The sequence below is a fragment of the Paenibacillus lentus genome (assembly GCF_003931855.1).
Taxonomy (GTDB): domain Bacteria; phylum Bacillota; class Bacilli; order Paenibacillales; family Paenibacillaceae; genus Fontibacillus; species Fontibacillus lentus.
Window position 1 is genome coordinate 57,672 of the sequence record NZ_CP034248.1, and the last position, 230,686, is coordinate 288,357.

210 protein-coding genes, 2 tRNA genes, 7 pseudogenes and 3 riboswitches (2 of these 222 only partly in view) are annotated in these 230,686 nt (G+C 47.1%); of the genes and pseudogenes, 56 read left to right on the plus strand and 163 right to left on the minus strand.

What is annotated here, in order from left to right:
• From EIM92_RS00325 to EIM92_RS00350, 5 genes and pseudogenes are all read right to left on the minus strand, one after another.
• Positions 1-287, minus strand: partial view of an HD-GYP domain-containing protein gene (locus EIM92_RS00325; protein WP_125080970.1) — the start only. The gene continues 745 nt to the left of window position 1, outside the view; only the first 287 of its 1,032 coding nucleotides appear in the window; it begins with the start codon at positions 285-287; the stop codon falls past the left edge of the window.
• Positions 288-309: 22 nt separating this feature from the next.
• A pseudogene (queG, locus tag EIM92_RS00335) lies at positions 310-2,074 on the minus strand (tRNA epoxyqueuosine(34) reductase QueG).
• Between the two features lie 54 nt (positions 2,075-2,128).
• Positions 2,129-2,569: a ribonuclease HI gene (rnhA, locus tag EIM92_RS00340; RefSeq protein ID WP_125080972.1), complete on the minus strand. Its 441-nt coding sequence runs from the start codon at positions 2,567-2,569 to the stop codon at positions 2,129-2,131.
• 28 nt (positions 2,570-2,597) lie between these two features.
• Positions 2,598-3,185 carry a signal peptidase I gene (gene lepB, locus EIM92_RS00345; protein ID WP_125080973.1) on the minus strand — a complete coding sequence of 196 codons (588 nt, stop codon included), beginning with the start codon at positions 3,183-3,185 and terminating at the stop codon, positions 2,598-2,600.
• A gap of 258 nt (positions 3,186-3,443) precedes the next feature.
• Positions 3,444-3,875, minus strand: a complete 432-nt coding sequence (locus EIM92_RS00350; protein ID WP_125080974.1) for a GNAT family N-acetyltransferase — start codon at positions 3,873-3,875, stop codon at positions 3,444-3,446.
• A gap of 483 nt (positions 3,876-4,358) precedes the next feature.
• Between EIM92_RS00350 and EIM92_RS00355 the strand changes: the two genes are divergently transcribed.
• Positions 4,359-4,574, plus strand: coding sequence for a hypothetical protein (locus EIM92_RS00355; RefSeq protein ID WP_125080975.1), 216 nt, complete (start codon positions 4,359-4,361; stop codon positions 4,572-4,574).
• 113 nt (positions 4,575-4,687) lie between these two features.
• Here the strand turns inward: EIM92_RS00355 and mutY are convergent, their stop codons facing one another.
• The gene (mutY, locus tag EIM92_RS00360) at positions 4,688-5,878 is read right to left on the minus strand and encodes an A/G-specific adenine glycosylase (RefSeq protein ID WP_125080976.1); all 1,191 of its coding nucleotides are present in this window, start codon (positions 5,876-5,878) and stop codon (positions 4,688-4,690) included.
• Between the two features lie 19 nt (positions 5,879-5,897).
• Positions 5,898-6,302, minus strand: coding sequence for a holo-ACP synthase (gene acpS, locus EIM92_RS00365; protein ID WP_125080977.1), 405 nt, complete (start codon positions 6,300-6,302; stop codon positions 5,898-5,900).
• 248 nt (positions 6,303-6,550) lie between these two features.
• Here acpS and EIM92_RS00370 point away from each other — a divergent pair, with 248 nt between their 5' ends.
• Positions 6,551-7,378, plus strand: coding sequence for an alpha/beta fold hydrolase (locus EIM92_RS00370; RefSeq protein WP_125080978.1), 828 nt, complete (start codon positions 6,551-6,553; stop codon positions 7,376-7,378).
• Between the two features lie 45 nt (positions 7,379-7,423).
• On the opposite strand, the gene EIM92_RS00375 is transcribed toward EIM92_RS00370, so the two are convergent.
• From EIM92_RS00375 to EIM92_RS00405, 7 genes are all read right to left on the minus strand, one after another.
• On the minus strand, positions 7,424-8,611 hold the full coding sequence (locus EIM92_RS00375; RefSeq protein ID WP_125080979.1) for an ABC transporter permease: 1,188 nt from the start codon (positions 8,609-8,611) through the stop codon (positions 7,424-7,426).
• Positions 8,608-9,297: an ABC transporter ATP-binding protein gene (locus EIM92_RS00380; RefSeq protein WP_125080980.1), complete on the minus strand. Its 690-nt coding sequence runs from the start codon at positions 9,295-9,297 to the stop codon at positions 8,608-8,610. Before EIM92_RS00380 ends, EIM92_RS00375 begins: the two co-directional genes overlap by 4 nt.
• The gene (locus tag EIM92_RS00385) at positions 9,294-10,364 is read right to left on the minus strand and encodes an efflux RND transporter periplasmic adaptor subunit (protein WP_246021153.1); all 1,071 of its coding nucleotides are present in this window, start codon (positions 10,362-10,364) and stop codon (positions 9,294-9,296) included. Before EIM92_RS00385 ends, EIM92_RS00380 begins: the two co-directional genes overlap by 4 nt.
• Before the next feature lie 14 nt (positions 10,365-10,378).
• Positions 10,379-11,026, minus strand: a complete 648-nt coding sequence (locus EIM92_RS00390; RefSeq protein ID WP_125080982.1) for a YIP1 family protein — start codon at positions 11,024-11,026, stop codon at positions 10,379-10,381.
• 196 nt (positions 11,027-11,222) lie between these two features.
• The gene (gene nadE, locus EIM92_RS00395) at positions 11,223-12,032 is read right to left on the minus strand and encodes an NAD(+) synthase (RefSeq protein ID WP_125084946.1); all 810 of its coding nucleotides are present in this window, start codon (positions 12,030-12,032) and stop codon (positions 11,223-11,225) included.
• 123 nt (positions 12,033-12,155) lie between these two features.
• Complete coding sequence (locus EIM92_RS00400) at positions 12,156-12,590, minus strand: BrxA/BrxB family bacilliredoxin (RefSeq protein ID WP_125080983.1); 435 nt, start codon at positions 12,588-12,590, stop codon at positions 12,156-12,158.
• 126 nt (positions 12,591-12,716) lie between these two features.
• Positions 12,717-14,432: an ATP-binding protein gene (locus tag EIM92_RS00405; RefSeq protein ID WP_125080984.1), complete on the minus strand. Its 1,716-nt coding sequence runs from the start codon at positions 14,430-14,432 to the stop codon at positions 12,717-12,719.
• 148 nt (positions 14,433-14,580) lie between these two features.
• Between EIM92_RS00405 and EIM92_RS00410 the strand changes: the two genes are divergently transcribed.
• Positions 14,581-15,843 (plus strand): BaiN/RdsA family NAD(P)/FAD-dependent oxidoreductase, encoded by a 1,263-nt coding sequence (locus EIM92_RS00410; RefSeq protein WP_125080985.1) that lies wholly within the window; start codon positions 14,581-14,583, stop codon positions 15,841-15,843.
• A gap of 20 nt (positions 15,844-15,863) precedes the next feature.
• Here the strand turns inward: EIM92_RS00410 and EIM92_RS00415 are convergent, their stop codons facing one another.
• On the minus strand, positions 15,864-17,105 hold the full coding sequence (locus tag EIM92_RS00415) for an ABC transporter permease (protein ID WP_125080986.1): 1,242 nt from the start codon (positions 17,103-17,105) through the stop codon (positions 15,864-15,866).
• 22 nt (positions 17,106-17,127) lie between these two features.
• Positions 17,128-17,832 (minus strand): ABC transporter ATP-binding protein, encoded by a 705-nt coding sequence (locus EIM92_RS00420; protein ID WP_125080987.1) that lies wholly within the window; start codon positions 17,830-17,832, stop codon positions 17,128-17,130.
• Between the two features lie 303 nt (positions 17,833-18,135).
• Here EIM92_RS00420 and EIM92_RS00425 point away from each other — a divergent pair, with 303 nt between their 5' ends.
• Positions 18,136-18,603 carry a MarR family winged helix-turn-helix transcriptional regulator gene (locus EIM92_RS00425; RefSeq protein ID WP_125084947.1) on the plus strand — a complete coding sequence of 156 codons (468 nt, stop codon included), beginning with the start codon at positions 18,136-18,138 and terminating at the stop codon, positions 18,601-18,603.
• A gap of 110 nt (positions 18,604-18,713) precedes the next feature.
• On the opposite strand, the gene EIM92_RS00430 is transcribed toward EIM92_RS00425, so the two are convergent.
• The 6 genes from EIM92_RS00430 to EIM92_RS00455 form a co-directional block, all read right to left on the minus strand.
• Entirely contained in the window at positions 18,714-19,058 is a 345-nt protein-coding gene (locus EIM92_RS00430) for a hypothetical protein (protein ID WP_125080988.1), read from the minus strand.
• 59 nt (positions 19,059-19,117) lie between these two features.
• A complete protein-coding gene (locus EIM92_RS00435; protein WP_246021475.1) occupies positions 19,118-20,566 on the minus strand; it encodes an MDR family MFS transporter in 1,449 nt (482 codons plus the stop codon).
• 139 nt (positions 20,567-20,705) lie between these two features.
• The gene (locus tag EIM92_RS00440; protein ID WP_246021476.1) at positions 20,706-22,316 is read right to left on the minus strand and encodes an ABC transporter ATP-binding protein; all 1,611 of its coding nucleotides are present in this window, start codon (positions 22,314-22,316) and stop codon (positions 20,706-20,708) included.
• 11 nt (positions 22,317-22,327) lie between these two features.
• Complete coding sequence (locus tag EIM92_RS00445; RefSeq protein ID WP_125084948.1) at positions 22,328-22,873, minus strand: ECF transporter S component; 546 nt, start codon at positions 22,871-22,873, stop codon at positions 22,328-22,330.
• 139 nt (positions 22,874-23,012) lie between these two features.
• Entirely contained in the window at positions 23,013-23,771 is a 759-nt protein-coding gene (locus tag EIM92_RS00450) for an energy-coupling factor transporter transmembrane component T family protein (protein WP_125080991.1), read from the minus strand.
• Positions 23,765-24,346 carry a GNAT family N-acetyltransferase gene (locus EIM92_RS00455; protein ID WP_125080992.1) on the minus strand — a complete coding sequence of 194 codons (582 nt, stop codon included), beginning with the start codon at positions 24,344-24,346 and terminating at the stop codon, positions 23,765-23,767. The genes EIM92_RS00450 and EIM92_RS00455 overlap by 7 nt, the downstream gene beginning before the upstream one ends.
• Positions 24,347-24,517: 171 nt before the next feature.
• Between EIM92_RS00455 and EIM92_RS00460 the strand changes: the two genes are divergently transcribed.
• Complete coding sequence (locus EIM92_RS00460; RefSeq protein ID WP_125080993.1) at positions 24,518-25,465, plus strand: alpha/beta hydrolase; 948 nt, start codon at positions 24,518-24,520, stop codon at positions 25,463-25,465.
• On the opposite strand, the gene EIM92_RS24565 is transcribed toward EIM92_RS00460, so the two are convergent.
• Complete coding sequence (locus EIM92_RS24565) at positions 25,366-25,710, minus strand: Spo0E family sporulation regulatory protein-aspartic acid phosphatase (RefSeq protein WP_342772887.1); 345 nt, start codon at positions 25,708-25,710, stop codon at positions 25,366-25,368. The two genes, EIM92_RS00460 and EIM92_RS24565, sit on opposite strands and share 100 nt — an antisense overlap.
• A gap of 94 nt (positions 25,711-25,804) precedes the next feature.
• On the minus strand, positions 25,805-27,331 hold the full coding sequence (locus EIM92_RS00470; protein ID WP_125080994.1) for an endonuclease MutS2: 1,527 nt from the start codon (positions 27,329-27,331) through the stop codon (positions 25,805-25,807).
• Between the two features lie 525 nt (positions 27,332-27,856).
• Between EIM92_RS00470 and EIM92_RS00475 the strand changes: the two genes are divergently transcribed.
• Positions 27,857-29,722 (plus strand): LTA synthase family protein, encoded by a 1,866-nt coding sequence (locus EIM92_RS00475; protein WP_246021155.1) that lies wholly within the window; start codon positions 27,857-27,859, stop codon positions 29,720-29,722.
• Positions 29,723-29,964: 242 nt separating this feature from the next.
• On the opposite strand, the pseudogene EIM92_RS00480 reads toward EIM92_RS00475, so the two are convergent.
• The 11 genes and pseudogenes from EIM92_RS00480 to EIM92_RS00525 all read right to left on the minus strand — a co-directional run.
• Positions 29,965-30,245: pseudogene (locus EIM92_RS00480) on the minus strand (PoNe immunity protein domain-containing protein); the annotation flags it as partial.
• A 376-nt stretch (positions 30,246-30,621) separates the two neighbouring features.
• Entirely contained in the window at positions 30,622-30,852 is a 231-nt protein-coding gene (locus EIM92_RS23990) for a pentapeptide repeat-containing protein (RefSeq protein ID WP_246021157.1), read from the minus strand.
• Positions 30,830-31,099 (minus strand): pentapeptide repeat-containing protein, encoded by a 270-nt coding sequence (locus tag EIM92_RS23995; RefSeq protein WP_342772888.1) that lies wholly within the window; start codon positions 31,097-31,099, stop codon positions 30,830-30,832. The genes EIM92_RS23990 and EIM92_RS23995 overlap by 23 nt, the downstream gene beginning before the upstream one ends.
• 171 nt (positions 31,100-31,270) lie before the next feature.
• Positions 31,271-31,747: a YxiF family protein gene (locus tag EIM92_RS00490; RefSeq protein ID WP_125080995.1), complete on the minus strand. Its 477-nt coding sequence runs from the start codon at positions 31,745-31,747 to the stop codon at positions 31,271-31,273.
• A 5-nt stretch (positions 31,748-31,752) separates the two neighbouring features.
• Positions 31,753-33,063, minus strand: a complete 1,311-nt coding sequence (locus EIM92_RS24000) for an HNH/endonuclease VII fold putative polymorphic toxin (RefSeq protein WP_246021158.1) — start codon at positions 33,061-33,063, stop codon at positions 31,753-31,755.
• A gap of 183 nt (positions 33,064-33,246) precedes the next feature.
• Positions 33,247-33,534 carry a CbrC family protein gene (locus EIM92_RS24660; RefSeq protein WP_125084952.1) on the minus strand — a complete coding sequence of 96 codons (288 nt, stop codon included), beginning with the start codon at positions 33,532-33,534 and terminating at the stop codon, positions 33,247-33,249.
• 197 nt (positions 33,535-33,731) lie between these two features.
• Complete coding sequence (locus EIM92_RS24665; RefSeq protein WP_211344408.1) at positions 33,732-33,860, minus strand: DUF2625 family protein; 129 nt, start codon at positions 33,858-33,860, stop codon at positions 33,732-33,734.
• 32 nt (positions 33,861-33,892) lie between these two features.
• Positions 33,893-34,060, minus strand: a complete 168-nt coding sequence (locus EIM92_RS24670; protein ID WP_125084953.1) for a PoNe immunity protein domain-containing protein — start codon at positions 34,058-34,060, stop codon at positions 33,893-33,895.
• 172 nt (positions 34,061-34,232) lie between these two features.
• Positions 34,233-34,787, minus strand: a complete 555-nt coding sequence (locus EIM92_RS00515) for a suppressor of fused domain protein (protein WP_125080996.1) — start codon at positions 34,785-34,787, stop codon at positions 34,233-34,235.
• Between the two features lie 23 nt (positions 34,788-34,810).
• Positions 34,811-35,488, minus strand: a complete 678-nt coding sequence (locus tag EIM92_RS24450) for an HNH/ENDO VII family nuclease (RefSeq protein ID WP_125084954.1) — start codon at positions 35,486-35,488, stop codon at positions 34,811-34,813.
• Positions 35,489-35,827: 339 nt separating this feature from the next.
• Positions 35,828-36,217: pseudogene (locus tag EIM92_RS00525) on the minus strand (DUF1910 domain-containing protein); the annotation flags it as partial.
• 593 nt (positions 36,218-36,810) lie between these two features.
• On the opposite strand from EIM92_RS00525, the gene EIM92_RS00530 reads away from it, so the two are divergent.
• Together EIM92_RS00530 and EIM92_RS00535 are read left to right on the plus strand one after the other, a co-directional pair.
• Complete coding sequence (locus EIM92_RS00530) at positions 36,811-37,137, plus strand: transposase (protein WP_125080997.1); 327 nt, start codon at positions 36,811-36,813, stop codon at positions 37,135-37,137.
• A gap of 20 nt (positions 37,138-37,157) precedes the next feature.
• Positions 37,158-38,069, plus strand: coding sequence for an IS3 family transposase (locus tag EIM92_RS00535; RefSeq protein ID WP_125080998.1), 912 nt, complete (start codon positions 37,158-37,160; stop codon positions 38,067-38,069).
• 123 nt (positions 38,070-38,192) lie between these two features.
• Here the strand turns inward: EIM92_RS00535 and EIM92_RS00540 are convergent, their stop codons facing one another.
• From EIM92_RS00540 to EIM92_RS00575, 8 genes are all read right to left on the minus strand, one after another.
• Positions 38,193-38,720 (minus strand): SMI1/KNR4 family protein, encoded by a 528-nt coding sequence (locus EIM92_RS00540; protein ID WP_125080999.1) that lies wholly within the window; start codon positions 38,718-38,720, stop codon positions 38,193-38,195.
• Positions 38,721-38,738: 18 nt separating this feature from the next.
• Positions 38,739-41,426 (minus strand): contractile injection system protein, VgrG/Pvc8 family, encoded by a 2,688-nt coding sequence (locus tag EIM92_RS00545; protein WP_125081000.1) that lies wholly within the window; start codon positions 41,424-41,426, stop codon positions 38,739-38,741.
• A gap of 86 nt (positions 41,427-41,512) precedes the next feature.
• Positions 41,513-41,953, minus strand: coding sequence for a DUF4280 domain-containing protein (locus tag EIM92_RS00550; RefSeq protein WP_125081001.1), 441 nt, complete (start codon positions 41,951-41,953; stop codon positions 41,513-41,515).
• Between the two features lie 40 nt (positions 41,954-41,993).
• Positions 41,994-42,557 carry a serine protease gene (locus EIM92_RS00555; protein WP_125081002.1) on the minus strand — a complete coding sequence of 188 codons (564 nt, stop codon included), beginning with the start codon at positions 42,555-42,557 and terminating at the stop codon, positions 41,994-41,996.
• Entirely contained in the window at positions 42,547-43,770 is a 1,224-nt protein-coding gene (locus EIM92_RS00560) for a pentapeptide repeat-containing protein (RefSeq protein WP_125081003.1), read from the minus strand. The genes EIM92_RS00555 and EIM92_RS00560 overlap by 11 nt, the downstream gene beginning before the upstream one ends.
• 44 nt (positions 43,771-43,814) lie before the next feature.
• Positions 43,815-45,242 (minus strand): contractile injection system protein, VgrG/Pvc8 family, encoded by a 1,428-nt coding sequence (locus EIM92_RS00565; protein WP_125081004.1) that lies wholly within the window; start codon positions 45,240-45,242, stop codon positions 43,815-43,817.
• On the minus strand, positions 45,239-45,913 hold the full coding sequence (locus EIM92_RS00570) for a hypothetical protein (protein ID WP_125081005.1): 675 nt from the start codon (positions 45,911-45,913) through the stop codon (positions 45,239-45,241). Before EIM92_RS00570 ends, EIM92_RS00565 begins: the two co-directional genes overlap by 4 nt.
• A 268-nt stretch (positions 45,914-46,181) precedes the next feature.
• Entirely contained in the window at positions 46,182-47,591 is a 1,410-nt protein-coding gene (locus EIM92_RS00575; protein ID WP_125081006.1) for an MATE family efflux transporter, read from the minus strand.
• Positions 47,592-47,889: 298 nt separating this feature from the next.
• Between EIM92_RS00575 and EIM92_RS00580 the strand changes: the two genes are divergently transcribed.
• The 4 genes from EIM92_RS00580 (at position 47,890) to EIM92_RS00595 (ending at position 51,157) form a co-directional block, all read left to right on the plus strand.
• The gene (locus EIM92_RS00580) at positions 47,890-48,783 is read left to right on the plus strand and encodes a helix-turn-helix transcriptional regulator (RefSeq protein WP_125081007.1); all 894 of its coding nucleotides are present in this window, start codon (positions 47,890-47,892) and stop codon (positions 48,781-48,783) included.
• A 121-nt stretch (positions 48,784-48,904) separates the two neighbouring features.
• Entirely contained in the window at positions 48,905-49,765 is an 861-nt protein-coding gene (locus EIM92_RS00585; protein WP_125081008.1) for a DegV family protein, read from the plus strand.
• Positions 49,766-50,012: 247 nt separating this feature from the next.
• On the plus strand, positions 50,013-50,420 hold the full coding sequence (locus EIM92_RS00590) for a hypothetical protein (RefSeq protein ID WP_125081009.1): 408 nt from the start codon (positions 50,013-50,015) through the stop codon (positions 50,418-50,420).
• A 29-nt stretch (positions 50,421-50,449) separates the two neighbouring features.
• Positions 50,450-51,157: an AIM24 family protein gene (locus EIM92_RS00595; protein ID WP_125081010.1), complete on the plus strand. Its 708-nt coding sequence runs from the start codon at positions 50,450-50,452 to the stop codon at positions 51,155-51,157.
• A 159-nt stretch (positions 51,158-51,316) separates the two neighbouring features.
• Here the strand turns inward: EIM92_RS00595 and EIM92_RS00600 are convergent, their stop codons facing one another.
• The 7 genes from EIM92_RS00600 to EIM92_RS00630 form a co-directional block, all read right to left on the minus strand.
• Positions 51,317-51,703, minus strand: coding sequence for a rhodanese-like domain-containing protein (locus EIM92_RS00600; protein WP_125081011.1), 387 nt, complete (start codon positions 51,701-51,703; stop codon positions 51,317-51,319).
• A 26-nt stretch (positions 51,704-51,729) separates the two neighbouring features.
• Positions 51,730-52,095 (minus strand): rhodanese-like domain-containing protein, encoded by a 366-nt coding sequence (locus tag EIM92_RS00605; RefSeq protein ID WP_125081012.1) that lies wholly within the window; start codon positions 52,093-52,095, stop codon positions 51,730-51,732.
• 17 nt (positions 52,096-52,112) lie between these two features.
• Positions 52,113-52,424, minus strand: a complete 312-nt coding sequence (locus tag EIM92_RS00610) for a rhodanese-like domain-containing protein (RefSeq protein ID WP_125081013.1) — start codon at positions 52,422-52,424, stop codon at positions 52,113-52,115.
• A 46-nt stretch (positions 52,425-52,470) separates the two neighbouring features.
• Positions 52,471-52,737, minus strand: a complete 267-nt coding sequence (locus EIM92_RS00615; RefSeq protein WP_125081014.1) for a metal-sensitive transcriptional regulator — start codon at positions 52,735-52,737, stop codon at positions 52,471-52,473.
• A gap of 138 nt (positions 52,738-52,875) precedes the next feature.
• Positions 52,876-53,670, minus strand: a complete 795-nt coding sequence (locus EIM92_RS00620) for a sulfite exporter TauE/SafE family protein (RefSeq protein WP_125081015.1) — start codon at positions 53,668-53,670, stop codon at positions 52,876-52,878.
• A 325-nt stretch (positions 53,671-53,995) separates the two neighbouring features.
• Positions 53,996-54,223, minus strand: a complete 228-nt coding sequence (locus EIM92_RS00625) for a sulfurtransferase TusA family protein (RefSeq protein ID WP_125081016.1) — start codon at positions 54,221-54,223, stop codon at positions 53,996-53,998.
• A gap of 26 nt (positions 54,224-54,249) precedes the next feature.
• Positions 54,250-55,401 (minus strand): MBL fold metallo-hydrolase, encoded by a 1,152-nt coding sequence (locus EIM92_RS00630; protein WP_125081017.1) that lies wholly within the window; start codon positions 55,399-55,401, stop codon positions 54,250-54,252.
• Between the two features lie 177 nt (positions 55,402-55,578).
• On the opposite strand from EIM92_RS00630, the gene EIM92_RS00635 reads away from it, so the two are divergent.
• Complete coding sequence (locus EIM92_RS00635) at positions 55,579-56,931, plus strand: transposase (protein ID WP_125081018.1); 1,353 nt, start codon at positions 55,579-55,581, stop codon at positions 56,929-56,931.
• 85 nt (positions 56,932-57,016) lie between these two features.
• Here the strand turns inward: EIM92_RS00635 and EIM92_RS00640 are convergent, their stop codons facing one another.
• The 21 genes and pseudogenes from EIM92_RS00640 to EIM92_RS00740 all read right to left on the minus strand — a co-directional run bounded on the left by EIM92_RS00640 (position 57,017) and on the right by EIM92_RS00740 (position 74,623).
• Positions 57,017-57,412 (minus strand): DsrE/DsrF/DrsH-like family protein, encoded by a 396-nt coding sequence (locus EIM92_RS00640; RefSeq protein ID WP_125081019.1) that lies wholly within the window; start codon positions 57,410-57,412, stop codon positions 57,017-57,019.
• Positions 57,413-57,470: 58 nt separating this feature from the next.
• Positions 57,471-58,061, minus strand: coding sequence for a sulfurtransferase TusA family protein (locus tag EIM92_RS00645; RefSeq protein WP_125081020.1), 591 nt, complete (start codon positions 58,059-58,061; stop codon positions 57,471-57,473).
• Positions 58,062-58,305: 244 nt separating this feature from the next.
• A complete protein-coding gene (gene thiO / locus EIM92_RS00650; protein WP_125084956.1) occupies positions 58,306-59,454 on the minus strand; it encodes a glycine oxidase ThiO in 1,149 nt (382 codons plus the stop codon).
• A 31-nt stretch (positions 59,455-59,485) separates the two neighbouring features.
• Entirely contained in the window at positions 59,486-60,265 is a 780-nt protein-coding gene (locus tag EIM92_RS00655; protein WP_125081021.1) for a thiazole synthase, read from the minus strand.
• A gap of 4 nt (positions 60,266-60,269) precedes the next feature.
• Positions 60,270-60,485 carry a sulfur carrier protein ThiS gene (gene thiS, locus EIM92_RS00660; RefSeq protein WP_125081022.1) on the minus strand — a complete coding sequence of 72 codons (216 nt, stop codon included), beginning with the start codon at positions 60,483-60,485 and terminating at the stop codon, positions 60,270-60,272.
• Positions 60,475-61,110 carry a thiamine phosphate synthase gene (gene thiE / locus EIM92_RS00665; RefSeq protein ID WP_125081023.1) on the minus strand — a complete coding sequence of 212 codons (636 nt, stop codon included), beginning with the start codon at positions 61,108-61,110 and terminating at the stop codon, positions 60,475-60,477. Before thiE ends, thiS begins: the two co-directional genes overlap by 11 nt.
• Positions 61,111-61,182: 72 nt before the next feature.
• Positions 61,183-61,292: riboswitch (TPP riboswitch) on the minus strand.
• 118 nt (positions 61,293-61,410) lie between these two features.
• A pseudogene (locus EIM92_RS00670) lies at positions 61,411-61,771 on the minus strand (pectate lyase); the annotation flags it as partial.
• 58 nt (positions 61,772-61,829) lie between these two features.
• On the minus strand, positions 61,830-63,038 hold the full coding sequence (locus EIM92_RS00675) for a TraB/GumN family protein (protein WP_125081024.1): 1,209 nt from the start codon (positions 63,036-63,038) through the stop codon (positions 61,830-61,832).
• 58 nt (positions 63,039-63,096) lie between these two features.
• Complete coding sequence (locus tag EIM92_RS00680) at positions 63,097-64,389, minus strand: ABC transporter permease (protein ID WP_125081025.1); 1,293 nt, start codon at positions 64,387-64,389, stop codon at positions 63,097-63,099.
• On the minus strand, positions 64,382-65,287 hold the full coding sequence (locus EIM92_RS00685) for an ABC transporter ATP-binding protein (RefSeq protein ID WP_125081026.1): 906 nt from the start codon (positions 65,285-65,287) through the stop codon (positions 64,382-64,384). The genes EIM92_RS00680 and EIM92_RS00685 overlap by 8 nt, the downstream gene beginning before the upstream one ends.
• 23 nt (positions 65,288-65,310) lie before the next feature.
• Positions 65,311-66,231 carry an ATP-binding cassette domain-containing protein gene (locus EIM92_RS00690; RefSeq protein ID WP_125081027.1) on the minus strand — a complete coding sequence of 307 codons (921 nt, stop codon included), beginning with the start codon at positions 66,229-66,231 and terminating at the stop codon, positions 65,311-65,313.
• Positions 66,228-66,641 (minus strand): GntR family transcriptional regulator, encoded by a 414-nt coding sequence (locus tag EIM92_RS00695; protein ID WP_125081028.1) that lies wholly within the window; start codon positions 66,639-66,641, stop codon positions 66,228-66,230. The genes EIM92_RS00690 and EIM92_RS00695 overlap by 4 nt, the downstream gene beginning before the upstream one ends.
• Positions 66,642-66,686: 45 nt before the next feature.
• Positions 66,687-67,412 (minus strand): hypothetical protein, encoded by a 726-nt coding sequence (locus EIM92_RS00700; protein WP_125081029.1) that lies wholly within the window; start codon positions 67,410-67,412, stop codon positions 66,687-66,689.
• Between the two features lie 197 nt (positions 67,413-67,609).
• Positions 67,610-68,074: a DUF420 domain-containing protein gene (locus EIM92_RS00705; RefSeq protein ID WP_125081030.1), complete on the minus strand. Its 465-nt coding sequence runs from the start codon at positions 68,072-68,074 to the stop codon at positions 67,610-67,612.
• Positions 68,075-68,131: 57 nt separating this feature from the next.
• On the minus strand, positions 68,132-69,058 hold the full coding sequence (ctaG, locus tag EIM92_RS00710) for a cytochrome c oxidase assembly factor CtaG (protein WP_125081031.1): 927 nt from the start codon (positions 69,056-69,058) through the stop codon (positions 68,132-68,134).
• Between the two features lie 101 nt (positions 69,059-69,159).
• Positions 69,160-69,480 (minus strand): cytochrome C oxidase subunit IV family protein, encoded by a 321-nt coding sequence (locus EIM92_RS00715; RefSeq protein WP_125081032.1) that lies wholly within the window; start codon positions 69,478-69,480, stop codon positions 69,160-69,162.
• A 3-nt stretch (positions 69,481-69,483) separates the two neighbouring features.
• The gene (locus EIM92_RS00720) at positions 69,484-70,113 is read right to left on the minus strand and encodes a cytochrome c oxidase subunit 3 (protein ID WP_125081033.1); all 630 of its coding nucleotides are present in this window, start codon (positions 70,111-70,113) and stop codon (positions 69,484-69,486) included.
• Positions 70,110-71,960, minus strand: coding sequence for a cytochrome c oxidase subunit I (ctaD, locus tag EIM92_RS00725; protein ID WP_211344448.1), 1,851 nt, complete (start codon positions 71,958-71,960; stop codon positions 70,110-70,112). Before ctaD ends, EIM92_RS00720 begins: the two co-directional genes overlap by 4 nt.
• Positions 71,961-72,053: 93 nt before the next feature.
• On the minus strand, positions 72,054-73,112 hold the full coding sequence (gene coxB / locus EIM92_RS00730) for a cytochrome c oxidase subunit II (RefSeq protein ID WP_125081035.1): 1,059 nt from the start codon (positions 73,110-73,112) through the stop codon (positions 72,054-72,056).
• Positions 73,113-73,500: 388 nt separating this feature from the next.
• The gene (map, locus tag EIM92_RS00735; protein ID WP_125081036.1) at positions 73,501-74,253 is read right to left on the minus strand and encodes a type I methionyl aminopeptidase; all 753 of its coding nucleotides are present in this window, start codon (positions 74,251-74,253) and stop codon (positions 73,501-73,503) included.
• A gap of 172 nt (positions 74,254-74,425) precedes the next feature.
• Entirely contained in the window at positions 74,426-74,623 is a 198-nt protein-coding gene (locus EIM92_RS00740; protein WP_019635239.1) for a hypothetical protein, read from the minus strand.
• Positions 74,624-75,006: 383 nt separating this feature from the next.
• Between EIM92_RS00740 and EIM92_RS00745 the strand changes: the two genes are divergently transcribed.
• A complete protein-coding gene (locus tag EIM92_RS00745) occupies positions 75,007-76,032 on the plus strand; it encodes a serine hydrolase domain-containing protein (protein ID WP_125081037.1) in 1,026 nt (341 codons plus the stop codon).
• A gap of 64 nt (positions 76,033-76,096) precedes the next feature.
• Positions 76,097-77,251, plus strand: coding sequence for an MGDG synthase family glycosyltransferase (locus EIM92_RS00750; protein WP_125081038.1), 1,155 nt, complete (start codon positions 76,097-76,099; stop codon positions 77,249-77,251).
• Positions 77,252-77,268: 17 nt separating this feature from the next.
• Here EIM92_RS00750 and EIM92_RS00755 read toward each other — a convergent pair whose 3' ends face one another.
• Together EIM92_RS00755 and EIM92_RS00760 are read right to left on the minus strand one after the other, a co-directional pair.
• Positions 77,269-77,934 carry a DUF1129 family protein gene (locus EIM92_RS00755; protein ID WP_164514988.1) on the minus strand — a complete coding sequence of 222 codons (666 nt, stop codon included), beginning with the start codon at positions 77,932-77,934 and terminating at the stop codon, positions 77,269-77,271.
• Positions 77,903-78,271 (minus strand): PadR family transcriptional regulator, encoded by a 369-nt coding sequence (locus tag EIM92_RS00760; RefSeq protein ID WP_125081040.1) that lies wholly within the window; start codon positions 78,269-78,271, stop codon positions 77,903-77,905. Before EIM92_RS00760 ends, EIM92_RS00755 begins: the two co-directional genes overlap by 32 nt.
• A gap of 306 nt (positions 78,272-78,577) precedes the next feature.
• Between EIM92_RS00760 and EIM92_RS00765 the strand changes: the two genes are divergently transcribed.
• Complete coding sequence (locus EIM92_RS00765) at positions 78,578-78,916, plus strand: DUF4870 domain-containing protein (protein ID WP_125081041.1); 339 nt, start codon at positions 78,578-78,580, stop codon at positions 78,914-78,916.
• 193 nt (positions 78,917-79,109) lie between these two features.
• Here the strand turns inward: EIM92_RS00765 and EIM92_RS00770 are convergent, their stop codons facing one another.
• The 4 genes from EIM92_RS00770 to EIM92_RS00785 form a co-directional block, all read right to left on the minus strand.
• On the minus strand, positions 79,110-80,438 hold the full coding sequence (locus EIM92_RS00770; protein ID WP_125081042.1) for a nucleobase:cation symporter-2 family protein: 1,329 nt from the start codon (positions 80,436-80,438) through the stop codon (positions 79,110-79,112).
• A 79-nt stretch (positions 80,439-80,517) separates the two neighbouring features.
• Entirely contained in the window at positions 80,518-81,108 is a 591-nt protein-coding gene (locus tag EIM92_RS00775) for a xanthine phosphoribosyltransferase (RefSeq protein ID WP_125081043.1), read from the minus strand.
• A 175-nt stretch (positions 81,109-81,283) separates the two neighbouring features.
• Positions 81,284-81,384: riboswitch (purine riboswitch) on the minus strand.
• 123 nt (positions 81,385-81,507) lie between these two features.
• Positions 81,508-81,813 (minus strand): hypothetical protein, encoded by a 306-nt coding sequence (locus EIM92_RS00780; RefSeq protein WP_125084957.1) that lies wholly within the window; start codon positions 81,811-81,813, stop codon positions 81,508-81,510.
• A 213-nt stretch (positions 81,814-82,026) separates the two neighbouring features.
• Complete coding sequence (locus EIM92_RS00785) at positions 82,027-82,758, minus strand: zinc ribbon domain-containing protein (RefSeq protein ID WP_125081044.1); 732 nt, start codon at positions 82,756-82,758, stop codon at positions 82,027-82,029.
• A gap of 490 nt (positions 82,759-83,248) precedes the next feature.
• Here EIM92_RS00785 and EIM92_RS00790 point away from each other — a divergent pair, with 490 nt between their 5' ends.
• The 3 genes from EIM92_RS00790 to EIM92_RS00800 all read left to right on the plus strand — a co-directional run bounded on the left by EIM92_RS00790 (position 83,249) and on the right by EIM92_RS00800 (position 84,955).
• Positions 83,249-83,932 carry a GTP pyrophosphokinase gene (locus tag EIM92_RS00790; protein ID WP_425464184.1) on the plus strand — a complete coding sequence of 228 codons (684 nt, stop codon included), beginning with the start codon at positions 83,249-83,251 and terminating at the stop codon, positions 83,930-83,932.
• A 200-nt stretch (positions 83,933-84,132) separates the two neighbouring features.
• Positions 84,133-84,336, plus strand: a complete 204-nt coding sequence (locus tag EIM92_RS00795; protein ID WP_125081046.1) for a hypothetical protein — start codon at positions 84,133-84,135, stop codon at positions 84,334-84,336.
• Between the two features lie 256 nt (positions 84,337-84,592).
• Positions 84,593-84,955, plus strand: coding sequence for a hypothetical protein (locus EIM92_RS00800; protein WP_164514989.1), 363 nt, complete (start codon positions 84,593-84,595; stop codon positions 84,953-84,955).
• 25 nt (positions 84,956-84,980) lie between these two features.
• On the opposite strand, the gene EIM92_RS00805 is transcribed toward EIM92_RS00800, so the two are convergent.
• Positions 84,981-88,079, minus strand: a complete 3,099-nt coding sequence (locus EIM92_RS00805) for a DEAD/DEAH box helicase (protein WP_125081048.1) — start codon at positions 88,077-88,079, stop codon at positions 84,981-84,983.
• Positions 88,080-88,353: 274 nt separating this feature from the next.
• Between EIM92_RS00805 and EIM92_RS00810 the strand changes: the two genes are divergently transcribed.
• Positions 88,354-89,109 carry a TspO/MBR family protein gene (locus tag EIM92_RS00810; protein ID WP_125081049.1) on the plus strand — a complete coding sequence of 252 codons (756 nt, stop codon included), beginning with the start codon at positions 88,354-88,356 and terminating at the stop codon, positions 89,107-89,109.
• A 90-nt stretch (positions 89,110-89,199) separates the two neighbouring features.
• Here EIM92_RS00810 and EIM92_RS00815 read toward each other — a convergent pair whose 3' ends face one another.
• The 3 genes from EIM92_RS00815 to EIM92_RS00825 all read right to left on the minus strand — a co-directional run bounded on the left by EIM92_RS00815 (position 89,200) and on the right by EIM92_RS00825 (position 92,694).
• Positions 89,200-89,577 (minus strand): RidA family protein, encoded by a 378-nt coding sequence (locus tag EIM92_RS00815; RefSeq protein ID WP_125081050.1) that lies wholly within the window; start codon positions 89,575-89,577, stop codon positions 89,200-89,202.
• Between the two features lie 38 nt (positions 89,578-89,615).
• Positions 89,616-91,088: an ATP-binding protein gene (locus tag EIM92_RS00820; RefSeq protein WP_125084958.1), complete on the minus strand. Its 1,473-nt coding sequence runs from the start codon at positions 91,086-91,088 to the stop codon at positions 89,616-89,618.
• A gap of 94 nt (positions 91,089-91,182) precedes the next feature.
• On the minus strand, positions 91,183-92,694 hold the full coding sequence (locus EIM92_RS00825) for an HD domain-containing phosphohydrolase (RefSeq protein WP_342772918.1): 1,512 nt from the start codon (positions 92,692-92,694) through the stop codon (positions 91,183-91,185).
• Positions 92,695-93,128: 434 nt separating this feature from the next.
• On the opposite strand from EIM92_RS00825, the gene EIM92_RS00830 reads away from it, so the two are divergent.
• From EIM92_RS00830 to EIM92_RS00860, 7 genes are all read left to right on the plus strand, one after another.
• The gene (locus tag EIM92_RS00830; protein WP_125081052.1) at positions 93,129-94,037 is read left to right on the plus strand and encodes an FMN-binding protein; all 909 of its coding nucleotides are present in this window, start codon (positions 93,129-93,131) and stop codon (positions 94,035-94,037) included.
• Between the two features lie 74 nt (positions 94,038-94,111).
• The gene (locus tag EIM92_RS00835; protein WP_246021159.1) at positions 94,112-95,995 is read left to right on the plus strand and encodes an NAD(P)/FAD-dependent oxidoreductase; all 1,884 of its coding nucleotides are present in this window, start codon (positions 94,112-94,114) and stop codon (positions 95,993-95,995) included.
• 168 nt (positions 95,996-96,163) lie between these two features.
• Positions 96,164-96,616 (plus strand): hypothetical protein, encoded by a 453-nt coding sequence (locus EIM92_RS00840; protein WP_125081053.1) that lies wholly within the window; start codon positions 96,164-96,166, stop codon positions 96,614-96,616.
• Between the two features lie 103 nt (positions 96,617-96,719).
• Positions 96,720-97,700, plus strand: coding sequence for a polyprenyl synthetase family protein (locus EIM92_RS00845; protein WP_125081054.1), 981 nt, complete (start codon positions 96,720-96,722; stop codon positions 97,698-97,700).
• Between the two features lie 255 nt (positions 97,701-97,955).
• Positions 97,956-98,912: a carbohydrate ABC transporter permease gene (locus EIM92_RS00850; protein ID WP_211344409.1), complete on the plus strand. Its 957-nt coding sequence runs from the start codon at positions 97,956-97,958 to the stop codon at positions 98,910-98,912.
• Positions 98,909-99,736, plus strand: coding sequence for a carbohydrate ABC transporter permease (locus EIM92_RS00855; protein WP_125081055.1), 828 nt, complete (start codon positions 98,909-98,911; stop codon positions 99,734-99,736). The genes EIM92_RS00850 and EIM92_RS00855 overlap by 4 nt, the downstream gene beginning before the upstream one ends.
• Positions 99,737-99,866: 130 nt before the next feature.
• Entirely contained in the window at positions 99,867-101,276 is a 1,410-nt protein-coding gene (locus tag EIM92_RS00860; protein WP_211344410.1) for an ABC transporter substrate-binding protein, read from the plus strand.
• 77 nt (positions 101,277-101,353) lie between these two features.
• Here the strand turns inward: EIM92_RS00860 and EIM92_RS00865 are convergent, their stop codons facing one another.
• The 8 genes from EIM92_RS00865 to EIM92_RS00900 form a co-directional block, all read right to left on the minus strand.
• Positions 101,354-102,226: a UbiA-like polyprenyltransferase gene (locus tag EIM92_RS00865; protein WP_125081056.1), complete on the minus strand. Its 873-nt coding sequence runs from the start codon at positions 102,224-102,226 to the stop codon at positions 101,354-101,356.
• Positions 102,227-102,470: 244 nt separating this feature from the next.
• Positions 102,471-103,757, minus strand: a complete 1,287-nt coding sequence (locus tag EIM92_RS00870; RefSeq protein ID WP_125084962.1) for an aspartate aminotransferase family protein — start codon at positions 103,755-103,757, stop codon at positions 102,471-102,473.
• Between the two features lie 820 nt (positions 103,758-104,577).
• A complete protein-coding gene (locus EIM92_RS00875; RefSeq protein ID WP_125081057.1) occupies positions 104,578-106,641 on the minus strand; it encodes a peptidase U32 family protein in 2,064 nt (687 codons plus the stop codon).
• Positions 106,642-106,944: 303 nt separating this feature from the next.
• Positions 106,945-107,748, minus strand: coding sequence for an energy-coupling factor transporter transmembrane component T family protein (locus EIM92_RS00880; RefSeq protein WP_125081058.1), 804 nt, complete (start codon positions 107,746-107,748; stop codon positions 106,945-106,947).
• On the minus strand, positions 107,730-108,638 hold the full coding sequence (locus EIM92_RS00885) for an energy-coupling factor transporter ATPase (RefSeq protein WP_125081059.1): 909 nt from the start codon (positions 108,636-108,638) through the stop codon (positions 107,730-107,732). Before EIM92_RS00885 ends, EIM92_RS00880 begins: the two co-directional genes overlap by 19 nt.
• A 4-nt stretch (positions 108,639-108,642) precedes the next feature.
• Positions 108,643-109,464, minus strand: a complete 822-nt coding sequence (locus tag EIM92_RS00890) for an ATP-binding cassette domain-containing protein (protein ID WP_125081060.1) — start codon at positions 109,462-109,464, stop codon at positions 108,643-108,645.
• Between the two features lie 12 nt (positions 109,465-109,476).
• Entirely contained in the window at positions 109,477-110,055 is a 579-nt protein-coding gene (locus EIM92_RS00895) for a Gx transporter family protein (RefSeq protein ID WP_211344411.1), read from the minus strand.
• On the minus strand, positions 110,039-110,434 hold the full coding sequence (locus tag EIM92_RS00900) for a NusG domain II-containing protein (protein WP_125081061.1): 396 nt from the start codon (positions 110,432-110,434) through the stop codon (positions 110,039-110,041). The genes EIM92_RS00895 and EIM92_RS00900 overlap by 17 nt, the downstream gene beginning before the upstream one ends.
• A 251-nt stretch (positions 110,435-110,685) precedes the next feature.
• Here EIM92_RS00900 and EIM92_RS00905 point away from each other — a divergent pair, with 251 nt between their 5' ends.
• Positions 110,686-111,780: an FAD:protein FMN transferase gene (locus EIM92_RS00905; RefSeq protein WP_125081062.1), complete on the plus strand. Its 1,095-nt coding sequence runs from the start codon at positions 110,686-110,688 to the stop codon at positions 111,778-111,780.
• 665 nt (positions 111,781-112,445) lie between these two features.
• Here the strand turns inward: EIM92_RS00905 and EIM92_RS00915 are convergent.
• The 12 genes from EIM92_RS00915 to EIM92_RS00965 form a co-directional block, all read right to left on the minus strand.
• Complete coding sequence (locus EIM92_RS00915; protein WP_125081064.1) at positions 112,446-113,804, minus strand: IS4 family transposase; 1,359 nt, start codon at positions 113,802-113,804, stop codon at positions 112,446-112,448.
• 343 nt (positions 113,805-114,147) lie between these two features.
• Positions 114,148-114,873: an IS21-like element helper ATPase IstB gene (gene istB, locus EIM92_RS00920; RefSeq protein WP_125081065.1), complete on the minus strand. Its 726-nt coding sequence runs from the start codon at positions 114,871-114,873 to the stop codon at positions 114,148-114,150.
• 1 nt (position 114,874) lies between these two features.
• Positions 114,875-116,362, minus strand: coding sequence for an IS21 family transposase (gene istA / locus EIM92_RS00925; protein ID WP_164514990.1), 1,488 nt, complete (start codon positions 116,360-116,362; stop codon positions 114,875-114,877).
• Positions 116,363-116,805: 443 nt separating this feature from the next.
• The gene (locus EIM92_RS00930; RefSeq protein WP_164514991.1) at positions 116,806-117,135 is read right to left on the minus strand and encodes a hypothetical protein; all 330 of its coding nucleotides are present in this window, start codon (positions 117,133-117,135) and stop codon (positions 116,806-116,808) included.
• Between the two features lie 57 nt (positions 117,136-117,192).
• Complete coding sequence (locus EIM92_RS00935; RefSeq protein WP_125081068.1) at positions 117,193-117,594, minus strand: DUF4279 domain-containing protein; 402 nt, start codon at positions 117,592-117,594, stop codon at positions 117,193-117,195.
• A gap of 14 nt (positions 117,595-117,608) precedes the next feature.
• Positions 117,609-118,091: a hypothetical protein gene (locus EIM92_RS00940; protein WP_125081069.1), complete on the minus strand. Its 483-nt coding sequence runs from the start codon at positions 118,089-118,091 to the stop codon at positions 117,609-117,611.
• A gap of 1 nt (position 118,092) precedes the next feature.
• Complete coding sequence (locus EIM92_RS00945; protein WP_125081070.1) at positions 118,093-118,764, minus strand: hypothetical protein; 672 nt, start codon at positions 118,762-118,764, stop codon at positions 118,093-118,095.
• 32 nt (positions 118,765-118,796) lie between these two features.
• Entirely contained in the window at positions 118,797-119,033 is a 237-nt protein-coding gene (locus EIM92_RS00950) for a hypothetical protein (protein ID WP_125081071.1), read from the minus strand.
• Between the two features lie 574 nt (positions 119,034-119,607).
• A complete protein-coding gene (locus tag EIM92_RS24675; protein WP_425464185.1) occupies positions 119,608-119,820 on the minus strand; it encodes a DUF6061 family protein in 213 nt (70 codons plus the stop codon).
• The gene (locus EIM92_RS00955) at positions 119,795-120,103 is read right to left on the minus strand and encodes a DUF6809 family protein (RefSeq protein ID WP_125081072.1); all 309 of its coding nucleotides are present in this window, start codon (positions 120,101-120,103) and stop codon (positions 119,795-119,797) included. Before EIM92_RS00955 ends, EIM92_RS24675 begins: the two co-directional genes overlap by 26 nt.
• Before the next feature lie 139 nt (positions 120,104-120,242).
• Positions 120,243-120,422: a ribbon-helix-helix protein, CopG family gene (locus EIM92_RS00960; protein ID WP_125081073.1), complete on the minus strand. Its 180-nt coding sequence runs from the start codon at positions 120,420-120,422 to the stop codon at positions 120,243-120,245.
• A gap of 395 nt (positions 120,423-120,817) precedes the next feature.
• Positions 120,818-122,614: an ATP-dependent nuclease gene (locus EIM92_RS00965; protein WP_125081074.1), complete on the minus strand. Its 1,797-nt coding sequence runs from the start codon at positions 122,612-122,614 to the stop codon at positions 120,818-120,820.
• A gap of 507 nt (positions 122,615-123,121) precedes the next feature.
• Between EIM92_RS00965 and EIM92_RS00970 the strand changes: the two genes are divergently transcribed.
• Together EIM92_RS00970 and EIM92_RS00975 are read left to right on the plus strand one after the other, a co-directional pair.
• On the plus strand, positions 123,122-123,925 hold the full coding sequence (locus EIM92_RS00970) for a Shedu anti-phage system protein SduA domain-containing protein (protein ID WP_125081075.1): 804 nt from the start codon (positions 123,122-123,124) through the stop codon (positions 123,923-123,925).
• Between the two features lie 163 nt (positions 123,926-124,088).
• On the plus strand, positions 124,089-126,428 hold the full coding sequence (locus EIM92_RS00975; RefSeq protein WP_125081076.1) for an nSTAND3 domain-containing NTPase: 2,340 nt from the start codon (positions 124,089-124,091) through the stop codon (positions 126,426-126,428).
• Between the two features lie 285 nt (positions 126,429-126,713).
• Here the strand turns inward: EIM92_RS00975 and EIM92_RS00980 are convergent, their stop codons facing one another.
• The 5 genes from EIM92_RS00980 to EIM92_RS01000 all read right to left on the minus strand — a co-directional run bounded on the left by EIM92_RS00980 (position 126,714) and on the right by EIM92_RS01000 (position 137,979).
• A complete protein-coding gene (locus tag EIM92_RS00980) occupies positions 126,714-127,355 on the minus strand; it encodes a DUF3885 domain-containing protein (protein WP_125081077.1) in 642 nt (213 codons plus the stop codon).
• 533 nt (positions 127,356-127,888) lie between these two features.
• Positions 127,889-132,757 (minus strand): RHS repeat-associated core domain-containing protein, encoded by a 4,869-nt coding sequence (locus EIM92_RS00985; RefSeq protein ID WP_125081078.1) that lies wholly within the window; start codon positions 132,755-132,757, stop codon positions 127,889-127,891.
• A 38-nt stretch (positions 132,758-132,795) separates the two neighbouring features.
• Positions 132,796-136,020, minus strand: coding sequence for an RHS repeat domain-containing protein (locus EIM92_RS00990; RefSeq protein ID WP_125081079.1), 3,225 nt, complete (start codon positions 136,018-136,020; stop codon positions 132,796-132,798).
• A gap of 308 nt (positions 136,021-136,328) precedes the next feature.
• Positions 136,329-137,507, minus strand: coding sequence for an MFS transporter (locus EIM92_RS00995; RefSeq protein WP_125081080.1), 1,179 nt, complete (start codon positions 137,505-137,507; stop codon positions 136,329-136,331).
• 55 nt (positions 137,508-137,562) lie between these two features.
• Positions 137,563-137,979: a MarR family winged helix-turn-helix transcriptional regulator gene (locus EIM92_RS01000; RefSeq protein ID WP_125081081.1), complete on the minus strand. Its 417-nt coding sequence runs from the start codon at positions 137,977-137,979 to the stop codon at positions 137,563-137,565.
• A gap of 145 nt (positions 137,980-138,124) precedes the next feature.
• Between EIM92_RS01000 and EIM92_RS01005 the strand changes: the two genes are divergently transcribed.
• From EIM92_RS01005 to EIM92_RS01020, 4 genes are all read left to right on the plus strand, one after another.
• The gene (locus EIM92_RS01005; RefSeq protein ID WP_114499079.1) at positions 138,125-138,283 is read left to right on the plus strand and encodes an asparagine synthase; all 159 of its coding nucleotides are present in this window, start codon (positions 138,125-138,127) and stop codon (positions 138,281-138,283) included.
• A gap of 182 nt (positions 138,284-138,465) precedes the next feature.
• Positions 138,466-138,675, plus strand: coding sequence for a DUF2642 domain-containing protein (locus EIM92_RS01010; protein WP_246021160.1), 210 nt, complete (start codon positions 138,466-138,468; stop codon positions 138,673-138,675).
• A 261-nt stretch (positions 138,676-138,936) separates the two neighbouring features.
• Positions 138,937-139,266 carry an ArsR/SmtB family transcription factor gene (locus EIM92_RS01015; RefSeq protein ID WP_125081083.1) on the plus strand — a complete coding sequence of 110 codons (330 nt, stop codon included), beginning with the start codon at positions 138,937-138,939 and terminating at the stop codon, positions 139,264-139,266.
• Positions 139,267-139,362: 96 nt separating this feature from the next.
• Positions 139,363-141,099 (plus strand): SulP family inorganic anion transporter, encoded by a 1,737-nt coding sequence (locus EIM92_RS01020; protein ID WP_125081084.1) that lies wholly within the window; start codon positions 139,363-139,365, stop codon positions 141,097-141,099.
• A 103-nt stretch (positions 141,100-141,202) separates the two neighbouring features.
• Here the strand turns inward: EIM92_RS01020 and EIM92_RS01025 are convergent, their stop codons facing one another.
• From EIM92_RS01025 to EIM92_RS01070, 9 genes are all read right to left on the minus strand, one after another.
• A complete protein-coding gene (locus EIM92_RS01025) occupies positions 141,203-141,961 on the minus strand; it encodes an SDR family oxidoreductase (RefSeq protein ID WP_125081085.1) in 759 nt (252 codons plus the stop codon).
• Positions 141,962-142,257: 296 nt separating this feature from the next.
• On the minus strand, positions 142,258-143,955 hold the full coding sequence (locus EIM92_RS01030; protein ID WP_125081086.1) for a cellulase family glycosylhydrolase: 1,698 nt from the start codon (positions 143,953-143,955) through the stop codon (positions 142,258-142,260).
• 244 nt (positions 143,956-144,199) lie between these two features.
• Positions 144,200-145,672, minus strand: coding sequence for a chitinase (locus EIM92_RS01035; RefSeq protein WP_125081087.1), 1,473 nt, complete (start codon positions 145,670-145,672; stop codon positions 144,200-144,202).
• A 461-nt stretch (positions 145,673-146,133) separates the two neighbouring features.
• The gene (locus EIM92_RS01040) at positions 146,134-148,545 is read right to left on the minus strand and encodes a heavy metal translocating P-type ATPase (RefSeq protein ID WP_125081088.1); all 2,412 of its coding nucleotides are present in this window, start codon (positions 148,543-148,545) and stop codon (positions 146,134-146,136) included.
• A gap of 71 nt (positions 148,546-148,616) precedes the next feature.
• A complete protein-coding gene (gene copZ, locus EIM92_RS01045; protein ID WP_125081089.1) occupies positions 148,617-148,823 on the minus strand; it encodes a copper chaperone CopZ in 207 nt (68 codons plus the stop codon).
• A gap of 68 nt (positions 148,824-148,891) precedes the next feature.
• Complete coding sequence (locus EIM92_RS01050) at positions 148,892-149,227, minus strand: metal-sensitive transcriptional regulator (protein ID WP_125081090.1); 336 nt, start codon at positions 149,225-149,227, stop codon at positions 148,892-148,894.
• Positions 149,228-149,320: 93 nt separating this feature from the next.
• Positions 149,321-150,076 (minus strand): metal-dependent hydrolase, encoded by a 756-nt coding sequence (locus EIM92_RS01055; RefSeq protein WP_125081091.1) that lies wholly within the window; start codon positions 150,074-150,076, stop codon positions 149,321-149,323.
• A gap of 644 nt (positions 150,077-150,720) precedes the next feature.
• A complete protein-coding gene (locus EIM92_RS01065; protein ID WP_125081092.1) occupies positions 150,721-151,062 on the minus strand; it encodes a polysaccharide pyruvyl transferase family protein in 342 nt (113 codons plus the stop codon).
• A 713-nt stretch (positions 151,063-151,775) separates the two neighbouring features.
• Complete coding sequence (locus EIM92_RS01070) at positions 151,776-152,150, minus strand: MerR family transcriptional regulator (RefSeq protein ID WP_246021337.1); 375 nt, start codon at positions 152,148-152,150, stop codon at positions 151,776-151,778.
• A gap of 112 nt (positions 152,151-152,262) precedes the next feature.
• On the opposite strand from EIM92_RS01070, the gene EIM92_RS01075 reads away from it, so the two are divergent.
• Entirely contained in the window at positions 152,263-152,913 is a 651-nt protein-coding gene (locus EIM92_RS01075) for a nitroreductase family protein (RefSeq protein WP_125081093.1), read from the plus strand.
• A 345-nt stretch (positions 152,914-153,258) separates the two neighbouring features.
• Here EIM92_RS01075 and EIM92_RS23580 read toward each other — a convergent pair.
• The 3 genes from EIM92_RS23580 to EIM92_RS01085 form a co-directional block, all read right to left on the minus strand.
• Positions 153,259-153,359: transfer RNA gene (locus EIM92_RS23580), tRNA-Thr, on the minus strand.
• A 668-nt stretch (positions 153,360-154,027) separates the two neighbouring features.
• Entirely contained in the window at positions 154,028-154,870 is an 843-nt protein-coding gene (locus tag EIM92_RS01080) for an HNH endonuclease (protein ID WP_125081094.1), read from the minus strand.
• Positions 154,871-154,874: 4 nt separating this feature from the next.
• Positions 154,875-156,461, minus strand: a complete 1,587-nt coding sequence (locus EIM92_RS01085) for an AAA family ATPase (RefSeq protein WP_125081095.1) — start codon at positions 156,459-156,461, stop codon at positions 154,875-154,877.
• Positions 156,462-156,491: 30 nt separating this feature from the next.
• Here EIM92_RS01085 and EIM92_RS24010 point away from each other — a divergent pair, with 30 nt between their 5' ends.
• On the plus strand, positions 156,492-156,893 hold the full coding sequence (locus EIM92_RS24010) for a hypothetical protein (protein WP_246021161.1): 402 nt from the start codon (positions 156,492-156,494) through the stop codon (positions 156,891-156,893).
• A gap of 236 nt (positions 156,894-157,129) precedes the next feature.
• Here the strand turns inward: EIM92_RS24010 and EIM92_RS01095 are convergent, their stop codons facing one another.
• Together EIM92_RS01095 and EIM92_RS01100 are read right to left on the minus strand one after the other, a co-directional pair.
• Positions 157,130-158,209, minus strand: coding sequence for an XRE family transcriptional regulator (locus tag EIM92_RS01095; protein WP_125081096.1), 1,080 nt, complete (start codon positions 158,207-158,209; stop codon positions 157,130-157,132).
• Positions 158,193-158,816 carry a hypothetical protein gene (locus EIM92_RS01100; RefSeq protein ID WP_125081097.1) on the minus strand — a complete coding sequence of 208 codons (624 nt, stop codon included), beginning with the start codon at positions 158,814-158,816 and terminating at the stop codon, positions 158,193-158,195. The genes EIM92_RS01095 and EIM92_RS01100 overlap by 17 nt, the downstream gene beginning before the upstream one ends.
• Positions 158,817-159,166: 350 nt before the next feature.
• Here EIM92_RS01100 and EIM92_RS01105 point away from each other — a divergent pair, with 350 nt between their 5' ends.
• A complete protein-coding gene (locus EIM92_RS01105; protein WP_125081098.1) occupies positions 159,167-159,439 on the plus strand; it encodes a hypothetical protein in 273 nt (90 codons plus the stop codon).
• Complete coding sequence (locus EIM92_RS24680; RefSeq protein ID WP_425464186.1) at positions 159,436-159,639, plus strand: hypothetical protein; 204 nt, start codon at positions 159,436-159,438, stop codon at positions 159,637-159,639. Before EIM92_RS01105 ends, EIM92_RS24680 begins: the two co-directional genes overlap by 4 nt.
• A gap of 5 nt (positions 159,640-159,644) precedes the next feature.
• Here EIM92_RS24680 and EIM92_RS24015 read toward each other — a convergent pair.
• Positions 159,645-159,814 (minus strand): annotated as a pseudogene (locus EIM92_RS24015) (IS1595 family transposase); the annotation flags it as partial.
• Positions 159,815-160,015: 201 nt separating this feature from the next.
• Here EIM92_RS24015 and EIM92_RS01115 point away from each other — a divergent pair.
• Positions 160,016-160,879 (plus strand): ATP-dependent DNA ligase, encoded by an 864-nt coding sequence (locus EIM92_RS01115; protein ID WP_125081099.1) that lies wholly within the window; start codon positions 160,016-160,018, stop codon positions 160,877-160,879.
• A gap of 120 nt (positions 160,880-160,999) precedes the next feature.
• Here EIM92_RS01115 and EIM92_RS01120 read toward each other — a convergent pair whose 3' ends face one another.
• The 10 genes from EIM92_RS01120 to EIM92_RS01175 form a co-directional block, all read right to left on the minus strand.
• A complete protein-coding gene (locus tag EIM92_RS01120) occupies positions 161,000-161,251 on the minus strand; it encodes a hypothetical protein (protein WP_125081100.1) in 252 nt (83 codons plus the stop codon).
• A gap of 114 nt (positions 161,252-161,365) precedes the next feature.
• Entirely contained in the window at positions 161,366-161,755 is a 390-nt protein-coding gene (locus tag EIM92_RS01125; protein ID WP_125081101.1) for a hypothetical protein, read from the minus strand.
• An 873-nt stretch (positions 161,756-162,628) separates the two neighbouring features.
• Positions 162,629-163,129: a prepilin peptidase gene (locus EIM92_RS01135; protein ID WP_125081102.1), complete on the minus strand. Its 501-nt coding sequence runs from the start codon at positions 163,127-163,129 to the stop codon at positions 162,629-162,631.
• Between the two features lie 62 nt (positions 163,130-163,191).
• Positions 163,192-163,599, minus strand: a complete 408-nt coding sequence (locus tag EIM92_RS01140; protein ID WP_125081103.1) for a hypothetical protein — start codon at positions 163,597-163,599, stop codon at positions 163,192-163,194.
• Between the two features lie 699 nt (positions 163,600-164,298).
• Positions 164,299-164,371: transfer RNA gene (locus EIM92_RS01150), tRNA-Thr, on the minus strand.
• 75 nt (positions 164,372-164,446) lie between these two features.
• Complete coding sequence (locus tag EIM92_RS01155; protein ID WP_125081104.1) at positions 164,447-164,749, minus strand: MTH1187 family thiamine-binding protein; 303 nt, start codon at positions 164,747-164,749, stop codon at positions 164,447-164,449.
• 220 nt (positions 164,750-164,969) lie between these two features.
• Entirely contained in the window at positions 164,970-165,770 is an 801-nt protein-coding gene (locus EIM92_RS01160) for a PHP domain-containing protein (protein WP_125081105.1), read from the minus strand.
• A gap of 44 nt (positions 165,771-165,814) precedes the next feature.
• Positions 165,815-166,639, minus strand: coding sequence for an energy-coupling factor transporter transmembrane component T family protein (locus tag EIM92_RS01165; RefSeq protein ID WP_125081106.1), 825 nt, complete (start codon positions 166,637-166,639; stop codon positions 165,815-165,817).
• Positions 166,623-168,539: an ABC transporter ATP-binding protein gene (locus EIM92_RS01170; protein ID WP_425464187.1), complete on the minus strand. Its 1,917-nt coding sequence runs from the start codon at positions 168,537-168,539 to the stop codon at positions 166,623-166,625. The genes EIM92_RS01165 and EIM92_RS01170 overlap by 17 nt, the downstream gene beginning before the upstream one ends.
• Before the next feature lie 80 nt (positions 168,540-168,619).
• Complete coding sequence (locus tag EIM92_RS01175) at positions 168,620-169,492, minus strand: DUF8171 family membrane protein (protein WP_211344412.1); 873 nt, start codon at positions 169,490-169,492, stop codon at positions 168,620-168,622.
• Between the two features lie 215 nt (positions 169,493-169,707).
• On the opposite strand from EIM92_RS01175, the gene EIM92_RS01180 reads away from it, so the two are divergent.
• From EIM92_RS01180 to EIM92_RS01200, 5 genes are all read left to right on the plus strand, one after another.
• Positions 169,708-170,538: a MurR/RpiR family transcriptional regulator gene (locus EIM92_RS01180; RefSeq protein ID WP_125081108.1), complete on the plus strand. Its 831-nt coding sequence runs from the start codon at positions 169,708-169,710 to the stop codon at positions 170,536-170,538.
• Between the two features lie 150 nt (positions 170,539-170,688).
• Positions 170,689-170,924, plus strand: a riboswitch (cobalamin riboswitch).
• A 175-nt stretch (positions 170,925-171,099) separates the two neighbouring features.
• On the plus strand, positions 171,100-173,076 hold the full coding sequence (locus EIM92_RS01185; RefSeq protein ID WP_125081109.1) for an anaerobic ribonucleoside triphosphate reductase: 1,977 nt from the start codon (positions 171,100-171,102) through the stop codon (positions 173,074-173,076).
• On the plus strand, positions 173,073-173,591 hold the full coding sequence (nrdG, locus tag EIM92_RS01190; RefSeq protein WP_125081110.1) for an anaerobic ribonucleoside-triphosphate reductase activating protein: 519 nt from the start codon (positions 173,073-173,075) through the stop codon (positions 173,589-173,591). Before EIM92_RS01185 ends, nrdG begins: the two co-directional genes overlap by 4 nt.
• A gap of 256 nt (positions 173,592-173,847) precedes the next feature.
• Positions 173,848-176,181, plus strand: a complete 2,334-nt coding sequence (locus EIM92_RS01195) for a ribonucleoside-diphosphate reductase subunit alpha (RefSeq protein ID WP_125081111.1) — start codon at positions 173,848-173,850, stop codon at positions 176,179-176,181.
• A 687-nt stretch (positions 176,182-176,868) separates the two neighbouring features.
• Positions 176,869-177,900 (plus strand): ribonucleotide-diphosphate reductase subunit beta, encoded by a 1,032-nt coding sequence (locus EIM92_RS01200; protein ID WP_125081112.1) that lies wholly within the window; start codon positions 176,869-176,871, stop codon positions 177,898-177,900.
• 153 nt (positions 177,901-178,053) lie between these two features.
• On the opposite strand, the gene EIM92_RS01205 is transcribed toward EIM92_RS01200, so the two are convergent.
• A complete protein-coding gene (locus tag EIM92_RS01205) occupies positions 178,054-178,440 on the minus strand; it encodes a YmaF family protein (protein WP_125081113.1) in 387 nt (128 codons plus the stop codon).
• Positions 178,441-178,756: 316 nt separating this feature from the next.
• On the opposite strand from EIM92_RS01205, the pseudogene EIM92_RS01210 reads away from it, so the two are divergent.
• Positions 178,757-180,112: pseudogene (locus EIM92_RS01210) on the plus strand (IS1182 family transposase); the annotation flags it as partial.
• A 392-nt stretch (positions 180,113-180,504) separates the two neighbouring features.
• On the opposite strand, the gene EIM92_RS01215 reads toward EIM92_RS01210, so the two are convergent.
• Both EIM92_RS01215 and EIM92_RS01220 read right to left on the minus strand, forming a co-directional pair.
• On the minus strand, positions 180,505-181,680 hold the full coding sequence (locus EIM92_RS01215; protein WP_125081114.1) for a DUF4272 domain-containing protein: 1,176 nt from the start codon (positions 181,678-181,680) through the stop codon (positions 180,505-180,507).
• Positions 181,681-181,742: 62 nt separating this feature from the next.
• The gene (locus EIM92_RS01220) at positions 181,743-182,504 is read right to left on the minus strand and encodes a class I SAM-dependent methyltransferase (RefSeq protein WP_125081115.1); all 762 of its coding nucleotides are present in this window, start codon (positions 182,502-182,504) and stop codon (positions 181,743-181,745) included.
• A 295-nt stretch (positions 182,505-182,799) separates the two neighbouring features.
• Between EIM92_RS01220 and EIM92_RS01225 the strand changes: the two genes are divergently transcribed.
• On the plus strand, positions 182,800-183,306 hold the full coding sequence (locus EIM92_RS01225) for a hypothetical protein (RefSeq protein WP_125081116.1): 507 nt from the start codon (positions 182,800-182,802) through the stop codon (positions 183,304-183,306).
• A 229-nt stretch (positions 183,307-183,535) separates the two neighbouring features.
• On the opposite strand, the gene EIM92_RS01230 is transcribed toward EIM92_RS01225, so the two are convergent.
• From EIM92_RS01230 to EIM92_RS24020, 4 genes are all read right to left on the minus strand, one after another.
• Positions 183,536-184,291 carry an AAA family ATPase gene (locus EIM92_RS01230; protein WP_125081117.1) on the minus strand — a complete coding sequence of 252 codons (756 nt, stop codon included), beginning with the start codon at positions 184,289-184,291 and terminating at the stop codon, positions 183,536-183,538.
• Between the two features lie 3 nt (positions 184,292-184,294).
• Complete coding sequence (locus EIM92_RS01235) at positions 184,295-186,133, minus strand: ABC transporter ATP-binding protein (RefSeq protein WP_125081118.1); 1,839 nt, start codon at positions 186,131-186,133, stop codon at positions 184,295-184,297.
• Positions 186,114-187,940 carry an ABC transporter ATP-binding protein gene (locus EIM92_RS01240; RefSeq protein ID WP_125081119.1) on the minus strand — a complete coding sequence of 609 codons (1,827 nt, stop codon included), beginning with the start codon at positions 187,938-187,940 and terminating at the stop codon, positions 186,114-186,116. Before EIM92_RS01240 ends, EIM92_RS01235 begins: the two co-directional genes overlap by 20 nt.
• 157 nt (positions 187,941-188,097) lie before the next feature.
• Complete coding sequence (locus EIM92_RS24020; RefSeq protein ID WP_125081120.1) at positions 188,098-188,334, minus strand: hypothetical protein; 237 nt, start codon at positions 188,332-188,334, stop codon at positions 188,098-188,100.
• Positions 188,335-188,825: 491 nt separating this feature from the next.
• Here EIM92_RS24020 and EIM92_RS01250 point away from each other — a divergent pair, with 491 nt between their 5' ends.
• Positions 188,826-190,190, plus strand: coding sequence for an ammonium transporter (locus EIM92_RS01250; protein ID WP_125081121.1), 1,365 nt, complete (start codon positions 188,826-188,828; stop codon positions 190,188-190,190).
• Positions 190,191-190,244: 54 nt separating this feature from the next.
• Here the strand turns inward: EIM92_RS01250 and EIM92_RS01255 are convergent, their stop codons facing one another.
• Positions 190,245-190,769, minus strand: a complete 525-nt coding sequence (locus EIM92_RS01255) for a hypothetical protein (protein WP_164514992.1) — start codon at positions 190,767-190,769, stop codon at positions 190,245-190,247.
• 533 nt (positions 190,770-191,302) lie between these two features.
• A complete protein-coding gene (locus EIM92_RS01260) occupies positions 191,303-191,686 on the minus strand; it encodes a hypothetical protein (RefSeq protein ID WP_125081123.1) in 384 nt (127 codons plus the stop codon).
• Between the two features lie 251 nt (positions 191,687-191,937).
• Between EIM92_RS01260 and EIM92_RS01265 the strand changes: the two genes are divergently transcribed.
• Both EIM92_RS01265 and EIM92_RS01270 read left to right on the plus strand, forming a co-directional pair.
• Positions 191,938-192,693 carry a hypothetical protein gene (locus EIM92_RS01265; RefSeq protein WP_164514993.1) on the plus strand — a complete coding sequence of 252 codons (756 nt, stop codon included), beginning with the start codon at positions 191,938-191,940 and terminating at the stop codon, positions 192,691-192,693.
• 91 nt (positions 192,694-192,784) lie between these two features.
• Positions 192,785-193,249: a hypothetical protein gene (locus EIM92_RS01270; RefSeq protein WP_125081125.1), complete on the plus strand. Its 465-nt coding sequence runs from the start codon at positions 192,785-192,787 to the stop codon at positions 193,247-193,249.
• A gap of 239 nt (positions 193,250-193,488) precedes the next feature.
• On the opposite strand, the gene EIM92_RS01275 is transcribed toward EIM92_RS01270, so the two are convergent.
• The 8 genes from EIM92_RS01275 to EIM92_RS01310 all read right to left on the minus strand — a co-directional run bounded on the left by EIM92_RS01275 (position 193,489) and on the right by EIM92_RS01310 (position 208,629).
• Positions 193,489-194,085, minus strand: a complete 597-nt coding sequence (locus EIM92_RS01275) for a P-loop nucleotide/nucleoside kinase family protein (RefSeq protein WP_125081126.1) — start codon at positions 194,083-194,085, stop codon at positions 193,489-193,491.
• Between the two features lie 172 nt (positions 194,086-194,257).
• The gene (locus EIM92_RS01280; RefSeq protein WP_246021339.1) at positions 194,258-197,521 is read right to left on the minus strand and encodes a GAP1-N2 domain-containing protein; all 3,264 of its coding nucleotides are present in this window, start codon (positions 197,519-197,521) and stop codon (positions 194,258-194,260) included.
• 2 nt (positions 197,522-197,523) lie between these two features.
• Complete coding sequence (locus EIM92_RS01285) at positions 197,524-198,786, minus strand: TRAFAC clade GTPase domain-containing protein (protein WP_125081128.1); 1,263 nt, start codon at positions 198,784-198,786, stop codon at positions 197,524-197,526.
• A gap of 28 nt (positions 198,787-198,814) precedes the next feature.
• Positions 198,815-199,465 carry a beta-mannanase gene (locus EIM92_RS01290; protein WP_125081129.1) on the minus strand — a complete coding sequence of 217 codons (651 nt, stop codon included), beginning with the start codon at positions 199,463-199,465 and terminating at the stop codon, positions 198,815-198,817.
• Positions 199,466-199,484: 19 nt separating this feature from the next.
• The gene (locus EIM92_RS01295; RefSeq protein WP_125081130.1) at positions 199,485-200,771 is read right to left on the minus strand and encodes a vWA domain-containing protein; all 1,287 of its coding nucleotides are present in this window, start codon (positions 200,769-200,771) and stop codon (positions 199,485-199,487) included.
• 94 nt (positions 200,772-200,865) lie between these two features.
• Positions 200,866-203,409 carry a transcription initiation factor TFIID gene (locus tag EIM92_RS01300; RefSeq protein ID WP_125081131.1) on the minus strand — a complete coding sequence of 848 codons (2,544 nt, stop codon included), beginning with the start codon at positions 203,407-203,409 and terminating at the stop codon, positions 200,866-200,868.
• Positions 203,409-206,798, minus strand: a complete 3,390-nt coding sequence (locus EIM92_RS01305) for a tubulin-like doman-containing protein (RefSeq protein ID WP_125081132.1) — start codon at positions 206,796-206,798, stop codon at positions 203,409-203,411. The genes EIM92_RS01300 and EIM92_RS01305 overlap by 1 nt, the downstream gene beginning before the upstream one ends.
• 19 nt (positions 206,799-206,817) lie before the next feature.
• Positions 206,818-208,629 carry a vWA domain-containing protein gene (locus EIM92_RS01310; protein ID WP_125081133.1) on the minus strand — a complete coding sequence of 604 codons (1,812 nt, stop codon included), beginning with the start codon at positions 208,627-208,629 and terminating at the stop codon, positions 206,818-206,820.
• Positions 208,630-208,970: 341 nt separating this feature from the next.
• Between EIM92_RS01310 and EIM92_RS01315 the strand changes: the two genes are divergently transcribed.
• The 3 genes from EIM92_RS01315 (at position 208,971) to EIM92_RS23585 (ending at position 211,942) form a co-directional block, all read left to right on the plus strand.
• On the plus strand, positions 208,971-209,930 hold the full coding sequence (locus tag EIM92_RS01315; RefSeq protein ID WP_246021163.1) for a hypothetical protein: 960 nt from the start codon (positions 208,971-208,973) through the stop codon (positions 209,928-209,930).
• Positions 209,931-210,048: 118 nt separating this feature from the next.
• Complete coding sequence (locus tag EIM92_RS01320) at positions 210,049-211,737, plus strand: hypothetical protein (protein WP_125081134.1); 1,689 nt, start codon at positions 210,049-210,051, stop codon at positions 211,735-211,737.
• A 28-nt stretch (positions 211,738-211,765) separates the two neighbouring features.
• Positions 211,766-211,942 carry a hypothetical protein gene (locus tag EIM92_RS23585; protein ID WP_164514994.1) on the plus strand — a complete coding sequence of 59 codons (177 nt, stop codon included), beginning with the start codon at positions 211,766-211,768 and terminating at the stop codon, positions 211,940-211,942.
• Between the two features lie 669 nt (positions 211,943-212,611).
• On the opposite strand, the gene ssuE is transcribed toward EIM92_RS23585, so the two are convergent.
• On the minus strand, positions 212,612-213,166 hold the full coding sequence (ssuE, locus tag EIM92_RS01325) for an NADPH-dependent FMN reductase (RefSeq protein WP_125081135.1): 555 nt from the start codon (positions 213,164-213,166) through the stop codon (positions 212,612-212,614).
• 435 nt (positions 213,167-213,601) lie between these two features.
• On the opposite strand from ssuE, the gene EIM92_RS01330 reads away from it, so the two are divergent.
• Positions 213,602-214,525 (plus strand): SDR family oxidoreductase, encoded by a 924-nt coding sequence (locus EIM92_RS01330; protein ID WP_125084969.1) that lies wholly within the window; start codon positions 213,602-213,604, stop codon positions 214,523-214,525.
• A gap of 151 nt (positions 214,526-214,676) precedes the next feature.
• Here EIM92_RS01330 and EIM92_RS01335 read toward each other — a convergent pair whose 3' ends face one another.
• Positions 214,677-216,305, minus strand: coding sequence for an NAD(P)H-hydrate dehydratase (locus tag EIM92_RS01335; RefSeq protein WP_125081136.1), 1,629 nt, complete (start codon positions 216,303-216,305; stop codon positions 214,677-214,679).
• Positions 216,306-216,479: 174 nt separating this feature from the next.
• Positions 216,480-217,118, minus strand: coding sequence for an NAD(P)-dependent oxidoreductase (locus EIM92_RS01340; RefSeq protein WP_125081137.1), 639 nt, complete (start codon positions 217,116-217,118; stop codon positions 216,480-216,482).
• 890 nt (positions 217,119-218,008) lie between these two features.
• On the opposite strand from EIM92_RS01340, the pseudogene EIM92_RS01345 reads away from it, so the two are divergent.
• A pseudogene (locus EIM92_RS01345) lies at positions 218,009-219,364 on the plus strand (IS1182 family transposase); the annotation flags it as partial.
• Positions 219,365-219,706: 342 nt separating this feature from the next.
• Here EIM92_RS01345 and EIM92_RS01350 read toward each other — a convergent pair.
• The 4 genes from EIM92_RS01350 to EIM92_RS23590 all read right to left on the minus strand — a co-directional run bounded on the left by EIM92_RS01350 (position 219,707) and on the right by EIM92_RS23590 (position 221,757).
• Positions 219,707-220,093 carry a DUF1634 domain-containing protein gene (locus tag EIM92_RS01350; RefSeq protein WP_125081138.1) on the minus strand — a complete coding sequence of 129 codons (387 nt, stop codon included), beginning with the start codon at positions 220,091-220,093 and terminating at the stop codon, positions 219,707-219,709.
• 3 nt (positions 220,094-220,096) lie between these two features.
• Entirely contained in the window at positions 220,097-220,930 is an 834-nt protein-coding gene (locus EIM92_RS01355) for a sulfite exporter TauE/SafE family protein (RefSeq protein WP_211344413.1), read from the minus strand.
• 47 nt (positions 220,931-220,977) lie between these two features.
• A complete protein-coding gene (locus EIM92_RS01360) occupies positions 220,978-221,412 on the minus strand; it encodes a GNAT family N-acetyltransferase (RefSeq protein ID WP_125081140.1) in 435 nt (144 codons plus the stop codon).
• A gap of 204 nt (positions 221,413-221,616) precedes the next feature.
• Positions 221,617-221,757, minus strand: coding sequence for a hypothetical protein (locus EIM92_RS23590; protein WP_164514995.1), 141 nt, complete (start codon positions 221,755-221,757; stop codon positions 221,617-221,619).
• A 219-nt stretch (positions 221,758-221,976) separates the two neighbouring features.
• Here EIM92_RS23590 and EIM92_RS01365 point away from each other — a divergent pair, with 219 nt between their 5' ends.
• On the plus strand, positions 221,977-222,927 hold the full coding sequence (locus EIM92_RS01365) for a hypothetical protein (protein ID WP_125081141.1): 951 nt from the start codon (positions 221,977-221,979) through the stop codon (positions 222,925-222,927).
• A gap of 145 nt (positions 222,928-223,072) precedes the next feature.
• Here EIM92_RS01365 and EIM92_RS01370 read toward each other — a convergent pair whose 3' ends face one another.
• The 6 genes from EIM92_RS01370 to EIM92_RS01395 form a co-directional block, all read right to left on the minus strand.
• Positions 223,073-223,297 (minus strand): YezD family protein, encoded by a 225-nt coding sequence (locus EIM92_RS01370; protein WP_125081142.1) that lies wholly within the window; start codon positions 223,295-223,297, stop codon positions 223,073-223,075.
• A 60-nt stretch (positions 223,298-223,357) separates the two neighbouring features.
• Positions 223,358-224,218, minus strand: coding sequence for a sulfate ABC transporter permease subunit CysW (gene cysW / locus EIM92_RS01375; RefSeq protein WP_125081143.1), 861 nt, complete (start codon positions 224,216-224,218; stop codon positions 223,358-223,360).
• Positions 224,219-224,412: 194 nt separating this feature from the next.
• Positions 224,413-225,246, minus strand: a complete 834-nt coding sequence (cysT, locus tag EIM92_RS01380) for a sulfate ABC transporter permease subunit CysT (protein ID WP_125081144.1) — start codon at positions 225,244-225,246, stop codon at positions 224,413-224,415.
• A gap of 70 nt (positions 225,247-225,316) precedes the next feature.
• Entirely contained in the window at positions 225,317-226,372 is a 1,056-nt protein-coding gene (locus tag EIM92_RS01385; protein ID WP_125081145.1) for a sulfate ABC transporter substrate-binding protein, read from the minus strand.
• A gap of 379 nt (positions 226,373-226,751) precedes the next feature.
• The gene (locus EIM92_RS01390) at positions 226,752-227,831 is read right to left on the minus strand and encodes a lactonase family protein (RefSeq protein ID WP_125081146.1); all 1,080 of its coding nucleotides are present in this window, start codon (positions 227,829-227,831) and stop codon (positions 226,752-226,754) included.
• A gap of 15 nt (positions 227,832-227,846) precedes the next feature.
• Entirely contained in the window at positions 227,847-228,293 is a 447-nt protein-coding gene (locus EIM92_RS01395; RefSeq protein WP_125081147.1) for an RrF2 family transcriptional regulator, read from the minus strand.
• A gap of 182 nt (positions 228,294-228,475) precedes the next feature.
• On the opposite strand from EIM92_RS01395, the gene EIM92_RS01400 reads away from it, so the two are divergent.
• Entirely contained in the window at positions 228,476-228,967 is a 492-nt protein-coding gene (locus tag EIM92_RS01400; protein ID WP_125081148.1) for a CcdC family protein, read from the plus strand.
• A gap of 150 nt (positions 228,968-229,117) precedes the next feature.
• Here the strand turns inward: EIM92_RS01400 and EIM92_RS01405 are convergent, their stop codons facing one another.
• Both EIM92_RS01405 and EIM92_RS01410 read right to left on the minus strand, forming a co-directional pair.
• Positions 229,118-230,275, minus strand: a complete 1,158-nt coding sequence (locus tag EIM92_RS01405) for an ABC transporter permease (protein ID WP_125081149.1) — start codon at positions 230,273-230,275, stop codon at positions 229,118-229,120.
• Positions 230,268-230,686 carry the 3' end of an ABC transporter permease gene (locus EIM92_RS01410; RefSeq protein ID WP_164514996.1) on the minus strand. Its footprint extends 817 nt past the window's final position, so the window shows 419 of its 1,236 coding nt (coding positions 818-1,236); its start codon lies beyond the right edge, outside the window; it ends in the stop codon at positions 230,268-230,270. The genes EIM92_RS01405 and EIM92_RS01410 overlap by 8 nt, the downstream gene beginning before the upstream one ends.

Consider the following 230,686-nt stretch of genomic DNA (forward strand, 5'->3'; position numbering starts at 1 on the left):
ACTTTTTTCGTACTCCAATCCTTACCGGATCTTACCGCCTCCAACGTGTGGCTCATCTCTGTGAAAATGACTTCTTTCGTGGAATCGCTAAGCACATCTTCAATCTCTATACCCTCGAAATTGGGATCCTTGATATAGAGCATGGTTACGCCGATACGCTTCAACGTATTAATCATGTAGACCGTAAGCTGGATTCCAGCCGACAGTAGCACCGTTCCATTCGAAGAATACACTGTTTTGCCAAGGTACTGCCCCGGTTCGATATCCTCAACACTCATGTATCTCATGAATTAGTCCCCCTTGGCGATCCTATTCGCCTGATGTCGTTGATGTACAATTATGATGCTGCCGTTCTAAAGAGAGCAGACTTTCTTTAATGGATAATCCCCCTCCATATCCGACGAGCGCTCCGCCTGAGCCTATCACACGATGACAGGGAACAACGATAGGCAGCGGATTTTTATTGTTGGCGCCGCCAACAGCCCGAACCGCTTTTGGCTGGCCGATGGCTTCAGCGATGGACTTATATGAAACGACCGCACCATAGGGAATATGAAGCAAGGCTCCCCACACTTTACGCTGAAATTCCGTTCCTTGTAAATCCAAGGCAAGGTCGAAGCTTTGACGCCTCGCCGCGAAGTAATCGCCAAGCTGTTCGACAGCAGATGTCAGCAGCTTGTCAGCGCGCATATAGCGATATCCTGGATAGTACCGCTCCGCCCATTTTTCGAGAAAATCCGCCTTATCCGCAAATGAGCCGAATTCAATATGACATAGCCCCTGATCACTCGCACAAAGGGTTAGTTTGCCTATTGGCGAATCCATTTCCGTATAGTGCAAACCAAACGGTTCTCCGGTCGATTCCATATCAGTTCTCAGCCTCCACCTTGACTTCTTCCTCTGACAGTTTGTCTTGTGCAGCATGCAAGCGTTCAAGCACCTCTTCATCTTTCTCCGCAGTGATCGCTCCGATTATCGCTTGAAGCGCTTCCTCACCGCCAATCCGACTCAAAGCCCAAGCGGCTGTTCCCCTTAGGACCGGCCTTGGATCATTTCGCATAATATCGATTAATTTCGGCACGGCAGCCGGATCTTTGAAGTTCCCAAGCGCTATTACCGCATTCCGTTGAATCGGCTTTTTACCTCGCCAAGCTGCAGCGCTGGAGCCAAACCGTGCCTTAAACTCCCGATTACTCAGCTCCAGGATTGGCAAGAGCAACGGCTTGACCATCTCCGGATCCGGCTGCAGCTCCGGCCGATGATTCCATGACTTGCCCTTGTTCTTGGGACACACAATTTGGCAGGTATCGCAGCCATAGAGCCGATTACCTATCTTTCTCATGAGCTCATCCTCAAGGAAGCCCTTCGTTTGCGTCAGAAAAGATACGCAGCGCTGGGCATTTAATTCACCAGGGCCAACGAGTGCGCCCGTTGGGCAAGAATCGATACATTTAGTACACTCCCCGCAATCCTCCGTTACAGGAGTATCCGGCTCAAACGGAATATTCGTAATCAGCTCGCCAAGGTAAATCCATGATCCCCACTTTGGTGAAATCACCATACAGTTTTTCGCCTTATAACCGATTCCGGCCCGTTCTGCCACGGCACGATCCACCAAGGCTCCCGTGTCCACCATGCTTTCGATTCGGGCACCTTCTACCCGCTGCATGATAAACTCCTCTAATCGTGCCATCGCTTCACGCAGTACCGTGTGATAGTCTTGCCCCCACGCCGCTCGGGCAAATATTCCGCGACGCAAGCCAGGCTCTGACTTTGGCGGATTTTCCAGCTTTGACGGATAAGCTACCGCTATAGAAATCAAAGATGCTGGTCTTTCCAGCGACAGCTCAGGATATACCCGTTTATCAATGTCCGGCTCTTCAAATCCGGATTCATATCCCTTGGCACGTCGATCCAAAAGCACATTTTTTAATGACAGGAACGGGTCAGCCGAGGCGAATCCTATATCATCGATTCCCATGGAATAAGCGGCATCCTTGATTTCCTGCTTCAGCCTGGCCCAATCCATCCTATTACTTTGACCGCCTTCAGCCACTGGTCGCACTTTCGCCATTTCCGATCCCTCCTAGATGTAATATGACCTGCTATTCGGCGGCTTGTCCGCACATCATCGAGACATCTGTTTAATGGCTTCCCTCGCCAAAAAATCGCAGTGATTATTTAATTCATTATCACTGTGTCCCTTAACTTTTATATATTCTACTTGATGAATCTGCATTAGGCGCCATAATTCCTGCCACAGCTCCTGATTCTCAACCGGCTGATTTTTGCTGTTTTTCCAACCATTTTTCAACCAATTGCGAATCCAGCCCTGTTTGAAACAATTCACGACATAAGCGGAATCGCTATATACTTGAACGCGACATGGCTCTTTCAGCTGCTCCAAAGCCGAAATAACCGCCTGAATTTCCATACGATTATTCGTCGTCCTTGGCTCGCCGCCTGATAATTCCTTGCGGTGGCCATTATACAATAGTACAGCTCCCCATCCCCCAGGCCCGGGATTTCCGGAACAGGCTCCATCGGTATAGATCATAATCTCCTTCACGAGATTTCCTCCATGTTTCTTATTTTTTTTATAAGCCGCGAATTTTCGATATAGGCCAAAATACAAACTCTGCACGCCCAACAATATCCTTCTTCTTCACACTCCCAAAACTACGGCTATCCCTACTGCGGCCATAATGACGGTTGTCGCCCATAACGAAAAACTCATCATTCCCTAGACGAATCTCTGCAAAGTCCCCATCCTGGATTTGCACATCGGTATAGGGCTCGTTCAGGATTTGTCCATTCACATACAAGACACCATCCCGAACCTCTACCGTATCACCAGGCGTAGCAACGACCCGTTTCACGAGGTAATGCTTCTTATCAGGGCCTGCGCTAGGATCTTTAAGCACTACGATTTCCCCACTGCTGGGCGATGCGAAATAAAAAACGATTTTATTCACAAAAAGACGCTCCCGCTCTTCCAGCGTTGGCTGCATCGATTCACCCTTTACCATGGATAAGTTAAACACAAACATATTGAGAAGCAGCATGATAATAAATGCGATCCCGGCCGTCTTGCAGAAATCCCACAGCTCACGAACCCATTTATTATGGATAAAGTGCCGCTCCGCCTGCTCGGCAGTATGTTTCTCAGCTTCCAAGTTCTCCATTCTGTCTACCTCATTTCACCTGCGAACATTCTGGTCATTCCAATTCTGACGTTCTGATGGAACGATTGGCTCCAAGCCGCACCTCTTCTATAGCTTAACTCAGTAATAATACTTGCGGGTGCTTCGCATAACAATGCACATAATAATAGAAAAGCATATCTATCGTCCAATTGCAACGGACGGAAGATATGCTTCTTTCACCGAGATCATTATCCAATTTATCCGCTATGCGGCATTGGTTTTATTTATATAATAGACTTACAGCGAACGGGCTGTTGCGATACCCAAGCTCTGAACAGCCTCCAAAAACCTACTTGCTCCGTATCCCATCGCTTCGTAGAGCGGCATATGGGCCTTGTTATGCTCATCGCCAGCTACTACAATCCTGCGGATGTTGCGCTGCTGGAACCTTTGTTCCATCGCGTTAACCAGTTTTTTGCCATACCCTTGACGACGGTATTCAGGATGAACTGCAGTTCGATAAATACAGCCAAGATTCTGATCGATCGTTCCGATCAACACCCCAACGACTTCCTCATCAGCTTCTGCAATCATAATCAGCTCCGAATCCCAAGACAATTGTCTAGCGAAAGCCCGCTTAGTATCTTCGTAGCATTGTTCTGATAGAGCCACTTGCAAAAGCTCCATCACTTGATTGGCATCACTCAACTGGAAGGAACGAATACGCATGCTATGATCTCCCTTTTCCTTAGCTTGATAGATTCATGTAAAACACACGGTCCATTTTAACATCCAACGAATAATTAAATCTAGACAAAAATCGAGGAAAAACTCCCTACTTGTCCATTAAACCATAATAATCAAGGAAATACACCATTTTTCTTCTGAAAGCGCTTTATATTAAGCGTTTACATTATTTTTTGATAGAATTTATTCTATTAATGGAAATGTAAGTGCATAATTCGAAGTGTTCTACCAAGGTTTGGATTTGTTATCGCGAGGTTAATAGCGAATCTATTGTTTCCATTTGATTAAAAATTTAAAAAGCGAATTAACAACGGGGGATAAAACTTTACATGGTGAAAAAGGGCCTGTTACACATTATAGCATACCCTAAGGTCATCACAGAGCTTCCTGAGCCCTTTTTCCTTCGATTGAAAAAGCCGTCTTCGGGTAATCTTAACATAGATTACCTAGAAAGGAGGGGTTACCTTGACCGACGACACGTCTAAGCCATTCACAAATGACCCACAGGAGCTATTGTCGTCCAAGCACGAGGTGGAAAAGCAAAAGGCTCAGTTTAGCAGCTTCGTTCGCAGCGTCAGCGGAGATGCAACAGCGGAGAAGGGGCAAGTCGTTGAACCGCAGCACCGGGAGACCGATCAGCAGAACAACATGAAGGACGTAGAGAACCGGATGCTTGAATAGACAAGAAGCGACACATTCCCACGAAATCCAGCAGCCGAAATTGACCTAGCTCTGTACCATGAAAATTCAACATGAAAAAGCAGACCAAGAACAATTCTGGTCTGCTTTTATTGTTATTCCACTTTCTGTTCAGCAAAATATTGCGATAGTATTTTTAAGAAAACATTAGGGAAGGCCAAGTCATTCATATCCTCAGCCGTAATCCAGCGATATTCCTCCGCCGCCTGCTCGCCTTCATTATATGCTTCCCGTGCCTCGGCAACCGCCATCTCCGCAAAGCCCGCCAATGCGCTCAGAGCCGCTGCTTCCTGGAATCGAAAGACACGCAGATACCAATGTATATGGCTGAAAATATGCTCAGCGGCCATGAACGGTCCCGCCGCCTGCACATAGGTGCCTACCTCGGCCAACGCTCCCGCCAGACGGTTCATCGCCGAACCGTCCGCAACCCCGGCGCCTTCGCCAGGCTTGTCCGCCGCCGGAACATGGGGCAGCTCCCACATCCGTGCTAGCAGCCCCGTGTCCGGCCTCCGGCGCACGAGCACGCGCCCCGCCCGCTCTCCTTCGCCCTCTACAAGGGCGACGAGCCGATACTCGGGCCGCGGCGGCTTCGCCTTGCTCTTCACCGGCAGGCGAAGCTCGGCGCCCTCCAGGCGCGCCGAGCAATGCGCCATGACCGGGCAGGTCAGGCATTGGGGAGCTTTGGGGGTGCACACCAGTGCCCCCAGCTCCATTAGAGCCTGATTGAAGTCTGCTGCCCGGCCTGCCGGGATCAACGAACCCGCGAGCCTCTCCATCAGCGCGCGCGTTCCCGTCTTCATAATATCTTCCTCTATGAAGAAATAGCGAGACAGAACGCGCATCACATTGCCGTCTACAGCCGGCTCCGGCTGATTAAAGGCAATGCTGAGAATCGCTCCCGTCGTATAAGGTCCAACTCCCTTCAGCGCAGATACCGATGCCTTGTCATTCGGCACTTTCCCGCCATGCCGCTCCATCACTTGGCGCGCGGCGGCCTGCAAGTTCCGAGCACGGGAATAATAGCCAAGCCCCTCCCAGCATTTCAATACATCCTCTTCCGGCGCTTCCGCCAGACTTGAAATCGTTGGAAAGCGTTCAATAAACCGGTGAAAATACGGAATTACCGTATCCACGCGAGTCTGCTGCAGCATAATTTCCGATATCCAAATATAGTAAGGATCACGATGCCTGCGCCATGGCAAGTCTCGTTTTGACCGCTCGTACCAGGATAGCAGCTCTGTACTGAAATACTCCCTGCTTTCCTTACTCCATTTCTCTTCCATGACCCGATTGCTCTCCCCTTTACTCCACACTCTCTACCTTTTCCACGATGACGAACGCAGAAGCAAGCTGTCGCTCGTGCGTAATGCTGAGATGCACGGTGTAGCCTGTCGATCCAGCACCCAAATCCAGACGCTCCCATGCTTCCGGTTTCAGAATAACATGAGGCTTTCCCGATTGATCCGGCAAAATCGACATATCCTGGAAGCCAAGCTTCTTCCCGATGCCACAGCCAAACGCCTTGCTGACCGCCTCCTTTGCCGCAAAACGCCCGGCCAGAAATTCTGCAGGACGCGTCTTGCTGCCCGGCAGCTCGCGCTCAGCTGGTGTCAGCACACGCTTCATCAACCTGTCCCCGGAAGCTCCGTTTACCATTTTCCGCATCCGTTCTATTTCAACCACATCATGCCCAATACCATATATCAACAACATCACTTCCTTAAGGAGGGCTGTTAAAAAGAATAGTTCTACATTTCAATTAAATGATTTATTATACTACTTTCACATTGTAGCAGGGAAGTTCAAGTAACATAAGCTCACAACCTGTTTTTCTCAAATTTATAATTTACAATTTTAAGTCATTTGTACTCGCAATGAATTTGATTCAATATGGTATAATAGCACAAAATAATAATTAACCGTCTCAAACCTGTCACGAAAGGATGCGTTTGAATATGCCGATGGATTTTAATATTCCGCTGGAAGGCGGTCATATGCTGCGCTGCACCAAATTTCCTGCCCAAGACAAAGCGGCTGGTCTTATTGTTATCGCTCACGGGTATAAGGGATTTAAAGATTGGGGCATGTTTCCTTACATTGCTGAACAGCTTAGCAAGCAACACGAGGTGGTTACATTCAACTTTTCCCATAATGGCATTGGCGAGAACCCCCTCGAATTCACGGAACTCGAACGATTCGCGGTGAATACATATGCTCGGGAGCTTAATGATCTGGAGGCATTGATTTCTCATCTCCGGCAGGAGAAGGAGCTGCGCTCCCTCCCGCTGTTCCTGCTTGGGCATAGCCGCGGCGCCGGTGTCTGCCTCGTTTACGCCTTGGATCATCCGGATGATGTAACTGGCGTTCTCTCATGGAACGGAGTTACGAGCCTCGACCTATTCACCGATGCCCAGAAGCAGGAAATGCGTGAGAAGGGACGAAGCTATGTCATCAATGGGCGAACAGGACAACAAATGCCGCTGGACGTGGCTATCCTAGAGGACATGGAGCGCCACCAAGAGCGTTATAATATTTTGGACCGCATCTCCTCAGCGACCTTTAAGATCGCCCTGATTCAAGGCTCTAACGACGGGGCACATTTGCGAGAGGGTTCAAGTAAACTTGTATCCATCAGGCCGGATATTCCCTGGATTCATATTCCGGGCGGCAATCATACGTTCAATACCGTCCATCCCTTTCAAGGAACGACTGCGCCACTAGAAGAGGCGCTTAAAGCAAGCCTGCTGTTCATTAATCAGACCTTATCCTTAATCAAATACTAGACAAAAAACCGGGTTATCCTAGGAACGGATAGCCCGGTTTTATATTTATTCATAACGTAATGCTTCGATTGGATGCAGCTTAGATGCCTTGTTGGCTGGATACAATCCGAAGAAAATCCCTACAGCTGCCGAGAATCCAAATGCCAATAGAATAGCCCACATGGATACAACGAACGGCCAGCCGGAAATGGTCGAGAAGAGGTAGGCTGCCCCCAGTCCAAGCAGTGCCCCTGCCGTTCCTCCAATAAAGCACAGTACGACCGCTTCAATCATGAATTGCAGCATGATCGTGCCCGGCGTAGCCCCAATCGCTTTACGGATCCCGATTTCCCGGGTTCGCTCGGTGACGGATACCAACATAATGTTCATAACGCCAATCCCGCCAACAAGCAACGAAATGCCAGCAATGGAACCGATAATCGTCTGCAAAATAGAGAAGGTACTCGAAACCATTTCCTCAGCGTCCTTCCCCGTTTGGGACATATATGCGCTTTGATCCACGTTATTCAAATCAGCTAGCCATTTCTTCACCCGTTCCATGGTCTCTTCTATATTCTCTGGCGACGAGGCAACCGCCTCAAGCGCCCGGAAGCGCTCGTTGCTTCCTGGCATAGCAGTGATCGGAGCAAAGGCCGAATATTGCTGCCCTTCAAATCCGCTCAGAATTGATTCCTGAGGTTTAAACACGCCAACAATACGGAAGGTTCCGTCCGACAGCACCAGCTTGCGACCGATAGCGGATTGTTCGGAGCCATACACCTCCTCGGCAAATTTCTTCTCTACTACGATGACCCTTTGCCGGCCTCGTTCCTCCTGTGAGGTAAAGAAGCGTCCAGCAACCATGTCAATTTTCTGCATTCTATTCGTTTGCGATGTCGTTGCCGTAATCGTAAAGCGTAGTGTCTCTTTTTTGTGCTTCATCGTCATGGAATATGGCAAGGAGGAAGAGGCATATTTAACACCATCTAGCTTACGGATCTCCGTTAGGTCACGAAGACGAAAATCCGTATCATTGTCGCCGCTGCTCTCCATCTGGTTCTCAAAAATAACAAAATAGCCGTCTTCATAAACTGATACGATGGACAAAATTGAGCTTTGGCCAGCCTGACCGATCGATACGACAGTGACCACCGCCGCCACACCGAATACGATACCGATCATCGTGAGGAATGAACGGAGCTTGTTCAGCCGCAAGTTATCGAGCGCGATCAGTATACTCTCCCATATGCTCATGTCGTAACACTTCCTTTACGCGTATCTTTGAGCATTTGCCCATCGCCGAAAAGTAAAATTCGATCCGCATGCTCGGCAATATCAGGCTCGTGGGTAACGAGTACAATCGTCGTTCCTTCCTGATGAATCTCCTTAAATAAATGCATAATTTCATGGGATGATTTCGTATCTAGGTTTCCGGTCGGTTCGTCGGCAAGCAAGATCGGTGCATTCATCGTCAAAGCCCTTGCGATAGCTACCCGCTGCCGCTGTCCCCCCGAAAGCTCGTTAGGCCGATGCTTCACGCGTCCCTCCAGCCCAACCCTCTTAAGCAGCTCCAGCGCTCGTTCATTACGCTGCTCGCGGCCAATTCCTGCGTACATCATCGGAAGAGTCACATTTTGCAGCACGGTCTGCCTGCCGAGCAGGTTAAAGCTTTGAAAGACAAAACCGATTTTTTGATTGCGCACACGCGCCAGCTGCTCTTCATCCAAAGTATGAACTTCTTCGCCATCCAGCTCATACTCCCCGGAAGTAGGTATATCAAGACAGCCAATGATGTTCATCAACGTGGATTTTCCAGATCCTGAGGAGCCCATGATCGCCACAAACTCTCCCCGCTCTACCTTTAAATTCAGCGGCTGCAGGGCTTGTACTTCCAACTCGCCATTCTTATAAACTTTCGAAATATCTCTTAGGGTAATCATGGCAGCTTCACCTTGTCGCCGTCCTTGAGCTGATTTGCCCCTTCCAAGACAACACTTTCCCCCTTTGCGGCGCCGGACACGATCTCAATGTACTCTTCATTTTCTTTACCCGTCTGCACCTCAGTCTTAACGGCAACTCCGTCCTGGATTTTGAACACAAAGGATTGTTCCCCTTCATATTGAACCGCAGTCAAAGGAACAAGCAACCGCTCCTTATCCGGTACTTCAAGTTCAATGGTTACATTATATCCAGGGCGAAGCTCCGGGGAAATGCGACTTAATTCCACCGTCATTTCGACGGAAGCGTCTTTAGAGGTCTGATCCACCAGAATGGCGATCGGAGACATGTATGTGACCTCTCCCTCATAGCTCTCTGTAATGGAGTCGCCGGTGACGATCGCCTGCATGCCTTCGTATACTTTGCCTGCATCCAGTTCGTTAAGATTTGCTTTCACTTTGAAAGCCGACAGATCCACGATGGTGGCTATTTGGCTGCCCTCAGCAATCATTTGTCCGGGATCGACAAGCACCTGAGTCAACACGCCTTCTTCTTCTGCATACACCACATGATTATTCAGTTTCTTCTCCAATGAAGCAATCATCAGTTTACTGGTCTGAATCCGGAGATCGAAGGAGGTCAAATCAAGCTCCTCCACTTCTACAGAAGGATCTTCGAGCATCTTTTCTTTGAACATATCAAAATGCTGTTTCTTCGCATTCATCCGCTCTGTTTCAATTAGTTCGAGGTTCAAACGCTCCTTCTCAATTTGTTCCTTGACGTCATCGATCTGCAGCGTCATTAGAACCTGCCCTTTCTTAATCGTGTCCCCTTGCTTCACTTCAACCTTCTCAACAACCCCGCTGGTGGGTGAATAAATATCCGTGCTTTTCCCTGCTTCCAATTTACCGCTGGTATAAATTTGTTCCGTAATAAGCCCCTCAAAGACCTCCGTCATCTCCACGGCTACTGCCCGATTCATATTCGTCAAATTAGCCAATACTAAAACAATAATGGTCAAACCCAGGATGGCGCCCCAAAACCATTTCTTCTTAAACAATATAATCACCCTATCCTATGTACTCAGACTGCTGGAACTGACAGAACTGTAATAAAAGAATAAATTAGCCAAACCGCCACAATCCAAACCGCAACCTTCTTCAATGGACGTTTCATCATTATGCCCGCTCCAACTATATACAGATAAAGCCCCCAAATTGTAAACGGATTAATTAGCAAGAGCGCGCGGTACATCGTTCCCGTCTTCTCCGGCATTAACGCCGCGAGACTAATTGTAACATCAGTCAAAGACCTAGCGTCCATTGCAAGTAGCAGAACAGTCGTCAGTAATCCTCCGATGACGGCCGGCAAGCTCGCATAAGCGGCTACGTTGGCAAATTGGAGGTATTTACCTTCACCACGCATGATCAGATTCAGTAAAACTAGTAAAAGTGCAACAAAAAAGATCATGAGGATAGTACCGAGGATGAGGGTGCCATAACTCATGATAGGAGTAAAGCCAACAGCCTGTTCAACCTGCTCCGGACTCAAGCCCCCGGTCTTCAGCAAGGATTCTCTGCTGAGTTCCATCAAATAAGGCATCTGTAAAGTAGTAGTAACAAAACCAAGGATAAGCGCTAAAATCATGGGTAAAATCCAAGCTACCTTCTTGTCTCTTACTCTTTCGAAAGTCTCCCTTGGTGAAGTAAATATGGTCAGCAAATTTTTCAACTCTACTCCTCCCTTGTTCTGAACAAAATCCCGTTGCCAAAATATACCGTATAAAATTTAAGCACTCTAGCTATATATACGACTCAATCTAAAAGAAAGATTCAATAATTTTTTATATTAACCTCTTTAACACAAAACACGGCAGAAATCCTGTATTCCTAATAAAGAAGCAGGACTTCTGCCTTCTGCCCCACTGTTATTTGCGTGGAATTGGATTGCGTTTATGCTCTGTTTTCAAATAATGAGACTCCAGGCGCTTCTGGATGGCAGGGTCAACCGACTTACCCTCCAAATAATCGCTATTGTCTTCATAACTGACGCCCAGTTCTAATTCATCATTCTGTCCTGCCCACAGTCCCGCGGTCGGTGCTTTGTTAATGATGCTCTCCGGTACGCCAAGCGCAGCTGCTATGTGCTGGATTTGGCGTTTGTTGAGCGAACTTAGAGGCATGAGATCCGCAGCCCCATCTCCCCATTTGGTATAAAATCCGGCAATGGACTCTGATGCATGATCGGTTCCGACGACGAGCAGGTTGAGCTCAAAGGACAGGGCATACTGCATAACCATTCGGGCTCTAGCCTTCACGTTCCCTTTGCCAGGTATGCTCAGATGTCTGAATTGGCCTAAGCTCTTCATTGCATGCTCTACTTCTAGAGCTATTTCATCTACCGTATCCTCGATACTCGTCTCCAGCGTATGCGTCAGCCCAAAAACCTTTGCAGTCTCATAGCTATCTCCTATATCCTCCTGATCGCCATAGGGCTGGAACACGCCTAAGGTTATATATTCCTTGCCCGTTTCCTCGGTCAGTTCATCTGTTGCCCGTTTGCAGAGCCCGGCGGCTACAGCGCTGTCCAATCCGCCACTAATCGCAATCAATAACCCCGTGGCTCGTGAGCTCTTTACATTTTCCTTTAGAAAACGGACGCGCTGCTCAATTTCCTCATCGACATTAATGCTCGACTTGACGCCCAGCCGTTCAATGATCTCCTGCTGCAAGCTCATCATCGCATCCCCCTTTCTTTATGCTATTAATGATGACTACTTTCGGGTCATAATTCGAAAAAAGCCCCGCTAATCGGCAAATACCGGTATTAGCAGGGCGCTTCATCGCTCGTACAGCTCTCCTTAGCGGCAGAAACGGTCGAATGCGCTCGTTAAATCAGCCGCAATCTCCTCCGCGGAACGATCCTCAATTTGATGTCGCTCGATGAAATGAACCAGCTCGCCGTCCTTCAGCAAAGCGATCGAGGGGGACGAAGGCGGATACGGCGCAAAATATTCGCGAGCCTTAGCCGTCGCTTCTTTATCTTGTCCGGCGAACACCGTATAGAGGTGATCCGGCGTCAAATCATGCTGCAGCGCTTTGGCAACGCCTGGACGACATTGTCCCGCTGCGCAACCGCATACCGAGTTCACGACAACGAGCGCAGTTCCTTTCGCCGCTGGCAGCTTGCTCTCTACATCCTCTGGCGTTCTTAATTCCTGAATCCCTAGTGTTGTTAGTTCATCTCTCATAGGCTGAACCATATCGCGCATATATTGATCAAATGACATGGACACGTGCTTTCACTCCTTAACAACTGATTAACACAGATCTGTGACTTTTCTCTCATCTGTGTTCGACTATATTTATTATACATTCATAAGAAAGGAAAGCAAATTCAAAGTGCATGTAAATCCCCTAATTCATCCGCTGTTCCCATGCGGGGAGCTTGGGTCAACCGAGAAGACGCAAGTAAATGTCGTACCGACTCCTTCCTCAGACCTTACGGTAATATTACCGCCATGACGTTCCATAATACTAAGACATAACGGAAGACCTAGTCCGGTACCCTTTGCCTTTGTCGTGTAAAATGGAGCAAACAGCTTCTGCTGCTGCACTTCCGATAGGCCTGGCCCTGAATCAATCACGCACAGCTTGATTCCATCTTCGTCGTAGCTCGTCATTAACGTGAGCAGCCCCTTCTCTCCCATCGCCTCCATACCGTTTCTAGCTAAGTTCAGAATCAGCTGCTTAATTTCTTTTACGTTCAAATACAACAGGGGAACACGCTCATCCAGCTTGACCTCAATGCTCTGTCCTCGCAAATTGGCCTCTGCCCAAAGAAGCGGCTTCAGCTCTTCAATAATATGGTGCAAACTACATAGCTCCTTGGTCACGACCCGATTCTGCGCCAGGGCCAGGAAATCACTGATAATACTGTTTGCTCGATCAAGCTCCTCCATTACAATCCGGTAATAATGGTCCAGGTCATTTGCGCTCTTCTCCCGCATCAACTGCAGGAAGCCTCTTACCACCGCCATCGGATTGCGAATTTCGTGTGTTATTCCGGCCGCCATTTGCCCGACAAGGCTGAGCCGCTCCACATGGTTCAATTCCATCCGCAGTGTCTCAAGTTCAGTGATGTCTTGTACGATAATGACAGCTGCGATCACTTCATCGGTCAGCCCTTGAATGATAGGGGACATGCTTGTAAAATACACTTTATCCTCAATTTGCAGCAGCTCCGTCGTTTTTGTTCCCTCCTGCAACGCCTTCTCGACACGCAAAGCAATCAGTCCAATATCAAAACCGCCGCACTCACCACCCAGCTTCTGTCCGATCAAACTTCCCCTGGTCGCAGAGGGATGATCATTTCGGTATAATTGAAGGAATGTGTCGTTCACCGACAGAATACAACGCTGTTGATCGATTAAAATGATATTCAACGGTGCGGCATCCATAATTTGCTGTAACTTGTCGGCTTCGCTAAAATATTGATTCGTTAGCTGCATCACATGCTTATTCTGACGCTCTTTCTCCAACGAGCTCGCCATATAATAACTGTACAAGCTGCTTACGATAGCAGCGGAGGCTAAATGTACCGTGGAGACCACGATGAGAGCAGGGACATGAGCCTGCTGTAGATTGACTGTCAATAACGGGGAAGCCGTGACCATTATTTGCCCGATGGCCAACCAGAGAAAGAGGATTACAGTTCTGTCTTGTTGTTTCCTCTCTCTAAACCGTCCGGCAGACCACAGGATAAATGGAAACAATAACAATCCGGTTTCTAGCAGCCAGCCTGTAATGGTGTAGTTTACGGCATAAAGGGGAAACAAGGCCATCCGAAAGACGCCCATGACGATACTCAACCGTAATCTGCTGTATAGCATTAGTACAAATAAGGGCATAATCCCGAATTCTAGCGGAATAATATCCGAGTACGTTTGAGAGAATAAAGCACAAAGAAGCATACTAGCAGCACAAATAGCCGCCATTCCCAATGAATAGGGTGATTTTGGTTCAACATTAGCCGGCCTCCGTCCAAAACCGCTCCACTTTTCGTATAATATCGGAAACAGAAATGCTGGCAAACTAGCAACAAAAAGCTGAATTACAATCTCTTTTATTGCATCCAAGTTCTCCCTCCTCAGGCGGAAGAATACTGTACTCATTTCGATTAAATCACAGCCGACAAAGTTTTACAATATTTCATGTTTAAAGAAATTAGTTCCGGTATTTCTATCTGAATAATAGTATTATTAGTACAAATGAAAGGAACATCTTATGAAAAATTACGATGTGATCGTGATCGGTGGGGGCCCCTCGGGATTGATGGCCTCCATAGCTGCTGCGGAGCAAGGTGCAGCCGTTGCTCTTCTGGACAAGGGAGACAAGCTGGGGCGCAAGCTCGGAATTTCCGGCGGCGGGCGCTGTAACGTAACGAATGCGAAGGAAATTGACGAGCTGATCAAGTATATCCCCGGAGGAGGGCGATTTCTGCACAGCGCCTTTGCTCTTTTCAGCAATCGAGATATTATTGCTTTTTTCGAGGGGCTGGGCATCGCGCTTAAGGAAGAGGATAACGGGAGAATGTTCCCCGTGTCTGACAAAGCGAAAACCGTGGTCAACGCTTTAATCGGCAAGGCCAAGTCTCTTGGCGTTACACTTCTTGTGCATCATGCCGTTCAAGAAGTTATCTATAACCAGGATCAGGTTGCAGGCGTGAAGCTGTCCTCCGGTGAAATTTACAAAGCCCCTGCGGTCGTTGTCGCTACCGGGGGCAAGTCGGTTCCGCACACCGGTTCTACCGGAGATGGCTACCCCTGGGCCGAGGCGGCAGGTCATACGATTACAGAACTATATCCGACGGAGACGCCAATCATTTCCAAAGAGCCCTTTATTACAAGCCGAGAGCTCCAGGGTCTGTCACTTCGAAATGTGAAGCTCTCGCTTCTAGATCCGAAAGGAAAGACTGTCGTAGCTCACCAAGGGGATATGATCTTCACTCATTTTGGCTTATCTGGCCCGATTGCCCTTCGATGCAGCGGATTTATCCGCGGCGTTAAAAAGAAGCACAATATATCCCTGGTCACGATGTCCATTGATCTGTTTCCTGATAAGAAGGCGGGCGGCCTTGAGAATGATATGCGCCAGCTGGCTGCGGCCGAGCCGAAAAAGGCGCTTAAAAATGTATTCAAAGGGACTCTGCCGGAGCGCTTGCTCCCCTTGCTGTTCCAGCGGGCGAACCTTCCCGGAGAGACAACCTACGAGCACTTGCCGAAGGAGCCCTGGCTCGCCTGGGTTCAATTCCTCAAGAATTTCACGTTCCAGGTCAGCGGGACGCGTCCTTTCGAAGAAGCTTTTGTTACAGGAGGCGGGGTGCACCTGAAGGAGATTAATCCGAAGACGATGGAATCCAAGCTCATGCCCGGCTTATTCTTTTGCGGAGAAGTGCTGGATGTGCATGGATATACGGGAGGCTATAACATTACGGCGGCCTTCGCGACCGGCTACACTGCAGGCTACCACGCAGGACAAGGAAAGTGAGACTAGCTCACCTTCCGCATCTAGCGCAAAAGCATTTTCGCAATGTAAGGCACGTATAGCACAACGGCGGCAGGAACTCCCAATGCTACGCCCCCAATGGCCTCAAATAGAGAAACGCCTAGTCCGGCGCTGATGAATACAACTCCAGGCTGCAACAACAACCGATTGGAAGGTACGACCGAGTTGTGCTTCAATTCAGGACTTATCGGCAGTATGGCCAGGAGATCCCTTTCCAAGAAATGCTTGCGAAAACCATTTAACCAGTAATACAGCAAAACCATCAGTAGAGTGAATACTACAACATTCACCGGAAAGGGCGGAGCTGCCACTGCAGCTATTCCCACTGCTATGAATTGCAAATACATGACAAGATCGCGCCCTCGAAAGAATGATTTCATCATCGCTTCGGCAAGTCTACTCTCAGGCTGGCGGGATCGGAGAAGCTGATTCGAACGGCGGAAAAGCCACGGACGCGATCTCGCCTTCCGGGGGCTGCTAGTAGCTCCCGAGAGCACCAATCCCGTAAGCCGTGTCTTTTGATATTCCTCCATACGAATCTCTGCCTCGAATAACCCGACTGTATGCGTTCGTAAGCGAACCAGCCAGACCACAGTTGTCAGCAGGAGCAATACAATAGCCACGGTAAGGCTTCGATTTGGATGCAGTATGAAGGCCCAAACGATAAAAACTCCTCCTAGGACAAGCTGAACCAGCGACTGGTACAGCACTTTTCTCCACCGTGCTGTGTATATGCCTATCAAATTCTCACTCAGCATCGCCACCGCCTTGATTCCTGCCACTATCACATACAGAAGCCCTATTTCTACTCCTGTCATTGTATATACCCGGAGAAGTATCGGTAAAAGAATGAGGATTATCAGCCCCCATATGAGTGCCTGAGTCACCAGGCTAACCAAGATGCCGCGCAATACGATCCCCCTGTTCCACTGCTCGTTCCGGTGCATAAACAAAACATCCGCATTCTCCTGGTAGGTCGTTAAGCCGCCCCCAAGATGAATAAGGAAATATAACAATAGGGGGATGACTGCGTAGGGAAGCTCCATAAGCCAGCCAGGCAGTTCCTCCTCCCACAAGACATAATAGCTTCGTCCGAATATCAACATGGCTGGAATACCAATGTAGAGCAGCACTACAGAATCCACTACCGATCGAAAGATGCCATATTGCTTGCCTATGTGATCCTTCCACCTTCTCATGAAATGACGATGGATTACATTTTCAGGCTCTTTTGTTCTCGCCATGCCATTCTCTCCTCCCTTCGCTTTAATCAGCTAGCCTATCAAAGCAATCAAACAACGAAGCCTCCGGCATGGCTGCTGTGGAGCGTATTTCCTCTAACGTTCCCTGTGCAGCGATCCTTCCCTGCGAAATGAGAACAAAATCATCGCAAATCCGCTCCGCCGTATCGAGCACATGCGTTGACATGAGAATTCCCGCCCCACGCTGCCGTTCCTCCTCCAGCAGGCTGAGAAAATCCTTGATCGCACGAGGATCAAGGCCGATAAACGGCTCATCGACGATATAAATATCAGGACGGCTCAGGAAACCGATCATCAGCATCATTTTTTGCCGCATGCCTTTAGAGAATCCCCCCGGCAGGTGATGACGAGCCTCAGTCATTCTAAATCTGTCTAGCAAGCGCTCGCCTTCCAGCTCCAACTCATGCTGCCCCATACCGTACACTGCGGCTGCCAAATCCAGATGCTCCCACAAGGTCAAATTCTCATAAAATACCGGGTGTTCCGGGATATAAGCATATTGCTCGTAACCGGCTTTAAAACGGATGGATGCTTCCGCATACGGCATAATGCCTAGAATGGTCTTGAGCACCGTACTCTTTCCTGCCCCGTTCGCTCCGATTAACCCCGTAAGTTTACCGGGGCGGATCGCAAGGGATACGTCCTTAACCTTAGGATCTCCGAATTCATATCCCGAATCGCTGATGTCTACTTCAAGTAGGATATCCATATAATCCCCCATTTCTATTATGAATTAGTCTAGAGGTATATACGTAATAGCGGCTAGCCTGTTCCATGAAATAGCGCTCTATTCATGCTGCTCAATTGGAAACAGGACATTATGCGTCCCGACTTTTGGATAAAACATGAACTTTTCAGGTTTTATTCAAGTTTTAAATATGTAAACCGTAAATTGTGATAAATTATATTTTTAAAAAATCGGGTATCCCCTAACATAATAGATATGAAGCAATAGCGATCTAACTCTATTTTCTATGACTGCATGTAAAATATAGATTAAGGCGGGATGATGATGTTGAAGACCGAGGAACGCGGAACCGATTTATCACTGCACTTGTACCGAGTATTTTCTAAGTCGTTTAAAAGTGTCAATGAGCATGCCGTAACGGGAAGCAAAATTCAGGGCTTCAATCCGACAGCCTTTGCTGTTTTGGAGGTTCTCTATTACAAGGGGCCTCAGCCCATTCAGCAAATCGGGGCCAAACTGCTGCTGCAGAGCGGCAACGTCACATATGTGATCGACAAGCTGGAAGCCGCTGGCTATTTGCAGCGACAGCCCTGTCCACGAGATCGGCGAGTCATATTTGCCGAACTGACGCCAAAGGGTAAAGAGCTGATGGATAAGCTTTATCCGGAGTTTTCCGAACGAATTGACTATGCCCTTAGCGGACTAGACAATGAAGAGAAGCAATTAATGATTACATTGCTGAAGAAAATGGGGCGTGAAGCCGAGAAGCTGGCTCCGCTTGCACGCAAGTAGTTAGAACCTGTGCCAATTATGCAAAAGGCTGCATCCTTCCGTAAACGGAGGGAGCAGCCTTTTCTTGTATACCTTGCATACTTTGTATTTGTATACAATGATCTTGTACCCTAGGATGGATTGGTAATCCGATGAAGCGCCTGTGCGCATTCATGAATGTGCCGTACGTAGTCCTCCGTCAGGTTCTGAACCTGCTCGGATTGTTCATTTACCGTCACGCCTTCCCGCTCGACATCGACCAGCTCCACCTTGACTTCCCGCCGATCCAAATAAGAGCACTGAAAGTCAAAGGTGTAATCCTGACGCCCCTCTGCATTGATATGTATCCGTAAACCGTAGGGGTCTGCAAGATCAGCCTGGACTATAGTCTTATCGCCAGGATTGAGATATTCCGGTAGTTGCTCCTGCCAGGCGTTAACCAAAGTGCCTTGATCCACGTTCCAATCCTCATTCATTGTAACACCTCCCCTTTCCTTGTTAAGGTGCGGAGGCGTCGCCTCTTTTATGCATACAGCTACTTCTCTTTCTCGACCTCAGGTGCACGGTTCCGCAGGCCAAATACCGATACGACGCCAACAAGCGCCAATATGGCCATCACGACAAACAGGGTATGCAAACTGTTCTGCAGCACATGCTTCAGCTCACTCCAGAGCTCGGGAGACAGATTTTGCACTTTTTCCGGAGATAGCAAATTGTTAATGTCGTCCTGGGATACTTTGAGCCCGGAAGCCGTGCCAGCCGATGTCTGGGTTACGATCCGCAAATTGATCAACGTTCCGAATACGGCAACGCCGATCGTCTGCCCGATGGACTTAGTGAAGGTGTTCAGAGCATTCGAAGCCCCACGGAGGCTGTAGCCGACCGAAGATTGGGCGATAATCGTAAACACCGTGAAGGAGAAGCCAAAGCCGATACCGTACATCGCGTTAAAAACTAGCATCAGATAGAGCGGCGTCTCCTCCGTCATAAAAGCGATTCCTGCCGCTCCAAATGCAATGATGATCATTCCGATCAAGGACGTGTAGCGTGAACCTTTGCTAATGATCCAGCGCGCTCCATACACGGAGCCAAAGAGCCAGCCGATCGACATCGGAGCCAGAATAAGTCCGGACATCGTAGCATTCTGCCCCAAAACCCCTTGTATCCAAAGCGGTAAATAGGAGGTAAGTCCAATGAGCAGGGCGCTAGCCACCAGACTTGCTATGTTCGAGAAGGCGATGTCCCGCACTTTAAATAGCTTAAGAGGTACGAGCGGTTCCTCCGCCCGGTTCTCTACGATTAGGAACAGGCTGAGCGATATTGCAGCGATCGCCAAAATAGCGATTAACCAAGGGGACGTCCAGGCGAATTGCTGGCCGCCTGTCGCGAGTCCAAACAGGAGTGCCGTCACACCGATTGTAAAGGTTATCGCGCCGGCAATATCAATTTTCACCTTCTGCTTCTCATTTTTCTCATGTAAGTATTTCAAAATGAAAAAAAGCGACAGTAAACCGAACGGCACATTAAAGCCAAATACCCATCTCCAGTTTAAATAATCGACGACATAGCCGCCGAGCAGCGGCCCGACGAGAGATGAAATCCCCCATACAGAGCTGATTAAAGCTTGAACCCTAGCTCTTTCTTCAATCGAATAAATATCGCCGATAATTGTAAACGTGACCGGAATCAGCGCACCGGCTCCGATCCCCTGCAGTGCACGGAATACAATCAGTTGTTCCATGCTCTGCGAAAGTCCGGATAGTAATGATCCCGCCAAAAACAATAAAGACCCGATAATAAATACGGGCTTCCTACCATAAAGATCACTCATCTTCCCAAAAATCGGGGTCGAAACAGCCATCGTCAGCAGATAAGCTGTAAACACCCAGCTCAGCAAAGCTACTCCACCCAAATCTCCAACGATTCTCGGGCCTGCCGGACCAATGACCGTACCTTCAATTGCTGCAAGGAAAGTGGACAGCATTAAACCGGTCAAAATATAATTACGTTTCAATGATATATTCAAAGGGATGACTTCCTTTCCGAAGCTTAACAATTTTCCATACATGTCCTTAAGCTAGCTAATAGTATAAGGGAAGCCCCTCTAAAAAGGAAGAAGCAGACTACAACTGTAGTCTGCCCTGATCCATCATCCAAATTGTTAGTGGTTCGCCCGCAAAGCACTCGGGCTCATGGGTAATCATAATAACGGACGCCCCCTCTCTCACTGCTCGGCGGCATAATGCGGCGAGAGCCCTGGTCCCTCTGTAATCGGCCCCTGCGGTAGGCTCGTCCAAAATATACAGCTTCTTCGGCACCATCATGGCAGCTGCCGCGCTAAGCAGGCGTTTCTCCCCGCCGCTTAGCAGATAAGGAGAAACCTCTCCTCGTTCGGACAGTCCGATACTCTGCAGCAATTCCTCAGCACGCTCAATGATTTCTTGGGGCAGCGCATCTCCCGGCCTCAGGCGCATCTGGAATCGTGGACCGTAAATTAATTCCTCCCATACAGTGGCAGCCACGAATTGATGCTCCGGCTGCTGAAAGACATATCCAATATCCCCTGCAAGCTCATACAAGGTCAGCTTTGCGACATCCTGTCCTTGCCACCAAATCGTGCCGCGAGGCGGGGACAGCAAACCCATGAGCAAACGGGACAGCGTGGTCTTACCCGAGCCGTTCTCCCCGCAGAGCAAACGCCATTCCCCGACATTTAAAGTCAGATTCACATCCTGCAGCACTGTCGGTCCTGCTTTGCCATAAGCAAAGGACAGGCCTTGAATTTGAAGCAGCGGCTCTCGCCCCGATCCTCGCAGCCGTTTGCCGATTTTAGCCGGGCCCATGGATAACGAGCCCTCTTCAACATAAGCAGCACCCGGCAAGTGCTCTTCCGCTGTGTGACTCGCTTGACTTGCTTGACTCGCTTCTGAGATCTTCACGTGGCGCTGGGCTAGACTCTCTGTGCAGGGCGGCGGAAGACTTTGCCCCGGAAGCACGCCAAGCTCCACTAAATGCGCCCATTTCCGGCTAATCAGTTCATCCGTTGGCCCATCTATCATCACTTTGCCGCCCTCCATCACGATAAGCCGTGGCGCTGCTTGCGCTAGCTCATCGAGTCGGCCAGACACCGTGATAAGGGTCCGGCCTTCCCGATGCAGCTGGCGCAACAAAGCAAGAAATCGCCGCCGCGAGTTCACGTCCAGACTCGCCACAGGCTCGTCGAACACGAGCACCGGCGGAGCCAGCGCCAGCACTGCCGCGATGGCCGTTCGCTGCCGCTGTCCGCCTGACAGCGCATGGACGCTGTCATATCGCCGCTCCGTGAGATCCACCGCGGCAAGGGCGTCTGTAACCCGCTGCTCAATCGCGGGCACATCAAAGCGCAAGTTCTCGGGGCCGAAGGCTACCTCGTCCTCTACCCGCCCCTGTACTAGCTGCGCATCAGGGTCTTGAAACACAGCGCCGATACGCTGCACTACCTCAGCGATGCTTGCCTCGGCCGGGTCAAGCCCGTCCACAAGCAGCACCCCGTCGCGAACACCGCCCCCGGCTCTTGGCAAATAGCCGCTGAGAAGCTGCGCGATCGTCGATTTGCCGCTCCCGCTGTGACCAGTTATCGCAACCCACTCCCCGGGGCGAATTGCAAGCGACACATCCGTCACGACAGGCCCCTCATCCGCTTCATACCGAAAGGCTACATGCTGCAGCTCGATGATTGGCTTCTTCCTGGTCACCGTCAAATCCATCAGCCCTTTACGCTAACGGCAAAGCGGCGAAGCAGACCGCTTCGAGCCAAAGCATCGCCCAGCAATTTAGTCAGCACCCCGCACAATATGATACCGCTAATCGTCCGTACGACTAGAGCTATAAGCAGGATGTTCAAGCTCCAATTCATATAACCAAACATTTGAGCTGCCACAAAAAACCAAATGGGCACCATAGCCCCGCCAGCCAGCAAGAGCACCGACCAGCCCCAATTTCGATATTTAAAAATAAAAAATATAAGTTCCGCAATGACCATATAACAGGCCGCAGCAGCAAAGCACGAAAGAAGTCCATAAGCGGTTCCCATAAAAGACTGAACAACCGCTCCAATGCTATAAGTAATCACTGCCGTACCCGGTTTACGAATAATGTAATAAGCGAGGAGACCGTATACCATATATAATCCAGTTATCGTGGAGGTTGCGATAGGTCCTCCGATACTGTTCAACGCTTGGTTGACAGGCGATAAGTATACCGTCATCACTGCATTCGCCGCGGCCAGCATGGCCATAAGTACAATATCCATCGTAGTAAAAGCGGCGAAGGCTTTCCTTGCATCTCCATTCCCTTGCTTCACTTTAATCTTCCTTTCACCTTAATTGTTAACCTCATACATGAATTTAGGTTAACAATTAAGTTTCGTCAAGACTTTTTTTTCAGGGCAGCTATAAAAGCAGCAGTATCACAAGTGCGAAGATGCTAGTGAAACAGACGACATAACCGCTAATCCCTATCCTTACATCACGGAAATAGGTACGGTTCTCAAAGGCTCCAAATCCCTTGGCATCCATCGCTCCGGCAGTTTGCTGAACACGGCGGATCGCCCCCGCAAAAATAGAGAACAACTGACTGCGGCCCATCGTTAGGCGCTCTTTAATACCGCGTGGAGCCCGTCCTCCGCGTATTTTCCGTGCGGCATTGGTTATTTTGGCCTCTGCTTCTAATAAGGGCAGAAAGGTCAATGCCATAGATATCCCAAACAGGAAACGGTAGGGCAGTTTTAGCCGCTGAGCCATAATGACGATAAAGTCCTTGGCATCCGTAGATTCAATATAGATCAGCGATGAGAGGAACAATACCATCATTCGCAATGTAACGGCCGCCCCGTGAAGCAGCCCAACTTCGGTCAATGAAAATGGCCCCAAGGTTAAATAAATCTGTCCTGCAGCGGCTGAGATCGATGTCAGAATAAATAGCGGCAACCCAAAGCCCGCGATAAATAATACTCTTCTGCCTAGCCGCCCCATACTCATTCCCGCTCCAGCTATAGCAGCAACCAAGACGAACAACAGCATCACAGCTTGCGGAATCGGGTGCTCCATACGCATCGCCAAAATAGCCAAACAGAACAAAGCCACCAGTTTGCTTAACGGATCGAGTCGCTCTAGCGGAAATTTTTTTGCAATTCCCCCTTGTGTCACCATGCTTTTCCTCCCGAATAATATTCTTGCCTGAGCAGCGAAAACATCAGCAAATCCACAAAACCATCCTCCGTCTTCTGGTACTGCCGAAGCAAACCTTCTTCCGTAAAATCAAAAGCCCGAAGCAGCCTTTGGGAAGCAGCATTGTGCGGGTGCACAAGCGCCTCAATCCGGTTTAAGCCTATCGTCTGGTAGCCGTAGGACAGAACCATACGCATCGCCTCCGACATGTATCCGTGTCCCCAATATTCCTTGCCTAAATCATATCCGATTTCCCCGCGATAGGACCCCGACAGCTCCCAAACGTTAAAGCCGCAGCTGCCTATCAATTGTCCCTCTTCCTTCAATTCGATTCCCCAGCGTAAAGCATCCTCACTCTCCGACAGTGTGTTTAACAATTGAATCATTTCCAATGTATCCTCCACAGAGGCAAATGGAGGGATATTCATATATTTAACGACCTCAGGATCGCTCCAAAATTGAAACATCCGCTGGGCATCTGCTCGCTCCATTTTTCTTAAACGCAATCGTTCGCTTTCAATAACGGGTATATATCCCCCGCATCTATACAATTTCATCACTCCTTTTAAGACATACCTATATAGCTAATCACAAACAAGGAGGATGAGTCAAAGATAAATTAATTTGAACCAATTTTTTGAAACTTCTTCGATTTTCTTGCCTTGATTTCGGTGATACTATGATACAAAGAGATAAATATCGGAGGAAATATAGGAGGATACCTGCATATGGTTTACACCATTCTAATCATTATTATACTGGTGGTTGTGCTCGCTGCCAGTCTCTTAACACGCTTTGCGGTTCGACAAATCACTCAAATGAAATTGCAGACCTATGAGAATATATTCGCCTACCTGGAGAAAACAGGCATTTACTCGCGAGACCGTTTTGAAATGCTCGCTAAAAAGGAAGTGAAGGTCATTTCCAGGGATGGACTTGCTTTAAGCGGCTACGTATTGGAAAACTTCCCTGACTCCAAGCAGTGGGTCATTATCGTCCATGGCTACACCGTATCGTTGCACGTATCTGCTCAGTACGTAGATATGTTCCAAGAGGAAGGATTCAACGTTCTGCTCATCGACCAGCGCCGACACGGTAATAGCGAAGGAGAATATACAACCTACGGTTACCATGAGAAGCACGATGTGCAAACTTGGGTAACCTGGCTGCTGGACCATTACGGCCGCGATCTCATCATCGGCTTACATGGCCAATCCTTTGGCGGGGGAACAGTTCTGGAGTATCTCTCCATCGCCCATCCAAATGTCAAATTCGTAATCGCCGATTGTCCTTACTCCGATTTGACAGAACTTATGACTTACCAACTCCGCGTGCTAAATAAAATCCCCGCCTTTCCGTTCCTACCCCTGATTGACAGGCGACTGGAACGAAAAGCGGGGTTCAGGCTAAAGCAGGTAAGTCCGCTTAAAACGGTAGAACAAAGTACGATACCCGTTATGTTTGTGCACGGCACGCAAGACGATTATGTACCTACTCACATGAGTAAAGATCTGTATGAACATAAGCCAGAGCCTAAAAAATTGCTGCTCATAGAGGGGGCTCAACATGCCGACGCCTATAGCGTCGATCCGAAACGGTATTCGGAAGAAGTGCATTCCTTTATCCGAGAAGCGTTGGCTACTCCAGCCGTAAAATCTTGCCTGCCCAGCATTTGATTCTGAGCTTGTACAATATATTTATCGAGACGCTGACTTAACTCCAGCACCGTCTCACTACTAAAATTGCTGCTGTCCGCAGCATTCATTAACTCTAATCGTAGGTTTTCGATCGTGTCCATAAGTTCCCCGCTAACTTTGGGGCGATTGGTGTGCCGGCCCATGCTACACAGTGCCTCGTAAGCCATAAATTCACCTTCTCTCTTCTGGTCCACTCCATCATAACCCATGATGACAAAAAACATATTCTTAAAAATAGAAAAATATTAACATTATTTGTCGATCTTTAGGAGATAGGAGCGAGCCAGGGAACTTCTCCCTGACTCGCTTCTCCTCTATTTATCGATTCTCTATCATTTCCCTAGATCGCTCTATGATGTCCAGGGATATCCCGAGCTTGCTCGCGATTTCAATTGCATAGCTCTGGCCCGCCTGGCCGATCGTCAAACGATACAGCGGCATTAACGTCTCAGGGTCGAATTCCATACGGGCATTCTGAAAGCCCTCCGTTTGTGCGGCAAATGTTTTGAGCTCATTAAAATGGGTGGTAACTAGAACCGTCGCTCCCAGGCGGTTTAACTCTTCAAGGATCGCTATCGATAAGGCGATTCCTTCTCCGGGGTCGGTTCCTGCCGCCAATTCATCGATCAGAAGCAGCGTATTCGGACCCGCTTCGCGAATCATGGAGACCAAGCTCTTAATTTGTGCAGAGAAGGTGCTTAACGATTGCTCCAGATTTTGACCATCGCCAATCACAGCCATAATGCGGTTAAAGATGGCAAATCTGCTGCCAGGATTTACCGGAACAAGCAGACCCGATTGCACCATTAAGGCGAGCAATCCAAATGTTTTCAGGACAACAGTTTTCCCGCCTGTGTTGGGCCCTGTAATGATAAGCGTCTTGTAGGTGGAGCCAATGGCCAAATCCAGCGGCACCATCGTTTTAAGTAAATGCGGATGACGCGCTCCCAAAATTCTGCTCCCCCCGTCCTCACAAATTTGAACGGCCACGCCATCCATAGTCATTGCATACTTGGCTTTGGCGAAAATAAAATCATATGTGCCCGTGATCTCAATATTTTGCGACAGCTCATGCGCTTCTTTTTCCACCATTTCTGTCAAAACCCCGAGAATTTTAGCTTCCTCACGCGCTTCATCCCCGGCCAGCACCTCCAGCTCAGCTTGGAGCGATGCTACTTCATCCGGTTCTATAAATACCGTCTGACCGCTCGTAGATTGATCCAAGCTTTTTCCTTTGACCTGCCTGTAGTAATCCTTTTTCACTGGAATCACATATCTGCCGCCTCGCATACTGACCAAATTCTCTTGCAGGATGGCGGCGTGCCTGGACATGACCGCGTTCAGCTTCTTCTGGATTTTATCCTTTAACATCGCCATCTTACGGCGAATTTTCTCAAGTTCGCGGCTGGCACCATCCAGAATGACCCCATGGCGAATGCAGCGCTGTATCTCCTGCTGTAAATGCGGCAATTCATACAGCGAAGCCGCGTAAATCCCGATTCGGGGAGCAAGCTCGCCCTTGGATGCCATATACTTTTTAAGCTGCCCGCAGCTTTGCAGAAACGTCTGAATAGCCGTAAAATCTTTCTCTGTGAACAGATACCCCGTACCAATTAGAGCTACAACATTTTCAATGCCTTCCAGCGAAGGCAATGGAATACTCGTTCCTGCCATTAGCAGTGTCTTGGCATCCACCGTCTCCTCCATCGCCTGCTCAATCTGCGCTCTCCGTTCCATCGGGAACAGCTTCTTAATCCGTAACTTGCCTTCATAAGATACGGCGTAGCTTGCCAGCTCCTCTTTAATCTTGTCGTATTCCAACATGCCCAATGTAAATGATTCCATGATCGCTAGCCTCCATTTCTTCCTCTTAAATTTGTACAACAAAAAAAGGGCGTAAGAATGCACATAGCGCATCCCTAGCCCTTGTATCCTTAGCTGTCCGCATATTCAGAAAATAAAAAAACCGTGCTGAACAACAGCACGGAGTTAGATTCCGAATACAAACAGCAATAAAGGCGCCGTATGATGTCCCGCGTGTTCTTAACTAAATTCACAGACCGCAATTCAGGTACACGAAGCTAGGCGCACGTTGTAGAGATAACGGCACTTCTATCGTACGAATGACAGTCCATATGAAATTAATTAGTTAAGAACGACTACCAACATCAAATTCTCTCCTTTAACGAGGTTATGTATAATTTAACAGCATTTACGGCTTCTAGTCAATGATGAGCTTCCTTGAACGATATTTTCATCTGCCTGTAATATGAGGTATTATATAAAAGTATTTATCCACTAATGTAAACGGAGTGTAAGCAGCAAAGGCGCTTTCGCTCCCAGCTATATTTTTGAAAGGAAGGGAACATTGTGTCTTTACTACATCGGATCCGTCCATCCAATATGAAGCCATTCGTTTTTTTCTCGATCATTATGGTTTTGAAAATCTACATTACCTGGCTCGCTGTTTTCGATGGGGCACAGCCCTGGGGGCCGTTGCTGAAGGAAATCCCATTTATCTGGATCGCCTTCATCCTAATTGAATGGTTCTCCTCCAAACGCAAAATCGGGATTTACCTTGGAGTGAATTTCATTATTACCGCCGTTCTTTTTGCCGTCATTATGTATTATAAATATTACGGTGTGATCGTTAATCCTAATGCACTGCAGCAGGTTAACCAGGTAACCGCAGTCAAGAATAGCGTCTTCTCGCTGCTCTCGCCACACTACCTGCTGATCTTTCTAGACATTGTGGTACTGGGATTTTGGCTGATGCGAAAAAAACGATCCTGCGTTATCAAGAGCTTCTTCAATCTTAAACGGATTAGAGGAAGTGTTGCGGCCGTGATCTTCTCGGTCTCTCTTGCTCTATGCGTTTTCAACATTTGGCCGAACCGAGCCACTATGAACGAAATCAAACAAGCGGAGCAAATGGGGATTCTCAATTATGAGACATACACCATATTTAAAAGCAAAGAACCGGAGCTGACCGATAAGAGGGAGATATCGCAAGCCAAAATAAATGAACTCAAGGGGATTACTCCTGTCGCTGAGCCCGCTTATTTTGGAGCAGCACAAGACAAGAACGTCATCATCATTCAAATGGAATCCTTCCAAAATTTCTTGATCGATTTCAAGATTGACGGACAGGAAGTGACCCCGACGATGAATAAATTGGCACGGGACAATATTTACTTCAGACATTTCTATCAAATGGTCGGCCAAGGCAATACCTCGGATGCTGAATTCGTCGTCAATACGTCCTTTTACATTCCTTATAACGAGGCAGCGACGCAAAATTATGCTTCCAAACAGCTTCCGAGCTTGCCGAAGTTGCTCAAAGCCCAAGGCTATGATACGGCAACCTTCCATACGAATGTCGTTGACTTCTGGAATCGCCGTGCTCTGTATAATGCAATCGGATTTGACCGTTTTTACGATAAAACGTATTTCGGCAGCGAGGACACCGTCTTCTTCGGCCCTTCGGACGAGGTGCTGTACACGAAAACGATCGACGAAATTCAAAAAATGTATGATGCGGATCATCCGTTCTACGCCCATGTACTCTCTATGACCGCGCACCATCCTTATACCCTGCCGAATGAGAAACGCAGCTTCCCATTGCCTGAACGCTATCAGGACAATATGGTCGGCGACTATATCCAGGCGCAAAATTATGCAGATCAGGCGCTTGGCAAGTTCATCGAGGAGCTGAAGGAGAGAGGTATTTGGGACGACAGCATAGTATTGATTTATGGCGACCATCTCGGCCTGCCGATGTATTCTCTGGACAAACAGGGGCTAGAGCTGATGAAGGAGATCTATGGCAAGGAATATAGCTATATCGATATGATTAATATACCGCTGATTGTTTCGGCTCCAAATATGTCCGAGCCCGCAGTACTAGATACGGTTGGCGGTCAAGTAGACATTTTACCTACCTTGGCCAATCTATTAGGAATCTCATTAGATCAGCAGATCCACTTCGGCCAAGATTTATTCAATCAAACGTATAACCTGCTGCCACAGCGGTATTATTTGCCTTCAGGATCATTCCTGAATGATAAAGCTTTATTCCTGCCTGGCATCGAATATCAGGACGGAATCCATTTTCCATTTCATGAAGCTCAAGCGTCGCAACATCTTACTACAGAAAAAGAGTATGACCGCGCCCTGCAATTGCTGCATTTATCCGACAGCTACGTGCGTCAGCTCCCGGATGTCCCCATAGAATAATTTGTACCAATATTAAATTACCACTACATGAAAAACCGGTCGTTCAAGAAGTTTTTTCTCGGCGACCGGTTTTTTTTGGTTCTCAATTTAACTCGACCTCGTCAAAACAAGTTTCTATACTCACTCTACATCCAGGATCGTTACCTCGTACATCTTATTAATTTTTGTATCTATCGGTACCATCGCAAAGTATTGTTGATCATTATGTAGAACAAATTGAACTAACTTCGTTTTTAAACCCTTCCCACATTCTCCAAATCAGTAATTGCATTTTCAAAATCTGCTTTTATTGTTTCAATGTTGTTTCCTAAAGAGTATTTTGCCCTAATGTTCTCCATCTCATATAGAAAGTTACTTAAGTATCTTCCCTCAATAATACTATGATTATCATTAGGATTTCTTTGAATACCATTTTTAATTTCCTCTTTTAAACTGTTAATATCCTCCCTATTTTCTTCAATAAATTCGATATTTAATCCAATTCCTCTCTCAATTCATCTTCATTACATAAATGATCTCGCAGCATATTTCAATCCTCCTTACTCTTATTAAGGCCTCAGTTTCATTAGCCACTTACTACAATTACTAGTTCCTATTGTTCATTTACAAATCATCGATGTCTTAACTCGTATATATCCTCTATCGTTTCCTGTAATCGGAATACGATTTTATTATTTAAGGGTCGTTCCCCATAGATAATAGAATAAAAAAAGTCAAACACTCTCAAGCTATTTATCATTTTATCAATTGAAAAATTAGGCTTCACTCGATAAAAAATTCCATTTTCCCCATATACTTTATCGGACATTCTTTTCCATCTCATAAGTTAGGATTGCGGAAAACTCAAAATTAAAAGCGACCATCTATTTAATCTAGATGACCGCCCAATGAAACCTTAATCATATTTGTTTTAACATGATTTCCCTAACACCATTATCAAATTTGGCTCCTTCTATGTTAGCCCCCTTCCAGGTAACACCATCAAGATCTGCATTAGTGAAATCAGCTTCTTGAAAATTACCATTAGTTAAATGGGCTCCTGATAAGTTTACACCAGTAAAGTTCGCTCTTATAGCTTGAACATTAGATAAATCAGCGTCAATAAAGTCAGATTCCGAAAAAATCTCCACCTAAGAGATTTGCACCATTAAAGATCGTTTTATCAAAGAACGCTTCTACCGCACTTATATCTGTTAGATTCGCATTCCGGAATGTAGCCTCAATAAGAGTCGTTCCTGATAAATTACCATAAGAAAATTCGGCCTCATCAAAGCAAGTTTCTATACAGGTACTAACCCAGATCTCTGCATGTTTCAGCTGTGCTTTACGAAGATTCGCCTCACTGAAGACACAGTCCGCTATATCCGCTTCTTCCAAGTTACAGTTTTCAAGATTGGCTTTATCAAATTCACAATCACGAAATGAAACATTGCTGCTCTGAGATTAGCATAAATGAAAAAGGTCAATCGTATCTGCTAGCATATAGATTGACCCAAATCATTTCCTAAGATTCGTTTATTTCACCTTTATTCTAATTATAAAAAATTATTAAAACCCCCATTTAATAAGTTCATAATGGTATTCTGTTCTTTCAATACATATGCCGAAAAGTAAATTTTCATCAACTAATATGAAATCTCCATAACCTTTAGAAAACCTAGTTAAATCAAGTACATTCTCCAGATTCATAAATACCTCATTAACGTTAAGTTTTACGGCCTCAATTTCATATTCTCCAAAAAAGAAAACTCTACATTCTTTATTGAATAATGCGGTCGGCATATCCAAATTTCTTAACGCTTGTATAGACATATAGATAGTTTCTTCATTGTCCCGCCCCTGAAGAATGATTGGATTGTGATGTTTTGAAAGAGTCAGGAATACTTGTCTACAAAATGATTCGTTAGCCTCTACTTCCATAAATAGATCTTTCGGTAAACTCAAAAAGGACAATTGCTTAATTAAGTTGTTTCTTCGATTCTTCCTTTTTAAGCGCTCTATTTTTTTTATTCTATCGAAATTCAATTTAATCACCTTTTCTGAGGTTTTCCTTTCTTTTTATAGCCATCAAAATCCTCCGGAGAGTGACCCGGATATTGGTTATACCTCCCTTTTTCTAATGGGTTCCCTTTTAAGTCATCAGCACCATGAAAATGGGGACCTCTCCCAAACTTATCGTCCCTATGTTCAATAATATATTTTTTCTTCCCATCAACTTCAAACTCATATACCTTTCGATTTTCACTCGTTCCATCATGAACATAAACAGGTTTTTTATGCTGGATTGAATTAGGAATTCCAGCCCTTCTTTTTGCATCTCTAAATGCTCCATTGTGGGTTAATACCTTATTAACATCCTCTGGTTTCTTAGCATTCGTCCCAGTATCCTTACTACCCCCACGCTTCCCAGAGCCACCACTACCGCCACCGCTGGTAAAGCCAAAATGGCGGTTAAGGCCAGTAGTACCCTTGCCCTTGCTCCGCCCCTTGTTCGTGGCAATGGATACCCAGGTGATCGCGGCGCGCATCTTGTCTCCGCCGATCTGCTCGATGAAGTTGCCGATGAATTCGATCCGGCCTCCGGCTTCCATTGCAGCTTCTATCGCCAGGCTGCGGGTATATTGCATGGCGACCTGCTGGCCGACGTTAGCCGATGTGCTTACAGCGTGGGCGAGCCTTGGATGACCAACCGACAGGCGCTGCATGGCATTCTTGATCTTCCCGAGCTGTTCGCCCAGCCCCAGATTGTTGCCCAGCTTCCGGGCTTTCGTCCACACCTTGCCGAGGTCCTGCCTCATCGGACTTGGCATCATACTGGCGGTCTTCTTCACCGCCTGGAAGGCATCCACCGCCCGGTCTACGCCCTTCATCAGCTTCTGACCTGCCTTAAACGTTTCGACGCCGCGCTTCACGAACTTGGCCCCGGTCGCCGCCCATCCGGCAAACGGAATGGCCGCCGCCGCGGACAATGCCGCGTTCGCGTAATCACCACGAGCCAGGTAGATACCTGCGTTCACGAGGTCAGCGATCTCCCCAAACCCCGGGATCAGCCCCGCGACATCCAGGCCGACCTGAACCACATCCAGCGCTTTTTCCCAAAAGCTCTTCTTCTTCTCAGGCGGCTCTACTTCGGATACAAAAGGCGGCTCCGGTTCCGGCTCCAGATCTTCGACGTATACCGGACTTTTCTGCAATCCCTCCAGCACAATTTCCGTACCCTGGATGTCCGTATCTCCGTCCATGACGATACTGCTGTCGCCGCACACCAGATAGATTCCAGTCTCCGCTTCGATCTTTATTTCCTTCTCCGATGCAAGCTCCAAATCCTTCTTGCTTGCCATGATTATTCCAGAGTCGCTCTGAATTAATACACCCGCCTCATCCTCCAGAACTTGAAATAATATTGGTAAACTTACTAATAAATGGTCGTCTTTAAGTGCAAGCTTTGATAATTAATCTCATTTTATGAATATTAGAAAAAAAGGCCTTGATAGAGTAATGTCACTTTATCAAGGCCGACTATATTAATAGCTTTGAGGAATTGCATTTCTTTTTGAACAATCTAAACATTCAAATACATAGATTGCAGTATAATGTCCTATATCTTCCCAAAATGCATCTACATTTTCGATTTTCCCTTTCGACAACTGTTCTAAAATACTTAATAAATAATTCAAACCGTTCCCATCATCAGATTGCTTTTCAAGATATTCTCTTTTCCATTCTCCAAGATATTTTGCGTAATCATTACAACAAATTGGCCAATCATTGTATTGTATCCATGGGACAGATGGTGTTTTTTTCCAGTTCAGCTATTTTAGCTTCATTTCCTTTTCCATGTTTCTACTCCTCTTATCAAGGTCGAGATATTACTGGATACCTAATCTTTCTCTATTAACCAGGTTGACGTTCCATAATTCTTCGATCGGAACAACCGCCCTTGCGCGATCGGATATAGCGTCCCCATCTTCTACCCAATTGTTCTAGCGGAATGATTCATAGAATTTACTTACATCCCCCAAAAAAAAGCCCAATTCAAAAAATCTGAATATTGCATATCCAGACTTTCCCACTCTAAGGTGTCAGGTGCGAGATAAAAAATTTCGCCGAGTCTGCCCTCAAAAGCCCCTCCATTCATCGCATAAAAACCACCAACTACATCATCTGCGATTAGCAATGATGATTAATCAAGAAATCTTGAATATTTTCTGTCTCAACTATTTTGGCAAGTCCTCCTATACTTACGTTAACAGTTTCAATTAATATCCCTATGGAGATCATCCAAAGGAAATCGATATAGCCAACTTCTTTCTTCCCTACATTCTCCAAATCAGTAATTGCATTTTCAAAAAAGACTCACTCCTCCTTAGAACTTCAAGTTGGAATAAGCCTTTGAAAGTTAATAAGCGTATTTATCAATTTGTTTAGTGTTTGATTTGTTGGGTGTATTGTACGATCCTGTTACAACAATGTAAATACTGTAGCCCCTCGTTGTTAACATTCATGTAATCTATAGTCGAGCTAAGTTAGGTCTATTAGTACTATAAATATTATATTCTTCTTTATGCCAAAATTCTTTAATTCCTATTCTTTTTAACAAATCCACTTCTTCCTTGTATATAGGATACATTCCAACCAATTGGATTGTTTTATCAGGCAATTTAATTGATGTATCGTCTTTTTCAAGAATTGAAGTTGCAAAGGTAAAGAATCCAGTCATCTCTGATTCCTTTGCTATTGGAGTATCCAAGGTAAATATGTCGCCATAAGAAAATCCCTTTAAGCCTCTAAATTCAGCAGCAAAATAGGCAACGGCTAATCCCCAACTCTCGTCTTGCGTTTCAAGACTCAAAATTAGTTCTGGTTTAGCACTTTTCCATTCATCAAATTCACCTTCTGAAAGGCCATATGTTACTACTGTTAACATACCTTCTTCAGGCAAATCATAGTAAAAAAATACATGCACTGGGGAACTTCCATCCGATGGATCTATTTTTTTTATTACGTCTTCTTCACCAAATAGTTCTTCAAGCTTACCAATATAAAGCTCAGCACTTGTCTTCATATACTACCTTCCCTTCATGCATCTTATGGTCCTTTATAATCATCTGAGTGATCTTCATCCTTGTGGCTCCTATTGGAACTTGGCTTTTCTGGCCGAAAATGATCAGGATTATTGTGCTCATCTAAAAATTGTTTTCTTGAAATTCCACGTTCTTGGGCACTTTTTCTATGTTTTCTAAATTCGAAGCCCGGTTTATGTCCCATATCCCACGACTCTTTAGGATCAATTATATCACCAGTTAATGGATCTTTTACATTACCATCAGCATCTTTAGCATTTTCCCAAGTTTTTTCTTTGACTCCCTTTCTGAACTTGGAAGGCCGGCTATAAATATCCTTCGGTTCACGTGTACGTTTTGGTCCCTCACTTTTTAAAATTGTTGCTTGAGTCCCCCCAGCCTTACGCTGCCCACCAGAGCCACTTCCACCGCTACCACTGCTAAATCCAAGATTACGGTTGAGATTTGTGCCCTTGCTCCGCCCCTTGTTCGTGGCGATGGATACCCAGGTGATTGCGGCGCGCATCTTGTCTCCGCCGATCTGCTCGATGAAGTTGCCGATGAATTCGATCCGGCCTCCGGCTTCCATTGCAGCTTCTATCGCTAGGCTGCGGGTATATTGCATGGCGACCTGCTGGCCGACGTTAGCCGATGTGCTTACAGCGTGGGCGAGCCTTGGATGGCCGACCGACAGGCGCTGCATGGCATTCTTGATCTTCCCGAGCTGTTCAGCGGTTATTAACAAAATAACAAGCAGTTGCTGGATGCCGCTGCTTGTTATTTGATACTCTTAATTATAATGGTTTAAGATTTAATGGGTCTGTCAATAGTTTTGTGTAAACTCAATTAGAGTAACCCTTCCGAGGGGGGCGGACTGCCATTTTTAACGCAAATAGTTACTGACACAATCCGGGAAGAAGACTGAAAACTGAAGTAGCATTTGCCCCCAATTCTGGACACGACCCGTCCTTCGCTTTCACTTCATGCTTCTCGTAGCCTAAGTGCGTATCAAGTTCAGCTTCCAGCATCTTCTGTATGGTCTCTGCTTCTCGACTAGCCTGCCTAATCTTTCAATGTTTCTCTTATCTGTTTCTATTAATATTCCTAAGGAAATCATCCAAAGAAGATCAATATAACCAACTTCATCCCTTCCCACATTCTCCAAATCAGTAATTGCATTTTCAAAATCTGCTTTTATTGTTTCAATGTTGTTTCCTAAAGAGTATTTTGCCCTAATGTTCTCCATCTCATATAGAAAGTTACTTAAGTATCTTCCCTCAATAATACTATGATTATCATTAGGATTTCTTTGAATACCATTTTTAATTTCCTCTTTTAAACTGTTAATATCCTCCCTCTTTTCTTCAATAAATTCGATATTTAATCCAATTCCTTCTCTCAATTCATCTTCATTACATAAATGATCTCGCAGCATATTTCAATCCTCCTTACTCTTATTAAGGCCTCAGTTTCATTAGCCACTTACTACAATTACTAGTTCCTATTGTTCATATACAAATCATCGATGTCTTAACTCTATATATCCTCTATCGTTTCCTGAAATCGGAATACGATTTTATTATTTAAGGGTCGTTCCCCATAGATAATAGAATAAAAAAAGTCAAACACTCTCAAGCTATTTATCATTTTATCAATTGAAAAATTAGGCTTCAGTCAATAAAAAATTCCAATTTCCCCATATACTTTATCGGACATTCTTTTCCATCTCATAAGTTAGGATTGCGGAAAACTCAAAATTAAAAGCGACCATCTATTTAATCTAGATGACCGCCCAATGAAACCTTAATCATATTTGTTTTAATGGTGTTAGGGAAATCAATTAATAAAATGGGAGAATTAATAAAACAACAAAGCCTTGACCGAGTAACGTATGTACCATCAATCAAGGCATGTTAAAAAAGTTATTATTCACTTTAATAATTTAAATTTCTATTTAGCCCCCAAATGAACTTGGACAGTACACCCCTTATTCCGATAGAATGAAATCAGTCGGAGGGGAACGCAATGGAAAGAAAACGGTATGATCTGAACTTCAAGAAAAAGGTTGTATCCAAGGGGCATGAAATCGGCAATATGACGGCAGTAGCCAGGCAGCATGATCTTGATCCGAAGATGGTGCTGCGCTGGGCAAGAGAATTGAAACGCAAGGATCTTGACGAATTGGATGGCGATGCTTTGAAGCATGCTTCATTCGTTCCTACAGCCTCAGATTATGCAGCCTTGGAGAAGGAGCACGAGAAGCTCAAGAAGCTCTATGCAGAGCAGGCGCTAGAGAGGGAAATCCTCCGTGACCTGTTAAAAAAAACGAACCCACACTTGCGGATAAAATAGAAATTTCGCAGAAATACATCATGCAGGGCTATTCAATCAGCCTTGTGCTGCGCATTCTGGAAGTGGAGCGTTCCACATATTATGCACATGTGAATCGCCCGAATCAGCAAACTGAGCGAATCCTCAGGAACGGTCGCTCCGCGCCTGGTTACTCATATACGCAAGACAACAAGCGAATTAGCGATGAGCAAATCTGTGAGTGGATCATGGAGCTGTTGGCCGATGAGTACACGTCTGTCTACGGATACCGCAAGCTGACAAAGATGCTGAGGCGCCAGCACCACCTTGTGATTAACAAGAAGAAAGTCTATCGGCTGTGCAAGAAAATGAATGTGCTTCGCCCTCAGCGGAAGCTCAAGGCCAAGCATCCGAAACGACTCGCAAATAACAAAGTCATTACCGCTTCCAATCAACTGTGGGAAACGGATATTAAGTATGGTTGGCTCGAAGGTGAACAGCGCTTTTTCTTCCTGATGAGCATCATCGATGTGTTCGACCGAGCAATTGTTGCTTATCATCATGGCTTGTCCTGCGAGGCTAAGGATCTGGTTCAAATCACGCAGGAGGCACTAATGAAGCGCCAGCTCTTTGACAAGGCGAATCGACCAATTATTCGATCGGATAACGGTCCACAGTTCATTAGCCATCGGTTTGCGGAGGCTTGTGAACAGTTTGGAATTATCCACGAACGAATACCGCCTAAGACGCCGAATAAGAACGCCCACATCGAGTCTTTTCACTCGATCCTTGAATCGGAATGTTACCAGCGCCACGATTTTGAGAGCTACCAACAGGCATATAAGATCGTTAGCGGTTTTATCTACAATTACAATCGCAATCGCATCCATGGAAGCATATATGATATGTCGCCGTACGAATACATGGAAGCAGTCCGGCAAGGCAATGTAAGACCCAAGGAAATCAACGTGTAAGGCATGATCGTCATCAGATGAAAAACTATGAAACATCGAGCGATTCTATGCAATCATTCGAATAAGAGGTGCTGTGTCCAATATTAGGGGGTTAACCCGATTTGTTAAAACTCTAATTTTCATTTAACCATTTAAGTCCTTAAAGTACTTTAGTTCTTCTCTATTATAATCTATCATAGACAAGAAAAATTCTTTAAAATTATCAAATCTATCTATCTCCTCTCCTGCAAACCAAATTACTTGTCCAGGATTAGAAGAATTTAATTTGGTTATTACAAATAAGTCCTTATCAATTTTTGTCACTGCAATCGGCAAAAGTTCATCTCTCGGAACTCCACATTCAAATATTACCGAATCTTCTATTGCATTAAGTATATTTACTGCATAATCCATATCAGAAGAAGAAACAAGCTCATTTGTACCAAATAAATCGACAGATTGATAAAAAGATTTCCACCCATTTGCATATTTCAAGAATTCTTTATATTCCGAATCTAAATGATATCCAAGGTGTTGCTCGGTTTTTATTAGAAGTTCTTCAGAGGCAGCAACTTCTGGTAAATGGTATTCCCACAAGCCCTCTTCATCATACTTTTCCATATCTTGTTTAACTAAAATCATTATTGCTATTGTTTCAATCCAATTCATTATTCTACCTCCCTGTTAAATTTATTTCCGTCTCTTCTTATTCTCTTTCTTTTTTTGTTCCTTTGCGTTATCAACTTCTTCTAGAATAAATTCTGTTGGTTTATAACCTACAGGGTATCCATTAGCCTGTCCACCAATACTTGTATTGATCTTTGGATCTAAATCTAGCCACTCAAAAGGCTCTGGATTATTTGTCCAGGTTGTATCAGGCACGTGACCTGGGTGTCCTTGATATGGGTTACCATTTTTTTCTGCCCGTTGTTTTTCTTTTTTTGCAGCACGAGAAGCTTCCTGCCTTAGTTTCCCTTTAGTAGAAACTCTACCTGTTTCTGATATATACCCCTCTTTTAAAGCTCTATTACATCCTTCTACATACTTTTGTGCTTGCGCTTTTTGATCAGGTGTAGCATTTTTTGATACTTTAACTATAACTGGACCTGACGCTTCATTAACGTCTCCAGCATTCCCCCTACCCCCACGCTTCCCAGAGCCACCACTACCGCCACCGCTGGTAAAGCCAAAATGGCGGTTAAGGCCAGTAGTAGCCTTGCCCTTGCTCCGCCCCTTGTTCGTGGCGATGGATACCCAGGTGATTGCGGCGCGCATCTTGTCTCCGCCGATCTGCTCGATGAAGTTGCCGATGAATTCGATCCGGCCTCCGGCTTCCATTGCAGCTTCTATCGCCAGGCTGCGGGTATATTGCATGGCGACCTGCTGGCCGACGTTAGCCGATGTGCTTACAGCGTGGGCGAGCCTTGGATGGCCAACCGACAGGCGCTGCATGGCATTCTTGATCTTCCCGAGCTGTTCGCCCAGCCCCAGATTGTTGCCCAGCTTCCGGGCTTTCGTCCACACCTTGCCGAGGTCCTGCCTCATCGGACTTGGCATCATACTGGCGGTCTTCTTCACCGCCTGGAAGGCATCCACCGCCCGGTCTACGCCCTTCATCAGCTTCTGACCTGCCTTAAACGTTTCGACGCCGCGCTTCACGAACTTGGCCCCGGTCGCCGCCCATCCGGCAAACGGAATGGCCGCCGCCGCGGACAATGCCGCGTTCGCGTAATCACCACGAGCCAGGTAGATACCTGCGTTCACGAGGTCAGCGATCTCCCCAAGCCCCGGGATCAGCCCCGCGACATCCAGGCCGACCTGAACCACATCCAGCGCTTTTTCCCAAAAGCTCTTCTTCTTCTCAGGCGGCTCTACTTCGGATACAAAAGGCGGCTCCGGTTCCGGCTCCAGATCTTCGACGTATACCGGACTTTTCTGCAATCCCTCCAGCACAATTTCCGTACCCTGGATGTCCGTATCTCCGTCCATGACAATACTGCTGTCGCCGCACACCAGATAGATTCCAGTCTCCGCTTCGATCTTTATTTCCTTCTCCGATGCAAGCTCCAAATCCTTCTTGCTTGCCATGATTACTCCAGAGTCGCTCTGAATTAATACACCCGCCTCATCCTCCAAAGAGATGAACAGGCTTCCTTCCGTAGCGGTGAGCGTTAGTTCGCTGCCCCCGAACTTCATTTCTTTGCCGTAGTTGGTTCCCCAGTACTTCATGCTGGGATCTTCCATCTTCGGCGAAGGCTGGCCTCCTCGGCGGATCGAGCTCATGGCGATCGCTTCTTCCTCCCGCGGGCTTGGAAAATACACCTGCACCGAATCTCCCTGCTGCGGCATGCAGTAGAAACCGCTATTGCCCTCGGCGGTGTAGATCGAAAAATAGGGCAGCCAGCTTGCCTCCTCCTTTGCCTGCTTCCCGTCCACATCCATATGGACGCGTACTTGATCCTTCTGGACGTCGATAATTTTCCCTTCCAGCGAGGCTCCCGCCAGCGGTGTATTGAGAATTTTGTTCTGCCGGATGCCTCTCTCCGGGCTAAGTATGTATTGATGCCGCAGCTCTCCTCCTGTAAATTGCGTGATCGCAGAGAAGATAACTAGCTCCTGTCCCGCGAATTCCAGAATATCGCCTAGTGGATACCAGTTCACCAGGTCGACCGCGTAGCGGGTAAAATCATATGGATGCAAATCCGCAGCTCCATCACCGCGCGCCTCTTCCAGAGCGCTTAAATCACGCTGAATCGTATAAGGGGTATCTTCCGGCAGCGGATGAAACCGGCCCACAGGGAGCCCCATCCACAGCTTGGGAGATGCCGCCGCAGTTTCCGCAATGACGACAGCCCCGAATCGTGAAGCTACCCTTTTCAGAAACTGCCAGTCGGTCTCTTTATACTGCAGCGTAAATTGCCCAATACGCTGATGGCTCATAGCATTATCGATAAAATCCGATCCCGGGTAAGCCGCTAGAACCGACTCCACCAGTTCGCTGCATTTCATCTCCCGATTCTGGTAAGAACGGGTTCTGACTTCAACGTCCATCAGGGCCGAGTAGGAAACAGCTGTCAACTCGACATAGTAAATGCCCCGAACAACGCGAACCGCGATCGTGTCCAGAATCCCCTGGAACAGAGTACGCTTTGTCTTTCCCTGCTCATCCGTCTCTTCCAACGCAATTGGGTCCTGACTTCTAGCCTCTTGAATATAACGATCCTTATCTTCCTCCGGCACAATCCCGGTTAACCACAGCTTGGCGTGCTCACCTACGTTCCGCTCTAGTCGCAGCTCACTGATCTGTTGTATGCGGTAAGGCCACACGAGCCGCACTTGGCCATATCCTGCTGCTGCCTGTGTCGACTCTGCTTGCACATCATTACCTCCTGTCTGTCGCTAAATGATTAGTACAGCTGGTATTCAATTTCAAAAATAAACCCGTTTCCCTCTTCGTCCCTGCCTCACCCCACCGATGTTCCATCGAGCTCCTGGCCATCGTCCTCAATCTGAATGAGTCCACCGTGGATGCAAAAGGTCGTGCAGTTGCTAAGCAACGCTGGCTCCCCTTCAATCAAAACATCTTCCTTGCCCCCAGCCCATTTCTCCAGAATAACGGGAACGCAAGGCGCTTTCTGTAAGCCTTCGATATCCATTTCCCCGTTCTGAACTGCCGGATTCAGCATGCTGAAGCAGTTGCCAAACGGGATGATATTCACCATAGGCTCAGAATCCGCAACATTCATTTGCGCCTTCTCCTTCAAATGCACGCCATGACACAGCGGTGTCTTCAGCCGATTCAATTGCGTACCACAGCTGCAGCTTAAGATCGCTCCGGCCACGACATAGCTTTTCTGCTCTCCTCCGTCAGTTTCATTGGTGGAATATGCACCGACAACTTCCATCTTCTAACTCCTCCTCGCTCATTCGCCCTAATTTATTTGCTCAACTACCGTAAGTAGCTTCACTGCTTCCAGTCGCCGCCCGTTCGACGCGCGTTAGCCGGATTCCGTCAAAGTCTCTGCGCAGTATGCTTTCCGCCAGCGCCAGATGAACCAAAATCTGTGTCTCCGCAATACCAGCCACTTGGAACAGCATCCATGGATTCTGCTGATCCACCTCTACCACGAGACGGCGAAGCGCCCCATCCGGCCGAAACTCACTCTCCGCAGACAAGCAATCAACCCGTGGAGGGATCATCAGCCAGTACGTCTGGCTATGCTTGCGCCGAAGATCCAGCAAGCGAACCGCGAAGAACTTCATTTGTGGACAGAACTTCTCGACTAATAGCTTCAGCCGGGTCGATAACAAAGGCAGAGGATACTCCAAATAATCCGGGTATTGCACCCGTTCTGCCTCCTGGATCGTAAAATTCAAATGGGCCTCCTGAAGCGCATGACAGCCTTTCTCCGTCAGCATTTCTTTGGTGATCTCCGCAAAAACGCCCACAGGAACAGCCGGGTTATACACACGCTCATCCAGGCTCAGCTTGTACAAATCAAGCTCCATCGAGATTCACCTCTCCCTCGGCTTCCGTGAAATAAGTAAGCAAAGCTCGCCGCGCAGCCAAAGTACTGGAAACGGCAATGCTCTCGTCGATGAGCGCTCCCTCCAGAATGGCACCGGTAAAATCGGCATCCTTCAATACCGCATTCGTAAAATCAGCGCCCTGAACATTGGCCCCAATGAAGCTCGCCCCAGTCAGATTCGCGCCGATAAACCGGGCTCCGCGCAGATTCGCCCCCGTGAAATCGGCATCGGATAAATCCGCCCCGGCAAAATTCACACCAATAAACCCGGGAATTTCCCAATCCTCCATGCCTGCCGTGCCGCTCATCCCTTCCACGAGTCTGAAATCCGCCCCTTGCAGCCCGCAATGCTCGAAGCTGGCTTCATGCAAGTAGGACCCAACAAAATTCGTGCCTGCAAGCAGGCATCTCTCAAAACGCGTGCCGACCAGCATGCATTCCGCCAGCTGGCTGTCCTTCAACTGCGTATCCTCGAACCGTGCGTAGCGAAAATCCAATTCGCTGTAATCCCCGCCAGTCAAATCCAGCTTGCGGTATACTTCGTAAGCGCATTCACACTCTTTGGCCGCCTCGAGCCATTCCCTCACCTCTGCGCTGTCCAAATCCCGCTCGTCCAGCTTATAGACGATTTCGCTGTGGTCCAAATACTCGCCTACGCGGATTTCAACCACCGCCTCCTTATCGAGCTGGAAGAATTCTTCCAGCCGTACGGCTTCGGGCATCGCCTGGCGGATCAAAGCGACGACATAGCCATGAACATAGGCGGCTTCATGCCGCATTTCCCGCTCCACATCCATCTCGCTAATCTGTCCCGCATATTCCCGCCGTCTGGACATGACCGCTTCCTTCCACTTCTCCAGCGGCAGATAAGCCCATTTGGCTTCATAACCGCATCTGACGGGCTGGGGGTCCATAAACCAGTTCTCATCCTGCGCTTCCCCTAGATACATCATCTTTCCGCTTTGCATTGCTGTCCGCAGCATCGAATAGGTCATATAACCGATCCGTCCCTTCTTCCCCGCAGCCTGAAGCTCCAGCAGCTGCCGGCACCAGGCCCGAAACGAAGCGATGAACTCCCCGATCAGCTCCAGACGCCAGCCTTGATAAGTCTGTTCCAACTGCTCGAGCATGATCTGCCGCTGCGGACGAATCACCTCGTCGCGAAAATGAGCCAGCGCACCTTCATTCCTCATCTTGATCGCTCCTTTCTTGTCCTTCCTGAACTGGGGAACCAGGATTAGTTCGTCTTCAGCTCCAGTCCCGAGATCACCGTGCGGTCGTCCATTTCGATGGTGCTCGTCTCTTGGCTCGTCAGCGTAATTTTCTCCTTGGCCGAAATCGTAATATTCTGCTCGGCATTCATCAGAATGTCCTCCTTCGCAACCAGCTTGATTTCCTTGCTGCTGGATATTTCAATGCCGCCGCTCTCGCTTAGACGGATAAATATCTCGCCATCCTTCCCTGTGATCACCACTTCCTCCGGCGTCATCATCAGCTCCTTGCCAGCGGCTGTCCGGAAATATTTATGATCGGGGTTGCCCAGCTTGTTCGTCTCACCTTCGTCGGAATTTTGCCGCACCGAGCTGCTGGCCACGCCCTCCTCCTCCCGGTTGCCGGGAAAATAGACGCGCACATGGTCGCCGACCTCAGGCATGCAATACCAGCCGCTGTTCCCCTCGGCCGTATATACCGAAGCATACGGAAAGCAATGTGCATCGTTAGCCTGCTGGGTATTGTCAATGGCGAGGTGAACTTTGACCGTGTCCTTCTGCACAGCAATGACTTGGCCCTGAATCGAAACGCCAATAATTTGATCATTGTAAAAAGGATTCGGCCGCAGTCCCTCCCGGGAGCTTAATATATAGCGGTGAGTCAGCTGACCTTGCTTCATTTCCGTCCAAGCCTCGATGACATACAGCAAGGAGCCTTTGAACTGTACGTTGTCCCCAAGCTGGAACACCCGCTCCGACTCTACCTCGTAATAGATATAGTCGTTCTCCAAGACTTTGGCGCTCGTATTCTGCGTCGTATGGCGATACGGGTCCATTCGCTTCATCATTTGATAGTGGCTTTCCTGAATAACCCCTTTGATGCTGCCATCCGGCAAGCCGAAGAAGAACTTAGGCTCGTCAAAGACGACCGAAGGAATCAGCACGGTGCGCAGCCGCGAGGCCAGCCGGGTCAGGAACTGCCAATCCGTCTCCAGGTACTGCATCGTGAACCGCCCGATCGCCCCGCCTCCGGTAGCCTCGTCGATAATGTCAATGCCCCGGTAAGGCGTTTTGACCACATTCAGCAGGTCGGGATACGTAATGTTTTTGTTCTGGAAGGAACGACTTCTTTTTTTCACATCCAGCTCAAAGGTATGCGACACCGCTTCGACTTCCAAATGGTATACGCCCCGGACGGCCTTTACGGCAATGTTCCGCACAATACCGCAAAACAGCGGGGACAATGTGCCCTGCTCGTTGCGCTGGCTGATCTTGACGGTGGTTCTGGCATCGCACATGAGCACATAGCTGTCCTTTATCTCCTCAGACACGATGCCCGTAAATTTCAAACAAGCGTGATCATTCACTTTCTTCACAATTGTCAGCTCCAGCAAATTCACCAGTTCAAACGGGCTGACCACCAGATTGTCATAAGTAAGCGCGGACTCCGTCATGCCTCAGCACCTCCCGGTCTCGATCCCCGAAGCTCTGCCGAGACTTCTTCATCCGATAGGCGCAGGGATGCCATCATACTCTTAGCAATCGGCCTCCAATCATTCATCTCTTGATCCAGACAGTTGAAGGTACACATAAGCGCTCGCCCCTCAAGGGACATGAAAAACATGAAGTTATAAATGCTCCCATTCATCACCGGGGTGACGAACTCGCAATATCCGACAGTTGCCTCAGGCGACTGAACGGTGCCGTCTTCGTACCATTTGAGTATTTTTTGCGTTCGGCGGAGAATCTGCGTAATACCCTGTGTGAATTCTCCAATCTCCTTGTCGCGCACCGGAGTTGCAGTATGGTTGAAGGCGACATTAATCGTGCTAAGCGCGTTGGTGTAGATCAGCTGGGGCCTGCGCTCCGACGGATACTTCAATGCTGCCATTTGCGGGGTCATCGGCTTGAACATGCTGGGCATTACCAAAGACAACTGATCCTCGAACAAAGAGTACCGCTGAAAAGACAGCGTCTCCCGCCCCACCTGCACAAACGGCTGATCCAGCCTCACCTCGACAAAATCCTGCCACGTCATCCCGACCGCCGCATTCTCCTGCGTCTGCTGCGCTTGCTGGCTTTGCCTTTGCAGCATGGCGATCATCGTTTCATCCAAATGCTTCACAAATCTTCGCTCCTTCCGAGATTGAAAAATTTTGAGACTTTCTATTGTTATCGGAAGAAATAGCTATTTATTTCAATATTTTACCTATAAAAAATATGAAAATTTCCTTCAACATTAAAAGGTCTCAGTCCGATGAAGCTTAGGACTGAGACCTTTGGTTTTGTCGATCTGATAGATTTAGGTTGCAGCTGACTGCCGAGGCTTCTCCCGTGCAATAAACCAGATCAATGCAAAATTGAAATCATGTACAAGACGGCTGCCTTATCGCTTAAGCTTCCGCGCATGCGGATGGATTCCGCAGCACTCCTTCTGGAGCCAAGCCCCCTTGGAGCTCCGCCTCTTTTCTCCGCAAGAACTTCCGATCCCGCCAGCGGATATAGCAGAAAATGCCTCGAATATATTCATCCGCGATCATGCAGCCATAGATGGCCGCAATTCCCCAGCCCAGCGAAATTCCAAAAACATAGGAAAGGCCGGTGGCTACGATCCACATCACCGTCAATGAGACAAACATCGTATATCGTGTATCTCCCACGGCATTCAGTGCGTTTCCCAGTGTCATATTGAGCACCTTGGCCGGCTGCAGTGCGAGATTAAGCCATAGCAGCGATCCGCAAATAAGCAATATTCCTTCATCCTGCGTAAACAAGCCCAGAATTTTCTTGCCGAATAGAACCAGCAGCCACGTATTGATAATAACTAAAGGAAGGCCCGCTCCCAGAGATCGGTATACCGCCTTGTACGCCTCTTTGGTTCGACCTGCTCCATAGAGATGCGCAATTTGAATCTGGACGGCAAGCGCGAGCGAGAACCCCAGCAGGAAGCAGAAGGTTTCCAGCGTGCTCATATATGTCCGCGCTGCCAGCTCCATGGAGCCAAGCGTAGCAATGAAAGAGTAAATGACGAGCTGCGAGAATACCCAGCTGCCGGAGTTGACCCCAAGCGGCCAGCCGATGACAAGTACTTCCTTGAACAGTTTGCGGTCGAATAAGGATATATCACGAATCCCGATTCTGCGTTCGAAGGCGCCTAAGAAAATTACCAGCAGCATGATCGTCGCCAGCAGACGGCTGGTGACGGTGGAAATCGCCACCCCGGTCAAGCCGAGCTGCGGAAATCCAAGCTCTCCAAATATAAAACCATAGTTCATGATAATATGGATGATGTTCATCGTTACCGCGATATACATTGGCCCTTTCGTATTGCCGGTGTTGCGGATCGCCGTGCCCAGCGCAGCCATGAGCGCGGTCAGGATCATTCCTCCGCCGACGATTGAAATGTAAGTCACGGCGAGCGGCATCAGCCCCTCAGGCAGCTGCAGCATCCTAGCGATTGGGCCCGGAACGGCAATGAGCAGCAGGCTGAGCCCGAGGCCAATAATGGCGGTTACTTTCAGTGAGATAACAGCGACTGTCCGCGCTTCTTCTTCCCGCCGTGAGCCTAGCTTCTGGGCGATGACGATTCCGGCACCGCTCGCCACCGTGGCAAACAGCGTTGTCAATGCATTGAAGAGCTGGTTAGAGAAACCGACGACGGCCACGGCGTCATCCGAGATGCGACTCACCATTAACGTATCGACGGCCCCCAGTAGAAATTGCAGGAACATTTCGATAAAGATCGGCCAAGCCAGTATCCAAAGCCCGAATTTATCTTTCTCTCTACTCCTATTATTTTTCATTATTACAACCTCCAGTATGACCGAGAAGATATCAACCATCCGTATATTAACTTGTAAAAGCTGCTATAAAAGTCCCATTTTCCATCTACGATCAAGTTATTCTTCAATTGTTGCGGGCTTTCATTATATATAGTTCTACAAGGAATAATTCAGATGCGAAGACAAAAAACTCATTCCTTAGGGCTAACATTGAGCATGAGTCACATTATAGATGGTATATTGGATGGGATGTATCACTCAACCAACTGAATCTTTAAATATTCAAACCTGAATTTATATGTATTAGGAGGTAATTCGCATGTCTGTCATTCAATTTACAGTTCCTCCCATGCCCCATTATATTGCCAGCGGCTTAACCCTGCTGAGCGCTGGCCAAAAGCACCCTAGCCGGCAAAACATCGACGTATTCGACCTCCTTGTCGTGATGAAGGGCTGCCTGTACATGGGTGAGGAAGAACGGAGCTATGAGGTCAGCGAGGGACATGCTCTCATTTTGCGGCCGGACAGCTATCATTATGCGACAGCGGATTGCAAGGAAGATACGCTTTATCATTGGCTTCACTTTCAAACAGCCTCCAGCTGGTCGATGGAGGCGGAGAGATGTGACGAGCATTTCTGCATGGGTGATGACCGTCCGGGATATATGCCGGCCTCTGCCTTTTCAACATGGACATTCAGTGTGCCCATTCCCCAGTTTACGAAGGTTGTGCAGCCCCAGAAGCTGAACGATACCCTTACGGAGTTGACTGATCTCAACCGCAGACTGCATATATCCGGCGCCAGGCTGCGTCAGCAGACGTTGTTCCAGGAGGTGATTTCTCTCTTATCCGCTTCCTTGGGGAAAAATGGTCCATCTCCGCAATCACTCTGTGCAGAGCGTGCGGCCTCTTACTTACGAGAGCACTACAAAGAGCCATTTTCAGCCAAAAAGCTAGGTGAAAGCATTAACTTCCACCCGGTCTATATCGCCCGCTGCATGCAGAAAGTGTTCAACTGCTCGCCTGCCGCTTACTTGCAGCGTTACCGGATTGAACAGTCAAAGCTGCTGCTCTTGCAGAGCAATTATACGGTGGAGCGGATTGCCGAGGAGGTTGGCTTCAACCATGCCGCCTATTTTACCGCCAGCTTTACTAAGATTGAAGGGCTGTCCCCACGAAAATATCGCCAGCGTTTCGCATGGATCAATCAATAATTATGAGATGCGACAAAAGTTGACACGTTTTTTTTGCTATAGCAGTCTATCTCTACTATAATTTAATTAGGTCTAGAGCTATCATATCTAATGACCAAAACCTATTACTGGGGGAAATGCGTTGACACAAGTTAAAATATTCGCGGACAGTATTTCTGACGTACCGGATTCTTGGATCGAACAGCATGATATCGGTATCGTTCCGCTGTATGTCGTGTTCGGTGAGAGCGCTTATAAGGACAAGCTTGAAATCACTACAACCGACATCTATCGCAGGGTAGACGAGTATGATGAGCTGCCTCGAACGGCGGCACCATCTCCGGCCGATTTTATCGCAGCCTTCGCGCCCTGCATTGAACAAGGACAGGACATTGTATTCATCAGCATGTCGTCCAAACTTTCATCCACTTATCAAAACGCACTGATCGCCGCGGAAGAGTTCCCGGCAGGCCGCATCCGAGTTGTCGACTCGATGCATGTATCCGGCTGTATCGCTCTTCTTGTCCTTAAAGCGGCCCTGGCTGCCAAAGACGGAGCCAACGCACAAAAAATCGTCGAGCTCCTAGAGGAATGGCGAGAGCGCGTCGAAATGGAAGTGCTGGTGGACAGTCTTGATTACTTACACAAGGGCGGCCGCGTATCCAGTGTCAAGCATATGATTGGCAGCCTGCTTAAAATCCGGCCTGTGCTGAAGATTAAGGATGGCCTTGTCATTTCCACCGATAAATATAGAGGTAAAACAGAGAAGGCTGTTGAGCGAATGCTACAGCATTTCATCGACAATTTTCCAAAGATTGATAAAGATCTAGTCATTGTGGCTCAGACGCTAGCGGAGAAAGCGGCAGATTATATTAGAACGACGCTTCTGGAGCAGACGGATGCAAAAGAAGTTGCCATCATTGAAGGCGGCTGCGCAATCTCCTGTCACTGTGGCCCGCGTACGGTAGCCATCATGTATATGCGCAAGGTTGCCCAGGCTTAACTACCCGTCTATGTTTGATAACTTGAAGCACTTTGAGGCTACCTTTAAGCCTTCAACGAGCTGACTTGAATAGACCGTCTTTTTCTCGGGTTGGTTGGATAACTCCGGCAAAAGCGGTCTTTTTGCTAAAATAGCGCTTGGTAGTAGTAAAGCCGACACTGCATATGGAAACTTCCCGAGCAAATACTACGTAATATCTAATGATAAGAACTCATATTTCACACATGACATCGGGGGTGAAGTGAGAATGAAGCAAAGAATGATTCGTATTGTCTCAATTATTTTTACAGCGATGCTCGTAATTGGATTCCTGGGCGCTCCACGTGCAGGTGCAGGGTATATTGATGATTTTCTCAAGGGTGTTAAGGTGTTGTCAGAACTTCCCAATGAAGTAAACGAAATTAAAGAGAACTATCAGGTCACCTTGGACAGGCTGGAGGAAGCGCAAGGAACACTGGAAGCCTACCGTCAGCAGAACGAGGAGCTTATGGCAAGCAACAAGGAGCTGGCGGCCACCGTATCCGCTTTAACCGAAGCACAGGAGATCCGGGAAGCCAATGCCCGCAAAACCAGGATCATGATAATAACAGGCGTCGCACTGCTGGCCGGCTATTTCATTCTCCTTCGCGTTATCCGTTTCGTGCTCCGTAAATAATCCCTATAGCCACGAGGGAGGATGATCATTTGGATATCGAATATAATAACGAATCTGCCCTGCTGAGTGGACAAGCTGTAACTTTTAAGCTCGACCCTGGGGAGATCGCTCACGTGCTGCATCCCGGGCAGATTATCGCCTTCCGCGGATCCGGCGGCCATCGAAGCGATAAGCTGATGAATATACAAGGAATGTATCGTAAACGTAAATTGATCCGTGCGGATATTCAGGGTCCCTGCCAGTTTGTCGCCTCCCTTCCTCCATCGATTACAATGAACACGATCAGGTTTACGGACGGGAGCGATCTGCTGTATGACTTCAAGCATTTATTCTTTTATACCGAAGGCGTAGAAATGGAGACTCGCATCCTCAGCATGAAGAATATGATGATTACGCGCGATGCGATCAAAATGAAGTTCTCCGGGAGAGGCTTCATCGGCATTTTAACCCAGGGCCAGGTGCTTGAGATGCCGCTTGATCCTGAGGAGCCAATCTATGTGGAGGCGGGAAGCGTCATTGCCTATCCCGAGAATGCCAAGCTGGAGCTGTCCGTCTATGGCAATCACCTCGCCAGCCAGCATATGCGCTACCAATGGAAGATGACCGGGCATGGACATGTTCTCATCCAGGCCGGCTCTGGCAACCGCGAGCTGGAGCGTGATCTGCAGAGCGGTGACGGTGTCGTGAAACGCTTTTTGCGCGAGGTGATCCCATTTGGCGGAGTATTTATTAAGTAGTGCGTCGCTCCAACCATAAGAAAGCTGTTATTGGTGGTGGGGTGTGTACTTGGTAGATGCGCACAAAAAGCCGGACGGAAATACATCGCGTTTTTTCCATCCGGCTTTCTTTTAGGGCCTTATTAGACAACCCTCTTCGTATTTTATTTTTTACAATGCCTACTTTGTAATCTTCCCTCTCCAAGCGCTGATCCCGCCCGTAAGATGAGCTAATTTGCTATAACCACTCTTGCTAAGGATGCGCGCCGCATTTTTGCTGCGCATTCCGCTCTGACAGTAGAGCAGCAGCTCCATATCCTGCGGAATCTCGCTAATCCGGCCTTGCAGCTGTGATAATGGTATATTCTTCGCTCCAGGAATATGTCCCCTCTTATACTCGCCGGTTTCCCGAACATCGATCACTACGCAGTCTTTAGAGCTCTGCATCTCATTTCTAAACTGCTCGTCCCGCAGCAATCTCAAGCCTGGGGCAGGCCGTACGCGAGTATATGCAAACCAAACAATCAATAATATGATTAAAATATAAATAAGTGTACTTGTCTCCATACTGGTTAACCACACTCCATCAGTTCTTAAGCGCAATATTGTCCACGAACCGCGTAAATTTGCCGGAAGCCCCGGCTTTTTAGCAGTCGCGCCGCCCTTTTACTCTTTATGATGCTATCAGAGAGAATAAGAACAGGCTCACTTGGGGACAATTCATTTCTCCACACAAAGGGAAGTCGTCCAATGGAAATGTTGATAGCCCCCTGTACATGACACTCCCGGTAGAACACCTCGTCCCGAACATCGAGCATCTTCGTCTGCTGCGGAAGCTCCGAGATGTCGTTCAAAATGCTCGCATCGACATAGGCAAGCCCTTGGACAGGCAGTAGATTACGGATCAACCAGATCAGCAAATATCCTAGGCCCGCTAATATTAGAGCAATGAACCACATGAATTGTTATCCTCCAGTTAGACTAATTCGTCTTCCCAGGCCAGCAATCCGCCCGTCATATTTACGACATTAAAGCCTTTTTCCTGCAGTAATTCGCAGGCTAGTCCACTGCGGTTGCCGCTGCGGCATATTACAACCAACTCCTCCTCAGCGTTCAATTCGCTCAATCTTTCCAGAATCTGCCCAAGCGGAATATGCTTCGCGCCGTGCAGATGGCCCTCTGCCCATTCCTCCGGCTCCCGAACGTCCAGCATCATGACCTGCTCGCCTTTTCTCAGACGTTCAGCTAACGCTTGCGGTGTAATTTCTTTATTTACTTTTCCAGCCAAAATGATCTCACTCCCTTATAAATTGTCTTACCGTGCAAAATCCGATTTAGCGGCTCTTTACCAGCAGCTCGATCGCTTCCTGTACGACTTTATGGGTATCTCCGCCTGAGGATTGCTCCTCCAAGATACATTGCTGCAAATTTTCGGCGACGATTTGGGCAATAGCCCGGTCGGAAGCATTACGCACAGCTGACAATTGGCTTACGACTTCCTTGCAGGATTTACCTTCATCCATTAAGCGGAGAACTCCTCGAACCTGTCCTTCTATCCTTTTCAGGCGTCTTTTTAGATCATCGTTATAATTGTATTCCACATGAATTCACTCCATTTCATTGCACTTAACCTATACTCCTAAGGGTATATTATTCGAAAACATCGGCTCACGCAATCTTCCATCGCAGCTGATTGATGACCTTCGCCCGATAATGAAATGAACTGAAAATTTCTTTGCTTACAGTATCGACATCCAAACCTTAATCGCGGTCAATGTGATTAGAACAATAAGGCCATAACGCAAATATTTAACATTCATTCTAGCGCTAAGCCATGTACCCAACGGAGCACCTAGCAGACTGCCAACCACAGTGTACAACGTCGCCTCCCACGGGATATCCGCTGTTGTTAATTTACCAGCCACCCCGCCGATCGCAGAAACAAACACAATCGCCAAAGATGTAGCAATCGTAATTCGGGTAGGAAGCTTCATGACCGTTAGCATCACCGGAATTAGAACAAATGCGCCGCCAGCACCGACAATTCCTGATACGATCCCAACCAGAAACGAGATCATAACGGCAAAAGTTCGATTAAAGCTGATTTCCTGACCGGCCAGCCCTTCCTCCTTAGCCTTGCTCGGAAGCAGCATTAGGACTACCGCAACAATGGCGACAACCCCATAAATAATGTTAATGATATTACCGTCAAGGTATCCCGAAACAAGGCCTCCGGCAAGGCTGCCGAACAAAATCCCTGATCCCATGTAGATAACAAGCTTCTTATGAATTACAGCTGCGTGTTCCTTGCCATTTTTGAGATATGACAGTACGCCAGCTAGAGAAGCAAAGAATACCTGAAACATACTAATTGACGAGACTTCCTGTGCGGTAAAATTAGCGACTCCAAATGCAGATGGGACGAACAGCAATAAGGGAAAAGAAACAATCGCTCCGCCTATTCCTAGCAGCCCTGAGAAGAAGGAACCAATCAATCCGAGCAATAACATGATGATAAATAACAGAATATTCACAGTCCCTCCTTTCCAACCATTTACGTAAGCTGTCATCCAAATATTTTATCTGTACGAATCAAAAATAAAAAGCTATACTTAATACCAAGTAAACCTATAAGAGATTGGTGATGAAATATGTTAAATGCGCTTCGTACCTTGTTAGCCGATCGCTGCCCACAATGCAAGGAACCTATGAAAGCTCTGCACAACAGTCTGCACGTCATAAAAACTTGCCCCCAAGGCCATTATAAAGAGGAGATTTACAGCAGCCTCGGCGTACGCATTATCTATGATTTGAAATAAGCGAACAAAGCGGTTCGGGCTGTGTTCGCTTATTTGGTTGTTAATTTTTCTTTACTAGAAAAGTGTAGATGCCGTCTTTCTCAGAGTGCTTTAGCAGTTCATGGTTTGTCTGCTTGACCCATGCTTGAAAATCATTCAGAGAACCTTTATCCGTGGAGACGACCTCCATAATTTCACCAGGCTGCAATTCATCTAACGCCTTCTTCGCCTTCACGATCGGCATCGGGCACATTAATCCTGTGGTATCGACTTTTTTGTTGCTTTCCATTTGTTCATTTCCTCCCCTCAGGTAAATTATTTATCATGCACGGCGCAACGATTTGGTCCAATTTCCATCTCTCGCTGCTGCTCATCATCCGGTTGTATTTTGCCCATATTTGTCTGACGAATTTCCTGATAAGCGTTGGGATGCTGTGGTAAATTCTCACTGACCATCCGTCTAAAATCTGCTTCCACAGTTATTTGCAGACCCGGATTGTGCTTAAAAAGATCTCCCAGCCGTGCGGAAACCGCCCCGCCCATTCCTAGCTCAGTCACTTTTCCAAAGTGAGCGGGAAGTACGATTAAATCATCGGATAGTGCTTTATATCGGTTGTACAAGGTCGTATATAGATCTCCAACCCAGTCCTCTGCTTTTCCCGCCAAATCCGGGCGGCCGATGGATTCGACAAACAGAATATCGCCGGTCAGCAAATAACGATTATCAATAATAAAGGAAGTACTGCCAATCGTATGGCCCGGAGAATATATCGGCTGAATTTCAATCGTGGTATTTCCCACGCTAATAATGTTTCCTTCTTCCAGCTTCGCATAATCGAAGGTGACTTCCTCTGCATCCTTTGGAGGAAGCCAATACATTGCTCCCGTTTGCTTAGCCAGCTTGCGGCCCCCGGATATATGGTCGGCATGAAGATGTGTATCCAGCGTGTGCTTGATGGCTGCTCCTTTTTCTGCAGCAAAATTCATGAATACATCCGTCATTCTTACCGCATCGATGATAGCCGCTTCACCTTGCGAAATGACCATATAGGATAGACAGCCTTTACCGATCCGTACAAATTGATAAAGTGAACCGCCATCATGCAGTTGCCCTATAAGAACAGGCTCCAAATGCTCGCTCCATGCTTTCATGCCGCCTTCTAAATAATAGACACGGCTTCTTCCTGCTTCGATAAGCTGCTCGGCAACGAATTTAGAGGAACCTTCCTTGGCGCATACAACAAGAACATCGCTGCTCTCTGGCAGTTGCTCCAGTGCAGCGTCCACCCCATCCAACAAATCAAAATAAGGGATATTGACCAGTTCAATGCTCTCTCCTTCGATTTGCCAATCCGCTACATCGCTGCCGTTACGGACATCCAGAATGAATAAAGGCTCCTGATTCAGAATTCGGCGGGTCAACTCGCCGGCCGTCATCGCTTGTAATTGTGAAGTTATAGCAGACATTCGAGTTATCCCCTTTCGCTAAATTTATTATATTTTAATAATTCATTAATCGAATGAATTTCATAACTCTAAAGCCTTACCACAACTAGCTATTTAGGGCATAGAAAAAGGAGTACCTCCCCAAATCTCGAATAGGTAAGTATCGACACTATACCAAAAGAGATGAGGTGAACTCCTATGTCTTATATTCGACATGAGAGTTTATTTACCCTGCAAGAACTTTATGAAATGGAACAAAAAGATCGTTTTCGTGAAATCTTTGCTGCCATTGACATTACACCTATTTTACGTTTGGTTAAGAAAACAGCGCTTTATGGTGCGCCTATTGAAGTCAATTACAGAGCCATGATCTATTCATTGATCATCCGAATCGTGGAAAGAATCCCAACGATTAAAGATGTAATCAAACGACTGCAACATGACATCTTGTTCCGCTTGGATTGTGGGTTTATGCTGTCAGAGTCGATTCCGTCAGCAGCCTCCTATTCTCGGTTGGTGAAAAAAATGAGCCAAAGTCATGCACTAGAAGACATACAAACCCAGTTGCTTGCCCAAGCGATGACGGAAGGTTTCATCACCGATGATACGGTTGCCATAGATGCCACCCATATCGAAGCTCGAGATCAAGCACCCGCCAAACAAGAAAAGGAAAAGCCAGCGCCAAAAAAACGTGGGAGAAAATCAAAAGCCGAACGTGAAGCATGGTTGAAACAAAAGCAAGATGAAGAGGAACAAAAGCCTATCTTCGAGAAAGAAATTGCCGCACAATTAAACGAGACATTCCATCATCTACGTGACCAAATGCCACTTGATCCACAATGGGGAGTCAAGAAAAACAGCGATGGAAAAAACGTATTTTGGTATGGTTATAAAGGTCATTTAGCTGTAGGTACGCAAAGTCAATATATCTTAGGAGCTATGCTCTCATCTGGAAGCTTAAATGATGGTAAAGCCGCCATTCCACTCCTGAAAGGATTGGCTTCGATACATCCACATTTCAAGTTTTCGTATGCAACGATGGATGCTGGGTACGACTATGAACTGATATACAAACAAATTCGGACAGTGGATGCTCATGCCATCATTGCTTATAACCGCCGAAGGGAGCCAGAGCTTATTGGGTTTGACGAACACTTTGCGCCAACGTGCGTCAGAGAACATTCGTATCGTTACGACAGTTATGATGATAAATATGAAACACTGAAATATGTTCGCCCAAAAGAATGTGAACATTGCCCACTAGCAAAGGATACACTTTGCCAAAAGGTGTACAAAATGAAGATCACAACAGATCTAAGAAAGTACACGGCTCCAGCTCGTGGCTCGAAGCTTTGGAAGGAGATAGCTAAGAAGCGATCTGCCGTTGAACGAGTGAATGCTTACCTAAAAGGATTTTTTCAGTTAAACAATGTAAGACATCGAACAGGCCCGAAAGCGAAGGCTCATTTTGACTTGGTTACGTTGGTTTATAATGCTGTAAAACTTGCGTGTGATCGTTTAAATCGTCGTTTGAATGAACAAGCGGCTTAATTTTAAAAAATAAAATATCCAAATTCGGTTAGTCTGCACTTCTGTAACTATGCATTATGAAATTGATTCAATCTACCTTCATTGCTTAGAACGATAAGGATACGTTAGCATCTTTTGCAAAATCAAGAAATGTCACGGCCCCGCCTACTTCGATCCCCTCAACAAAATCCTCTTTCTTCAGGTTCATGACATCCATCGTCATCTGGCATGCAATCAATTTCACCCCTAGCTCCTGCGCCATGCTTACCAGCTCCGGAATAGAAGGCACATTAGCGTTCTTGAATCCTTCTGCGAAATATTCCTTCCCGGCCGGAAGCGGCAATTGCTGATGACCTTGCTTGTGAATCAAATTCAGCCCTTCGAATGTGAAAAAGATAGCTACTTCCGCTTCAGTTGCTGCTGATGCAGTCGCGATGTTGAACACCTTATACGCGTCGAATAAACCGCCGTTGCTCGCAATAATCGCTACTCTTGTTGACATAATAATACCTCCATGATTTTCAATTATTATTTTTGATTTGAACATAGTGGTTCGCCTTTTACTTCCCCAACGCCCGTTCAACAGGCCCTTCCCAGTCCGACATGCCGGGTGTTACATTCTTTACTTGCTTGAATCCTATGTCAGCAAGCAGCCGGCAAGCAAGATCGCTGCGGCTGCCGGTACGGCATACCACATAAATTTCCTCATCTGGATTCAGCTCGCCCGCTCGTTGCTCCAGTTCCCCCAGAGGAATCGATCTAGCTCCGGGAATGCGACCGAAGGCATATTCTGCAGGCTCGCGGACATCAAGAATCGTAATGGCGTCCTGCCCTGTGATTCTGGCTCGTAAATCCTCATTGGAAGCAATATAGGGGTACTTCTGTTCTTCCTTCACTTCATCCGGTCTCGATTTGCGAAGATAATGCTTCAGCACTTGATCCTCTTCAATCGTTCCCAGATAATGATGTCCTGTATTTTTCGCCCAACCTTGAATATCAGCCACCGAGCCTCGGTCAGTTGCCTGAACCTCGATCACCTGACCAGGATCCATTTCATCCATTGCCTTCTTAGTTCTAACTATGGGCAAAGGACACGAAAGCCCTTTGCAGTCCAGTCTTCTGTTTACTTCCAGCTCTGTAGGTGCGGACATTTCGCTTCCTCCGTTTCTTATTGATTCTTATCTTTCCCAGCCTATGCATTAATGAACCGATTTTTCTTTTGATACGTATACCCCTATGGGTATAAATCATAAAGCAAAACGCTGCCGTTGTCAACTTTAATGATCAAATTCTTAGTGTGGTAAAGATAGCCACGATAAAAAACCTCTTCCCTGTAAAAGGCGCTGGCGCCTACAAGAAGAGGTTAATAGGAACGGTATGCTTGCTACTACTGAGTTACTGCACGATCATAGGATTGAATCTTTCCGGCAGGAATGCCGAATAATAGCTTGGCAATTCGAGTCCTTCGATGACATCCGCAACTATTTTGGCTGTCACCGGGCTGAGCAAAATTCCGTTACGATAATGTCCTGCGGCAAAGACGATCTGATCAGAGGCTTCAAGCGCTCCTAACAATGGCCGCCCATCCTGGGTGGAGGGACGCAATCCCGCCCACCTATGAAAAGGAATTTCCCCCTCCAGAGAAGGAAATAGCCGTTTGTTCCACTTACGCAGGCGATCTATGCCTTTCTCCGTCACTGAAGTATCGAATCCGGCAATGTCCTCAGATGCGCCGCATATGACAGTGCCGTTATCTTTGGCTACCACATAACCTTGATTATTAAATACCATACCCCTGACCGTATGCTGAATATTGCTATAGGCACAGATTTGGCCGCGAATCGGGTAAATCGGGATGTTGAAATCCAGCGCCTCCGACAGTTCACGAGCCCAGGCACCGGAGCATACAACTAACCGCTCTGCCGAAAATTCCCGACCATCCCTTGACCTTACGACGATCTCCCTCTGCGATACTTGCCACTGCCGTTGGTGTACATCAAGGATCTCAACGCTTTCCAAATGCTCAATAATATTTACGCCTAAGTTGCGGCAGGCCTGCTCTAATGCCTGTACAAAATGCGGAGCGTAAATATGGGTTTCCTCCGGCGTATATAATGCCGCCTTTATTTCGTTTGATAGGGATGGCTCAATCTGCTTCAGCGCTTCCCCTTCCACAATACAACCGGTAGAACCGTATTCTCTCTGCCAGAGCAGCCTGCCCTCAAGAGCGAGTATATCGGCCTCATGATAAACCGCATAGAGACTGCCGGTTTGGCTGTATTCAAACGATTGTCCCGAAATTTCTCTAACCTCCGCTTGCCATGCTGGATAAAGTTGCAAACTGTCCAGACATAGACGGAAAAAGGAATCGGGTTCCACCAGATTTTCCGAGTATGGAGCCAGCATGCCCGCAGCCGCTCCTGAAGCTTGCCCGCCACAGCGGCCAATCTCGAGCAGAGTTACTCTGTGCCCACGCTTTTGTAATTCAAAAGCACAAGATAGGCCTATGATCCCGCCTCCCATAATAACTACATTTCGGTTCATACCATCGCTCCCGTATTGTCCACTCATAGGTTTATTTCAATATGAACTCTTCCAGCCCGCTGCTTGCGGAAGCGTACTTCTTGCGGGCAATTCGCCCGGACAAATAAGCAAGCCGCCCCGCTTCTATGGCATGCCTCATCGCCGCAGCCATCATCACCGGATCCGTCGCTTTGGCTACCGGCGTATTCATGAGTACCCCATCTACTCCGAGCTCCATCGCCTTTGTGACATCGCTGGCCGTTCCTAGACCCGCATCAACGATAACGGGGACTCCGGCTTCTTCGACGATAAGACCAAGGTTATAGGGATTTAGAATGCCCAGTCCTGTGCCAATCGGTGCCGCCCCCGGCATAATCGCCGCTGCTCCCGCCTCTTCAAGATGTCGGCAAATGACAGGATCATCAGAAATGTAGGGCAGGACGGTAAACCCTTCTTTTACGAGTGCTTCCGTGGCCTTTAACGTCTCAATCGGATCAGGCAGAAGCGTTCTAGCATTCACACTAATCTCTACTTTAATCCAGTCGCTAAGGCCGGAGGCCCTGGCGAGACGAGCGATGCGAATAGCTTCTTCTGCCGTCCTTGCACCAGATGTATTCGGTAAATATCGATAGGTTTCATGCTGCAAATGCTGCAGGATGGAGTCATCCTCTACCGCGTCCAAATTGATGCGCCGAATCGCAAAAGTGAGCACCTCGGCTCCCGACGCTTTAATGGCTTCCTGTTGGACGAACGGATTCGGGAACAACCCCGTCCCTATAAAAAAGCGCGAGGACAACGATTGATCGCCAATACACAAATTATCGTTTTTCATCCGTTTAGCCCCCTCCTACAAAGTGAACTAGTTCAATGACCATTCCCGTGGTGGTACGTGTGTCATCCCATTGCTCCGGCGTTAGGATTTTCCCATCAGCTTCCACGATTACCGGCTTGCCTGTCAAGCCAAAATGAGCGATCACATCTTGAATAGTACCTGCCTCCAAGGTATGAAGAACCCCATTCACCTTAAGGTCAACAGACTCCCTATACTCCATGAATAGCTCCTCCTTGTTCCAGTTTTCGAATAAAAGCTTCACATGTCCTTCTGACATTGAGACTGCCTACAATTTCGGTAACCGCACATATTCGCTTCGCTCCAGCAGCAAGGACTTCATCGACATTGTGCAGCTTGATGCCGCCAATCGCCACAAAAGGTATGCGAATTCTCGCAGCTACCTCGCGGACGTAGGAGAGCGTCACCGGCTCCGCATCGGCCTTCGTAGCTGTCGGATAGATCGGGCCAACACCGATATAGTCCGCTCCCTGCTGTTCGGCTAATAGCGCCTCTTCGATCGCATGCGTGGAAATCCCGATGATTTTATCGCCCACCAGCTTTCTGGCAGCCAGCAGCGGTGTATCGCCCTGACCCAAATGGATACCGTCAGCATTTACTTCAAGTGCAATGTCGATATAATCGTTAACAATAAAAGGGACATCATACCTGCGCGTTAATTCGCGAAGCACCTTCGCCTTCTCGAGGACCACAGCCCGGTCACTGTGCTTGTCCCGAAGCTGCACGATATCGGCGCCGCCAAGAATGGCCTCCTCCATCACTTCGGCAAGCTCTCTGCCGGGATGGCTTCGTTCATCGGTAATAGCATACAAACGAAAATCTCTCATCTGTTAACTCTACCTCCGTTCTATATTTGCCGGCCCATACCACGCAAAAAAACCATTCGAGAATACACGAATGGTAAGGTTCGATATGTTCTCTACGCCAGCATTACCTGGATCAGATTAACGGTCAGGAACATCAGGTTCCAATCTCAGCCGGACTTCATCCAGCACCCGCACTCCATATTCAGTTATTTCCACTATAACTTACCACGCCTATCTTCGCAAGATGATCGTCACCAATCCCGATACTATTCTCTCTTTCGGAAAATTACATCCCCCTCTAATACTAGAGGGGGATGATGATTAATATTCCGTGTTGTTTAATTCAGTTACATGTTTAACCTCGTACCATTTCTGCCCTACTTTGGAGTACAGGGTATTCGTCATCGTAACCTTTCTTGAACTGCTATCGGTTCGAAAGATGGCTTCCTTCATATTTGAAATATTACAGCTGTCGATAAGTACATTTACAGTGAAGGTCGTTCCCCCATTTTGACGGATGAATTTCCCTGGCATTAATTTGAAATACCTTATCGCTACCGTCGTAAGCCTCACCGCCGTTTAGAGTCACCGTCCCCGATTGCTTAATCGTCAATGCGTCCTCGCCAATATCCAGCCATACGATGTTCGCCAGATAAGCATCCCCATAGGTATGAATCCCATCAAGCCCTTTCAGCTTCAACTCGAGAAGCGAAAGGGCCATAGCAAAGATGTTATAACTACTACTTACGAACAACCGTGTATCCTTTATCCTCGAGCAGCTTGATGATTCCATGCTCTCCCAAATAGTGAGCTGCCCCTACGACGATGAAATATTGTTCGTTTTTCCCGTTTTTCAAATATCCATCGACTTTGTCAGCCATGACTATGTTGCGGTCGATCAGCATTGCCTTGTTGTATTCCTCATCTTCGGAAAAACTGTTCGTCAGCTCCAGCAGCTGCTCGTCATTGCCTGTTTTCCAGATCTCTGCCATCTGATTCACGCTCTCATCCAACACATCGAAATGATCTAATACCGCATTTAGGTTCTTCTCTTGTAGTTCTTTGGAGAAACCGTTGAACATGCTCAGCTGAGACGCATAGGATTCCAGCTCGATGATCGGCAGTTTACGCTCCATGGCTTTCTGGATGAAATACAGATCGACACCTGCAGCCGCTTCATATCCCGCATCCATCGATTTTAGGCTAGTCATGGTCAGCTCTACAACCCAAGGCTTAAAGACATCAAAGGCGTTTGGCTCTATCCCGTTTTGCCGCAGAATTTCGCCAACCTTCGCATACGTATCCTCGGACACATGATCCTTCAGTGTCGTGCCGTCTTGATACGTTCCCAAATCCATGATCATCTTCTGATTAGCCTCATCAGCTGCTCTACTAACATCAATTTCCACACCCAGATAATCAGCCTCAGCAAAAGCCTCTTCGTACTCCGAGCGCAGTGGATAGAAGCTATCATCGGCAAAATGCATCGATCCTACCAGATACGCAGTATTTCCGTTATTTTTGACCTCCCACAGGAAACCGCGGGCACCTTGTCCCGTTGCTTTGGAGATGAGAATGACGGTGCGGGATTGCTGATCCCAGTGAACAGCGTAGCCTGCGGCTTCTCCAACAATCCGAACCGGCGCATACTTCACACCGTTAATCAACTGGGTCTTGCTGTTCAGCGTGATCTCCTTGCCGTTAATAACGACATAAATAGCATCATCCTGCACATCGCCAAGTTCGGCATTCATCGCTTGAAGTGTTGCTTCCAGCGGCACCATCGTTGTCCCCTGATCGACAATAGGCGCATTCATTGCAAATTCAACGTTTCGGTTGTTGATTTTTAATGCTGCTTGCTGTGGAGCGGCCATAGCCGCCGGAGCTGCTGCTGAGAGTAGACCGACAGAAATCAAGAGTGATAAGAGTGATCGTCTCCAACTTTTCACAATCTTTATTCTCCTTTGTTTTAAAATTTCTTACCATTTATTTTGCTATCCTTCCATACTAAATCTTGTATGCCTTCATCGCTTTGCGCAGTTCCTTCAACGTAGGACGCTTACCGTACAGCAAGACCCCAGTACGATAAATTTTGGCTGCCAGCCAGCTAAAGAAGATAATAGCTACGAGCAGAATCAATAAGGACAATCCAATTTCCAGGTAAGTAGCGTTCCCTATTCCAAAGCGAAGCAGGATCGTCACCGGAGATACAAATGGAATATAGGAGCATACTTTAAGCAGCAGGGAATTCGGCGCTGACAAGCTAAACATAGCCACATAGAACGCCGCTAAAGATAACATCGTAATCGGCATAACCGCCTGGCCAAGATCCTCCGTACGGCTAACGATAGAACCAACTGCCGCATATAAGGTGGCATACAGAAAGTAGCCTAGAATGTAGAAGAGCAAACCGACAAACACAATTTCTAAGTTGATTTGCGATAAATCCAAGTTGATGCTGGCCAAGGATGCCTGATTATACGGCAATGCTAGATTGGCGGCGACTACCGCGATAAAAATTACGATTTGTAACAGCCCGATCAGGAACATCGCCAGAATTTTGCCGAACATTTGCGTTAACGGTGAAACACTCGTCACAAGAATTTCCATGATACGCGAGCTTTTCTCGGACGTTACCTCAGCCGCAATCATGTTGCCCGTCATCATATTCGTCATAAAGAACAGGATGATAAGCGCATATACGATCACATAGTTGATAGGAGCAGGTTTTTCACTTTCCTCTGCCGCTCCAGCACTGCCACTCCCAGCAGCCTCATCAACCTTCTGCTCCTCAATAACCACAGGCGCACTAATCGCTGCGATTTGTTCATCCGTTAAAGAGCTTCCTTGCGTCACATACTGCATCTTGACGTTCTCTAAGGCAGACTGAAGCAGTGAATGAAGCGTCCAATCCATACTGTCCTTCTTGCTGGTGTAAATGACCTTCGGGAATTGGGAGCCGACCGATTCACCGAACTCTAAGTAACCTTTGATCTTCCCGCTCTCAAAGTCATTTTTCAAAGCCTGCTCATTAGCCTGCTCGTATTTGATGATAGAGATTTTAGCGTCCGGCTGTTTGTCGATAAAGGATTCCAGAGATTCCGCAATTTCAGCCTGGTTGCCATAGACAAGACCGATTTGCGCCTCTGTGCTCTCATTGCCGGAAAACAATTGAATAAAATACGGCACATGAATACCGATCGTCAACAAGACCGCGAAAATAAGGGTGGTAACGACGAATGATTTCGTTTTAACCTTATTGGAGAATGTGAAATTAATAATCGGCAGCATCTTATTCATGAGTCTCACCTACCTCTTTAATGAAGATTTGATTCAACGTCGGTTCCTTGATTTCAAAATGCTCTACCGTGCTTTCGCTCATGGCATGACGCAGAATTTCTTGCGCGGCCGATATATCGGAGATGCGGATTAAATAACCGCGTTCACGTCGCTCTACACGCTCAACTCCAGAAATTCCCTCCAGCCCCATTACCGGACCCGTCGTATGCAGAAGCACCTCTTCCCTCGGATAACGTTGCTTAATCTCCTGAATATTTCCTTGCAGCACCGTATTCGAACGCTGAAGAATCGTAATATTGCTGCACAGCTCCTCTACATGCTCCATGCGGTGAGTAGAGAACAGGATGCTCGTTCCTTCGTCCCGCAGCTCCTTAACTGTCGCTTTGAGCAGTTCAACATTAACAGGATCGAGTCCACTAAAAGCCTCGTCCAGAATCAATATTTTCGGCCTGTGTACAACAGCTGCGATGAAGCCCATCTTTTGTTGATTTCCTTTGGACAGTTCTTCGATTTTCCTATTGTAATAATCTGATGCCTCGAAGCGCTCAAGCCAGTAACGCAGACTCTTATCCGCCTCCTTTGCAGACATCCCCTTCAGCCGGGCCAAATAAATAATTTGCTCGCTAACCTTGACTTTAGGGTATAGCCCCCGTTCTTCAGGCAAATAACCCATGTTATGCTGCAGTTCACTGCTGTACTTCTGTCCATGATACAGAATCTGCCCATCATCGGGATAAATCAGGCCGAGCACCATGCGCATCGTCGTCGTCTTTCCCGCTCCATTACCGCCTAGCAGTCCGTAAATTTCCCCTTCCTCCACTTGCAGAGAAATTTGACTCACGGCCGTTTTATCTCCAAACTGCTTTGTTACCTGATCCAGTACTAATGGTTTAGCCATCGTTCCACTCCCTTTTTTTGCTTTTAGAAATCAATGTTCCGGGTGATGCCCTGAATCGGGTGATACCCCTGAATCCATAATTCAAGAACCTCTTCAAGTTCAAGCGCGCGGCTTCGCAATACTTGAAGCTGTTTGGACTGCTGCAAATCGGCAATAATACCTTCATCACGCACAATCAATTTATGAACTGACGGCTCCTCCTCTTCATGCTGGATAATATCAGTTCTCTCCCTCAGTTCAGAACGATCACCGCGAACCCAAACCTCATAGCAGCATCCATAAAGTATATCTTTCTCCACCATGCCCAGTACTTCACCTCGATGCACCAGCACGATATAATCGGCAAGCCGCTTTACTTCCTCTACAATATGGGTTGCCATAATGATCGTTACGTCCTCACCAACCATGCATTTCTGAAGCTCGTCAATCATATCCTTCCAAGCAAAGGGATCTAATCCGGACGAGAGCTCATCGAGAATTAGCAGCTTTGGATTCGTAGCAAGCGCTGCCGCAACCTCAAATTTTCGGCGTTCGCCTTTGGACATCCGGTTTAACCGCTCTTTCCTAGGCACATCGAATTTAGTCATCAAGCGATCAAATCGCTCCTGATCCCAGGTCGGATACCAATGAGCCCGAAAGCTCGCGGCCTGCTCTGCCGTCTCAAAGTTTTCCTCAGTCAATGGATTCTCCGCCACATAAGCGATTTTACTTCTAATTTCCAACGGCAGCTCTCCGGCTCCCTCTTCCCCAAACCATCTTATTTCTCCCTCATCCGGTAAAAGACTCTGTGTCATCATATGGAGTATTGTACTTTTGCCAGAGCCGTTAGAGCCGACTAGCGCAACGATATACCCTTGAGGAATTTGGAGATTCATCGGGCCGACGGTTCTCTGCCGGCGTTTCTTTACGACATTCTTGATCTCCAGCGCTAATGTTTCCGTCATTTCTTTTTCTCCTCCCCAACCTCGGACTGGTACTTGTCTTTAATGATTTTGAGAAAAAGAGCCTTCAGCTCCTCCTCGCTATATTGAACCGATAAGCCCGCATCGACTGCAGCTTCTACGGCCTCCTGCACGACCATCCTGCGATATTCACTCCTTTCGCTTTGTCCAACCCGGGCTACGAATGTGCCGGTTCCTTGCTTTGTAAGTAACAGCCCCTCGTTCTCCAAATCCTGATATACCCTGCGAACCGTAATTACACTGCATTTTAAACTGCTTGCAAATTCCCGGATAGAAGGAAGCAGCGTCCCCTCTTCAATCTGTCCACTAACGATTAACGAGCGCAGCTGTGTCTCGATTTGAAAATATAATGGCTCTGCGCTATTCTCATTGATCTGAATGGGAATCCACACCTTTCATTCACCTCCGGGCCATACACTTCGAAAATGTAGCTATGATCATATCAAGTCTCTCTTTCCGAGCTTAATTAAAGTTATTTTGCACCATACAGCAAGGCTCACCCCGCCGATGATCAAGGAGCCCCACATGAGAGGCGATAATAAGGTATATTTCCCGGACTGTTCTAGAGTGAATACGAGTATGTTCCCGCCTAGCCCATAAATTAGAAATGTTAATATGGACATCGAAGCCATCCCCACTATACTTATCCAGAAATACTTCTGCCCTCGATTCAAAAGTTCTAAATAAATGTATATACCGTTAATGAACAATCCGTACCCCGTCCAGGTCAAGGCGAAAGCGAGCAGTTCCCCAATATGCTTAATCGGTCCATCTGAGAGTCCTGTAATCAAGTAAAATACTGGATAGAAAAGTACGCCATTAAAAAACAAAGCCGAAAGTAATTGAATGACCCGCCCCCTCATGACCGTAATCGCCGGAATGGGAAGCGTTCGGTAGTAATGAAGCATACGCGTGTACGAGTCATCCTTGATATAGTTAAATGATCGTTTAGAGAAGTAGAAGCCTGTAAACGGAATCATTACCAACATCATGAAATCACCGATTGGATTTATTAGCCATCTAGCCCTGCTTGAGGGGCTGGCGAACATGCTAATCGCGATAGCTGTATAAATCATAAAGATTACGTTCCATATTAAATACAGGCGATCCAGTCTTAAATCTCTCTTGAATAAGATCCATCCGTCTTTCCAGGTGTTATTCAACTTGCTCAACCTTCCTTCGTCAATAGTGTATAAATACTCTGTATGACCTCGGTATTAGTGTGTATACATGTGTGCTTACTGTATATAACGTTATACACAGTATACACGGCTACATTTTTACCGTCAATCTTTTTTTGACACAAAAAAAGACCCCTACCCAGCGGCTCCGCTTAATGATAGAGGCCTTGCTATTATTTTTAGATTCCAAGCAAAATATCCCATACCGGCTTCGTATGACCGCCTGGATAAAGCACGTACAGCAATAAGTAGACCGCTACGCCCGTTATCGCCGTAAAAAACCAGATGATCGACGTCACTTTTCCCCATTTACGATGCTTCGCATACTTTTCTTTGAAGCCTAGCGTCAAAGTCGTAATTCCAAAGACAGCTGCGACCGTCGCCAAAATAATGTGAAAAATTAAAAACGTCTGGTAGTACATTTTGAGATCGTCCGGTCCACCCCAAGAGGTGTTGCCGATAAACGCAGTGCGGGACGTATAAATAATAAAGAAAATAATTGCGGCTATCGCTGCAGCGATCATCGTTCTCTTGTGGGCTTCTCTCTTGCCCTTAATAATCTGTCCCCAGCCAATCGCCACCAAAATTGCACTAATGACGATAAATGAAGTACTTAGTGTGGGGAATAGGGTGAATAAGTCCATTTCCATCCTCCTGCTTCAACATTTGACTTACAGAGGCCGTTCCTTTCTCTGAATGCCTTACACCTGATTAAGTTCAGGGGAAGGTACATCTGCGATGAGATCGTCCTCCTCATCCTCTTTATTCTCTTGCCGATACCACTGAAAAAATACATAGGCCAGCATCGACGCAAAAATGACCTCCTGTATAAATTTCATCAGTATGCCGCCCACCTGCTGATCAACGCGAGTCTCCAGGAATCCAAAAAACTCAGGGCCCCCAAATTGACTCAGCAGGGCAGTCGGGTCTCCACCCGGAACGCAGTAGCCCATCGCTCTAGCCCATGCGTTCGGATCGCTATAAGTCGCGTAAAGCGGTTCGCTGGCAAAAATGATGAGGCCACAGGCAGGCGTCAGCAGCACCATATTCAAATAAATGAAACCCAATTTTTTGAGGCCCTGAGGCGTTGCTCGCTCCGGTACCGGGCTAACGAACGTCCACCACATGAATACCGCCGTGATGAACAATATCAAGTAATACAGGCGGTGAACCCCAAAATTAAGCATAACATAATCGTGAACCACAGGTAGATGGTAGATTGAGAACAATCCGTTAAATAAAACCGCAGAAACAACAGGATGAACCATAAATTTCAAATTCCTCATCGGGGTTCGTTCCAAGTAGTTTACGATAGAGCGCCAAATCCACGGCGGTATCCCTAACATGATAAGCGGCGGAGCAACGATATAAGACAAGGCCATACTCAGCATATGAAAGCTGAACATCGTATGGCCCAGCAAATTGACGGGTCCACCCTGAGCCAAGTGTAAGAAAAACATTCCCGTAACGAACATGATTTTTCGACCAATAGCCGTTGGTTCATTTTGAGGATTCCTTTCGCTTAATGGACCAACAAGCAAAAAATAGCCGGCTGTAATTAACAGCATAAATGACAACAGTACGGGACTCCAAACATCGCTAAAGCTAAAATATTGTAATCCCAGCAATTTAAAAACTCCCTCCGCCGCTTCGGAAATCTGTCCAAATTGTGAACTGACCCCATAATATGCAAAAGAGGGGGCTTATAGGCAAGCCCGCCTCTTTTATTTTACCACCACATCCAGTAAAGTGCCGCAATGATACATAGCCCCGCGACAAAAAATCCCCCAGCCATAAATATAATCGGGATCATATGTCCCTTATCCTTCATATGCATCCAGTAGCCCAGTTGCACGAGCACTTGGAGAACCGCCATTGTAAGTAGCAGGATAACCGTGAAAGCTGTGTTCACACCCCCGGCTGCTACCGTCGCAAAGGCAATCGCCGTCAGTACGATCGAGAATATAAAAGCGACAACATGCTTCTGCGGCCCTTCATGGCGGTGCCGACGCTTCACCACTGAACCGGAATTGTTAGATTGATCCACCATCGTTTAGCCTACCACCTTTCCAAGCAGGTAAACTACTGTAAAGACAAATACCCAGACGACATCAACGAAGTGCCAATACATAGCAGAGACGTACACCTTTGGCGCGGTCACTACCGTCAATCCTTTTTTGGCGACCTGCCCGATCAAAAGAGAGATCCAGCAGATTCCGAAAATAACGTGCGCCCCGTGGAACCCAACCAGCGTATAGAACGCGGAACTGAAAGCACTTGTCGTCATACCATAACCATAGTGAACAACATATTCATAGAACTCATAAATTTCCAAGCATAGGAAACTGAAACCCAGCACTACCGTAACTGTCAGCCATGTTAGAAGCGACTTCTTATCTGCCCGGTGCATAGCCTGAATAGCAAACACGCTCGTCAAGCTACTTACCAGGAGGATTAATGTAGCCACAGCGGTGATCGGCAAGCTGAACAACTCGGAGGCTGATGGACCGTCAGCCACTTGATTCCGCAGCGTTAAAAAGGTGGCAAACAACGTACCGAACAGAACTGCCTCCCCTGCAAGGAAGAGCCAGAAGCCTAAAATTTTATTGCGGCCTTCCAGCGTTGCCTTCTCCGGTTCATGGGGTAAATTCTCTGTTGCCTGCTCTGCTTGAAGAGTGGTCATGCTTCTACCCCCTTCCCACCCTGTTCTTCGGGTTCAATATGCCAGCCAGGGTCGTCATTCAAAGAATGGACAATCATAGAGCCAAATGTAATACCTAAGCCGATAATAACAACAATGTACTTATTGAACATAAAGTTAAGGAAGCTATTTCCGAAATCATCAGTTGTGAACATGAATCCGAGACCGGCAATGAACAAACCAACAGACATGACAAACGGAATAATCGTCGGTGAAGGCATATGAATCGGCCCTACCGGTTCAGCTGGTGTCATTTCCTTGTGGCCAGCCATCTTCTCCTTCCAGTATGCGTCAAGTCCACGCACAAGCGGAAGCTGTTTGAAGTTATACTCTGGCGGCGGTGACGGGATAGACCATTCCAATGTACGGCCATCTTCCCAAGGATCGTTCTCTACACCAGCAGGTTGTCTTGCTGTAATATATATATTTATCAGGAATACGATAACCCCAACACCCATTAAGAATGCACCAATCGTACTGAGTACGTTCATCATATCAAAGCCTTGATTCGGCAGATATGTATACACACGGCGCTGCATTCCAATCAGGCCAAGGAAATGCTGCAGGAAAAAGGTCAAGTGGAAACCGATAATAAACGTCCAGAATTCGATTTTTCCAAGCGTCTCGTTCAATACTCGACCAAACATCTTCGGCCACCAATAGTGCAGACCGGAGAACAATCCTAGAACAAGCCCACCAACGATAACATAGTGGAAATGCGCTACGACGAAATAAGTATCATGAAACTGATAGTCCGCAGGCGCAGAGCCGAGCATAACCCCAGTTACCCCGCCCATAACGAAAGTAGGAATAAATCCAACGGCGAATAAGTTCGCGGTGTTAAATGTAATTTGTCCGCCCCACATGGTGAATAGCCAGTTAAAAATTTTAATCCCGGTCGGAACGGCGATCAGCATCGTCGCAATCGCGAACAAGGCGTTGGCCACCGGCCCCATGCCTGTCGTAAACATGTGGTGCGCCCATACCATGAAGCCCAAGAAGGCAATCAGAATGGTCGCAAATACCATGGAGCTATATCCGAACAAACGCTTACGTGAAAACGTACTTACTACTTCGGAAATAATTCCGAATGCCGGCAGGATCAGAATATAAACTTCGGGGTGCCCAAAGATCCAAAATATATGTTGCCAGAGAACCGGGTTCCCCCCGCCTTCTACGTTAAAGAAGTTAGCTCCCAATATCCGGTCGAAGCTAAGAAGCACCAGGCCAACGGTGATAGCTGGGAATGCAAACAGAATCATTGCTGATGTAACAAAAGTCGTCCAGGTAAACATCGGCATACGCATAAAGGACATGCCCGGCGCGCGCATCGTTATAATGGTAGCCAGGAAGTTAATTCCCCCGATTAACGTTCCGAGACCGGCGATCTGCAGGCCGATCGTATAGAAGTCAACTCCGTGCGTCGTACTGTAAGTCGTTGAGGATAATGGGGCATATGCTGTCCATCCTCCATCGGGAGCGCCTCCCATAAACCAGCTAAGGTTAAGCAGCAATCCCCCGAACAAAAAAGTCCAGAAACCCAGTGAGTTCAGAAACGGGAACGCCACGTCACGGGCTCCAATTTGGAGCGGTATAACCGCATTCATGATCGCGAAAATAATCGGCATTACGCCAAGGAAGATCATGGTCGTTCCGTGCATCGTAATCAACTCATTAAATTGCTGAGCGTTCAGAAATGTATTCATTGGCTTCCATAGCTGAACACGAATTAAGAGTGCTTCAATTCCGCCTATGCCAAAAAAGAAGCCGCCAGCAATCAAATACAGCGTGGCTATTTTCTTGTGGTCAACCGTTGTTAACCAATCCATCAAACCCTTGTGCCGCTTGACACTGTGAGCGTGAGCCAAGGTTTGTACCCCCTTTAAATTCCTGTGCATCAATGACATCTGATCAGCTGGCGATTAATACTGCAGCTTGACGTTAGCCAAATACTCAGCGATTCCTTCAATTTCTTCATCTGTCAGTCCCAGATCTTCCTTAGGCGAAGGCATAAGGTTGCCAGGCTTAATTGCTTGTGGATCATTCATCCATTCGATCAAATTATCTTTGACCGGCTTGCCTGGGAACGGTTTGTTCGAGCCTTCTTCATTAATTAAAATACCAGCGACTGTCTCGCGGTTACCGATTCCCGTCAGGTTCGGCCCCATTGGCCCGCCTTGATCCCCTACGGCATGGCAGCTTAGACATTGCGTCTTGAACACTTCAGCAAGAGCCGGGTCTTGAATCGGCTCGACTGGCTGCTTTATCGCAGTGATCCAATTCTCAAATGCTTCCTCACTTACCGCCTTCACCTTGAATTCCATCAAGGCGTGAGACGGGCCGCACAGCTCCGCGCATTTCCCTAAGTAAACGCCTTCTTTTTCAGCCTCAAGCCAGGCCGTGTTGATCGTTCCCTCGGTATTTGTGTCCGTCTTACCTCCAAGCGAGGGTACCCAAAAGGAATGAATGACGTCCGCTGTCTTCAGTTGAAAAGCAATTTTCTTGTTCGTAGGAATAATTAGATCCTGAGCTGTCGTAATGTCATAATCCGGATAATGGAACTCCCACCAGAACAGATGCGACGTAACCTTTACCCGAATGGCGTCCTTGTCCTCCCAATAGTTCTCCCCATAAGCAAACACCTTCTGCACCGTCGCTATGGCAAGGATGAGAACGAGTATGAGCGGAATTCCTGTCCAGATAATCTCCAGCAAATGGTTGCCTTCAACTTGCTTGGGCATCTCCTTGTCTCCGGGCTTGCGCCGGAATTTGATCAGTACATAGGCCGCGATACCGAATACAATGACGAGTACTGAGAGCATAATCGTAATTGCCAGCTTCATCAAATCAAACTGTCCTTGTGCTACCGGGCCTTGCGGTCTAAGTGCAGACAGGTCTTCGCGACCGCACGCGGACAGCAAGAACATTAGCCCGACAAACAAAGGAACGAGCCTCTTCCCAGCCTTCCACCGTTTCATCATTGATCTACCCCACTTTACGTTTTCTTCCGACGATGACAGACCTTCTCCCCCACCCCGGGAAAAAATTTCCTGCCTTAACACGGAAACTGCAATCCTGTCAATTAAAACAATCACTTATTAAATATAAGAGCGAACCCCTCTTTTGTCAATGAGATCAAGTGAGTTCACAAATTGTTCAAATGTCTGAAAAAGCCCGTCACAACAAGGTTTGCGAGCGTTTCCATCATCCTTTCATCCTACCATCTCGTTTCTCAATCACTAGACTTCAAAAGTTATTTACCGATTTTCCCTCGGTCAAATTATTTTGAATCATTTTCGACATTTCAGCGAACTTCTTGTCACATTTGCTCAAAAAAGCTCAAAAAAAAAGAGAATCCCGTCTTCCCCCTCATAGAGAGGTCAATACGACGGGGCCCTCTTTAGTAATCGCCAGAGTATGCTCATAGTGTGCGCCTAAGCTTCCATCAGCCGTGCGGATCGTCCAGCCATCATCCTCCCATAAGACGGCGCCCGTATCCCCGGAAGTAAAAATTGGCTCAATCGTTAGAACCATCCCCTCCCTTAATTGCGTACCCGTACGGGCGCGACCAAAGTTCGGAACATCTGGCGGCTCGTGCATAGATCGCCCTATACCATGACCGATCAGCGGTTTCACGATGCCGACTCCTGATTCTCTTGCCACGTTCTGAACAGCGGAGCTGATGTCTCCGACGCGATTTCCCGGTACGGCTTGAGCAATGCCTTTCTCCAGCGCTTGGTGAGTTACAAGGAGCAATTTGTTAGCCTCTTCACTGACCTCGCCGATTCGGTAAGACCAGGCGGAATCAGCCAGCCAGCCATTTTTGTTCACGACGATATCGATTGTAATAATATCCCCATTTTCAAGTCGGCGATGATTCGGAAACCCGTGACATACAACATCATTTACCGATGCACAGGTCGCAAATGGATATCCCCGGTACCCCTTCTGCTCTGGAGTAGCCTTTCTGCTGGCGAGGTAGCTTTCCACCCATTGATCAATTTCCAAAGTCGTCATTCCCGGTCCGATTCGGCGCGCCAATTCCTGATGACATTCGGCAAGAATCTTTCCGGCTTCACGGATTTTTGCGATTTCATCCTGTGTTTTTAAAATAATCTTCAATATTTCTATCTCCTCTCGCGAGCGTTAACACCACGTTAATAACTGATAATATAATATATGTAGGAGCATGCAGAAAAAAACCGTCCTGCGGCATGAAGCTACAAGACGGATATCAAAAGTGTTTCTAACTTGCAAATAAGCGTTACAATTCATTTACGCTCCTGAGAACGCGTCAAGATACGGACGAGTTTACTGAATTCAGCTTGCCCATTTCATGTTCAACCAAGTCCGTCAACTCTTCTTCGTATCCACCCATGATGCGATATTTACGGACGTATTCCTTTACGAATTTTTTTGGGTCTTTCGGTTTAAATATCCGGGTCATTTCCCGCAGACTTTCCTTTACTTCATTGTGACCTTTCGTTGCCATACATATTCCCTCCCAGAACGCTTGTAATTAATGCTCCGATTTCGAGAACGCCGAAAAGTGATGTTGTTTTCCATGAAGTTGTAGGCTGTAAACCAAGCCTTCTCGGCAGGCACCTGACATTATTACATACCCATAGAAATTCCCGCTTAATCAAGCGTGCTAGTCATATGTTGTCCGTGTGCTCAGGACTTCGCAAGCTTGATGGAATAACCTCCTATCTCTTATATTGTAACATATTCAGTTGGTCGTTACAGCCTTCTTCCAATCGCACAGTTTTTTTGAAATAAAAAAGTTGGTAAAATGCTCCCGTATCAATAAAAATATTGCTCTGTCCGTTTTCTGGTTACAATAAATATAACAAGCCGAGAAAGGGAGGTATTGACATGCAGCCGACCAGCAGCATTCCCACTTCTTCTAATACTTCATACATCGCAGCCGCATCCCGCTCTTATCCTGCTCAGAGCAAGGAGACACTGGAGCTGCTTCACGCAGCGAATGAAGAAATCCTTAAGCACTTTCCAAAAATGCATAGCTTTATCGTCGCCCGACAAGGCGAACTTCTAACTGAGCGTTATTACAATGAATTTAATCGGACGGATCTTCATGATTTAAGATCGGCAACGAAGTCGATCCTTTCCATTCTGTATGGAATCGCCAGCTATCGTGGAAAGCTCCCGCCACTGCATGCACCTATATGGGATACCATACAAAAGTATGCTGTCCAGAAGCCAGGCCCACACTGGGAAAAGCTTACCTTGCATCATTTATTGACAATGACCTCTGGATTTTGTTGGAAGACAGGTGCTAAAATGGGAGAAGCATTCATTCATCGTTTCCATCAAAGCCCAAACTGGACAAAATATATCCTGCATCTACAGATTGAGGAGCATAAAATCGGCACGTTTCAGTACTGTAGTGTAGATAGTCATTTACTCTCCATATTATTGACGGAATGGACAGGATTAAGCGCAGCAGACTATGCGAAAGAGTACTTATTTGGCCCTCTCGGCATAGAAGAATCAGTTTGGAAGGCGGCGCCTGAGGGCCATTCCATGGGTCATATCGGACTGCATTTAACCGCTAGGGACATGGCGAAGATCGGCCAACTCTGTCTGCAAGGCGGCGTGTGGGAGGGGGGACGGATTCTTTCTGCCGATTGGCTGCGTCAATCCATGACGCCTCTTTCTACAGAGAGTCCTGGTTATGGCCGCTTCGGCTATCATTGGTGGACGACCAAGGTTCACGGGATTACTTATGCTTATGCACATGGCCATGGTGGCCAGCAGATCAATGTAATCCCTGCTCTCGATTCGGTTATCGTATTTACGGCGGCGAGCGATTTAAGCCGCTGGAAGAATTCTAGACCACTATTGGAGAAATTTATTATTCCTGCATTGAAGAACAGCTAACCATATTATTGAGGCACTTTTTCAAGGAGATTGTTATTCTGGAAATTATTCGGAGGGATTAGCTATGTCTTCAGATTCGCCCAAGGTGTTGATTATGTATGCCAGCTATGGCGATGGGCATTATCAGGCTTCCAAAGCGCTTGAAGCAAGTTTTCGTCAATCGGGGATTACGAATATCGTGCTGCTGGACTTAATGGCTGAAGCGCATCCTTTTCTAAACGAGATGACCAAATTTGTCTATATGCAAAGCTTTAAAACAATTCCGTTGCTCTATGGGTGGGTCTACAATGCCACGAAGGGCATGCATCCGGATACCTCGTTGTTAAGTGTCCTAAACTCACTAGGCATGAGAAAAATGCAGCAGGCTATTTCCAGCATAGAACCTGATCTCATCATTCATACATTTCCTCAGCTAGCCATGCCGAAGCTGCTTAAAAAAACAGGACTAACGCTTCCCCTCGTAAATATCGTGACCGACTTTGACCTGCATGGCCGCTGGGTTCATCCAGATGTGGACCGATATTACGTGGCTACAGAGGATTTGAGGACGGAGGTTGTAAGACGCGGCATTCCTGCGGAGCGTGTGCTGGCGAGCGGTATTCCGCTCATGCCTGATTTTGGGCACAGCAGTCCTGTGGAAACGGAACGACTCTGTACACTCGAATCCTCCAAGAAAACTATACTGATTATGGCAGGAGCCTTCGGTGTCATGCAGGGCATTTTGGACATCTGCGAGAAGCTGCTCGCGAATGACAAGTACCAAGTCATGGCTGTCTGTGGAAGAAACAAGGAGCTCCATCGTAAGCTTAAGCAGGTGTTGGGGCTGCATCCGCATTTTCATTTGTTCGGGTATGTCAGTGAAATCGCCCAGCTGATGCAGCTAAGCGATTGCATTATTACCAAGCCTGGGGGAATTACACTCTCCGAATCACTCGTCAGCAGACTCCCCATTTTCCTATATCGCCCTGTACCTGGGCAAGAATTGAATAACGCCCTTTATTTAGAGCGCAAAGGAGTCGCCCATATCGCGAATGATTCAGAAATGCTATTCAAGCAAATCGACTCGCTCTTATGGGATGAGGAACGGCTCGCCTGCATCTATCAACAGATTGATCATCTTCGTAAGCCCGAGGCCGCGGATATTATCGTTAAGGACATTGTAGAACAGTGGTTTACGCCTGCTCCCATGCTGGTCGGCGGCCAATCCTTCATACTGTAGCTCTATTGTTAGATGTATTAATGATTTCGCATAAAAATAAACTTCTGACCAGCCAGCCCGACAGCGAACAACAATAGGCTGACCCATGGTGTCACTTCAAACGCAGGCAGCTTATCATGCAAAAAAACCGCGGATAATATGACCGCAAGCATATAAGCAGAATATACCGCGATTATTTTCAAATTAAAGGCATAGCCCTTGCCCTCTTTTTTGACGCTTTCCCGCTTCAGAAACCTAAGCACTAGCTCGATGACGGCGATCGAAGCGAATATAAGCATTAATACGGTGAATAAGCTTATTCGATTAAACATTCCTGACTTGGCACCGAATAGGATGGATATAAAACCAAACAGAGCCTGCACTGCAAACATCCAGGTCAAGGCAATCCATGGGATCATGGCGTAATTAGAAATTTTCTCACCTAGGCTTTGCTTAGGCAGGTGCTCGATCAGTTCCTGGAAGTACTGCTCTGGATTCTCTCCAAAAACCTCCCGAGCGGTCTTCCCATCCCGTTGTGCTTCCAATAGATGCTGAGCCGTTTCCAGCAGCAGCTCCTCCGCTTTATTCTGAGCAATCCGGCTTGAGCGCAAATAGATGGCCAGATTGCCAAAATACTCCTCATTCTCTGGGTTCATTTGTGCTCTTAGCTGATTAGTCTCTTCTATGAACTCCTTCATCTTCATCCCCATGCTCTCCCTTCGCTAATACATAATCCACGCTTTGTCGCAGTCCATTCCAGGATCTCCGGAATCGCTGCAGGGCCTCGGCCCCTTGATCTGTTAAACTGTAATATTTGCGAGGCGGCCCCCCGGACACCCCGTCCCGGCGCAATTCCCCGTAAATCAGCTCCTCCTTCTGCATTCGCAAAAGCAGCGGATAAATGCTTCCTTCGCTGACAAACGTTAAGCCAGATTGCTCCAGCAGTGTTGATAACTCATAACCATAAATCTCCTTATCCTCCATCAAGGCCAGAATACAGCCCTCCAAAATGCCCTTCAACATCTGGCTATAGGTGGTCATCCTTCATTTCTCCATTCCTTATTGCTGGCCGCGCGACGAATAAATCGAGACATAGTTCACCGCCATCTTCCCTGTTATTATCGCCAAAAAAAACTATATTGCTTAGCAAGGTAGTTGGGTGAAATTCATCTTGTAAAACACTCATCGCAAATGCATAGCAACTACCTTGCATTGTAATATAGTATACTTTAGGGCAATTTTCGAAGTCAATATGTTCTGTGAAGGAATGGCTCGTCATACACTGACTATTGAGACAGGGAACAAGCCCATTCCCTTCATCTGTTCACGGAAAGAAGGTAGGTACCGATGTCCCCTTTCAAATCCTCTACGGGTCTATATGAGAATGTAGCCGCATTTTTATGTTATCTGTTCGCATTTGTTGGCGGCGTCATTTTTCTTGCAGTAGAGAAAAGAAGCCGTTTTGTTCTTTTTCACGCGCTGCAATCCGTAATGCTGTTTGCCGGATTAATGATCGCCCATGCTGCCGCCGGATTTCTTCCTTTGATCGGTATTGTAGTGGGTTTGCTCTTGAATGGGCTTGGCATTGCCCTATGGCTTCTTCTAATGCTCACCTCGCTGCAAGGCAAATGGCTTAAGCTCCCCTGGATCGGCGAGCTTGCCGAACGACAGCTTAACCGAATGTGAACCGGGATTAGACTGCCAGATCGGATTTAGCCCAACCTCCCAAAAAGCTGACTTCATACATACAACATTTGTTGCCGATCACATATCTAATATTAATCTTAATCCGATTCGACAATTAAGAAACGGTGACCAAGCCTGCTCCAGGCTTGGTCACCGTTCTATCTCAGCTCCCATAAAGCAAAAGTGTTCCTACCTACTCGGATGCCGCTTTTATTTTATGGCCCTTCAGTCCATTGAACAATAAATTCATCACGATAGCGGTAAAGCTACCTGCAACAATGCCATTGTCGACTAAAATACGGAGCCACTCCGGTACCCTCTGGAAAATATCTGGCACAACGGTAACGCCGAGCCCCATTCCCACGGAACAAGCGATAATCAACAGATTTTCATGACGATTAAGATCTACTTGCTCCCCCAGCATACGGATCCCCGAGGACAATACCAGACCAAAGAGCGCAATCATCGCACCGCCAAGGACGGAAGGCGGAACAAGCTGTGTCAATGCGGCGATTTTCGGCACGAAGCCGATCAAGACGAGCAGGCCGCCGGCAACCGCGATCACATCCCGGGTTTTCACCCGGCTCATTTGAATCAGCCCTACGTTTTGGGAATAAGTCGTATAAGGGAAGGAGTTGAACAGTCCACCGAGAACAATCGCTAATCCCTCGGCCCGGTAACCGCGAGCCAAATCCTTCGATGTAACGTCTTTATCCACAATTTTTCCAAGTGCCATAAATACGCCAGTGGATTCTGCGACGCTTACGATCGCGACCAGAATCATCGTCAGGATGGCCGACGCATGGAAAGTAGGCGGCCCAAAGTAGAACAGCTGAGGCGTATGGAACCAGCTCGCTTCCCGGAGCGGCTGCAAGTTTACGGCGCCAGCGAATCCGGCGACAAGTGTTCCAACAACTAGCCCAATCAATACGGATATGGAGCGTAGAAATCCTTTTGCAAAGCGATTCATCAAAATAATGAACAGCAAAACACCAAAGCCCAGCGACAAGTTCAAGAGGCTTCCAAAGTCTGGATTCGTCTCTGGTTCTCCACCGGCGAGATCGGTCAAAGCTACCGGGATCAGGGTCACCCCGATAATCGTTACCACAGAACCTGTTACGACTGGCGGAAACAAAGCGATCAATTTACCGAACAGCCCCGAGAAGAGGAATACGAACAGTCCCGAGGCGATAATCGCACCATAAATCGCCGATACACCCATGCCATCGGTCAGACCGATCGCGATCATCGGTGAAACCGCCTGGAACGCACAGCCGAGCATGACCGGCAGGCCGATCCCAAAGAAGCGGTTGCCCCATACTTGGAGCAGCGTTGCTACGCCGCAGGCCAGAAGGTCGATGGCAATCAAATAAGTGAGCTGCTCATGGGTGAGCTGCAATGCATTGCCAACGATCAGCGGTACAATAATCGCTCCCGCGTACATCGCCAGTACATGCTGAATGCCTAATGATAGTGTTTTGATTGGATGTCTATTTTTCTGAAAAATGGCTTCCCGCTCCATATAAATCCAGTTCCTCCCCAGGTAGTATCTGATACTTCAGTCTATAATTTATTCATGGATCTATCGTTACAGCCTGTAATTAAAGATCCATGGTTACTTCATCTACAAAAGAGACAGCCCCGTCCTCCAAGGAAGCGATCCGTACCAAAGATTCAACGCGATATCCCGCTTCATTCAGCAAACCGGCTCCAGGCTGGAATGATTTCTCTATGACGATACCGATTCCGACTACGCTGGCGCCGACCTGCTCCACGATCCGGGCAAGTCCAAATGCGGCCTCTCCATTCGCAAGAAAATCGTCAATAATGAGCACCCGATCATCCGAATTTAAAAATTTCTTGGACACGGTAATCTCATTGCTCTCTTTTTTTGTAAAGGAGTACACCTTCTCGACCAGGATATTGTCCTTTAGCGTCAGTGATTTATGTTTGCGGGCAAATATCATCGGCACCCCAAGCTCAAGCGCAGTCATAATTGCGGGGGCAATACCTGAGGACTCGATCGTCAGTACCTTGGTAATTTGTTCACCTGCAAATCTCCGTGTAAATTCGGCGCCAACCTCCTTCATCAGCACCGGATCCATTTGGTGATTTAGAAACGAATCCACCTTCAACACTTGATCACTCAGCACGATCCCCTCGGACATCACCTTATCCTTAAGCAGCTTCATTTCTTTTCCTCCTTTATTATTCTTAGCATTATATCTTCATTATTCCGCTCCAGAATAAAAAAAAGCCCAGTTCTCAAAACTGAGAAATGGACTCATGGCAGAATTCACCCACACCGGGGCATTGGCATACCAAACTCCGGTCAAAACAACATCACGAACTAACCGTTGCCAGTACAACAATTTGAATTCTCCCCGTAGTCCGATCATTTCCGGTGATCTGGTAGAGACATGCAGGCCAATTCCTGCACATATACGAGAAGTTAATGAAGATTATTGTCGAAACTATTTCATGCAATGATTAGTAGTATAACGCAAACAATCCATAGAAATAAAGAGGTTTTTCACGGATTGCACAAATATTTAGCAAATTTATAGAACAGACACAGATAAGACATCATCTTAGATGGGTCTAGAATCCTTTGGAAGCAGATTTGAGATCAACGATTTCAGCTCTCTGTCTTCCTGATAACTCTCTTCTCCCGTGTCAAGACGGCGTATCCGGATTCTCTGGTATTCCGAGCTCGGCACGATCGGCGTAAACACTAAATTCTCAGGATCGGTCAGCCGGAGCTTGTACCCCATACCTTCAAACATGAGCAGAAAATCCTTCTCCGTCGGCTTCTCCCCTTCATCCAAAAATATCAATCCACGAAGCTCTTTCGTCTCCTGCTTATATTGCACTTCAAAATGAACGATGCATTCCACGATGTCCACACTCCTAAAAATAGTCATAGTAAATAGTTCAGGCACGGCAGTAACGGATCCTAACCTCCCGTGTACCTCCGTGCCGGCAATTTACACAACGCCTACTAATTACTACGGTTCAAATCCCTGTTCAACGGGCTGTATTTATAACAACTCCGTGAACATTCGCTTACGACCACTTCTATTCCCTACCTCTCCTACACACTCTGCGCATTAAATTTGCTCCGATCCGCAGTGCGGGCACCATTTCGTTCCTTTTACCAGAACTGCCGAACAAATTTGGCAGGTCGATTCGCCTCGCAGAGCTTCCTTCGTCGCAGCCACATGGTCCGTCAGCTTTACGTTTTCCTTCCAAGTTCTTATGCGCCGATCCAGCTCCTCCTGACGCTCCCGCTCCCGTTCAAGCTCGCGCAATCGTCTCGTCATCTCCTCAGGATCAACACGCTCACGAGTCTCCGACACGACCGATTCTTCCTGATCTAAAGAAGCAAAAAGCGTACTTTCTTCCAGCAATGTCAACGGATCACTTACCGGCTCCTGCTTAGCGACAGACTCTTCCTCATCGGGATGCACCTGGACCTGCTTAGCTGGCTTCTCCAGCTTATGTCCGCAATACTGGCAGAATAACGCTTCCTCAGTAACCGTTTTACTGCAGGCACCGCACAGGCGCTCATTTTTGAGCTCGGCAATTTTACCGCGGATCTCATCTCGCTCCTCAGCAAGCAGGTCACAGGTTTTTGCTAAATCGACCATTTCCTTCTCCGCTATAGACATGTCCTTAATCCGGTATCCCTCATAGAATACTTCGCCCATTCTTTGAAAATACAAATCCATTTCACGTTCAATATTGTTTATTTGCGTGTTCAACTTCCCAATTTCGACCGCGTTTTGTGCCTTATCGGTTACTTTCCCCGCACCATCTTTAATCCGCTGTAAAAATTTCATGACATACTCCTCCCATGTTCATAAAACGTCCTGATGTAATTGAAATTATATGTCCCATTAGTCGGGAATTCTTTCCTGTATGTTCTCAATAATTAAACAGCCTTGCAGTCTACGAAATCGTAATTATCATAACAGATTTAACAGCCTAGTGAAAATCCCTGTCCATCTCCCCTGATCCAGCCGCAGAGCCGTAGTGTATAAAGATATTAATCAAAGAAAATCAGACTGGAGGGGATATTCCGATGAAAATAGACAAAAAGCCCTGTTACGCATCCATCTCACATCGCATCGTCCAAGAGGCGCCAAATCAAAATTTATCCAAATTCAGAGGCAAAATCCTGTAAACAAATAAATCCATTTTTTGATTTTGCCGGGCCTTTCAAGGTACAATAGGGGGGAGGATATATGGAACTATTTTTAAACTTAGGGGTAGATTATTCTGGACAGAGTAGATGCAAAAAATAAAGGCTCGCTGTTAAATCAATTGGATTTGCGAGATTTATATCATTGGGAAGTCGGAGATGATGAGCTGCGCAAGTTGGAGGAATGGAAGAAGCTCCCTACGCTATACCAGCTCGCGCTGGATGAACTGAAGAACAAAGTGAAGCTGATTCAAACCGAATGGAAAATTCTTAACGGATACAGCCCTATCGAACATATCAAAACTCGAATCAAAGAACCCAAAAGCATACTCGACAAGTTGGAACGGAAGGGTCTGGAAATGACCGTTGATAATATGGTGAACAAAATTCACGATATCGCCGGCATGCGGATCGTCTTCTCGTTTGTGAAGGACATCTACAAGCTGCTGGATCATCTCCGCCATAGAGAGGATATTACCATCATTGAAATTAAAGATTACATTGCTAAGCCGAAACCCAATGGGTATCAAAGCCTGCACGTCATCGTGGCGGTTCCGCTGACGCTGTTCGAGGGACAGCGCTGGATGAAGGTAGAAATTCAAATGCGCACGCTGGCGATGGATTTCTGGGCCAGTATGGAGCATATTTTGTTCTACAAATATGACAAGCAGGTGCCATCTCATGTCGTTCGAGAGCTAACGGAAGCCGCCAAGGCCGCCGATGCGCTCGATAAGAAGATGCACGGCCTACGCAAGGAAATTATGGGCGCTGCCGAAGCCAACCTTCCCGAACCCGGCACGTCGCTGCCATAGCCGAGATGCAGCAAACAGGACAGCCGTAGAGGTTACTACACCTCGGTCGGCTGTCCTGTTTGGCTTAACCGGATATTCGATTCGTGCAGGCGTGAATGGCTGTCGAAAGAGCGCCTCAAATTTAGTGCGGGTTGTTCCGCAATCGGCGGGCCAGCTCCTCTGCCCGCTTCATCGTGCCCTCGCGCACGAGGCCAAGCCCCTTGACCGCTCCGGGCACGCCAGGAAGCAGCTTGGCCCAAGCCTCGCTTTCGCTATTCGGGGCGCCTGGCGCGGTAGAGGTGAGTGCAACTGCAGACGGCGGGGCAGCGCTGCTGATGGCCGATGTCGGGCTCCGCCGCGTTGTTGCACGGGAGGTCGCGCGCGTGCTCGGCGGAGAAGGGGCAGGCTCCACACGGTCCAATTGAATTTGGACGTCGTGAACCTGCGGGCCAGGCGCATGCAGGCTGCCCTGCTCCGCCATCTCCGCGAGCCACTCGGCGATGCTCGGCCCGCCCGACCGGGGGCGAGCCTCCTCTTTCAAAGGCCCCAGCGCCGCGCGCAGGGCCCTCTCAGCATCGGGCAGTGGCTTCGCCTCCGCCCATGCCGCAAACACCGCCGCGAGCAGCGTCTCGCGCGTCCAGCCGAGCAGCTCAAGCCGCTGCTCGGGGGTGGCCGCGCGCCATGCTGCCGCGCCAAAGCTTGCGGCCTGCGCTGCATGGCCGCAAGGCTCGCCCCCGCAGCAGTCGCAGCGGCTGCGCGGCGCCCCCTCCGCCGGTTGCCACGGCGGAGTCTTGGGCAGGAGGCCGGCGATTGCCGCCGGGCCGGCCTCCTGCAGCGCAGCCAGCCGCTGCGGCTGCTGCGCCAGAGCCTGGAGCAGACGCTGGCCTGCGGCAGGCGTGTCTGCTTCCAGCAGGAACACAGAACACACGGGCTGTTCTGTGTTCTTGGCCGGGGCTGGAACGTCAATTCTCCAGCCCCCGGAACCAGGTTCATACCGGACTCCCGCGACGACTTTTGATCTATTTTCAACTAAATTATCCATAGCCTGCCCCATCGCCAATCCCCCTCCTTACGAATCGGTCTGCAACGTAATCAAATGCTGCAGCTCCTCATTCGACATCTCCGTTAACCACTGCTCGCCGGAGCCGACCACCTGCTCGGACAGTGATCGCTTGCGTTCAATCAGCTCATCAATCCGCTCCTCCAGCGTTCCCTGGCAAATCAGCTTGTGAACCTCTACATTTCGCTGCTGTCCAATCCGGAATACCCGATCCGTCGCTTGATTCTCTACAGCGGGGTTCCACCAGCGATCATAATGAATGACGTGATTGGCTCTAGTTAGGTTCAAGCCGACTCCTCCCGCTTTAAGCGACAATACGAAGAAAGGAGAACTCTCTCCCTGTTGAAAGACTTCCACCATGCGGTCCCGCTCCGCTTTGCCGACTCCCCCGTGAAGAAATGCCGGGGCCATACCGTATCGATGCTCCAAAGCAGAAACCAGCAGCTCGCCCATCCGCACATATTGCGTAAAAATTAGCGCAGCCTCCTGATTATCATTTATTAAATCTAGCAATTCGAGCAGGCGCTCCATTTTACCAGAAGCCTCCGCCTTCAGCCTCGCTCCCCTCGACTCTTGCAGCAGCTGGGGATGATCACAAACCTGCTTCAGCCGAGTCAGTGTGGACAGCACGATCCCTTTACGGGCCATTCCCGCGCTCTCTGCAATCCGTCCCATAAGATCTTCCGTGATTTCCCGGTACAGCTCCGCTTGGGCCGGCATGAGCGTGCAATACGATTTTAACTCTATTTTTTCCGGCAAATCCTTGCGAATATCGGGATCACTCTTCAGACGGCGCAGCAGGAACGGAGAAATTAGTTTGCGGAGCTTCTCGAGCTCCACCGACTGCTGCTCTCCGCTCCCGGTATACTTCGCCTTGAAGGCGGAATGCGTACCCAAATAACCAGGGTTCAGAAATTGAAAAATAGACCACAGCTCGCTCAGTCTATTCTCGACCGGAGTACCTGTCATCGCGATCCGGTGTGGTGCTTTCAGTTTCATGACGCTTTGCGCCTGCTTCGTACCGTAATTTTTAATGTACTGCGCTTCATCAAGTACGATCGAGGCCCATTCGACGGATTGAAGCTCCTGAATATCCCGTCCGGCCAGCGGGTACGTTGTCAGAACAACCTGCTGCTTGGCGCACTCCTGCCGGAAGCTCTCCCCGTGAAGCCGATTGCTGCCATGGTGGACATGCAGCCTTAACTCCGGGGCGAACCTGGAGAGCTCCTTCTGCCAATTGCCCAACAACGATGTCGGACAAATGATCAGCGCCTTCCCGGCCGAAATTCCGTCAAGCAGCGCCGTAATGACCTGTACCGTCTTACCAAGACCCATATCATCAGCGAGCAGGGCCCCGAAGCCAAGCTGACGCAGCATGACTAGCCAGCGATAGCCCCGCTCCTGATAAGGCCGCAGTGTGCCATGAAGCGAGCGGGGAATCGGCTTGAGCTCCATTCCTGCTGCAGAACGCCCCTCCATAAGCAGCGACAACAGGCCCGCGGTTTCCACCTCTTCTACCTGCAGACCCTCCCAGCGGATCTCGCCGTCTTTCTGAGCGGTTAGATGCATCAATTCACGGAAGCTCATCACTCCTGCCCCATGACGCTTCATAAACTTTAACACCTGGCGGATTTCCTTCATGTCGATTTCGACCCACTCGCCCCGAAAGAAAACAAGCGGGGACTTGGATGCAGCCAGTTCACTAAGTTCATCCGCGGTTAACAAGCTGCCGTTCAGGACTACCTCTGCTTCATAATTGACAAGCTGCTCCACCCCTAATGGAGGCGAACTCCCTTGTTGTCCGGCATCTAAGACTTCTCCCCACTTCCCCGTCCGCAGCCTGATTCCGGCTGAACGGCGGCCTTCCTTCGTCCAGCGGGAAGGCATTTGCACCGTGACACCATGTTTCCGCAGCCGGGCCACCTCTTTGCTTAGAAAAACGTACACCTCTTCCGGCTGAAGAACAACGCCCTCCGGGCGGGTCCCCTCCATTGCCTGTCGTACTGCGCCGGATAGCTGGGCGGCTTTGCCGAGCCGATGCAGCAAGCTCTCCCTTACATGGTGATACACTCTGCCGCGCATTTCGATGTCTTGCTGCGGATAACTCCAAAGCAGTCCATAAGGAAGCAGGACGCTGGGGTCCTCCACGCCTTCAGCCCACAATGACAGACGCCATATGGGCTTACCCTCTTCCGCTTCGGTCGGTTCCAGCCGCAGGCATAAGCGGAAAGTCCCTGTACTTCGACCCTCTTCTTCCTCCCGCTGAGCCTCTGGCTGGCCTCCTCCGGCGCCGGCGATGCCTTCCGCAAGCTCGGTCACTTCAGCGACAGTCCCCTGAAAATCGCCGTGCGGCACTCCAGCCAGCAAGCCGTTCCACCATAATTCCGCCAGCGGAGAAGCTCCCCGGCGATAATCGGCCCGGCTCGCATTCAATTTTCTTCCTAGTCCGCTAACGACTTTGCGAATCTCATCATCTAGTACCGCGCTTATAAAAGAATAGAGGATAGACAACTGCCTCGATTCGATATCCTCCTCCTCTTGCCCGCCTCCAGCCTGAACAGCGGACAAGCAGATCGGGGGCATGCTGCCAGCCAATTGCCGAAACCTCTCTTCATCGCCCGGATCGCTAAGCTCCGGTGCCCAGCGCGAACGGCCGGCTGCGACCCCTTTCGGGCGACGATTCCCGGTCAGTGGAACCTCCAGCAGACCTGGAGCGATCCGGCCCCTTAGCATGAGCTCCAGCGCAAACCGGGCCACTTTACTCCAATAACTTAGCTCTTGCCCGGGGACAATCCCCTGCTGCTTCACATGAGATTCATTCCAGAAGAGCAGCAGAGGCCAAGCCTCTTGAATCGGCAGTGCAAGACCTTCCAGCGTTCGTCCCATAAGCGCCTTGCGCTCGCCGGATTTGAAAGCGCTTCGCCCGGAAGATGCCGGATAACGCACTTCCGCGAGCCGGAGCGCTGCTTGCTGGAACGGCCGCTGTCCTTCCGCTGACTCCAGCCTCCGCATAGCCGCCGCCCAGGCGTCGACCTTAGGTTCCGATGTTTCCCCAGAGAAGCAGAACAATACCTCTCCAAGCCATATAGCATAAAGACGTTGATTCATGGTGATCTCCCGTCATTTCTAATCGCCTCATAATTTAAAGATTCATCATACCTCAAATCAGTTTGCCCATCTTCCCATCATTCTCAAACGCCTCGTTTAACGATTGGCATTCCATTTGACATCCCGTTTGCGCTCCAATGGCGCTCCATGAATATGATAACATAGCCGAAGGTCAGCCTGATATCCTTCGCTTGAATTGGGTATATTCATATAGTAAACAGAACAACTAACTTGATCATCCAACACTTAGACAAGCTTTATAGGAGGCGAAGGCATGTTTCGTTACCATATATATCGTTGGTGCAATTTGCTGTTTTATTGTGCCGTTCTGGTCGTCAATTATTTGGCCATGTCGATTCCACTTGGCGGAATGACCACCGGGCAACTGTCCGACAAATATCACACTTCGATCACGCCAGCAGGATACGCATTCATGATCTGGATGGTGATCTACATCCTGCTCGCCGGTTATATCATCTATCAATTTCGTAAAGACACCAGCAAGCAAGACTCCGTTCAGGCCATTTCCTTCTGGTTCATCCTAACCTGTGTTTGCAATATGGCATGGGTTTTCTTATGGCAATATCAATATATCGGCCTATCCTTTGTCTCCATGATCGCCCTGTTAGTTTCGCTAGCCATCATTTACACGAAAACACGATACATCCCGGCTCCAACTTCGGGAGAGACTTGGCTGATCCGCCTGCCTTTCAGCATTTATTTAGGCTGGATTTGCGTTGCTACGCTAGTTAATCTCGCTGTCATCCTATTCCATACGAATCATGGTATGAACCTGGAACCGAAGACGATCGGCATCATCTTACTATGCTTAGGCGTCGTTGCCGCGATCATGATTACTCTCCGTGCCCGTGATGCCATATTGCCACTGGTTTTCGTATGGGCTTATATCGCCATTGCCATCGAACAACGGAATATTTCAAGCTTCAGCTTCATGGCAAGCAATCTAGCCTTCATCTTATTGCTATATGCATTCTGGATTGTACTCATGCGCGCCCGCGAACGGGACTAAACATATTTCTCTAGAATTTCTCTAAAAAAAAACCACCTACATCCCCTCGCGATAATCCAGGTAATGTATGTGGCTATCTGGCTCATTTATTTATTTAAGCGCGATGACTTCAATTTCGACCAGGCCATCCTTCGGAAGACGCGCAACCTCTACCGCACTGCGTGCCGGATAAGGCTCGGCAAAGAAGGAACCGTATACTTCATTCACTTTTGCAAAATCATTCATATCCTTAAGAAAAACGGTTGTCTTCACGACCTTGTCCAAACCGCTGCCGGCCGATTCGAGAATCGCCTTCACATTATTCAACGCTTGAGCAGTTTGAGCCTCCACGCCTTCTGCAAATTGGCCCGTATCCGGTACGAGGCCGAGCTGCCCAGACGTATATATCATCTCGCCGATAACCACACCCTGAGAATAGGGCCCGATGGCTCCCGGTGCTGCGGGTGTCGATAGTACCTTTTTTTCCATACCTATCCCAACCTTTCTCATTTTTCATTGTTTAAATTTTAACCGGATATGTCTCGTCCGGCAAATATAGCTTGATTCTGAGCAGAAGCAGCAGAGCTTTGCAATAATGGTTCTTGTGAAGTTAGCGGCAGATAAAGCATAAAAGTACTCCCCCGCCCCTCCGCACTCTGCACCTCAATCCTGCCACCGAGCAGACAGGCCAAGTGCCTGCTGATCGGTAAACCAAGTCCTGTCCCCCCGTATTTCCGGCTAATCGAGCCATCCGCCTGTTGAAATGCCTCAAAGATGACCGCATGCTTGTCTTGTGGAATTCCGATTCCAGTATCTTTTACAGTGAACACAATAGACTCCCCGGCCTGCTCTCCCTCTGTTTTCGATCGATATACCTCCAGCTTTACATAACCTTCGTCCGTAAACTTAAAGGCATTGGAGAGCAGGTTGCGTAAAATTTGTCCTATGCGCTGCGGATCGGAGCTGATGGTTGCCGGCAAGTCGCCCGCTAGGTTGATTTCAAACGCCAATCCCTTCTGCCGCGCTGTCTGCTCGAACTGCAAATAGAGCATTTGCGGAAGCTCCAGCACATTCACAGCTTCTTGGACAACCTCCAGCCGTCCTGCTTCAACCTTGGATAAATCAAGAATATCATTAATAATTTGCAGCAGTTCCTGTCCCGACCTGTAAATGATTCGCCCATAATCTGCAGACGCTGATGCCTCCTCCGGATCGTTCTCGGATATCATCTGCGCCAAATTAATAATACTGTTGAGCGGCGTTCTTAATTCATGAGACATATTCGCCAAAAATTCCGATTTATGATGAGAGGCGAGCGCCAACTGCTCAGCTCTTTCCTCCAGTATATGCTTCGCCTTTTGCAGCTCCTTCGTCTGGGTTCGCAGCCGCTCATTAGCATATTTCAGCTCAAGCGACCTCCGACGATCCAATTGAAAGTCTCGCAAGATCAAAGCAAACACAATACTTAACCCAATACTGAGCGGCAACACAGACGGCATAATCTCCAGCATATACTGTTTAAAGGGAATTACGCCGAGTACAGCGATATTTATCGTATTTACCGCGTTTACAATCAAAATAGCAATCAAGCCTTTAATAACAAAACGATATTGGCTTCGCCTCATCCATATATTAATTCCTGCACACACGATACCGAGTATCGCCAAATTCAAAAAACCGGCGAGAGCTGCCTCCGTAATGCCAAACGTGAAACGCGCTAAGCCGATACCAAAACCAATAATCATTATGGTAAGCGGTTGGGAATACACAGCCGTCGCAATCAGAAGAGGAACGAATCTCAAGTCAAAGATGACATTATCGCTTAACTTAAAGCCAAACATCATGCAAATCCAGCCGGAGAAAATCATGAGCAGCACCGACAATATATAATTCATCGTCCGCGAGGTTCTCGTAAACCAGTACTTATAGAGAACATTAGCCAAATAAGCGACAGTAATGAGCATACCAAGATTTATTAAGAATGAATTTCCAAGACCCATGATCTCACCCGCTTTATTCAAAGTTAAAAGGTATTGGAACTTTTTGCATTTCTCTTGCCCATATCATATTAACATGAAGCGGCACAAGGAATCATCAAGACGTTTGCTTTCTCGTTTGTTCTCTCATTTGTTTTCTATGGTATGCTTCGACAAATAGACCGACAAAATAAGGATCCCACTGCGTTCCTTTGCCTTCCTGCAAAATAGAAATCGCCGTATCCGCATCCATACCTTTGCGATAAGGACGGTCCGAGGTCATCGCATCAAAGGCGTCTGCAACGGCAATGATTCTGCCGAACAGCGGAATTTCCTCCCCCTTGAGACCGTCCGGGTAGCCCTCGCCGTCATAGCGTTCATGATGGGAGCGAATGCCAGGCAGATATGCCGCCATCTCATCCGCAGGCTCAACTTGTCTCAGAATCACTTCTCCCAATACGGGATGAGCCTTGATTTGCTCCCACTCCTGTTCACTAAGCTTCCCTTCCTTCAACAGCACGGCATCGCGTATGCCGATTTTTCCGATATCATGAAGCAGCGCTGTTTTGCGGAGCTGATCAACGACTTGCTTCGGCAACCTGGCTAACGTGCCGATCTGGACGGCATATTCCGCCACCCTTAAAGAATGCCCCGCGGTGTATGGATCCCGGGCATCGAGCGCGGCCGCCAGTGTTGCAAAGTAACTCTCCACGAGCTGATCATTTCTGTCCGCCTGGATTCGCACCCCTAGCAGCATATGATTAAATCCCGAGACAAGCCGGGAAAATTCGTCCGAGAACAAATCACTGGCCTCCATTTGCAAACATCCGCTTCTCACCTCTGTCATTCTTCTGTACAAGTATTGAATCGGTGTTTCCAGCTCCCGGGTTAGCAGCCGCGAAGCAAAAAATGAAAAACCAAGCCCTAAAAGCAGGACAATTCCAGCCCATTTCCAGTAGGCATAATGATTGATGTTCCAGTCCCCAAGCCGCAGTTGTACCGCCAGACTATATAATAATAGCGGGGAGGCACCTATTAAGAACAAGCTCCATCGCAGCTTGCGTTTAAGCGGAATAAGCACTCGTCCGCCAAGCGTCAGCTCTCTACCGAATAAATGCAAGGAACGAAGCTGCAGCTCTTCCAGAACCGGCCGAATATAATAGGAGGTAAGGTAGAACTCGATCAGTGCATGCATGCCAGCAAGAAGAAAGCCTCCCAGCAATGCAAGCAGTACGTAATACGGAGAGATTGATAATTGGCCCGTATAAATAAGCCAGATTGTTAAGCCCGCTGCGGGTAAAGCGAGGCCGAACAAATGGGGGCCGAGAATTCTTTTTACAATTAACATAGGCAAAAGGTGCGTTCTTAAATATATCGTCTGCATGGTAACAAAGCTATCGATGCTTTCATAAAAGGCTAATCGGATCGGCCTAATCTGTCTAGTAAACACCGCCCATTCCAACCCAAGCATAATCAGCATAGAGAAGAGCATGATGGCAATCAGCCAAACACACTCATCATACGCAATATCCTGAAGCGTGAAAGTGATAAGACTAGCAACCGAAAGCGCAGCTACGAGTAAGCCAGCTAAGTAATTAAGCAATAGCCGAGAATAAAATGTCCTGTACACTGACAATGAGATGCTCATCCCTTCCCTTATAGCACAATTAATGGATGTTACCCTTAAATCAATATCGGTACAAAAGTATGAAGATTTGACACCTTTTTCCGTTTAATCCTAAGTATGAAAGAGAAAAATGGCGCATAACAACGAAAAAAGTAATTTAAAAAAAAATATTTCAAAATGTTAGTAATCGCTTCCAACCGCTATATATCAAGCTTTACATATTTCCCCTCATAACAAAAGATGTTTTTTGTCACATATTAAGTGATTTATTTCACATATGTGTCTTTATTTCTGTGCTAAACTTTGCTCAAACAAAGGTATTCCTTCCTATTTTATTAGGATTTAGGTACCTAAATTTCCCATATTATATGCCCTACGTTATTAAAATGGTTCACATTTTAATATATACAATTTTATTATTTTGGAGGTCATTTAACATGAAAAAAGCATCCATTATTCTCTGCAGTGCACTGCTGCTAGGACTTCTCGCAGGGTGCGGGGCAAAAAATGAGGCTAATACGGCGGAACCTGCCAACAATGCTCCTGCTACTGAGAATACCGCCAACAATTCCAACGCCGAAGCTCCTGCTGCAGAAGGCAATTTCCAAGACGGTCTGTACTTCGCACTAGACAAAGAAGATCCAAAAACCGGCTGGCAATATTTCGTGAAGCTGCAAGTTGAAGGCGGCAAAATTACAGACGTGGAATGGAATGGTACAAATGCAACCGTACCGGTAGACAAAGTCACTTACTCCGAGCAAGGCAAGTACGGCATGAAGGAAAAAGGCAACGCACAAGCCGAATGGCATGAGCAAGCTGCTAAAGCTGAGCAATTTTTGATTGAGAAACAGGACACCAAAGCTGTAACTCTTGACGAAGAAGGCAGAACAGACGCTATTTCCGGCGTATCCATCCATGTGAACGAGTTGTTTGATCTTGCCGACAAAGCTCTTGCTGCCGGACCAATCGAGCCAGGCCCTTATAAAGACGGCAACTACCATGCTGAAGCTGACAAATTTGCAGAAGGCTCCGGTTGGAAAGAGACCGTTGATGTTATCGTATCTGCAGGCAACATTGTAAGAGTGAATTTCAGCGGTGTGAATGAAGCTGGCGAGGACAAGAGACAAAACTCCATCGACGGTAAATACGCTATGGTAGCTAACGGCGGCGCACAAGCTGAATGGCATGAGCAAGCTGCTAAAGCTGAGCAATACTTGATCGAGAAACAAGATCCTGCTGCATTAAGCTTCACTGAAGATGGCAAAACAGACGCTATTTCCGGTGTATCCATCAGCTTGAAATCGTATTACGATCTTGCTGCAAAAGCGCTAGAACAAGCGAAATAATACTAATTCATTTATATATAAGTTTTATATAGCAACCCAGCCCCATGATTACCAGCTAAAGTAAGAAGGTGAATATGTTGAAGAAAATAGTCGTTCTAGGCGGCGGTTACGGTGGTGTCGTCACAACGAAGCACCTAGCCAAATTATTCAAAAAAGATAAAGATGTCGAAATCCAGCTGATTGACAAGGACCCCTATCATACGCTGTTGACGGAGCTGCATGAAGTCGCGGCGAACCGGGCACCTGAGGAATCAATTCAAATTGAATTGAAGAAGATTTTTGCAGGACAGAACGTGGATGTTGTACTGGACTACATCGACAACATTGATTTTAACTCCAAGGAGCTGCGCTCCAAGAAGCACACTTACAAGTACGATTACCTAGTTATCGGTACTGGATGTAAGCCAACCTTCTTCGGCATTCCAGGCGCAGAGGAACATGCAATGACCTTATGGTCATACGAAGATGCCGTTAAATTGAAGATACAGGTTCGACGCATGTTTAGCGAAGCGGCTAAAGAAACAGATCCGGCCATTCGCAAGAAGAAGTTATCCTTCGTCGTTGTCGGAGCGGGCTTTACCGGAGTTGAGCTCGTTGGTGAGCTGGCAGAGTTCCGTGATGAACTGTGCAAGGAATTCTACATCGATCCGAGTGAGGTGCGCCTCGTCGTAGCGGATATGGCACCGAAGATTCTGCCGATCCTGCCTGACAAACTGATCGATAAAGCGGTCAAACGACTAAACAAGATGAATGTTGAAATCGTGACAAACGCCAAAATTACCGGGGTAACGAAGTCAAGCGTTCTGCTTGGAGAGAAAGAGCTTGAGGCAGCTACGATCGTTTGGACGGCTGGTGTCGAAGGCTCCGATCTCGTTGGTAAGCTTGACGTTCAACAAGAAGGACGTAAACGCATCGTTACTAACGATAAGCTGCAAAGCGTGGATCACGAGGATGTATACATCGTTGGCGACAATATTTTCTACATCCCGGAAGGTGAGACCCGCCCTGTTCCGCAAATGGTTGAGAATGCTGAACAAGCCGGCCCAATCATTGCTCATAACATTCATGCCGATGTTAAGGGCAAACCGAAGAAGTCTTATAAACCAGGCTTCCACGGTACGATGGTATGTATCGGCAGCCGCTATGGTGTAGCGAACGTAGGTTTGCCGAATAAAATGTTCATGGTCAGCGGATTCTTCGCGATGTTCTGCAAGCACTTGATCAATATGTACTATTTGTTCACTGTGGCAGGCTTTAACAAGGTCTGGACTTACATGATGCATGAGTTCTTCCACGTGAATAATAATAGAAGCTTCGTAGGCGGCCATTTCGCCAAACGTTCACCTAACTTCTGGCTTTTACCGCTTCGCATATTCGTAGGCTACAAATGGTTGCAGGAAGGTCTTGATAAACTGCCTAAGGTGCTTAAGAATCCTTCAGATATCTTCCTGATTCCTGCTGCACCTCAGGCCAAAGGCGATGCAGTATCCGCAGCAAGTGCAGCGGCGGAAGCCGTAACGTCAACCGTTGATGCTCAAGCGGCTGCATCTGCAGTACAGAGTGCTTCAACCGCAGTTACCGCGCTGCCGGTACCTGATTTCATTACAAATACAGTAAATTGGTTTATGAATATCTTCTTCTATACTTCCGATGGCGGATATACCGGACTTGCTTCCGTATTCCAGACCGGAATGGTATTTGCAGAAATTATTATCGGTATCTTGCTTATTGCTGGCCTGTTCACAGCAGTATCCTCGATCGTCACCGTTGCACTTGGCATTATGATCTGGTCCTCCAGTATGGCCTCGAGCGAGATGTTGTGGTACATGACGGCTGGCGTAGCACTGATCGGCGGATCAGGCAGCATGTTTGGTCTTGATTACTACGTACTGCCTTGGCTTAAGAAACAATGGAGGAGAATACCGCTTGTTCGCAGATGGTATCTCTACACGGATTAAGCCTACAACTGCACAATCGTTTTTGATCTCTTTACTCCAGAGTAATGTGCGGCTGTTGCACATTACTCTGATTTTTAACAATGACTATCGTTCGTTAGTGGATATTTAACCGCCAATATCGGTGCGAAATCCCCTGCAAACCTACTTGCTTGTTAAGGAGTGTTCCTCATGATTACTGCTCTCATTCAAGATGCTTGTCATTTCTTGCAGGGCGAAATATCGCCCGAAACCGGCATTACCCTAAATCTGAAGATAGAGGATGCACTGCCTGCAGCTCTCCTTCTCTCAGAATATGATATGACGGCAGAACGGAGAATCCGTCTGCTCTCCATTTACATCGCAATCAAGCTCGCCCTCCAGCGTCACCAGGATTGTCACCTTCTGGAACCGGGTGATATGCTCACTCGCAAAGTACTGGATGGCGATTACTTATACAGCTTCTACGTGCAGCTCTGCCTGCGCTTTGAAGAGTTCGATCTCCTTACTCATCTAGCTCCACTAGTCAAGCAAATCCAAATCAAACGCGTCGAGGGACAGCCTGACGACGAACGTCTCGCTAAAGGCTTCGAAGTGTTCCTTCGTCTGGAGCACAATCGAAATCATGCCCGCCAGGCGATTTAGATTTAACAAAATAAACTGAATAAACGCTTGCACCAATATAGATGTGTGGCTAAAAAAAACTTTTGAATGAACACCTGCACTTCAATTCGAGGAGGGGAACATCATGAAGATAAATGAACAGCTTGGCATCTCCCTTAGAACAGTAGACAAAGAAATTGAGAACATAGTCAAATTCGACAAGGATGTCCCCCGCTCCTCGGATCTTGCCCAAAGCATTATTGGGCTTATTCGCTCAGGAGGAAAACGAGTTCGCCCATTGATGGTGATCGTGGGGAGCCGCTTCGGCCCTGCGCCTGATGAACGCAAAGTATGGCGCCTGGCTGCGGCCGCTGAATTCATTCATGCTGCTTCCTTAATCCATGATGACGTCATCGACGATTCGCCCGTTCGCCGAGGAGACAAAGCCATGCACATCAAGCTTGGCGTAAACCGTGCCATCCACGTCGGCAATTACATGTCGGCGCGGGTCATTGAATTAATCTCTGTCTATTCTGCCGACCGCGAGCGATATGTGTACGATCTCTCCTCCTTAGTGACAACGCAATTATGCCTGGGAGAATATCAGCAGTTATCCCATTTATTCGATTATGACGTGACGATTGAACAATATTTAGAGAAGTCCAGAAACAAAACCGCCCAGCTTATTGCAGCCTGCCTGCGAATCGGAGCGCTGTCAGCAGAAGCCGACGAAGAGACAGCTGACCAGCTATACAATTTCGGGGAAAAACTGGGCATGGCATTTCAAATTCGTGATGATATCCTGGATTTTACCCAATCCTCGGAGAAGCTCGGCAAGCCTGCTGGAAGCGATCTGCGCAGCGGTCAAGTAACGCTTCCCGTCCTATTCGCGCTACAGGATGAGGCGCTTGCTCCTAAGATCAGAGCGGTGAACGAGCACACGCCAGCCGAATATACCGATGAAATTATCGCAGCAATCCAGAACAGCGATGCGCTGGAGAAAACCGAAGCGTTAAGCCAGCAATATTTAACCGAGGCTCAGCAAATTATTGATCGCTTAAGCCATTATCCGGCTCATCGCGACTTAAAGGTACTACTCAAATTCTTCAGCGGACGGGAGAATTAGAAGCTGTTAAAAATGTTCATATCCAATAGACACCTCTTGTTCTGAATGTAGCGGAAGCATCAGCCTCTCGCTGCATCAAACCAATGAGGTGTCTTCTTTTTCTAAATGAAGAAAAATTTAACGGTGCATTAACCCCGCGTTGACGTTCTGTTAATCCCCTCCATCTAAACTAGGATTGATCTTTGTTCACTAGCTCCGCTAGAGTTCCTCGATCGCTTGATACAGTAGGTTCATCTTCCAAGGAGGGAATCATCCATGAACACCACGGTCAGAAACGCACCGGCCTCAGCTGCAGTCACGACTTCCTCATACAAAATCGTACATAAGAGAGGGTTGACCGCAAGCTTCAAGGAGCATATGCTGGCCTACCTTTTTCTCGCCCCGTCTATCGTGCTATTCGGTCTATTCCTCCTCTATCCTCTGATCAAATCGGTATATCTCAGCTTCTTTCTGACAGACCCGCGCGGCAATATTGCGGCTTACGTCGGACTGGACAATTTCAAGCAGCTCCTGGGCTCCTCCCAATTCTGGAACAGTCTCGCTGTTACCGGCAAATTCGTGCTGCTTACCGTTCCGGGCGGACTTCTCCTCGGCTTGATCATGGCCGCATTCGCTCATTCTCGATTAAAGGGGATACGGCTGTTTCAGTTTATTTTTTCCCTTCCCCTCGCCCTTTCGGTTAGTACGTCAGCGGTGATCTGGATGATGCTATTCCATCCGACACTGGGCATGTTCAACTATTTTCTAGATTTAGCGGGGCTTCCCGCCATACAATGGCTAACCGATTCACGCTGGGCGCTCATATCGATATCAATCATGACCGTGTGGATGAACTCCGGGTTTAACTTCATCGTGCTGCTCAGCGGCCTGCAAGGAATTCCTGAGGATATGTATGACAGCGCCAAAGTGGATGGGGCAGGACCGTTCCGCACGTTCATCCGCATCATTCTGCCGCTGCTATCGCCTACGCTGTTCTTCCTGCTTATCGTATCTGTTATCGGCTCATTTCAAGCGTTCGGGCAAATGCACATTTTGACCAAGGGCGGTCCAGCAGGCTCAACCGAAGTATTTGTCTATTCCATTTATAAGGAAGCCTTCGTGAATTACCAGTTTGGCACGGGCAGCGCCATGGCCCTCGTCCTGTTTCTGCTCATTCTGATTCTGACGCTTATTCAATTCACCATTTTGGAAAAGAAGGTGCACTATCAATGACGTTATCCCGCCCCCTTCGCCACGGCGCTGTATACTTCGTCCTGTGCTTACTGTCCTTATTCATCCTATACCCGCTTCTCTACACCTTCCTCTCCGTATTTATGACGCCGGAAGAGACGAGCCAATTCCCCCCCGCTCTCTTCCCGTCCAGCTTGTATTTAGGTAGCCTTGAGGCGGTCATCCAGCTCATCCCTGTGTTTCGCTTCATCGCTAACAGCTTCATCGTCTCCACGCTCGTCATGGTCGGACAACTCGTGACGGCGAGCCTGGCCGCATATGCTTTTGCTTTTATTGCTTTTCGCGGCAAGGCGTTCTGGTTTGCGGTCTTTTTGTCAACGATGATGATTCCTTGGGAAGTGACGATGATCCCTAACTTCCTCCTTATCAAATCATGGAACTGGCTGGACTCTTATCCGGGACTCGTCCTCCCCTTCCTCGCCTCTGCCTTTGGCGTATTCCTGCTGCGGCAATTCTTTCTGCAATTGCCCCGGGAGCTGTTTGAAGCAGCGCGAATGGACGGCTGCGGTCATCTACGCTATTTCGCGGGCATCGTTCTGCCGTTGGCCAGGCCCGGTCTTGCCACGCTTGCTGTGTATGTGTTCCTGAATACCTGGAATATGTATTTATGGCCGCTGCTCATTACGAATACCGCGAATATGCGCACCGTACAAATCGGGATCAGCATGCTGCAATTCGAGGAAATGACGGCCTGGAACATCGTTCTTGCCGGAGTCGCGCTCGTACTGCTTCCTTCGCTCATCCTCATTGTTCTTGGGCTTAAACAGCTCGTGCGCGGATTAACTGCAGGGGCCATCAAGGGCTAGCCCCCTAGGAAATAAATTTATAGGTATCTGCCTAAAGGCACTACCGCTACGCCCCAGGATGACAGGATCAGCAACTCCCGTCCACCGACGGATAAAATAAAGGATTAGATCAAAAGGGAGAGAAAAAACAATGAAACCGTTCAAGCTTAAACACTCATTATTGCTCGCTACGATTTTGCTTCTATCCATGCTCATATCTGCCTGCGGAGCAGCAGGCGGCGGCTCGGGAGCAACGGCCGACGGGGAAGCCCCGGCAAACAACTCATCGACTTCTAGCAATGCGAAAAATGGAGATTCCGCACCCGAAGACAAAACCAAAGTCGTGTGGTGGCATTCCATGGGCGGCGAGTTGGGCACAGCCACGGATCAACTCGTAGCCGACTTCAACGCTTCCCAGGACAAAGTGGAAGTAGAAGCGATTTTCCAAGGAACCTATGACGAAAGCTTGAATAAAATGAAAGCTTCTATGGATTCCAAATCCGGCCCGTCTCTCATTCAGGTGTACGAAATCGGCTCTCGCTTCATGATTGACTCAGGAGCAATTACTCCGGTACAGCAGTTTATCGATGAAGAAAACTATGATCTCGGCCAATTAGAAGAGAACATCATGAATTACTATACTTTTGAAGGCAAGCAGTACTCCATGCCCTTCAATACGTCGAACCCGATTCTCTATTACAATAAGGACTTGTTCAAAGCCGCAGGTCTTGACCCGGACAAAGCTCCGGCAACCTATGAAGAGCTGAAGAAAGCAGCTGAAACGCTGAGCAAAAGCGGAGCACCGGCCTCCTTTGCCATTTACGGCTGGTTTATGGAGCAGTTCTTTGCCAACCAAGGCGCAGAATATGTCGACAATGGTAACGGTCGTACCGCCCCGGCAACCCAATCCTTGTTGAACACGGAGGCAGGCGTTAATACGCTGGAATGGTGGAAAAGCCTCATCGATAGCCAGGCTGCAATCAACCTGGGGCGTAAAACCGATGACACGAAGAAAGCCTTTGTCGCCGGACAGGTCAGCATGACGCTGGACTCCACGGCGGGACTCCGGGGGATCGTAGACAGTGTTGGCGATAAATTCGAGGTCGGTACCGCGTTTCTCCCTAACCCCGAAGGCGCCTCTGACGGTGGCGTCATTATCGGCGGAGCAAGCCTCTGGATTCTCAACAATAAACCGGAAGCGGAGCAAAAGGCGGCCTGGGAGTTCATTAAGTTCCTTGCCGAGCCGCAAACGCAAGCGAAATGGCATATTTCCACCGGATATTTCCCTATTACGAAGAAGGCTTATGACGAGCAAATCGTCCAGGATAATTTGACGAAATATCCGCAGTTCCAAACGGCCGTCGATCAGCTGCATGCCAGCAAGCCTAGCCTGGCAACGCAGGGAGCCGTAATGGGCGTGTTCCCGGAAGCCCGCCAAATCGTGGAGAGTGCGATCGAAGAAGCGCTAGGCGGCAGCAAGTCCGCCAAGCAGGCGCTGGACGATGCCGCCAAATCGATTACGGATAAAATTGGCAACTATAATAGAACAGTGCAAAAGTGACGGAATGCAATGAAGCTCCCCTCCACAGACGTGGAAGGGAGCTGTTTTTTGCGCTAAACTAGGACATTTTATATTAATTACTTCATATAGAAATCAATTAACGTCGTAAATAAAATAACCATACTGATGACCTGATTGAGATTGTAGGACGCAATCTTCATGACCTGCCGGTTGCCCGGTTTAATGATGCGATGCTCCGTGAGCAGTAGAATGACAGCCATCCCGATCCCTGCTCCATAAATCCAGCCGAGCCCCCGTATAGGAATGAGCGCAAGCAGCAGAATAACCATCCATAGATGGAGGACAGCGGCAATGCGTAAACCATTTTTCAAGCCAAAATAGCTTGGAATCGACCATAGTCCGTGGCTACGATCGAATTCGATGTCCTGCGAGCCATAGATAATGTCAAAGCCAGCAATCCACAGCATCACGATCGTCCCCAGCACAAAGGGCGTGAACGCAAACTTGCCGGTAACGGCGAACCAGGCGCCAATCGGTGCGGAAGCAATCGTAAACCCTAAATACAAATGACTTAAGTATGTAAATCGTTTCGTATAGGAATATGACGAGATCAGAAAGATTGCCACAGGCGACAGCAGAAAGCACAGCGGATTCAGCATCGCCGAGGCAGCGATAAAGATGCCATAATTAACGATTACGAACACCAGCACTTCTTTCGATTCCAGCAGCTTTTGCGGCAAATGGCGATGCGCGGTACGCGGATTCTGGGCATCGTATACCCGATCCACAACGCGATTAAAGGCATTGGCCCCATTGCGCGCACCTACAAGGGCAATCAGCCCCCAAATCATCACATGGGCGGACGGCAAGCCATTCGCTGCCCATACCATCGAAATAATCGCAAAGGGCAGCGAAAATAAGGTATGGGAGAACATGACTAACTCACTATACAGCTTGATTTTAGTCCCGACTTTGCGGGCGTATTCCATAGTATCCACACTCCTCGATGCATTGCACATTAGCGAAGCTTACTAGTTGACTGCGAAATTCCGTTACAGGATCTGACCGCTTGCGGACGCCTTTGTACGATTTTTCGTACAAAACCGTCGCGACCAACGACATCACAAGCTCTTATACACGATCATTCGTACAAAGATCTTGCTGCGCCAGGCGATCAGATCGGATTTCGCTAGTTTTGCTTTTCCTTTCTATTTCGAGATCATCCACGCTGATTCAACACGTTATGGAACGCAGCGTCTCCTCAAGAGCCGTCAACATGCCCGCGATATCCTCCTCCGTGATGACGAGCGGCGGCTGGAAGGCCAGTACGTTGCGATCCACGCCATTCTTGCCGATGATGTATCCTTTGTCCTTCATATGCTCAAGCACCTCATCCACCAGTGCTGCGCCACGCGATGTATCCTCGCCGAACAGCTCGGCACCGATCATCAGACCAGCCCCGCGCACCTCGGTAATCACTTCTGGAAAACGGACTGCCAAATCGCGCAAACCTTGTTGCAGGACATCTCCAAGCTCCCTAGAGCGCTGTACCAGTTGATGCGACTCAATGTAGTCCAGCACCGCCATAGCCGTGACAGCCGACACCGGATTGCCACCGAACGTAGACGCCGAAGGCCGGTTGAAGCTGGCCGCGATCTCGTCCGTTGTAGCAAACGCGGCAACCGGCACGCCATTACCCAGCGCCTTGGCCATCGTGATGATGTCCGGCTGTACGCCGTAACGATCTATCGCGAACATTTCCCCCGTCCGGCCAAAGCCGGTTTGGATCTCATCCGCGATGAGGAGCACGCCGTACTGCTCCAGCAGCGCCTTCACTTCGGCGAAATACCCCGCAGGCGGCACGATGATGCCGGCGTTGCCCTGAATCGGCTCGGCAATCATGGCGGCAATGTCGCCGCCCTTTTCGTCGAGCACCTTTTTCAGGGCTGCAAGGGAGCGCTGTGCCGCCTCTTCGCCGCTCATCCCCCGTTCATAGGGCCGGGGAATGAACGTCACGCTGCGATCCGCCTCCAGCTGCGGATCCGTCCGCCACATGCGCAGCCCGGTCATGCTCATCGTCAGATACGTGCGCCCATGCAGCCCTTGCTCCAGCGCGATAAAGCCTCTTTTTCCCGTATGCAGACGGGCCAGCAGCAGAGCTCCTTCGTTGGCCTCGGAACCACTATTGACGAAGAAGCTCCGCTTCAGGTCACCCGGCAGCACTTCTGCCATCCGCTGCGCCAAATCTACGTTCGGCTGGGTCAAATAAATCGTACAAGTATGCTGCAGCGTTCTCAGCTGTTCCTCCGTACGTCGAACGATTTCCGGGTTGCAATGCCCACAGGCAACGACCGATACCCCCGCAAAAAAGTCCGTATAGCGTCTGTTCTCGTGGTCATACAGATATTGCATGTCCCCTTTGACGATCTGCGGCGGAGTTCGGTAAAAATGACTCGTGCACGGATAAAAATACTGCTGCCGCTTCTGTAATATGTGATCTGATCCGATGTACTGCTCCATCGTTCCCGCTCCTTTTCTATGCGATACATTCACTCTTAATACGATATATACACCTTGCGCTTGTACCTTGCGTTTGGCACTCTACATGGCGCACGGGACTTGGGACTTGTCCCCAGCACTTAGTCCAAGCACTTACACCAACTCTTACATAACATTTAGATGACGCTTAGTTGCACCTACGCCGCTATCTAAATACACGCATAATACTCCCATAACACTCGCCTAACTCTTGGCACCACCAGTCCCCGATCCAGCACCAGCACTTAATACGAGCACTGGGACAAGCACTTAGATTTCACTCTGGCAAAAAAATCCGCCTTGAAGCCTTGCTTCACTTGGCGATTAGTTTAGATTAACTTAGCCTAAACCTCTGCTCTGGCGGGCGTTTCACCTTTGGCCTTCGTGTAATATTAAGGTTGTCTAACTAACTGTATTTTAGGTATTTAAAAACATACGATTGCAGCTATTCAGCCTTTTAACTGGATTTCGTGCAGCTAAAACTATGCCTCTCGCAACAGCGAACGGATATATCCAAATTTACATACGTGAAATCCAGTTAATTCGCCACAAGCCCAGAATTCTCAAAAGTAACAACATGAAATCCAGTTAATCTAGTACTTCGGACAAGATACCTTTTTCCATCTTACTTTTGCCGTGCCCCACTCGTCTATATTGCCATCCATTCGTTTTGTCGTTCATTCGCTCGTTGGACACCATAGTCACCGCTCACTATTCGCACGTTTGACCGCCACAGTTCACCGCTCACCATTCGCTCGCTTGGCCGCTCAACTTTTTACGCGCTCGCTCGTTCATCCTACCGTTACTGCCCTGTTATTTGCATCTGCCCTTGCCCCGGCTCGACTTCACAAGCTTCCGCTTCTGCAGCGACAGGACGCCCGGCCACGCCTCCGTCGAACTGAAGCGCCCCTAGCGTATAGCCTGCATAGACTGGGGTCATTCCGGTAAACAGCTCCCCAGCAGCTTCAGGCTGCTCTATAGCGGTTTTATAGACGCTTACGATCGACTTTAACTGCTCTGGCTGATAAGTCGCCCCTTCGATGCGGCAAACGGACAGTCCAGCGTCCTGAAGCTCCTTAATGACTGGCAATAGGCAAAGCTCTTTGGCGAGCATCAGATGGCAGCGTCCATGAACATCACGGTAAACTGGGTTCTCCCCCTTGTCGGTCATCAGCACCAAAATACGGTTGTCTACGTAAAGATTATTTTCCTCGGCGATCGGTTCGAATACCTCGGTGTTCTCATACAAATCATGCTCCATGTACATCAGAGCCGGGGAGCCATGCACGACCGCCTCGAGTGGAACATCGGCATTCTCCAGCAGCTTGCTGAATTCGTACAGCGGCAGCTCCACGGATGCTGTAAATCGCTCGACGCCAAGCTTTGCGTACATTTCCGCAGACAGATGATTAAAAATATTCAAATTGATGTCGCCCACAAGCGGATATCCCTTCGAGGCAAATTTATGAATCGCACCAAGGTTGGTTACGAGAATCCCGTCAATCGGCAGACGTTCTCCGGACAATAGTGCGTCGTACATCTCAAAATGCAGCTCCGTCATCATCCTCGGCAGGCCCAAGTACAGCTTAGCCTCCCCTTTGATCTCAGCCAGCTGTGCAATCTCCTGCTTCGTAAAAGGGCGATCCGGCTCAAACACATCGCCTGACAAATAAACATGATCCGCCCCGCCTTCAAGCGCTGCGCGCGCCTGGGCCGCATTGTTCACATGCACGGACAGCTCCATCCGATTTTGACCATTTCGACAGTTTCGGTTAGTGCCTTGCTGCCCGCACTGCTCCGCTCCGCCCCTTTCCGCAGCCCTGACCAGAACGTTCGCAACCTCGCCCAGCCGTTTCTCTCCTAGTCTCCGTTCTTCCGTCGGCGTACTGAACACCTTGCCTGTGCTGTAAAACTTCCCTGTTCCCTCATAGCGTTTATTTATATAGGACAACCCTGGACGACCAAAGGCATAGCCTGTGGAAAAATCCCGCTTGCGATTGTCATATAGCAGCTTGGTATCCCGGTTCCGCTCAAAGCCTACCGGATCCTCGATATAGCGATCAATTGCATCTCCATAGGCATTAACGAGCATGAGCACAAATTCTGTATCACGCATGCGCCCTTCGATTTTAAACGATGTCACTCCGCCATGGATCAGTTCAGGAATATGCTCGTACATGAACATATCCTTCACGGCAAGCGGATATTCAGACGGATACACATAGCCATCCTTCTTCACCCGATAATCCCAGCGGCACGGCTTAAGACATTTGCCGCGATTGCTGCTCATCCCGAATACTAGTGAGCTGAAATAGCAATTTGCGCCATGCACGGAACACATATCTCCATGAATAAAATATTCCAATTCCATGCCTGTCGTTTCACGCAAATATCGCGTTGTCGTCAGATCCATTTCCCTAGAGGTTACGACCCGGGTTACTCCCATCTCGCTTAGCGCCGTAATCATCTCACGATTATGTACGTTCATCATGACCGAGGAATGCACTGGAAGCTGCAGCTTCATCTCCTGAATCAGAGCCAGAATGGCAAAATCCTGAACAATAATCGCATCTGGCCCAGCCTGTTCCAAGAAACGCAAATAATCACGAGCCTCTTCGATTTCCCCTTCATTCAGCAAGTTATTCACCGTGACGTACGCTTTTTTATGAAGAGCATGTGCATGCTTGATTGCCTCGATGATCTCTGGCCGACTGAAATTATAGCCTTTGCGCATCATGCGCATATTAAGGCTCGGCCCTCCAAAATAAACAGCGTCACAATTCGCGTGGATGACTTCCTTGAAAATTTCAAACGTCCCAGTCGGCGCAAGCAGTTCGACTTCTTTTCCATTAAAATAACGTGCCACAGTAATACTCCCTCTCTCTATCCGCAGGTAAGTTCATTTTTGTGATTAATTTCACTAACTTCTTTGCAATTCTTCCATCTCTATTCTAGTAATTCTGTGAGATGCTTCTATTAGGTAACTCTATAGAATACTTCATAAGATACTTCATAAGATACTTCACAAGGTGCTTCAGTTCTTCATAGAGTGCTTCATAAGGCGCTTCAAGACTTCATAAGAGATTCATAAATCTTCTATGGTGCTACTGAAGCCCACTTGGGCTTCCTCATAGACTTTCTAAACATTCGCTGCCGCACCAATATCCCCCTATATGAAAAATCGGTACAGCAGCACCGCCACAGCCAAAAGAGCAAATGATAAAACGAACCAAGTGTCACGACTCTTCCATTCGAGCCTATGATACTCTGAACGGGGTGCTCCGATTCGATAGCCTCTTGATTCCATTGACAAAACCAATTCCTCAGCCCGGCGAAAAGCACCTACCGTAACGGGAACGAGCAAGGATACTAGCATCTTCCCCTTCTCTTTCCATGGCAGCTCCCGCAAATCAGCGCCCCGGGCTGCCTGTGCCTTCACGATCTTCTGCGACTCATCGAGGATCGTCGGAATGAACCGCAGCGCAATGCTCATCATCAATGTCAAGCGCTGTGCCGATATGCCGATCGCCTCGAACGGCTTGAGCACGCCGGCCATCCCTTGATTCAACCGCCCAGGCGTCGTTGTGAACGTAAGGATCGCGGTAAACGAGACAAGCATTGCCATACGCGAAGCCGAAATAAGCCCAAGGCTAACTCCTCCAGAATAGAGAGTCCATGAGCCGATCTGCCAGAGCGCAGTTCCTTCGGTCACAGTAAAGCACTGCACGGCAAAAATAAACACCATGAGCACCCAGAGTGGCTTAGCCGCCTTGACGTAATACTTAAGCGGAATTTTCGTTGACGACATATAAGCGAGTGAAAAGACCGCGGCAGCTCCAAGCGCAGGCCATGAGCCCACGGCAACGATCGCGATAAGATACAACACCATCGCCGTCAGCTTCGCCCGCGGGTCAAGCCCGTGAATCCACGATCCGGTATCGATGCTTCGGCCTATCACAAGCTTTCCCCGCATGCCAATCTCTCCTCTCTGTCTTTTGATCTACCCGCAGCCAAGAACGCCTGCTCCAGCCGCTCGGCTAATGAGTCCGGCGTCAAGCACGGCTTCTCTCCCTCCATTCCGTACTGGGCGGCAAGCTGATTCCAAAGGGTGATGCATTCCGGAAGAGCCAGCCCCTCCTGCTCCAGAACGGCGGATTCGCGGACAAGCGCATCAGTCGTGCCCTGGAACAGCGTCCGGCCGCTCTTCATAATAATCCACCCATCGACGTAGGGCAGCAGTTCTTCCATCCGGTGCGTCACGACGATTACCGTCTTGCCCTGCTCGCGGTGCAGCTTGGATAGCAATGCGGCAAGCTCAGCCCGGCTCTGCGGATCAAGAGTGGCCGTGGGCTCATCCAAAGCAATCACCTCGGGGTCCATGGCCAGCACTGAAGCTATGGCGACTTTGCGCATTTGACCGCCGCTTAGATGAAAGGGATTTCGCGAAAGAAGCGACTCGTCCAGACCCAGCAGGTCCAGCGCCCATCTTGCCCGTTCCCTCGCTTCCGCCAGAGACATTCCAAAATTAAGCGGGCCAAAACAAAGGTCTTTTTCCACCGTGTCCTCGAATAACTGCTGCTCGGGAAATTGAAAGACAAGCCCCACACGTCTGCGCAGCTCGCTCATTTTAGGCGCTTTTTCCCGGGCATTCACCACCACGTCCAAAATCCGCACACGGCCTTCTGTCGGCCTCAGGATGCCATTGAAATGCTGCAGCAGCGTCGATTTGCCAGAGCCTGTCGTACCGGCAATACCCGTAAATGTTCCAGGCGGAATATCAAGATTGACGCCCTCCAGCGCCCCGCTTCGCCATAAGGTTCGATCATCGTAGGCGTAGCTTACCTCATCGAATGTAATAGCCATAATGTCACCACCTCCTTGTATGCCGGCCTCGGAGAATAGCTTCTCCATCCATCCCCCGCTTCCTTAGCTCCTGCTGAAGCCTCACCCGATAAGGCGCGATCAAACGACACGCCTGCAGCAGCTCCTCATCTTCGAATAGCTCCGCAGGAGCTCTATCGGCCGCAATGGCCCCGCCCCGAAGCACAATCGCCCGGTCCGAGGCCATAATCTCTTCCGCATCATGCGTAATCGAAATGAGCGTGTAATCCCCGCTCTTCCGCATCTCCTGCCAAATTTGCAGCAGCTCCCCGCGTGCTTTCTCATCCAACATGGAGGATGCTTCATCAAAAATAACGATACCAGGCTCCATCGCCAGAATAGAGGCGAGGGCTACGCGCTGCTTCTGTCCCCCTGACAGCTCCGATGGATGCTTGGATAACAGATGACTGATTCCCAGCTTCTCGGCGTATCGCTGTACCCGCTCCCTCATCTCCTCACGAGCAAGACAACGTCCCTCCAACCCGAAGGCGATATCCTCTTCCACCGTGGCCCCGATAAATTGGTTATCGGGATTTTGGAATACCATACCGATCCGCGGGCGAATATCCCAGACCGATTCCCGCGTCAGCTCGCGGCCCTCCACAGTAATCGAACCGCTATTTACAGCAAGTAATCCGCCTAGTAGCTTGGCAAGCGTTGATTTTCCGCAACCGTTGGGGCCGACGATCGACACCCAGCTTCCAGAAGCAATACGGAATGTCACCTCATCCAAAATCGGGGTTTCCGGCACATAAGCAAAGGATACCTGCTCCAATTCATAAGCATATTCCGCTTCCGCTGCAGCCATCTCCTCACCCCCTTAATCATTCAAAAACGATTCAAACAAAGATAGCCTGGACAGAGCTGGGATCAAATAGCGAACCGCAATCCCAACCGCAATCCCCGTCAACACTCCTGTAATGAGGAGCATCGGCAGGTAATAAAATATTTTCGTTGTCAGGAAATATAGTGATGCCGCCGTAAGCTGCCCGATATTATGAGCAATCCCTCCCACGATGCTTATGCCGATCATGCTCAGTCTCTTGCGTCCTACCAGAAGCAGGAACCACATTGCCGCAAAGCTAAACAGCGCGCCCATAATGCTAAATAAAAAACTGGAGAACGTACCAAATATAAAGGCAGTAAGCAAAGTCTTCAGCAATACCATCATCAGGGCATCCCTTGCCTTCAGGAAATAAAGGCAGGTCAGTACCATAATATTAGCCAGTCCCAGCTTGGCCCCCGGAACTCCCATGTTAATGGGAATAAGCGATTCGATCAGACTTAACACGACTGCAACCGCAGCGAAAATAGCCACGATCACCGTTCTTTTCAATATGAGGGTGGACGATTCGCTGCCCAGCGACCTCTGCGCAGTTTGCTTATTTAACAATGGCATCTATATCATCTCCTTCCCCCAGGTCTCCTTCGATTTCAACAATCATTTTATGCGGAAGGCAGACAATCGCCCCCCCATCGCGCTTAACAAAGCCGAAGGTTAGACATAACTGATCGGGACAGTCCGCCTCAATCATCTCTATACCATAGTCATGCACCTTCAAAATGTTGAGACCATCCTCGGTTTCAATTTCAATAATTTGCTCCTCCTCCGTGAGTTCCACGGATCGAACCAGCTTACCGTCTACTTTAATATTTGCGACAAGCGGAGTATTATTGTGATTTTTTTCACTTAAATCTGCAAAAAGCCACCTTGGAATTAGAAATGCCAGAGCAATAACGACGATCAAGCTAACCAGCAGGACGTCTCCACGTTTCATAGAGAAAACCCCTTATTTTTTAATTATATAAATTCTAGACGAACTCATTATAACCCCTGTTTTTCAAACCTTCAATGACTAACCTGTGCGATTTCTCTCATTTTCCTGATTGTCACAAAACCCTCACTTTGTAAGGAATTTAATGGAATAATCATTACTTTGTGAAAAATATTACTTTTAACAAATTGCTATTCTTGATACAATAAATTTGAATCAATAAATTTAGAAAGAAATGAAATGAGGCGGCACACATGAACCACAACAGACTGATTACCCTCGGGCTAACCGTACTATTATCCATGACCTTATTGGCTGGATGTGGCACAAATTCGAACCCGTCAACCAACTCCGTCTCTAAGAATCAAAAAACGGCAAATGATCATGAATCTATTAAGCCGATGGCAGAAACATTCTTTATATTCGATACCGTTGTCAACGTGAAAATATACGATAACCGAGCGACTAGAGAGCATTTTAACGAAATCGAAGCTCTATTGAAGGACATCGACAGCAAAATCAGCCGTACGCTGGAGAGCAGCGAGATCTACCAGGTTAATGTAAACTCCGGAAAATCCGCCGTTAAAGTATCCTCTGAAACCTTCGAGCTTGTCATCAAAGCTCTGGATTATGCTAAGCGTACTGACGGGAAATTCAATCCCGCCATCGGCAACTTGGTTACACTGTGGAATATCGGCCATGAGAACGCCAAAGTGCCCGATGCTAATCTGATTGAGGCGGCCAGGACACTTAACGACTACCGTCTGATTGACCTGAATCAGGACACGCAGGAAATCTATTTGCAGAAGGAAGGCATGGCTATCGACCTCGGTTCGATCGGTAAAGGCTATGCGGCGGATGCAATTTACGACTATTTACAGGAGCAGGGCTTCAGCAGCGCCATCATCGATCTTGGCGGAAATATTTATGCGATGGGCCAGAAGCCGGGAGGTAAAATGTGGAATATCGGCATTCAAGACCCCGACAAGAACCGAGGCAATTCCATCGGCACGCTTCAGGTGGAAGATAAGACCGTCGTCACCTCCGGTATATATGAACGTTTCTTCATCGAGGATGGCAAGCTGTATCAGCACATTCTCGATCCCGAAACCGGCTATCCGGTAGACAACGGCATCAGCAGCGTTACGGTCGTCACGAAGCATTCCACGGATGCGGATGCCCTCTCCACTACGCTGTTCGTACTCGGCATTGAGGAAGGACTCAAGTTTATCGAGGATACCCCGGATACAGAGGCACTGTTCATTTCCAAAGAGCAGAAACTCTATGCAACATCAGGCTTCAAAAACATGCTGAATAAGACGAACGATAGTTATACCTTTGCCAACTAGGCAATGGGCAGCTGCCGTCGCTAGGCGCGGCAACCCTGGGAGAGAGATAGGCCTGTTTGATCGCTTGGACGAAGCGAAGCTCCTAGCAACATCCATACGCCTGTATCATTGCCTGAGGAAGCGAATTTGCCACAGTACAGCAATACAAGCCTGCCTGCGCCACTACCTCGGTGCAGCGAGATTACCTCAGTACAACAATAGAAGCCTGCTGCTTCACTTCCTGAGTGCAGCAATAACCACGCATGCCACTTACCGCTTCTGCTATATGCTGAAGCGGTTTTTACTGACGAAACACTTGCTTTCTATAAAAATCTATAGTAAAATATAATTTCGAGTTGCAAAAGTAAGTTTTGAATGTAGTTCCTCACAAGATTATAGCCCTCCTATACCTGACCCAGGTAAGAAAATTCCTATGAATGACCCAAAATAAGGATTTAATGTATTTCTGATTCACACTGGCGCGGTCATCGGAGCCGCAAGGACAAAAGAGAGGTAGGGCTTTTGTTGTTTTAGAAAATGATTGTGGTTGTAGTCTGAACAGGAACCCAAGTTGTTCTTCCCGTGTACAGAAGAACAGTAATTATATAAAGCAGAAACGCCCGTTACCGCTTTAGCCGTGGTAACGGGCGTTTTGGTTATGTAACGCGATGTTTAAAGTAATTAACTCAACTTTCGCAGCTTGAAATCGGCAAATAAGCCTTGATGTAACTGGGCAAGCCAGCGATCCATTGCTGTAGTTGTGTTTGAATGAGTGTTGTGATCTTCTTACTGGCTTTCTTGGAGATATCTTCGATTAATTCAATCAGTTGTTTTAAGGCTACAGCCCAATCTAGCTGACCTACTTCATCACATAGCAAATAAAACAAGCCACCAAGCGTACGGTTGTCGGTACTTTGTCGGTGTTGCCACGCTAGCAAAATATACCGTGAAAAAACAATCGTGGTATGGCTGATAAGGAGATCATATGAGCGTCCTTGAAACTCTTTTTGTAGGCGCAGTAAGGATTTGGCACACTTAAAGAAGACTTCGATATCCCAGCGAATGCCGTATATCTGAATCATTTTTTCTTCCGAAATCGTTAGGTCGGTGCATAGAATGGCAAGCCATTCTTTCTTTTTTGAGCGGTGACGCACGAAAACCATCATGACTGGAATCCCTGGAGACAACTCGGTACGGATAGAGCGTAAGATTCCCTTGTTTTTTCCTTGAACAGGGATGGCTTCATAATAAAGTTCTTGCAAAGATAATCGGCGTTCGTCAACAAGATAACGCTTCTTATCCGCTTTGACCATGCCGATCACATCTAGGCCTCGATCAACGATGGCTTGGATTAATGGAGCATGTGTGAACCAACTATCCATTAGCACGTATGAAGCCTGCACACCAGCGGAAAGCGCACGATCAATCATCGATGGAATAATTTCAGGAGCAGGAAGCAAAGCTTCGACCCGACGCTTGTAGCCAGACGTTCTCTTGTCGATCCCTTGCATGATCCCATTTATTTGCGATTTCATCGAAGCTAGCAAGGAGAAGTCAACGGGAATAAACGTATGACCATCCGACCAGCCTAGCGTAAGCATCCGAAATCCTTTATAAAAGGAACCCGTTGCATGATCTTTAAATCGAGAAAGCAGTTCAACCTTCTTGCTACGATTGCGCTCAAACATGGAGTCGTCAACAACAAATGCAGACATGCGATCTTCACCTGTCAGTGGGCGAATTTTATCGATAGTGGAGGAACTAAGCAATGACAGAAATTTGCGCCATGCATAGCCGCTGTGATTCAGGAATCGATAGATCGCATCCTTCCCAGGAAACGTATCACCTTTCTCGCTTTCCAACAGGCGGAACCAGTTTTTGTGGTGAAACAAAAGGACAAAGACAAGCTGGAATAAAAACGAACAGGTATAACCAAATCTCTTTTTAAATCCAGCTGTTCTTAAATGTTGCAATACTTTCAGCTCTTTAAAAGCGGGTTTAATTTCATTTGGAAGTTGATTTTGTAATATGCTTTGCTCTATCATGTAGAGGACACCTCTTCTGTATGGTAGTGATTGATTCGACACTCTCACTTTACCAAATGAAGCGGTGTTTTTCTATTATTGCAACATCCATATTCTAATCAGGGTTTATCTAATCACATCAAGCAAGTAAGCCGATTTTCGCTCTGCGAAAGTTGAGTAATTAAGAAATTTATTACTAATCAATTATAAAAAAATCATCTTCTATTTGACCATCAAAAGTAAACAAGATCTTATACACGCCAATGTTCTCACCTTTGTATCTTATGGGGATGAGTGTGTTTTGCAAGTAGAAAATGCTTAGTTTTGCAGCCAAAAGTGCTAAACCCACTTGCCAGCATCAAAGTTACATAGGAATTCGTTCCATTGCTTGCTTGAAGCGGAAGCTCTCACCTGTGAAGGAAAGAATATGAGCATGGTGCACCAGACGATCGACGAGTGCTGACGTGAGTTTGGTATCGCCGAATATCGATGTCCATTGACCAAACTCTAAGTTAGATGTAACGATCACACTCTTTTGTTCATAGCAATCCGCTATCACGTTAAATAATAGTTCAGAACCGGTTTGGTTGAATGGGACGTAACCAACCTCATCAAGAATGAGCAAGTCAACTTTTCTCAACTTATCTCGAAATCGGTTAAGTGTTCCCGTCGTAAATTTCTCCTGAAGCATGGCAACTAAATCGGAGGCTCGGTAGAACTGCACCGCATTGCCACGGCGACAAGCCTCCACACCCAATGCCGTTGCCATATGCGTCTTGCCTGTGCCTACGGCACCCATTAAGAGTAAATTCTCCTTGCGCTCTAACCATTCCAATCCCTGAATTTTCTCTGGACTGCTGCCGTTCGGAAAAGTGATATGGTCATAGGCATACCCCTCAAAGGTCTTAATATGCGGAAATCCTGCCTGCTGGACGAGCTTTCCCAGCTTGGCACGGCGGCGTCCGTCCAGTTCCGCACTTAGAATCTGTTCCACAATGCTTCGAATCTCTTCATTTTGTTGAAGCGATACATAGTCCATGACATGGGCCAATCGTAGCTGCCGACATAAATTGGCTAATTCTGTTGGCATGTTAGCTCACCCCCACAAGCTGGTCGTAGCGCTCAAGAGAGCCCTCCAAACGAGTTCCCGGGGGCGACAGCTTCTCCTCCCACGTAATGGGCAAGTCTCGGCTTCCATATTTCATACCAAGGATACCCGTGACGCGGGAAACTGCCGCATCCTGGCCTAGCAAAGCGATTGCCTCTTGGATCTGTTCTATGGTGTACACATCGCTCCAGTGCAACAGCGCCTGAAGGCGCTCTTTTCGCTCAGCCAGATCCTTCACCGTCACATACACGTGCAGTGTCTCCGGCAGCATGCGAAGGAACTGCGAATGTGTAACACTGCGCGGTTTTCTCAACCATCCGCTAAATACTTTCGACCACGGAACGTCCGCCGTTCGTCCCGTGTAAGGTCTAGGCACCTCCCGAATCTTCTGGTGGTGACCGTTCAGGATAACCAGACGATCCCAGAACGTTTGGATCAGCACCTCGCTACCTGGCGCAACCATTCCTAGTAACGGAATCGTCGTATCTTCAATCCGAATTTCCCCGTACTTATTGACTACCGCAGCAGCCAAGCGAAAAGCATCAAATCCATGCTCCGGCAATGTAAGGAGCTTACGTCGGTCATCCTCCCACAGATCAGCGATTCGGCGGTTTTGAGCATAATGCTTACGCTGGTGATCTTGAGTTGCCTGCTCAGCGAAATACGCGACAAGTTGTTCATGGTTTTCATAGATGGGAATGGGGACGGCCCAGTTCCTCTTAGAGTAGCCGCATTTATTTTCCACATGCCCCTTTTCATGACCGCTATACGGATTGCAGAAGACAGCTTCAAACCGGTAATGGGCACAGAATCGCAGAAAGCCTTCGGTTAATTGCCGCTCGCCTCCTTTCTCGATATGCACGACGGCGGCAGACAGGTTGTCGAACCATATCCGCTGAGGAACACCGCCCATCTGTTCGAAGCATTGCTTCATCGCTTCTAAGAAGCATTCCTGATTTTCCGCCGGTGTCGGATAAACGAATGCAGCGTTGCTATGCGGGAAAGACATCACCAGAAGTTTATATGTAAGCATTTGGTGCCCTTGGCTTACCTCAAGGGTCGTAAAGTCGACTTGAGCCTCTCCAGGCGGATGTTCTAGTCGTTCATACGTTTTGGCACGTTCCAGTTCCATTTCACTCTTTCGTTTCTGCACATAGGCTAGCACTGTACGTTGTCCGCCTGTAAATTGATGTTCGTCACGTAACCTTTGAAAAATGCGTACACCTGTATGACGTTGCTTTCGGGGGAGCAAGCGGTCCTCTTCCAACCACGTATCGACAATCTCCATAAATGCCCCCATGACTGGACTTCTACTTTTTCGTTTGGCCACAGATACATTCCAGTTAGTTTGATCGGCATATTTTTTTGCTGTTCGCCAATGAACCCCCACACGTTCAGCTATTTCATTTACAGAACAGCCTTCTACTTCGCGTAGAAATCTGATATAGTCTTGTTGAGGCATTTTCAACATCCTTTCATTTCTCCTCTCGCTACGTTGTCGCAAACATAACGATAGGATGATAATGGGATGCTGACAAGTGTCTCTTTTTTGCATCAAAGTTCGGCATTTTTACGCTGCAATATTAGGCACTTTTATTATGCAAGAAACAGATGAGAACATGATTGTAATTAAATTCTGGAAAATTATCAAATGTAATTGATACTGATTGAACTTCGATTTCTAGAAACGCTGGATCATAATTCGGGAAATTCTTCGGGATCCTCCTCACTATACAATTTAATATTTTCCCAAAAACCCTCAATTGCTCTCATTACGACTTGCATTTTATCCATCCAATTTCAAAGATGTAACTTCAATAAGACTCCCCATAAAAATACCTCCAGAAGTTTATATATGTGTTTTTTTCAAACACTTCAAATAGTATGTTTCCGAGGATTTACCATCTTTTATTCTCACTTATCTTCAAAACTTAAAACATCGTCCATAACCTCACCCTCAAGGGTTGAGAGATAATGGTACTGCGCAATCAATCGTTCATCTAATATTACGTTTAAGGTTGCCTGTACATATTCAATAGGATGATCAAATCGATAATTGATCACGAGAGCTATTCTCTCTCTTTCTAGCTTTACAACTGAAATATCGAATGTTTTAAAGGCTTCTAAAAAACTAGCTGGCTCTTCCTTTTTCCATGAGTTAACGTGATTCCAGAATCCTTTTACTGCTTTATCAAAAACCTTTTCTTTAACTTCAAAAGTCTTTAAATCCCTGGTATCCATCATCTATCACCTGTCTAGTGTTCTTACCTGTGTAGAGGGGAATAGTAAACTATATTGTGACTAATCAACCTTACCCAAAGAAAGTATATGAACCTCTAACCGTATCTTTAATTCAGATAATATTGTAATGTTCTCTGTGGATAGCTCAAATCCCATTTGTCCATACTCAGAGTTAAGATATAATCCTATAACAGCATCATTACAGGTTTGTGTAATGCGTTGTATGTTTTCTTTTTGTAGCTGATTGAGAAGTCTTGTGATTACTTCGGAAGGCTCCTCTCCCTCATTTAAAACTTCTTTATACATCCACTTATTTGAATCAGCATTTTTATTAATTGCTTCACTAATGACTTGTCCTTTTGTAATAATTTTTGTAGGGGTTATCTTTAGTATGTTATGTATTTCGTCCATAGTTAGCGAGCTATCAATAAAACTAATCGTGCAATTACCTTTTAGATTCAAAATGGCATCCCTCTCTATTGTTTAGATATTTCTATCATTTTATTGCTGAAGTGTATGAGAATTTTAGAGCCTGATGAAAAAAGAATTTCATGAGACAGGACATCCTCGTTTACATCTAGTATTTCCTCGTACCCCCAATCACCAAATCCATAAGGTCTAACTGCAGCGTCATTCTCAGAATAATCAATTTGAAGTTTAATAATCTTCTTATAAATAATTCGCCAACAACTCTCTCCGTCCGTTAATGTTATTTCTACATTAATCGGTCTTTTAATGCTTGTGTCTAGTTGATTAATTTTAACTTCGATCAGATTTGAATCATGAAAACTCCTAGAGTTATATAAATCAAATACTTGCCTAGGCAATTTATCTTTTAACTTTTGAAATCGCTGAAGGTATAGAGCTTCATTTTCATCCCATACACGGTTCGCTTCGTTTCGCTCTTCTTCATCTTCACTGTTTATCTTAGACCACAATTTGTCTGTAAAATACTGCATCTTAATCACCTCTATTATCAGATAGGCTGTAGAGTTGCTGAGCCTTATTAAATAATTTCTCTTTCAACTTTCTATCATTTTCTTGAGGGCTTGGTTTGCGAATTTCAAGTAAGGCATCATTAGAAACTGCATGCTGATCTATTGCAAATTCAAGCGATGTATACGCTCGGTATTTTAATAGTGTTACGACCTGTTCCTTGTCAAGGATTCCTCCATTTCGAACAATTTCCCTATATTTAAAAACAACCGTTTCTTTTATGAATGCCTTACTAAAAAAGATTTTTTCTAAATTTAAGATTTGATTTAATTGAATTCTGTCTGTTTTCAATGCATCAATAATTACACTTTCCAGCCCTAAATACTTACTTTCCGTAAAAGTCTCAACGATTTCTTCAAGCAAATCTTCGCTGATATACCTTGTATTCGTTTCCTCATATTTATTCTTAAAATAATTCCATGCTATATGCTCTTTCACTGATGAATCCATATCAACTAAGTGAAGAACACTATAGAGTCTAGCTAATTGTTGCTTATTAATACTTCCATTTAGCTCTAGCTGCTCGCTAAGCTCATGCTGCGAAATGATATGATTAATTTCAGCAGCCATTTCACTTAAACTTAACCGATCACAATCCAATGATTCACTAATTTTTAAAAGGAGAGTCTTGTTCATACTTCCTTCCCTTTCTAACCACCAGATGCATTTTAAGAACTAATCCAATACCAATGTTCATTCATTTGAATAATGTTACTAAAATCCTCTAAAACTTCTTTAATGCTATTCACATTTTTATCAACTACAAAAATAAAACCATTATAATTATCAAGAATTCCCCTATAAGAATAAAAGAAAAATATCGTTTTTGACTGATTAATAATAATCTCTCCACCATCTGAAAGATAACGAAATTTTGGCGGTAATAACAATAATTCGCTACCCACTTTTTGGTAGTCATTTCCCAGGCCGCCTTGCTTAATTATCTCAATAATTTCATTTCGTTTAGATTCATAGATCTTAAATTCAATCCATGCCTGGATCCGATATGGGAAGACAACGGAGTAAGCCTTCTATCAGTGAACTGAGTTTGCGAAGCTCAATCGTGATGCATGTTTGCGCAGAGAAATCATCCTTGAAGCTTTTTGGAAGTGGTTAAAAATGGACATATAACTTAGGGAAAACAATATATAAACGGTGGGGGTATCAGGAGCACACCCCTGACAAGCAAATTTGGAAGGCCAAATTCAGTGTTTCTACAACGAGACAGTTGTCCCGTGTTGCTTTTAACATTCACCTGGCCGAGAAAAAGGGGAGCGAATGGCAGCTCACCTTCAGCGTTACCCATCTTTCGGAAAATGGACTGAAAGCTCCCCCTGCATTCGTTCCCCATAATCAAAATATCACTTAGTTACCATACATCATCATTTCTCTAGCAATCGCCCGAGCAAAGGACTTGTCTTGGAAGTGAACAGTAAGCTGTTCCTCCAAGTCGCTTTGCTGCTTTACTCTGGTGTATCCCTAGGCAAATTGCCTCATATCGCGTTGAAAGACAAGCTCAGCAAATGCATATGGTTCAATTTCCTTTAACCATCTTAGACGGGAACGCGCCGCTGTGTGCATTTCCATTGAGTTTTCAATTTCATAGCAATGATAGCGGTAGATTATCCCGTCTGAATCAACAACTGTTAATATGTCGCTATTGTCATCATAATGACATGCTCGAAGCTGAATTAGGAACTAGTTCCTCTCTGTTGCTCATTACCTCGATGAGCAAGTTCGCTCCAAGCTTGAATCCATGGAGAAAGGCAGCTTCTACATGCATACTATCTACACTGTCGCACAGGTCAAAATATTCCTCTAGCTCACGAAATACTTCCTCACCTAATCGCTCACGCCATTGCTCCGTCTGTGCAGCCACCTGATGGCTTACAGTACGGTATTCCGGCTGAGACGGAACAATCACCTCATCGGGGTGAATTTGACCACGGTACATGGCTTCCAAAATGGTTTTCATGTTCATCCTCCCATTAATTCATCGCATCGCTTGAATGAGATTCCTGCACATGGTAGGATATTTATGCAGTCTGCTTATTTAAGCGGTTGCGGGATAGGAAGTAGCGGTGTTCTTCTCGGGATGCTCGCTGCTTCCTTCTTTATTTTTGGAGCTCGTCATACACCTTTTCAATCCCTTTGCGGACAATTGCAGATCGTGACGTATTCAACTTTTCGGCAGAAGCATCAAGCTTGCTCATAGTTTCCTGATCGACACGTATCTCAATCGTTTTGTTTTTGGGTTTGTCAGATGGAGGACGCCCCATCTTTTTGGAGGACATCGCTTCACCTCACTTTTTGTCCTGACAATAATATATTATTGTCAGGACAAAAAGTCAACGTAATCATTCTCGTACTAACCGTTTTTTTCGGCAAGTTAAGTATTTGCTATATAGCACTGTTTTCTCGTATTGTAGCAAGCACTGAATATGGCTGGCCATATTCGTTTTTTGGGGGCCTGCCCCTAAGTCCATTGTTTAGAGTTTGTAGTTGCTGCTCGTAAAAAACTGAAAATTGGTATTCAGCAGATTAATCTCATAACTGGCAATAGAAGCAAACTTCGTAACAAAGCTAAACACATGAAAAAAACAGTTGAAAAGTGCAACTAGTTTAATAAATTTCTTCAGTGCTTCTGCTATTCAATTATGTCAAAACTACAAAATTATTTAAATTAAATTCACTCTATCCAATAGCATCTTACAAACTCCTCCACTTTTGGTTCCTCCCACTCGGAAATGGCTTGATTCAATTCTGTCCAAGAAGCCCTTTCATAACGTGGAAGCAAGGTATTATTAGAATGATCCAAAGGGGTACTTAACGCCAAGCCAAAGGCTGACTTAATAATGTCGATTAGTCCGAGAGGTAACTCACCAATTGATTTAGGATTTATGTATTCATAAGCTGAGAATGATTTTGAAGAACCTTTCTCATAATCGTGTGGCATTTCGGCTTCAAAAGTATGTTGAAATACAAATCGACCATTATTTCTTAACCCCGCTAAATATTCCAGCTTGTGATTGATAGTTAGAACAGCTTTCAGCGCAGCAGGACTTCTTCTATCTCCTTTTGCATTTACTTCAGTAATGTCAAAATCATGTATGACGGTATACTTAACTCCAAAATTATTAAGTACATTCATTACTACATACATTGTTGGTTTTCCAGAGCAATTTACTACGGTTGTTCTATTAAATACATCTAAGTCTAAATATCCTTCTTGTGCAAGTTTCTCTCCAATAAGCCGTAGCGTCACAACTTCAGTATCGCCTTCAACTAAAATAACTTGATCAGCAAAAAATGCTTCATTCACATGTGGGTTAAATTTTAAAAGCGCTTGAAATCTTGATTTTTCATCATCTGGCAAACCGTAAATGTCTGAATCCACTTGATGAATACAAACTATCTTGTCACTATTTAGCGATACTTTAGCTAAAGTTCTATTAGGCTTAGAAAGATCAATAAAATTGGGAGAGTGTGAAGTAGCGATAACCTGGAAGTAATTATCATCGGCTAATGAATATAGAGTATCTTTAAAAATCCTTGCAATCTGGGGATGCAAATATAACTCAGGTTCTTCAATCGCAATAATTAATTGCCGTCTGAACAAGGCCTGTTCTTTAGTCTCAGTAGCATATTTGCTTTTGTATTTACGAAAACCCTTCAAAATCGAAACAATAAAAGTTCTTTGGACTCCATTACCTTGAAAATCAAGTTCCGTCTCAATTCCATTATAATTAAATAATGGATTGACAGATGTACTGACAAACTCAGCAAGAGGCTGAACGTTGACTTTGAAATTTACCTTAGTTGACGTAACATCTGTTAAAAAACTTTGGATTTCGGACTCGAAATAATTTATTTTCTCATTATCATGCTGATTGATCTTGTCTTGTAGCGCCTTTGTTTTTGTTTCTGCTTCTGTGTACTCCTCTAATGAATGAATAACCTCTTTATAGAGTGTGGTTAATGTTTTAATATTATCTGATGTGGCTTTTATTTCATCGCTAGCATTTTTTACAGCAGGAATGTAAATTACCTCAGGGAAAATATTAACAAAATGAGACGCGTTATTGCCCCCGCCCATTTTTCCCAACCATCCTTCGTCATCTAAATCGTGAGTTGGTTCTCCAACCGTTTTCGATAACCGCTTAACATCTTCTCCAAAATTATATACTGCTCTTACAATAAAGCTTTCTGTTGCTTCATGCATTGAAGCTCTTAGCCCATGCATGGCAGCCTCCTCTTCTGAAATATCAATGAACGTTGCATGAAAAGAAATAGGATTACTGGTATCATGATTATTGTAGTACTTTATATCCAATTTCTTATCAGAGCTGCCAAATTGTTTTAATGCTTGTAGCACAGTACTTTTACAACAATTGTTTGGACCTATAATGATTGATATATTTTCAACATTTACAGTTAACTCCTTGATACCTTTATAATTTCTTATCGTAAACTTGGATAATTTCATTTAGAACACCCCCAGGTTTATTTGAATCCCGTAATCGTTTACATTCGACAAAAGATTCTAACAACCTCCTTCTTTTACTAATTTGACCAAATAGCTATCGAGACTATTCTACTATCAAAATAGGATCAACTCCCCTATTTATTTTGGTTGAGAGGTTATCTGACATGCAACGGGTTGCTGAAGGCACCGGCTAAGCACAAACAAATCGAACAGAACTTTTACCCATAGTGTGTTTAGCAACCTGGCCTCTATCATGAAACAATAAGCCGAGCAACAATTGCAAAAGAAACGGGTTGATTTAGTTGAAATATATTGAGTACCGAATTGGTTGGAATTTGCATAAACGAGTCATAGCAATGCCTATGCTTCTCATTTTCAACGATGCATGGTACTTCCTCCTACGTACGGAGAATCACTTACTCTACAAGTTAATTTTAGAAATTGGATTTCATTACTTTAAATGGAAAACTGAAATTAATAATACTCAAATACGAGGGGAATTTGTTAATGGGGAAATATAAAAGAAACTATATGCAGTTAACAGAAGAAGAAATAAATCAATGGAACGAAATGAAACAACGAGAAATCATAAGAAAGTTTTACGGATTGGAAGTGAGGAAAAGTTTATTTAGAGAATATCCCAAAGCAGCGCGACACTATTTAAGCCTGTTCCCTAATCATTATTTGGATATAGTGGATTTGAAGAACGAACAAGAGCTTAATGACTTAGCAGATAAATACCTAGAAATGTTGGATAGTTCGGGAACGCCTGAACGTACAGTTTTAAACTGGATAAGAGATAATAGAGCTTATTTCATTATTGGATCAATTTTGCAAAACTACAATTTTGGACATCATAACGCTTTCATTTTTCCAGAACTTAAATTAGGTACCACACTCCAAGTTGATTTCTTGATTATCGGTAAAAATTCAGGTGGTTACGAATTTATTTTTGTTGAACTGGAAGCGCGACACGGGAAAATAACAATGGCTAACGGCGAGTTAGGTGACGTATTCAGAAAAGGGATTCGACAGGTAAAAGACTGGGGGGATTGGCTTGAAATGTACTTTCAATCCTTCCAAGAAACTCTGCTAAAATATAAGAATCCAGAACAACAATTACCTATAGAGTTTATGAAGCCTGATAGAACTCGATTGCATTACGTAGTTGTCGCTGGTCGTAGGTCTGATTTTAATGAGAAAACATATCGAATCAAGCGACGTACAAAAGATGAACAAAAGATTGAATTACTTCACTACGATAACCTCTATGATACAGCTAAAGCAGTAATCGGGAAATCGACATATTAACATAAATACAACAATAATTAAGTTTAACATCGAAACTTACAGATAGAGGAACGGATGTTTTCAAGCTATTGTATGCCCCAAGGGGCATTTAAGTCGAAATGCTTCATACGACTAGAAGAAAAACCCAATTAAAAAAACTATTAACCACTGAGTAGGTGATGGAATGTATAATTATCACAACTTAAATGATATCGAATTTGAAGAGCTATGCAAAGATGTAATGCAAAGAAGACTTTCGGCTAACTTAAGATTATTTTCAAGAGGAAGAGACGGTGGAATTGATTTAACAGATAATACTCACAGTCATAACATTGTTGTACAAGTTAAACATTACATTCGAAGCAGCTATGCCAATCTTAAAACAGCTTTGAAGAATGAAGTAGAGAAAGTTAATAACTGGCGTCCTAAGCAATACTACATTTGTTGTGGAAAGGAACTAACTGCAGCAAACATTAGAGAAATATATGAAATGTTTTCAGAATTCATGATGACAGACCACAACATAGTAACATTAAAAGAAATCGACGAATTCCTCCAAAATACAGAGAATGCTGATATAGTACGAAAACATTACAAGCTATGGCTTTATTCATCTAATATTTTAGGTGAGATTTATAACCAAAACGTATTTATCGACTGCGAAACACTCTTAAGTGACATAAACGAAGATTGCAAATCTTTTGTACCTACACATATCTATGAAGTTTGTATGGAGCATTTAATTAATCATGGAACGCTTATGCTTACAGGCGGTCCTGGAGTCGGAAAAACACTCACTTCTAAGATGCTCGTTCTATACTTTGCTACACAAGGTTATAGAATTAGATACACCACAAATGGGGATATCACAAATATAAAGAACTCCCTATCGCATGATAAGGAACAAAAGGAAGTCGTTTTATTAGACGATTGCTTGGGCCAGCACTATTTTAAGATGAAACAAAGTCAAGAGGATGAGTTACTTAGTTTAATAAAATATACAAAGTTATTTACAAACAAAAAGCTGATTCTAAATTCTAGAATTACTATTTTCAATGAAGCGAAAGAAAGATCGTATGAATTTAATAATATTTTCGAACAAAAAAAATTGGTAAATTATATTATAAATATGGATGAAATAACCCCTCTTGAGAAAGCGAAAATTTTATATAATCATCTGAAACTAAAAAATATACCAGAAGATTACTACTCTGCAATTATAGAAAATAAAAACTATTTAAAAATTGTTCAACATAAGAACTACACACCTCGCATTATTGAACACGTGACTTTTGAACATAATTACTCAAGGGTGTTGCCCAAATTATTTTTTAACTTTATAATTGACAATCTCACAAATCCACATGATGTTTGGAAAAATGAATTTGAACAGCGCCTACAAAGTATCGATAGAGCTTTTTTAACAACACTATATTCTTTAACTGATACCTATATTAGGCATGACATATTAAAAAAATGCTTTTTGAAACGACTATCAACTATGAACAATATTGATTCTACAGTTGACCAGTGGAGTCTAGTTTTAGCTCGATTGAATCAGTCCATTATTAATATCGTTGATTTAAAAGGTAAACAACTTATCGGAGTAATTAATCCTTCTGTAAATGATTACCTGAAGCTTGTGTTTACAAATAATCTTTTAGAGCTAAATACTATTCGTGATTCCATATGTAATGCCCTTCAGTTTGAGAGATGCTACTCAAAAGAAGAACTTCCTAATATCTACTATCAGCTAATCATTGATGAAACAATTCACGAAATTGATTTTGCCGATATACATCAAAAAAATTATTTTATTACATCACAAATCTTTGAACATCACATAAAGAATATAAATTATACACCCATAATCTTTGACTATCTATCCAATTCCTATTATTATAACTACTCACACGGAAATTGGCTGACTCATTTTGAGGTCTTATCTGCTTCGCTCAGTGATGAATTTTACCATTTCTATTCCATAGATCAATTTATTCACTCAAAAGATAGCATTTCCAATCTATTAGACGGCGTGGATTTAGATGAATTGGTTATGACTATAAACCTTTTAAATGAATTCTTTGAAGCACAAGAAACTGGTCCTCCTTGGTTCGAACAAATCTGCAAAGAAAAATTAGATGAAAGCATATTGAATTATATTGAGGGTATTAATACTTCAGATTATTGTGGTAATTATGATATGGGTGAGTTAATTAGGGAACATACCAAATCATACTGGTATAAAGGAGATGTCGATGAGGATGTTGACAAGTCTTCTGTAGTATCCGATTTAGAGAAAAAGATTATTAGCGATATTGAAGAGGAAGTTCAAGAAAAACTATCTTCGCTAGAAGTGAGGTTTCAACAGTTATTGCACACACCAACAGATTTTTATATCGATACAACTGACATTGAAAATGCTGTTGACTCCTATCTACGAGATTCATATCAAGAAAGTTACCATAATAATAGTTCAGATCAATCACTTATTGCAGAAATTGAAGCTATATTTGAACGCTGAGTGGAAAGGCCACCTTCGTTTTTTCACTTTCGAAGGTGGCCTTTCATGCCAATTGCTGACCTACATAAGTATACAAGTTCTGGCTTAACGGGTTAGTAATGTGCCTCTCATAGCTATCCTTTGACGAATCTTATCCCATTCGGGTCATACCAACGGAACGAAGGTATTGCAAATCCGTTAATTATCCCAATACTCTCCGATTAGCGGAATGTTCGGTACCAAATCTTACTGAAGCTCCGGGTTGCCCCAAATACCGTAGCCAACCAAAAGAATAGCCTACACGGGCTATTCTTTTGGTTTGAATATTTTATCAATTTTATCTCTATCAAATTCTAATATCCATTCATTGTGGATCGTGTAAATCTCCTTTAATATTTTTAAATCATTTGAGATTATATCCATACCTCTAATATCATACGGATGAATTATAACTTTCTTTGTTTCATTGATTATAAAAAAATCTCCTAATGCTGTTTGCTCCCCAGTTCCAGAAAATACAGAAATAAATTTTTTTACATCAAAATCAATATTCATTACTTTGATGCAATAACGAAAGGTTTTAACTTCATCCGTGTCATCTTGATCAGGATATCTGTAATCTTGTTTCAATAAAGATACATTATCAGTATCTTTATTAAATAGTGTATTATACAATTCTGCTATATTTTTTTCAAAAACCGATTGAGGATTTCCTTCCCAGCAATCAATAAACACTATAAAATAAACCAAATCTGATGATTTAGTAATAGCTTCCCAAATTTTAAGAAATCTATGTTCAATTTGTCTAGTTCGTAGTACTTTATTTTCTATATCTGAGGCTAGATCAAATCTTATACCGGTTGGATAGTTATAGAAAAGCGGACTTTTTAAGTCAACATTTTCAAAAAAGGTAGTTAAAAAATTATTTAGTTCTTCATTAGGATCCATTTTTACTCCTTTCTTTATCAAAGAAAATGTTTTTATTTAATTTTAATCCGATTGGCCTTTATGCTTATCTGTTATAAAATTCTCATATTTATCTGCATCCGATATCCAATGGAGTTCATTCCCCTTTTTCAAATACTTTAAGGCTAAATTACCTTGGCCCGTTAAGTCCTTAACCCACCAATATTGAACTGCACCCCCCAATATGTTAGATGGTGTCTAACATTAGGGGTGCAGTTCACCACTAGCTGAAGTGTGAATGGGAGAAATATTACCATTCGTATCGAATTGAAAAAACTCATTTCGAAAAACGAGTTTCGAAATGAGTTCAATCATTGTATTTATTAAGTTCTCACCTTCTATAAATATCTATAATAAAAAAAATAGACCACAATAAAAATGACATTACTAAAGAATAAAATAGAGAGTATTGTTTTCTTTTCATATCTCATGGACCAAAATTTTAAAAATGCCAGTATGTCAACTATTATGAGCATAAGAATCAATTCTACAAATTCCACACAATCACCACCAAATTATTTAATTAATTCTGCTTCCTTTCTGATTGATTTTATTAAGTTATCGTTCCATCCCCAGCCGGTTACAGTATCTTTAGTCCAGAAAACGAAGTGTTTCTTCTTCTCTGTATATTTTGTAATCGATCCTTCTTCCAATGCTCCAAATACTCTTACTTTGATATATAAGTATCTAGCTAATAATACGTCCGTTGAATCTGCGACTAATACATTTGAAAATTGAGAGCTTATAAATTTATCAACATCATAGTCTTTATATCCAAAGTTTGTTTTATATATATCTTCAATTGTAGGTAACGTACCAACAACCCCAAGGATTTTTGAAAATACACCTGAAACTTTACTATATTTCGCTCCTTTTTTAGAATATTCACTTCCAAGATTTCCAGCTAGCTCTAATAACAATGCCTCTGTATTTGACATTTCAAAAATTCTTTTTACTCCTTCTACATCTTTGTTGTTAAATTGATGAACGTCAAGTACCGAATCTATTCCATCAAGAAGAAACCCACCTACGTAAGGAATAAAACCGTATACATCTCGTATAGATTGTGTAGTTTTCGTAGTAAAATCCATATACCAACTGCCACCGTATAAAAATGCGTATGGCTTATGCCCACTAGGATCCGTATACATCAAAGGATTATTATGCACATACGTATACAAGTTCTGGCTCAGCGGGTTAGTAATGTCCCCCTCATAGCTATCCTTTGATACGAATCTTCCGGCGTTCGGGTCATACCAGCGGGCTCGGAGATACTGCAAATCGGTCGTTGCATCCCAATATTCGCCCGAGTAGCGGAAGATATTCGGAACGGTCTCTTCCTCAAGCTCCGGGTTGCCCCAAATATCGTAGGTGTAGCTGTTCAGCTGGTTCCCCGCGCTATCGACCAGTCCTACTACATCGCCATGTCCGTTAAATTGATAATACTGGACTTCTCCGGTTGCTTGATCCACCCGGGACCATAGCCGACCGGCTAAATCGTAGATGTAGGTGTAGGTTAAGCTTGGTGTCCCATTGCTTACGTCTGCTTCTGCAATCAGTTTCGCTTGTTCATCATAGTAATAGCGGGTACGCTCGGTTCCTTCAGCCCGCTCGTATAGCAAGCCGTCTCCGTTATAGCTATAGCTGACTTCTGTACCATCTTCGCCTGTTACCTTTGTTAAACGGTTGAGGCTATCGAAGGTGAATTCGGCATTCGTCATGCCTCGAACTTGCTGACCCTCTACTTCGAGGCGATTGCCGCGCTCATCGTAGACGTACTTCTTGTTGAGGTCTTGCCCATTCTCCTCTTGGATGCGATTCAACGAATCATAAGCGAAAGTATCGGCAGCTCCGTCCTGGCTGCGGGAAATAATGTTCTTGTTGTCGTCGTATTGATAAGTAAACTGCAAGCCCGCGGCACGCTGTACTTCTGCATTCTCACTCATCTCGCCCATAAGAGCTGCAGAGCCGCTTCTGAGCGTCCTTCCCGCCGCCCCAGGCGCGAGCGTCATCGCCGTCAAATCATAGCCTTCATACGTGTATGAGGTGCTTAGTCCATTACTGGAAGACTGAATCTCCAGCAGACCGTTCGCTTGGTAGTCAAAGGTCATCCGATCGACGGCCGACCCGGACCCGGCAGCAAAAGCCGCCATTCTTCCATTGCCTGAGCCATCATGGACTACATCCAGAGCGCTAACCCGGTTCATGGCATCCAATGTATACTGAGCGCCTGTCGTTTTACCGGAGGCATCCTTCAGTGTGTATCCCGTCCGCATCTGCTTGTTATAGGAATATTCGATTTGCGTGCCGTCAGGATAGGCGATCTTCGTTAGCAACCCGCTTTGTGGATCATAGTTATACGTCGTATTCCCTGTAGCATCGGTCATTCCCGTACGGCGCCCCATCGCATCGTAACTATATTTTATCTGCAGGCCAGGCGCTTTGATCAAGGTAAGCAAGTTATCGCTATTATACTCGTATTCCGTAAATTGACTCGCGTGATCCAGCGACCTGATCAGGTTTCCTCGCGAATCGTAAAAGAAAGCCTTAACCAGCCGCTCCTCATTCACTTGCCGGATCAGGTTGCCTGCTTGGTTGTATTCTTTCTCCACATACGTATTATCCGGATATTGGATTTTGGCCAGATAGCCTGCCAAGCTGTACGTATAACGCGTCGAACGCTGCTCAGGATCGGTGACTGATACCACACGGCCAAGCGCATCATATTCATATCGGGTCTGTCCGCCATTTCCGTCTGTGACGATCACCGGATGGCCTTCCAAATCGTAGACCGTCTGCTCCAAAGGAACATATGCCCCGCTTCTCGATTCCTCGATTGACAATACATTTCCAAGCAGATCCGTCTTCTCCTGATGCTTCACGCCAGCAGGGTCGGTGTAAGTCGTCGTGCGGCCAACCAAATCGTACTCGACTCTGTCCTGAGAACCGTCTGCAAAGATAGTGCCCGTAAGGCGATTGAAGCCATCATAGACATAACTGGTTTTATTTCGCTCGGCGTCTATAGACTCCTTCATATTCCCTTCTTGGTCATATACGTATTGGAAAAGAGCAGCGTCCACCTTCTCCTGAACGAGCAGTCCAAGCGGGTTAAATTTTTCGACGGTGACAATGCCTTCCGTGCCCGTAGTCGTGACCGTGTTCAGCTCATCGTCATATCTCACCGTCTTCGTGGTCCGATCACTGTAAAGTGTTTCAATCAGGCGACCAAGTACATCATAAGTAAATGAGGTCATCGCTCCTGCCGCATCTTCTGCCGACTTTAGTTCACCTGCTGAAGTATATTCATAGCGATGGCTAACTTCATTATAAAAACCATCCACGGAATGAACGATCATCGAGCGTTTTGTCGGCAAATGCTTCCCATAAGGAGATTGGTACGCATAGTTCACCGTATTCGTCCTTTTATCATCCTTAACATTGGAGGAGGCGATATTTCCGTAAGCATCGTAAGTGAAATCGGTTTGAGCCAATAACTTGCCGCTCGCGCTATTCTCTCTAACACTGGATTGCAGTACGCTCCCCTGGTTATTGTATTGATATTGCTCCACCCTTGACTGACTACTGCTGAGCTTGGTACTGATTTTACTTGGCTGCGCCCAGAAGAACGGATCAGCAGATGCAGCATATTCATAGCTGATCTCCTGTCCCGTACTCCAATTTTCCGCCGTCACCAGTCCCTCATCATTGTATTGATAATTAACGGAAAAAGGATCTGAAGCACTGCCTCCCTGCATGTAGCTTTCTGCGATCTGAACAGGAGCATTCCAGCCCTTCGTTTCATCGTAAGTGAATTGCTGCTTGTACTGTGTGCTCCCTTCCTCGCTGCGCTGCTCGCCTAAGTAATGGATATCCGGCTTGCTGCTCGATTGAAAATTTTTATTAAAAACTCGCGTATCCTTGGAACGCGAAGCTTCCATCGTTGTCGTCCAGGCTGCCGCTTCTCCGTAGCTGTTCAAATCCTCGCCGGAATATCGGAATGTTACCGGGTGTAGAACTTCATCGCCGGCCGTAGTAGAGAATGAATCCTGACGAGAACGAACTTTAAATACAAAATCAGTAGCGTAATCCCCGATCTGCTTCCGTGCCGGAGTGTAATCGAAGTCGGTCATCCCGGAACCCGGACGAACAATCCTGAGCAGCAACGCAGATGATTTAACCGGCTGAAGTTCCTCCTGGTGGGTTAGCGAGGCCAAGAAGTTAAATCGGGACTCCGGGTAGGAATAGTAATATTTTGTACTGCGTCCGGCGGCGTCTTTTACCTCGCTGAGAACCTTCTGGCCGTACTCCTCTTTTTGAAAATATTCCATTTTTCGATTCGTACCGGATTGGGTTACGGTCACTTGGTCTCCCAAGTAAGAGAAGACCAATTCATTGCCGTCACTATTGACGATTCTTGACAAAACCGTACCTTCGCCCTGCGCAGCGTAGTGAAAATATACCTTATTCCCGTAATTGTCCGCCGTCAGAATCAGATGCCCTGAGGAATTGAAATAATATTGGTTTCCATTGCGAACGGACACCATTATTTCGCTTGTAGAATTACCAACTGTCTGCGTGCGGTCTAATGTTAATTTAAGATCGTTCCATAAGTAGCCTTCCAGCTGCATATCTTCAGACAGCTTGTAACGGCCTACTCCGGGGAAATCCAGAATCCGTGAACCACCATAGGTATCAATATACGGGATTTCCCATCTCCATCCTCGGCCGATAGCCGTGTCCAGCTCATCCCTGCGAATGCGGGCTTCATTGATGTAGGCCCCATTCTCAAGCTTAACTCCGATTTCATCATTAGCTCTAGCACTGTCATATACACGAATCAATGGAAACGATAGTGCTCCCGGCAGCGAAAAGTCCATATAACGGAGCTTCACTTCACCAGTCGCCGTAGAAACTGAATCCGTTCCATACCCTACCTCATATAAAGAAGAATCATCTTTCAATGAATAATGCTCTACTGCCGCTTGATCATACTCCTGGGACTGGGCAGCCGCTGAAAAATCATGGACTAGCGCAGAGTAAGTATGGTTGGCGTTTCCCCCCGCTTGCGGCGCAAGAAGGTCTGCTTCCTCAATCCCACGCGTTACGTCATATCGGGAAATAGCCGCCTCATAACCCGCTTTCCCCCCTTGCAAAGCCGTGTAAATTTGGTACAGCGTATAACCTTTAGTCAACTGTTCGTCCAGCCAATCCTCGCTGACATCAAATTGCCGGAGAATCCCGGATACCGTCAGTACACTTCCACTAGCGGACTCGGCTTCAACTGCAGATGTATTACTTGGTTCCGATGCTCCATATACGACAGTTTCCAGCAGACTGACGCTGATCAAGGTCAAGCACAGAACGAGACATATTATTCTTTTCATGATTTCACCTCAGTTTTTCTCTTTAAAAGCCCTGAATCTTAAAACGGATATATTTTCTTCGTTCTATGCTTCAAATTGCCCTTGGGATCATAATCGTAAATGAGAATATCCCCTGACGGATAAATAATTTGGGTCAGACGTCCATCCGGTCTATACTTAAAAGACGCCTTTGGTTTGATCTCCATGAGGGCCACCATGATTTGAAATTCGAACGGCAGCGAGTTTTTCTCCGCTAGCTTCAAATAGTAGGTCTTCCCACCCTCTAAGTCGAACTCCCATACCGTATAATCCATTCCGAATTCCTGCTCGCTATTCTCCCGCGGCGATATAGGCGTGATCAGCCCGGGCTGATCATATAATGTCAATTCCGGCTGCTGGGAGAAGTTTCGCAATTCCTTGGTGGCAAAGCGATATTGTCCTGTTTCGGGTGCAACAAAACGGTAATATCCATTTTGTCCGGCTGCTTTGTACACATATGCCACCTGCCGATGCAGAAGTTCTTCAAAGTTATACTCCTGTACGTCGACCGTTTCAAACGTCCGGTAAGGGGCAGCAAAAGTAACCGGGTTCCCGAGTGCCGTCTTCACCTGAATGGTTCCGCCAGCAGGGATCGGATATGATACCGTCTCCTTTTCACCTTCCCTGATCAGCGTCCCGTTTGAATCCAGAATCGTATAATCAAAGGAACGATTTCCCGATGTACTTGCGTTTGTCGTCAACTTCGCGGCAAAGCTGCCTATATTCTTAAATCCTGCGCTCTGATTTGTGGATAGTGTGCTTTTCAGTAACGCTTGCTCCAGACTTGGCACTGCCTGGAAAGATTGCCCGTACGTAAACGTGACGGGTTGATCCGTTACTACCGTTACGACCACTTCTGCCCCGCCAGGAACGGAAAGGCTGCCTTGCTGATCGAACTCAGCTTCCAGCGACTCTCCATTTGCAGCGTATATAGCGTAATCAAACATAGACAAAGTATTATTGGATGCGTCACTGGTTAGGGTTTGCGGTGAGGATTGCAAATTCACAAATAAATAGCTTTCGTTTTTAGATAGGGTCACTTTGTTGACCGCAGGGTTTTCCCCAGGCATTCCCGTAAAGGACGTATAGACTCCTCCGAAGGTGATGGCCTCCGTTAAAGGTGCAACTGTAATCGAATGTATCGCTGGCACCGAAACGGGAGTAATGCGGCTGGCATCCTCTCCCCGAATTGTTCCATCCGGGCGCCGTAGTACATAAGCAAATTCTTTTGCAGGGGTTGCGTCACTGTACAAGAATTCCGATTGACCGCTACTATTCACATAAGTATAGGAATTACCTGGGAGTACAGTAGCCCGCAACATCGCAGGATTTTCCGATTGATCGGCTGTAAAAGAATCGGTGTAAGAGAACGTTACCGGGCTCACAGATTGTCCCGTGACAATCGCATAACCTCCAGCAGGAATCGATACGTTGCCTTTTTCATCAAAACCTCCCCGGTTCACACTCCCGTCATTGTTGTATATGGCAACGTCAAATTTTCCGCCGCTTTGAGCCGTATCACTAGTAATCGCTCTTGACCTGGAGCCGATATTTGTAAACAGGTACGATTCCCCGTTATGCACGATTTGCCTGGAAATGGCTTCGCCTTCCTTGTCCCTCCAATCGAACAAGCGGTATATAGCGCCAAACGTAACCGGTATATCAGACACCGCGGTCACGACGATGCTATTTCCTTTCGCAACCTGCGGATTAGAATAGGTGTTAGCCCTCTTTCCTTGCTGTGTGCCATCCGGATAGTATTCCGCCCAATCGAAGCGGCTCTTGGAAGAAGCAGTGCTGTACAAATATCTGGCAGCGGAGCTTATATTTCTAAACTCGAAGCTCTCCCCTCTGGATAGAGTCACCCTGAAATGTGAAGGCTCATCGCTAAACTCTGCTGAGAAATCATCAGCGTACTCGAAGGTAACCGGAGTGCTGTCCCGAACCGTAAAAATGACGATCGACCCGGGAGAGAGAGTTGGTATAGCCAAAGAGTTAAAGCCTTGAGAGACATAATTCCCATTAACGTTGTAAACAACGTAATCGTATCGACCTTTCACTGCTCTAGCATCATTCTTAACGCTATTCCGCAGTGTTCCGTTATTCGTGAAGATATAAGATTCCCCGGGCGATACAGTAACCCTGCTGAGCGCTTCATCCGTACGGTTTCCCCCCATAAAAGAGCGGAATGGGGCGCCGATGCGAACAGGATTCTCGGTAACCAAAGTAATCGCAACACGTCTTCCTACCGCTACCAACGGCAATGTAGATGTATTCGTTCCCCGCGTAACTTCCGAGCCATCCGGCGAGTAGACGACGTAATCAAATTTATCTTTGGAGGTTCCTGCATGCTCTGGACGATCGGATTTCGTCCCGACATTGGTAAACTCATGACTTTCTCCAGGATATAATACGAGGCTATCATATGCCGGCTCGTCCGTTTCATAACCATAGAAGCCTTCATATGGAACGGCAACGGTAACCGGTATGTCGGAAGCTCCCGTAAGTACAATCGTATCTCCTACACTAAAAGAAGGCTTGGAATAGGCATCAAAACTTGACTTTTCCAATGAGCCATCGCTTTTATAGACGGCAAAATCATAGCGCATCCCGTTGGAGGATGTTGCGTCGCTTATGACGCTTCTGGCAGCAAGCGATTCGTTAGAGAATAAATAACTCTCACCACGCTTCAATGTTGTTTTGAGCAAAGCGGGAACTGGAATATAAGAGTATGTAAGTACGTCATTAAAAGTCACCGTCACCGGATAACCATGGTCAGCCGTAATGACGGTATACCCTCCTTTAGAGTAAACAAGCGGATTCCCCGTATAGAGCATGTCGTCCGACAACACTTTTCCATCCGCATTATAGGAAACATAATCAAAGCGGATATTATTGGTTGACTTGGCATCTGTACTTAAACTCGTAGTAGTGGAAGTATCATTCGTAAACTGGACGCTCTCCCCGGGATATATGACCAAGCTAACTTTTGTAGCAGCAAGCATAAACATATAGGTGCTGTCCGTCACGGTTAGGTCTTCCTGAGACAGTGGCGTATCATCAATTTCAATGATGTCTGTATCTGGCATCCATTCATCTATTGATGGGGAAGCATCATCTTTCCGCTGCTGCCCATGCACCTCTGCAGGCCGTGCTTCTCCTTCGGAAAATGTGGAGACAGGTCCCGAACTTCCTAAGAGAAGTAGAACAGTCAAGACAAGCAAGGCTAATTTTCTAAGATTCAAATCCTTTCCTCCATTTCCTAATTTTATGAATGTATATGATATTTATCGGCTAACTTACATTTGATCTTGTATAGTCATAAAGTCCCTTATATGGTGGTATTAACAAAAAAAGAAGCTACCCCCAACATCACGTTGAAGCTAGCTTCAGCTTGTAGTCCTATTTATTTCCTCTAGTCCACGCTCACATTGCCCATTACTCTCACACGGCTCGTACATCCCGGGCTTTAAACCAAAGCCAGGAATCTGGGAGCCGATTATTCCTCTGCGCCGGAGACAGATGCAGCAGGAGCAGGCACTCACAATCACAATCACACTTGCAATCTACGCTGTCTCCGATGATGAAGACCGTAATACAAAATAGTTGTAAAAGCGACGATAATCGCACCGATAAAGTACATCGTTCCATAACTGGTCATGGCAGCTACAACCCCAAGCACGTAGGAGCCTACCCCGTAGCCTGCATCAAAGAATACAAAGTAAGTGCTGGTGGCAAGACCACTGCGCTGGATTGGGGACGATTTAATGGCGATTGCCTGAAAGCTGGGCAGCAAAGCCCCATACCCTAGACCGATCACGCCTCCAGACGCTAGAAAGGAAATTGTGCTGTTCGCCTGGCTAAGCCAGATCATGCCGATTACGAAAAAGAATATGCCGGGATACACAAGAATGTGTTCTCCTTTACGGTCGAACAGCTTTCCCGTGAATGGCCTGGAAATCAAGATTAGAGCGGCGAAAACAATAAAGAAGTAGCTGGCCATCGGCTCCATGCCAATACTTTTAGCATAGACAGAAATAAATGTAGCTATGGCTCCATATGAAAATGCTAGCATAAAGCCGGAGATCGAAATCGGAATGGCATTCGGCTCGATGAAGGTTTTCCAGTGCCATGATGAGGCAGCTCTCTCTTTCTTCATCCCCTGGTCACCCGGGATTTGCAGCAGCAGACCGCAAACCAATGAAAATGCCGAAAACACGAGACAAATGACAAACATCACGGAAAAATTGAATTGAGAGATCACCATCAGTCCAACGAAGGGCCCGAAGACCATCGCAAGGCTCATGAAGAGCGTAAAGTAACCGATCCCTTCACCTTTGCGTGTCTCCGGAATCAACTTGATGGCGATCGCGGAGGTCGTCGTCGCTGCTACGCCGAAGGCTGCCCCGTGAATAACCCGCAGGACGAGCAGTGGCACAAAGCTTTGAATGATCAAGTAGAACGCGCTGCAGACCGCAAACAAAATGAGCGAAGCATTCATAATTTTGCGGTTGTCCATTTCACTCAGCCATTTTCCGGCCAGCGGACGAAAGATGACGGCAGCAATGACAAATACCGTCGTAACTAAACCAATTCCCTTCTGACTGCCATGCAGCGATTCAAGTACAAAAGTAGGCAGCGTTACCGCCAAAATATAAAACGTGATAAATACAAAAAAACTGCTGAAACAAATCAGCAAGAAGTTCTTATTCCATAATGAGGTTTCTTTCAAACTTAGTTCCTTCTTTCTATGCTGTGTTTGGAAGTGAGTGAGCTTACCGAAGGCGCTACAATTGCTCGTTTATTTTCTCGAATGCGCGGCGCAGCACTGCAAGCTCTTCCTCGGTGAAGTCCTTTAAATACGATTGCGTAAACTCGAGCTCAACCGGCAAGAGCTTCTGGCTTATACTTCGTCCACTCTCCGTGACATAAATCAGGAAAGATCGACGATCCCCCTGATTGGCCTCTCTTCGTATCCATTCTTTGCGCTCCAGTTGATCTAAGATGCGGGTTACATTCGTCGGGTCTTTCTCGGTACGCCGAGACAGCTCCGCCTGTGTTATGCCGTCCTCCTCCGTCAGTGTTTGCAGCACGCCCCACTGCTCCGAAGTAATACCATATTTCTGAAACCTCTGTGTTAAGTGCTGAGTGATTTTCCGACCTGTATTCGTAATGATATAGCCAAGGGATTCTTTAATTCGCAAATGCAAGAGCCTCCTCATACACAATTTATATGTATAACAATTATAGATATAGCAACTAATTGTTGTCAATCGTTCTGTATAATTTCAACCCATCTTAATCAGACTAACGATGTCTTTCCAATTGAAATCCTAAGGAGTGTTATTTATGCGTGAAGGTTTGATTCCTACTGTTCTCGGAGCCGTAGTATCTGCTTCAGCCGCCTCACTGCTTGGAAGCAAGTATAAGCTTGCCGCGACCGGTGCTCTCGGCTTTGGCCTGGCCCATATCGTGCTTGGCGCCATTGATCTCATCGAGCATCGGTAGCTGACATTGTGAAAGATCGTCCGGGAAGCTTGTCTTCCCGGGTATTATGCCCCATATAGGCTGTCGCCCATACGGTTAACTAGTCATTCGCATAGAATGGCTTATCAATCGAAATGGGAGTGAATGGCTTGAATCAATTTTATCCAATGCATCATCACCACATGCCGCAACATGGTGCACATATGCAGATGCCTTTAGCAGTAACCCTTGTCGACCCCTGCGTGGTCGATGCATTAAAAGCCAATGTCGGAAACTACGTGGTGCTGGAGACGACTCGCGGAGGGATCGACGGCTGTATCGCCGACGTAAAGCCAGATCATGTCGTCCTGGATGCGCGGGGCAAAAAGTTCTTGGTTCGCATATGTGAAATTGTGTGGATCATGCCCAAATAACGAAGCATATCATTTATACGTTCTATAACCTTAAGAAAGCTGCGGATTCGCAGCTTTCTTAAGATTTTCCGGAAGAACTGGAGTTGAGCTAAGTTGTTCACTGCAATCTACATCACTTTGTAGGCTCGACTAAACCTTCTGCATATCTTTCCAACTACATAATCATTTACAAACCGCGTTTGTCATGCTATTATGAACTTGATTCAAATATTCAAAACTTTAGATATATGAATATATGAAAATAAGGAGAAGCCTTTTGTAATGGATAGAAGCATACAGCAGTTCAAGGCCGATTTTTTCAAGGCGCTCGCTCATCCGATGCGAATCCGCATTCTGGAAATATTAAGCCAGGGCGAGCGCAACGTGAACGAGCTTCAGACGATGCTGGAATCCGAGGGCTCTGCGGTATCCCAGCAGCTTTCCGTACTCCGCGCCAAGAACCTGGTCAATACCGTAAAGGAAGGAACCACTGTCATTTACTCGCTCCGCGATCCGTTGATCAGCGATCTGCTTGGGGTGGCTCGGCAAATTTTCAACAATCATTTGGTAGAATCCATCTCATTGCTGGAGGATATTAACAAGCAGTCCTAACTAGAGTCACATGTACGATCAAGTCCCCCGCCATCCGCGGGGTTATTTGAAATTATTGGCGACAAACTATTTAATATGAAAAGAAGGGTAAAATTAATGAAATGGATAGGACGATTTAGTGGTTACTCTGCAAATTCGTTTCGCAAGGATTTAGTATCGGGCTGTATCGTCGGGATTGTCGCCATTCCTTTAGGGATGGCTTTTGCCATTGCTTCAGGCGTGAAACCTGAGTATGGATTGTACACGACAATCATTGCCGGGATTTTGATCTCCCTACTTGGCGGATCAAAGTTCCAAATCGGGGGCCCGACCGGGGCGTTCATTCCGATACTGCTGGCGATCGTCATGCAGTATGGATATGAAAACCTGCTGATTGCCGGATTTTTGGCAGGCGTATTTCTCATATTAATGGGGCTTCTTCGGCTGGGATCATTAATCAAATTTATTCCGAAGCCGGTTACCATCGGCTTTACTTCCGGAATCGCCGTCATTATTTTTAGCGGACAAATCGGTAATTTCCTAGGACTTGAGGGTGTAGAGCGGCATGAATATTTTTTCTATAACATGAAAGAAATTTTCCTGCGAATGTCTACCTTGAATCTGTACAGCGTGTTAACCGCCGGCATTTGCCTGGCCGCACTTATTTTGACTCCTAAATATTTGCCGAAGGTTCCCGGCTCGCTCGTGGGGATTATCGTCTCTACCTTGGTTGCTGCCTGGCTATTTCCAGACAAGATAACAACAATTGGCTCGGCTTATGGGCCGATTCCCGCGGGTCTGCCTAGCTTCGCCCCACTTGAATTAAGCTGGGATCGCATTCTCACGATGCTTCAACCTGCTCTAATTATCGCTATGCTCGGGAGCATCGAATCCCTTTTATCAGCCGTTGTAGCGGATGAAATGACCGGCACCCGTCATAACAGCAACCGGGAATTGATTGGCCAAGGCGTAGCCAACATTGCGGCGCCTCTATTTGGAGGCATTCCGGCAACCGGCGCGATTGCCCGGACGGCAACGAATATAAAAAATGGCGCTGCCTCCCCAATGTCAGGGATCATTCACGGCCTCGTCGTGCTTATGATCGTGGTGCTCTTTGCCCCGTATGCCTCTAGCATTCCACTGGCAAGTATGGCCCCCATTTTGATGGTCGTTGCCTGGAACATGAGCGAATACAAGAACTTCAAGCATATGCTCAAAACGCGAACAGGGGATTCGCTGGTCCTGCTCGTCACCTTCTTGTTGACGGTATTCACCACCTTGACCATTGCCGTACAAGCGGGACTGGCCTTAGCCTTCATTTTATTTATTAAGCGCATGAGCGGCTCGCTCGCGGTGGACAAGGTGCTGCCTGATCATTCTTCAGACAAAGCGAAGGTGCAGGCGAATCGGGTAACTGAAGAGCGGGATTGCCCGCAGCTTGGCATTTACACCGTTGAAGGAACGTTGTTCTTCGGTGCCTCTCATGTCCTGGAGGACTTGGGACAAAAGCTGCTCGCAGATCAAGACCTGCGGGTCGTATTGCTGCGCATGAGCAGAGTGCCCTTCATGGATACGACGGGGGAATCCAATTTTACCAGCTTAATCGAACGCCTGATGCAGCACGGAATTGTCGTCGTCATTTCCGGTTTAAGATCGCAGCCTAAAGAGCTTCTACTCAAAACCGGCAGCTATGCCATGATTGGCCAAGACCGATTCTTCGAGCATACGGGCGAAGCGCTGAACTATGCCCTGGAAAATCTGCAATTCAACAAATGCCTTGGCTGCAAGCAATTCGCGTTTCGCGAGTGTACTGGCCTTAGCAGCACCGGCAGCCTGCGCCAGCATATTTCTTAAGTTTTGAGGTCAATACTCGTAAGCAAAGCCTCCCTTGGCTCCATTTTTGGAGCCTACAGGGAGGCTTTGCTTAACCGAGCGTAACCGGATATAAATGAGCTTCTTAGTAGGCCGTCCATCCCGCATCAGCGGAAATTACCGTGCCGTTCACAAAGCTCGAATCCTCGGAAGCTAGAAACAGGGCCACCTTGGCAATTTCCTCGGATTTCCCCATGCGCGGATTAATCGCCATGCCAAGCTGCTGTCTAGAAGCTCCGAATGAATTGATGCCTGTCATCGATGTGCCGATATTCGTTTCTACACCGCCTGGAGCAATTACATTGCAACGAATGCCCTGCGCAGCGTACATGAAGCCTGTATTCTTTGTAAGACCTATAACTGCATGTTTAGATGCCGTATAAGCCGCACCTGCGCGTGCTCCCTGCAATCCACCAACCGAAGCCACGTTAACGATGACTCCCTTTTGCTTCTCCAGAAAAATCGGCATTACCTTGCGAGTAGAACGCATTACGCTAGTCGTGTTCACCGCAAAGATTCTTTCCCATTGCTCGTCCGTGACGTCGCCTGCCGGCTCCATATTGTCCATAATCCCCGCATTATTAACTAAAATATCAACCGTTCCATAAGTTTGAACTGTGGTTTCGATCAGATTTTGAATATCTTCCTCCACCGCAACATTCGTTTTAATCGCAAATGCTGTGCCGCCCTGTGACGTGATTTCCTCAACCGTAGCGTTTGCCCCTTCCAAATTCAAATCGGATACGGCTACTTTTGCTCCTTCTTGAGCAAAAAGCAATGCAATTTGCTTGCCCATTCCTGACGCTGCACCCGTGACAACAGCTACTTGATTCTGAAGTTTCACCCAAATCCCTCCCGTTATTCACACATGTTAGATTGCTACTATAGATACAACAATATTCAATTTTTAATTTACTTAATATTAAGGATAATTGAACCTGCCTTTAATTACAAATTGCTGCTTAAGAGTAAAACAAAACTACCCTATCATAGGTGACAGAGTAGTCTTGTTACCTTCCCACTATTTCATTTAACATTTCAATTCTTATGTAATACCTTATCCGCCAAAATATAAACGCAACAAAGCCCGGACCAGTTGGCCCGGGTGCTTTATTTCTGTTTATTTAGAAGTAAACTCGCTTATGAAGCTGTGCCTGTCACCGTCGAACCGCTCTTGTTAATCGTGTAGTTGACGATCTCCCCGCTCCAGAAGTGGAACCTGAGAGTGACTGCGGCATCATTCACTTCATTAAAGAACGCTTGGTGTAGTTTGATTGTCCCTTCACTATATGCCGGACTGAATGTCGTTTCGAATTCCTTAAAGGAAGTCCAGTTATGCGGGCCAGCATTGCCGCCGTTTACATAGACCGCTTCCATCGTGGCAAGCTGATCGCCGTTGAAGGCGGTTGGAATTGCAAAAGAGGAGGTAGTCCCCGTTGTGCTGCTTAGCCTAGGCGTATTGTAAAGCACCACATTAAACTTCCAATCAGCGCCTTTATTGAATTTTGCCACGATTGTCGCATTCACGCCCAGTTTTCCCGATGAGGTCAGCTTGGTCAGCTGACTTGCTTTGAAAGTCAAAGTACTTCCGTTCAGCGTATAGTCCGTACCTGATTTCAGCGTTGTTCCGTTCACAGAAAGTGATGTCAACGTATTACCATTCAGATTTAACTGAACCGAGGTATCTTTGACAGCAGTTCCTTGCTTAACATGAACCAGATCACTGGAAGCTGTGGATGAACGCCCTGTCCAGCTAGCCTTGATCATATTGAACAAATCAGGATCAGACCACTTGAAGCTCGTACGGTTAAAATGTTGTCCATTATCCCATAACATGGTGGCCATGCTTTTTTGCTTCACATACTGGGCAAAAAACTCGAAGAACTTCAACTTCTCCCCCTGCTCAATAACACCGGTGTGCTTATCGAATCCTAGCAGGCCATATTCGCCAATAATCACTGGAATTCCCCTCGCTACAAATGTGTTATACACATGATCGAAGGTCGTTATAATATCATTTTGTGTTTCCGCATCAAATTTAGTGTGCCCGGCAATATTTACGCTAAATGGCCAGAATCCATAAAAATGAACGGTAGCGATAATATTCTTGTCGTTCAACTTAGAGATCGTATTATAAAGCGCTGTCATTCTTTCTTGCGATGGAGAGGCTTCCAGCGTTGAAAGGACAAGCGGGCGAGTCGCGTTTTGACCGCCGGAGCTTCTGACAATGTTGAAAAAGGATACGTTCAACTCATCCAGCATTTTTTGCTGCTGGGTTTCATCTGTAGTTCCGCCATCCGTGAAGCGAGGCTCGTTCACACTCTCGAACATCAGCTTATTGGGGCTGTTCTTAAACTTATCAGCGATTTGTCTCCAAATGGCATTGTACCGTGCCAGTACCTGATCATGCTGGGTTTCCATTTTACTGATCCATAGCCAGGAATCATGATGCACATTGATCATGACATAGAGGTTGGCATCCAAAGCCCACTGGACAACCTCTTGAACCCGATTTAAATACGCCGCTTCGATTTGATAATTGGGAGCCCCGCCGATATGGGAATCCCAGGTGACTGGAATCCGTATACTCTTATAGCCTTGAGCTGCGATATTCTGAATCAGCTCTTTCGTGATACGCGGATTCCCCCATGCCGTTTCATCCGCACCGACAGCATCGAGAGAATTGCCAAGGTTCCATCCGGGCTCCATCGCTTCAACATAGGATTGCATTGCACTTGCAGGAGCCGCTGCAAGTGCAGCACTAGGAACGACAGCGGCCAATAATGCAACAACGATAGCCAGGGAGAGAATAACCTTACTGCTTCTACGTTTTTTCATCTGAATTCTCCTTTACTCTTTTTTAAAAAATTACATATCTTGGCATGAAAGCGGTTTCGCAGACTAATTTACCACATTTCCAGCTTGGCATGCACCATAATAATTAGAGAATAATTCATGTGTAAATTAGCTATTGCCCCCTTCCAACCTGAGTCAAGCTGGCTAAAATAGTTCTTACCCTCGAAATCCAACAAGGCCCCGGTCGATTGACCGAGGCTTTATCTTTGCATTTCAACTTTCGGTTTTATGGAAGCGAATTCAAGAAAGGCTTGACTGTATTGGCCAAACTATAATTCGAAGTCGCATCCCAGTTGATCGACCATGTCATGGCTCCCCGGATATCCGGGTATTTGGCTGCGGGTTTATAGCTTCCGCAGCTGTTGCCGGTCGCCAGGCAGTTCAGCGCATTATTAACGACAGTCGGAGAGACATATCCTCCGCCTGCCGCTGATGGCGTAGCCGGAACACCAATGCCTAATTGGGACGGTGCTACCCACTGCAAAGTCAAATCAGTAAGAGCCGTTAAGAAATCTACCGTGCCTTGCGAATAACATTTACCATCCCGCCCCAGCATGCAGCCTGAATTATAATACTGGACATTAATGACGGATGTAATATCTCTCAGATTGTTATAGAGCTGCATATAAGAGGTGTTTGGGCTCTGCATATCTATCGTTTGCGGTGCCATCGTTAGAATGAAATCGCTCCCGACTCTTTGCTGCAGCTGGCGAATAGCATTCGTTAAATTAGTTACATTCATGCCATGCTCCAGATCGATATCCACGCCATCCAATCCAAATTGCGTGATAATGGCATGCATGCTTTCCACAAAATTCGTTACATTAGGGGAGGCGTTATTTAAATCAATATTCCCCTGCTCCCCGCCAATCGATATAATGACTTTTTTTCCTTGCGCGCGTTTAGCCTGAATATCCGCAATCAGATCTGCATTCGTATATCCTCCCAAGGCCGAGGACAATGAGGAATCCACATTAAAGGTAACTCCGCCTGGCTTGGCAGGATCCATATCTGCAAACGACAATACAATGATATCGTATTGGCTAGGCACATCCCTTACTCTTAAATTGCTAGAGTTGTTAATAAAGTTATGCCAGTATCCCGTCAAGGTATGCTTCGGAAGCTGACCTCCACCGCCACCTCCATTGCCTGCCGTCGTCGTCGCGTTAACGGTCGCACTAGCCGGGGAACGGTTGCCAGCAGCATCCTTAGCCACGACTTTAAAAGAATAAGCCGTGCTGGCAGAAAGCCCTGTGACCGTAGCGGTTGTGCCTGTTACAGATAAAACAACTGACGAGCCTTGATAAACTTCATATCCCGCCACGCCTACATTATCGGTAGAAGCAGACCAGGATAAGGTGACGCTGGATGAGGTAATGCCGCTCACCGTTAAATTCACGGGAGCCGTCGGCGCCACTGTATCGCCTCCACCGCCGCCTCCGCCTTCTACCAACTGCCATAAAGCAGGTACATTAGGCGGCTCCCATCCTACCAAAGAAGTATGAGACTGAATATTCCGATAGGTGTTGCCACCATATGTCACCGTGTCGTTTATCGTATAGGACACATTAGGCGCCCAAGCACCGCGGTCAGCTGCCGAAGCGGCCAGCGGCAGTAAACTGATCAGCAGCGTAAAGACCAGCAGCAGCGTCATCACTCTTCCCGGCTTGTCCGGCATGCCAAATAACCCCTTTTTCATCAACTAAACTCCTCCTTATGAAATGGTCAGCAAGGTTTCTGTATCTCCACGCAGAAAGAATGCATCACCTCCCCCATTGTGATAGATTTCCATAACTGAATCACTGGAATCTCTTAATTACAGTTTTCCTATCTTTCTTTCATTGGAGCTCATAGGTTACAAGAAAAACCCGTCTATAACATTATAACGTTATATACACATAATCTATATGATTTTCAATTATTTCTCAATAGATCAGATGGATTATTTTAATATAGGAGGATTCCAGCTCTGTCAACATTATTTTGTCGAGAAATCCTTTTTAAAGGGGATAAACAAAAAAAGCACCAACCACTGAGAGGATGGATATCCATAAAAAAATGCCAACCGAGCCATGGCTTCTTTGCTGTAACAATAGCCAAGGCTGTTGACATTCCACTTGAATCATAAGCAACAGACTATAAAGAACATGCTATATAGATTTATAATTTCACTCTTTGCAAACGTAATGCGTTCAATACAACGGATACAGAACTAAATGCCATCGCAGCTCCTGCTACCCACGGTGCAAGTAATCCAATTGCCGCAATTGGAATTCCAATTGTATTATAGGCAAATGCCCAGAATAAGTTTTGTTTAATATTACGCATCGTTTTGCGACTCATTATAATCGCATCCGCAATACTATTTAAATCGCCTCGAATCAGTGTAATATCCGCAGCTTCCATGGCAACATCTGTACCTGTACCAATAGCCATGCCAATATCAGCTGTTGCAAGTGCGGGGGCGTCATTAATACCATCTCCAACCATGGCTACTTTTTTGCCCTGTTGCTGCAGTTTTTTCACTTCTTCTGCTTTTCCTTCTGGAAGGACTTCGGCAATAACCGCATCAACCCCCACTTCTTTCCCGATAGCTTGGGCGGTACGCGTGTTATCACCAGTCATCATAATGACCTCAATCCCCATTTTTTGCAGGCGAGATATAGCTTCTTTGGATGTTTCTTTAATTGTATCCGCTACAGCAACCAGCCCAGCATATTGACCGTTAATTCCAGCCAGCATCGCTGTTTTACCCTTGCGTTCTAATTCCTCCATCTTAGGGAGAACAGATTGGATATCAACCCCATATTGTTGCATGAGTTTACGTGTACCAATGACCACTTCTTGTCCTGATATCGTTGCTTGTACACCATAGCCGGGAATGGCTTCAAAAAATTGAATGTTACCAAGTTCGATGCCTTTATCCTGAATACCTTGAACAATCGCTTGGGCCAATGGATGCTCTGATTGTTTCTCCGCTGCACCGATCAACGATAAAAACTTCTTTTCGTCTTGACCATCTGCTACTAAGACATCTGTTAATACAGGTTTACCATGGGTAACAGTACCTGTTTTATCAACGACTACTGTATCGATGCTTTGTGTTTGTTCTAAATGCTCTCCGCCTTTGAACAAAATACCAAACTCCGCTGCTCGACCCGAACCTGCCATTATGGAAGTCGGTGTTGCAAGTCCTAGCGCACATGGACAGGCAATCACAAGGATTGCTATTAATACTTCAAGTGCCGGTGTAATTTCACCCGGTTGAATCCATATCATCCATACTAGAAAAGTAAGGAGAGCCACCCCAACTACAATAGGTACAAAAATCCCTGAAATTTGATCGGCCATACGTTGGATTGGCGCCTTTGAACCTTGAGCGTCTTCTACTACTTTAATTATTTGAGCTAATGCGGTGTCACGTCCCACCTTTGTCGCTGTCATTTTGATAAAACCATTTTTGTTAATTGTGGAGCCGTATAAAACGTCACCTGCCTGTTTATCCACGGGTAAACTTTCTCCTGTTAACATGGATTCATCGACAGCACTCGTTCCTTCTATTACTTCACCATCAACAGGAATTTTTTCACCCGGCTTCACTAAAATAATGTCACCTATTATTACTTCTTCTAACGGTACCTCTTTTTCAACTCCATCACGTTCGATGATCGCTGTTTTTGCTTGAAGACCCATTAATTTCTTTATAGCTTCTGATGAGCGACCTTTTGCTTTTGCTTCAAATAATTTTCCTAGAAGAATAAGCGTGATTAATACTGCACTTGTTTCAAAATATAGATGTGGAGCATGACCTGTTCCTGCAGTTACTATAGCTTGATATAAACTGTAAAAATACGCTGCTGAGGTACCCATCGCGACAAGTACATCCATGTTGGCACTACCATTCCGTAATGCTTTATAGGCACCTACATAAAACTGTTTACCGATAATAAATTGTACTGGTGTTGCCAATATCATTTGAATCCACGGATTCATTAAGAAATCTGGCACGTATAAGAAGGATGTAAATGAGAAGTGCCCAACCATCGTCCACAATAATGGCAATGATAGAATCGCCGAAAATATAAACTTACGTTGTTGATCTTTGATTTGCTTTTCACGGTGATCGACTTGTCCTTTTTCATCTTGCTTTTGGTGCGCACCGTAACCTAGCTTTTCTACCTTCGCAATAATATCAGTAATCGTTACTTCTGAAGGGTTAAATTCAATCGTTGCTTTTTCAAGCGCTAAATTGACGTTCGCATCTGTAACGCCTTCCATTCTGTTCAAACCTTTTTCTATACGTGCCGCACAGGCAGCACAAGTCATGCCGGTAATATCAAATTCCGCTTTATGTTTGACAACACCATAGCCGAGTGCTTCAATTTTCTTTTCAAAATCAGCTTCACTTAGCTTTGAAGGGTCATATTTAATCGCTGACTTTTCAAGTGCCAAGTTAACGGTTGCTTGCTCGACCCCTTCCATTTTACTCAAACCTTTTTCAATCCGTGCTGCACATGCAGCACACGTCATTCCAGTAATTTGAATGCTAGCTTCTTTGGATGTTATGCTCATGAATTTTCACCTTCTCCATACCTACTGGGGGTATATTTATTTGAAAATGAGAGAGTGCTGTGACAGCACCCTTATTCTACATCGTACCCTTGCTCATCAATCGTTTCTTTAATTGTATCAATGGATACTTGCGCCTCATCAAATGTTATTTCAACTTGAGCAGCATCTAAATTTACTTTTACTTCGTTAACTCCTGCTAATTGACCCACACTTCCTTCTATAGCCTTCACACAATGTCCACATGACATACCCTGTACGTTTAATGTTACATTTTGCATATTTAATATCTCCTTTAAATGAAATTATTAGTGTAATATTCACCGAGGGGTATATTGCTGTAATTACATTATTTTTTCATTAACTTTTGAATTGTTACGACTAGTTCATCGATGATCTCTTCATCCCCTTCTGAAAGGCGGTTGACGACACAACCTTTTAGATGGCCTTCTAAAAGAATTTTGGCTACACTATTTAATGCAGATTGTGTGGCAGAAAGTTGTGTAATCACATCATCACAGTAGGTGTCTTTTTCAATCATTCCTTTAATTCCCCGAATTTGACCTTCAATGCGATTTAATCGGGTGGTTAAATCTTTCTTTACACGTTCTGGATGATGGCTTTTACGACAAGACGTAACGTTCTCTGTATGGCAAGAAGCTACTTCTTTCACTGTGTTGTCCATCGAAAAAACCCCCTAACTTGATTATACATTACCATACCCTTGTAGGGTATGTAAAGTGATGAAATCTTCTCGCAATTGTGGAAAACTTCAGATTCAGAGGACAACCCCATACCATACCCAGATCACGATGCTGCATAACTGACACAGCTTAGAAATTATCCGTTCAGCAAATCCGCCATTATCGAATAAGCGAAGAGCTATTTTAAACCTTGGAGCAAACAAGGAACGTATCCCCTCACTCCCAAAAATATCTCCAAATAAATGAGACCACCAGCCGGCGATAAATCCTAGACAACTTGTCACAACCAATCCTGGATACTGACTGCCAAAGATGTAGAGTCCCAGACTCAGGATGATGGCAAATTCAGGCGAATGAATGATCCAACGGTGTTTTACGAACGGCATCATCAGCAGAGCTATTCCCGTAAATAGAGCCATCCAGTGCCACTCGTATATAGCATACCCTACCAGCATCAAAACACCGCTAGCGATAAGAATGATCGTCCTAAGCCTTGCCAGGCAGCCGGCAACGATGCCCGCGCCAATACATATCGATCCGGCTTGCATGGAGTATCCCAGTAGAATTAACGCGAAGCCTATGCATAGGAAAATTCCTGACAATGCCCGCATGAGTTTTCGCTTTCCCGATGAAAGCTGGATTTTCTGACTCGCCGTACTCGTCTTATGATCCAAATCAGGAGCAAATCCTCCCAAAATAGAAGCGGTACATACCACTCCTGCGAAGCCAATGACCTCCAGCGAGGTACTCATTGGCGAAGTCGTTAGCGCAGTTACCGATGTAGCCGATCCTGCAAGCAGAGCTAATGCAGAATGTCCCTGTTTATTCACTTGTCATCACATCCCTTCCGGCTGAGAACTTCTGTTGCTGACTGTATCCTGCTGTTGTTAATATACGACGGGATACTAATACAAATAAGAACATATGTTTCTATATTAACTCAGACATATCTACTTATTCAAGATAAAAAAACACCTAGGCTATGCCGAGGTGGTAGTAACGCCTGTTAGTTGAAATATGAGCACAACTTGTGATTTATTGGGAAGATGGGAATTGATATATCAGCAGAACGACTTTCCCACATAAGGCTTTCGGGAGGATTTTTATGGATAACAAAAGGTATTTTTCAATTGGTGAAGTTTCCAGATTAAAAAATATTACGATAAAAGCCTTGCGCTATTACTATTAAAGACAACTATTCATTCCTCTGAAGATGAACTTATGAATAAAGGCTCTCAAATTCAGACATTTGAAGAAAGATACTTTTTAAGTTCACCTACACAAGGTGGGGAACTTAATAAAATAATGTCATTTGATAAAAATGGAACTAATAGATAGGTTGGGAGAATACATGGGACTTTGGACGAAACAACAGTTGCGCGACTTTATTAAAAAGAATAATCTGGTATGTTTGACAACACTCATCCGCATTTGTAAAATGCCCTCGCTTAGCGCACACATGCCTTGGTTTATGTTAAGATTCCAAAGCATCTTTAAGAAATTGAATTGAATTATGACGATATGCACTTGTTTCTGATTCGTTTATATGATCAAAAGTAACATCATCAATATTTGGAATGTTTTCTTTATCATAAACGTAGCAAGAAGATAAGCTAAATGTATCCAACAGAGCTATCAGTCTTGAATCCATTGATTTGGGGTCATTTGGATTATCAGATACCGGAAAAACAAAAAATTTAACCTTATTTAAAATGGCAAAAACAGCCCCATGAAAAGCACTAGTAACAAAATACTTAGCGTGTTTTATGTACCCTATAAATGGAAAAATAGATATGTTTTTTGACAATGCTGGCATTTCAGGTTCTGGCGTTCGAACTCTAGAATTCTTCCGAAGAAGAATAAGAATTCAATACCATTATTGATGTGACTCCATCCTAACGATTGCCATTACTGTTAATTCGCTGATTCTCCACTCTTTGGGCATCTAACGGTTGTATATGCTGCTATCCGAACGATTTTAATATGTTGAGATGAATTCGGCAGGAATAACGTGGATTATAACCGTTAGAACATCGAGGGGCTCATTTTTGGCGAATTAACAGCTGTGGCAACCGTTAGAGATTTGGAAGGCAAGGCTTGAAGGAGGAGTGAAGGGAGAAGTGAGGGATTACAGCGCGTCAGGAGCCGAATGCCTAGTGTCTAACTTTTGTTACGATTTTAGAAAATGACCTCGTTTGTCTTGGTGCAAAATCAGGCCGCGATGCGCTTGACTTTAGCAAGATGCTGGTGAAGGGAGTTCGTGTGCTGACGATCTGACCAAAGTATGTACTCCTGTTTAACAAGAACGTTGAGTCCCGCTCTATTGCCGTAACCATTCTTCCTGTCATTCTTTCCAATTGTGTATCAGTCTTAGGCAGCTAGAATGCAGGTAGGGGCAGCTTTCTCAGGAGAAAAGGCTGCTCCCCTTTGAACAATGCCGATGATGATTCGTGCCTATTTTCCAAGCAGTTAAAATACCGACTATTGCTTCTTCATTTGGGCGCTGAAAATAGCACTGCAAGTTATCTTCTATTTATGTTTACCGAACCCGTCTTCACACACAAGATCCAACTCAAGAATTTCGTTAAGCGATTGTTTGGACACATCTAATTTTTTTTGAGTGTCTTCGATTTCTTTTATTTTTTCTTTGAGAATGCGTGTTTGTTCATCCCTTGAAAATCCACCTTTCACAACCATGGATACCACCTCATGAATTGAAAAGCCAACAGCTAAACAGCTCTTAACGACAGTTAGATGATGGATGATTTCTGCAGAGTAGTTTCGATAATTATTCCGGTCCCTCAGTATATACTCATCAGGGATAATGCCCATTTTCTCATAGTAACGCAGGGTTGATATCGGCATGTTAACATGTTTGGCTACTTCGCTAATCTTCATCAGCATCACCTCGATTTCCTCTTGCTATAAAGTATACTTCACAGTTTACACTTTAAACAGTGAGGATATGCGAAGTAGGGCATGTTCTCACAATTATGATAATAGGAGAGGTTTATAGATGAGTACAATCACAAGTAAATTCCACCAAACAAACGATTTCAATAAAATCGTCTTGGAGCGCCGTTCTGTTAAAATATACGATCCTGAAGTGAAAATCAGCCGGGAGGAAATGACTGAAATTTTGGAGAAAGCTTCCCGCGCCCCTTCTGCTATTAACATGCAGCCATGGCGTTTTCTTGTTATCGACAGCGCTGAAGGCAAAGAGAAGCTTGCGCCACTGGCCTCCTTCAATCAGACGAAAGTTCTAACTTCTTCGGCTATCATTGCGGTATTTTACGATGCACACAATATTGAATATATAGACGAAATTTTCGGTAAAGCCGTAGAACTTGGATACATGCCACAGGATATCAAGGATGTTCAGCTGCAACAAGCTAAACACTATTATGCTAGTCTATCCGCATCCGACCTACACGATGTTAACCTTCTTGACTCGGGCCTCGTCTCGATGCAGTTGATGCTTGTTGCCCGAGCTCACGGATATGACACCAACCCGATGGCCGGTTACGATAAGGATCAAATCGCAGAAGTTTTTGGCCTGGACAAGGAGCGGTTTCAGCCCATCATGTTGATCTCAATAGGGAAAGCAGCTCAAGAGGGCTATCCATCCTACCGCATGCCGCTTGAAAAAACGACTACCTGGACATAATCCATAGTTACAGAAACAGCAAACAGAAGGGTTCCATAGCAGCGGCGGTTTTGTTCGATCCACTGGTTACGTTCATTAAGGGACCCAATCCACATTAACATTGAACGGGTCCCTGCTTAATTTTCTTACGGCGCTTGGTGTTCCCGTTAATCTTCTTGAAGTACGGGGCCAGCTTGGAGACGAGCTGATCAAACTGAATTGGAATAAATGTAAGGCACAAAAAGCGGACATGTCACTTTATCCAAGTAAAGGGTAGAACAATGGTAGAAGTTTGCATAAAAACACAAAAACAGCGCGGCCCCGAAAACCTCGGAAGCCGCGCTGTGCTTGACTTTAGTAAGATGCTGGTGAAGGGACTCGAACCCCCGACCTACGCATTACGAATGCGTTTCCGTATGGTTCTAGAGGGGTTTATAAGGTATTAGAAGTCGGAAAACTACAGATACAATGGGGTTTTAGGTTCTGTTAAGTTTTATACGGGATTCTAAGTCGGTAGAACATTCGGTAGAACATTAATATTCGGTCTAGTAGTCAACCCTCTGTTTATCTGTTTTCAACGTGTCTTCCCATTCACGGCACTTGCTCTTACCGATTCGCTGAAAAATCGCCTACAATGATCCTAATATTTACGATCGATTATAGTATTTTTGATTCACTTAATCGGTTACAATTAACTACTTGTTTCTTTTTGGGACATTAAAATCAAAATCCATTTGCTCTTCCCAGCTGGGATATTATTTTTTATAGATTGCAACTGTTTTTTTCGCTTCATCTTTTATTGGAGATTAATTTGCTTTCGATCAAAAGGAAATTTAAGCTTCGTAAACCAGTCCGGAAGCCCTTCAAGATTACGTTCAAGCTGTGGACGCTTGTTTGGTACTGGCGAGACACAAGATTGCCCAATAGTATCCTGACTTTGTATACAATTAATCGCAGGACGTTTATTAGCACGACCAACTATAAAACTTATGAGATCTAAGGCCTCGAATCATTAAGCACCTTATTTTCTGTATTAAGTTGAGAATCGGTTCTCTCTTTTGGTAATTTGATGAAAGTAAAATTCGATTAACTAATTTCTCTGTCGTATGCTGCCTTTTCACCAGAGCTTGTACCATCACAAAAGAACACCAGTAGTTTGATACCAGATATCATTAGCCAGTGCTTGAAACATTGCAGACTTCCAGGAGTTTAGATTCTCGTGCAAGCTACTTTCAGCCCTTTCTAGTAATTGCTGTCTAACTGCTCCGGGCCCCCCAACTCGATGAAGCTTCTTCATCTGAAAAGCAATGTTTCGAAACTCTGATCCCGCCTCAGAGCTATAGAGAACGTTAAGTTGGTAGAGCTCAAAATGGTATGAAACACGGCTGGCCAACAAAGGGGAAGCACCTGCCGGTGGATTAATAAAATAGGAAAGTGAAGGTGGCGCCGTTTGCATAACCCTTGCGTATAGCCATTGTTCGTTCTCAATATTATCGAAATAGGGATGAAGGGTTTCCTCCTCACTCCGGGTAGGGAATGTTGCATTTTTGGTCTTATTACAATCGCTGCACGCTGGAATTAGATTAGTCGGAGATACAGCCAGAGAAGGATAATCAGTTTTGGCCAAGTAATGGTCAAGTGTCTTCACTGGGAGTTGGCCGCATAATGGGCATTTCCCATCAACTGTTTGATATCGTAATCTCTCATAAAATGAACGTCCAGGTCCATTTTTCTTGGCCATCCTGCCCGTGTATACAGCCTCCATTTCCTTCTGCGTTACATTACCGTTTACATGTGTCTTGCGCTGTACAAGGTGAAGCTTAGCTGTAGCCGCCTTGTTATTATAGTCTCGTGTATCCTGATTAATCTCTGGAATGCAACGTTCTAATCGATCCTTTAAATCCGGATCTTGTACTCGGCTAATAGATTCTCGGAATACGGTTTCAGCAGTAAAAGTCGGTAAAGGGAGCGAACGCATATGTCTATCCCTCCTCTCTCTGAACATCATTTATTAAACCGCGTAGGATGGCACGAGCTTCCCAGCCGAGTTCACCATTAAAAGATTCGACGATTCTATCGTAATCGCCATATCTCTCAACGGCTTCTCGAAGCAATCTATAAAAACCGGAATAAACGACTTCTAATTCAAATATTTCGCTTGTGAGTTCTCCAATGTTTTCACCAAAGGTTTCTATTTCGGTCCTGCAGTAAGTTAACTGAGTACCGCGGCGCCGTAGCTTCCACACACAACTTCTCGGTACTTCCTGCAAGATAACTGGTGAATGGGTAGCAATAATCCCAACCGCATTCCTTTGCACGAGTAAGTCAGATAACGCACGAATAAACGCAGACAATAGTGGGGGATGTAAGTGTGCCTCTGGCTCATCGAGTAATACAAGTGTACGCTCCTCTAGTGTCTCGACTAATCGAGTAAGAGTCAGCAGTACAATTTTATGGCCGGAACTTAGACGATGGAAGAATTTCTGAGCGCGACGCCTAAGTAACTTACTTTCATCCGTATCCCCTTCCACTGCATCATTCTCAGTATCTTGTTCAAAAAATCCAAGAGGATCTTCATTTTCTTCTGGTTCTAGTATGGTGGGTACGTTGGCTTCATCAAAAATAGGATCCGCACGAAGCATCTCCACGGCACGTAACCACCTTACAATCTTGCCACTGCTCTTAATGGAATCAATGCTTTTTGCAAAATCGTATTTAAGGTTTTCTGGGCTCTTTGGTGGTTTATTCACCTGTTTTAGACCTACATATGTATAAGGCGTCCCTTCTTGTCTGTTCCTTCGGTCAGGTATAGGTTCACCTGGATCAAATGCGCTAAACGAGACAGAAACAACGTTAGCGAATAATACATCATCGGATATAGCATCAGATTGTGTACTAAAGTAGCCGTTCTTGGTACGAGAGGGGGAAGTGCTGATCAGTGAAGCAACCATGTTGTTAATCATGTGTGTTTTTCCAACTGCATTTCGGCCTATAAGAACGTGCATATTGGTAGGTGGGTTTGAATCAGGCACCACCTCAAAATCGAGCACAATACGTTCAGCGTCTCTTATGTTCGGTCCTGTGTATGTGAACTTGTAAGATGTTAACTCCGAATTTCCGTTTGCGAGTCTACGGTATTGTCCAATAACAGAGGAGTGTCGTACATTTCTCATCAACGATTCTTTGGTTACACTGTAGTTACGCACTCTCGCGTAAACCTCCGGAAGTAACGCGATGTCCATTAGAGCCCGAAGTATCGTTTGACGGTAGTCATCATGAAACTCATTTAGAGATTCGTAGTAGCTAACGTCTTGGCCAACGGAAAAGAATGTGTCGTCTAGGAAATCGAAACTACTGGGGATGTTTGGTCGTAACGTTTCTTTATTAACCGTACGCTCTCCTATTTTTACACTGCCAAGATAAAGGAGCTTCCCAGACTCATCCACATAGCTAAGGCTATACATTGTTTTGTAGTCCCACCAATCATTCCAATTATCCTCAATAAGATAAAGTTGATTCTTGGGCTGTTCTGGTACCCGAGCTCCTGCAGAGAGAACAATAAACAACATAATTCATACACCCCTCAGATGAAAGTCAGAATGAGTCGGAGTAAAGAAAATCACAGGCCAAAACTTACTTGTGCCTTGGTCCACCACATCTATATAAAGTTTACTGATAAGTTTTTCAAAAGTCTACATATGAACAATAATCCGCCTGCAGACAGCAGCATTCCTGGCACTTCTCTACCCAGACGTGTGGCGATCGGTCCGTATTGTCCCCACCGGCTGTGTTTCGAGATTACTAATCTTCATACTGAGCTTTCACCTAAAGACATTTTCGTTGCTCACCGCTCATTAGGTGCAGCTATCAAAGCAGCCGGGATAGGAACGCTCAATGATCCTAATGTCATTGCAGATATGTGGTATCAAGCCTATGCAGAGAAAAGAATATGGGAAGAAGAGTATCCCAACGGTGTTCCGCCTGAAACCATCGTATTATAAAAAAGTAACAATTAAATACAATGACCAGTCATACTAACTCTGAACTACCCCGTTGATGTACTATATAACCAATATGAAACCCGAAAAATAGCCTTGGTTATAACGAGTAACATAAAGAATAATCTGTCAAAATAACGTCATACGGGCGTAAAGCCTGCTGACGAATAAAGGGCAGCAGGCTTTACTAATAACAAACGGTAAATATTAAATTGTTATCCTGTACAGGTCTTTTTTCTTCATTTAACAAGTCTAATACGGGGTGTTTCTATTGGGTAAATAGATTGAAATTCTGCTTCAGTTAATGATGTTGCAGAGCTTAAATCTTTTGAGTTATATCGTAAGTCAGATTGGTAAATATGCAAAATCTCCTCTAACATTGTGGGCTTTTCGAAAGGCAAATCTAACTCTTTAGGCTCACTCGTTCTATACCCCGCTTTACCCATCTGTGTCCACAAATATCTCGACTGCCTTTCAGTTATCTTTTTCAGATCAACTGCCTTCTTTAGAAGAGCATTCATTGAAACCTTCCAGTAGGGTTTTAAGGCAGCAAGTTTTTGTAAATTCATGCCACTTAATGAATGAGCTATTTCTTTTCTAGGCATCAAAAATTCCGAAGAAAAAAGGTCTGCTTGCTCCTCAATATCAATATCCTCACTCGGTGGCTTCCTATGCATAATAATATGTCCAAGTTCATGGCATAATGTAAACCTAATTCTGTCCATTGGTCTATCATAATTCGTAAAAATAAGTGGAGGTATTCCTGGATTCGAAAGACATATTGCGTCAATATTTGCCCCTTCAAAATCAAAGGGAATAACTATCGCTCCAGCATCCTCCAATACATCAACAACATTCTGTATTGGCCCACTAGGGATTTTGAATGCCGCTCTGGTCACTTGGGCAATTTTCTCAATATCATTATCATATTGCTCTGGATCCATGTGAAAAAAGGCTGGCTCATCCATTTCTACTGCTTTCAATAGTGTCTGGATCTCCATTCTCCTTAATTCTAATCTTGCATAAATTGTACTTAATTGACGTTGAGGAACTGCTTGTTTTTTTCTATGGAAGAACTCACTAAGGCCAACACCATAAACCTTTTCATCACGTTGAAAAAAATTAACTGGGTAATTTAAAGTTTCTGATATTTTACTTAGCTCTTCCTGGGTTATGGATATTAACCCGTTTTCGATTTTTGAGAGCTTTCCTTGAGAGAATCCAAGTTTTTTTGATAATTCACTTTGGCTTATTGACCTAGATTCCCTTCCTAATATAACAAGTTGAGGATTATAAATAACATTATTCGTTAACTGCATTATTATCACCAGCACTAATTGATTTGTCTTTTGCCCGAACTCTTTTTCTCTTAGATGTAGTCTCTGTAGCTGCAGGTTGCGGAAACAACGCTGGCTCACTAATTATTCCCTCATGGGTGATTTCCCAATCCCATATATTAACATTCCCATATCGATTTGTTATATATATACCATCAAGATTGGATTGAAGGTTGTTAAGCGTGTACCCCACAAATAATAGTCCGCTAGGAGGCATATCATCCAGTTCAAGTTGAACAGTGTCATGAAGATTGTACGCTAATGATTGATTTGTTGCAATTCCACTTCCAAGGAGCTTATCATTAAATTTTTTAAACCTAATTGTAACAGTTTCCTCGATGATTAATGTGAAAATTCCCTTTATTTCTTTCGTTCTTACTTGAGGGATATCTTCAAAACGTAACTGAACTTCCTCTTTAATATTATCGTGACATATTGAGGCAGCAGTTCTCGGACTATGTATATGTCTGGTTTTAGAATATTCTTCCCCTGTATAATAGTTCAAAATAGCCTTTGAGACAGCCTCTTTTATAAGAGGAATATATGGCTCAAGTATCTCCATTGCATCCCTTTTTAATAACGGTTCCACTAACATCCCTCCCCATGGTAATTATTATAAATCATCAATTAATTTTTGTCAAAAACAATGTAAATTATTCCGTAAGTTATTCTGTTTATTATTTTATCAATAAAAATCCCTGGAAGTTATTCTCTAGGGATTTTACCGATGAATCTGGATTGCATATCAGAATGCTGATATGTGCTTATAATTACAAATTTAATCTGTAGGCTACAAGCTTTTAAAAATAAGCTTTTTTCTAAAAAATTGTTGCTTTATAGATGACAGTAGTGGGATTACCCTAAAAATGGTATGATTGCATCAGTTTAAGATAGCCGCATGACTAAGCAATAATTATTGAAAACGAAAGGGCGTTATTTATGAAGGTTGTAAGCGCAACAATGGATGACCTCAAAGAATGGTTAATGTTAGCTTCTGAGGTTGAATACCTATTTGGATCAATGGTAAATGATCCAAAGTTTATTCAAGCATTAGAGAAGAATATAAATCAAGATAGCGCTTTTTGTGTGAGAGAGAACGATGGATTACCTGGTTCTAGATTGCTCGGTGGAATTTATTTTCAGCATCAAATGCCCCAAAATATAAAATTGGTTGGTTATCTGTTTCATCGCAAGCGAGAAGTAAAGGAATAGCAACAGCTTTGGTCGGTCATGTTTTGAGACTTATCACTGTTCCATCAGAAGTAGTAGTTACTACATTTGGCGATGATATTCCAGAAGGGCAGTCCGCAAGAAAGTTGTACAAGAAGTTTGGTTTCATTCCATTAGACGAGTTAATCCCAAATGGTCCAGAAGGAGGTAGTCGTCAGAAATTTAAGCTGGATGTCAACTAACATACCTAAAAGACATACCTAAAAGAACCCACTTTCGTAAAGTTTGGCTTTTGACATGATGCCATAAGCATTGCTTTTGGGGTATTTTTTCTCCAATTTCCTTATTCATCTCTAAGAAACGGAACCAAAATAAATAGTTATCCAAGTATCGTGTAGCCACACCCTTCTGTTTATCTGTTTTGAACGTTTCTTCCCGTTCTGTCCTTGCCCCCCACCCTTTTAATAATGAAATTGAGTTTGTGTACTGGCGATCTGACACGCAGTAGGCAACGTTAAGAACATTTCTCCCGATCTATTGACGGAAATTAATAACGCCCAAAACTTACCGCCACTCTACCGAGTAGCTTGACGCTATAATCAGTAGTGAGGTGTTTTTATGTTTATTTCCCCGATGTTACTCGCAACTGCGTCTGGCCCGTTCAGTGATCCATGCTTTATCTTTGAGCCGAAAATCGATGGCCACCGACTAATATTCTCGCAGCAGGACGGTGTTGTTCGCCTGTACACGCGCCACAACAACGACTGTACGCGCCAATATCCCGAAATTGCCTGTGCCTTATTGCCGCATGACATCGTCCTGGACGGCGAGATTGCCTGTGTAGATCCCGTTACTGGTGTATCTGATTTCGAGGCGATTATGTCGCGATTCCAAGCGAAACGTGCCGATAAGATTGCGCGGCTCTCTACGACACTCCCGGCGTACTATGCCGCATTCGATATACTACGATATAAGGGCAAAGATATGCGCAAATTGCCGCTAATAGAGCGCAAGGCCATTCTCGCGGACATGGCGCTACCTAATGCGAACATGAGCGCCGTTCCTTATGTCGAAGGCGCAGGAGAAGCGTTATTTGCGCAAATTCAGGCCCGCGGCATGGAGGGAGTAGTCGGCAAACGTAGGGACAGCATATACGATGCGGGCCGCCGATCAGATCATTGGCGCAAAGTGATCAACTGGTCGTATGCCGAAGTTTACATTACAGGGTATAAAAAAGCGGAATTTGGCTGGCTTGCAGGGATCGCAGATGAACACGGTAAGATCCAACCAGCTGGGACTATTCAACTTGGCGTAACTCCAACGGAAAAAAGAGCTTTCTTTGGCGTGGTCAAACCTCTCATTACTGGCGAGGATCGGGATTTTATGTATATTAATCCCCAGATTAAAGCAAAGGTAAAAATGAGGAATTGGACAAGAGCGGGATATTTGCGAAACCCAATTTTCATGAATTTTATATTTTGATATTGAGTAGTGTAACAGGAAACTTTCACTTTAAGCCAGGAAGAACGATCCGTGTTCGCCCTTCCTGGATCAGGAAGTTTCCCCTAACATTTGTGGCGTGAGAACCATCCTTTTTTTAATTTAAAAAATAGTTTCAATTTTAATACTTCCCTCCTTTAATAAATCAAAAAAAGTTTTGTTATCTAACCTAATATTTTCAAGCAATTCATTATTATCCTGATAATATAAGCTTAGTTTTTCTTTACGGTTAACTAAACACCAACCCTTCTGATGATACACAAGAGCGTATGTTACATTTTTATAAGAAAATTCAATCTCTCTATTCATTGATAGTGCATTCATAACTTCCTCATATTCGTTTTTTTCTTTCATAATTATTGTCCCCCCCGCTCTCTACAATAATATCAGTTATTAGTTATTCCATTGTTTCATGAAAAAATAGAAAGAACAAGGCCGTTTGCTCAAACGGATCCTTGTTCTTTCTATTTAATAGCCTGGTCCCCTAGAAGGCGGACCTACCTCAGGCCAATACCAATTATGACGGTGTGGGAAGGTATGAGTACCATCTCCATCTGAATGATCGTAGTCAATATCCATTTCTGCTTTACCCGACCCATCATAATATCTTCTTTGAACAACTTTTCCATCTTTAACTAGATCCTTTGAACTTAATGACTTTTCCCCCGAAACAGGGAGACTATTCTTTTTTGTTTCCTCGCTATGACCAAGAGGTGATGGCTCACCCTTAGTTTTAGCATTTTCGAACATCCAAATGATAGGCAGGATAGTAGCATTTGCCTCTTTTGGTGGAACGATTGTAAGAGCAGCTGAAGCAATCATAAGCATTGCCAAAAATCCAAAAAAGATTTTTTTCATACATAATTCACCTCCTTCCTTCATAAATAGTTATATTCTGCAAAAAATAAACAAATCCTTCTTTTTATTTATATTTTTTAGTTTTTATACCATAATATCACTTTATATCCTTTCCTTTCATTAAATTCAATAAGACACCTAGAGATTCTTCGTAATAGTCCACTTCTTTAGAAGAAAAGACCTCGAATTGTTCCTAAAGGTCATTTCATATTCAAACATATTGCCTGCTCCCTGCCCCCTGAAAATTCAATAAAAACCTTTACAGGGCGAAGCAAGCCGATAAAATAGTACGATTTTCTGTAAATCATTCCTGCTAATTATGCTATATTCGATATCTTGCTATTTAGAGGCGAGAGCGATGCGTTATTGGTGCGCGGTATAGAGGGTGTGGTAACAAGCGCAAGCAACCGGGCACTAATCAGATAGTCTGGATTTAGATCATTACTGCTCATATGATGACGTTTATTAAAGGGATAAAAGACTTTCTTTGGCGTGGTCAAACCTCTCATTACTGGCGAGGATAGAGATTTTATATATATTAATCCCCAAATTAGAGCAAAGGTAAAAATGAGGAATTGGACAAAGGCGGGGTTTCTGCGAAACCCGGTCTTCATGAATTTTATTTTTTAGTTCTAGAGAATGGCTCTAGCCATTCTCTGTTCTGCACGCTTCGTAAGCACTTGTCATTAACGAGTCTTCTAGTATATTACTGTTAAATAAAACTTCCAAAACTATCTCTCGAGAGTCTCCCCTTTTTAGCAAATCATTATATACCATTAGTAAATATGGATCTTTTTTTACAAGCCGAAACATCTGGCCAGAATTAAAAATGGGTTCTTCCATGCTTCGTCTCCCTTCATATTGGAATACTCTTTAGATCAATCTCCCGGCGTAATTAATAACGTCAGTTATAAAAACAGTGATTAACAAACCTACCGTAATAAATGGAGCCATCGGTATCTTTACCACATTCTGCTTTTTTACAAGCCTGTACCAGGCCATGTAAGCAAACAAAGCACAGCACATAAGTATGGCCACAAGAAGCGAGGAATTTAGACCAAGGATAAGTCCAATAATCGCCAGCAGTTTAATATCGCCTGCACCAATATAATCAGGGTTAATAAAAAACATAATAAGTAGCAGTGCAGCAGGCAGCATTCCCCAAAAATAAAGAGGTTCAAATAACCGAATAATAAGTACTACAAGAAATACCGGGTGCGTCAAAGAGTTAGGGATTCTACGATGCTTTATATCCGTATAACTGAACCAGAAACACAAGGGAATTAGTGAAACAACTAGAACTAGAGTAATTAGTTCCATCACTAGATCAATGCTACTAGTCGCCCTGGGAAGTATAAATAAATCTGTTATCATATCAAACACTTCCTATTCAAAAAATAAGAAAGCCGTGCAGCTGCGCACGGCTTTCTATCATTTTATTTTGTGTTCCTCAAATTCTGTACATCATCATACATCGAGCCGTAAATCTCGACCTTTTTCGTAATACACGCCTGTAAGCCGTTCATACCGGCAGCTGACGTAGAAATCCTTACAACATACTCTCCATCTGGAGCATTTACAGATGTGAAGTACTTTCTACTTTTATACTTCTTGCCTGATTCAGATTCAACTTGAACTTCTGGCAGCTCCCAGGTAGCCGTATTACGGTCACCGCTGGTTTTTTCTAGCTTAACTGTTTTCTCTAGCTTTCCTTGGGAATTGTAAATGCCCGCATACACTTCGTCAGGGCCATAATAATATCCACCAATCGGCCTAGCTGTTCCTGCCAAGCCTACTGGAACCTTAGTCTCCCAATCAGTGCTGTAGGCGGTTTGAACCTTCAATTCAAAACCATACCCTGCTCGGGTGATCTCGCTCGCATTCTTATTATGTTTTTTCGCATAAGGAATGATCTCCTTTTGCTGAATAATTCGACATTAGGAAGGATTTCCCTGCCTTACACACCAGGGGGCTGGACTTAAGCTAACGGCCAGTAAACATTCTCTAGGCGCTCAACGATTCCGATCACATAAACATCCTTATAAGAGTCATTCATACGCAATTTGACTGCCTGGCGCGTCTTGAGCTTGTGTCATAAAGCGAGCGATCAGTTCCTTTTCCTGGTCATCCAGCTTCAAACGCTGTCGTTTCAATTCTTCCTTCGCGTATAACAACCGCTTCTCTCAATGCGTGCAGAACAGAGATTGGCTAATCCTTGACAAGATAGTTAAGGAACATCCAAATTTCCCAAAGATACGTTTTCAGGATCTTAGATATACTCATATAACACTCCCCTTAAAAGGGGTATCTTACCCAAAAATTGTTCAAGAACGCCTAGACCATTTGTCATTCACGTACTGTCAACCCCCCAAGAAACAGTATTAAAAAACTACGGTTCATCCATTCTTGGAGAACAACCTAATCCCGAAAATAACACTTTAGTCGAATAAAGGGTAGAACAATGGTAGACGAACACGTTTTTTAATAAAAACAGCGCGGCCCCGAAAACCTCGGAAGCCGCGCTGTATCTGACTTTAGCAAGATGCTGGTGAAGGGACTCGAACCCCCGACCTACGCATTACGAATGCGTTGCTCTACCAACTGAGCTACACCAGCATATTCACTAATTAAATTGAAACAAAAATATTATAACTCGATCTAAAAATTTTTCAAGTCCTCAAATTCAGGGATTTACTGTAACTTCGCCTGCACCGAACGAAGCTTCTGCTCCGAGGAGCTCTCTTTGTCGCGCCGATCATCAATCTTGATCGAGGTAGATACCCGCTGTGCACCCGAGTGAAACGGCGACTCATGGATCGCCCGGATCGCGGCGAATACACTATCCAGCGACCCTTCAATAATCGTGCTCATCGATGTCAATGAATATTGGATGCCTTCCTGTCTCTCTAATACTCGCTGCAATTCCGCCACATAAGGGCTTAAACTAGTCGTTCCTGTCCCGATAGGGATCACCGTAACCTCCGCAATCGCCATAACGCTACCTCCTTGAATCAACATTTAGACACTTCTTTATTGTAACTTTTTCCACCCCCTCATTTCAAATACCTTCCACGTTCCTCCAAACTTCGGGAGTCTAAGGAGGCTACAAGCCCTGTGGGGGGCCCCTCTCCCCTATTGAAACAAAAAAGGCCGAGACCTTACCCGAACCGGTCAGCCTCGTGCCTTGTATTGATTTCCTGAAAGCCCTAGTCTCCTAAGCCATTTCCCCCAGCTCCCGCAAGTCCTCCCCGCCTTCTCCCGAAATAGCTAATTCCTTCTTTAACAAGGATTTGATCAAATTGGCCGACTTCACCTTCACGTCCAGGCAGGGTGAGACCTCGACCTTATACGCTCCTCGCCGGATGAGCTCCCGCAGTTCCTCTGCTGTCCCGGCTTCCTGGGCAAACTCATTAACGACGCTTCCATACTGCATGAATTGGTGGGTATCGCTTCCTCCAACGACCGGACGCCCCAGGCCCAGCGCAAATGCATCGATTCGACTGCGATAAGTCTCTAAGCCTTGCGAATAAATGTCCTTGCCATTCAGGTCAAAAGCATCCAACCGTCCCAGCAGCTCCTCCGGCAAATGATGAAGCGGCGTCCCAATTCGGAAAGGGTGTGCGCCGATACGCAGAAATCCCTGCCCCTCGCTCCAGTCCAGCAGCGTCTGAAACTCGATGAATCGCCCCTTTTCCGTATAAGGCTCAAGACGTTTCCGCAGCTCCAATACCCGCTCCCGATCTCCAATAAGCAGAATATGCCCAGTCTCTTGGATATCCACTTCGATGCCGGGAAACACTTTCATCCCTTCAGCCAAATAATAGCCTTGCTCATAGGGATAATGCCGATCCAGCACCTGGTAAATGTCCTCATATCGCAAGGTGTTGAAATGCTCCGTCATCGCCACGGCATCCAGACCGCTTTTTCCCGCCTCAGCCATCATTTCCTTGAAATAGGCGTGGCTGAAGACTGTTTTCTTAGCAAGCTTGACATGGGTATGCAAATCTATTCTCATGAGGTTCTCCTTTGCTTTACAAATTAGTTACTTCAATATATAGGCTATATTGAGATTTGAGCCGCCAGAACATATAACATCATGACGTATAGTCCGGATACAACTAGAAATACGGCGTCGCGCATAGTGAATCTCATGTAGGATAGCTTAATTCTTTTGACCTCCGGCGAATGGTAGGCGTAGGAGAAACCTTTGGCTTCCAGCGCCTCAACGGTCGTGCGTGTACGTTTGGCGATGCTCAGGATTAATGGATAAAAAGACAGCACCGCTATTTTCAAGAAGTAGACGATACTCCGCCAGTACAGCATCCCATGCCTTTGCGGAGCCACGCCCCGCAGCCGGAAGGACAGAAATATATGATGGTATTCCTCCACCAGACTTGGGAGCATCCGATAGCCGTAAGCAATGCCGAACGACACCTGCTTCGGGACGCCGATGCGGAGCAGCCCGTCGCTCAGTCTCTCCGGATCCATCGAGCAAAATGCAGTTATGCTAGCCATCGAAATAACCGACAGTTTCATCGTTAGCTTCAACAAGGGCAAGATCGCCTCGCCGCCTCCGCTGAACAGCCAGGACACGATAAACAGATATCCCACTTGGCTCATCAAGCCAAGGCACAATATCAGTATAATTAGCGGGCTTACCCGTGACAGGATTGTGGTCACGACCATAAACAGAAACATCCCGAGCAGCAGAACCTCGTTATGAATGAACCATGGCGCAATACCGAAGTACAAATACCAGAGAAACAATGTCCGCGGATCCAGCCTGGCAAAAAAAGTATCGCCGTTGCCATAGGCCGTGTTGAGCAGTTCGATTTTGACTCCTTCCACGGACACACGATCCATCAGCTTACGAACATACTCCATCCTTTGCCGCCTCCCTCCTCGATTCATTCCAGCGCTGTGCAAATTCGTCCACCGTATAGCATAGCGGCAACATGTCTAGTCTGCGGCTAAGCTCCATAATTTGCGGCGCCGCCAGGCCCGCTTGCAGCAGTAAATCTGCATCAGCAAACACCGACTCCCGCGTGCCGTCCCGGATTATATCTCCCTGATGCATAACAATGACACGATTGGCCCATTCCGCTACAAGCTGCATGTCATGCGTAGCCACAATGACGGTCTCCACATGACGGTTCAATTGCAGCAGCAGGCGAGTGATATCTTTACGGGTCGCAATATCGAGATTCGCGGTCGGCTCGTCGAGTAAAATCACGGAAGGGTTCATCGCCACGCCAATCGCCAACGAGGCACGCCGTTGCTGGCCGCCGCTAAGAAGCCGACCGTCCCGATGCTGCAGCTCGGTTAGCCCGAAACTCTCCAGAATGGCGTCTACCTTAGCCTGGTATCCGTCCACACGGCGCGCCTTCAGAAAGAACTCCACATCCTTGCGAATTGAATCCTCAATGAACATTTCCTCCGGATTTTGATAAATATAGGTCACTGTATTGGCGAGCTGCTCAGGCGTCGTCTTGGCCGTATCAACTCCTTTAACGTGAATATATCCGTTCTCCGGCTTGGTCACCCCAGTAATCAGCCTCATGAAAGAGGACTTCCCTGCCCCATTATTGCCCACCAAAGCAACCAAGTCCCCCGCCCTAAACGATACACTGACATCCCGCAGCACAACCTTACGCTCGCGGCTCACTGTTCGGTAAGAGTAACGGATATGCTTCGCTTCAATAATGACATCCCTTCTCTCCCCCCTTGTCCCTTCTTCCGTGCAATAAATTCCTGAACCCGTGGCAACATCGTTGCCCTTCACCAGGTTCAGCCCGCCAACAGCCTCTAGCTGTTCCGATATCCTCAACCGCTGGAAGTAGTCAACCGCCTCGTCCAGCGTTACAGGATAGGGTGCGCCGACACCCATTCCCACATCACTCGATCCACCAGCGATCTGGGAACCGAACCCCATCTTAGGCAAGTTGGTAATATCCTCCCTTAACTCGGCCCTACTTAGCCCGCTCCCGCCTTTCCCGGCAGCTTCCGCCACTTTGTCGGCAGCCTGAGTCACCTGCGGAGGATAGATCTGGCTGGCCCGCAGCTGCTCCAGTTCCAGAAGCGCCTCCTTTACCGGCTTCGACCACACCGCTCGGCCTTGGTTCAACAGCACAACCTGTTTGCAATATTCGGCGATAAACTCCGTATGGTGCTCGATGACAATAATCGTTTTCCCATACTGCTCGTTCAACTGCTTAAGAAGATCATAGATATCCTGGGCATGACGCGGATCAAGCTGGGCAACCGGCTCGTCAATAATGAGAATATCCGGATCCAGCGAGACGGCTCCCGCCAAAGCCAACTGATGCTTCTGCCCCCCACTTAACTGCCAGATGAACTCCTTCGGGTCAACATTTAGATCAACTAAACGTAACGCTTGTAATCCACGTTCCAGGTAATCCTCGAACCCATAATTCAGCGGAGCAAAACTGGCATCATCCAGCACGGTCGGACGTATCAGTTGATTCTCAAAATCCTGATACACATACCCTACATGGCGCGATAGCTGGGCAACATCATGCTCCAGAGTCTGCAGCCCGTTCACAAGGACGCTCCCTTCGAAATCTCCGACATAATAGTGAGGGATTAGTCCGTTTAGCGTCTTGCACAGCGTTGATTTTCCGCTGCCATTACCGCCGATGACGGCGATGAAGTCGCCGCGCTTAATTTGCAATGTTACCCCATTCAAGACAGGTACCTCTGAGCCAGGATATGTAAAGGTAACATTATCTACAGATACGATCCAATCAGGCGCCGAATTTTTCATCACGGAATTTTTCGTCACGGATATATCTGTTTCTTTCCATTCAGTCCTATGTTCAACCATGCCTTACCCTCCATCCTGCTTTAGATCCCGGTTCCTGCTGTTCTCGACCGCTTCCCCCGGCGAACCAGCACCCAAATCGTAAGACATGCCACTACGGCGGCAGCCCCGATACTAACCCATACGAACCAACCGCCAATACTGTTTAGGTAATCCGCATCCCATTCCATGAGCGCCATATCAGATTCCGAGAGAAATTCAGCTACGGCTGCCAAAAGAGCTAGTATAATGGAAACGACAATTAACCTAGGGGCGATAATTTCACCCAGTGAATATTTCATCTTATTATTTCTAGGTTTCATGCCAAGCAGCGGTTCGATTTTACCGTACAGTCGAGGCACCAGGTACAGCGTTGGCAGTAACGCGAACAGAATACCTGAGAACAATACATCGTTCAAAAAAGCCACTCCTTCAACCACGACGACGCTTTGCGCCAATCCGGGGACTGCTTCAAACTCTTCAACACCAATCCATACCTTAGCAATATCGACCGTACAGCTGATAAATTGGTGAATAATGACTCCGGTCATGGCTGCCACGCCCACCTGCCTGCGGTTCTTTGGATCGTTGACAAGTGTTCCAGCAATGAACATCGCTAGCGAGAAGGCGATAAACTTCTCCAGCTCGCCAAGTCCGCCGAACTGCCCCAGCATAATTTCGCCAAAAATAACTTCGCCCAGCGCAGCACCAACCGCCGCATAGAACGGATGAAACAAAATGCACAGCGTCAGCGGAATGAACGCAAAATATTCCACCGACAGCTCGATCGGCCCCAACCGAACCGACGGAATAAGCTCGGTGATCATATTGGACAGACCGTATAGCGACATCGAAAGAATAAATACCATCATTTTTTGTGATTGGGTTAACACATATCTTTGCCTTAATTGAGCCACTAACTTCCCCTCCTAGCCTTAGATAGCTCCACTATAAAGAGGAATTATTAAGCGACCATCCCTATCGTGTAAATGATATGTAAAATTTATTTCATTTTATCCAGTAGTGAAAAAAATATATCATTTTTGATTGAATTTCATGCCCCCGCTCTCCCTTTTATGTTAATCTAGTGCTATCAACTCACTCATCAGGTATAGAAAGAGAGGCCAACCTCATGAACATGGACTGGAATGTAGATTCCTTATCTCCGGGTCAATATAAAATTGCCGACTATATTCAAAAAAATATGCAAACCGTACTCTTTCTAACCGAGCAGGAAATCGCCGATACTCTGGGACTCAGCATTGCTTCTGTATCGAGGTTTTGGCGCTCTGTCGGGTTTAAAAACATTAAAGATTTCAAAAATCAGCTGCGCGAGCATTTGGAAGTTACCCCCGCCGCTAAAATGAAGAACATCATGAGTAAAGCAGACGCGAACTCCCTTCCCGGACAACTGTTCGCTTCGAGCGTGGAGCACCTGGAAAGCACGCTGCAGTATTATTCCCAGCAAGCATTTGAAGCGGCGGTCGATGCTATCGTCACGGCAAGAAGGATATACCTCTATGGCCCAGGTCCCTCGTCCGGTCTGGCCCACCTGATGCACTATCGCCTCAGCCGCTTCGGTCTATCCATGCACCATCTTGATCGCGGGGGCAGCGAGTTATTCGAGGATCTGCTCCATATCACCGACGAAGATGTCGTCGTCCTCTTCGGCTTCGTCCGATTGCTGCCAGAAGCCAGGGTGATCATCCAGCATGCCAAAGAACGCGGCTACCTTACACTGCTGATCACCGATCGCCTCGTCTCCGACTTTTCGGGTCAAAGCGATATTACCCTGTATACCAGCCGTGGAGAGATCTGGGAATTCCATTCGATGATCGCCCCGACGTTTATGGTAGAGAACTTAATCGTTGCTGCCGGGATGAAAAACCAAGATCTCCACCTGCATAAATTGGAACAATTAAACCAACTGCGCAAAAAGTACGACCATGAGCTGCCGCGATAAATGTTCACAATTTTTTTAATGTCTTCCTCCGTCCCCCACTCGCCGCACCAGGATTGCTTTCAACTGTTTTTTCATGATTTTTCAACCTCCTGCTAGTGAAGACACCTGTTTACAAACACTATATATTGGGGTAATCTTAGTTGCAGACAACCAAATATAGTGGAACCGGGTGATCCAGCCATCAATACGAGGCTGGGGCTTAAAAGGGAAGTGCGGTGCAAAACCGCTGCGGTCCCGCCACTGTGACCGGACGTTCAGGGAGTTGTTTTCCAACATCCTTGTAATGCTTCACTAACAAGAAGCCACTGGAGATGGCCAGCCATCTGCGGGAAGGCGTTAGCGAAGAGTCCGGAAGCCAGGAGACCTGCCCGCTTTCCATTGACACCAAATAAACCTGCGAGGAACAGGTAGGTGTCCGCTTGCAGATTACATAGACTTTCATCAATCTTTACTGAGCCGATGAAAATTTCAACGCGCATTCGGGCATTTTCAACCTTGCATGGTCGAAAATGCCTTTTTATATGCTTTTAATGTCTAGTTTTTCGGGAGGGAAACTTTGTTATGGCGATTATGAATCAGGTTTATGCAAGCCGCCAAGACATGTTGGAGGAAGTTATTACATTAGGAGAAGAAATCGTGGAGAGCCGCAACCTTGAAGTTCTGCGCGAGAATGCCAATCTGAATGGCGAAAGCTTCTCCGGGAAAATGAGCAAGTTCGGCAGCGAGTATGCGAAATGGTATGCAGGTCACTTCGTCATGCCTAAACAGCTCGTTCAGGCGATTCAAGACAATTTTGTTTACGTTCACGACTTGGATCAATATGCGATTGGGACGACAAACTGCATCTTCATTCCATTCGACAAGCTGCTGCGGGAGGGATTCAATACTGGTAACGGCAGTGTAAGACCGCCGAACTCCATCATGACGGCGATGGCACTTGTGGCGATCATTTTTCAGTCCCAGCAAAATGCGCAATACGGCGGCGTATCCGCCAACAAACTCGATCACGATCTGGCGCCTTATGTGACCAAATCCTTCAGCAAATATTTCCGCAAGGGCTTGGATTACTTCGAAGAAGGCGACATGGATGCGGATTACGGCTTCATCACCATGGCTCGTGGCGATCTTCAGGCGCAGTATCCGAGAGCCTTCAAATATGCGCTTAAAGAGACCGAGAGCGAGACGCTGCAGGCCGCCGAAAGCCTCATTCACAATCTCAATACGATGTCGAGCCGGGCGGGTGGGCAAATTCCATTTACGAGCATCAACTACGGCACCTGTACTTCTATAGAAGGACAGCTTGTCATCCGCTCTCTGCTCACCGCAACGATGCGCGGGCTTGGCAGCGGCGAAACACCGATTTTTCCAATTCAGATTTTTAAATGCAAGCAAGGCATTAACCAGCAGCCAGGCGAACCCAACTATGAGCTGTTCCTGAAGGCGGCGGAATGTTCCGCAAAGCGTCTCTACCCGAACTTTGCCAACCTGGATGCTCCGCTCAACTTAATGTATTACGATCCGGAGAACCCGGATACCGAATTCGCTACGATGGGCTGCCGCACGCGGGTGCTGAGCGACCGCTTCGGCCGCAACCATCTTTCCGGCAAAGGCAATTTGTCCTTTAACACCTTGAACCTGGTCAAGCTTGGCCTGGAGCACGGTATTGTATTGGGGCAGCGGCAGACTGCAGACGAGCAAGGCTTCTACCGTGAGCTGGAGCGCTATCTGGATATCGCTTTGGACGGGCTTCTGCACCGCTTCCAAATTCAAGCGTCCCAGAAAGCGAAGGCATCCGACTTCATGATGCGGGAAGGCGTATGGGAAGGCGGCGAGCAGTTGAATCCCGAAGATACGGTTGGTGATTTGCTCAAACACGGCAGCTTGTCAATCGGCTTCATCGGGCTCGCGGAATGCATGAAAGCCATGTATGGCAAACATCACGGCGAAGATGCCGAGGTATATAATAAAGCCTACGACGTGATTGCCTTTATGCGTGATTATTGCGACCGCCAGAGCGAGCGCCATAATCTGAACATTACCTTATTCGCTACGCCAGCCGAAGGCTTATCCGGTAAATTCACCAAGAAAGACCGGGCCAACTATGGTGAGGTACCAGGGGTTGTGGACCGCGAATATTATACGAACTCTTTTCACATTCCGGTATATTACGATATCAGTGCAGCTAAAAAAATAGAGCTAGAAGCCCCTTTTCACGGGTTATGCAATGCAGGAGCGATCTCTTACATTGAGCTTAATGGCAACGCCCGCAGCAATCCGGCTGCATTCCTGCGCATCATTCAGTACGCGTTGTCGCAGCAAGTCAGCTATTTCAGCATCAACCATCCGATCGACCGCTGTTCGGGCTGTGGATTTGAAGGTATTATCGGTGCGGTCTGCCCATCCTGCAACGCCAGCGAACAAGACGTCCATATTCGTCGGCTGCGGCGCGTGACCGGGTATTTAACCGGGGACTTCCAGACGCGCTTTAATGCCGCCAAGCAGGCTGAGGTTCGCGATCGTCTCAAGCATTCAACATGAACATTTGCGGCTATTACCCGGAATCGATTAATGAAGGTGAAGGATTGCGAGCAGCGCTCTTTATCAGCGGATGTCGCCATTACTGCAAAGGCTGCTTCAGTCCGGCCACCTGGAATTTTAACTACGGCGAACCCTTTACCCCTGAACGGGAACAGGAAATTATCCGGGACATCGCTGGCAATCCGTTATTAAGCGGACTATCGATTCTCGGGGGAGACCCTTTTTTCTCGGCGGGGGAGGTCAGTGCGTTCCTCGACCGTTTGCGCGAGGCAGCAGGCCCTGTATCCGTCTGGATTTACAGCGGTTATACGTTCGAAGAGCTAATCGAAGACGTGAAGTCACCGGAATATGAACTGCTACGCCGCTGCCAAGTATTAGTAGATGGGCGCTACGCCGATGAGTTACGGGATCCCTCCCTACTCTATCGCGGCAGCTCCAATCAAAGACTGATCGACATTCCAGCAAGCCTGTCGCACCACAGCATTGTCGAATGGCAACCAACTCTTTCTTTCTAGCTGACTGCCTTTCTAGTATAAATGTCATTTGCGTTCATTCTATTATCGTCTCCGGCGCTAAGTCATATTGTGCTTGCTCGAAGCTCCACTATCGATCACGAGGATATAGTTGTTGATCTTTTGAGCCCGCATATGCAGCGCCTCTTTTTTTGACCAATACTTGCAATTTAAGAATTAAAGTTTTGCACTTCTAGGATTTTATAAAGATAAAAGACTGAATATCCCCTGTCAGTCAGGAAAGCGAGGAGTATTTTACATGCCTTCATTTGTAACCAAACCAAACAACCGCCAGCTTGCGTTCGACAATGACCGACTTGAGATTTACGCCGACCGAATTTTGGATGGATTACATACACTGAGCAAAGAGCGTCTGCTGCGCGGCGTGACCGCCAAGCTGCGAAATGACATCGTCACCGGCGAAGAAATCAGCAATGCCTTCACGATGTCCTCCCTGGAGCTCGTCACCAAAGACGAGCCGGATTGGAAATTTGCTGCCGCCCGTTCTCTGCTAACTTCGCTCTATAAAAAAGCAGCCGTGAATCGGCGTTATAAATCCTACCCTGAGGAGCCTTACGGGTCGTTCTATCATCTCATTACCGAGCTGTGTCAAGCAGGGATTTACCGGGAAGAGCTGCTCGAGTGCTATACAAAGGAACAAATCGAGGAGCTTGGCCAGTTGATCGACCCGACTCGCGACCTGCTGTTTGACTATATCGGTCTGCTAACGCTCGCCGAACGCTACCTCGCTACGGATTTTGATGGTCGCACGATGGAGCTGCCCCAGGAGCGCTACATGGTCATCGCGATGTACCTGATGCATCAGGAGCCTGCGGACAAGCGTCTGGACTATGTAAAAGAAGCCTACTGGGCGATGAGCAACATTTACATGACAGCGGCCACGCCGACCATGTCCAATGCCGGTAAAAAAGTCGCCGGACAGCTGTCCAGTTGCTTCATCGATACGGTGGACGACTCGCTGGAAGGCATTTTCGATTCCAATACGGATGTAGCCCGCCTCAGCAAAATGGGCGGTGGCATCGGCGTCTATCTCGGCAAGGTTCGCGCACGCGGATCGGACATTCGCGGTCACAAGAATACCAGCTCCGGCGTTATCCCGTGGATTCGCCAGCTGAACAACACCGCCGTCAGCGTCGACCAACTCGGCACGCGTAAAGGAGCCATCGCAGTATACCTCGACGTGTTCCATAAGGATATCCTCGCTTTCCTTGACTTGAAGCTGAACAATGGCGATGAGCGGATGCGTGCGCATGACGTATTCCACGGCGTCTGCCTCCCTGACCTATTCATGGAAGCCGTTGAGGCTCGCAGCGAATGGAACTTGTTCTGCCCGCATGAAGTGAAGAAGACGATGGGCTGGAAGGACGAGAACGGCCGTCCGCTAGGGCTGGAGGATTTCTACGACAAAGAAGTGGGCAGCGGGGAGTTCCGCAGCAAATACGAGGAAGCAGTTAACCATCCAACTCTGTCGAGAATTACGATGCCGGCAATCGATATTATGAAACGGATCATGAAATCGCAGCTGGAGACAGGCACGCCGTACATGTTCTACAGAGACACCGTTAACCGCGCCAACCCGAACCGGGCGCACGGCATGATCTACTCTTCCAACCTGTGCACGGAAATCATGCAGAACCAATCGCCAACCGTGGTAGAGCAAGAAGAACTGGTAACTAAAGACGGGCAAACCCGTATCGTGATATCTAAAATCCCTGGCGATTTCGTCGTTTGCAATCTGAACTCGATCCACCTTGCCCGCGCTGTACCAGCCGGCGTATTGGATCGCCTCGTTCCCATTCAGACGCGGATGCTCGATAACGTCATCGACATCAACAATATTGAAGTATTGCAAGCCCAATACACCAACAGTCAATACCGCGCGATCGGACTCGGCACCTTCGGGCTGCATCATTTACTGGCTCTAGAAGGCATCCGCTGGGAGTCCGAAGAAGCCGTTAAATATAACGACGATCTCTATGAGAAAATCAACTACCTGCTAATCAAATCCAGCATGGAGCTGGCCCAAGAGAAAGGCCAATATCCAAAGTTCGCTGGCTCGGACTGGGAAAATGGCAATTACTTCACATACCGGAATTACACCGACGGCACTCGCGAAGGCAAGTTCGTGACCACCAAGCAATGGCGCGAGCTGGCCGAGCAAGTAAGCAAGAACGGCGTACGCAACGCCTGGATGTTCGCAATTGCACCAAACGGCTCGACTTCGATCATCGCTGGTTCTACGGCGAGTATCGACCCGCTCTATGACCTGCTCTCCTATGAGGAGAAAACGACTTACAAAATCGCCAACCCAGCGCCGGACCTGTCCGAGAAAACGATCTGGTACTACAAAACGGCCTTCCTGATTGACCAGCACTGGTCGATTGACATGGCCGGAGCCCGTCAGCGTCACGTGGATCAGGCGCAAAGCTTCAACCTTTATGTACGGCCTGACATTAAGGCTACGGATTTCCTGGATCTACATTTGCATGCTTGGAAGGCGGGCCTAAAATCAACTTACTACGTTCGCAGCCGCGCGCTGACGATTGAAGAGTGTGAGAGCTGCGCTAGTTAGGGGGATCCCAACCAGGGTCCCATCCCACCCAAGCCCTCCCTTGTCGTAAGGGAGGGCCCCCGAGGGCCCGCGGCCCTCGGGACTCCCGCAAGGGGGAGTAACGTTGGAGTTGGAGAGGCGCTCCTGCTCGCTGTTCCCTGCGGGAATGCGCTATGGGGTTGTACGTGGAACGCTTTTCCCCCTTCGGGTACGTCTTACTTTAGGCGCACCCGGGCTACCTGAAAACACGCTGCGGAGGACTGCTGCTGTCGAACGCACCCGAGGTTGTTCGTGCAACTGGGCCGCTTGTCGCCCTGACGGGCACGCTCTACGGTTGGCGCTCCTGCAGGGGAGAAGACTGCTGCTTCGGGCGTGTCGTTGTGAGGCTGCGTGCTCGGTGGCCCTGTCCCCTGCGGGGATTCGCTTGGGCTGGTGCGGAGCCTGGGTCATGCAACGATGATTTACTTCGGGGATAAGGCTTCGATGAACCCGAACGGACTCCCACTAAGGGCGTGTCGTTGTGAGGCTACGTGCTCGGAGGCGCTGTCCCCTACGGGGATTCGCTTGGGCTGGTGCGGAGCCTGGGTTATGCAACGATGATTTACTTGTGGGCTAGAGCTTCGAAGAACCTAGCGATTGCTTTAGTGCCTAAACTGACTACTTCATGTACATTTTTAATAACATCAAATCTTTGAGGAGATGAGATCATTGCAACTGCAAACGATTTTTAATACCGAGGCTCCGAATAAATCAACTCGCATCATTAATGGAGAGTGCTCCGGGATTCTAAACTGGAACGACATCCGCATGCCGCATATGTACAAGCTGTACAAAGTACTGCTGCTGAACCACTGGATTGCGGACGAGATTCCAATGAGCAAGGATGCGCAGCAATTTCCGTTATTGGATCCCGAGGAGCAGCGCACGTTCAAAATTAATATTTCGCTGCTGGCGGTTCTGGATTCGATGCAGACGATGTTCGTTGGGGACGTCAAACGCTATTTCACGGATTCTTCGCTAGAAGCAATTTCCGCAATTATCGCTCAGCAGGAAGTAGTGCACAACCAATCGTATTCCTATGTGCTATCCTCGATCGTATCCGATCAGGAGCAAAAGGAGATTTTTGAGTATTGGAAGCATGACCCTGTGCTGCTTGACCGGAATAAGTTCATCTCGGAAATTTACCAGAACTTCCGTAATGAGCAAACGCCTCAGACGTTTTTTGAATCGCTGGTAGCGGATCTCATTCTAGAAGGGATTTTCTTCTACAGCACGTTCGCTTTCTTCTACAATCTGGCCCGCGACCAGAAGATGATGGGCACGAGCCAAATGATTTCCTATATCCAGCGAGACGAAAACCAGCACTGTTACTTCTTCGCCGAAGTGTTCAAGCAACTGTTGCTCGACTATCCGGAGCTGAATACGAAAGAGAACATCGACTACGTGTACCGTACAATCGACCGGGCGGTAGAGCTAGAGACGAACTGGGCGCACTACACGCTCAAGGAAGTCCGCGGCATCGACTTGAACGAGCTTGGAGATTACATCAAGTACATTGCCAATAAGCGCCTAGGCCTCATGGGTCTGGACAAAGCCTACGAAGGCGTGGACGTGAACTGCATGCCATGGATCAAGCCGTTCTCGGACGAGGCGCTGAACGCGACGAAGACGGACTTCTTCGAAGCGAAATCCCGCAACTATGGCAAAGTCGGCGACGACAACGGATTCGACGATTTGTAATCGCAATCGATAATTAAGCACCCCATGAGCTTTTATTGGCAACTTCCGCTACAAGGGATTTCCAATAAAGCTTCGCTGGGGTGCTTTTTTAAATTGGGTGGATTTCTAGGTTGACTCCATATCCAGGCTCGCCAACGCCGGATAATAATGCAATTATCCTTCCTCGTTGCCCGTGTTCCCACGATAATGATGGCGATGCGGCGTGCTTCCGTCTACTGTCGTATATCCTTCAAAGTAATGATAATGCCCGCCCCCAGGCAGTGGGAGCGCTTGTCCTGTCGTTCCTCTAATCTTGTGCGTGTGGCCTGCATTAAAAGAGGTCACTGCATAATAATTGTGCACGTGCTGAACTCCGCTTGGAGCCGGTTCCGTTCTGCCCGCATAATGATGCTTATGTCCAACATCAAAGGATGTCTCCCCTGCAAAAGGATGTACATGCACAGGTCTCCCATTCCAAGAAGTAATATACAGCTTATGCGAGTGCTCAGAATCGGAACCATCCTCCCGGTGAACAACAAAGCCAGTCACAGGTATCTCCAACAATAACTCTCCTTTTCATTGTGATACTGAATTGTATGCTGAGGAGAATTGGAGGGTGCAGTAACCTAAAGCTCTTAGTTACATTCATATCAACGGTATGGGACGTGGTTAACTTTACAATCAGTACATCTGTAGTAGCTAACAAAGACTCGATCAAATAAGTCAATCATGCTAAATGTATTTTATACAGATAGTTAAGCTCTTTTATAAAAAAACCATGCACTAAATGGAAAACATCAGACTGTTGAAAAAGCCCCTATCTAGATCACATTACCGCGTTAATTTGGTATAATATAGGTAATATATTGAAAGTGTGGTGTGCGAATTGCCTAACATTCAACAAGATAGAAATCAAATTGAATTGGTTAGTATAGATATGCTTGTACCAAAAGATCATTTACTACGAATCATTGATGAAAACGTAGATTTTTCATTTATTACCGAGATGACTCGCCCCTACTATCACGGCACATTAGGGAGGCCTCCAATTCACCCGATTCGCCTTTTCAAAATGATGCTGATTGGTTATTTGTATGGCATTCACTCCGAAAGGCAATTAGAGCAAGAAATTAAAACGGACGTAGCCTACCGCTGGTTCCTCGGTCTAGGCTTAACGGATCCTGTGCCGGATCACTCGACGATTAGTTACAACCGTAATGTGCGATTCAAAGGATCTACCATTTTTCAAGACATTTTTGACGAAGTAGTCCGTTTGGCCATCCGTCATAACATGGTAGGGGGACGTGTTCTCATTACTGATTCAACGCACATCCAAGCTAACGCGAATAAAAATCGTTCATCGATGCAAGTTGTGACGGAAACGCCCCTTGAATATTTAAAAGAATTGGAGACAGCTGTTAATCAAGAACGAGAGCGTCATGGAAAAAAGCCGCTGCCGCCCGTGAAAAACGAAACGATTGAAAAAAAACTGCGAGTGAGTAACACCGATCCAGAAAGTGGCTTTATGAAGCGTAAAGGTAAACCCGAAGGGTTTTATTATTTGGATCATCGTACAGTCGATCACAAATTCAATCTCATTACGGATGTCCATGTTACCCCTGGAAATGTGAATGACTCAACCGTTTATATAGAAAGACTTCAAAGACAGATCGATACATTTGACTTTCACAATACGTTAGAAGCTGTTGCTTTGGATTCAGGATATATGACGCCCTACATATGCAAAAAAACAAGCGAGATGGGTATTTTCAGTGTCATCGCTACTCGTAATGCCCCTACAGCAGAGGGGACTATACCCAAAGAAGAGTTTTCCTATGACCCGCAACAAGACGCTTATATATGTCCCAATGGATCTAAGCTGACTTACCACACAACTAATCGCAATGGATACAAAGAATATATGTCCAACCCTGACTTATGTGGCCAATGCCCATTATTGGATAGCTGTACATCAAGCAAAAATCGTAAACGTAAAATTCAGCGGCATGTTTGGGAAGGGTTTAAAGAGCGAGTAGAAGCGAATTACCGTAGCTCTTCAGGACAGATCTTGTATAAGCTCCGTTGTAAAACAGTTGAGCGAAGCTTCGCGGATGCCAAAGTGCTCCATGGGCTTCGCATTTCCCGTTTGCGTGGCCGGGAAAAAGTGCAGGAACAAGCACTGATGACTGCCATAGTGCAGAACATTAAGAAAATAGCAAGGCACCTAGCCAAGCTTTTTTCTCGTACAAACGGGAACTCACCTTATATTTTAATCCTTTCGATTCTGGATTTCCGTGGAAAGTATGTTTTCTTGCATAGAAAATCAATTACTTCAACAGTCTGATGAAATACATCTAGTTACCTGATCCTGACCAACTAGGCATAAATCAGTAGTCAGTAGTTTAGTGTATTGGAGAAAAAGAATCCGTTCAATTAAGGAGCCGTGAGGTTTTTGCATCAATTCATCAATTACGGACAGTTCCATTCTTTAGCAAGGAAATCCTGCACTTTTGTACTTTTGTACTTTTGTATTTTTGCAGTTTTGCAGTTTTGCAGTTTTGCAGTTTTCCTTGCAGTCTTCCTCTTCAACCTACAAACAGTAACGGCAACCCTGCTAATCTTATCCTATGTATCCAGGCTTATATGATCCCACTCCTCACCTTCGGAACCAATCAGCCAGAACAGCGCTCTACGCCTCTCCATGACAATGCTCTCGTTCATCCCAGCTGGTGCGCTCTCTCCCTTGATTCTACTGTTCACACAGGCCCAGTGCAGACGGTAGTTCCGATCCGCTTCATCCAAAATTTCCTCTGGACGGCGCGGCGACGTTTTGCCCAGAAATTCCTCAAAGCTATCGCAGCTGGACACCGCCTGAATCGCAAAATCACAATCGCAAGTCTGATTGGGAAATTCGAGCGACTCCACCAGCCCCAAAGCCCAAATCAGCACCCAGTAAGCTTCGTATTGCCAGGAGATATTCACCGCATCCTGATGCTCCGGCTCCTCCTGTTGGAGCAAATCCGCCTCATTTTCCGTTAGGGCATTTGTTACCCCGTACTTATCCAGCATCTCTGTCACGAACTGCCTTGATTGCTCCACACCCTCATCCTGCAGAATATAGCAGGCATACTGGATCACTAGCAGCAGAGCAACCGCTCTGCGGGCGATTTCCTCACGGGGCTTAAAGTGCAAGTCCGCCAAAGGAGGAAGCTGAGGCAGCCCTTCAATATAAGGAATATTCCTCGACTGCAAATAAGCGATCGTCTCTTGCTTGCGCTGCTCACCTTCAGCAGAGACCTGCTCCTCTCCTCTGATCTTTCTCGTGCAAGCCCTTGGCCTAAATTCGGCATTTCCCGACCTTCCGTCAGGATGAACTATAACGCGCCCGTCGTAATCAGCCAGCGTCCCGTCCGGGATGAATCCGATGCCGTCCACGCCACGAAGAAGCCCTTGAAATAACGTCAAATAAGCCTCATCGTAGTCCTTGTCCGTCTCGATCGCCAGCATTGTGTTAATTACGGAAATCTGCGTAAGCACCAGACGCTTAAGCTGTTCATCCTCGAACGGAATTCGATCATAGAACCCCATCATACCCGGAATATTGTTTGCAAAGTAATCCGGATCGGTGTCCTCAGAGGCTACCCGAATGACCATCTTGTTCTTGTTAAACCACTTCCGCGGCTGAATAACGTACTCGCCGGAATTGCCGTCTATTTTGTAGCCGTCTGCAAACACCTCCGCAATCAAGCCCGGAATATCTCCGGTATCATTCCTCGAAGCAAAAATTGTAAAATGCCTCAAATCCATGTCCTCCTCAAGAAAAGGGGCTGACTCAGCCCCAGTTTAAAATATTTTCATGCTATTTATATCGGTTTACAAGCCAAGATGAAAAAACGGTGCTCCCGGCTTTCCACATACCCGTCCTGCTCCAACCTCTTCTGCAGTTCACAAAGCTTCTCCAAGCACCGATCTACCGAAAAGCCTGCAAACTCCCACTCGATCACCTTCGCAAAATACACCAGCGCCCCGATATCACAAAAACGGAGATAAGGAAAATATTCGCGCTGCTCCATGACCGTAAATCCAGCCAGCGTTAACTCGCGAACCGCCTGCTTCAGATCAAACCCGGAGTCCGTCGTCATTGCCTGATCTCCAAGCAACCACCGAGACAGCCCCCGATTGTTTTGCCCGCCTACCTGCTGGGTAATGAACCAGCCGCCAGGCTTCAAGACTCTAACCAGCTCCTGAACTGAATAAGCTTCATGACGATTGATCACCAAATCAAAGAACCCGTCATCAAAAGGCAGGCTAGCATCATCGGATACCGGCCTAACCTCAATGCCGTAAGCGGGCAAGACAGCCTGGCAGAGCTTGTAATTTGGCGGATACGCCTCCGTCGCATACGTCTTCCCCCTTGGAGGACAAAGCGAACGAAGGAACTCCCCGCCCCCAGTCCCCATGTCGAGCATCACGCGCTCTTCGCTCATATGAGCCAGCACGGCGGCTTTATAATCCCAGGGCAGTTCCTCCTCCTCCACTCGCCCCGTCAGCAGCGAGAAATCCCATCCCTGAAAGCCCCTCTCTTCTTCCTTCTTCCATACTTCTCTAAATTTCTCACGATTCATCTGGCATCCCTCTCTCATGGATCTCATTTTGAAGCAAAATATCCATCTAGCCTAAAACACAGAGAGGTGCAGCCGCCGGATAACATTCACAAGCCCCTTCTGCCCGGTACAATCGGTTATCCGCTACATGCTAGTTTGCAGCTGCACCGGGCAGATACCGTATTTGATCACCTTTATCAAAATCATCGAACACTCACCTCATAAACCTTGTATGTATTAAATAGTTAACTGCCACGACTCAAACCAGAATATATACTTAGAATAACAAATTATACACAAGTTAGGATCTATGTAATTGAAAAAACGCATGCTCATCAGAGCACTAATAACTATCCTTGTCCTATGGATGAGTCTTTCCTTCTTCTACAGCCAATACCAGCTCCGCTATGGCCAAACAGTGTATACCTTTGATATAGCGACCGAGGATTTATACTTCAGGGACATGGATATCGTTGCCGTTTCCCCTTACGCTTTGTATACTACAGGACATTTCCTGGAGATCAGGGGTGAAAATAAATCTTTTGATGGTATCAGCTACGGATTTTCGATTGGCGATACTATGATTTTATCCCGAAGTCAGGCCGGCGACCCATTCACTTTCCCAGATGCCTCAAACGGCAAAGTGTACTGCGATACTAGCAACTTAATCAAAGATATCCGCGTTCACAAACGAGATTCCCTTCAGGTCGAGATCCATTACACCGTAAACGGCGAACCGAAAGAAATTGTGGGAGAAATCAAACTAAGCGATGTAATTAGACCATTCAGCTACAATAATAATAAAATCGTACATTTACAGTAATCTCTATCAGCCAGAAACAAAGCAAATCACATCGGCCAATACTGCAAGCTATCTATTAGGCAATAATTAACCTTTCAAAAAAAGTGTGGCCCAAAAAGGATACGCTCCAAAAGGCGTATGTCCAAAAGGTATTCCCCCAAAGCTGTGCGCCCAAAAGGTACCGATCAAAAATAGCTGGCAATCCAAAATAACATCAAATCCAGAATAACGAAGAAGCCGCCGAAGTTCCTCACCTCAGCAGCTCCCTCAGCATACGCTCCCTATGATTCATGAATTCCTTCATGATGACGAAATGATCCGTCTCCTCCAGCGTCGTCTCACGAATCCCATCCGGAGTCAGTTCGTAAATCACACTATCCGGGTAGGACATGATGATGGGCGAGTGCGTGGAAATAATGATCTGCGAATATTCGTTTACAAGCTCGTGAATCCGCGACAGCATCGCCATTTGGCGGTACGGGGACAAGGCGGCCTCCGGCTCATCCATAATATATAAGCCCCGGCCTCTGAAGCGGTTCATGAAAGCCGCAAAGAACGATTCACCGTGTGACATCATGTGCAGCGGCTTGCCGCCGTAGGAGTCCACTACATAAGGCCCGCCTCCCTCCTCATCCAGCCGTCCAATCTCCGTTGCCAGATTATAGTAGCTCTCCGCCCGGAAGAAAAAGCCGTCCCTAGGCTTGCGCACGCCCCTCACCAGACGAATATATTCATGCAGCTCAGAATGCGTCTCGGCGGTCGAGAAATTAAAGTTCGGTGTCCCGCCCTCCGGATTGAAGCCGAGGGCAACAGCGATCGCCTCCAGCAGCGTTGATTTGCCCATGCCGTTCTCGCCGACGATATAAGTCACTTTTGGATGGAATTCAAGCGCCCCCAGATCAGCGACCGCCGGCAGATGAAAAGGGTACTCCCGAAAGGACGGCACCTCCTCCCGCCGCAGCGTGATCCTGCGTAAATAGGCATCCATTGCTGTCAATCCGCCCATAGCCTACACGTCCTCTCCTTGCAGTGTCCCATGATACAGCTCACTGTAAAATCCCTCCTGCTGAAGCAGCTCCCCGTGAGAGCCCTGCTCGATCAATCGTCCATCCTTCAGCACGAGGATGTTATCCGCTTGACGAATCGTATTGAGCCGGTGCGCGATAACGAAGCTCGTTCTGCCCTTCATCAGCCGCTGCAGGCCTTCCTGGATTTTAAGCTCTGTTACCGTATCGATGCTGCTGGTCGCTTCATCCAGCACTAGGATCGACGGGTTCGCTAGAATCGCCCGCGCGATTGCCAGCAGCTGCCGCTGCCCTTGGCTGATGCCACTGCCGTCCGCATCGAGCATTTTATCGTAGCCGTCCTGCAGACGCATAATGAAGGAATGCGCATTCGCCAGCCGGGAAGCCTCCTCTACCTCCTCATCCGTCGCATCAAGCCGCCCAAAGCGGATATTTTCCCGGATCGTGCCCTTGAACAGGAATGAGTCCTGCAGCACGAACGCCATATGCGAGCGCAGACTTTCGCGTCGAATCGTCGTAATATCCCTTCCATCGACCGTGATGATCCCCTGGGATGGATTGTAAAAACGAGACAACAATTGGATAAGTGTCGTCTTTCCCGCTCCTGTAGGGCCCACCAAGGCGACCATCTCCCCCGGCTTCGCCTCGAAGCTGATCCCCTCCAGCGTATCGCCGCCCTCTTCATAGGAGAACGATACATCCGAGAACCGGACAGCGCCTTCCACCTGCTGTAACGTGACCGCTGCTCCTTCGTCCTTTTCCTCAACCTCTTCGTCCATGACTTCGAACACCCGCTCCGCCCCAGCAATCGCCGACAGCAGTGTGTTCCACTGATTTGCCAGGTCATTAAGCGGCCGGGTGAACTGCCTCGAATACTCCACAAAGACGATAATCACCCCAACGGTAATTGCCCCGCGGATCGCCAGAATGCCGCCAACCCCCGCAACCATCGCAAAGCCCAGGTTATTCAGCGCATTCATCAGCTTCGGAATAAAACCAGAAATCGTCTGCGCCCAAAATCCCGACTGCCGGATCGCATCGTTCCGCTGCCGGAACTCGCGCATCACCCGCTCCTCCTGGGAGAAAGCCTTGATGATCCGCTGCCCCGACAGTGTCTCCTCGATATAACCGTTCAGCTCGCCCAGATTTTTCTGGCGCTCCTTGTAGAGCGGGCCCGTCCGCCGCGTAATCCAGCGCATCCCAAGCATCATCAGCGGCACGATTATAAACGTCAACAGCGTCAGCAGCGGGCTAAGATACAGCATCACTGCCAGCGTCCCAATCAGCGTCAGTACACTCGAGAAAATCTGAATCGCCGAGCTGTTTAGCGTGGAGCTGACATTGTCGATATCATTCGTCAACCGGCTCATGATCTCACCCTGCTGCCTCGTCCCGAAGAACGGAATAGGCAGGCGATGAAGCTGACGGAACAGATCAATCCGCATCCGATAGACCGTCTCCTGGGCGATCTCAATCATCCATATATTTTGCAGCCAGGAGCTGAATGAGTAACCAGCATACACTACACCCAATCCTATTAAAAATAACACCCACGGCGCTCCCCCGCCCCCAACGAGGAAATCATCCACGGCCACACCAATCAAATACGGTCCCAGCAGCGCCAGCCCCGAGCTGGCTACCACCATCAGCAGGACGAGCGCCAGCTTCGCCTTGCGCCGGGCCAGATACTGCCAGAGGCGCCCCAGCGTCCCCGACCAGTTCTTGGCCTTGGCCTTTGGCTTGCGCCCCGCGGCAGAACCCGCGGTTTTAGCATCCAGCTTCGGATAAGGATGCCGGAACGGTTCAACGAAGGTCTTGAGCATGCTGCGCCTCCTCTCCATACTGAGACTCATAAATCCGCCGGTACAACGACGATTCCACCATTAACTCCTCATGGCTGCCTTGAGCGATAAGACGCCCCTCGTCAAGTAAGAGAATAAGATCGGCTGACGTGGTGGAGCTGATTTTTTGGGTAATAAGAAAAGTAGTGCAGGACAATCCTGTCAGCTCCTCCAGCAATGCCGCCTCCGTTCGGACATCCAGCGCACTCGTGCTGTCGTCCAGAACGAGAATCCCCGGCTGGCGCACGAGCGCACGGGCAATCGACAGCCGCTGCTTCTGCCCACCGGACAAGTTCACGCCGCGCTGCCCAAGCATCGTATCATACCCGTGTGGCAGCCGCTTGATCGTCTCGTGAATCTGGGCCTGCTTGGCCGCATTCACGATTTGCTCCATGCTCGCATCCTCGCGTCCCCAGGCGATATTGTCCCGCACCGAGCCGGAGAACAGCATGACCTCCTGCGGGACATAGCCAATCGCCCCGCGCAGCTGCTCCGGCTCTATCTGCCGGATATCGCGGCCATCGACGCGGATCGTTCCAGCCGTTGCCTCATGTAGGCGGGGAATCAGTTGAACGAGCGAGGACTTGCCCGATCCAGTCGCACCCATGATCGCTACCCGCTGCCGCGGCTTGACCACAAAAGAAATTTCCTGAAGCACCCGAATATCGCTAGCCGGGTAGTTAAAGCTAACCCCATCAAACTGCACCTCGCCCTGGATCGGAAGGGGAGCCCTATTGGCAGCACCAGCCTGCTGGGAGGGTCTCTGCGCCCCATGAGCTTCACAATCTTCACGGACATGTCCAGCCTTGTCCACCAACACCCCTTCGGTTCCCGCCGCTCCTTCGGCCTCCTCCGTCCGCAGCACCTCCACAATTCGCTGACCGGATGCAGCCGCTCTCGAATAGGAACTGATAATCCAGGACAGCGCGGACAATGCCCCGATCGTGCGCAGCGCATAGTTCAGCACCGCCACGACTTCACCGATCGTGGCATTCCCTGCCGCAATATCCACACGACCGAACCATAGAATGGCAATAATTCCGCCGTTCATCAACAGCAGCATGAGCGGCATCGTTGTCTCTGTCAGCCGCAAAGCAGATATAGTGCCCTGCATGAGCTCCTGGCTGCGCTTCTCGAACCGCTTCATTTCATGACCCACACGCACAAACACGCGGATCAGGCGCATACCGGTCAAGTTCTCCTGAATGACGCCGTTCACCGTATCCATCCGCTGCTGAACCGTTCGGAATAAGGCGGAAGCTTTTTTCATCATCCATAAAATAAAGACCGCCAGCACCGGTGCCGTCACCGTCAGCAGCAGGCCGAGCTTCACATTCACGACCAAAGCCATAATGACGCTTCCTGTCACTACAAGCGGAACCCGCGTCGCAAAGCGCAGGCTCATGAACACCATCTCCTGCAGCTGCGTAATATCCCCCGTCAAGCGCGTAATCAGCGACGAGGTCTGAAATTTGCTGAATATCGCATACGAGAAAGACTGAACCTTGTCATACAGCTTATCGCGCAAATCATACCCGAAGCCCTGACTGGCATGGGATGCAAAAAAGGAGCTGGCCACCCCGGCCGCAAAGGCAAGGAGCGCGCTCACAACGAGCACGCTTCCCCATAGCCAGACGACGGACAAATCCTGCTTGCCAATCCCGTCATCAATAATACGAGAAATGAGCAGGGGCTGAATCAGCTCCACGAAGAGTTCAATCAACATCATGCAAATTGCTGACATGGCAGCAATTCGATATTTTTTGATAAAGGATAAAATTGTAGCCATCTGCTTACCTCCGGACATTTGCACCTGACTGACTTCGCCCTCTATATTAATTGGACCAGTAGCTTTCTTTCAAATAGCTTTCAAATAACTTTCAAATAGTTTTCCGTTTCTTCGGAATCATCTTCTCCCCTGCTTGCAGTCCATTTTTTAGTTCAATTCACTGCAGCTGTGTGTTATATTCCGGTTCTTTGTCCAAAATTCCTTCATAATACGATGGAGTCATGTAAATGAAATGCATCGCATAGTTTTCCGTGACACCCGCCACCTGAACCTCAAATGGCTCCGACGTCATGACGGCGATCCCCGTCAGCTCCTTGCTGCTGTATTCGGCAATGTCCTTGCCATCGACAATTACCTGCCCTTCATCTGCCGTATCCATTGTTACAAATGTCATGCTTCGTACCACCCTTTTGTCCATGATGCAAATATTGAGCTTTTCCCCATGCTATCCACATCTATTAAACCTTTGTTCCTAGTGTATCACAACAAAAATAGTGAACAAAAAAAGATGCCACAGGGACATCCCATAATTAGAGACAGGACTAGTAATAAAGACAGCCCGTCCCATGATTTCATCGTGCGCCCTCCTAATAATAATTTCTCAACGTTCCATACTATCTCTCTAATCATTCAACATTTGATTTTCATAAGCTTCCGATGACTCACTTGCTGCCATTTGAAACATTTATACAACAGATTAATGATTCCCTCCACATTCCTTCCTCCCGGCAAAAAAACCTTCCACCGCACCTAAAAAAGTGCACTGTGTTCAAATCATATAAATTCAATACAAAAAAGTGCATGTAAATCGAGTACTCCTACCAATTATAATTTCAGTAACATTTATAACATGTTAGCTTATATGACATTAGAGGAGTGGAAAACATGATGGAAATTGGGTTTAACGCGTTGTTCGTATTTCTGGCTACGATGCTGGTCTTTTTTATGCAAGCTGGATTTGCTTTACTGGAAGCGGGTAACGTGCGAATGAAGAACGCTGGTCATGTTGCCGGGAAAACGATGCTTACACTCGGTGTGGCTATTCTCTCCTGGTGGGCTTTGGGGTTTGGTTTTGCCTTTGGCGACGGGAACAGCTTTTTGGGAGCGACGGGTTTTCTATTCGGCGGAGAAGGAGACATCGGTTCGTTTAGCGTATTGGCGGATATCGGCGTCCCGCTCAATCTGATGTTTTTGTTTCAGATGGCTTTTGCGGCGGTTTCGTTGGCTATCGCCTGTGGAGGGATGGCAGAGCGCGCGAAGCTGAGCGTCTATATCGTGTTCGGGGCTATTTTTACAGTGATTATTTATCCCATCGTTACCCACTGGGTTTGGGGCGGCGGCTGGCTGGGCAGCCTCGGGATGCAGGATTATGCCGGATCTACTGTCGTTCACTTGACAGGGGCGACCGCAGCTTTGGCTGCAACAATTCTGCTTAAGCCTCGTCTGCGCAAATACGACAAAGACGGAAAGCCAAACAGCATCCCCGGGCACAATCAAGTAATTACCGTACTGGGGGTCATCATTTTGTGGATCGGCTGGTTTGGCTTTAATCCAGGCAGTGCTTTAACCCCGTTAAACGATGGATTTTTCGGATACGTGCTTTTGACGACAAATCTGGCTGCTGCAGCTGGTGGTATTGCCGCTCTGCTCGTTTCGTGGATGGTTCGCGGCAAATCGGATATTCCGAGCATGTTGAACGGCATATTAGGCGCGTTAGTTGCCATTACGGGAGCTTGTGCCTTTGTCGACACCTGGGCCTCGATCCTAATTGGTGCGGTAGCAGGGATCACTACCTTTTTTACAGGAAGATGGATTGAACGGGCAGGCATTGACGATCCGATCGCCGCTGCCTCAGTACACGGTATTGCCGGGGTGTGGGGAGCTATCTCCACAGGTCTCTTCGCAACTCCGAAACTGGTTGAAATTACAGGGGTAGGTCAGGCAGGACTATTCTACGGCGGCGGCCTGGGACAATTGGGCGTGCAAATTCTAGGTGTCGTCGGCACCTTCGCTTTCGTATTCACGCTCTCCTTCTCCATCCTTTGGGGGATGAAAAAGCTGATGGGGCTGCGTGTAAGTAAAGAAGAAGAGGTGATGGGTCTCGATCTGAGCGAGCATGGAACCTACGGTTATCCTGAGCATATGAAATGGAGAATGAAAACAGCCAGCAGTTCGTCCATGAAGGTTAAAGGGAATGATAAACACGAGGGGCATGATTTGCTAGTAACCCGATCTCCGGCAGTGGAGTAAGTGTGGGAGGCGAGGGGGCTTCGGCCCCCGAACCAATCTCGAAAATGCTTCACCTTATTCAGCAATAAAATATTTCTTCGTTAAATCTAAATTATACAACGTAATATCTGCATTTTCTTCAGATGTACCAGCTGAAATACCAGGTACTACCTTTAAATATCCATTCTCATTAACTAGTTGATCATTAGTGTGATTTAGTGTATCGGTTGTGGCACTATTTTTCATAAATTTAAGAGCTATAGCTTCCCCATTACTCTTATTCACAGCAATTGCATAGGCATCTAACCCATGACCTGATGTGTACTGTGGGGTTAAGAAATCTTTAAAACTTACCTTATCGAAATTGGCTGGTCTATCAGATTGTTGAATAAAAGTGATTTCTTTCAATTCCGTTACTTCTTGCTTCCTTCCATCAATTATGTTGATCACCGTATAGTTACCTTGGAATGTTAAATCCCCTTCTAACCCTGCGACACTTGGAGCATTGAGATGACCAACTTCTTCCTTCCCATTCGCTACAACAATTAGTTCCCCAAAATCAGTATTTGTTTGCGCCCTGAGAGTACCATCTTTATTCACTGAATCTAACACAATTATGTTGGAGAACTCGGTGTTTGGAAATTGAGTTTTGGACCCAGAAGACTCTTCTTTACTTTGTGTACTGGCATCTATAAAACTACTAGCTGTCTTTGAACTTTCATAATTAACTCGGTTATTACAGCCTAAAAGAACACCAAATAACAACAATGAGGATAATACAGTACTGATTTATTAATTATAATTCACTATTCCCCCCTCTTTCTCATGATTCTATCCCTATTAGATAAGTAATTCAAAAAGAAGGGATCATTTAGATTACGCAAGAGAATATTCCCGGTAGATAACGGAAAAGATCCGTTATTAGGAGCATAGACTAATCCCATACCAGGGTTGGCCTATGCTTCTCAAATATAATCTTAAACTTACCTGTTCCCTGGAATCTCCTGAATGATATCAGAATAAAGCGAAAGAGGGGTTATAAAGCCAGGAGATTCCTCTCCTTCATAATAGCCCGTTATAGAAGTTCCATCTCCCAGTGCAACAAAAGATACCGGGTTGCCAAAGGGAGGACCTTAATACTGCTGCATCAAAGGCTCTCCATAAAATTCAATGTTTCCTGCCTTATGTGAAAAAGTCGAACGTGGCCCAGATACAAATTGTGCAATAAGCTTCGTCTCTCCATCTTTAATTTCCACAAATGAAGTAGTGTACTGATCATCAAATTTATACATGTCTGCTCTTCCTGATATAAAAACATACGCATGATTAGCTCCTGTTGGAAAACCTAATACTTTGAAATCGGAAGTGATGGGCAAGGCAATGGCTGCTTTACGTGCAGCCTGCAAATTCTCCTGTTCAACTAGAGACGGATCGAATTCATATTCTGGCGAGTTGATAAAAACCATCTTGCGAACCGTTTCATATTGTACCTTGTAATCAAGTGCTTCGATGTGCACCGTACAGGGAATCATCAATTTGTGGATCGGCTGGTTTGACTTTAATCCAAGCGGTGCTTTAACCCCGTTAAATGATGATTTCTCGGATACATGCAATGTTAGTAGTATAATCTATCGAAAAATACATTAACACCCTTTTCTAGGTAGTAGTAGACTTTTATTTATTATATGATAATATGGAGTTGGTAGATACTACCAGATATGTTAAAGTGGCCACTTTAATTAATTAAATGTTAATAGAGGTGAATTAAATGAAAAAGTTATTCTTAATTAGCATGACGATTTTGATGTCATTTGCCGTTGCAACCTCAGCTTTCGCCGACAATAAAGCAATACTAAATAACGAAGCAAAATATAAAGCAGATGTAGAACTTATAAAGTCAAAAATTACGTCAGTTCAAGAAGATACAATTGTTTACGACTCTATTATGAACAGTAGAATAAATCAAATCCAAGCATATGAACAAATGTGTAACAATAGCTCAGGCCAACTAATGGCTGCAAATGTTATTGATCCTAAATTGTCTTGCCGAGCAAGCTTACTTGGAGGGGCTGGAGTTGCTCAATTAGCAGGATGGAAACATACAGGAAATCTTCTTACTCATTCTTTACAAAACAACCCTTCCACTATAACGGCCAATGTAGGAAATGCACTCTCTACAGACGTACAAAACTCAAAAGAGATGAAAAATATTATTAACAGTTTCAAAAAGAAACTTACGTCGAGTATTTCATACTATAGTGAAAACGGTAGTGTTTCCTTAACTAATGATAAAGATTTATATCTCGCCTTAAACAAAGTGAGCTATCTTATAGCTGCTGAAAAGGTTGGTAGTACCTGGACTATCTACACTTGGGTAAATGATACTTATAATTTTGAGTATTGGAACTTTAGTTCTGCGCATAGTGATTTTGTAACAATAGTTAATAACTATGCAGCATTTTGCCAAGCTACTGGTGCAGTTGTACCCTATTCCATAAATATTTATTTTCAGGACACTAAATAATTTTATAATTGACTACGGTAATTACCGTAGTCAATTGTTATTTATAATATATAATTACATTATATTCAAATAGGTCTGGGAGGGAATTTCTTTGAAAAAGAAAACTTGGTTGTCCGTATCCATTATATTTTCAATTATATCTGCAATCGCTTCATTTCAGATGAGATTATCTACATTCGATGTAAGAAGAATGGAACTAGAGTCAAGTATAGAATTCGATAATGCTACAGCGCTTGCCTTGGATGCTATATTTTTTCCTTTCATGATACTAACTATTCATCTAGTCTGTCATATTATAATTGTATTACTTAGTGTTACTTCTATAAAATATCGAAATAACAACATTAATTTCAGTTCAATCTTTAATTTCACAAAAAACCTTTCAATTAATGTGTTGATGATATTAGCAGCAATTATTGCAATTTATTTTGTAATTTTATCTTTTATAAATCCATATTACCCCTTTTGGAGTAAATTGGTTGTATTGATTACGATATTTGTATACTATATTTGGTTGCTTCAAATAATAAAAGAGAGAACTGCTTCAAAAGCATAGTTTATGCCAAAATTAATCTTAATCCTGATGATGAGGTTAAGATTAAAACCTTACCCAAAAATTCCAATTTCACAGTGTTTGGGTAAGGTTTTAATTAGTGAACTGATGAAAAATCAATAATAAAGATTCAGCCTTAGAGAGGTGCTGATACAATCTTGTCATACCTTATTTACCTAGTTCTAGTCACCCCCACCCCAACAAAAAACGCCACCTCAAGGGCGGCGCTTTTATCCAACTGCTTAACGGTTAGATGCCTTCACAAACTCATACACAGACTCAACTTTGTCCTTCGTTAAGTCGCCACTGTTATCAAATACGAGGATCGACGATTTCGGGATATCCCAGTTAACTTCAGGAACAAACTGAACACGTTGCTTGAAATCGTCCCAGTGCTCCAGCTTCCAGGTATCGCGCTCGGTTTGACGATCGATGATGCGTTGTTTCTGCGTTTCCATATCGCTTAACGTGACGACGATTACTTTCACGTCAACCTCGTTTTTCGTAAGACCCGCTGCGGAGATAACGTCTTCGATCCATTGCTTGTTCTTTAATTCGGCCGTAAAGGGAGAGATCATGAACACGTTCTGCCCTGCGGCCAGATTCTCGATACAAATATCCTTGGTTGTGTCGTACTCTAGATCGCGGAGATGTTTCTTATAGAAATCGGAGTCACGGTCGTTCACGTCCAAGCCGTTCATCTCCAAAATTTTCTCAACGAATCTACCGCCTACGGTATCCCGATCCAGAAAAGCCGCCGGAATCCGGTCAGCGATCTTGCGGGCCACTGTAGTTTTTCCTGTACCAGCTACCCCTACAAAAAAAACAAGCTTTTGCACTCCAAGTCCCCCTAACTTTTAGATAAAAACAGTGTACCATTGCTCAGTTATAGAGACAACGGCTTGAGGCACTGGATTTGTCCTCTACACGTTATTCCTAAGTCGCTTCGCGAATTCTCTATTCCTTTACGTCAGGCTGATTTGCAACATCTATAAGACAGATTTACCCAGACTAAGGCTGAGCCGCATCAGACTGCGGCTGTGCTGGCTCCATCTGGCTGTTCTGTCCCGCCTTGGCCTCCGCTTCCTCGCGGGTAATGACCGTATATTGCTGGTCGCCTACCTTGATTACGCTGCCCACAGGAACGCTTACCTTCTGGCCTAGAGAGACTGTAACTCGGGAAGAATAAACAAGCTTCGTCTCGCCATTAGTCTTGCCGTCCGAGACATCGTTTGAAGCCTCTTCCGGTTGTGTTGCATTCGGATCACCTGCCTGGCCGTTCCCCGATGCATCCGTTGCCGATGCCCCGGCTTGGCCGCTTGTTCCAGAACCTTGACTAGCTTGATCAGTTGAGCTACCCTGGCCGCTTTGCGGAGCCTGTGCCCCTTGTCCTCCAGTGTTCCCAGCAGAGCCGTCCGTTGTTCCCGCCGATTCTCCAGAGCCTGCTGCACCACTCGCAGTTGTACCGCTGCCAGTTCCTCCGTTCGTCGCCGAGCCAGCGCTGCCTGCTGCCGAACCACCAGAGCCACTAGTGCCGTCAGAACCGCTCGTTCCGGCTCCCTCTGCTCCGCTTCCATCACCATCGCTGCTAGAATCCGCCTCGCCAGCCCCACTGCTCGCCCCATTTCCAACTGAATCTCCGGCAGTTCCGGTTCCGTCTGCACAGTACGCGTCGAATTTCAAATTCGCAAACTGCTGAACAGTTTGATCCGGTGCTTCGATCGAGATTGCTGCGGGATCAAACGTTTTGCATTTCTCTGCCCCAGCAAAAAGAAGCACCAGCGAAGTCGTCTCCTCGCCATCGGCGTCGGTCACATTGTCAGCATACACGAGCACTTCGGGCTCCGTAACCGCAGCTGGCGGAGAAGCAGCCTCCGTCGGCGGTTTGGCTCCGCCAAGCATACCTTGCTGCTGCATGACGATTAAAATACCTGCAATGATCACAAGACCAGCCAGCAGAATAATTGCGCTCATTCTCACTTTTTTCCCGTTCTGTGCCAGAAATCGCTTGAATGGCGAAGACAGCTCCAGGCGTATTTTAGCGAATACTGCAGCCAACGGCGCTCCCGCTTTATCGAAATAGCGGGTTCGGTAATCTCTGTTCTTGAAGGCGGTCCGGTCATGCGTTTTGAAATAATTCAGCAGCGCTGCCGTGTAACTAGGAACGATTCCTCGGGCGTGAGCAAACAGCGGCTGTCCCTGCGACCAGAGCATGAACTCGTAGATCGTCTCCAGATCCTTGGTATTCCTCTGTAAGTAATCCAGCAGCCCCTTGTAATCCACCTGCCCGGATTTCGAGTCGTAAAAAGCCAGCACGATTTTACCGAAATGGGCCGGTTCTATCGAGGATTGCAGCCATTTCCGCCCCAGCTTCTGCATCTGTTCCACGTCAGCCGAAGGTAAACCATCGAAGATATTCTCCGAAGCATCACGTTGGGCAAACCACTCGTACAACGCTTGCAGCATATCGACATGATTGCGCTGCCTGCCCTCAAACAACAAGCCGGCAAAAGCATCCGGTCTAGCTAAAAATTCGGCCGCGACGATCTGCTCGCGAGTCAGCTTGTCCAGCTCCAGCTCATCCAGCAGCACCCGCTTGGCCGTGAGCGATAGGTTCTCCGCCAGCTCGGAATCGGCCAAGGTCATGCCGCGATCCGTCACCGGAGTTCTTCCCCATTTGCGGAGGTTGTCCAATACCATGTGTACTGCCGGTAGCAATGGCTGCTCCTTCCGCAGCTTGTCCGCTAGAGCCGAGACCGCGTATTCCTTGAAGGCGGCATTGCGCAGCACCCCCGGATGAGCGACGACCCAGCTATGCACCACGTTCAGCACTTCCCGCGCTCCGCGCGCTTCTTCGAGTTTTGTTAGAATATAGGGCTCGAATAACGAACTTTCCAAATCGCTGTTTTTTAGGACGAGGTCAAAAAAAGTCTTGCTGAGCTCAGGCTGACTCTCAACCAGGCCATACAACGAGCGAGCCAGTTCGGGCTTGTCTCCCACGAGCGCATTACCAATCGCATAAATCAAATAATTGATCAGCTTGATCCCGTAACTTCTGCTGTCTAGGCGGTAATAATCCCTGAAGCACTCCACAACAGCCAGATCGGGTACATTCCGCTGCTTCACGGCATCGAATTCCCGGTCAAAGGACGCAAGGAATATATCATTTAACCTTATTCTGGACTCAAGTGCGCCTGCAGGCTCCAAATAGCTCAGCAAGCCTCGCAACACGGTCATTTTATGAACTTCATATAAGTCCCAGTTCCCTGCTTCAATCTGAAAAAACACAGACAGCTCATGGTAGCTGGATAGCAGCAGGCGCCTTTGCGGCTCCATTCCCGTCAGCATTTCATCCGCGAAGCGGTGGAATTCCTCCAGCCGACTCAGATCTCCTATCGCCTTCCAAACCATGTCAAGATACGGCTGTCTTCCTTCATCCAGCTCATCCTGCGGCACGCGGCCGCTAGCAAGATCGAACACATAATCCTTCTCGATCTCCCGATCATTCGGACGTAGACTGCCACGCTCCACAAATTGCAGGTGAATAAACTTGCGGCTCTGCGGCTCCTTCACATAGGTAATGAAGCCGAGGCGGCGGCGCAGCTCAAACGGCAAGCAGGCAAACAGCACCTGAAGCAGCGCCGAAGCCGCTTCCGAAATTTGCTCTTCCGGCACGTCCAGGGCCACATAGACCTTCTTCCGCCCTTCGCCGGCAGCAGTCATGACCGCGAACAGCAACCTTTTGAAGGTCTTCTCGTCAAGCTTCAGCTCATGCAGCAGCTTCTCGGCCATCAGGCGTGGAAGACCCTCCTGTGCATAACGTGGGTTCTGCGGAATGTGCTCAAGCTCCGGCAGCTGCCGGCCGATCTCCGGGACGTATTTCTCCGCGAAAGCCGCTTCAAGATAGTCGCGATAATGGGTGACGATTTCATCCTGGCGCGCAGCCGGAATGATATAGTTATGCGTCAGAAAGGCGCTGCGCAGGCCGGTAAAATCAGCCGACTGATACACACTGCGGCCCAGCACCGTATCGCCGCCCTCCGTATGGAACAGATGGATTGCCGGCGGATAGCTGGCATCATTCTTCTCTCCCCGGGCAACAAGCTCCGCGGGCGCATCATAACCGCAGAACGGATGCAGCTGCTTTTTGATAAAAACCGCATCCAGCCCATCCGAAACCGCCACGGTATCAAAGCCTTCCGTCGCCCGAAAAATCCCGCTGCGCTCCCGGGTGTAAATCTGCTGCTGAATCAAGTCAGGGGATGATCGCTTCATACTCAAGACATCTCTCTCCCCTCAATATAATTCAGCTTATATAGCAGCCAAATGAACGGTTCGTCCACACGAATCGGCTGCACCACATCCTGCAGCTTCTGATCAACTGGATTGCTGCCCAGCGCAGATACCGCAAAATATCCAGTGTCCTTAAAATACACGTCCATGGTGCCCTTGAACGGCCGATCAACCTTCTCAATAAATCGGCGGATTTCCCCATCGATGTTCTCGAACTCCGTCAAATTGAAATATTTGCGATGCACTGCATTATTAAAAATATTGCTGTTTGACTTGATGTACTCGCCCTCTTCATCCTTCAAAGCATGCAGCATATCGCTCTTGGTCAGCACAACGGCCGTCGGAATATCCGTCTTGCCTTGATCCTCATAAGCGATGAAATCTCCAAACATCGTCAGCACGACGTCCCGTGGCTCATCATACTGCGACACCAAATCGCCCGGCTTGTCGCCGACATTGATCCGAATCTTCTCCCGAATCGAACGGATTTGCAGCGGATCGACCATGAACAGCAGCCCGGAGGAATTTTTAATATGCTGTCCCTGCAGGCCCAAATAGTCCTGATCGACCATGCCCTCCCCGGCAACATCGAAGAATACCAGCGTCAGTGGCGGCTTGGACTCATCCTTGAACACGAATTGAAAAATAAACGGCTCTTGCATTTTCTCCTTCTGCGTCGAGGCCAAGAGATCACCGCGCTCAAACAGCGGCTCCTCGTACATCGTGCGGAATTTGCGGCTGATCTCCGCATTCAGCGGCATGCAGGCCGCGTCGAAATGATCGGCTGTCGTATTTTGCAATGTATGGATCAATGAGGTCATATACACGGATTTCCCGACTTGGGAAGCGCCAACGATCGATATAATGTTGCTCGGCACTTTTCCCGCCGTCACAGGCAGCTCATTATGGCAATGCGGGCACAGTCTGCGCCGGGTCACCTCGCCATAGCGGTCATTTAGCCCAATCAGGACATGATCGGAATAGATCAAATGCTCTGGCGGAACATCATGGGGACGCAGCACCGCTTCCATGTCATAGACGACATCCAGTCCAAACCGTTCGCGGTATCTATTTAACACTTCATCCTCACCGAGCGCATAATCTTCATCATCCTCACGATAATGGGTCGCGCGAAAAACAACCTCACCCGGCGTGAACTTACTAAAGCAATAAGGGCAGACAATATCATAAAATAACGGCCGCGGCTCGGCCTGCGGTTTCCTCTTGAACAAATCAAACAAGCCCATCGTTCATTCCTCCTCGCTTACAGTGTATCTATTCCGGGATCAACTCATAGAATCGGCCATATTTGCGACCATCCGTAAAGAACAGCCGCACATAATCGTTCTTGCCGACCTCGATCACGGGCAATGTGCTTCTACCCGCCGGAAAGTCCCGGAGAAAAGGGTACACTGTTCCATCTTCGATACTGGCCGGATAACTGTCCTGTTTTTTCACATAGCATAACGCATCCTTAGGAACCTCTACCTCAGCCAGCACCGATATTTGCACCGTCTTATATTTACGCAGCAAACTGCTCTTCTGGCGGATCGAGTAACGAATTTTCGCCCTTCCTGTACTGATCTCCACCATATTCTCCGCTCCCGGCTGCCGAATGAGCAGCTTCTCCCCGTTCTCTATAATGCAGGCGTAAACGGTATACAGCACGAGACCGACCTTGTCGATTCGGTCGCGATAACCGCCCGCGGCTTTATACTCCTCACGGGTATATAGCTTCAGCCCCTCGGTGGAGGAGGTAATCTCGTCCTGCCCCCCGTACGATCCTCGATCAGCCGACCTTTCGTCGATATAGACCGCCTGTATGCCATCAGGCCACTGCCAACGGAGCAGACAATGATCCTCATCCAGCTTATAGCTCAGTCCTGTGATGAGCGGCAAGCCGTCCTCTGCTTCGATAAAACGCATTGCTATGCCCCCTTATGCCTTAAAATCCTCTGCTGCGCCGATCCCTGGCAGGCTCTGTATACCCTGCTGCTGCATTGGGAACCGAAGCGCCTCTGCGGCGAATTCCGGTTCTCACTTCGTTCTCTCGCATCGGCACGATAACCGAGAACATCGTCATGACCGCTGCTAGAATCAGACAGGCAAGCAGTCGGATCATCGCGTCGCCCACAGGCGATCCGTCCAAACCGTACTCCAGCAGCAGACCGGCAAGCAGGCCAGATACGGCTCCGCCGATCGTGAAGCTTCTGGCCAAAAAACGGTTATCAAACATAAGACCGAGCGACAAGCCCAGCAGCGCCCCAAGCACGAGGACAAGCACGATCCTCAAAATCGTATAATAAACGCTGTGCTCCATAAGCCCGGTGCGTTCCGTGACAAGCGTACGTTCATCCAAATTATCATAGATATGCCGGAAGACCACGGACAGATTCGCGGCATCCGCCTCGTCGTAATAGCGGCCTCCCGTTTGACTGGCGATATCCTTAAGCAGGGAAGCCCCCTCGGAATTGCCATATCGACCAAGCCCAAGGCCAACCGTATTCACAACGACTCCTCGCCCGCGATAATCCGCTAGCACTTCAGCCGTATTGACATCGCTGAAGCCGTCGGACAGCAGAATCGCCATAGCTCCTCTCGCACTGTCCAATCCTTTAATCTGCTCCATCCCCAATTCCAGCGCCAGCGCAATATCCGTGCCGAAATTCGTCGCCTCTAGCGCATCAATCGCAGCGTGTACTTCGTTCTTCACCCCTTGATCACGAACACGAACAAAGGGCTGAATCAGTTCAGGTTGGTCATTGAACACAATGACGGCCACCTGCTTGCTGCTGTCCATCTGATCCACGAACGACTTAGCCGCTTCATAACGCAAATCATCCGGATCCGTCTCCATCATACTTCCTGAGTTATCGATAATGAGCACAATATCCTTCACGGTCTTCGCCCGGCCGACATTCAGCTCATAGATAAATTCGAATGCTGTTCCCGCCAGAAGGAGCATCACCAGTGTAGCCGGTACAAGCAGCTTCCAGGAAGTGCCCATGTACCTTTGTCTCCAGGATAACCCGTTCAGCCGGGGAGAGATGACTTCCGCAATCAAGCAGAACAGGCCGATCGAAAGGGCAAGTATGCCAAAATAAAGCCCGATCAACAAAATTCCAGGCATCCGCCCGAACAGCTGCCCTAGCAGCACCTCGCCGATCACGAAACCGACAGCCCCGCCGATCAGGCTGAATAGCACTAACAGCCAGTTTATTTTACGCTGCATATACTTACTTCCTTCCCACAAATATTCTCCTTGCGTGCCGCCCCCCCCGGCTGAACATTCTCAACCCGCGGGCGCAGCAAGTCTACGCAGGCGATTAACGCAGCTTGGGCAACAGAGCCCGATCTATTCCGTGAAATTCATAACCGTTCTGCGAATAAGTTTCATAGTAAACTTTTCCGTTCAAGTAATACATCAAGTCTTCGAGGTGGAAGCCGCCCATCAGATTCAGCTTCTCCAGACCACTGCTTCGCTGTTCATGCACGCAGCCCAGCTTGTAAATCCGCGATGTCTCGTCAGCCTGGAAAATATGCCGTACCAGCTCGCTCGTATAGTCGCCGAACACGTACTTTTCCTCATAGCGATGCTCCTGCGTGTAATCGTACAAACGAACCTGAATCGCGGCGTTGTCCTCCAGAATACGGTACAGCTTCTTGAACAGCTCCTCCTTAGTCAGAACCGTCTTATTGCCATACTCGACCGTCACATTGGCGCGCTGCAGCAGCTCTTCCTCAAAGGTACGCTTAAACAGCGGCGAAGCCAATATCGTCTGCTTGCAGACCTCGATCAGCCGATCCGTCAGCCCTTCCGGGCCGTTCTCCATCAATCGGCGCGAGTCGCCAAGGGCACCCTCTGCAAAGAACGCATGGCGTCCCCTTTTCGTCTCCCACTGCTCCATCAATTCGGCGGTTACCCGCTCGTAGTACTCCATGATGTTCTGGCCGATATAGTCGTCTGCCGTCTTGATGCTGCTAAGCGCTGTTTCGCGCAGTTCCCGCTCCAGCGCTTCCAGCTGCATGATTTCACCTTGATATCGACCATGCAGCATCTGCAGGGCATCCTCGAGCTTCGTAACGAGCTTTAACTTCAGCTCCAGCTTCAGAATATCCCGTCTCCGGGAATAAACGTTATCGAATAAATACCGAATCAGACTGCGCAAATTATGCCGATCCATCAGCGGGACGCGTGGAAAGGATTGCTCCTCCACCCGGCCTTGGCGGAACTGCTCCAATTCGGCCTTGGCCGAGGCCAGCAGCAGCTCCGTCTCACGGCGGCTATTGCGCAATTGAACGGCTACGCCGCCGTCCTCCTCGCCCGTCCAGGCGGCCAGAGCATAGAGCTGGACATCCGGCCGCTGTTCGAGCGAACGAGTTACTGCCTTATCCAGCCAGTCCGCTGCACCCAATTCCTTCAAGTGCCGCGCCGCCTCCTCCTCGAAATTGCTGCGGAAGAACGCCTCTCCGCCTCCGCCGAACAGTGTCTCCTCCGCTTCCCGGAGAGACAGCTTCCGTATAGCTGAATAGCTCACATCGTTCGTCATCAGACCGTGCATTTCACTAAGGCCCTCTGCTGAAGGCAGCATGCCCTCGACAGCCCGCTCCAACGCGGCTGCATCTAATCCGAAAAAGCTCAGCTTTTCGGCCCCGCTCAGCGGCGGCTCCTGCTTCATCCGCTTCAGCAGACCGTGATAGAAGTGATAAATCACCGCAAGGGCAATCGATTGGTTCGGACGCTTCACCTTGGATAGTCCGGCCGAGACAAAGCCCTGGCGCCCGGACTCCGTCATAATATTGTTCTTAAATGAAGTGTTATTATAAGCCGGGTTATTAGCGCCCCAGGCCTGCTCCTTCTGCTGTCTGTTCTTAAGAAGACTGATATGCGAAATAATTTCATAGCAACTCTGCATACCGTTTAACGAAGCGATCCCCCGCTCGTCCCGATCAGACAGCACGTAAACGAGATCAAACAACGGGGAGGGCGAGTGAGTAACCGGGATCGAGATGCCATCCTCCGTCACGTGAAGCGGGGCGCTAAACTCGTAATCCAGCTGCTGCATCAGCTCCAGTTCACGGAGAAAAGCCACGCCCAGCGAGCTGCTGTAGCCGAATGCCTCCGCTCCCTCGCGTTCGCTGATCAGGGCGTACAGGTCCATTTGTACCGCCTTGAACGATTGCCGGAAAATCGCTTCCGCGAGGAGCGAAATTTCCGGTACAAACACATTTAGCGGGTCATCGACCCGCGTAATGATCGAGAGGCGGACCCGGTCAAAGGACGGGTACAGCCTCCCATACTCGGCTAGAGCACCGCTCGCCTGCCGCAAAACCCGGTTCAACGCCGGCAAGCCCTCGGCTTCCTCGTAGAACTGCCGATAGATGTCACGGCGCGCGGCAGGCGCAGCCGAGCCCTCCTGCAACGTAACCGGGATACGGTAGTGCAGGAGACGGGGCGAGTGGGGAGCGCCGGACTGGCTGAATACGCTCCGCCCTTGCATTCCCGCCGTGCCATATGCCGTCGGCTGCTCAAAAGGTGCTGCCGGCTCCGGGGCGGGCGGCTCCCATCCCTGAGTCTGCTGCCCCTCCTGGCCTCGCTGCCCGATAGGACCATCTTGACCGCTACTAACAGCGAAATTGGCAGCAGATTCACTCTGCGCTCCAGCATGAATATATATCAGGCCCTCGCTGTTCTCCCATTTCTTCTCATTCATTAGCATGATCGGCTCTATGGCCTCTTTGCACTTGTCTCCGATAAACAAAAACACCGCGGGATAATGAATGCTGCTCTGATCGTCGCCCAGACCCGTGCTGCGCTCCTCCGCCAGGTCATAGGCAGCAGCGAATTGCTCCAGCTTTTGTCTGACCATTATTTCAACCTTCTGCGAATATCATTCAGCTTTGTGGCGACCTGCTTATAGAACTGGTACATCTCTTCCCCGTTCGCCAGCTCTACCTTCTCATATTCCAGCGAGTCCCGCCCCTCCTGGAATCGTTCGGCCAGCTCATCCAGCGTTTGCAGCAGCGGCTGGATATCCTCCGTCGCTGTCAGCTCTGCATCACGACGCGCTGCTTTGCGCATCAGCACGCTGCGGTTCTTCTCATCCAAGCCGCGGAAATGCGTAAATACCTCGTATTCTACATAATTACGGCTCTTCATCAGATTGGCGAACGGCTCCCATGCCTCTTCCTCAGGATCGCGGTCATAGACGTAGAGCGCGCCTTTTTTCGTAATCGTTTCGGTATAGAGCGCCTCAATGAACTGCTCTAGCCACTTTTCTTCATCCTGATGCTGCTCCAGCACGGCATCCAGCTTAGCCGCCATAGCTGCAATCTCATCATACTTGGCAATCTCCTGGCGCACGCGGGCAATCAGCTCCGGAGAACGAATCAGGTTCTCTTTAGCCAGTTCCTCGTTAATGCTGCCGAAGATATCCTTATCGCCTTCCTGCGGCAGCCCTTCAGCCAACAGACGTCTAAGCTCGACCACCGCACGCTTCACTTCGCCCAAGTTCGGCTTCGGCGCCTCGAGGCGCATATCATAAGCGTCCAGCTTGCTCTTCAAATCAAACGACTTCGTAAATACGACCGAATAGCGGTTGCTCGTATTGTGGTCGACGTCTTTTTCCACAATCACCTTCAGCTCGAGCGCTTTGGCAAACTCCTCACGCACGCGGGCATTGTAGCTCTGCACCCGAGAGTTGGTGTACGTGTCGCCCCACGATTTCTCTGGAATCGGCGATGGCAGATACGTCCAGTTGTTCTTGTCCGTCTGAACCAGATGACGCCCAATCCCTTCCTTATCGAGAATCGTCCGCTCGTAGCTCTCTTCATATACCTTCAGCGGCGTATAGACGAACAATGGCACACCATTGCGCGTATTCAGCCAGAAAATCCGGTTCTTCACTTCGCTTTCCTTAACTGTGAAATGAGATTTGCCGACCGCATTGTTCTGGTAATTGCGAATCCCCTTGAGAATGCTTGGCGCCTGCACCGGGACCGATACGAAGCCCCAGGAAGGGAAATGCAAGTTGCCTGTACTGTTGGACAGATGGAAGACCGGGACGGCTTCCTCATCCAGCTTGCTGGCAATGAAGCGCTCGACGAACTTCTCGATCGACTCATCCTGCCCGTATTTGATGACCAGGAAATCCTCCATCGACTTCGTAATCAGATCGCCAAATTTCTCGGTCAGGAAGTCAGAGATAGAGCTAACGATATCGATCTCCTGCTCCTTCACCCACTGGTTCGAATTGTTCAGCAGCTCCAGGGAGAAGTCGCGGATTAGGTCGTCAACGTCCTTCTGATCCATAATACCGCTAACGACCTTGGAAATATCCGGTACGCTGACGATATTCCAATAGTACGTCTTGTTGCCTTTATGGTCGACCTGCTCCTCGCCGCTCGTTAGAATGTCCCCGTTCTTGGAGAAAATCGAGCTCAGCGCATTCAGGATTTCCGTAAAGACGCTGTAAATCCGGTTGTTCTCCTGATTCAGCAGCTGGTATAAATCCTCGTAGAATTCAATCATTTGCTCTGTGCGCTCAACGTCGGCATGCAGCCAATATTCATGGATCTTTGCTTCAATATAAGCGTTCTTCTTCTTCTCCTTGGACACGAATGCACTCTTCGCATCGCCCAGCTTCTCGTGCGCTTGATCCTGCGCCGCCTCAATGTCGCGTGGAATGCGGAGCAGGTTCTCGCGCAGCGTCTCAATATAGGAGAGAAGCATCTTCAGCAGACAAAAGCCTTTTTCCGTATAAATCAGGCGTGACACATAGAACGGTCCCTGCTCCGGATGCAGGAACAGACGGCGGATCTGGTCGCTGAACTGCTCCAGCACCTCGCCGGGCAGCTGCTTCTTCGCTTTGATGTACTCTTCCCTTGCCCGAGCCAGGAACGTCTGTTCCAGCTCCGTATCCATGTTCACGACCTGGGATTTGACTACATTCGCGTAGCTTAACCGCTCGCTGTTCTCGTAGCCGGGCAGCGGCTCAGGAACGCGGGACTCGAACGTCTTAATCATACTCTCAAGATCGATCCCCAGCTTGCGGGCAAATTTCTCAACGTCTTCCTGGCTCGGCCCCTGCTGAAACATTTTCTCCATTTTACCGAACAGACGATACGCCAAATACGTGGTCATTTCCTCAATCGGCAGCACCGCGGAGGATGCCCCAATAATGTTGTATTCATAGTTCGCCGGGTACACCTTGTTCATTTGCGCAATATTTGTGCGAATATTGCTGATATAGTCGTGGATTGCGAATTCCTCGCCGGACTGCTTCTCCTCGCTTGCCATGAAGTTCGTAATGTTCTCTGCGGTCACGTTCATGCAGTAGTCATAGGCGTTCTCCAACAGCTTGCCCTCAGTATTCGTTGCCGAAATAAGATGGCATAAATTAAACGGCGGCAATGGAGAATTGACGGTCAGAATGTTGCCGTACTGCTGTTTGAACCGCTCTCCGCGGCTGTCCACGTTCATCCAATAGTCGAGCTCTTTCAGCGCCGCATAGCCGTTCTTCTTGATGTACTCGCGCGTATGCTCGCTCAGACTCTTGTTGGACAGATTGATGTCCGGCGTGAACAAATAACCAAGCGTATTCACCCGGTCGATCCCTGCCGAGCCATGATCGCGCTCGATGATGCCGCGCACGATATAAGCGATGTCGAGGAAGCAGCCGCTTCCCGTCCCGCCTGACAGACCAGTCAATAAGAACACCATCAGCTTCTTGTTCGTGCCTACGGATAGCGTTTTGATTTTCTTGTCAATCGCCTGCACGACTTGATTGATCTTCGTGAATAGCAGCAGCCGTCCCGCCTGCCGTACACCCGCCGCCCCGTTCATGCCATCCGTAATGCTGAGCTCCGGGGAGAGCCAATCCGTAATGTACGGCTCCAAAATACTGCGGTTCTGCAAGAGCCCCCCGATTTCCGGATTGGACAGCAGAACAAATTCATTGATCGGGTCGAGTCCGATTCCTTTGTAACGCTTTGTGCGATCCTGTTCGTTCGTCTCAAACGCCAGAAACTCCACATTGTCGGGTTTGTCGCGCTTCTTCTTGGACAACGGATCCTCCGGCAGCTTAAAGCGGCGGTTAATCTGATATTTCAAACGAAGCAAAGCATCGATCCCCGTGCCGCCAAGTCCAATGATGAGAATCGGATTGTCGATCGTATCGACGCGGATTTTGTCGCTGACGATGCCTCCACCTAGTGACACGTCCAGTTGCTGAATATGCTCTCTGACTATCGGTTTCATATACGCTTCCCCCTCAAATTTATACCAGGTACTCTATGAAAATCGTCTTATCGATATGCTGCAGCGGCAGCGTAATTCTATCTCCGCTCTTCAGCTCCAATCCCGCGCTGGCATCTACAACCCGTCCGGACTTCTCGACCGGAGCTGCCGAACCGTTGCGCAGTAGAATCCGATCTGCTTTCGCCGGGGTAAAGACGACCTTCTCGGTCTCCTTTAGCTCCGGGGCAAGCTGCAGCAGCTGATGCAGATTGAATTTACCCTTGAAGGCGTTCAGCTTCTTGTACTGCGGGAACGACTTCTCATGCGTATTCTCATCGCGGATTTCGATGACGATTTGCCCAACGAAGCGGCGGTTCGCCTTTTTTACTGCCGCCGCAATGAAGTAAGCGGCTGCCGCGAGAACAGCTGCGGCTATGGCCGAGATGACAACGGTAAGCCAGGGAAACGGCTTCTTCTCTTCATCGACAGCCGGCGTTGTCGGCTTCGTCGCAGCTGCTCCTCCGGAAGCTGCTTTAGCACTGATTGTCAGCGGCTCGGACTCCCGATAGAAGCTGCGCTCCTCAGCGCGCACCTTCAGCTCGTAATCATGGGCTTCGGGAATTTCGAATGTTCCCTCGAATTTATCGCCCGTGTTGTTCAGCTTGATTTCCTCTGTCTGACCGCTGTCCATATCCTTCGCGAGCAGTACAGCGTTCATATTCTTATATAGTTCGGCCGTTTGCAGCTTCTGGCCGTTGCTCGTCAGATACGCCCCGATCTGTACCTTGTCACCAGGCTTATAGCTTCCCGCGGTAATCGGCTCCATCTCTAGCTCCAGGTCGTAGTTGAAGACGAGATTAATGTCAATTTTATCCTTGGAGGCTCCCTTGACCCGCAGCTTCCAATCGCCCTCGGCCGGATTCAGCAGCTTTATGAGGGAATAGCTCTTCGACTTCGACAACAGCACTTCGTCCGACGGAACCGCTACTTTGTCCCCGGCAGGGTTCACCAGCTCTGTCTCGACTGGCTTTGCTGACATGATTGAGATATTCGCTTCAATCACATTCGCGTTAGGTACATTGACCGTAACTTCCTGGAAGCTGCCCGTCCCCGTCATGGTCTGGATGGGCACGATTTTCAGCTTCAGATGGCTGGCAAAAATTTCACTAAGTATACGTGGAAGATCATCCGCTGAGCTAGTCGAGAAAGCCTTCGCCCCCGTCTGGTTCGCGAGTTCTTCCAGCGGCGCCTTGTTCAGCTTGCCATCAGCGTTCAGTCCGATCGTGTAAATGGGAATGCCCGCATCCTTCGCCTCTTCAACCGCCTTGCTCAGCTCCTGATCCGATGCGCTTTGCGTCCGTCCAGAGCTTTTGTTGAAATCATTATTGCCGTCTGCAAGCAGAACGATCATCGGCTCGTGATTGGGGTCAGCACTTTTTTGCAGCACCTTGACCGCTTCTTTAACACCCACCGCGATATCGGTGTACGGTCCCCGATCCAAACCGTCAATGAAATCCTTCAAATCCTGCTTATCCTCAGGCGTTTTGATTTCAAGCAGCGCCTTCTCCCGCTGTACTTTGTCGGTGAAAGCAATAATTCCCACCTTATCGCCTTGAGCGGACAGCATATCGATGAACATCTTCATCGCTTCATTGCCGACTTTATTCGCATCGCTCGTCTTCATGGAATTACTCACGTCGACAACGAGTACCGCATCAATGCGCGAGCCTGGCTGACTCCCCTGCGCGGCAGGCGCAGCCCCGTAAATCTCGGAGCCTAGCGTAGAAACGAGTAACCAAAAGACCATGAAAGCCGTTAATATACTTAAAGATTGCTTGTAACGCTTCTGCATAATCGTGCTCCTTTATTTTGGTTTCGGATAGTATAATTGTACTAGAGCTTTAATCATTGTAATCAATATTCCTTAAAAAAAGGTTAAGAGGTTGAAAAGATTCGCCCCTAAGTTTCGTCAATTTCTACCAAGTCTAGCGTTGTCCATATGATATAATTAATACCTTCATAATTCAATTACGAAAGGAAGCTGCATATGGTTACATACGGATGCCTGGCCCTTTTGTTTCTCTTCGTTATCACGAAGTCCATTCTATATTACACGCGCAGAAACCATATCATCGCTCCCCAGGAGCTTGACACACGATTACTGCAGCTAATTAACCATGAAGAGAGAGAGCCATGAATAAGAAAATAAGAATGACACTGCGCCCTCCCATAAAAACGAATTATGCCTATGAAAAGTTAAGGTGCTGTAAAAATTGCCAGAGTTATACCGCACTCACAGAGGATAATTGTACGATCTGCCGCAAGCCCAAGCCCGGGCTTCGTCCGGTCGAGGAGCTGGCCAGCCGCGCAGCAAAGCGCTCCCTGATCAATGATTTGCTGCTCTCCCTGCTGCTTACGCTGATCGCCATCCTGTTCAGCCCAACTTTTCAGCATATGGCAATTTCGGCGTTGTGCGGCATCGTCCTCATAGCCGTGCTCTATGCCGCACAACGCAAAGCGCACACAAGCCGGACATCCATCGAGCTAGGCAAAATGTTTGTCCGCGACCGGGAACGCATCGCACAAGGCCTTGTGCGCAATCTCGAAATCGCTGCCGCGCAAGACAATGAAGCCCGCTCCTATGAATTGATGCGGGAAATCGCTGTCCTAATTCGCAGCGATCATATCCGCAAGCTGCAAATTTTCCTGCTGCAGTCGATCATGCTGCGCAAGGATATGGAGCTGGAGCTGGAGCCGCTGCTGCTGGAGAGCTTCGATCCCGAGCTGGCTGCTTACATCGGTGAGCTTACTAAGATCAAGCGCGAACTCATTAAAGACCGCACCTTCAAATATGTTATAAAGCATGAGCAGCAGATAAGGGCGATGAAAGACGGAGAAGACATTCTCGTTGGAGTTGCCGGAGCAGCGGTAAGAATGAAGCGTTACGTACTGGCCTATGCCTCATTCATCGCCCGTTACGCCCGTAAGCTGCCCAAGGATCGCTTCCTCCGGCTGTATCGGATCGTGATGGAGAATCCTGATTCCAACTGGGGCGCACTGCAGGCAGAGACTTCACGAATTTATGAAGAGAAATACCAATGGGATGCCGATTTTCAACAATTAAAGCCGAGGTCTACTATACATGATGTTTAAAAAATGGTTAACCCTGCATCATCTACTCATTTTACTATGTTTATTGATGGTTCCTCTGCTTATTTATAAAGGTTTAGGAATTTCTCAGAAACTTCACGCAATTAAAAATGCAGAAGCATTGTATGAAGAAAAAAATCTGATCGATGCAGAGACTTTTTATCAGAAAGCACTTAACAACAAGACCATTCAGTATAAGGAGGAGCTCATTGCCTCGCGATTAGATGAACTAGCTCCGATTACCACTATAAAAGAAAGCCTGTCCAATATTGCTGATCAAGCGTCCGAGGCTGCCCACGAAAACAATTTTGAGCGCCTGATGAGCGCATATGCCGACCTTCAAGAGGTGCGCAGCAGCTATATGGCTCCCGAAGGGCGATATAGCGAGTACTACCGGCAGTTATCTGAGCAGTACGGCATTTCGCAGAGCTTTACGGATTATTTCCAAAACTTCCGAAGAACCCTGCTGGAACAGCCTAAGCACAACTTGGATGATGGTAGCTATGAAAATGAATCATTTAAATGGAAGCTCTTGCGCATCCCTGCCCATTTTTTCGGAACAGAGCAAGAATGGCTCGATGAGCTGAATGCGGCGTTCAAGCAGTATGATGAAGCCAAGCTGGAGCGGATCATGGCCAGCGGATATGTCGAGGCTATGCTGCAAAACGCTTCTACCATGCTGGACGAATACAAAAAACATAATCATGATGCCCCCTGGATCACCATCAAAACGAACGATTTAATGGAGTCCCTGCTCAAGAAAGACTGGGATAACGAGGATTACGCCGCCTTCGCTTTGCACTCGCGTCAATTCGAAACGTTCGCAAGCTCTGCGAGCCCGCGATCCAAGGTGCTGACCTATGCCAAAGACGGAATCGCCAGGCTACTCCGCACTGCCCAAAAACACGCGAAAAGTGGGAACTACCAAGAAGCCATCGACCTCTATAAGGCGATCGGCAATTATCAGGATACGAAGGCTGACATCCAAGCCACCGAGCTAGCCTGGACAGCTGCCGAACCTGTTAGGCTTCTTCCTGTCCCTAACGATAGTGAAGGCTATAAGCATGTCGCAGGGGGCGTGAACCAGTTCGGCTCGAACGTCTACGTAGCTGCAACCGATGCGAGCAACCAGTTGTTTTTTGCCCGCATGAATAGTGAGGGAAGCGTACAAACCTTGTCCAATCGCGAGTTGACCTCACTGGAACCAATCCGCAGCATGCGCATTGATCCCACTTTAAGTACCTCGAGCACCCCCGTTGTAGTCGTCGAGACCGAATCGGCTACACGAAAAACACTGTACGCTGCCTTCGAGGTGCTGGAGGATCGCATTAAGCCGATGTTTTGGATTGATGCGGACGACCTGAGCATTCAGGCGCCTGATACGCTGCATGTCGTTAATCCGCATGGTCAAGGCGAGGGCGAAACGGCCATATTTGTCCGTTACGGCGATAACTTTGAATTTACCGGCGTCAAGCAAAGCTACGTGGATATTGATGCAGACACTGTTAGCCAATACCCGGGCACACTTGTCCGCTTCACCAGCACCATCACTTCTCCAGGAACCGGCGAAACACTCGCCTTCGGCGAGAACAAATATTTGTTGCTCCAAGGCGACTTCACCTTCTACGAAGGAGAGGCAACGATCACCGGGCGCTTCACAGGCTACAAGGAGCTATACACGGAAGCACCATCTACACATGATGGCGAAGACCAATTCACAAGTACACCTGATGAAACTATCATCACCCCCGAGCCTGCCGCCCAGATCATCTACGTTCCCGTCGTCCAAGTAGAGTCCATAATGCAATAATTCGCCAGCCAATAAAGACTCTGCCAGCATGTTCTACTTCAATGAAGACATTGAGGGCGGACTTGGAGGGCGTGACTTGGAAGGCGGAACTTGGTGGGCCGACTTGGAAGGCGGAACTTGGAAGGCCGACTTGGAAGGCGGAACTTGGTGGGCGTCTGACTTAGATGGATTTCATGTGTCTATTTTCCTTGCAAAAGCACTTTAGCAAAAATAACTGTATTTCGTGTATTTAAAGCATTACTTTTTGTCTTACTAGCCTGTTTGTCTTGTTTTAACTACAAGAAATCCAGCTAATCTGTGCAACCAGCCGATACTGGATCATTTAAATACAACGAATACAGTTATGACGTTCATTCAGTTGGCTCTGCAACTTTAAATGCCACGAATAATAACAAGTAACAACGAATACAGTTAAAGCGTGCATCTAACATACGTTGCTTTTTTAATTACAACAAGCCCTAATTCAGATATACGAAAAGGCTCTAAATCATTCTAAATGAACGATTTAGAGCCTTTTTTGGCTTTATAGATCCATCTATAGTGGTTCATTCCGGTGGTTCCATTCTCGCTAAAGATGTGTTCTCTGTTGTAGCCGCAGCTGCTCAGGTATATCAAATCGCAAAATCGCCATTAGCTTCTTCAAAGTAATGCGAGCTAAGCCAAGCACCCGTTCAAGCACTTTAAAGTCACTGGAAGCTACTTCAAAGTTACTTCAAACATTTCAAGCATTTCAAGCACTTCAAGCACTTCAAGCACTTTAAAGTCACTTCAATCTATTCCAAGCGAATTCAAAGCCACCTCAAGTTACTACAAACTACTACAAACTACTACAAGCTACTCGAATCCATTTCAAGCTATTTAAACCGGTTCTAAATTATTTCAGCTCCGCAAATTGAACGCGTCGATATGTTTCCTCGACTAGCTCTGCAACATTATCTTCCAATCTGGTGACCAACTCCTCATTGATCTCGAAGCCGCCCTGCTCCGTACGAGCGATATAAGCATCCACCGCATAAACCCCACCTAGAATATGACGTGCACCAAGCGCCGATAGCACTGGTTTAAGCGAATAGTCAATAGACAGCAGGTGCGCCAGGCTGCCACCGATAAATAGCGGCAAAATAATTTTGCCAGCTAGGCCTTTTTGCGGGACGAGATCCAGGAATGTCTTCAACACTCCCGTATATGATGCTTTGTACACCGGGCTGGCAACGATGATCGCATCCGCTTCAGCGACTAGTCCGTTCGCCTTCACGATCGCTTCACTTTCGAATTTCGTATGGATGAGATCCTCTGGAGGAAGCTCGCCCACATTCACATGATTAACCTCAAAACCTTGCTTTTGCAGCAGTTCATCGGCCAGCTCGATTATCGCCGTCAAGCGGGAGCCGGGCGTAGGACTTCCGTTAATAATTGTCACCTTTGGCATATTTATATTCTCCTTTGCTAGGTTCTTTTTTGCACGCTATTTCTGTAGCATAACTAATTTTCACCGTTCGATCTAATTCTTGATCATTTGTGATTACGGGCTGCCGCCGACCTAATCCCGACTAAATCACTCTACTTAAAAAAAGGCTATCAATATTTAAAGTAAATGTCAATCAGGCACCCTCATCTAGGCAAATGCATACTCATACTTCAAAGAAGTTACCATGATCTGGAGGTTTTTATTTTGAATCCGATAATTCCTGAAAATCCAATGAGTACGATGAGTCGAGCGATTCCCTCGTTCACGATGATTCCTTCGATTGATTCGATGAAATCATTCAACTCGATAGCCGAAAATCTTAATTCAGCGAGAAGCAAGGGCTTCATGAAAACTATGAACCACTCGTCCCCTCCGATGCCAGCATATCCGCATCCAATGCCCCCTTATCCAACAAATAATGAAAATCCTGTTTACCCGTATTACGCCAAAGAAACGGTATGCAAAGAACAGCCTATAGCCTTCCCGCCTCAGCATCAGCCTTTTCAACCGGGATTGGAAAGCTTCATGAGCCCTAAGCCGATCTCAGAGAATCCAAATTACCGCGGTAGTTGTAAGCTTAAAGGCAAGGTTGCAATTATTACGGGCGGAGACAGCGGTATTGGCCGGGCTACGGCGATCGCTTTCGCCAAAGAGGGTGCAGACGTCGTTATCCCCTATTTGTGGGAAACCTCGGACGCCATGGAGACCAAAGCTCGTGTGGAGGCGCTCGGACAATGCTGCCTGCCCATCCAAATCGATCTTCGTTTCAAAAGAAATTGCGAAACCGTCGTGCATGAGACGATCTCTGCTTTTGGCCGTCTCGACATTTTGGTCAACAATCATGGCGTACAGTATCCTCAGAACAGCATCGTTGATATTTCCGAGCAACAGCTGTACCAGACCTTTCAAACGAATATATTCCCGTTTTTTTTCATGGTTCAGGCAGCACTGCCCCATTTGCGCCGTGGAAGTTCGATAATCAATACCACCTCCATTACAGCTTATAAAGGACATAAGACGCTGATCGACTATTCCTCTACAAAAGGAGCCATTGTCTCATTCACCCGCTCCCTGTCGCTCTCGCTCATCGATTACGGCATTCGTGTAAACGCCGTTGCACCCGGCTCAACCTGGACGCCTCTCATTCCCTCCAGCTATAGCGCCGAAAAAGTAGCCGTATTTGGCACCGATGCGCCGATTGAGCGGGCAGCACAGCCCTATGAGCTCGCTCCTGCTTATGTTTATTTGGCGAGCGATGATTCCAGCTACGTTACCGGCGAAGTTATGCACGTAAACGGCGGTGCCATGGTTACAACGTAACAAGCATAATTGTTCAGACTTTAACAAAGTTCTTGACAGCCCACTAGATAGGGTTACAACATAACAGGCGAAAAATGTTCAGGCTTAACGAATAAGCCCATTCCCCCATTCCCTTCCGTCCTTTACCGACAATTGTCTTCCAAACGATGGACTAGAGCGCCTCAACAATATCCCCGGCAAGCAAGGAGCCGGACGTCCATCGCGCCGAAGCGGCGCGCTCTCCAGCAAGGCCGTGCAGATATACGCCGAGCGCAGCGGCTTGAATTCCGTTCAGGCCTTGGGCAAGCCATGAGGCGATGATGCCCGTGAGCACATCGCCGCTCCCTCCGGTCGCCATCCCGGGGTGACCAGTGGTGTTGACAAAGACGCGGCCGTCGGGGTCCGCAACGACCGTGCGGGCTCCCTTCAACACCAGCGTCACGCCGTGCTGCTCGGCGAATCGGCGCGCGAAGCCGAGCCGATCCCGCTGCACCTCGGCCGTGCTCAGCCCGGCGAGCCGGGCCATTTCGCCGGGATGCGGCGTCAGCACCGTCGCCGCAGCCCGGCGCTGCCACGCTGCAAGGCCTCCGGCCGCAGCGAGAATGTTCAGGGCATCCGCGTCCACGACAAGTGGACGGGGGATGCCCTCCCAAAGCGCGCGCAGGAAGCCCGCCTCGCCCGGAAATCGGCCCAGCCCCGGGCCGACGGCGAGCACATCGCGCGCCTGCATAAGCCGCAGCACTTCGTCCGCGGCGGCCTCGCTCCACGCCCCGTTCCCGTCATCGGGAATCGGGGCGGTCATGAGCTCGGGCACGGCGCCGGCCGCATGCGGCAGCAGCGCGGCTGGCAGCGCCCACGTGGCCAGCCCGCAGCCGGCGCGAAGCGCGGCCTTGGCCGAGAGCAGCGCAGCGCCGCTCATCGGCAGGCTGCCTGCGGCCAGCAGCACGTGCCCGTGCGTGCCCTTGTGACCGTCCGCCCTGCGAGGACGGTCTAACCCGATGCCGAGCTCGCTCCGCAACGAGGCCTCGGACAAAACCTGCCCTGCACCGGGCACATGCCGAGGCAGGACAGGCGGAATGCCGATATAACGCACCACCACTTCCCCCGCAGCCTCAGCTCCCGGATACTGGGTCAGCCCCGCCTTCAAGAAGGCCAGGCTGACCGTCCTCCGGGCCCGGATGCACGGGTCGTGCACACCGCCCGTATCGGCGTCCAAGCCGCTCGGTATATCTGCCGCAACGATCGGCAGACCGCTTCCATTTGCTGCGCGGATAAGGGAAGCGTAAGCCCCTCGCGGAGCCCCCTTCGCGCCTGTACCGAGCAGCGCGTCGACGATCCCGGTGAAGCCGGAGAAAATATCGGCTTCACCGGGCGTGTACACTGATCGCGGCAGCCCAAGCGCTTCCGCGATCGCATGCTGCGCCGCCGCATCACCGCGAAGCGATTCCGGCGGCTCCACATAGAGCAGATGGACGCGCACCCCCGCGTCCATCAGATGACGGGCACAGACCAGCCCGTCACCGCCGTTGTTGCCTTTTCCAATTAGGATAAGCCAGCGTTCCCCCCGAGATCTCTCCCGCTCGGCCAATTCCCAACGAATAGCCTCCTGACGAACGACGCTCGGGTCAGCCACCTCCGCCGAACCTTGCTGCTCATTTCCGGATCGAACACGGCAATAAGCAAGCACCTCCTCCGCAATGACTCGCCCGGCGTTTTCCATTAAAACCATCGAGGGAATGCCCAGCGTTTTTATCGTATAATCGTCGATCTCCCTCATCTGTTCAGAAGTTACCATCTGCATGTTCTGTTTCCCCTGCCCTTCTAATTTGCCATGCAGTATGCCGTATAAACAGCCAAAGACTGCCCTCCACAGACTGTAAAAAAACAAAGCTGCCTCATAGCCAACAGAACTAGGTTCTGCATCCCTTATTGATCTCGTAGGCCCCGTAACTTGTTAGATCACATCTGTCTTTCTCTAATAAGCGACTGTAAAACGGGCTCCAGGGAACTGCGGATCCTCCGCTTCATCCAGCAAGGCTACGGCGTAATCCTCGATGGAGATGCGGCTCTGATCCCTCTCATCCGTAACCAGCCGATTCGTACCGATTCGAAACTGCCCCGTGCGTTTGCCCGGCTCGATGACTGCTGCTGGACTCAATACCGTCCACAGCAAATCAGATGCTTTATATACTTGGTAGGCTTCATCATGAGCTCGCGCTAAAGGACGGATCTCTTCCGGGAATTCGGGGGTATCCATCAGCAAAACGCCAGGCTCCACTTCCAGCCCTCCGGCCCCGCCAACCACGATTAACCGGCGCACTCCGCCGCGCTTCACACCCTCGACCAAGGAGCGAGCTGCTTCTGGAAGCTCATCCTCCTCTCCAAACTTGGGCCCGTATGCACTAATAACGAGATCCCTGCCTTCCACCGCCTTCGCAATCGATTCGGGCATTAAAATATCTCCCTGGAGCAGATGAAGCCCCTCTTGGTCTTCCAAACCTTCCAGCTTAACGGTATTGCGGACAACCGCGGTTACCTCATGCCCCCGCCGCAGCGCCTCTGCCAAAATAGCTTTTCCGATCGTACCCGTGCCACCAAAAATTAAGATTTTCAATTCGAACGCCTTCTCTCTTCTAAATTTGATTGTGCTTGTATTATCATTATCACAAACAGCAGGAGATCAAACGTCTACGGATAAAACGCTAAGGATAAAGCGGCAGAAGATAAAGCGGTACGGCTGGCTGGTTTCTTAATTACCCTAATTCTGCTTATATGACAAGGCCCCTTCCTAACTGAAGAAGGATAGGCATTAAGCCTATACAAGCTTGGCGGAAGAGGCTTTATATTTTACCATATAGGTATTGGTCGCATGGTAGTAACCATTAGGATCGTCACCTGAAACAACAAACCACTTTTACATTTACCATAATGATCGTATGAACTAGAACTACCTGATGATTAGATTTGGTTCTGGTACCAACTAGATTGAACAACTATTGAATTGAACCTGGAATGTATCTAAATGCTCCCACTCTCGCTGTTGTTTCCAGATTTCTCAGATGGATTTCTCAGATGGTATAGGTTCCTAAGATGCTGAATTCCGACCACGAAAGTAACCGCATGCTTATGCTCCCAAAACAGTTTCCCAGCTTTCTTTCAGAAAGTTTCCGTTTTTTTTAGAAATGTTCTGAAGAGTTTCATTTCTTCGAGACTTCACTACTTCAAGATTCTGCTACTGTCACACCACGAAATGGATTTCATGTATCTAATTTCGCTCTAAACGAATGTTTCAAGGAATTAGATGGATTTTATGCACCTAGAATCAGGGAATCCAGCTCAGAATTGGCCATTTCTTTTTTCTAACGACATGAAATCCATTTAAATCTACTTTTCCTTCATTATCGCAGAAACTAACTACTATAAATCAGACTGTTGAAAAAGCCCCTATCTAGATCACATTACCGCGTTAATTTGGTATAATATAGGTAATATATTGAAAGTGTGGTGCGCGAGTTGCCTAACATTCAACAAGATAGAAATCAAATTGAATTGGTTAGTATAGATATGCTTGTACCAAAAGATCATTTACTACGAATCATTGATGAAAACGTAGATTTTTCATTTATTACGGAGATGACTCGCCCCTACTATCACGGCACATTAGGGAGGCCTCCAATTCACCCGATTCGCCTTTTCAAAATGATGCTGATTGGTTATTTATATGGCATTCACTCCGAAAGGCAATTAGAGCAAGAAATTAAAACGGACGTAGCCTACCGCTGGTTCCTCGGTCTAGGCTTAACGGATCCTGTGCCGGATCACTCGACGATTAGTTACAACCGTAATGTGCGATTCAAAGGATCTACCATTTTTCAAGACATTTTTGACGAAGTAGTCCGTTTGGCCATCCGTCATAACATGGTAGGGGGACGTGTTCTCATTACTGATTCAACGCACATCCAAGCTAACGCGAATAAAAATCGTTCATCGATGCAAGTTGTGACGGAAACGCCCCTTGAATATTTAAAAGAATTGGAGACAGCTGTTAATCAAGAACGAGAGCGTCATGAAAAAAAGCCGCTGCCGCCCGTGAAAAACGAAACGATTGAAAAAAAACTGCGAGTGAGTAACACCGATCCAGAAAGTGGCTTTATGAAGCGTAAAGGCAAACCCGAAGGGTTTTATTATTTGGATCATCGTACAGTCGATCACAAATTCAATCTCATTACGGATGTCCATGTTACCCCTGGAAATGTGAATGACTCAACCGTTTATATAGAAAGACTTCAAAGACAGATCGATACATTTGACTTTCACAATACGTTAGAAGCTGTTGCTTTGGATTCAGGATATATGACGCCCTACATATGCAAAAAAACAAGCGAGATGGGTATTTTCAGTGTCATCGCTACTCGTAATGCCCCTACAGCAGAGGGGACTATACCCAAAGAAGAGTTTTCCTATGACCCGCAACAAGACGCTTATATATGTCCCAATGGATCTAAGCTGACTTACCACACAACCAATCGCAATGGATACAAAGAATATATGTCCAACCCTGACTTATGTGGCCAATGCCCATTATTGGATAGCTGTACATCAAGCAAAAATCGTAAACGTAAAATTCAGCGGCATGTTTGGGAAGGGTTTAAAGAGCGAGTAGAAGCGAATTACCGTAGCTCTTCAGGACAGATCTTGTATAAGCTCCGTTGTAAAACAGTTGAGCGAAGCTTCGCGGATGCCAAAGTGCTCCATGGGCTTCGCATTTCCCGTTTGCGTGGCCGGGAAAAAGTGCAGGAACAAGCACTGATGACTGCCATAGTGCAGAACATTAAGAAAATAGCAAGGCACCTAGCCAAGCTTTTTTCTCGTACAAACGGGAACTCACCTTATATTTTAATCCTTTCGATTCTGGATTTCCGTGGAAAGTATGTTTTCTTGCATAGAAAATCAATTACTTCAACAGTCTGTATAAATCCAGTTGGATTTGAGTTTGGGGTTGGGTTAGCTCTACTTCTACTTCTACTTCTACTTCTAGTTCTAGTTCTTGTTCTTTCTTGTTCTACTTCTCGTACTCTCTGCCTCTGGCTCTGCCCTTTAGTTCTGCCTTTGGCTCTAATTTCCGCCTCTCGCTCTGCCCTCAGGTTCAACCTCTAGTTCAATCTACTCCAAATTAAAGATATGGCTAGCGTTCAGGCTAGTCTAGGTTCCAACCTTGCCCAGCACAAAGCTGATAGCTAAAATAATCAGGACGAAAATCGAAATAACCACGAACCGGTAATCCTTCTCGTGGATGAACGCGAGCATTGAGACGAATACGCGAAATACAGGGGTCAAAATGAGTAGGATTAAGCCAACTTCGATAATAGCTACGGACTTCAGTTGGAGCACGCCTTGGAATATGTCGGGCAGACTCGTTGGAAAGGTATCCTCGGGATAGCCGCTGTCCCCCGTGACGAGAAATAGAATAAGGCCGACAACGATAACTAGGCCGGCCAGAACGATGCCGATTCGCAGCATTTTGCTGACGGCGATTTCAACTTCGGCTGTCCGCTCCTGATGTTTTGCTTGCTGTTGCTGTTCCGACATAGGTCAACCCCTCCATCCCTGGTATATCATTTGGAAGGCGATGTAGATCATGATGGGGATAAAAAGCTTGCGGATCGTTTTGCTTTTTAGCCGCTGCATAATTCTCGCCCCGATCGTTGCCCCGACCAATACGCCGAGAGCGACTGGCGCTGAAATGACGGGGATAATGTCACCGCGCAGGAAATAGATTCCCGCACTGGCAGCAGCGGTGACGCCCATCATGAAGTTGCTCGTCGCTGTGGACACTTTGAGCGGCATTTTCATAAAAACGTCCATTGCCATAACTTTGAAGCTGCCACTACCGATTCCCAGCAGTCCGGAAACCACACCAGCCCCGTACATGACGCCAAAGCCTTCGTATACCCGGTCTACGTTATAAGTAATTTTTCGGCCCAGCGCTTTATCATAGTATTCTCCGCCTAGCCCCAGCTTCTCGGCTACCGGATGCTGCGGAACGTTAACAGGGATTTCCTCCTTGCCCTTCTTCACCATCGCATACGCTGAATAAAGCAGCAGCAGGGCAAATATGAAGTATAAGAAATTCGGTGCAATTAACGCAGCTAGGAACGCTCCCGTTATCGCCCCGACCGTTGTGGCAATCTCCAGGAACATGCCTACCCTCACATTGGTAATCCGATCCCTTATGTAAGCAACGGCCGAGCCGCTAGAGGTCGCGATAACCGAAATCAGACTCGCTCCGATTGCATGATTAATGTCCACGCCGAATAGCAGGGTTAGCGCCGGAGTTACGACGATTCCGCCACCTAGCCCAAGAATGGAGCCAACAATTCCCGCCAAAATGGCGATCAAAAAAATTTCAATAACAATGGCAGTCAAAAAGACATCTCCTTTGTGATCATTTCCGAGAATCATCCCAGTATTTCTCATCTTTTTTTCTTAATTCTCAAATACATGCCCAGAGACTCGGGCGCCGTATACCGAAAGCCATATTTCAAATAAAGCTTGTCAGCCGGCCGATCAGCGATCAGACTGACATAAGCCTCATCTGGCGCCTCGTTCTTCAAATCATTCATAAGCTCATCCATAATGAGCTTCCCAAGCCCTTGTCCCTGATAATCTGGACGCACGGCGATATCCACAATTTGCAGGAAACAACCCCCGTCGCCGACCACTCGCCCCATGCCGACAAGCTCCTTTCCTTCATTGCCAGCATATAGTGACACCGCAAAAAGTGAGTTGCTCAACCCGATTTTTATCCCCTGCTCACTTCTCGGACTCAGTCCTGCTTGCTTCCTCAGTACGGCATAATCTCCAGCATCCGGAACTTCTCTGACAACACGAACTTGCTCCTGTTCCATGCGATTTCTCCCTCCTGCTCCGCTGCTGCGGCACTAAGTAAAGATATGCGCCTTCCTTCAATCGATGTAGGCCACGTCCATCCGTATATCAGTCTATCAGTCAATCATAACCATGTTTCTATCGATCAGTCGATCATAACCATGCTTCTTCAGCAACCGAAGAGCCAGGCAACCGAAGCCACCAGCAACCGAAGCACCCAGGCATCATCCTTGCCAAGCATGCGCAGACTGGTTTAGTCGATCACGCCGCTCTCCACCAAGCAGTAGTAGGATAGACACCTCTTCGGTAAAGGTTCTCAGCCCGAGATCCTTATGCTTGTGCGCTTGCCCCGAAGGCCTATTCAATCACGCCAAGCGTCCTATTAGGTCAAATATAGCATAAGCTACCTCGCTTATGAAAGAAGACCATAGGCTTCTGAACAGATGATAATCTTGCTATATCCCCGCTTAGGGCAGGAGCAGACATGCAAAATGAAGCCACGGCGTTTTTTTCCATTTCTCCGCTTGAAAAACGTACCTAACGTATGCAATAGTGGAATGAGGAAGATCGAAAGGGTGGTTTAGGTGTCACTTTCGGATTGGATAGTGTGGCCTTCTCTGTATTCTCCTACAGCCGTCATTTTAGCGCCAGCGCTTATACTGTTCATTTGGCAATATGGCGCCTCCAAGCGAAGAACGACACACAAGATCAATGTGCGACTTGAACGTCTGCATCGCAGCTTGGAAATATACGCCGCAGCGACGGGAGCTCTGCTTCGGGAAATCGACGGACAGAATGAACCGTCATCTGCCGAGCATGCGCAGCTGGTCGATAAGCTGCTGGCCTGTAAAGCCGCACCATACGCAACAGAGGATTTGCTAGCACAGATTACAGCTTATACGATGAACGAAGGGGACAGAACGCGCCTTACACTGCTGTTAAGAACAATCGAGCGCGAGACGGAACGATTGGTAGAAGAGCGCAGCGTACTGTTACGCCGCACAGAGAAGCCCGGTTGGGGCTGGTCTTTATGGCAGCAGTTCCATCATGCGCTGCCGTTTATATTTACGGTCGGTATTTTTATGCTGGTTCTCTGGCTCCTAGGCTCACTGGATTCGCTCGGCTACATCGGAGATGAGCGCTGGAGCACATCAGAAGATCAATGGTCCCTGCTATATATTTGGACTCGCTTTCTTTCATGCCTATTCTCCCTGCTTATACTATATCCCTACCTCAGGGGCTGGAGAAGGGAGTCGTCCAGTTCTTTGCTGCAGCGCTGGCTAGCCGTTATCATTGCTTTGACCGCTTTGCTGCATATGATCGGCTTGTCCTGGGCTCCGTATATATTTACACTTCAGCTGCTGCTCTTTTTAGCAGGATTTCGCTTTAGTCATAACAAGCCGCGCAAATCCCGCCCCTTCGTAGGCCATTATTTCGAAGAAAACGAGCTATCCGCGCTGGAGGCTCAGCTTGTGGATTCACCCGACCTTGATATGGATTCTGGATTGAAATCCAAAGACTCTGGATCGCCTTAATTTATTCATCTGCGATTCCAGCATAAATAACCCCGATCCCTGTGTTGCCTTGCAGGTCTTACCGACCTTTCAAGCCACCGGATCGGGGTTGTTCTCTTCTTCATATCCAAGAATGATCCATTCCCTGTCTTCTTTACTCTGTATTCTATCTACTTCCAGATTGCCGGAATGGCCGGGCTGAATTTCGCTGGCTTCCGGAGGACTTGGCAGAACTGGAAGCACCCATTTCGTAACGTTTCCGCTCTGTACGCTCCATCTGAACGATTTGTCCTTCATGGACGACAATGTTGAGCGAGCCGAACTCCATCTTGTCTAACAATCCTGCAATCCGATCTAACCATACATCGTCAACCTTTAATGGTTTTGCCATGCTTACTGCCTCCCTCTCCTCGGCAATTCTGTCTGTGTCCATATTTATTCCCATGAAATATTAATGCTGACTTTTACGCGTAAACCAGCTTTTGAACACTAAAGTAACGAGCGCTAGCAGCAGCAACAAAGAAGCTACGGCAAAAGACGCAGAGAACTGGTACTCGTTATACAAAATTTCCACATGTAGCGGAAGTGTATTGGTCTCCCCACGGATATGCCCAGAGACGACGGATACCGCGCCAAATTCCCCCATCGCTCTAGCATTACATAGTATAATGCCGTATAAGAGTCCCCATTTAATATTCGGCAGTGTCACTTTCCAGAAGACTTTAAAGCCCCGTGCCCCAAGCATCACTGCAGCCTCTTCCTCCTGCTGCCCCTGATCCTCCATTAACGGAATGAGCTCTCTGGCGACGAAAGGAAAGGTTACAAATAAGGTCGCAAGAATGATCCCCGGGAGAGCGAATATGACTTTCAAATCATGCTCCTGCAGCCACGGGCCGAGCCAGCCATTAGCACCGTATACAAGAACATAGATCAATCCGCCAATCACGGGAGATACAGCAAACGGCAAGTCAATTAACGTGATTAGCAGCTGCTTTCCGCGAAACTTAAACTTTGTCACGGCCCAAGCAGCAGCTACACCAAAAATGGTATTCAGCGGCACCGTAATGAGTGCGACTAGAAGCGTGAGCTTCAAGGCCGACAAGGCATCTGGATCCCCGATCGCCTCGATGTATACTCCCCAGCCTTTTTTCAGGGCTTCTGTAATAACTACAACTAGCGGTAAAACGATAAGCCACAGCAGCACCAGCACTGCTGCCCCGATCAGAATCCATTTCATAACGCTTGATTCATTCACCTTGCGCTGCCTGACCGTGGATGGCTTCTTGGCAGATAGCGGTACAAAGCCAGCCATTTCCTGATACCTCCCTGATTTCTGATTGCTAGACTCTCCTGTTCTAGTTCTCCAGCGATTGTTGTTTTTTCAAGCTCTTTTCAAGCTCTTAGCTGCACCTTCTCCATGAGACTTCTCAGCTCATTACGGTGATTATTTGCGGTGATTATTTACCCCGTCTCTCTCCTCCTCGGCATGACGCATTGACCGCGATCTCACTCTTTCGCCGTCTTGCGTACTTTCCGCTGCAGGGAGTTGATGAGCAGCAACAGTACAAAAGATATGAACAGCAGGATCAAAGCCACCGCTGTAGCTCCGGCGTAATCGAACTGCTCCAGCTTCGACATAATGAGCAGAGGGGCGATCTCCGTCTTCATCGGCATATTGCCGGAAATGAAAACAACGGATCCGTATTCCCCAATCCCGCGAGCAAATGCCAGGGCAAATCCCGTCAGCAACGGCGGCAGCAGCTCGGGCAGTACGACGGAGCGAAATGTCCGGAAGCGGCTGGCGCCCAGCGTTGCCGCAGCCTCCTCGACTTCTGCATCCAGTTCCTGGAGTACAGGTTGAACCGTCCTGACAACGAAGGGAATCCCTATGAACATCAACGCCAGCGTGATGCCAATCGGGGTGAATGCAATCTTTATCCCTAGCGGCTCAAATAAGGAGCCGATCCAGCCGTTTGCCGAATAGATCGCTGTCAGCGACACCCCTGCTACCGCAGTAGGCAGAGCAAAGGGAAGATCGATCATCGCATCAAAAATATTTTTGCCGGGAAAATCATATCGAACGAGTACCCACGCGATCAGGAGACCGAGTACGGTATCAATTAATCCGGCCGCTGCCGCAGTCAGAAAGCTCACCTTATATGAAGCAAGTACGCGTGAATCTGTCGCAACATCCCAGAACTTCTCCCAGGTAAGACCCGTCGAATTCAGCAGCAGCGCAGATAACGGAATCAATACGACCAAGCTAATATATAGTACGCTGTAACCCATCGTGATCCCGAAGCCGGGAAGCACTCCGCGCTTTGAAGTGCTACTGTGCATGAATGCTCATCCTTTCCATCTGTGCATCCCTTTCCCCTTGCCTAGGATGCTCCTCCGTTTATCCGGTCGGTTATTTAGGCGCATAAATTTGCGTGAATATGCCGCCATCTCTAAAATGCTTCTCATGAACTGCAGCCCATCCGCCAAATTCCTCGTCAATCGTAAACAGTTTAATTTCCGGGAACGCACCTTCGAATTTACTCTTTACGCTGTCCAGCGTAGGCCGATAGTAATTTTCTGCGGCAATGGTCTGGCCTTCTTCTGAATACAGGTACTCTAAGTAAGCCTCGGCTACTTCGCGAGTGCCTTTTTTATCGATATTTTTATCTACAACAGCTACAGGTGGTTCAGCGATAATACTCTCCGACGGGTAGACAATATCGAATTTATCCGGACCAAGCTCTTCCACCGACAGCCAGGCCTCATTCTCCCAAGCGAGCAGCACGTCCCCTAGTCCACGCTCCACAAATGTCGTGGTTGCCCCGCGGGCACCGCTATCCAGGACCGGAACATTTTCATACAGCTCCTTCACAAACTCCTGTGCCTTGACCTCATCATTGTTGTTCTGATGCATCGCATATCCCCAAGCCGCAAGGTAATTCCAGCGTGCTCCGCCTGAGGTTTGCGGGTTCGGTGTGATGACCTCAATACCGTCCTTTATCAGATCATCCCAGTCTTTGATCCCTTTAGGGTTGCCTTTACGAACCAGGAAAACGATCGTCGAGGTGTAAGGTGAACTGTTGTGATCATATTTCTGCTGCCAGCCTTCATGAATTAAACCGGCCTGTTGAACCGCGTCGATATCATAGCCGAGAGCCAGTGTAACGACATCAGCGTCAAGCCCGTCGATGACAGCCCGGCCCTGCTTGCCCGAACCCCCATGGGATTGCCTGATCTTAACCTTCTGCCCACTCTTTTGCTCCCAGTGAGCAGCAAAGACTTCGTTGAACTCGGAATACAATTCACGGGTCGGATCATAGGATACGTTCAGCAGGGTTATCTCTTTTGCCTTTCCCCCGTTTCCTTCGGCATCGGTAGCGCTGCTCTTGTCTCCGCAGGCCGTTGCTACCAAAGAAACAGCCAGCACGAGACTAACAACCATCCCTTGCTTCAACACCTTTTTCATTACCACTCACTCTCCCCATACTCTCTTAAAATTTCTGTAATTTCCCCGATCCCTGCGAAGCTGCTTTAGCAAAATTAGAAAAGAGGAACGCCCTAGCCCCCCACGGTCAGACCGAACTGCTACCGTGTCTGCCAAGGCAAGTAGAGCGTTCCTCCGTCCGTACGGTGAGAACATTATTTTATTATTCCTACCTGTTTAGTATGCTATGATTGTATTCTATATGCGCTGGGTTTTCTTGTCAAACACTTTTATTGTAATTGTATTAAAAATCTATAAGAAGCGCTTATATTCCAAGATGAGCACGTTGTATCCCCACAGCAAAAGACGAGGCTGGCAGCCTCGTCTTTCTTTTCGCTGAGTTGTTATAAGATAATTGAACCTAAACGCCACTCACCTGTGATTCATGCGGTACGATCGCGACGCAAGATGGCTCCTTCACCTCAAGTTCACTGTCCGTAAGTGATAGGCTTCCTGTTACAGGGTCTCTGCGAAGCACTTTGATGTTATTACTGAATTGGTTGGCCACGATCACAAAATCGTAGGTAACGGCAAAATTACGCGGCCATCTGCCACCGGTGCTCGTCCACTCCGGTGCGCTCAGCCCCCCGTCCGACTCGTCCAGCTTGAAGCGAACAATGCTGTCGTGGCCCCGGTTCGATGCATATAAATACTTGCCATCTGGGGAGATATGAATATCCGCTGCATAGCTCTCCTCGGCGAAATTCTCCGGAAGCGTGCTGACATGCTGTAGGATTTCCAAAATGCCGTGCGTTGGATTATAAGCATACACGGTAATCGTGTTATTAAGCTCGTTGATGCCATAAGCGATCGCATCCGAGGGATGAATGATGAAATGCCTTGGTCCTGCCCCCGGCGGAAGCACCACCTCGCGATGGGTGACCAGTTTGCCGTCTTCTAACCTGTAAATAATGATCTGATCAAGACCTAGATCGGATACGAAGGCGTATCGGCCGTCCTTAGATGGGAGGACGTGATGGGCATGAGCGGATTCCTGACGGTCTTGGCGAAAGCCGCTTCCGACATGCTGGACCGTAGCAGCCTTTCCGGCCAGCCTCCCCTGCTCATCCAGTTCGAAGCTATTCACGTGTCCACTGGAATAGTTGGCGACAAGCAGGTGTCTGGAAGGAGATAATGATACATGACAGGGGCTGGCTCCGCCAGTGCTTTCCGAACGAAGCAGCGTAAGCCGCCCATCGCTACGCTCAATATTATATGCGGCCACCTTGCCCTCCTCGCATTCCATGGCCGCGAACAACCGTAGCTCATCCGACCATTCGCTGACAATTAGAAAGGACGGGTTCTCTATTCCAGAAGTACAATCAACAAGGCGGAGCCTGCCGCTGCCGAGATTTAGGGCGCAGAGGTGAATCCCTGGTTCCTCTGCGGACGAGTACCCTCCAACGTAGAAATACTGCTCGTGTTGATCAAAGATGCTCATTGCATATTTCCTCCCTTATCCGTTTGTCACACTACTCGATTCTGGACGCAAATTCTGAAGCAAGTCCTTTACTCTGGATACTTTAATTTCGTCAAAATAGCGTTCGAGCCAATCTTCGCCGCCAGCAAAAATTCGATCCATCACCTCATGCATGTTCGAGGACACCTGACAGGGCGATTCCTGATTGCCCGAGCACCACACTGGCTGAAGTGAGCCCCTCGCGAACAGGCGATACAAGTCGCCAAGGCTGATGGTATTCAAGTCAGCGCTTAGCAGGTATCCGCCGCCTACTCCTTCTTTCGTCGCTACGTATCCTTGCTTTCTCAACAAACTCAGTACCTTGCGGACACGGGCAGGATGCGTTGCAACACTCATTGCGATTTTCTCGCTGTTAGCCATGCACTCTCTATGAAGATGCAGAAAAAGCAGGCAATGCAAGGCAACCGTAAACTCGCTGTTCATCTTTCTTTCCCCTCTCAGTGATATCTTTGAAACACTAAGCTGCAAATCTAAGCAAATCATTTCTCTGCCCCATACACTCATTTATAATTTCTGTATATGATTTATGTTATAATGGTCTCGCCATCATTTACACGGATAGCGCATACAACAAATACTATACTTGTTCAAGAAAGGGACAGCTCATGAACATATTAAGTCCTTCTTATATGCAGGTTGTTGTTACTGCAGGAGCCATCTTTATGGCCGTGCTTGCTTTATTTATTCGGTTAAAGGCCAGCCGCAGGCCTGTGACAATTAAGAAAATCATTATTCCGCCGCTCGGCATGACTACAGGCTTTGGGATGTTTATCGTTCCTGAAACGCATATTCCCATGCTTTGGGGCGTACTCGCCTTCGCTGTAGGCGCATTGCTCTTCTCCTACCCGCTCAATCGCAGCACCCAATTTGAGATCATCGACGGCGAGGTCTATGTCAAACGAACTCGCGGTTTCGCGTATATCCTGATCGGCTTGCTTGCACTTAGGCTTGTCCTGCATGAGGTCGTTGAGCAATATATCTCACTTTTTCAAACGGGCGCCGTATTTTTCCTGCTGGCCTATGGAATGATTTTAAGCTGGCGATTGTATATGCTAAAGGAATACCGCCGCATTAATGATCAGGCGCCAACCAACTAACTTCCTTCCAACATATTTAATTTTATATGGGGACGCAATCTTTTTCCACTAATTTCTATCATTAAGCAACAACAGGTTATCTGGATGACGCTGAACGTCCCCGGATAACCTGTTTTTTGTGACTAGAATTTAATTGCGGAAGCTTGCAAATCATGCCTTTGCCTGTCCCTCGCTGGGACGAAGGATCGCCGAACCGACGATTAACAATACAAAGGCCATAAGCACCAGTATGAGCAGAGGGATGCCGATGCCTTGGAGGCTGCTCCCGGAGGACAGCAGCTCAATCGCCTCAATCGCCCATTTCTGCGGGACAAAGTTAGCTACCTTCTGCATATATTCCGGCATGAAGGAGATCGGCCAAAAACAGCCTCCGATCATGCAGGTCGGAGTAATAATCAGGCTGTTCAGCATACCTGCGTTCTGCGGATTGCGGATAAGCCCGGCTGCTGCGCTAGCAATTCCCATCGCGACGAGCATAAATGCGGCCAATACGATAAAATGCTGGTACAGCGGGATTCCGGCATCATAACGCAGCACCGAGCGGCTGAGCAGCAGCACGATGGCAATTTGAATGACACCGACAAAGAAGCTGCCTAGAAAATTGCCCGCGGCAATCTCCCACGCCCTGACCGGCGCGCTGAATACGCGTGCCATTGTGCGCTTACTGCGATCTTCGACGATTTGCGTCACCGAGCTGCTGATTAAGCTCATGAGGAACATCAGCGTAAAGCCGGTGACTGTGCTGAGCCCCTCCTTCGGATAGAGACGCAGGTTGTGATCGACCGCGGTTACACGGTGTTTTCTCGTCTCTTTGAACACGCTGGCCAATATGGTCTGATCCGGATCATTCTCTCCCGTAGAAGTTTTAACGAGTTCAGCGGAAGACACCATCCCGCGAACGATCCCATCTAGATTAACCCGGAGGGTGAAGGTCGTTTCACTCGTCATTAAATCGTACACCTGAAAATTAGGTACATTGCCGGAGTATACTCCCTCTGTAAAGCCGGCAGGGATCACAAAGCCTGTCGACCCCTTTTTCGACAGAAGCGCTTCTTTCATGTCCGCCTCGTCTTCATACGACTTCAAGGCATAGTTGGGCTTATTAGCCAACTCCGCCAGCAGATAGGCGCTCGCCATTCCCTGATCTTTATCCACATACGCAATTTGAGCCAGCATCATATCTTCTCTTCCTAACAGAGCAATGACTAAAGCAATAACCACGCATGGCAGCAAAATGTAGCCCGCCATCCCTTTCTTGGTGCCGATAGTTCGTCTTATGACGTTCCACGCGATCGTCAAGCTACTCATGATAACCCACCTTCCGATAAGAAACGATTCCGGCGATTAGCAGCAATCCGCAGCATAAGCCCAGCATCATAATATATTGCATCACTTCAGCCGGTTCTACCCCAAGCATTAATCGCAGCGTTCCTTGGAGCGCCCAGTGATTGACCGTAAATTCGCCAAGCCGCTGTACGAGCTCAATAGGTAATGGCTGAAAGCCGCCACTCAGAAAGGTCATCACCACAATAACCGTTACGACGACGGAGCGGGCTACCACGGATGATTTGACCAGCAAGGTAATGACAACGGCCAGCATCATGGAAGCCATGACGACGAGCACGCAAATCAAGATCAGCAGCCCTAAGTGATCTCCCCAGTCTACGCCATATAACAAAGAGGTACCCCCAATAATGACAGCCGCCTGCAAAAAAGCGA

Excerpts from the sequence above, each read along its gene's own strand:
- lepB (WP_125080973.1), bottom strand. The coding sequence starts at position 3,185 with ATGGAGAACTTGGAAGCTGAGAAACATACTGCCGAGCAGGCGGAGCGG.
- EIM92_RS00350 (WP_125080974.1), bottom strand. The coding sequence starts at position 3,875 with ATGCGTATTCGTTCCTTCCAGTTGAGTGATGCCAATCAAGTGATGGAG.
- mutY (WP_125080976.1), bottom strand. The coding sequence starts at position 5,878 with ATGGAAGAGAAATGGAGTAAGGAAAGCAGGGAGTATTTCAGTACAGAG.
- EIM92_RS00370 (WP_125080978.1), top strand. The coding sequence starts at position 6,551 with ATGCCGATGGATTTTAATATTCCGCTGGAAGGCGGTCATATGCTGCGC.
- EIM92_RS00375 (WP_125080979.1), bottom strand. The coding sequence starts at position 8,611 with ATGAGCATATGGGAGAGTATACTGATCGCGCTCGATAACTTGCGGCTG.
- EIM92_RS00380 (WP_125080980.1), bottom strand. The coding sequence starts at position 9,297 with ATGATTACCCTAAGAGATATTTCGAAAGTTTATAAGAATGGCGAGTTG.
- nadE (WP_125084946.1), bottom strand. The coding sequence starts at position 12,032 with ATGAGCTTGCAGCAGGAGATCATTGAACGGCTGGGCGTCAAGTCGAGC.
- EIM92_RS00410 (WP_125080985.1), top strand. The coding sequence starts at position 14,581 with ATGAAAAATTACGATGTGATCGTGATCGGTGGGGGCCCCTCGGGATTG.
- EIM92_RS00415 (WP_125080986.1), bottom strand. The coding sequence starts at position 17,105 with ATGGCGAGAACAAAAGAGCCTGAAAATGTAATCCATCGTCATTTCATG.
- EIM92_RS00420 (WP_125080987.1), bottom strand. The coding sequence starts at position 17,832 with ATGGATATCCTACTTGAAGTAGACATCAGCGATTCGGGATATGAATTC.
- EIM92_RS00425 (WP_125084947.1), top strand. The coding sequence starts at position 18,136 with ATGTTGAAGACCGAGGAACGCGGAACCGATTTATCACTGCACTTGTAC.
- EIM92_RS00430 (WP_125080988.1), bottom strand. The coding sequence starts at position 19,058 with ATGAATGAGGATTGGAACGTGGATCAAGGCACTTTGGTTAACGCCTGG.
- EIM92_RS00435 (WP_246021475.1), bottom strand. The coding sequence starts at position 20,566 with ATGCTGTCCACTTTCCTTGCAGCAATTGAAGGTACGGTCATTGGTCCG.
- EIM92_RS00445 (WP_125084948.1), bottom strand. The coding sequence starts at position 22,873 with ATGGATATTGTACTTATGGCCATGCTGGCCGCGGCGAATGCAGTGATG.
- EIM92_RS00450 (WP_125080991.1), bottom strand. The coding sequence starts at position 23,771 with ATGGTGACACAAGGGGGAATTGCAAAAAAATTTCCGCTAGAGCGACTC.
- EIM92_RS00455 (WP_125080992.1), bottom strand. The coding sequence starts at position 24,346 with ATGAAATTGTATAGATGCGGGGGATATATACCCGTTATTGAAAGCGAA.
- EIM92_RS00460 (WP_125080993.1), top strand. The coding sequence starts at position 24,518 with ATGGTTTACACCATTCTAATCATTATTATACTGGTGGTTGTGCTCGCT.
- EIM92_RS24565 (WP_342772887.1), bottom strand. The coding sequence starts at position 25,710 with ATGTTTTTTGTCATCATGGGTTATGATGGAGTGGACCAGAAGAGAGAA.
- EIM92_RS00470 (WP_125080994.1), bottom strand. The coding sequence starts at position 27,331 with ATGGAATCATTTACATTGGGCATGTTGGAATACGACAAGATTAAAGAG.
- EIM92_RS24000 (WP_246021158.1), bottom strand. The coding sequence starts at position 33,063 with ATGGCAAGCAAGAAGGATTTGGAGCTTGCATCGGAGAAGGAAATAAAG.
- EIM92_RS24665 (WP_211344408.1), bottom strand. The coding sequence starts at position 33,860 with ATGAATGGAGGGGCTTTTGAGGGCAGACTCGGCGAAATTTTTTATCTC.
- EIM92_RS00515 (WP_125080996.1), bottom strand. The coding sequence starts at position 34,787 with ATGAAGACAAGTGCTGAGCTTTATATTGGTAAGCTTGAAGAACTATTT.
- EIM92_RS24450 (WP_125084954.1), bottom strand. The coding sequence starts at position 35,488 with ATGCAGCGCCTGTCGGTCGGCCATCCAAGGCTCGCCCACGCTGTAAGC.
- EIM92_RS00530 (WP_125080997.1), top strand. The coding sequence starts at position 36,811 with ATGGAAAGAAAACGGTATGATCTGAACTTCAAGAAAAAGGTTGTATCC.
- EIM92_RS00535 (WP_125080998.1), top strand. The coding sequence starts at position 37,158 with ATGCAGGGCTATTCAATCAGCCTTGTGCTGCGCATTCTGGAAGTGGAG.
- EIM92_RS00550 (WP_125081001.1), bottom strand. The coding sequence starts at position 41,953 with ATGGAAGTTGTCGGTGCATATTCCACCAATGAAACTGACGGAGGAGAG.
- EIM92_RS00555 (WP_125081002.1), bottom strand. The coding sequence starts at position 42,557 with ATGGAGCTTGATTTGTACAAGCTGAGCCTGGATGAGCGTGTGTATAAC.
- EIM92_RS00560 (WP_125081003.1), bottom strand. The coding sequence starts at position 43,770 with ATGAGGAATGAAGGTGCGCTGGCTCATTTTCGCGACGAGGTGATTCGT.
- EIM92_RS00565 (WP_125081004.1), bottom strand. The coding sequence starts at position 45,242 with ATGACGGAGTCCGCGCTTACTTATGACAATCTGGTGGTCAGCCCGTTT.
- EIM92_RS00575 (WP_125081006.1), bottom strand. The coding sequence starts at position 47,591 with ATGAAAAATAATAGGAGTAGAGAGAAAGATAAATTCGGGCTTTGGATA.
- EIM92_RS00580 (WP_125081007.1), top strand. The coding sequence starts at position 47,890 with ATGTCTGTCATTCAATTTACAGTTCCTCCCATGCCCCATTATATTGCC.
- EIM92_RS00590 (WP_125081009.1), top strand. The coding sequence starts at position 50,013 with ATGAAGCAAAGAATGATTCGTATTGTCTCAATTATTTTTACAGCGATG.
- EIM92_RS00600 (WP_125081011.1), bottom strand. The coding sequence starts at position 51,703 with ATGGAGACAAGTACACTTATTTATATTTTAATCATATTATTGATTGTT.
- EIM92_RS00605 (WP_125081012.1), bottom strand. The coding sequence starts at position 52,095 with ATGTGGTTCATTGCTCTAATATTAGCGGGCCTAGGATATTTGCTGATC.
- EIM92_RS00625 (WP_125081016.1), bottom strand. The coding sequence starts at position 54,223 with ATGGAAAGCAACAAAAAAGTCGATACCACAGGATTAATGTGCCCGATG.
- EIM92_RS00630 (WP_125081017.1), bottom strand. The coding sequence starts at position 55,401 with ATGTCTGCTATAACTTCACAATTACAAGCGATGACGGCCGGCGAGTTG.
- EIM92_RS00635 (WP_125081018.1), top strand. The coding sequence starts at position 55,579 with ATGTCTTATATTCGACATGAGAGTTTATTTACCCTGCAAGAACTTTAT.
- EIM92_RS00640 (WP_125081019.1), bottom strand. The coding sequence starts at position 57,412 with ATGTCAACAAGAGTAGCGATTATTGCGAGCAACGGCGGTTTATTCGAC.
- EIM92_RS00645 (WP_125081020.1), bottom strand. The coding sequence starts at position 58,061 with ATGTCCGCACCTACAGAGCTGGAAGTAAACAGAAGACTGGACTGCAAA.
- thiO (WP_125084956.1), bottom strand. The coding sequence starts at position 59,454 with ATGAACCGAAATGTAGTTATTATGGGAGGCGGGATCATAGGCCTATCT.
- EIM92_RS00655 (WP_125081021.1), bottom strand. The coding sequence starts at position 60,265 with ATGAAAAACGATAATTTGTGTATTGGCGATCAATCGTTGTCCTCGCGC.
- thiS (WP_125081022.1), bottom strand. The coding sequence starts at position 60,485 with ATGGAGTATAGGGAGTCTGTTGACCTTAAGGTGAATGGGGTTCTTCAT.
- thiE (WP_125081023.1), bottom strand. The coding sequence starts at position 61,110 with ATGAGAGATTTTCGTTTGTATGCTATTACCGATGAACGAAGCCATCCC.
- EIM92_RS00680 (WP_125081025.1), bottom strand. The coding sequence starts at position 64,389 with ATGAATAAGATGCTGCCGATTATTAATTTCACATTCTCCAATAAGGTT.
- EIM92_RS00685 (WP_125081026.1), bottom strand. The coding sequence starts at position 65,287 with ATGGCTAAACCATTAGTACTGGATCAGGTAACAAAGCAGTTTGGAGAT.
- EIM92_RS00690 (WP_125081027.1), bottom strand. The coding sequence starts at position 66,231 with ATGACGGAAACATTAGCGCTGGAGATCAAGAATGTCGTAAAGAAACGC.
- EIM92_RS00705 (WP_125081030.1), bottom strand. The coding sequence starts at position 68,074 with ATGGACTTATTCACCCTATTCCCCACACTAAGTACTTCATTTATCGTC.
- EIM92_RS00715 (WP_125081032.1), bottom strand. The coding sequence starts at position 69,480 with ATGGTGGATCAATCTAACAATTCCGGTTCAGTGGTGAAGCGTCGGCAC.
- EIM92_RS00720 (WP_125081033.1), bottom strand. The coding sequence starts at position 70,113 with ATGACCACTCTTCAAGCAGAGCAGGCAACAGAGAATTTACCCCATGAA.
- ctaD (WP_211344448.1), bottom strand. The coding sequence starts at position 71,960 with ATGGATTGGTTAACAACGGTTGACCACAAGAAAATAGCCACGCTGTAT.
- coxB (WP_125081035.1), bottom strand. The coding sequence starts at position 73,112 with ATGATGAAACGGTGGAAGGCTGGGAAGAGGCTCGTTCCTTTGTTTGTC.
- EIM92_RS00740 (WP_019635239.1), bottom strand. The coding sequence starts at position 74,623 with ATGGCAACGAAAGGTCACAATGAAGTAAAGGAAAGTCTGCGGGAAATG.
- EIM92_RS00745 (WP_125081037.1), top strand. The coding sequence starts at position 75,007 with ATGCAGCCGACCAGCAGCATTCCCACTTCTTCTAATACTTCATACATC.
- EIM92_RS00750 (WP_125081038.1), top strand. The coding sequence starts at position 76,097 with ATGTCTTCAGATTCGCCCAAGGTGTTGATTATGTATGCCAGCTATGGC.
- EIM92_RS00755 (WP_164514988.1), bottom strand. The coding sequence starts at position 77,934 with ATGAAGATGAAGGAGTTCATAGAAGAGACTAATCAGCTAAGAGCACAA.
- EIM92_RS00760 (WP_125081040.1), bottom strand. The coding sequence starts at position 78,271 with ATGACCACCTATAGCCAGATGTTGAAGGGCATTTTGGAGGGCTGTATT.
- EIM92_RS00765 (WP_125081041.1), top strand. The coding sequence starts at position 78,578 with ATGTCCCCTTTCAAATCCTCTACGGGTCTATATGAGAATGTAGCCGCA.
- EIM92_RS00770 (WP_125081042.1), bottom strand. The coding sequence starts at position 80,438 with ATGGAGCGGGAAGCCATTTTTCAGAAAAATAGACATCCAATCAAAACA.
- EIM92_RS00775 (WP_125081043.1), bottom strand. The coding sequence starts at position 81,108 with ATGAAGCTGCTTAAGGATAAGGTGATGTCCGAGGGGATCGTGCTGAGT.
- EIM92_RS00785 (WP_125081044.1), bottom strand. The coding sequence starts at position 82,758 with ATGAAATTTTTACAGCGGATTAAAGATGGTGCGGGGAAAGTAACCGAT.
- EIM92_RS00800 (WP_164514989.1), top strand. The coding sequence starts at position 84,593 with ATGCTGCCGCGCCAAAGCTTGCGGCCTGCGCTGCATGGCCGCAAGGCT.
- EIM92_RS00805 (WP_125081048.1), bottom strand. The coding sequence starts at position 88,079 with ATGAATCAACGTCTTTATGCTATATGGCTTGGAGAGGTATTGTTCTGC.
- EIM92_RS00810 (WP_125081049.1), top strand. The coding sequence starts at position 88,354 with ATGTTTCGTTACCATATATATCGTTGGTGCAATTTGCTGTTTTATTGT.
- EIM92_RS00815 (WP_125081050.1), bottom strand. The coding sequence starts at position 89,577 with ATGGAAAAAAAGGTACTATCGACACCCGCAGCACCGGGAGCCATCGGG.
- EIM92_RS00820 (WP_125084958.1), bottom strand. The coding sequence starts at position 91,088 with ATGGGTCTTGGAAATTCATTCTTAATAAATCTTGGTATGCTCATTACT.
- EIM92_RS00830 (WP_125081052.1), top strand. The coding sequence starts at position 93,129 with ATGAAAAAAGCATCCATTATTCTCTGCAGTGCACTGCTGCTAGGACTT.
- EIM92_RS00835 (WP_246021159.1), top strand. The coding sequence starts at position 94,112 with ATGTTGAAGAAAATAGTCGTTCTAGGCGGCGGTTACGGTGGTGTCGTC.
- EIM92_RS00840 (WP_125081053.1), top strand. The coding sequence starts at position 96,164 with ATGATTACTGCTCTCATTCAAGATGCTTGTCATTTCTTGCAGGGCGAA.
- EIM92_RS00845 (WP_125081054.1), top strand. The coding sequence starts at position 96,720 with ATGAAGATAAATGAACAGCTTGGCATCTCCCTTAGAACAGTAGACAAA.
- EIM92_RS00850 (WP_211344409.1), top strand. The coding sequence starts at position 97,956 with ATGAACACCACGGTCAGAAACGCACCGGCCTCAGCTGCAGTCACGACT.
- EIM92_RS00855 (WP_125081055.1), top strand. The coding sequence starts at position 98,909 with ATGACGTTATCCCGCCCCCTTCGCCACGGCGCTGTATACTTCGTCCTG.
- EIM92_RS00860 (WP_211344410.1), top strand. The coding sequence starts at position 99,867 with ATGAAACCGTTCAAGCTTAAACACTCATTATTGCTCGCTACGATTTTG.
- EIM92_RS00865 (WP_125081056.1), bottom strand. The coding sequence starts at position 102,226 with ATGGAATACGCCCGCAAAGTCGGGACTAAAATCAAGCTGTATAGTGAG.
- EIM92_RS00870 (WP_125084962.1), bottom strand. The coding sequence starts at position 103,757 with ATGGAGCAGTACATCGGATCAGATCACATATTACAGAAGCGGCAGCAG.
- EIM92_RS00880 (WP_125081058.1), bottom strand. The coding sequence starts at position 107,748 with ATGCGGGGAAAGCTTGTGATAGGCCGAAGCATCGATACCGGATCGTGG.
- EIM92_RS00885 (WP_125081059.1), bottom strand. The coding sequence starts at position 108,638 with ATGGCTATTACATTCGATGAGGTAAGCTACGCCTACGATGATCGAACC.
- EIM92_RS00890 (WP_125081060.1), bottom strand. The coding sequence starts at position 109,464 with ATGGCTGCAGCGGAAGCGGAATATGCTTATGAATTGGAGCAGGTATCC.
- EIM92_RS00895 (WP_211344411.1), bottom strand. The coding sequence starts at position 110,055 with ATGCCATTGTTAAATAAGCAAACTGCGCAGAGGTCGCTGGGCAGCGAA.
- EIM92_RS00900 (WP_125081061.1), bottom strand. The coding sequence starts at position 110,434 with ATGAAACGTGGAGACGTCCTGCTGGTTAGCTTGATCGTCGTTATTGCT.
- EIM92_RS00905 (WP_125081062.1), top strand. The coding sequence starts at position 110,686 with ATGAACCACAACAGACTGATTACCCTCGGGCTAACCGTACTATTATCC.
- EIM92_RS00915 (WP_125081064.1), bottom strand. The coding sequence starts at position 113,804 with ATGATAGAGCAAAGCATATTACAAAATCAACTTCCAAATGAAATTAAA.
- istB (WP_125081065.1), bottom strand. The coding sequence starts at position 114,873 with ATGCCAACAGAATTAGCCAATTTATGTCGGCAGCTACGATTGGCCCAT.
- istA (WP_164514990.1), bottom strand. The coding sequence starts at position 116,362 with ATGTTGAAAATGCCTCAACAAGACTATATCAGATTTCTACGCGAAGTA.
- EIM92_RS00930 (WP_164514991.1), bottom strand. The coding sequence starts at position 117,135 with ATGATGGATACCAGGGATTTAAAGACTTTTGAAGTTAAAGAAAAGGTT.
- EIM92_RS00940 (WP_125081069.1), bottom strand. The coding sequence starts at position 118,091 with ATGCAGTATTTTACAGACAAATTGTGGTCTAAGATAAACAGTGAAGAT.
- EIM92_RS00945 (WP_125081070.1), bottom strand. The coding sequence starts at position 118,764 with ATGAACAAGACTCTCCTTTTAAAAATTAGTGAATCATTGGATTGTGAT.
- EIM92_RS00955 (WP_125081072.1), bottom strand. The coding sequence starts at position 120,103 with ATGAAAACCATTTTGGAAGCCATGTACCGTGGTCAAATTCACCCCGAT.
- EIM92_RS00960 (WP_125081073.1), bottom strand. The coding sequence starts at position 120,422 with ATGTCCTCCAAAAAGATGGGGCGTCCTCCATCTGACAAACCCAAAAAC.
- EIM92_RS00965 (WP_125081074.1), bottom strand. The coding sequence starts at position 122,614 with ATGAAATTATCCAAGTTTACGATAAGAAATTATAAAGGTATCAAGGAG.
- EIM92_RS00970 (WP_125081075.1), top strand. The coding sequence starts at position 123,122 with ATGGGGAAATATAAAAGAAACTATATGCAGTTAACAGAAGAAGAAATA.
- EIM92_RS00975 (WP_125081076.1), top strand. The coding sequence starts at position 124,089 with ATGTATAATTATCACAACTTAAATGATATCGAATTTGAAGAGCTATGC.
- EIM92_RS00980 (WP_125081077.1), bottom strand. The coding sequence starts at position 127,355 with ATGGATCCTAATGAAGAACTAAATAATTTTTTAACTACCTTTTTTGAA.
- EIM92_RS00985 (WP_125081078.1), bottom strand. The coding sequence starts at position 132,757 with ATGAAAAGAATAATATGTCTCGTTCTGTGCTTGACCTTGATCAGCGTC.
- EIM92_RS01005 (WP_114499079.1), top strand. The coding sequence starts at position 138,125 with ATGCGTGAAGGTTTGATTCCTACTGTTCTCGGAGCCGTAGTATCTGCT.
- EIM92_RS01010 (WP_246021160.1), top strand. The coding sequence starts at position 138,466 with ATGCAGATGCCTTTAGCAGTAACCCTTGTCGACCCCTGCGTGGTCGAT.
- EIM92_RS01015 (WP_125081083.1), top strand. The coding sequence starts at position 138,937 with ATGGATAGAAGCATACAGCAGTTCAAGGCCGATTTTTTCAAGGCGCTC.
- EIM92_RS01020 (WP_125081084.1), top strand. The coding sequence starts at position 139,363 with ATGAAATGGATAGGACGATTTAGTGGTTACTCTGCAAATTCGTTTCGC.
- EIM92_RS01030 (WP_125081086.1), bottom strand. The coding sequence starts at position 143,955 with ATGAAAAAACGTAGAAGCAGTAAGGTTATTCTCTCCCTGGCTATCGTT.
- EIM92_RS01035 (WP_125081087.1), bottom strand. The coding sequence starts at position 145,672 with ATGAAAAAGGGGTTATTTGGCATGCCGGACAAGCCGGGAAGAGTGATG.
- EIM92_RS01040 (WP_125081088.1), bottom strand. The coding sequence starts at position 148,545 with ATGAGCATAACATCCAAAGAAGCTAGCATTCAAATTACTGGAATGACG.
- copZ (WP_125081089.1), bottom strand. The coding sequence starts at position 148,823 with ATGCAAAATGTAACATTAAACGTACAGGGTATGTCATGTGGACATTGT.
- EIM92_RS01050 (WP_125081090.1), bottom strand. The coding sequence starts at position 149,227 with ATGGACAACACAGTGAAAGAAGTAGCTTCTTGCCATACAGAGAACGTT.
- EIM92_RS01065 (WP_125081092.1), bottom strand. The coding sequence starts at position 151,062 with ATGCCAGCATTGTCAAAAAACATATCTATTTTTCCATTTATAGGGTAC.
- EIM92_RS01070 (WP_246021337.1), bottom strand. The coding sequence starts at position 152,150 with ATGCTGATGAAGATTAGCGAAGTAGCCAAACATGTTAACATGCCGATA.
- EIM92_RS01075 (WP_125081093.1), top strand. The coding sequence starts at position 152,263 with ATGAGTACAATCACAAGTAAATTCCACCAAACAAACGATTTCAATAAA.
- EIM92_RS01080 (WP_125081094.1), bottom strand. The coding sequence starts at position 154,870 with ATGCGTTCGCTCCCTTTACCGACTTTTACTGCTGAAACCGTATTCCGA.
- EIM92_RS01085 (WP_125081095.1), bottom strand. The coding sequence starts at position 156,461 with ATGTTGTTTATTGTTCTCTCTGCAGGAGCTCGGGTACCAGAACAGCCC.
- EIM92_RS24010 (WP_246021161.1), top strand. The coding sequence starts at position 156,492 with ATGAGTCGGAGTAAAGAAAATCACAGGCCAAAACTTACTTGTGCCTTG.
- EIM92_RS01095 (WP_125081096.1), bottom strand. The coding sequence starts at position 158,209 with ATGCAGTTAACGAATAATGTTATTTATAATCCTCAACTTGTTATATTA.
- EIM92_RS01105 (WP_125081098.1), top strand. The coding sequence starts at position 159,167 with ATGAAGGTTGTAAGCGCAACAATGGATGACCTCAAAGAATGGTTAATG.
- EIM92_RS01115 (WP_125081099.1), top strand. The coding sequence starts at position 160,016 with ATGTTTATTTCCCCGATGTTACTCGCAACTGCGTCTGGCCCGTTCAGT.
- EIM92_RS01120 (WP_125081100.1), bottom strand. The coding sequence starts at position 161,251 with ATGAAAGAAAAAAACGAATATGAGGAAGTTATGAATGCACTATCAATG.
- EIM92_RS01125 (WP_125081101.1), bottom strand. The coding sequence starts at position 161,755 with ATGAAAAAAATCTTTTTTGGATTTTTGGCAATGCTTATGATTGCTTCA.
- EIM92_RS01135 (WP_125081102.1), bottom strand. The coding sequence starts at position 163,129 with ATGATAACAGATTTATTTATACTTCCCAGGGCGACTAGTAGCATTGAT.
- EIM92_RS01155 (WP_125081104.1), bottom strand. The coding sequence starts at position 164,749 with ATGGCGATTGCGGAGGTTACGGTGATCCCTATCGGGACAGGAACGACT.
- EIM92_RS01160 (WP_125081105.1), bottom strand. The coding sequence starts at position 165,770 with ATGAGAATAGATTTGCATACCCATGTCAAGCTTGCTAAGAAAACAGTC.
- EIM92_RS01165 (WP_125081106.1), bottom strand. The coding sequence starts at position 166,639 with ATGGAGTATGTTCGTAAGCTGATGGATCGTGTGTCCGTGGAAGGAGTC.
- EIM92_RS01170 (WP_425464187.1), bottom strand. The coding sequence starts at position 168,539 with ATGAAAAATTCGGCGCCTGATTGGATCGTATCTGTAGATAATGTTACC.
- EIM92_RS01180 (WP_125081108.1), top strand. The coding sequence starts at position 169,708 with ATGAACATGGACTGGAATGTAGATTCCTTATCTCCGGGTCAATATAAA.
- EIM92_RS01185 (WP_125081109.1), top strand. The coding sequence starts at position 171,100 with ATGGCGATTATGAATCAGGTTTATGCAAGCCGCCAAGACATGTTGGAG.
- nrdG (WP_125081110.1), top strand. The coding sequence starts at position 173,073 with ATGAACATTTGCGGCTATTACCCGGAATCGATTAATGAAGGTGAAGGA.
- EIM92_RS01195 (WP_125081111.1), top strand. The coding sequence starts at position 173,848 with ATGCCTTCATTTGTAACCAAACCAAACAACCGCCAGCTTGCGTTCGAC.
- EIM92_RS01220 (WP_125081115.1), bottom strand. The coding sequence starts at position 182,504 with ATGAATCGTGAGAAATTTAGAGAAGTATGGAAGAAGGAAGAAGAGAGG.
- EIM92_RS01230 (WP_125081117.1), bottom strand. The coding sequence starts at position 184,291 with ATGGGCGGATTGACAGCAATGGATGCCTATTTACGCAGGATCACGCTG.
- EIM92_RS01235 (WP_125081118.1), bottom strand. The coding sequence starts at position 186,133 with ATGCTCAAGACCTTCGTTGAACCGTTCCGGCATCCTTATCCGAAGCTG.
- EIM92_RS01240 (WP_125081119.1), bottom strand. The coding sequence starts at position 187,940 with ATGGCTACAATTTTATCCTTTATCAAAAAATATCGAATTGCTGCCATG.
- EIM92_RS24020 (WP_125081120.1), bottom strand. The coding sequence starts at position 188,334 with ATGACATTTGTAACAATGGATACGGCAGATGAAGGGCAGGTAATTGTC.
- EIM92_RS01250 (WP_125081121.1), top strand. The coding sequence starts at position 188,826 with ATGATGGAAATTGGGTTTAACGCGTTGTTCGTATTTCTGGCTACGATG.
- EIM92_RS01265 (WP_164514993.1), top strand. The coding sequence starts at position 191,938 with ATGAAAAAGTTATTCTTAATTAGCATGACGATTTTGATGTCATTTGCC.
- EIM92_RS01280 (WP_246021339.1), bottom strand. The coding sequence starts at position 197,521 with ATGAAGCGATCATCCCCTGACTTGATTCAGCAGCAGATTTACACCCGG.
- EIM92_RS01285 (WP_125081128.1), bottom strand. The coding sequence starts at position 198,786 with ATGGGCTTGTTTGATTTGTTCAAGAGGAAACCGCAGGCCGAGCCGCGG.
- EIM92_RS01290 (WP_125081129.1), bottom strand. The coding sequence starts at position 199,465 with ATGCGTTTTATCGAAGCAGAGGACGGCTTGCCGCTCATCACAGGACTG.
- EIM92_RS01295 (WP_125081130.1), bottom strand. The coding sequence starts at position 200,771 with ATGCAGCGTAAAATAAACTGGCTGTTAGTGCTATTCAGCCTGATCGGC.
- EIM92_RS01300 (WP_125081131.1), bottom strand. The coding sequence starts at position 203,409 with ATGGTCAGACAAAAGCTGGAGCAATTCGCTGCTGCCTATGACCTGGCG.
- EIM92_RS01305 (WP_125081132.1), bottom strand. The coding sequence starts at position 206,798 with ATGAAACCGATAGTCAGAGAGCATATTCAGCAACTGGACGTGTCACTA.
- EIM92_RS01310 (WP_125081133.1), bottom strand. The coding sequence starts at position 208,629 with ATGCAGAAGCGTTACAAGCAATCTTTAAGTATATTAACGGCTTTCATG.
- EIM92_RS01315 (WP_246021163.1), top strand. The coding sequence starts at position 208,971 with ATGAATAAGAAAATAAGAATGACACTGCGCCCTCCCATAAAAACGAAT.
- EIM92_RS23585 (WP_164514994.1), top strand. The coding sequence starts at position 211,766 with ATGTTCTACTTCAATGAAGACATTGAGGGCGGACTTGGAGGGCGTGAC.
- ssuE (WP_125081135.1), bottom strand. The coding sequence starts at position 213,166 with ATGCCAAAGGTGACAATTATTAACGGAAGTCCTACGCCCGGCTCCCGC.
- EIM92_RS01330 (WP_125084969.1), top strand. The coding sequence starts at position 213,602 with ATGCCCCCTTATCCAACAAATAATGAAAATCCTGTTTACCCGTATTAC.
- EIM92_RS01335 (WP_125081136.1), bottom strand. The coding sequence starts at position 216,305 with ATGCAGATGGTAACTTCTGAACAGATGAGGGAGATCGACGATTATACG.
- EIM92_RS01350 (WP_125081138.1), bottom strand. The coding sequence starts at position 220,093 with ATGTCGGAACAGCAACAGCAAGCAAAACATCAGGAGCGGACAGCCGAA.
- EIM92_RS01360 (WP_125081140.1), bottom strand. The coding sequence starts at position 221,412 with ATGGAACAGGAGCAAGTTCGTGTTGTCAGAGAAGTTCCGGATGCTGGA.
- EIM92_RS01370 (WP_125081142.1), bottom strand. The coding sequence starts at position 223,297 with ATGGCAAAACCATTAAAGGTTGACGATGTATGGTTAGATCGGATTGCA.
- cysW (WP_125081143.1), bottom strand. The coding sequence starts at position 224,218 with ATGGCTGGCTTTGTACCGCTATCTGCCAAGAAGCCATCCACGGTCAGG.
- cysT (WP_125081144.1), bottom strand. The coding sequence starts at position 225,246 with ATGCACAGTAGCACTTCAAAGCGCGGAGTGCTTCCCGGCTTCGGGATC.
- EIM92_RS01385 (WP_125081145.1), bottom strand. The coding sequence starts at position 226,372 with ATGAAAAAGGTGTTGAAGCAAGGGATGGTTGTTAGTCTCGTGCTGGCT.
- EIM92_RS01390 (WP_125081146.1), bottom strand. The coding sequence starts at position 227,831 with ATGAGCATCTTTGATCAACACGAGCAGTATTTCTACGTTGGAGGGTAC.
- EIM92_RS01395 (WP_125081147.1), bottom strand. The coding sequence starts at position 228,293 with ATGAACAGCGAGTTTACGGTTGCCTTGCATTGCCTGCTTTTTCTGCAT.
- EIM92_RS01400 (WP_125081148.1), top strand. The coding sequence starts at position 228,476 with ATGAACATATTAAGTCCTTCTTATATGCAGGTTGTTGTTACTGCAGGA.
- EIM92_RS01405 (WP_125081149.1), bottom strand. The coding sequence starts at position 230,275 with ATGAGTAGCTTGACGATCGCGTGGAACGTCATAAGACGAACTATCGGC.